Below are 230,686 nucleotides of genomic sequence, written 5' to 3' on the forward strand. Positions count from 1 at the left end.
TCACACGGCGTGCCGGCAGGCGCCCGGACCGCACCCACCGGTAGGCGGTCTGATAGTGGACGCCGAGCTCGTCGGCCGCCGATCGAAGGTCGAGCGACACCGCCGTCGGAGCCGCATCATCGAGTGCCATGGCGGTGAGTGTAGAGCGATCAGAGCGAAATCATGCTGAGTCGAGCTAAATTCGACTGAACGATGTTAAAGTACCGCCACCCCCCACCGCGGTGTGGCGCTTCGGCACCTCCTTCCTCCTCCTGCTGTACCGCCGGAGTGCCACACCGCACGATCGAAAGCCTCCCGCATGATCTCCGTCCCGACCGAGCGAGGCAGCCGTCTCTCGCTCCCCGTCTCCCCGATCCGAGCACGCGATCTCGCCCCGATCGAACACGCCGTGGCCGACGGCGATCGGCTCGCCGTGCTCCACCGCTCGGCCGAGATCACCGAGGCGGCGCGCCACACCCTGGGCGACCGCGAACTCTTCGCACGGCTCGACGCACTCATCGACGGCGGCGGTGCCGGCGCGTTCGCCGCCATCGAGATCCTCGGAGCGCTGATCGGCGACACGGCCGCTGCTCGACTCGCCGAACTGCTCACCACCGAACGGCGCGTGCTGCGCCGTCACGCGAGCTGGCAGCTCGGCGAGCGGGAACCGGTCGCTGCGGCCGTCCCGGCGCTGCTCCACGAACTCCGTCGCGGTGGCATCGACACGTTCCACGCCCACCGGACGCTGCGCCACTGGTCCCGAACCGACGCGGCGTCGATCCTCCGGGCCCTCACGACCACGCTCGCGGTCACCGACGAGCCGGCGGAACGTTCGCGCCTGGTCGACCTCCTGGGAGCGATCGACGACCGCGGCACCGACGAGTTCCTCGTCGATCTCGCCGTCGACCCCTACGAACCCGACGCCGCACGGATCGCCGCGGTCGGAGCGCTCGGCGAACGACCGAGCGCTCTGGTCGACGACGCCCTCACCGCGCTCGTCCATGCAGACGATGCGATCGCCGCGCATGCGGCGTTCTCGCTCGAACGTGGCGGCCACACCCGAGCGAGCGGTGCCGGTCTCCACGTCGCCCAACTCGTCCTCGCCGAGGGACTCGACGGGCAGCTGAGCCGCGGCGGTCAGGGCGAAACCGGTGGCGTGGCCAGCCTGCTCGTCTCACTCGGCGACGCACTCGGGAGCCACCCGGCGATCGGGCACGTGACGACGATCGGTCGGGGCACGGTCACCGACGCCCTGATCGGCCCACTCGTCGACGACGACGGCCCTTGGTCGTACGGCACGATCCCGCTCGGTGACGTCACCCGCCCGGTGTCGAACGCCGGCGACGCCTGGGAGCACATCCCCGCCGTCGAACGCGGCGTGCGGCGGGCGCTGCACACCGCCGGGCGTGTCGACGTGCTGCACCTCCGCATGGCCGACGTCGGCACCCTCGTCGGCGCCGAGGTGGCCGCCGCGGCCGGCATCCCGACGTGTTTCAGCCTCGCGCCCGACCCGCACAACGTCATCCAGTCACTGCAACGACGCGGCGAACTCGACGGCGACCGGTTCGAGCAACTGGATCTCGACCAGAACACGTGGTTCCGCGCCCGCCTCGTCGAGCGCTTGGGACGGCACGCCGACCGGGTCGCCCTGTTCCCGCGGGCCACCTCGTTCCCGTTCCTCGACTCGATCGTCGCCGACGACGCCCGCGCCGGCGGCCGTACGGCCGTGGTCGCCGAGGGCATCGACCTCGCCTCGCTCCGACGCGCCGAGTGCGAGGCCGACACCGGAACCCCTGACGTGATCCGCGAGCTGCACGACCGCCTGGCCGAGGACCGCCGCGGTCGCCCCGTGCTGATCAGCGTCGGGCGGCTGCACCCGGTGAAGGGCATGGAGCGCGTCGTCGAGGCGTGGGCGAGCAACCCACGGCTCCGTGAGCGGTGCAACCTCGTCATCGTCGGCGGCGACCTCGGTCACCCGTCGACGGCCGAGCGCGCCGTACTCGACCAGATCGAGACCACCCTCGATCGACACCCGACGGCGCGCGACGGCCTCGTCCTGCTCGGCGGACGACCGCACGCCGACATCGCCCGGCTGCTCGTCAGCGTTCGGCGCGGACGAGCCGGCGCCTGGGCACCCGGTGGCGTCTACGTCGACGGTGCGATGAAGGAGGAGTTCGGTCTCGCCGTGCTCGAGGCGATGGCGGCCGGCCTGGTCGTCGTGGCGCCGAGCACCGGCGGACCCTCGACCTATGTCGAGCCCGGCGACACCGGCGTGCTGGTCGAACCCGGCGACCCGCTCGACCGTGCGATCGTGTCCGCGTTCGGGCTCGTCGACCTGCCGGGTCGCTCAGATCGGGCGCGCCGCATGGTGGAGACCCGGTACTCGATCGGGACGATGGCGTCCCAGCTCGTCGACCTGTACAGCGCCGACACGGCCTGACGCCATGAGCCTGCTGATCCTCAGCCCGGACTTCGCATCGCACTACCGGCCGCTCGCCGTGCTCGGCCGAGCCGCCGCCGATGACGGCTCGCGGGTCGTCGTGGCCACCGGCCCACAGCTTCGGGACTCCGTCGAAGCCGACGGGTTCGAATGGCGACTGCTCCGCCTGGGCGCATCGGGCAACACCGGCATCGTGGAGCGATCACCGGCGATCGACCGATTCCTCGACGCGACCCGTCGGGGCCCGTTGCCGACGCTCCGTCTCCAAGCGGCCGACCGGCTCGACGACCTGCTCTGGGAACCCGAGCGGGTGATCCGCGACGTCGCCGACCTCGTCGACGAGATCGATCCCGAGCGGATCGCCGTCGACCACATCTCGTTCGGGGCCACCCTCGCCGCGTCGGCGACCGGACGCCGGTACGTGACCGTGGTGCCGGGACATCCGACGCAGCTCCCGGTCGCCGAGGAGCGCTACGGCGTACCGCCGCACTGGCCGCTGGCGATGCCGGCCGACAGCCGAGCGCTGCGTGATCTCGAGCATCTGGCCGACACCGTGACCGACCGCTTCACCGATCGGTGGAACCGGGCGCTGGCGTCGGTCGCCCCCGGGCTCCCGGCGGTCGACGATGCGTTCCGCGTGCACGGCGACACCGTCGTGTACAACAGCGTCGCATCGCTCCAGCATCCCGAACGTGCACCGTGGCTGCCGCGACAGCACCACTTCGTCGGGCCGCTCATCCGTGACGAACTCCTGCCCCCGGAGCTGACCCGGTGGACCGTCGGCGCCGAGGGGCGGCGGGTCGTCGTGGCCCTCGGCACGTTCCTCTCGCATCGTGGCGACGTCCTCGCCGAGATCGCCGCCGGCCTCCGCGAGATCGGTGCCCGCGCCGCGATCGCGACCGGCCCGACGCCGATCGAGGCACTCGGCGACGTGCCCGACGACTGGGTGGTCGCCGCGACCCTGCCGCAGGTCGCACTCCTCGCCCACGCCGACCTGGCGATCCACCACGGCGGCAACAACTCCGTCCAGGAGTCACTGGCGGCGGGCGCCCGACAGATGATCGTGCCGTTCTCGACCGATCAGTTCTCGAACGCCGCCGACCTGGAACGTGCGGGCGCCGCCGCGGTGTCGGCGCCGAACACGACCCGTGGCGCCGACTTCGCAGCCGCCGCGGCCGACCTGCTGTCGACCGACCGTCCCGAACCGACGCCGCGGCCGACGACCGCCCGGCTGGTCGAGGCGCTCGGCGCCGGCGTCGCCGCCTGAGCCATCGGTCCGGCCGCTCAGGTCGACTGGCCGGCGAACTGCGCCTGATAGAGCTGGGCGTACGCCCCACCCCGATCGATCAGTTCGTCGTGGTTGCCCTGCTCGACGATGCGCCCACCGTCCATCACCAAGATGACGTCGGCACCACGGATCGTCGAGAGCCGGTGTGCGATCACGAAGCTGGTCCGCTGTGAGCGGAGGGCGTTCATGGCCTCCTGGATCAGGACCTCGGTACGCGTGTCGACCGAACTGGTCGCCTCGTCGAGGATCAGGATCGACGGGTCGGCGAGGAACGCTCGAGCGATCGTCACGAGCTGCTTCTCGCCCGCCGAGATGTTGTCGCCGTCGTCGTTGATCACCGTGTCGTACCCGGCGGGCAACGAATGAACGAAACGGTCGACGTACGTGACACGCGCCGCCTCACGGATCTGCTCGTCGGTGGCGTCGGGGTTGCCGTACCGGAGGTTCTCGAGGATCGTGCCGCCGAACAGCCAGGTGTCCTGGAGCACCATGCCGACCTTCGAGCGCAACTCGCGCCGCGGGAAGCTCGCGATGTCGCGGCCGTCGAGGCGGATCGTGCCGCCGTCGAGGTCGTAGAACCGCATCAGCAGGTTGACGATCGTGGTCTTGCCGGCACCGGTCGGGCCGACGATCGCGATCGTCTGTCCGGGTTCGGCCACGAGGCTGAGCCCCGAGATGAGCGTCGTGTCGGGGTCGTACGAGAAGTGCACGTCGTCGAACTCGATCCGCCCACGGACGGGTGCCGGGTCGATCGTGTCGGCCTGTTCGGCGGTCTGCTCGGGGGCGTCGATCAGTTCGAGCACCCGTTCGAGCGACGCGATGCCCGACTGGAACGTCGCGGTCATCGACGCGAGGTGCGTCAGCGGCTGACTGAACTGCCGCGCGTACTGGATCAGCGCCTGCATCTCGCCGACCGTCATCGAACCGCTCGAGATCCGCAGACCACCGACGACGGCGATGAGGACGAACTGCAGGTTCCCCATGAAGACCATCATCGGTTGGATGAGGCTGGCCGTGAACTGCGCCGTGTAGCTCGCCTCGTACAGCTCGTCGTTGTCGCGACGGAAGCGGGCCTCGACATCGCGCTGGCGACCGAAGCTCTTCACGATCGCGTGGCCAGTGAACACCTCCTCGGCCTGAGCGTTGAGGCTGCCGGTGTGCCGCCACTGCGCCATGAACCTCGGTCGCGCCTTGCCACCGATCATCTTCATCAACCAGACCGACGTCGGAACGGTGACGAGCGCGACCGCCGCGAGCAGCGGCGAGATCACGAACATCATCACGATCACGCCGATCAGCGTGAGCAACGACGTCAGGATCTGACTGGTCGTCTGCTGGAGACTCTGGCTGAGGTTGTCGATGTCGTTGGTGACCCGGCTGAGCAGATCGCCGCGAGCGTGCCGGTCGATGTAGCTGAGCGGCAGCCGGTTGATCTTGGTCTCGACCTGCTCGCGCAAGCCGAACATCGACCGCTGGAGCACCCCGGCGAGGATGTAGCCCTGCGAGTACGCGAGCACCCACGAGGCGACGTAGATCCCGCCCACCACGAACAGCTTGTCGTGGAGTGCACCGAAGTCGATGCCGTCACCGGCGACGCCGCTGACGATGATGTCGGTCGCCTGCCCGAGCAGGCGGGGGCCGAGGACGACGAGCACGACACTGGCCACCGTCAGCGCGACGACCAGGATCAGCAGGGGCGTCTCGCGGCCGAGGATCGTGCCGAGGCGGCGCACGACGACGCCGAAGTTCTCGCTGCGCTCGGTCGGCATGCCGGCGCCGCCGCCGGGGCCGAAGCTGCCGCGGCGGGCTTCGCGGCCCGTGGTGGTCAGGACGTCCTGGTCGTCGCGTTCGCCGGTCGGACCGGTGCCGTTGGTGGTGTCGGTGTTCGTGCGGTCGTCGCTCATGCCACCGCTCCTTCCCCGAGCTGGGACGCAACGATCTCGGCGTAGGTCGGACAACTCTCGACGAGGTCGGCGTGGGTGCCACGACCGACGATGCGACCGTCGTCGATGACGAGGATCTGGTCGGCGTCACGGATGGTCGAGACCCGCTGGGCGACCACCAGCACGGCGGCCTCCCGCGTGACCGGCTGCAGGGCCGCGCGCAACCGCGCGTCGGTCGCCAGGTCGAGGGCCGAGAACGAGTCGTCGAACACGTGGATCTCGGGTTGCGCCACCAGCGCCCGCGCGATCGACAGGCGCTGGCGTTGGCCCCCCGACACGTTGGTGCCGCCCTGGGCGATCGGACTGTCGAGCCCGTCGGGCATCGTCTGCACGAAACCGGCCGCCTGGGCGACTTCGAGGGCGGCCCAGAGTTCGTCGTCGGTCGCGTCGGGGCGACCGAAGCGGAGGTTGGAGGCAACGGTGCCGGAGAACAGGAATGCCTGCTGAGGCACGTAGCCGACGCGGCCCCACAGCAGGTCGGGGTCGAGTTCGCGGACGTCGACGCCGTCGACGAGCACCGCCCCTTCGGTCGCGTCGAAGAGCCGGGCGACGAGGTTGACGAGCGTGGTCTTGCCGGCGCCCGTCGAGCCGATGATCGCCGTGGTCTCCCCGGCCGCGACCCGGAACGAGATGTCGCCGAGCACCGGTTGCTCGGCGCCGGCGTACCGGAACGCGACGTCGCGGAACTCGAGGGTGCCCCGTTCGGGCACCTCGGTCACCGGGTGTTCCGGTGGCCGGACCGACGAGTCGGTGTCGAGCACCTGGACGATGCGATCGGCGGCGACGGCCGCCCGCGGCACCATCGACGCCATGAAGGTGGCCATGACCACCGCGATCAGGATCTGGATCAGATAGGTGATGTACGCGACGAGCGAACCGACCTGCATCTGTCCGTTGCTGATGCGGTCGGCCCCGATCCAGAGCACCGCCAAGCTGGAGATGTTGACGATGAAGCCAACGGTGGGAAACGTCGCCGCCATCAGCCGGCCGGTGCGCAGCGCCGTGTCGGTGAGTTCGTCGTTGGCGACCGCGAAGCGGGCCTGTTCCTGCGGTTCACGGACGAACGCACGGACCACCCGGATCCCGGTGATCTGTTCGCGCAGCACCCCGTTGACCCGGTCGACGCGCTCCTGCATCAGCTGGAACGCGGGCACCATCCGCGACACGATCAGGCCGAGCAGCAGCACGGCACCGGGCATGGCGAACAGCAGGATCACCGACAGGCCGACGTCTTCACGGACGGCGAGGACGATGCCGATCACCATCGTGAGCGGCGCGGCGATCATCATCGTCGCCGCGATCACGACGAGCATCTGCACCTGCTGGACGTCGTTGGTGATGCGGGTGATCAACGACGACGCCCCGAACTGGCCGACCTCGCGAGCGGAGTAGTCGGTCACCTGATGGAACAGGTCGCGTCGCAGGTCGCGCCCGAACCCCATCGCCGCCTTGGCGCCGAACCACACGGCCGCTGCCGCGAACAGGATCTGCACGACGCTGAACCCGATCATGATGCCGCCGGTGCGCCAGATGAACCCGTTGTCGCCGACGAGCACACCGTCGTTGATCAGGTCGGCGTTGAGCGCCGGGAGCGCGAGCGTCGCCGTGGTCTGGATCGCCTGGAGGACGACGACGACCCACAGCAGCCGCCGGTACGGGGCGAGGTGGGTCCGGAGCAGACGTCGGAGGCTCATCGCATCGCTCCGTTCAGGAACAGATCGACGATGTCGGCCGGCGGACGCGGCGTGTCGACCATGTGGGGATGTGACAGGGCGAGCGCCATCGCCCGCAACAGTCGAGCGGCGTCGGCGGGCGCCTCGCGCAGCCGCCCGGATTCGGTCGCGAGCAGCGCGATGAGCGCCGGGCTGTCGGGAAACGGACCCTTGCGCAACGCCGCGTGGCGGGCCGTGTCGAGTTGGGACACCAGCTTCCAGACGTCGACGACCCGACGTTGGATGATCTCGGTCGCGGCGGCGAGCCGGTCGTAGAACGGGACGTCGGGATCGATCGCCTCGATCGCCCGCTCGAAGGGTTCGAGGTCGAGCAGGGCCTCGACGACCGCACCGATCAGTTCGTCCTTGTCGGCGAAGACGTTGAACAGCGTTCCCTCGCTGACGCCGGCGGCTCGGGCCAACTCGCGGGTGGTGACGCCGACGCCGTGCTCGAGCATCAGAGGCAGGACCGCCCGGACGACGGCGGCGCGACGTTCGTCGGGTGGGAGCGGGGCGGCGCGACGGCTCGTGGTGGCGGATGGCACGGCGGTGCACCGTACCCGACTGAGTGGGCACTCACTCAGTCGGATGTGGCGGCGCATGTCACACCATCGGGTCCGAAGCGCCGCGAGGTGCTACGAACGGGACCATGCGATACATCCGGATGAACGACGATCTGTACGAGTACGTCACCGCCCACTCCAACCCCACCGACGACGCCGTGGCCGCCCGGCTCGCCGCGGCGACCCGGGAACAGTTCCCGAGCGCCGCCGGCATGAACATCGGCCAGGACCAGGGTCGCTTCCTCGCCACGATGGTCGCGATCTCCGGCGCCCGGACGGTCGTCGAGGTCGGCACCTTCACCGGCATGTCGGCACTGTGGATGGCACGAGCCCTGCCCGCCGACGGCCGGCTGACCTGCTTCGACATCACGGACCGCTACCTCGAACTCGCCAGGACGGCGTGGAGCGACGCCGAGGTGCTCGACAAGATCGATGTCAGGATCGGTCCGGCGAGCGAGGGCCTGGCGGCGTTGCCCGACCACCGCCACATCGACCTGGCGTTCATCGACGCCGACAAGACCGGCTACCAGACCTACCTCGACCTGCTGCTCCCGCGCCTGTCCGACCGCGGCCTGATCGTGGTCGACAACGTGCTGTGGAGCGGAGCGGTCATCGATGACGACGTCCAGGACGCCGACACGGTCGCACTCCGTGACTTCAACGACGGCGTCGCTCGGCGTGACGACGTGCACGCCGTGATCGTCCCGATCGGCGACGGCGTCACACTGATCCGCCGACGCTGACCGTCAGTCGCTCGGCGGTGGGTTCGGGACACCCCTCATCCGCTCGTCGACCACGTCCTGGATCCGCCGGGCGACCTCGGGATACTCCTCGAGCAGGGCCTCGAAGTCCCAGCCGGTCATCCAGCCGACGCGACAGCGCGTCGACGCGATCACACGTGCGTTCCGACGTCCCCCCGAGATGACGCCCATCTCACCGAAGAAGTCGCCGGGGCCGAGCGTCGCGACCTGCTCGAAGTTTCGTTGGACCTCGACCTCGCCGTCGAGCACCACGAAGAACTTGTACGCGAACTCACCCTCGCGGGCCAGCCCGGTGCCCGCCAGCAGTTCGAGTTCCTCGAATCGGCTGGCACACGCCTCGACGACCTCGTCGGACAACCCCTCGAACAGCGGCAGTTCCCGCACCGTGTTGGAATCCATGAGAGCCCCCTGACTCGCCCCGGGTGGGCGCCACGATGGTAGCGAACCCGGCCCGGCCGCTCGACCAACGGCGTCGGACCCCGAGCCGGGACGGTTCCCGAAGTGGCACAATGCGTGTTCTTGCATCACCACCGACTCGCCGCTCGCGCCTCATGACCACACCGACCACCGCCGCATCCGACCACCCCGATGGCGCCGCCGAGCTGCTGCTCGGGCCCGCGCTCCGGTTCGTCTCGGAGACCGAGGCCACCGTGTGGGTCGAGACCACGGCGGCCTGCACGGTGCGAGTGCTCGACACGTCGACGAGCACGTTCGAGGTCGACGGTCACCATTTCGCGCTCGTGGTCCTCGAGGGCCTCGCCCCCGCAACGACCATCCCGTACCAGGTGCACCTCGACGACCGCCGCGTCTGGCCGGAACCCGACAGCCGGCTCCCACCGAGCGTGATTCGCACCATGGGTGGCGAGGGCCCCTTCCGGGCGCTGTTCGGGAGCTGTCGCGCCGCGGCACCCCACGAGCCGCCCTACATCTGCACGGCCGACGAGGAGCGCGAGGGTCTCGGGGTCGATGCGCTCCGAGCACACGGCCTCCGGATGATCTCGCAGCCACCCGGCGAATGGCCCGACGTCATCGTGTTCCTGGGCGACCAGGTCTACGCCGACGACATGTCGCCCGCCGCCCGACGCCGGATCGAGCGGCGCGGCGATGATCGCGGCGACGTCCCCGAGAAGGTCGTCGCCGACTTCGAGGAGTACACCTGGCTGTACGAGGAGGCGTGGAAGTTCGAGGTCGAGCGCTGGGTGATGTCGGTCGTGCCGAGCGTCATGATCTTCGACGACCACGACGTGATCGACGACTGGAACACCTCACGGTCGTGGGTCGACGAGACGCGGGCCGAACCCTGGTGGGAGGACCACATCATCGGGGCGATGATGTCGTACTGGATCTACCAGCACGTGGGGAACCTCTCCCCGGCGGAGATCGAGGCCGAAGGCATGCTCGCCCGGGTGATGGCGAGCGACGACGCAGCGGCGGTGCTGCGGCACTGGGCGTTCGAATCCGAACAGCAGACCCCGGTGCCGGGCGGCTACCCGTTCAGTTTCCACCGGCGCTTCGGCGACGTCCACCTGGTCATGGTCGACACGCGCAACGGGCGGGTGCTCGAGCCGGGCAATCGCAAGATGATCGGCGACGACGAATGGGACTGGGTGGTCGATCGCTGTTTCGAGCCGGCGAACCATCTCCTGATCGCCACGTCGCTCCCGGTGTTCACCCCCGGTGGGATCCATGCGATCCAACAGTGGGACGAGGCGGTGTGCGACGGACGATGGGGTCGAGTCGGTGCCTGGGTCGGCGAACGCGTCCGGCGGGCGATCGACACCGAACACTGGCCGTCGTTCGACGACTCGTTCCGCAAGTTCGAACGACTGCTCATCGGCCGGGCCACCGGCGAACGCGATGTCGATCCGCCGGCGACGATCACCGTGCTCGGTGGCGACATCCACTTCTCGTACGGCGTGGCGGTCGAACCTCGCGACGGACCTCGGTTCACCAGTCGGGTGCACCAGGTGGTCAGCTCTCCGATCCGCAACATCCTCGGCGCACCCGAACGGCGGGCGATGCGGTTCGCCGAATCCGACACCGGTCGCCGCGTCGCCGAGTTCCTCCAGCGGCGCGTCGGACGACCGCCGTCCGACCTGGCGTGGGATCTCGACGTCGACCCGATCTTCGACAACACGATGGCGCTCATCGAGTTCGACGGTGACCGGGCGACGCTGATCATGGAGCGAGCGCAGCGCAACGACCAGGGCGTCGAAGTGCTCGAGATCTTCAAGCGAATGGAACTCTGAGTCCCGCTGTCTCCCCCGGCCCGTCGGATGCCACGATGGGCGAGTGCCGAGCACCCGAACCGCCCCCGTCTTCGCCCTGCCGTTGCTGTTGATCGCCGCTGCCTGCGGCGGCGACGACACCGCCGCACCCACCGCGACGACATTGCCGCCGGACAGCACGGTGGCGAACACCGCGCCGCCGGTCGACGACCCCGGCGACACCACGACCGACACCACCACGCCCGACACGACGACCGACACCACCTCGCCCGACACGACGACGCCCGACACGACGACGCCGGCGACCGCGACCACCGCTCCGGTCACGACCGCGACCACGACCCCGCCGACGACCGACCCACCGGCGGCCGAGTGGGCACCCATCGGGCCGGGACCGTACGAGGTGGGCGTCGCCACGGTGATCGTCGGCGATCCCGACCGCGTGCGCCCCCTGACGGTCGACGTCTGGTTCCCGCTCGGTGGAGACGCCGACCCCGAGGCGCTGGTCCCCCAGCAGTACACGCTGCTCCCCGGCGTCTACTTCGAGTCGCCCGATGCCTTCGCCGCCGTCCCCGAACAGTTGTCGACCGACGGCCCGTTCCCGCTCGTGGTCTACTCCCACGGGAGCGGGGGCATTCGGTACCTGCACTCGTCGTACACCGAGGCGCTCGCGTCACACGGCTACGTGGTGGCCGCACCCGACCACACCGGCAACACCGTGTTCGACCGGTTCACCGGTGACGGAGCGCCGATCGAGGAGATCGCGTTCGAACGACCGAACGACGTCGCCCGCGTCATCACGGCGTTCACCGAAGTCGCCCACCCGACCGCCGGCGTGTTCGCCGGCGCCGTCGACGACCAACGGATCGCCGTGACCGGTCACTCGTTCGGTGGGTACACCGCGATCGCACTCGCGACCGGCGTGACCACGACGCTGGGCGAGTTCGCCGCCGACGACCGCGTCGACGCAATCATCCTGCTCGCACCGGCGAGCGGCGAGGCACTGCTGACCGACGAGCGTCTCGCAGCGATCGACGTGCCGATGATGGTCGTCGTCGGCACCGACGACACGACCACGCCGGTCGACCCGAACGTGACACGGCTGTGGGACATCGCCACGAACGCTCCGGCGTACCGCGTCGAACTCGTCGCCGGCGAACACCAGACGTTCACCGACCTGTGTGCGTACGGCGAGTTCCTCCCGCTGCTCCCCGACGTGCCCGAACTGGTCGTGACGACGATCGAGGACTTCGGGGCCGAGGGATGCTCGGAGGGAGACATCGACGCCGAGCGGGCCGCCGACATCACCAACACGTATGTCGTGCAGTTCCTCGACCAGGTGTTCCGTGACGGCCCGGTGATCGACGACACGATGGTCACCCCACCCGTCGACGTCGTGTTCGCCCGACGCTGAGCGACCGTGCCACGTCCGCCGGCGCACCGCGGAGCGGGTCGAGTCAGCAGGTGGTCGTCGGCGCAGCGAGCATCTCCGTCGCCGTGGCGACGATGCCGCCGTCGGCGGCCCGGTGCTGCGTGATGATCTCCGTTGCGGCCGGGTCGACGACGCGAGCTGCCGGAGGCGGCGCGCCCGGATCGGTCCACACCGACGCGGTGTGGACCACCGTCGCACCGTCACCGGAGCGTGTGCGGACCGTGTAGCCGACGACGCCCGGCCCGGTCGGCCCCGGCCAGGTCCACTCGATCTCCCAACCGGCACCGTCGTCGGGGCAGCTGAGCACGTAGCGGACGCCGGTCGGCGTGTCGGTCGTTCCCCGGCTCGGCACCGTGTCGACGCCCCCGTCGGCGAGTGCGTCGTCGTCGATCACCGCGGTGATTCGTTCGGCCCCCTCGGAGGCGACCGAGTTCCAGACGCCGACGATCGTCGGGAGTGACGCGACGAGCACAGCTGCGAGTGCGACCAGGACGCCGACGCGGGCGGCGCGCGCCGACCTGAGTGCGTACAGCCGCGCACCCAACGTCCGGTGGCGGCGTTGGGAGGTCGGACGCAACGTGGGTGGATGGACGGGGGCACCCAGCGTCGGCGGGGCCGAACTGGTCACCGGCTCGGCGCCGAACGATCGCCGGACCGCGTCCGCGACCGCGGTGACGTCGACGAAGTCCGCGGTCGAGGTCGCGACCTGGCGCACGAGCGCCGACGGTTCGGTGATCCGGATCCCGTAGAAGTCGAATGCCGGCTCGGGGAGGCCCGGGGCGACGATGCAGATCACCGGTTCGACCGCGAATCCGATGTGATCGGCCAGCGCTGCGGCCTCCCAGTCCGCCGCCTCCAGCACGGTCCGCAGCGAGGTGCCGCCGGCCCAGAGCGTGTCGGCGTTCCGGCCGCGTCCGAAGGTGATCGGTTCGGACGACACGTGGGTGGTCACGGCCCACACGTTGCGGGGTCCGATCACCAGATGGTCGACGGTGGCGATCGTCGGACGCGGCAACTCGAGCGCCTCGAAGACGATGAAACCGGCCGGGAGATCCTGGAGCAGTCCGCGGACGCGCGTACGAGCGGCCAATTCGTGCTGCCACGGCTCGGTCCGCTCCGTCGGGACCCGACGCGGATCCGTCCGCGTCGGTTCGGTGGCTGACCCGGTCATCCCTCGTTGATCGGCAGATGTCGACCGGAACTGAAACGATCGTCACGGCCCGGGCAGCGGCGACGTCCGGACCCGTCCCGACATCGCGTCACCGGTCGACCGTGTGTTCGACGTCGCCGAGTCAGGGCTCGCCGAAGCTCGCCGAGATCGTGTCGATCGAGTGCGTCGACCATTCGAGATGGGCGAAGTGACCGCAGTTCGCGATCACGTCGATGTCGGCACCGGGGTACATCTCGACCACCGCAGCGACATCGTCGGTCGGGATCAACGGGTCGGCGTCGCCGAGCACGACCGTGATCGGCACCAGATCGAACGGTTCGGACTCCCACGCCGGGAGTTCTTCGGCGAGTTCGAGGAACCGGTTGCCGTCGGCGGTGCGCGAACCGAGGATCGCCCTGGTGAGCACTCGACCGTCCAACCCACCGGGATCGTGCACGAACCCGCGGAGTGCCACGCGCACAGCGGCGGCCTCGGCGCCACGGAGGAACCTCGGCAGGCGGGGTCGGCCGAACCGGGTGATCGCGGCGAGCGCCTTCATGAACAGCAGCGCACGTCCCGTGCGATCGATGGTGTCTCGTGACCGCAGCCGCTGCACGACCCCGGGCAGCGGGGCGTTGAGCAGCACCGCTCGCTCGATCAGGTCGGGTCGGGTCCGCAGGATCAGCCCGACCATCACACCACCCATCGAGTGGCCGACGATCCGCCACGGAGGTGGCACCACCTCGGTCAACCACGCGACGAGCTTGGCCGACATCAGGTTCCGGTCGTCGCCGACGTCGGTCAACAGCGCCGGTGACAGGGTGGGTGCCACGACCGTCCCCAACGATGCCAGCGACGACATGATCGGCCCGAAGATCGATCCGTCGTTCCCGACACCGTGCAGCAGCACGACGACCGCGCCGGCGGGAGCGTCGGGCCGGGCCGCGACCGTGAACACCGGCGAACCGTCGACGGGATGGCGGGTCCGGACGATCGAGCCGAACCAGTCGGGATCGGGAACGACCCCGTAGTCGGATCGCTCCGCTTCGTCACCGTCGTCGTCGCTCATCTCGTCCGTCCACGGTATCGACGCTCCGCACGATCCCGTTTGTGAGCGGGCAGGGTCGGGTACCCGTCGTGCGACTCGCCCGGTGTCGACGACGCCGGTCGAACGCACGTCTACCCGGGAAAGGACCCCATGTCCGACAAGTTCACCACCACCGATGCCGGTATCGCCGTCGCCAGCGACGAGCATTCGTTGACCGTCGGGGCCGACGGTCCGATCGTGCTCCACGATCACTATCTGATGGAGCAGATGGCCGCCTTCAACCGGGAGATGATCCCCGACCGGCAGCCGCACGCCAAGGGGTCCGGCGCGTTCGGCACGTTCGAGGTGACCCACGACGTGAGTAAGTGGACGAAGGCGTCGCTGTTCCAACCCGGCGCCACCACCGACATGGTCGCCCGGTTCTCGACGGTCGCCGGCGAGAGCGGATCGCCCGACACCTGGCGCGACCCCCGGGGTTTCGCGCTGAAGTTCTACACCGACGAGGGCAACTACGACATGGTGGGCAACAACACGCCCGTGTTCTTCGTGCGTGACCCGATGAAGTTCCAGCACTTCATCCACTCGCAGAAGCGCCGCGCCGACAACGGACTGCGCGACCACGACATGCAGTGGGACTTCTGGTCGCTCTCGCCCGAGACCGCCCACCAGGTCGCGTGGCTGATGGGCGACCGGGGGATCCCGAAGTCGTGGCGGCACATGAACGGCTACTCGAGCCACACGTACATGTGGGTCAACGCCGACGGCGAACGGTTCTGGGTCAAGTACCACTTCAAGACCGATCAGGGCATCGAGTTCTTCACACAGGACGAGGCCGACGAGATGGCCGGCAGCGACGCCGACTACCACCGTCGTGACCTCTTCACGAACATCCAGACGGGGAACCACCCGTCGTGGACGCTCAAGATGCAGGTCATGCCGTTCGACGAGGCGGAGAGCTACCGGTTCAACCCGTTCGACCTCACCAAGGTGTGGCCGCACTCCGATTACCCGCTGCACGAGGTCGGTCGCATGACGCTGCACACCAACCCGACCGACTTCCACAGCCAGATCGAGCAGGCCGCGTTCCAGCCGAACAACCTGGTGCCGGGTATCGGGCCGAGCCCCGACCGGATGCTGCTCGCCCGCTTGATCTCCTATGCCGACGCCCATCGCGCCCGGCTCGGCGTCAACTACCAGCAGATCCCGGTCAACACACCGCAGTGCCCGTTCCACAGCTACAGCAAGGGTGGGGCGATGCGGATCGAGACCGTGTCCGACCCGGTGTACGCACCGAACTCCTACGGCGGGCCGTCGGCCGACCCCGCTCGTTCGCCCCACGACGCCACGTGGTCGGCGACCGGCGAGATGCAGCACAGCCCGTACGTGGCGCACCCCGAGGACGACGACTTCGGCCAGGCCGGCACGCTCGTGCGCGAGGTCATGGACGACGCCGCGCGCGATCGGTTGGTCGACAACGCCGCCGGTCACCTCTCCGACGGGGTGAGCGACGACGTGCGCGCCCGATCGATCGAGTACTGGCGCAACATCGACCAGAAGATCGGCGACCGCATCGCCGACAACATCACGTAGCCACACCCCTCCGACGATTCCCTCCGGGGCCGGCGCCGCGATCGCGGTGCCGGCCCTCGTCGTCCCGTACGGTCGGGCGGGTGAACGCGCCGATCACGATCGACGACCCGGACGATCCGCGCGTCGCCGACTATCTCCACCTGAACGACCAGGCGGTCCGCCGCCGGATGGAGGGCGACGAGTTCTTCATGTCGGAGGGGTGGATGTCGATCGATCGGTTGCTCGATTCGGGCCACCGGTTCCGCTCGGCCCTGCTGTCACCGTCGCGGGTGAGTCGCTTCGAGCCCTACCTGTCACGTCCCGAACTGTCGGAGCTCCCGGTCTACGTCGCCGCCGGCGAGGTGATGGACCGCATCGTCGGGTTCCATCTGCCCAGGGGTGTGCTGGTCTCGGCGTACCGCCGACCGCTCGCGTCGGTCGCCGACCTGGCCGCCTCGGCGAAGCGTCTCGTCGTGCTCGAGGCCCTCAACGACGACGAGAACGTCGGCGCGATCGCTCGCGCGGCACGGGCGTTCCACGTCGACGGCGTGGTGCTGAGCCCGACCTGCACCGACCCGTATCACCGCCGCACGGTGCGCGTCAGCATGGGTGAGATCCTGCACATGCGGGTCGCTCGCGCCGAAGCCTCAACGTGGCCCGGCGCGCTCGACACGTTGCACGACGCCGGCTTCGAGACCTGGGCGATGACACCGGCCGACGACGCCACCGACCTCTGGACCACACCGGTGCCCGAACGTCTGGCGATCCTGCTCGGAGCCGAAGGGCCCGGGCTGACCGACGACGCACTGGCCCTCGCCTCGCGTCGGGTCCGGATCCCGATCAGCTCGTCGGTCGATTCGTTGAACGTCGGCCACGCGGCAGCGATCACGTTCGCCGCCACCGCGCCACGCGACTGACCGGCCCTCGCCGCCGGGCGGCGCCTGCTCTACGCTCGTCGAGATGGGGCACGGTCACGACCACGGCGATGACGACCCGAGCGAACTCGACCCGATGGACGTCCGCGTCCGAGCGCTGGAGACACTGCTGACCGAGAAGGGGTACGTCGATCCGGCGGCCCTCGACGAGTTGATCGACACGTACCAGACCCGGATCGGGCCGCGCAACGGTGCCCGGGTCGTCGCACGTTCGTGGGTCGACCCGGAGTTCCGGGCGTGGCTCGCCCGGGATGCGACGGCGGCGATCGCGTCGCTGGGCTTCGTGGGCCGGCAGGGCGAACACATGGTCGCGGTCGAACAGACCGACGACACACACCACGTGGTCGTCTGCACCCTGTGCAGTTGCTATCCCTGGCCGGTGCTCGGCCTCCCGCCGACCTGGTACAAGAGTGCGCCCTACCGGTCGCGGGTGGTGCGAGACCCACGCGGGGTGTTGGCCGAATTCGGACTCACGCTGCCCGACGACATCGATGTCCGCGTCTGGGACTCGACCGCCGAAGTGCGATACCTGGTCGTCCCGCAGCGCCCGGCGGGCACCGACGGGTGGACCGAGGAGCAGCTGGCCGAACTCGTGACCCGCGACTCGATGATCGGGGTGCGACACCCGCGTGATCCCGCGACGGTCGGGCCGATGTCGTGACCGCCCCGTACGTCACGCACGCCGACCTCGGCGGCTCGACCGGCCACGGTGAGATCGCCGACGAACCCGAGGATCAGGTCTTCCACCACGGCTGGGAGGCGCGGGCGCTCGCGTTGACCCTGGCAGCCGGAGCGCCGGGCGGTTGGAACATCGACATGAGCCGGAGCGCCCGCGAGACACTCCCGAACTACCCGGACCTGAGCTACTACGAGATCTGGACCGCAGCGCTCGAAGCGCTGGTCGTCGAACACGGCTTGGTGTCGTCGGCCGAACTCGCCGACGGTCACGCCGCGAGCGCCGGCGACGCCGCCCGACGGATCCTGACGGTCGACCAGGTCGCGACGGTGCTCGAGCGGGGCGGCCCGTCCGACCGGCCACCGTCGGGTCCGGCTCGGTTCTCCGTGGGCGACCGGGTGACCACCCGCCCCGGTTCGGTCGACCACCACACGCGTCTGCCCGGATACGCGGCCGGACGGGAGGGCACGATCGAACGCGTCCACGGCGCCCACGTCTTCCCCGACACGAACGCGCGGGGTCTCGGTGAGCAGCCGCAGTGGTTGTACACCGTGGTGTTCGACGCGACCGACCTGTGGCCCGACGCCGTGGAGGGCCAGCGGGTGTCGATCGATGCCTGGGAGTCGTATCTCGCACCGGCACCGGGCGTGAGGTCGTGAACCCGACCGACGGCCTGTCGGACTCGGTCGACGCTGCGACGACCGATCCTGCAACCGTCGATCTCCTGCCCGGCCAACCGGTCGACGACGGCGAACCGGTGTTCCGTGAACCCTGGGAGGCGCACGCGTTCGCGATGGCCGTGCGGCTCCACGAACGCGGACTCTTCACGTGGCCGCAGTGGGCGGCGACACTGACGGCGGAGATCGAGCACGCGCACGAGGCAGGCGATCCCGACACCGGCGACACGTACTACCACCACTGGCTCGCCGCCTTGGAGCGGTTGGTGGCCGAGACCGGCGCGGCGGGCGCCGACGAGCTGGAGCGCACCCGTGAGGCGTGGCGTCGGGCCGCCGACCGCACCCCGCACGGCAGCCCGATCGAGTTGCGCCCGACCGACTACCCCACCTGACCGCCGATCTCAGGCAGCCGCGAGCGCCGTCGCGACCTCGGCCATCGTCTCGGCCCGCTCGACAGGTCCGCCGGCCGTGGCGGAGCCGGAGAGGTTGACGGCCGCGAACCTGCCGCTCGCCAACAGTTCGGCGCCGATCTCCGTCGCTGCCTTCGTGCCGGTGGTGTGCGGGTCGTGGGCGGCCAGCACGCGCTCGACGAGCCCGTCGGGCAGCACGAGCCCGGGGAACTGGGCGAGGGCGTGCGCCGATCGGTGGTCGGTGATCACGGGGACGGGGGCGACCAGCGCCAGTTCGGCCCCGGCGTCGCGGCAACGGTCGGCGAAGTCGACGAGGACCGACGGTGCCCCACCGTGGTTGAGCACGACGAGGTCGGCCCCGGCGGCCTGCTTGGCCGCGACCCGGGTCGGGCGATCGGCGACCGGGGTCGCGGCCGGGCTCTCGCAGACCGACACCGTTGCGCCCGAACTGCGAGCGACGGTGGCGAGTTCCGTGCCATCGAGCGTGAACGTCGCGGTGGCGTCGGGTCCGAGGCGGACCGCCGGGTGGTCGCCGGTCACACAGTGCACCGCCACCGCGCCGCTGCCGACCAGCCGAACGATCTCGGCCGCGTGCTCGACGTCGGTCCGGTTGCGCCCGGTGACCGTGACGATCGCCGGAAGCCCGACGGCGGCGAGTCGCTCGGCGTGCTGGTGTGGCGCGGCATCGGTCGGGTCGTCGACGTGCTCGCCGACCAGCGCGGTGCCGCCGACATCGCGGAAGATCCGAGCGACCTGTGCGAGCTCACGGTCGACTCCCCAGTCGCCCGCCGGCAGTCGGAGGTCGATCAGGAGCCGGCCGATGTCGGTGGGCCGCGGCCGATACGGGACACCGGTCGGCGGCGGCACGGCGTCGGCAGCGAGGAACGGGCACGGTCGCCGGTCGACCTCGCAACCGCCGTCGGCCTCGACGCCGCCGCAGGGCCCGTTGGTCATGTGTTTGGGGCAGTCGACCATGCCGGTCCGTCGCAGCGCCAAGATCAGTCACCCGACGAATCGTCGAACGGCAACCCGACGAGTCGGGCACCGCGTTCGCCGTCGGGGAGGTCGACGCGGCCGGTGGCACCCGACACCGCATCGGCCCCGACGAGCGCGAGCCCGATGTTGCGGTCGAATCGCGGCGAGTGGGTCGCCGCGCGCAGTTGTCCGATCTCGGTGCCGTCGACCACGAACGGCACCGGGTGGGCCAGCACGTCGATGTCGGCGCCGTCGATGACCGCACCCGTCAGCCGTCGCCGTGGTCCGTCGTCGCGGATGCGTCGCAGCGCGGACCGGCCGATGAACTCCGGACCGTCGAGGTCGAGGTGATCGGCGAGCCCGAGTTCGATCGGGTCGGCCTGGTATCCGGTGTCGGTGCCGTACGACAGCAGGACGTTCTCGATGCGTTCGGTCGCGTTGGGCGCCCCAGGTCCGATGTCGTACGACGCTCCGGCAGCGGCGACCCGCTCCCAGATCGATTCGCACTGCGACGGGTCGTCGATGAAGAGCTCCGCGCCCCCCTGGTTGCTCCACCCCGACCGCGACACGACGAGGTCGACCGTGTCGCCGTCGATGTCGAGCGACGCCCGGCGCATCTCGGACGGTTCGAGGTCGCAGAACCAATCGAACCCGAGGCCGCCCAGCACGTCGGTCGACCGCGGCCCCTGGATCGCCAACGTGGCCGTGTCGAGTTCACGCACGCCGGTGTCGAGTTCACGGCCGTGTCGGATCGCGTCGATCCAGAGTCGGACATCCGAGTCGGCGATCGAGAAGCGCCACGTGTCGTCGGGCCAATGGAGGAGCACCGGGTCGTTCAGGAGGGTGCCGGTGGGGTCGACCATCGGCGCGTAGATGGCGTGGCGCGGCTCGGCCCGGGTGATGTCGACGGCGGTGACCAGTTGGACGAGCGCGTCGGCGTCGGGGCCAGAGACCTCGATGTGCCGCTGTGCCGCGACGTCCCACATCGACACGCCGGTCGTCAGGCGCTCGTACTCGGAGGCCGGGTCGCCGTAGCTCATCGGCAGCCACATGTGGTTGTAGGTGGAGACCGCGCTGAGCCCGGCTCGAACCGTCGCGTCGAAGAACGGCGACTTGCGGACCCGGGGGCCGACGGCCGCGAGCAGTTCGGGGTCGGAACGGATCATGCGTCGACGATGCCCGAGCGGCGACGCCGCGAAACCGGCACCGACGAGGCGTTCCGGTCTCGACGACCCGGGACGGCGACCGATGGCCGTGTCGGTCCGGACGCCGCTACGGTCGGGGGCAGCGTCGAACAGAGGAGGACGATCGATGAAGCGAACGATGACCGTCGTGGCGGCACTCACCCTGGTGGCCGCAGCGTGCGGTGGCGGCGATGCGTCGTCGGATGCCACCACCGAGACCCCCGCCGAGTCGACCGAAGAGTCGACGGAAGAGGTGAGCGCCGAGATCGACGAGGATGCCACCGCTGACGAGTCGTCCGACGGCCCCGGCGACGACACCGACACCTCCGGCACCGACGACACCGACGAGGACCTGGTCGACGACGATGACGACCGTGACGACACCGACACCTCCGGCACCGACGACGACGGTCCGGAGATCCGTTCGATCTCCGACGTGCCGGCGCACTGTCGCGACGCGATGGCCGACTTCCTGCGGGCCGTCGAGCCGATCGTGGAAGACACCGATTGGACGACCGCCTCGATCGCCGACTTCGAGCGGATCGCGACCGAGTTCGAGGAGCAGGCCGACGAGTTCGAGGACGCGGTCGGTGACACCGGCTGCGACGACATGAACTTCGTCGACGACAGCGAAGGCGAGATCCTGATCGAGTTCGCCCGCGACGAGGCACCCGGCGCCGTCGGCTTCCTCGAGTTCCTCGACCAGATGCGTACCGGGGCGGCGCCCGGCGGCGAGGACCCGTCGGCGGCTCCCGGCATCGAGACCTGCCAGGACGCTATCGACTTCCTGCAGGGCTTGATGGACGACTACGACTCGCTCACCGACGTCCCCGCCGCCGAACTGCTGAAGATCCCGGGCATCGCACCCCTCTACGCCACGTGCACCCCCGAGCAGCTCGAGTTCTTCGACGATGTCGGCCTCGAGGAGTTCATGAACGGGTGACCCCGACCACCCACGTGGCGAGCCGGCCGGGCCGTACGCCTTACTGGGCGGTCCAGCCGCCGTCGACGGGCAGCACCGTGCCGGTGACCATCGCTGCGGCATCCGACGCGAGGTAGACGACCGCGCCGGCCACGTCGGCGATCGCTCCCACATTCCCCATCGGGATTCGATCGACCACGCCGGCGAGATACGCCGGGTCGTCGAGTCGTTCAGCGGTGCCGGGCGTGTGGATGAACGTCGGTGCCACGGCATTGACGGTGACCCCGCTCGATGCCCATTCCAGTGCGAGCACACGGACGATCTGGTTGACCGCTCCCTTCGATGCGCAGTACACCGCGTGATCACGGATACCGACGAGCGACGCCTGCGAACTCATCGCCACGATCCGACCCGATCCCCTGGCGACCATCCCACGTCCGACGGCCTGGGCGGTGAAGAACAGGCCCTTGGCGTTGACGGCCATCATCTCGTCCCAGTCCTCCTCGGTGACGTGGAGGGCGGGATGGTTGGCGCCGAGACCTGCGTTGGCGACGAGCACGTCGATCCGACCGTGCTGCTCGGTGACCTCGTCGACGGCGGCCTCGATCGATCCGACGTCCGACACATCGAGTTCGTGGGCGGTCGCTGCACCGCCGCGCTCCAGCACGTCGGACACGACCTCGTCGGCATCGCGTCGTGTGCGTGCCGTCACGGCAACCGTCGCCCCCGCTGCGGCGAGTGCGTCGACGAGACCACGCCCGATGCCGCGGTTGGCTCCCGTGACGAGGGCGATCCGTCCGGCGAGCGAGAAGGAGGGAAGTTGTTCGCTGTCCACGCCAGCACCCTAGGGGCGAGCCGCGGGCGAGGCCCACGGTGCGACCGGTTTCGAGCGTCGAGGCGTCTCAGGCGACGACGACGAGGTTGCGTCCCTGTGACTTGGCGCGGTACATCGCCGAGTCCGCGGCGGCCATCAACCGGTCGATGTCGACCGGGCCGTGTGCGCTGCTGGCGACGCCGACGCTGACCGTCAACGGCGCCAGGTCCCACGCCCACGCCTCGACCGCATTGCGATATCGCTCTCCGAGCCGTCCCGCCCCTTCGGCGTCGGTCCCGGTGAGGATCGCGACGAACTCTTCGCCACCCCACCGTCCGACGAAGTCGCTCGCTCGGGTCTCGGCGCAGAGGATCTTGCCGATCGTCTCGAGGGCGACGTCGCCGGCGGCGTGCCCGAACGTGTCGTTGAATTGCTTGTACCGGTCGACGTCGATCATGGCGACCGAGAACTTGGTGCCGTGTCGCTGAGCCCGCTCGACTTCGTCGTCGAGGCGTTCGAGCAGCGCCCGACGGTTCGGCAGACCCGTCAGCGCATCGGTGACGCTCTGCTCGGCGACGATCAGCATCTGCTGCTCGAGCCGTCGCTGGGCCTCTTCGAGCTGCACCTGGTAGCGGTCGCGCTGGTCCGCTGCCGCTTCGAGCGCCGCGACGCTGCGCCGCAGCTCGAGCTGTGCGATGACCTGCCGCGACAGTGCCCACAGCGCCTGCTGCTGATCGGCGGTGAGCTGATGGGGCTCGTCGTGGATGACACACAGCGTGCCGAGCGCGTGTCCACGAGCCGTCGTCAGCGGGACTCCCGCGTAGAAACGCACACCGGCGTCGGTCGCCAGCGGGTTGTCGACGAATCGTTCGTCCGCTGCCGTGTCGGGGACCAGGAACAGCTCATCGGGTTGCAGGATCGCATGGGAGCAGAACGAGATGTCACGAGGACTGCCCTCGAGATCGGTGCCGACCTTCGACTTGAACCACTGCCGGCCCTCGTCGACGAGCGTCATCAACGCGATCGGGGTCTCGCAGATCTGCGAGGCGAGGAGGGTGATGTCGTCGTACGCCTGCTCGGGAAGCGTGTCGAGGATGTCGAGTTCCGCGAGCGCTCGGAGACGTTCGGTCTCGTTGTCGGGTGGTTCGGCGATCTGCATGGCGGTCTACTCGCAATGTCCGATGCTAACGCCCGCCGGCCAACGCCCCGTTCGGAGCACTTCGCCAGGGTGCCGCACACGAACGAAGCGCCGTCGGTCGCTGGACCGAGGGCGCTTCGAGGGGAAACCGGTGAGATGGGACCATCGGGCGGATGGTTCGTCTCTTCATCGTGTGGGGCTGCGGCCGACTTGAGCGGGTTGACCGACTCCTCACCGATTCCTCACCGACTTGACGTCATCCTCACCGATCCGGCCCCGGGAACGAGCGGTTCGCCGGCGATGAAGCGTCTGAGGCTATGGACCAGATCGCCTTCGAGGCGGGCGTCGTGCCGGTCGAGCGGCGTCACACATCGGGCTGTCCTGCGGCAGCAGTTCACGATCAGCATCGCGACCGCCATCCTGACCGAGGCCTCGCTCGGCTACCTCGGCCTCGGCGTGCCGCCGCCCGCGCCGACCTGGGGGTCGATGCTGGCGACCGGCAAGGCGTACGTCGAGACCTCGGTCTGGCCGTCGGTCGTCCCGGGCGTGTGCATCATGCTCACGGTGCTCGGGTTCAACCTGCTCGGCGACTCACTGCGCGACGCGCTCGATCCTCGCACCCGCAACCGGCGCTGACGGCGTCGCCGGAACCGGCGGAGTCCGAGCGGTCGGCCCGGTCGGCGTACGCTCGTCACGATGCACGAACTTGACCATCTCGACGTCGCCCGGCTCTCGGAGCTGCTGCACGGCGGCGATCTGTCGCCGGTCGAACTGACCAGCCACGCCCTCGACCGGATCGAGGAACTCGACGGTCACCTGGGCGCCTTCATCACCGTCACGCGCGATCGGGCGATGACCGAGGCGGCGAAGGCCGAACGTGAACTCGCCAGCGGTGAGTCGCGGGGTCGGCTGCACGGCATCCCGTACGCGGCGAAGGACTTGTTCGACGTGGCCGACGAGGCCACCGGTGCCGGCACACGGCTGCTCGCCGACAACGTCGCCGCCGCCGATGCCACCGTCGTGCGTCGGATGCGCAACGCCGGGATGGTGCTCGTCGGCAAGACGCACACGGTGCAGCTCGCGTTCGGGGGTGCCGGCGTCAACCACGACACCGGCACACCACGCAACCCGTGGCGCGGCGACGTGCATCACGTGCCGGGTGGGTCATCGAGCGGTTCGGCCGTCGCGGTGGCGGCCGGGATGGTGCCGGTCGCGCTCGGCACCGACACGAGCGGTTCGGTGCGGATCCCCGCGTCGCTGTGTGGCATCACCGGCCTGAAGACCACCGTCGGCCGGGTCAGCCGGGCGGGGGTGTATCCGCTGAGCCCCACACTCGACTCCGTCGGCCCGCTCACGCGGACGGCGGCCGACGCGGCCGCGGTGTACCAGGTCATCCAAGGTGCCGATGTCGGTGATCCGGCCACGTTCGGGCAGGACCGGCACGACGTGTCGGGTGCGCTCGGAGCGGGGGTGGCGGGTCTGCGGCTCGCGATCATCGAGACGATGTTCTTCGACGGTGCCGATCCGGCGGTGGTCGCCGCGGTGCGCGCCGCCGGCGACGTGCTGGCCGATCTCGGTGCCGACGTCTCGTCGATCGAGGCACCGGAGATCGACGAGGTGATGGGCGGCAGCACCGCACCGACCCGCGCGCGCACCGTCGCCGCCGAGGGGTACGCCATCAACCGTCGGCTGCTCGAGAACTCGTTCGACCAACTCGATCCGGTCGTTGCCGAACGTATGCGGCCGGGGCGCGAGTTGCTCGCGATCGACTTCCTCGACGCGTTCGACGCATGGCGCCGGTTGCGCGCCTCGTTCGCCGAACGCACGTCGGGCATCGACGCGTACCTGGGACCGACCACGATGCTGCCGGCGCGTCCGCTCGCCGAGGTCGACGCGTCACCCGAGGCGTACGCCCGGATGAACGGCGGCTACCTGCGCAACACGTCGATTGGGAACCGACTCGAGTGGGCCGGGCTGTCGGTGCCGTGCGGCTTCACCGACGACGGGCTGCCGATCGGCCTGGCGATCCACGCGCCGGCGATGCACGAAGAGGTCGTCCTGCAGATCGGCGACGCCTACCAGGCCGCCACCGACTGGCACACCCGCCGCCCGAACTGATCGCGCACAGGTGGACCGGCGCGGCGAAGCGCCTCCGGTGGCGGGACCGAGAGGCGCTTCGTCGAACGAACCGGTGAGATGGAGTCGCTCGGCGGCGACTCATCTGTTCATCGTGCGGTGCTCGATCCCACTTGAGCGGGTTCACCGAGTCCTCACCGACCTTGACGCAGTGCTGACCCGAGTTGGCGCGCAGCACGCGTGGCCGAACCCGAATCGGAACGGAGTTGACAGGGTGGGCCGCGGCGACACGTGAGCCGTGGCAACGCCGGGACAGTGGTCGAACCGTGCAATCAGGCCGGCCGGAACCAACCGTTGGGCGCGACCTCCTGGCCGAACCGTGGCTGGTACTGATCGAAGAAGATCCTCCCCATCAGCTCGCGTCGGCTGCGGACCCCGGCCTTGGTGAAGATCGACTTCAGGTGGTCCTGGACCGTGTACGCCGAGAGGTGGAGGGCCAGCGCGATGTCCTTGGTCTCGGCACCCTGCAGGACGAGTTGCGTCACGTCTCGTTCGCGTGCCGTCAGACCGAACGCCTCGACGACCAACGGGATGATCTCGGGGGGCCGCGCGTCCTCGATCGTGATCACCACGTCGCCGGTGACGCCGTCGCGGGCGGCCATCGGCGACGCCTGGAGCACGACCCAGCTGCCGTCGTGGAGCCGCAGCCGGCCACGTGGTACCACCGGCACCTCGCCCTTGGCGTAACGGCGCGCACAGGCGACGAGCGCTGCGATGGTGCCGATCGGATTGGCGCTGTGGTGGTTCACCATCACCTGGCGGAGCCGCTCCTCGGCCCCGACGCTGACCTGGCTCATCCGGTCGTGCGCGTCGACGATGATCACGGCGGGACCGTTGGCGACCCGGTCGATCGGTTGCGAAGCGACGCCGCTCAGCAGGCCTGCTCGGAATCCGTTCGCGAGCACGGTCGACAGGGTCGACGCGAACTCGACGTCGGCCTCGTCGAACGGCTCGTCCTCGGGCCCGCGGAAGAAAGCCAATGCCCCCCACATCCGCCCATCGACGCACGCCATCACACGCAGTTCGTCGCCGTACCCGTAGAACGGTTGGATGCAGTCGCGGAGTCGGAGCGATCGATCGAGCTCGCCTCCGGTGACGATGTGCATGCCGATCGCCCGCTGGTCGGTGGCCGCCACGTCGAGGAACGACGTGGATTCGTCACCGCCGTACTCGATCAGACCCCACTCGAGGTCGTGGTCGTCCTTGCCGTACAGGTCACCGAACTTGTAGGTGCTGGTCAGCAACGACGTCGTCGGGTCGATGGTGGCGACGCAGGTCGCGACCGGACGCAGGACGCGCTGGACGGATGCATCGATCTCCGCGAGGAACGTCGGCAGGTCGAGCCCGGCGGTCGAGACGACCTCGACGTCGCGCCGCACGCGTTCGGCTGTGAGAGCGCTGCCCATCGAGTCATTGTGTTCCTTTCCGGCCGGCGATGCCATCCCAATCTCCTGGGGGTCGCGCACCCCCCGGAACCGGTGTCCACGAGGCCCGTCACGATGCGGGATGGCGGCGGTCGTCGATGGTCCCGACGATGGCACACATGACACTCACCACCGACACCACCACCCCCGAACCGACTTCGGCCGGCTCCCCATCGGGACCCGGCACGACGACGTCGGGCCCCGCGCGAATCGGCCCGATCGAGATCGCACCCGACACGTTCGTGATCCACGACACGTACGCCCCGGCCGGCGCCCCCGGAGCGGTGCACATGAACTCGATGCTGATCCGCGGCGCCGAGCCGATCGTGATCGACACCGGGACCCCACTCGACCGGACGGCCCACCTCGAGGACCTGTTCGGGCTCGTCGACCCGGACGACGTGCGCTGGGTGTTCATCAGCCACGACGACATCGACCACTACGGCAACGTGCACGAAGTGATGGACGCGTGCCCGAACGCGACACTCGTCGCCAGCTGGTTCCTGTGTGATCGTGTGGCCGTCGACCGGCTCGATGTGCCGCCGATGCGGTGGCGTTGGGTCAACGACGGGCAGTCGCTCGACATCGGTGATCGCACGCTGTTCGCCGTCCGCCCTCCGTTGTACGACTCGCCGACCACGCGCGGGGTGTTCGACCCGACGACCGGCGTCTACTGGGCGTCGGACTGCTACGCCGCGCCGGTGCCGGGCCCGACGGCGTTCGTCGACGAACTCGATCCGAACGAGTGGGCCGCCGGGTTCCACACGTTCCAGGCGTGGAACAGCCCGTGGGTGTCGATGCTCGACGAGCGTCGATTCGCCGACGCCTGCGCCGCGATCGAGCAGATGGCACCGACCACGATCGCCGGCTGTCACAGCCCGACGATCGGGTCGAGCCAGGTGGACCGTGCGTTCGAGCTGCTGCGCGAGGTGCCGGGGGCATTCGTGCCGCCGCAGCCCGACCAGCTCGTCCTCGATCAGATCGTCGCCACGATCACGTCGATGTCCGCCCAACTGCCGTCGTGACGGCACGATCCGAATCAGGAAACATCGTCATGAACCGCACCAACATCCCCGCCATCGTCTTCGCCGGCCTCGTGATCGTCGGCACTGCCTGTGGCGGCGACGGGAACGCCGACGGCAGCTCCTCGCCGACCGAACCGTCGACCACCGAACCGTCGGCCGGTCACGACGACGGCCACGACGACATGGCGGTCATGATCGACGGCGTGGATTACCACTTCGAGCACGTTCCGGAGTCGGTCGATGCGGGGACCCGGCTCGGGTTCCGCAACACCTCGGCCTCGGAGCTGCACGAACTCGTCGCCTTCCGAGTCGACTCCGACATGCCGCTGGCCGAGTTGCTCACGTTGCCGCCCGACGAACTCGAGGCGACGCTCGGCGCCCCGATCACGGTACTGCTGCAGCCGCCGGGCGCCCCGGAGCCGATCATGGCGGTCGGTGACGGCACCCTCACGGATCCGGGGCGCTACGTGCTGATGTGCTTCATCCCGATCGGCGCCGATCCGGACGAGTACTTGGCCGCGGTCGCCGCGGCCGGGGGCGGTAAACCCGAAGGTGTCGCCGGTGGTCCGCCGCACTTCACCGGCGGCATGTTCGCCGAGCTCGTCGTCGAGTGACCCGCCGGGGCCCGTCGGTCGGTGACGCTCGACGGGACCCGGCCGCCGCCGGCACACACACCCATCACCACCGACATCTCCGCCTGTCGCCCAACGGGTGAAGTTCTGCACCGGGAGGTTTCGCCCGCGGGCGCGCGGGATATCGCCGATGCCATGACGCTCCGCACACTCCCCCACCCGACCGGGCCGTGGTCGCACCACGTCCGCGAGGTGCTGCAGCGACGGCCGGCGGTCCGGCCGAAGACCCTGCCCTACGACCGGTTCGACGACGACGCCCAGCTGGCGTGGTTCCTCCTGAACTGCGTGAGCTATCAGGGGTGGGAGGACGTCGACGATGACATCGAGTGGGATCCGGACGTGATCGCACTCCGACGACGGTTCGAACGATGGTTCATCGACGAGATGCGACGGCGATGCGTCGATGGCCCGACCGACCCGCGCGGGGCGGTGCAGCACGCCCTCGCTCCCGGCGGCACGCCCGGCATCGCCGGCTACCTCGAGCACGACGGCACCGCCGACCAGGTTCGTGAGTCGCTGCTGCTCCGGCTGCCGTACCAGCACCAGGAAGCCGACCCGCACACGTGGGCGGTGCCTCGTCTGCGAGGCGAGGTCAAGCGAGCGCTGTGCGACATCCAGGCCGGTGAGTACGGGGTCGGGCACGACAAGACGCACGCCGAGCTGTTCCTCGCGTCGTTGGAGGGCGCGGGCGGCCCCGCGACGTCGGAGGCGTATCCGCTGCTGCCGGGAGCCGCGTTCGCCACGTTCAACTTCGTGACCGCTGCCGGCATGAACCGTTCACTGCGCGGCGCAGTCGTCGGCCAGCTCGCCCTGTTCGAGATGGACTCGGTCGATCCGAACCAGAAGATGGTGCATGCCTGCGAGCGGCTGGGGCTCGGCGACGACGTCCGTGCGTTCTTCCAGGTGCACGTGCTCGCCGATGCCGAGCACGAGGTGATCGCCGCTCGGGCGTTCCTCGACGAGTTCCCCCTCGAGGAGCCCGACCAGGTCGAGAACCTGCTGTTCGGCATCAGGGTGCAGTCGCACATCGACGGTGTGTTGGGCGCCCACGTGGTCGGCGCCTGGCAGCAGGGCCGGAGCGCGCTGCGGTCGCCGACCGCCGTGACGTCAGCGCGAACCGCCGCGTGAGCAGGCTCGGCCGTGAGTGCACCGCGGTCGACCTCACCTCCGACTCGGGTCGCCCGACGGGCACGGATGGGGCGATGGTGCGACTCACGCCGGTGATGGGGCCAGCCGGTCCTCGACGAGTTCTTGGAGCGGCAGCAACGCCGCACCGAGGGCGACCGCGTCGCCACCGAGTTGGCTGATCTCGAGTCGGACGACCGACGCCGGCCGGACGAGGCAGTTCGCATCGACCTGTTGGGCGAGATCGTCGAGGCGAGCTCCGGCGAGCGCGAGACCGACCCAACCGCCGAGCACGATGACCTCCGGGTTGAACAGGTTGACCAGGTTCGCGAGACCGATCCCGAGGATCTCGATGGTTTCATCGACGACGCGAGCGGCGGTGTCGTCGCCCCGATCGGCGAGATCGAGCAAGCGGGCCAGCTCGCCTTCCTCATCGACCGTCGTCGGCGCTCCGGCCTCCGCCCACCGCTCGATGATCGAGGTGCCGCCGACGTAGGCCTCGAGACAACCGGCGCCGCCACATCGGCAGGCCCGGCCGCGGACGGCCACCTTCGTGTGTCCCCACTCGCCCGCGCTGCCGGTGAGCCCGCGGAGCAACGACCCGTCGTGGAGGAATCCCGCTCCGATGCCACGACCGACCAGCGCAGCGATGCAGTGCCGTGCCGACTTCGCCGCACCGAGCCACGCCTCCGCCATCGCCATCGTCTTGGCCCCGTTCTCCGCGAACACCGGCAGCGATGTGTCCGGGAACAGTTCGCGCAGGTCGATCGGCTGCCACCCGAGGCTCTGCGTGTCGACGGTGGTACGTCCGTCCGGCGTCTGCTCGACCACACCGGGGAGTCCGAGACCGACGCCGACCACGCGACGATCGACCACCGCGTTCCGGTCGCGGAGTGACGAGACCGCCTCGGCGAGGGCGTCGCGGATTGCGTTCGGGCCGAGGGATCGACGCTGCACGCGGACGAACACGCGGTCGGTGCGGTGGAGTTGAAGGTCGAACAGTTCGGCGGTGATGCCGTGCTCGCCGACGTCGGCACCGATGAAGTACGCACTGTCGCCACGCGGGGAGAGTCGCGAGATCGGCCTGCCACCGTCCGACGGGATCTGACCGATCTCCTCGACGAGGCCCTCCTCGATCAGGTCGGTCACGACGTTGGTCGCCGTCCCGGCAGAGAGCGAGCATTCGCGTGCGAGCGCCGCTCGGGTGCTCTCGCCGGAGCGCAGCAGCGCGCGCAGGACGTGAGCGCGGTTGCGTCGCCGAAGGTCTCGCACCGTCGCGCTACGCGACATCGGAACCGACCGCTTCGTCGAGCGCTCCATGCCCGAGTCTCTCAGACGTCGTGCTGTCGGCCCGGTCTCGGACGTCGAGCCGCCGGAAGGCGACGCCGCCGGCCGGACCTTCGACACGCACGACGTGGCGGCCAGACCGGACCGGCCCCGGGCTTCGCGCCACCCAACACCCGTCGGATGCCGTGACGTCGAGGCCGACCCCGTCGACCACGACCAGCGGCGCCGTTCCGTCGATGGTGGATCCGTCGGCCGGCCACACGTCGATGTCGAGCGCGGCGGTGTCGACGGACTCGATGTCGTAGGCGACCCAGTCGCCCTCGGCGAGCACCACGGTCAGATCGGGGTCGGGTGTCCCGTCGGTGTGCTCGAACGCCGGCAGTTCGTCGAGGTCGCCGAGCGTGATCGTGACCGCGTCGTCGGAACGGAACCCTGACAGCGGCGTGGCGTCGGACGTGTCGTGCGATCGACCGGGGCCGGCGAAACCGAATGCGGTGGCGGGCAGCGAGATCGGTACTCGGCGAAACAGGGCCCGGACGATCTCGGGGCGATACGTGCAGCGGTCGATGTGCGACGCGGCGACCAGATCGCACAGGGTGGCCCACGCATCCTCCGAAGGCGGTTGCGGTCCAGCCCCGTTCGCGTAGGCGACGATCTCCGCCCAGCCCGACGGTGCGTCGATCGAGCAGGGGGACGTGAGCGTGTCGATCTTCTTCCACGGCCAGAAGTTCCATCCGATGCCGTGATCTTCGTAGAGCTGGAACGCGGTCGCCAGCCAACTCGTGTTGTTCTCGCCGCCTTCGCCCATGTAGATCGGCAGGCCGAGCCGCTCGCCCACGTCGATGAACTGTTGGATGGTCGGGCGGTCGGGTGGCGACCAGTACTTGTGGAACTGGAGGACGGAGTTCGGATCCCACACCTCGTCGAAGATCGACCAGTTCGTCGCCCAGTGGGAACCCTCGTACATGATCAGGTGCTGCGTGTCGACCCGACGGATCGCCGCGCTCAGACGGCGGTAGAGCGCGGCGAGTTCGGCGGCGTACCGGTGTTGCCACTCGTTGGGAAGTGGCTCGTTGAGGAGGTCGTACCCGAGCACGGCCGTCTCGTCGCGGTAGCGGGTCGCGAGCTCGACCCAGAGCCGTTCGGTGAGTTCGACGTTGCGTTCGTCCATGAACAGTTCGGGTTGCCCGTTCGAGTCGTCGATGTTCGTGCCGGTCTGGCCACCCGGTGCTCCGTGCAGGTCGAGGAGCACCCACAGCCCCGCGTCGCGGCACCACCCGATCAGCCGGTCGATCAGCGCCATGCCGTCGTCGAGGATCGCTCCGTCGGGGTCCATGACGACCCGCCAGTTGATGGGGAGGCGGACGTGGTCCATGCCTTCGGCCGCGATGCGGTCGATGTCGTCGGCGGAGATGAACCGGTCACGGAAGTCGGTCCAGAACCGTTCGGCGCGCTCGGACCCGACCAGTTCGACGACGAGCGCTTCGATCTCGCGGGCAGATTCGCGCCCGGGCGAGAGTCGCCACATGTAGCCCTCGGCGAGCAGCCAGTTGCCCAGGCCCATGCCGCGCAGCAGCAACGGGGTGCCGGACGCGTCGACGACTCGACCGTCGCGCACGGTGACGAAGCCGGCGAACCGGTCGGCGGCGCTCACTTCAGCCCCGACATCGTGAAGCCGGCGACCACGAAGCGCTGCAGCGCGACGAAGATCAGGATCGTGGGGATCACCATCAGCGAGGCACCCGCCATCTGCAGGGGCGGGTTCACGGATTGCTGCTGGTTGAGGAGTGCGAGTCCGACCGACAAGGTGTAGTTCTCCTGTTTTCCTGCGATGACGAGCGGCCAGAGGAAGCTGTTCCATCCGGCGATGAACGTGAGGATCGTCTGGACCGCGAGGATCGGCTTCGACAGCGGCAGGACGATCGAGTAGAAGATGCGGAATTCACCGGCACCGTCGAGGCGGGCCGCCTCGAAGACCTCGTCGGGAAGGGTCTCCATGAACTGACGGAACAGGAAGATCCCGAACGCGCTGACCAGGGTCGGGACGGCGATGCCGACCACGGTCCCGGTGAGCCCGATCTTGTTGAGGATGAGGTAGGACGGGATCAACGTGACCTGGACCGGGATCATGAGGGTCGCGAGCACCACGAGGAACATCACGTTCTTCCCCACGAAGCGGTAGCGGGCGAATCCGTAGCCGGCCATCGCCATGAAGGCGAGCCCGACGAATCCCACGACGACGACGATGATCGTGTTGGTGAGGTAGCGGCCGAACTCGAGGTCGCGGAAGAGCGTGACGTAGCTCTCCCAGGTGGCCTCGTCGGGGAGCACGGTCGGCGGGTACGTCCGCGCCTCGCGGAGCGGCTTGAACGACGTCGTGATCATCCACACGAACGGGAACGCGGTGAGCAGCGCACCGATCGTCATGATCACGCCGATGACGAAGCGTCGACGTGACTTCGTGCCGCTACGAGGCATCGTTCCTCCTGAAGAGCCGAAGCTGGGTGGCGGTCACGACGAGGATGAGGCAGAACAGGGCGACCGTGCCGGCGCTGGCGTAGCCGAACTGGTTGCGACTGAAGCCCTCCCGATAGATGAACAGTGAGACCGACGTGGTCGCGCCGACGGGGCCGCCGTCGGTGAGCACGAACGGTTCGTCGAAGAACTGGAGCCACGCGATCAGCGTGGTGACGGTGACGAACATGAGCGCGAATCGCAGGAGCGGGAAGGTCACGTACCGGAACTTCTGCCACTCACCGGCACCGTCGAGCGCGGCCGCGTCGTAGTACTCCTGCGGGATGTTCTGGATCGCGGCGAGGAAGATGATGCTGTTGAGTCCGGTCGCCCGCCAGACGGCGACGATGCCGACGGAGAACTTGGCGACGGTCGGGTCGCTGAGCCAGTTGACCTTGGGGAGCCCGACCGAGTCGAGGAGGTAGTTGAGCAGCCCGAACTGGGTGTTGTACAGCAGGCCCCACACCAGCGAGATCGCGACGATCGCGGTGATCGCCGGCAGGAAGTAGAAGGTGCGCAGCGCCCGGAACCACCGGTTGGTGCCTTGGGCGAGACCGAAGGCGATCGCCAGCGAGATGGCGATGATCGCGGGCACACCGATCACGATGAACGCGAGCGTGACGCGGATCGACCGCCAGAAGTCACCGTCCGACAGCAGGGTGCGGTAGTTCTCGAGCCCGACGAACGACACGTTGTCGCGGTTGGCGAGCCCGGCGATGTCGAGGTCGGTCAGGCTGACGAACCCGGCGACGACGATCGGGAGCACGCCGAACGCGAGGAGCAGGAGGAGTGCCGGCCCGACGAAGACGTACGGCACCGCTCGGCGACGGATCGCCGACCGGTGCCGCAGCTTCGTGGCCGGGAGCGTTCCTCGGTCGTCTCGCATGCTCCCGATCTGCATCGATGTCAGCCCGTCATCGACTCGACGGCCGCGTACAGGTCGGCGAGCGCCGTGTCTCGGTCGGCGCCGGTGAGCGCGATCGAGTTGAGCGTGTTGAGGATCTCGCTGCCGACGGCGTCCCACTGCGGGTGGAGCGGCAGCAGGCGCGAGTTCGCCAGTTGGTCGGCGTAGACGGAGACCGTCTCGCTGTCGCCGGCCTTCAGCTCGTCGAGCGCTCCCGTGACGGCCGGCAGTTCGTTGACCGCTTCGTACCAGGCGAGCTGGGTCTGCGGATCGGCGAGGAAGTTGATCAGCTCGAGGGCGGCCTCGGGATGCTCGGAGTTGGCCCAGACGCCGACGTTCGAGCCGGCGAACAGCGACGTGTTGTCGACGCCGGCGGGCACGGTGGTGACGCCCCATGCGCCGTCGAGCTCTGGCGCCTGATCGCGGATGGCGCCTTCGAGGTACGGGCCGGAGACCAGCATCGGTGCGGCGCCGGTGATGAAGCCGAGTGCCTGGTCGAAGTCGGAGTTCACCGGGACCACGCCCTGGTCGTGGAAGGCCAGATAGTGATCGACGGCCGCTTCGAACTCCGGCGTCTGCAGATCGATGGCTCCGGTGTCGTCGATCACGTCACCGCCAGCTTGCCAGACGTACGAGATCGGCAGCGGCGCATCCCATTGCGGGATGTAGTAGCCGTACTCGTCGCCACCACGCTCGGCGAGCGCGGCCGCGACCTCGTGGATCTCGTCCCATGTGGCGGGCGGGGCGTCGTAGCCGGCCTCGGACAGGACGTCGGAGCGATAGAACAGCACCCGGGTGTCGCTGACCCACGGGAAGCTGGCCACGGTCCCTTCGGGATTGAGCGCGGCCTGGCTGACGCCGCTCGGGAAGTTCGAGTCGGCGAGGTTCGGGTAGTCGGCCACCATGCCGCTGACGTCCATCAGGGCTTCGCCGGCGAGGAACGTCGGGAGCAACGACAGGCCGATCTGGGTCACGTCGGGGCCGTCGCCGCTCGCGACCGCGGTGGTGAGGCGGTCGTTGACGTTCTCCCACGGGATCGCCTCGACGTCGACCTCGATGCCGGTCTCGTCGGTGAACGGCGCGACCAGCTCTTCGAAGGCCCCGGAGTTGTCACCCATGATCCAGAAGGTCAGGGTGGTGCCGGCGAGGTCGGGTTGGTCGTCGGACGGCTCGGCCGTGTCGTCACCGGTCGACTCGGGGGTGGTGTCGTCGGTGGTGTCGGTGGCGGTGGCTTCGTCGGACGCGGCCGGCTCGGCCGGGCCGGCATCGTCGTCGTCACCACCGCAGGCGGTGAGAACGAGCGCTGCAGCGAGCAACGCCGCACCGGTGTGCTTGAGTCGAATGTTCATGGTCCCCCCTCGAGGATTGTTTCCGTTGATGGTTGGTGGCGGTGTGTCGTGCTGGTGTTCGTGGGTGCTGTCGGTGTCGGTATTGGTCGACGGTTCGGCCGGTGTCAGGGCGAGGCCGAGTGGCCGGCGATGTGAGCTCGGTACCAGTGCGCGCTCGACTTGGGGATTCGCTGCTGGGTGGCGTAGTCGACGTACACCAGCCCGAATCGTCGGTCGTAGCCCTCGGCCCACTCGAAGTTGTCGAGCAGCGACCAGGCGAAGTAGCCGCGCACGTCGATGCCGTCGGCGATGGCCTGGGCGACGGCTCCGGTGTACGCATCGAGGTACTCGACACGGTCGCGATCGTCGACTCGACCATCGGCGTCGACCTGATCGTCGTAGGCCGCACCGTTCTCCGTGACGTGGAGCGGCAGGTCGGTGTGCGTGGCAACCCGGCGCAGCACGCAGCGCAGCGACTCCGGTAGGAACGACCAGCCGAGGGCGGTGGGCGCCGGCTCGGCGTCGGTGATCACGGCGCCGAGGTGCGGATCGCCGGCATCGGCGGCGACGACGTGTCGGTGGTAGTGGTTGACGCCGGCGAAGTCGCACGGTGCGGAGATGATGCCGAGGTCGCCGGGCTGGATCGCCGTACTCAGGCCGTGCCGGTCGTAGAGGTCGTGAACGTCACTGGAGTATTCACCGCCGTACACCGGGGTGAGGAAGGTCTGGTTCGCGTTCGCGTCGACACGGCGAGCGGCTGCGACGTCGTCGGGGTGATCGCCGGCCGGGACGACGTCGGTGATCAGATTGGAGATGCCGAGCGCGACACCGCCGTGCCGGCCCTCCCGGATTGCCCGGACAGCCAGACCGTGGGCGAGGTTGAGGTGGTGCGCTGCTCGAACCGCGTCACCGAGGTCGCGTCGTCCGGGTGCGTGCGCACCGGAGTGGTAGCCGAGGAACGAGGAGCACCACGGTTCGTTCAAGGTCACCCAGTCGGTTGCCAGGTCGCCGAGCGCATCGACCGTGAGCCGTGCGTACTCGGCAAACCGTTCGGCGGTGTCACGTGCGGGCCACCCACCTGCAGCTTCGAGGGGCGACGGCAGATCCCAGTGGTACAGCGTCGCGACCGGCCGAATGTTCCGTTCGTGGAGACCTTCGAGCAGGTCGCGATAGAAGCGAACGCCTTCCGGGTTGAGCGGGCCGTCGCCGGCGGGTTGCAGTCGGGCCCAGGAGACCGAGAACCGGTAGGCGGTGATTCCGATGTCCGCGGCGAGGTCGAGATCGGTGCGCCACCGGTGGTAGTGGTCGCAGGCGACGTCACCGGTGTCGCCGTTGCGAGTCAGGCCCGGCGTGTGGCTGAAGTCGTCCCAGATCGATGGGCCGCGGCCACCCTCGGCAGCGGCCCCCTCGATCTGATAGGCAGCGGTCGCAGCGCCCCAGAGGAATCCGGTCGGAAAGGCACCCGGCGACGTCGCGTCGGAATCGGTTCGGGTGGTGGTGGTCGATTCGCTCCCCATAAGTTATGACTTAGATTAAGTACCAACTTATCCCCCTGTCAAGGACATGTTCGGCCGGGCGGCTGCACTCCCGGGCCTGAGTCGGGGCCGGTGCGAGTGTCAGTGTGGGTATCGATGCGGGTATCGGTGTCGACGCCCGTCGCGCTCACTCGACGATCGCCGATCGGCCGACACCGGGTCCGAAGGGACGGATTTCGTCAGGCTCGAGCGGGCGCGCAGGCCTGAGCGCGCTGCGGTCGCCGGACGTGATGCGGGCCGACCTCCCGGCCGCCTGAGACGACGCGTTCGGGTCGGCCGGCGGCGCGAGACACTTGCGTCCGACACGTCTGGCGGTCAAGGTGTCGGCGTGCGTATCGCTGTTCCCACAGAATCCGACGGCGAACGGCGGGTTGCGGTCACCCCGCAGGCGGCACGTCGTTTGATCGCCGACGGTCACGTGGTCGTCGTCGAGGCCGGCCTCGGGGAGCGTGCGGGTTTCTCCGACGCCGCCTACGCCGACGAGGGGGCCGAGGTCGCGTCGGACGTGTTCGTCGACGCCGATGTGGTCCTCGTCGTCGGCCCGCCGACACCGGCCCAGGCGACCCGGTATCCCGACGGCACCACCCTGGTCGGATTCCTCGACCCGTTCGCATCGAACGACCTGGTCCGCACCCTCACCGAACGTCACATCACCGCGTTCGCGGTCGAGGCGATCCCGCGCACCACGTTGGCGCAGGGCATGGATGCCCTGTCGTCGCAGGCCTCGGCAGCCGGCTATCACGCCGTGCTCCTCGCGGCGACGGAGACGCCTCGTATCTTCCCGATGATGATCACCGCCGCCGGCACCATCCCACCGGTCAGGTTGCTGGTGCTCGGGGCGGGCGTCGCCGGCCTCCAGGCGATCGCCACGGCGAAACGGCTCGGCGCGGTCGTGTCGGCGTACGACGTCCGCCCCCAGGTGCGCGAGCAGATCGAGAGCCTCGGCGCCAAGTTCATCGCGGCGCCGGTCGACGAGTCGGCGGCGTCGTCGTCGGGGTATGCCAAGGAGCTCACCGACGAGACCCAGCGACGCCAGCAGGACGCACTGTCCCCGTACGTCGCCGATGCCGACGTCGTCGTCACGACCGCACAGGTTCCCGGTGGATCGGCTCCCCTGCTCGTCTCACGCGAGATGGTCGAGCGGATGCGGCCGGGTTCGGTCATCATCGACGTCGCAGCGCCGACCGGCGGCAACTGCGAGCTCACCCGCCCGGGCGAGAACGTCCGTCACGGCGGCGTCGTCGTGATGGGCCCGACCGACCTGGCGAGTCGGGTCGCGATCGATGCCAGCGAAATGTACGCCAAGAATCTCGGGGCGTTCCTCGCCCGGATCAGCGATGAGGATGGACACGTGACACACGACTTCGACGATCAGATCGTGAGCGAGGCGTGCATCACCCACGACGGCGCGGTCACCCACCCGGTGACCCGTCGGATCCTCGGTCTGGAGCCCCGGCAATGAGCCCGTTCATGGTCGGCGTCACGGTGTTCGTCCTCGCCGCGTTCGTCGGGCTCGAAGTGATCTCCAAGGTGCCGCCGACGCTGCACACCCCGCTGATGTCGGGCGCCAATGCGATCTCGGGCATCACGATCATCGGTGCGATCACCGCAGCCGGTCTGAGTGACGGCACCACCGCTCAGGTGCTCGGGTTCGTCGCGGTGGTGACGGCGACGATCAATGTCGTCGGGGGGTTCCTGGTCACCGACCGCATGCTCGAGATGTTCAAGAGCCGGTCCGACCGGAAGCGGCCGAGCGAATGACCGACGCCCTGTATCTCGCATCCGCGGTCGCGTTCATCGTCGGGTTGAAGCAGCTCGGCACGCCGCGCACCGCTCGCGTCGGCAACCGGATCGCAGCGGCCGGCATGCTGGCCGCGACCGTGATCACCCTGGTCGCGGAAGACATCGTGAACTGGACCACGGTCGTCGCCGGCCTGGTCGTCGGGGCGATCATCGGTGCCTGGTTCGCGGTCAGGGTCCAGATGACCGCGATGCCGCAGATGGTGGCCGCGTTCAACGGGTTCGGCGGCATCGCGTCGGCGCTGGTGGCCGCGGTCGCGGTGATCGAAGCCGACCTCGGTTCGATTGCGGCCGAGACCAGCGTCTCGATCCTGGTGTCGCTGGTGATCGGTGCGATCACGTTCACCGGCAGCTTCATCGCGCTCGGCAAGCTGCAGGGCGTGCTGCCGGGCCGGCCGCTGCTGTTCCCCGGCCAGCAGGTCGTCAACGGTCTGTTGGTCGCCGGGCTGCTCGGTGTGGCGATCTGGGGTGGCGTGTCGGGCGCGGCCGCCGGCTACTGGGCGGCGTCGGGTGCCGCGCTCGCGATCGGGGCCCTGGCGGTGGTCCCGATCGGTGGTGCCGACATGCCGGTCGTGATCTCGCTGTTGAACTCGTTCTCCGGGCTCGCCGCCGCGGCGGCCGGTTTCGCGATCGAGAGCAACGAGTTGATCATCGGTGGTGCGCTGGTCGGCGCCGCCGGGTTGATCCTCACGGTGCAGATGACCGAGGCGATGAACCGTTCGCTGGCCAACGTGCTGTTCGCCGGCTTCGGCTCAGGGGGCGGTGGCGAGGGCGGCGCGGCGACGATGAGCGACCGGCCGGTCAACCGGGCGACCGCCGACGACGTCGCGATCGCACTCGGCTACGCCGACTCGGTCATGATCGTGCCCGGGTACGGCCTGGCCGTCGCCCAGGCGCAGCACGCGGTGCGAGAGTTGGCCGACGCCCTCGAGGAGCGTGGGGTGACGTTGCACTACGCGATCCATCCGGTCGCCGGTCGCATGCCGGGCCACATGAACGTGCTGCTGGCCGAGGCGGACACGCCGTACGAACTGCTCCTCGACCTCGACCATGCCGATCCGATGTTCCCGCAGACCGACGTCGTGCTGATCCTCGGCGCCAACGACGTGGTCAACCCGGCGGCTCGCGACGACCCGTCGTCGTCGATCTACGGGATGCCGATCCTCAACGTCGACCGCGCGGCCCGGGTGATCGTCGTGAAGCGGAGCCTCTCCCCCGGCTTCGCCGGCATCGACAATCCGTTGTTCTACGACGACAAGACGCTGATGTTCTTCGCCGACGCCAAGGGCGCCCTCGAAGACACCCTCGCCGCCCTCAAGCAGCTCTGACCGCGCTCCGGTCGGACCCGCCGTGACGGGACCCTCGGGCCTCGCCGACGTGGGAGCAGCCGCGCGACACGAACGCTCCGATGCTGCTGTACGACGGCCTCGCGAGCGGCGAGAACTCTCGCTCGATCGGCGAACTCCGCATGCCGGCGTCGCGCTGACCGGCCGCGTGGCCGAGATCAGGTCGTGAGGCGGATCTGGAGTTCGGCGGCGCGGAGCGGCCGGTCGCTGCCGGTCCGCTCGGCGAGGCCGAGGCAGGCGTCGGTGAACTTGATCGTGTGATCGTCGAGCGACGCGCCGGCGCGGTGGGCGAGGTCGGGCCCAGCCGCCGGCAGCGGCGTGGGTGCGCCGGGCCTCCGGTCGAACGCGACCGCTGCGGCAGCGACGAATCCCGCCACCGCCGCCTCGAGCTGCCGCTGCCCCGCCTCGTCGAGATGGTCGAGGAGCACACGCGCCATCGTCGGGACGGTGACGCCGTGGAGCAGCGTGAACCGAGCGAGCCCGTCTTCGTTCGCGAGGTAGCCGTCGAGAGCTCGCTCGGCGAGCCGGTCGAGGGTGTCGTGTGGCCGCTCGCTGCGCCGGAGCGACGCCACGACGTCGACGAACCCCGGCTGCTCGGTTGCCATCGACAGGGACGTGGTCAGCAGGCCGGGCACCGGTTCGAACGTGGCGAGTGGCGCCAGGGCGGCCGACCAGTCATCGATCGATCGGTCGCCGGTGAGCGCCCCGGGCGTGGGCAGGCCGGTGTCGGCACGCCACCTGACCAGGGCGGTCCGGAGCTCGTCGATGCGAACGGCGGGAACGTGACCGTCGGCCTCTGCCCGCTCGATGCCGCGCACCGCGTGCGCCGTTCGGAGCAGGCAGTGGCCGGCGCCGGCGGCCGCCGACCCGACGAGGTCGGGGAGGAACTCCCCGACGAGGTCGGGGAGGAACTCGTCGAGCAGGCGTCGCCAGTCGCCGCCACGCTCGGGGGGCGGGGTTCGGGGTTCGAGCCGGGGCGCGTAGGCGGTGACGAACGGGTCGACCCACTCGGAGGCGCCCATGTGGTCGAGCGCCTCGGTCGCCATCGGGCCGTGGTTCGACAGGCCTCCGCCGTAGGTGCCCCGGGTCGCCAGGAACTGCCGGAGTGCGTCGTCGTACGTCATGAGCGAGGTGGAAACGGTCATGCTCCTGTTGTACGACTTCAAGTTCAGTTGAAGTCAAGATGCGTCCGACGAAACCTCGCTACCCGCAGGTGGCGGTGGCGGTGAACGCGACGGGGCCCGCCGCCTCGTCCTGGTAGATGATCATGTCGCCGCTCACGACGAGTTCGTCGTCAGAACCGGAGTGGTCGAGGTCGGCCTCGTTCTCGGTCATGTAGATCACACCGTCGGGTGTGGTGACGTCGGCGTAGGCGCTGGGCGGGTTCTGGTTGGCGTCGATCTGTACGGTGAGCGACCCGTCGTCGGAGGTGAACAGCCGGCTGTTGCCCTGGAGCCGGCACTCCCCCGAGGCCGTGTAGGTGACGCCGTCGACGTCGGTGACCGCCTGCCCCGGCACCGTGACCGGATCGGCGAGGAGCGCGCGCATCTCGTCGAGCTGTTCGTCGCTCCAGCGGTCGATGTCGACGCTGACGGTGATCTCGTCGAGGAACTCCCTGACCCGGACGCGGACGCGGCCGACGCCGTTCTTGGCGAACACCGGGATCTCCTCGTTGGAGAGCAGCTCGTAGCCGGCGTCGAGGAGGCCGGCGACCATGTCGGCTTCGATCTCGTCGATGGTGCCGCTGTTCATGATGCCCGAGAACGAGATGGCGTCGTCGCTGCTCGTGGCCATGCCGGGCACGATGCCGTCGGGCAGGTAGAAGTCGGGCGGCAGCACGTCGTCGGCGTCGCCGACCTCGATGTCGCCGCCGGCGCCGCCTCCGCCATCTCCGCCGAGGTCGAAGCCGGGTCCGCCACCGTCGTCGTCACCCGAGCCGCCGCACGCGCCCGCGAGCAGGATCACCGCTGCCGTGACGATCGACGTGCGTCGGTGGACGCTCATGTTCGAACGGTACCGCGCCCGTCAAGACCGCTGCTCCGACTTTCGCCGTGCGCGACTGGGTGAGGACGAGGCGCTGGTGTTCAGGCCGGGTCGGTCAAGGTCGTCGCGAGCTCACCGAGTTCGATCCGGTTGCGTCGGCCGGTCTTGGCGAGGAGGCGTTCGACGTGGGTCTTGACGGTGCTCGGCGCCACCACCAGTTCCGTCGCGATCTCGCGGTTGGTGCGTCGGTCGGCGAGCAGCTGCAGCACCTCGTACTCGCGGGCCGTCACCCCGAACTCCGTCAGCGAGGCCGGGACGGCATCGTGGACACGACCACCTCGTCGTGGAGCCATACCGGCGTCCCGGAGGACCGACCCGAACCAGCGGGCGGTGTGGTCGACGCCGGCACGTTCGAGCGCGGCCCGCGACTGCGTCAACGTTCCCACGGGGTCGCCCCATCCGTCGCGGAGCGCGGCAACGCCGGCGACGCCCTCGAGCAGCGCCGACATCGCCTCGCCGGTCGATGCGAACCACGGGTGGCGGCGCCGACACTCGCGGAGCGCTTCGAGGTGGACGGCGACGTCGGCGTGATCGCCCTGATGTCCGGCCGCGATGGCATCGGTGAGGTTGGACACCAGTTGGATGGATGGCACCGCCTGGAACGACGGCTCGCGCATCTGGGCGCGCACGGCGTCCAACGACGGGTGGAGAGCCGCCGCGAGGACCACCGGACCGAAGTACCACGGGGCGGTGGCGGTGACGACCGGCAACGCTCGCAGGATCCCGAGCGATTCGGCGTACAGCTGCGCCGATTCGTCGAGCTCGCCCCGCAACGCCAGGCCGAACGCCTGACACATGCCGAGTGCCATCGCCTCGACCTCGGGTTCGTCGGGTGCGACGGCCCGGGCCCGGTCGGCGGCGCGGCGTGCCTCGCCCAGCTGGTTCAGCTCCGCGTGGGCCTGACCGGCGACCGTCCAGCAGAGCGCCTCGAGGATCGGCACCTCGATCTGCTGAGCGCTGGCGACGCCCCGCTGTGCGACGGACAGCGCATCGTGGGGTCGCACCGTGAGGCCGAGCAGGTTGGCGAGGTTGTAGTCGCACATCGCGCTCAAGCCGACGGCCCCGATCCGGCGGGCGCTGCGGGAGGCCTCCTCGAACGTGTCGGGCGAGCCGTACATCGTCGCGTCGCACAGGCCGAGTTCGAGCAACGCCCTCGCACGCCACAGCCCGAGCCCGGCTTCGGTGGCGGCCGCGACCGCGGACCGGAACTCGTCGGCGGCGTCGGCGTAGCTCCGCTCGCGGGCGACCCGTCCGAGCACCTCGTGCGCTTCGCACCTCGCGGCGGGCGCTGCGCCGCCTCGCTCCAACATCCGTGTTGCCAGCTTCGCCGCGCGGTCGACGTCGCCGAGTTCGATCGCGACGAGGGAGCGATACGACTGGACCTCGGCCGGTGCCGTGTCATCGTCGAGGTCGGCGGCGAAGGCCTCGTCGAGCTGGGCGGCGGCTGCGGACCAGTCGCCCAGGTTGCCGGCCGCCCTGGCGAGCGCGAGGACGAGCCGGGAGTGGCGCTCGGGGTCGTCGTGGAACGCTCGATCGTTGAGCAGGGTCGCGCCCAACGCGAGCGCGTCGACCGCGCGGCCCGCCAGCGCCAACGCCTCGAGCCGCAGCTGGCCGAGGGCCGGACGGTGGACGTAGATCGCGTCGCCGAGTGCCGAGGCCGAATCCAACCTGGCCAGTGCGGTGGTGGGAGCCCCCATCGCCAGGGCGTTGCGGGCGGCTCGGATCAACAGTTCGGCGGCCCGGAGATCGTCGCCGGAGGCCTGCGCGAGTTGGGCCGAGGCGTGGAGTGCATCGTCGTCGAGGTCGTGGTCGAGCATCGTGTCGAGCGCACGGGCGGCGAGGCGGCGACGTTCGACCGCGTCGAGACTGTCGACGATCGCGTCTCGCGTCAGGTCGTGGGTGAAGCGGACCGGTTCGTCCGGCCCGCGTCGATCGGCGAGCTGGGCGCGCATGGCCGACGCCGCAGCCGCGACCGCGGACGCCCGGTCGATCCCGCACTTCGACAGCACATCGACGTCGATCGAGCGGCCGATGATCGCCGCCAGCCCGACGTGTGACCGGACCGGGTCGCTCAGGCCGTGCAACCGCCGCTCGACGGCGACCCGATACGACTCGGGTGGCGGCAGCCGGGCGGGATGCCGACCCGGGCCGAGGTCGCGGGCGTCGCGGGCGAACGCGACCGCCAGCAGCGGGTTCCCGTCACTGGCGGCGACGATGCGTTCGACGCGCTCGGCGCTGATCGCGTCGCCGACCTCAGTCTGGACCAGGTTGGCGACCTCGTGCGGTGGCAGCGGAGGAACGGCGACGACGTCGGCGACGTCTCGTCGGACCCACTCGTCGATCATGCGGTCGGCGGCCTCGGATGCGTGGCGGCGCGAGGTCAGCAGCATCAGGCCGGGCGTGCGGCCGATGCCGCTCACGAGATCGTCGAGCACTTCGAGGCTCTCGTCGTCGGCCCAGTGCAGGTCTTCGACGCGCCACACGACGACGCCGGCCAGCGGGGAGGCGATCAGCCGGAGACCTTCGCCGAGCAACGGCGCCGGCTGGTCGGGCGGATCGCCGGTGCGGTCGCCGAGCAGGAGGCGGACGCCGGCTCCGAACACGGTGTCGTCGACCACGTCGAGTGTCGCCCCCGCAGCGATGGCGGCGACGACGAACTCGGACAGCGGGCGGAGCGGTCGCGCCGGCGGCGGGACGCAACGCCCGGTGAGCACCGTCGCCGGCTCGATCGATCCCGCCACGGCCTTGCTGATCGCGCTCTTGCCGATGCCGGGCGGGCCGACCAGACACACCGCACGCCCGGCGCCCTGGTGTGCGCGGCCGGCGAGTTCGGTCAACCGGGCCAGCAGTGCCCCCCGGCCCACGATCGGTGGGCCGGGTGCTGGTGCGCGGTCTGGCGCCGATGTCGCCCGGTCGTCCACCTCGCAAGAGTAGGCCGGGCGCCCGAGGCGTCCCGCGTGCTACCTCCGGGCCGGGTGCTGCCGACGCTCAGACGTGGGCGATGACCTCGATCTCGACCCGCAGCCCCGGCATGACGAGGTTGGAGACCTCCACGAGCGATTGGGCGACCTCCGCGCCTCGGCCCCCGTAGATCTCGTGGCGCATCGCACCGTAGGACTGGAAGGGTGCCTCGGGGTCGCCGGTGGGATCCGCGATGTCGGTGACGAACACGGTCTCCTTCACGACGTCGTCCATCGTGGCGCCGAGTGCACGCAGCGTGTTCTCGATGTTCTGGTACGCCACACGGTTCTGGGCGAGGAAGTCGTCGGGGTGCTGGGGGTTTCCCTCGGCGTCGACGCTGACCGCGCCGGAGAGGTGGATGGTGTCGCCGACCCGAACCCCGTCGGGGATCAGTGCGGCGAACGGGCCGTTGGCGACCACGTGCTTGTCCATGTGCTGTGCCTTTCACTCGGCGACCGACGGTCGGTCGACGACGTCTCCGAAGGTACGGAACGGTGTCGGCCACGTCGTCCGCCGATCCGGCGGATCTTGGGCCGCAATCGATGCGAGGAACGACCTCGCCCGCATCAACGGGCGCTCTGGTCAGGTTCGAGCACGCGATCGATCGAATCCGGAACCTCGACCGCTCGGCAGCTCGAGCGGTGGTGGTCGAGGTCGTAAGCGAGCAGGGTCGGACGCGACGAAGCGCCGTCGGTGGCGGGACCGAGGCGCTTCGTTCGGAATTCTTGGAGGTGAGAGCCATCTCGCTGGGTGACTCATCTGTTCATCGTTCGGTGCTCGACCCCACTTGAGCGGGTTGACCGACTCCTTACCGACCTTCACCCGACCCTGACGCGAGTTGCCATCTCCTGTGTCGCAGCGAGCATCTCCGGTGACGAGTTGACGTTCAGGTGGACCGTGGGCTCACGCGGTGAGGTCGAGCGCGAGTCGAAGGCCGGCGTCGAGGCGATCGAGCACGTCGAACGTGAGCCGGCTCACCCGTGACGTGAGGGTGCGTTTGCCGAGCGTGGTCACTTGGCTGACGTTGATGACCGAGTCACGTTCGAGGCCACTGACTTCAGCCGGGATCATCACGTTGCCGGGTGCCGCGGCTCGGTCGGTATTCGATGTGAGCACCGCGACGACCACCGTGCCGATCCGGCTGGCGTTGAACGCGTCGGCGGAGATGACGACGACCGGTCGACGATGGCCGATTGCGGAACCGCTCGGCGGCCCGACGTCGGCCCACCAGATCTCGCCCCGTTCGATCACCACGGTTCCTCGAACATGGCCTCGTTCGCCCGACCGACGAACGGGTCGGGATCCGTGTCGAGGTCGGCGTACACCTCGTCGAGTTGCGCGGTGACACGCGAACTGTCGTGATGGTGAGCGAGCAGCAGTTCGATCGCTTCGGCGTAGAGCGCCGACCGCGAGATCCGGCGACGGCGAGCGAGCAGATCGGCTGCCTCGAACAGCGGGTCGGGGATGGAGATGGCGGTCTTCACAGCGGCAGTATAACCGGGTATGACCCTGCGGGTCGAGATGCCCCACGGCGTCACGCGGCCCACGTGAGACCTGGCATTTCGCCGGCGAGGCGGGCATCGACCACGGCGGCTGAGCCGATCCGGATCGATCCGGCCAGCTCGGTGACGAGCCGCTCCAGGGCGAGGGTGAGGTCGATCATCGGGGTCCACTCGGTCGGGTCGGGCGGGAGCGGTCGTCCGCCCCGCGCCATCCGCGATGCACCATCGACGAGGTCGTGCGCCTCCTGCCCGGCGGCCATCAGGGCGAGAACTCGTTGCGGAACGCTCGGTGGATCGTGATCGGTCTCCCACTCGTCGCTCGCCCACGCGTCATGGCGCGCATCGGCTCGGCGGGCGGCGCGCAGATGGTTCACCGCCTCGAGGAGGAGTGGCCGAGGACGACCGATCACGCACTCGCGGAAGACGAGCACGCGACCGAGGTCGGTGACGGCTTCGACGTCGGTGCACCACGACTCGAGCACCTCCTCGGCGCGGTGTACCGGTCGACGGGCGACGGCAGCGAGCAGATGGGGTGTGATCGGCCGGCGCACGGGCATGCGGTCGGCGAACGGTGTGATGCGATGTCGCATGGTGCCTCCCAGATCGACGGGGAGGGGAAGCCGGTGGACGTGACCGTACGCGGAGGGTGTCGCATGGCTCGGCGGGCGAGGCGGCCGACCGAGCTACGGGGAGATGCCGAGTCGGCTCCAGCACCGCCGATACTCACCGCGGTGCAGCCGAGGTCGCGCCGCGGAGGTGCTCACTCGTACGTCTTGTCGGGTCATGCCGCCAGCGCCCGTGTCGTTCAGCGCATGGTTTCAGCGCATGGTTTCAGCGCGTGGTTTCAGCGCGTCGAGAAGATCACGATCGCTGCGACGACAACCACCACCGCTCCGAGTACGAGGTAGTGGGGAATCCTCTTCGGCCCGCTCGGTTGCGGTGCGTCGGCTGGTCCTGGGGTGGTCGGATCCATGTTGGTCATCTTCCTGTTCGGCTCGCGGTCTCGATACGGGTCGGCGATCAGGCCGTGGTCTGGTCGAGATGGTCGAGCAGTTCGTCGGCGGCCCGCTCGATGTCGTCGTGGTCGAACTGCGACGCGCGTTGTTTGCTGGCGATCAGGGCGCTGCGGAACACACGCCGGAAGTCGCCGTAGGGGAATCCGTAACGATCCTTCGTCTGATCCGACGCGCCGGTGTCGAGCGCCAGATGCCACTCGCCGTACCCGTCGTGGCCATCCCGCTCGATCTTGTCGTTCTCGTCGTCGCTCGACGGCTGGCCGTCCTCCCACTCCGTCGTGAGGTCGTACTGTCCGGCCTCGATCATCGAGCGGGCCTTCGCGACCCCAGCGTCATGAACGCGGTAGCTGGTCATGGATCCGGACTACCCGCCGCACGACCCCCCGAAACGCGCTGCGTTCCGGTGACGCTGCCAGAGCTGGCCTCACGGTACTGCCTGGTCGGGTCGTCACGAGTTGTGCCAGGCCCAACTCGTGATCGGGGCCCGTGGCGGTGGTCAGGGCCGGAGTTCGGTGAACCCGGCGGCGGAGAAGTCGCCGTCGAAGGCGAACGCGTCAATGAGCCGACGGGAGCGCATCGTGGCGAAACTCGTCGCGTCGACGAAGGAGTACTCACGCTCGTCTCGGACTCGGAGCCAGGCGAGCGCCGATGCCTCGGCCGATTCGTCGACGAGGTCGATGTGGACACGAGGCGATGCCTCGATCGTGTCGAGGAAGTTCACGGCCGCGCCGTGCCCGGCGCGACGCCGGAGGAAGGTCCAGGTTTCGCCCCGGACATGGTTGGTCGTCAGGAGGGGCGAGTCTGCGTGGCGATCGAGCAACTCGACGGCGGCTTCGTGATGGGGGTCGCGACCGTTGCGGAGCGCCACCCAGAACGAGGTGTCGACGAAGATCATGGCTGCCGACTACCGGTAGACGACGTCGTCGATGTGGTCGGGCTCGTACCTGTCGGTGCCGATCATGTGGCTGAGTGGGTCGGCCGTGAGTGGCAGGATCGGGGCGAGGCTCGCCCGGACGACACGCCGAATGATCGCTGCTTTCGACACGCCCTCACGGGCAGCCTGACGATCGAGCGCAGCGTCGATGTCTTCCTCGATCATGATTTGCAGGCGCTTCATGTCGACTGAGGTTACATCAGTCTTCCAAGGTTGCTGTAAGTTCGCCGCACGGGCGACCCGTGGGCGAGTCACGCCGCCCACCCCCATCGCAGCCCTTCGAATCGCTCGCCGAGCAGGCGTGCATCGACGACTGCCGCGTCGCCGATGCGGATCGCGCTGGCGAGCTCGACGACGAGGCGTTCGATCGTCATACCGAGCCGCATGACCTGTATCAACTGATCGCGGGGCCGGCCGAAGGCGCACCAGACCGCGCGCCCGACGGCCGAGCCGAGCACCACTCGGCCGGATTCCGGCCCGTGTTGCATGGCGGCGATCACCCGGTCGGGGATCGATGGTGGCTCCCACACCGCGTCGTCATCGTCGGCGTGTTCGTCGTACCAGCGCTCCTCTTCCTCGTCGAACACGCCGGTGCTTTCGGCGCAGCGCATCAGCCGCACCCGATGGGCGGTTTCGAGCAGCAGTGCGCACGGCATGCCGACCACGAAGTCGTCGAAGACGAGCACGTCGCCCGCCATGGTGACCGCGCGAGCGGCATCGAACCACGTGGAAACGAAACGCTCGGCGAACTCGATCGGCTCGCCGGACACAGCGCTCACGAGCGCAGCGCTGATCGGGACGCCGGCGTCGACCCGGTCGGCAAACGGTGGTGATTGACGCTGTCTGGGCATGACCCTCCCTGATGGTGATGCAGGAGGGGAAGTCGGTACGGCCCACCGTAGGCGCGGGGTGTCGCATCGCGAGTTGTGCCTGGCACAACTCGCGATCGGGCGGCGGGCCGGACGCAGATCCGCGTACGCGACAATGGCTGCATGCCCCCTTCGGTGCTCGAGGAGGCGGACGCAGCCGCCGTGCTCGGCGTGGTCGAGGAGCTGACCGCCGCCGAGTCGATCGACGAGTTCGCGCGGCTGGCGATGGTGGGGCTCCGTGAGCTGATCTCGTGCATCGACATCTCGTACAACGAGATGAACCCGAGCGCCGGCCGCATCGAATGGATGGCCGAACCGGCCAACCCGCGCATGGCCGACTTCACGCCGGTGTTCTCACGGCTCATGCGACAGAACCCGCTCGTCGGGTACTTCGAACGGACGGCCGACACGCGGGCGATGATGTGGTCGGATCTCGTGCCGTTCGAGCAGCTGCAGCGCACCGAGCTGTACCAGGAGATGTTCCGCCCGCTCGGCATCCGGTCGCAGATGGCGATGATCGTGCCGACGCCGCCGGGCATCGTCGTGGGTTTCGCCGCCAACACCGAGCGGCCCTGCTTCTCCGAACGTGATCGAGCGGTGTTCAACACGCTGCGCCCCCATCTCGCCCACGGCTACCGGTCGATCCAGCTGCGTGACCTCGTCCGTCGCTCGCCCGGCTGGACCGGTGCTCTGGCCGACGAGCACGGCGTGGTGCACGCCGTCACCGACGATGCGGGCGAGCTCGCCGATCGGGCCGGTGTGGTGCTCGAGGCCGGGCAGCCGCTTCCCGATGCTCTGCGCACCTCGTTCGTCGAGGGTGTGAACGGGTACCGGGCGTCGGACCCGGCGGTGCTCTCGGCGACGACGCGCCTGTCGGAGGAGGCCGGCGGAGTGGCGGGCTGGCACGTGCCCGGCCCGGTCGGCCCGCACGTCGTGGTGGTGCAGACCCAGGTCGACGACATGTCGCGGCGGATGGCCGACGCCGGGCTCACACGGCGGCAGACGGAGGTTGCGATCGAACTCGTCGGCGGCGGCACGAACGCCGCGATCGCCGCCCGGTTGGGGATCGCGGAGGGCACGGTGCGCAAGCACCTCGAACAGGTTTACCGGGCCGTCGACGTGACCGACCGCGCCAGCGCGATCGCCCGCATCCGCGGGTGGTGATGGCGTACGCGGATCTGCGTATTGACGCGCCGGAGCGAGTCACCCACGATCGATCACATGCGCCTTCGCCACGCCGCCGTGGTCGCGGCGCTCGCTCTGGCGCCCCTGGCTGCCTGTAGTTTCGGCGACGACGAGCCGGCGGCCGACACGGATGTCGACGCACCGGCGACGGAGGGCGACGGCGACGCGGATGACGGCGACGCGGATGACGGCAACACCGGGGCGGCGGATGACGACGGCGACGGCGGTGCGGACGATCAGGGTTCGGCCGCCGACCTGGGTGCGGATCGGCCGGACAGTGTTCGTGACGACTATCCGGTGCCGTTCCCGGCGGGCTGGGAGCTCGACATCCAGGGCGAGATCGGGTTGACCGACGCAGGGAGCGCGCAGTTGCTGTACCCGAACGACGCCTACGACGGCATCGTCGCGTTCTACGACGACTGGTTCGAGTCGCAACCCGACGAGTTCGCCCGGTCGGTGGTGAGCGACCAGGTCATCTACCAGCTGCTCGGCGAGACGTACTACCAGGTCACGATCCTGCCCGACCACGAAGAGCGCGACCGAACCTGGACCCTCCTCCAAGTCTCCGGCGGCATCCAGACGAACTGACGCCCGGCGTCGCCACTGGCCGGCCGTCGCCCGGCGGTCGGCGTCTGGCAGCGGTAGAAAATCGGAGCGTGTTCGCGGGGCGCTGACCTACGGTCGGGGACGACCGGCGGACAGGGAGGTCCGGAGATGAGTGCACATCGCAGATCACTCACGATCTTCCAGGTCGCGCCGACGATCGACGGAGCAGCGGTCACCGATTTCGACCAGGTCGTGCTCGACTCGGTGCTCGCCGATCCGGCGCTGCAGACGTCCGACGTGACGGTCGGCCAGGAGTTCGAGGCACGCCTGTACGTCATCGCCCCGCCCGCGTCCGAACCCGGGTGGGGCGAGTTCCTGCACGACGGCTTCGGTGCGTCGTTCGCGCTCACCCCGTCGGCGTCGAACAAGGCGTTGCTCGTGATCCGGTTCTCGTACTACCGCGCCGACCGCTACTTCGCGATCACGTTCGGCAGTGGCCGTTACCTGATGCGCCGGAACGCGTATGTGCGATCGTTCGGTTTGAAGACGGCGCTGAACCTGATCTACGAGGGCGATCAGCTCGACGGGAGTTCGACGTTCGATCGGGTCCGTCAGGTCGACTCGAAGACGGTTGCCGGCAACACGTTCCGGACTCGACGGCAGGCGAACCGCGACACGAGCTTCGAGCAGTTCGGGCTCGACACCGATCGGGACCTGCTGAACACGGTGACCGGTGAGCCGATCGATCGGGGCGAGTGGGGCTCGCGGGTGTTCGGTGCGGATCACGTCGGCGTGAACGTGCCGTTGGCGTTCGACGATCTCGCGGATCTCTGCAAGCGGCTGTGGCGCGCCGGTCGGGCGGATGACTACGAGGTGCACTTCAAGTGGGTCGACAATCTGTCGACGATCACCTCCCCGAGCAAGCTCGGCGAGCTCCGGGACGACGTGGTGCAGTCGCTGCGCGATGGGGCGACCGACCTGTTCGAGCTGGCGCCGCCGGAGCTCGTCGAGTGGGACGAGATCGAGACGTTCCGGTTCGAGATCGGCGCCGCGACGGCCGACGTCGACGATCTGACGTTGGCCGGCTACCTGCAGTTCGTGGACGATCAGGGTCTGAGGGCGGTGCTGGATTGGCAACGGCTGAAGGACCATCGGGTGAGCGCGTTGGATGCGTCCGGCGACGAGTTGTTCCGGTGGCCGATCTCGCTGTGCCTGTTCGGCGAGTTGGACGACGACGGCGAGCGGATCCTGTTCGACTCCGGTGAGTTCCTCGCCGTGGCCGCCGAGTTCCTGGACGACCTCGACAACTTCATCGCGGCCATCCCCGAGTCGACGGTGGACCTGCCGCCGTCGAGGCGGGTCAACGGCAAGGAGATCACCGAGGGCGAGTACAACGAGGATGCGGCCGCCCACCTGCCGACGAACCTGCTGCTCGACAAGCGGACGGTTCGGGTGGCGACGAGCACCAGCCCGATCGAGGTGTGCGACGTGCTCACGACCGATCGCAAGTTCGTGCACGTGAAACGCAAGCTCGGGTCAGCGTCGTTGAGCCACCTGTTCGGCCAGGGTTACGTGTCGGGTGATCTCTTCCTGGCCAGCCCGGGATTTCGGGCCGCGGTGGCGGCGGAGATAGCGGCCGCGGAGGCCGACAAGGGTTCGGGCCCGATCTTCACGGACTCGCTCGACTTCGACCACCCGGACTCAGCGTCGATCGAGGTGGTGTACGCCGTCGTCGCCGACTGGAACGGCGACGCCGTCGTCGACCGCCTCCCCTTCTTCTCCAAGGTCAACCTCCGCAGACACACCACCGACCTCAGACGAATGGGCTACCAAGTCACGTTCAAGAAGATCGACATCGCCTGAGCGGGTCGGGGCGGTTCAGGCTGGGGCGACGCGGCGGTGCCCAACCCAGTGTGACCGCGTTTCCCGCCGGGAAGCGGCCGGGAGGTCGGGAGAGCGCGCTCACTTCAGCGCTCAACAGACGAGCGACGGCGTCTCGAACGGCTGCTCGGTCGATGCGAGCACGCGACCGCGTTCGTCTCGGTAGACGCCGATGATCGTGAACTCGCCGTTCGATGGCGTGAGTCGCACCGTCGCAGGCGGGTGCCCCGGTTGCGACCACGCGGAGGTCGAGTGTTGCCGAACCGGGCCGTCGCCGAATCGGGTTCGAACACCGATCGATGCAACGCCATCCGGCGGCTCACCGGGCCACACGACGTGCACGTCCCAAGCGCGGCCGCTCAGTGCACATGTCACGGTGTATGTGAACGGTGGCGGAGGGTCGATGACGATCGGCGTGGTGGTCGTCGTGGCCGGCGTCGTCGTGGGTGCCGTCGTCGTGCTGCCCGGCTCCGAGGAGGGCGTTGCGATCATCGACTCGGCCAGTCGACGTCCGCCCTCCTGCCCGAGCGAGTTGACCACCTTCAACACGAGCGGCGCTCCGAAGATCAGGAACAACGCAAACAGGAGCAGCTTCAGCAACCCACCCTGACTCTGAGAGGTTCTCCGACGAACGGACGCACGTCGCTCAGACCCGACGCGACCAGAAGGAAGGCGACGAGGCGGAAGCTTCGTCGCCCGTTTCGGCTCCGGGGCCGACTCCGCCGTGGGGCTCAGTGTGTGCTGGGACCGAGCGGCCGACGTTCGGTCCTCGGGCTCGACGCCAAATGCGTGTCGGACTGCGGACGCCGCGGCTGCGACATCGATCGTGCCGTCGCCCGACTCGAGTTCGCGGCGCAGATGCGACGGCGAGCACAGCCGAAGCCCATCCCACTCGAATGTGTTCCTCGGCAGCGACGGAGCCAGGATGCACATCAGCGGGTCCACCGGATAGCCGACGAGTTCGGCGACGACCGACGCCTCCCAGATCGACGTCTCGATCGTCTTGGTCAGGGGTCGCCGGCCTGTCCAGAGCATGCCCGCCCCCTTCCCCGAGCCGATCGTCACTGGGTTGGAGTAGTTCTTGCTGTCGACCGCCCATATTCCCGTCGGGCCGATGACGAGGTGATCCACGTTCGCTTTGGAGTTCGGGAGTTGCAGGTCGTGGAAGACGACGTACTCGGTGGGAAGTCGATCGAGGACGGCCGCGATCCGGCGTTCTCCTTCGGCACCGCGTTCCCACTTCTCCGCCTCGCGTTGCAGGCGCGCCGCCCGCTCGCGTTTCTTCCGTGCCTGCTCCGCCGCAGACTCTCCAGCCGCCATCGACGCAGAGTATTTCCCCGAGACGAGGTACCAGCGAGTCGGCGGATCAGGTCGGCGGGATGTTCAGCGACTGACGGACGTTGACGATCGCCTTGGTGAGTCGTGGCCGAGGTCGGCGTCGGGGCGGGCGCGGAAGGCGTCGATCGCGACGACTCGTTCGGTGCTGCCCTTCTTGGCGATCGCGAGATTCATCGGATAGAGGAACGGCGACGAGGTACCGAGGTTCGGCGACCTGTAACTCGGGCACCGATTGGTCGGCATCCAGTCTCGGTGCGCGACCTGATCACCAATCAGACCTGCGGATCCGAGGGTCCATCAGAATCGCATAGACGTACGAGGGTGCGCTCAGGTGCTGGACCGGTGTCGTGTTCTCCAGCGGACAGAGGACGAGTGCCTTCTCGATGGCCGTTCGGCTGATGGAACGGTTCGTGGTGTGGAGCCTGATGGTCCGGCCACGTGCCGTGTACGTGAACGGCTTGCCCAGAATCTGATGAAAGACCTGGCCACTACAGGATTCGATCCGCTGCCAAACACTGTCGGCGAGGTTCATGACCATCCCCATCCTCTCGGTTCAGGTCGACGCAGCCGGTGGCCGGAGCTGAGGTTCCCAATCAATGTCGGGTCCGCCGGCGGGCCGAGGCCATGCCTCGACAGCTCGTTCGGCAAGCCATTGACTGCGGATGCGGATTCGTTCCTCGTCCCAGTCCCGGCTCCACAACTCGTCCGTCCAGCGCTGGCCGGCGGCGGACGGCTTGGCAAAGATCGACGAATGGGCCAGACGCAACAGCGTGAAGCGACGGACTTCGGGTGCCTTCACGCTCCAAGCCTTGTGCTGGATCGTGCCGTTGAGCTTCTGGGTGAGCAGCGTCAGGTTTCCGAGGCGGTGCACAGCGTCCTGCCGCACGGCAGCGGCGTGGGAGTCGTGGACTGGGACCGGCCAGTAGTCACGCCAGGATTGAGGTAGGAGGTGCTCAATCTGCAAGCGCTCGCTTGCACTCCGCGCTCGATCGTGCTCGCTTCGGGCATCGTGCAGGTGATTCTCGATACCGACGAGCAACGTTCGCAGGCGAGCTCGGTAGACGTTGTTGAAGAGATTGCGGTCGAGCAGACCCGATCGAAACTCACTGTCGCTCGGCCAGCGCCGGGAGTCCGCACTCTGGTTGGCGAGGAGTTCGCGGACAGCATCGCCGACGCGTGAGGGCGGCACCTTCTGTGCACCACCGAGCACCGACAAGAAGAGATTGTTGTAGTCCTTCGTCGTCATTCGGCAGATGGCACGACGCATGGTGAACGAAGAGATCGCTTCCGCAACCTCGTCGAGCTCCACATCTGAGACGCCGTCCCTCGTCGCCAGCCCCAACACGAGGGGCCACGGCGTCGAGGTTCGCGTTGCCTCCATGGCATCCACCAACTCACCGAGTGGCGAGGTCGGATTCATCGATCGAAGCTCTAGGTAACGATCCCCGTCTGTTCGTAGCCGATTGACGACATCCACCGCCGAGAGCCCTGAGTCGCTGAGCCAGCTCTTGAACTCTTCGAAGAGATCGTCGACGCGGATTTCTCGGCCCGTGGCAGCTGCAAGCCAGTAGCCAATGAACACGTCGATGAACACGCGCCGGATCCGACCCGTTGTCATCTCGTCTCGCCATGGGCTCGTGTCGAACGGGAGCCAGGTGGTCAACAGGTCATCGAGGTGAGCGCCGCCGGCCTCGGCGCGTTCAAACAGCAGGTTCTTGATCAGATCAGCCGCCGAGAGTGGTTCGCCTCGCCCGTTCAGGACCTCGAAGATCACCATTGGATCTTCTGAGCTGTCGAGCATGATGTGCACAATCTGAATTCGTTTGTCGACCGCGAAGTGGAGCGCCTCGAGCCGTAGTGCCGGGTCCTCGAGCTCGCTGAGCCATTCTCGGACCGCCGACTCGAACCATTCTCGTGCCTCGCAGAGCTGGTCGCTGACATGCAGCCCTTCGACCGGGCGATCCAGTGACGATCGCCCCGTGCGAATCGCCCACTCGAAAGCGAGCTTGTCGATCGGGAGCGGCACCAGCTTGGGCCGATCCTCCGGGAACTCGATGTCGACCGCGCGGTCACTGTTGGTCACGAGGTCGTCGAACTTCCCCGCGACCGAATCCAGCCCGAGTTGCGAAGCGACTTCGCGCGTGGCGGCCAGAAGAATCTGCAGGGTGGTCAACCTCTGTTGACCATCGATCACACTCGAAGCAGTGAGTCGGCGCGGCTTCGGCTTCCGCACCTGCGTGACGATCGCTCCGAGGAAGTAGTCGGGTGCTTCGTCCGAGTTGTCGTCCGCCCACTCGGCCTCGACCGACTCGGCGGCACCAGCGAGGTCATCCCACAACAACTGCCAGTGGTCGTCACTCCAGACATACGGTCGCTGAAAATGGGGGACTACGTAGACATGCGACCGAGAGAGCTCGGTTCCGAGCTTGGAGTCGCTCGCCTGCATTGCATCGCCCTTCTCCGATGATCGCATTGTCCGCTTGACTGCGGAATCGGGATGCGTGTACGCCTGCGCTTCCCGCTCGCGATCTGTCTGCAATCGAACCCTACTTGCCCCGGACAATCCGAACGATCTGAGCTGCCGCGTCTGCAGGGTCGTCGTGCTCCCAGACTCGAATGACCTTCCAGCCTGCGGCCTCGAGGATGCGGTCCGTCTCCTCGTCCCGCACCTTGTTGCGTGCGAGCTTGTCCGCCCACCACTCGGCGTTCGCCTTCGGCTGCGTAGCGTGGATCGGGCACGAGTGCCAGAAACAACCGTCCACGAATACCGCCACCTTCTTCTTTGTGAAGACGATGTCGGCTCGCCGCCGGACGCCACGGATCGGAGGATGGTCGACTCGGTAGCGCAGGCCTGCTGCGTGTAGGCGGCGCCGGATCGCAAGTTCAGGCCCGGTGTCCTTCTGAGCCTGACGACTCATACGCCGACTGACGTCGGCTGTCGAGGGCGCCGGGCGAGACACGGAGCTGCCTAGGCCGGACCCGAACTCACAGCGACGACCGAACTTCTTCGAGCGCGGACTTCATCTCGGCTGCTGTCTGGAAACGCTCGCTGCGGTCGTTGGCGCAGGCGCGCAGCAGGAACTCGGCGAGCGCTCCGTCGAGATCCTTGCGGAACTGACGGGGGTCTCGCGGCTCGACATCGAGCATCGGTCGCGCTTGCGGGTACGGGTGTTGCCCGTCGCAGAGCAACTCGTACAGCGTCACGCCGACGGCGAACAGGTCGGTCGAGACGTCCCAGCGGGTGAGGTCGGCATCGGGAGGCTGATACGGCGGGGTGCCCGAAACGGTGTGGACCGGGTCGCCGACCCGCGAGGCGATGTTGAAGTCGAGCAGCTTGACGCCCGTGCGAGTGAGCATGATGTTCTGCGGCTTGATGTCACGGTGCACGAGTGCGTTCTCGCTCATCGACATCAGCTCGCCGTACTCGTCCTCGGAGATCTCACCATCCCGCTTCTTGGCTTCGAGCGCGTCGAGGCGTTCGCTGTCCGGGTGGATTGCCGTCAGCGCGCCGAGCAGCTTGAGGGCGACGTCGACGGCGTCGGGGTCACGCATCTGTCGCTTGCCACTGGCGTATTCGGCGAGCATCTCGCCGTCGATGTACTCCATGATGAGGTACCACTCGCCGTTGTCCGTCCGGTCCGCCCAGATGACCTGGACGACGTTCGGGTGTTGCACCTTGCGCAGTGCACCGATCTCACGCCTGACCGCGTCGTAGCCGGCGGCGTTGTCGAACAGCTTGAGAGCACGCACCTCACCCTCGACGACGTCGCGCACCCGGTAGACCTTCGAGAAGCCGCCGCTGCCCAGGAGTTCCTCGACCTCGAAGCGGCCGCCGATCTGGTCCCCCACCGAATAGTCGCGTGCAGGCACCTTCGACGAGACCTCTCGCTGGTCGGGCGCTGGCAGTACCTCTCTGTCGGGGGCTGCATCGTCGATGTCGACTCCAGCGTCGGCACCGCCACTCAGGCGATGCTGCACCGATTCGTCGCACTGCACGACGACCTCGGGGCCGTCACCGATCCGGAAGGAGAGATCGACCTGGCCGAACTCCTTGGCGCCGATGAACGACTGGGCCTCCTTGACCCGGCGACGCATCTCGACCGCCAGCGTCGCCGCCCACGACAGGAACTCGTCGGGTACGTCCATCGACGGGTCCGGGTACAGCAACCGCAACAGGCCGTCCACGGTGTTGTTCACTGCCTTGCGGTCTCGTCCACTGAGCGCGCTGCCCCACTCGACGCGCCCCTGCAGCACTTCGAGCCGCGAGGTCGACCGGAGTTGACTCCACACCTCGGCGAGGTAGTCGCTCACAAACCCGAAGTGATCGGTGAAGTACGACGGGTCGAGTTTCGGTACGTCCCATCCCGGGATGTACGCGTGGATGCGGTCCATGAACGCCGTGTCGTCGCGCATTTCTTTGGGGAGCGGCCCGAGAAGATGACCGGTGCGCAGCTGGGTCTGCACGTCGACGTCGAAGTTGCCGACCATGACGATGCCGCCCTCGGCGCGGATCGACTCGCGCCCGCGGCTGAACTCGCCGGACTCCATGTACCCCTTGAGGATGTTGACGCCTTCCTTCTGGTCGAAGGACACGCCGGACACCTCGTCGAAGCAGATCACGTCGTACTGGGCCACGAGCCCTCGGCGACCGTTGGCCATGTTCACGAACATGTTGGCGATCGTCGCCTTGCCGCCCGACACGAGGTGTGCGTACGGCGAGATCTGCTGGAACAGGTGCGACTTGCCGGTGCCGCGTGGGCCGAGTTCGACGGCGTTGTAGTTGCGCACGACGAACGGAACCATGCGTGCGATCAGGATGTCCTGTTGCCGCTCATCGAGTCGCGACGGCTCGAAACCGACACTGCGCAGCAGGAGGTGGCGCCACTGCTCCAACGTGAACGAGGCGCGCCCTGCAACGAACGTCTGCAACGCGTCGCGGGTCGACATCTGGATCGGCCGGATCGCAGCGACTCGGAACGGTGACCCGCCCTTCTCCTGTGCGAGGGCGGCGATGTACTCGAGCGTGACCTCGGCGTAGAAGCCGCCGGTGAGCATCCGCTGGTGCTGTTCGACCAGGTCGGGGCCGATGGCGATGTCGTTGACCTGGAGGCTGGGAAGTTCGGCCTTGTAGCCGTCGGACTTGGCGTCGAGGCGGGCACGCAACAGGTCGATGATCTTGATGCGGCCCTTCTCGCGGGCGCGGTGTTTGAAGAGCTCCTCTTCGCCGGCACGGACCGTGCGGTCGGCCATCGACTGCTTGACCATCTCGAGGCCGGCGGCGATCTCGTTCTCGTCGGTGGTGGCGCAGTAGCGACCCAGCATGAACTCGCCGACGTAGGTCGGCACGGGGTACTGGCCCCTGAACTGTTGGGCGAGGTCCTTCTTGACGAGGAAGCCGTCGAAGGCGCCGGCAGCGAGTTGGTCGAGGTCGTCGAGCGTCGTCATGTGTTGCGCCCCACGGTAGTTGCGCGTTGCAGCAGGATTGCTCCGGCGGCGTCAACGACCACGACGTGGACGACCTCGTCTTCGTGATCGTCGGGGACGAACCATGTGTACTGCCCGGCCTCCTGTGTGACGTCGACGTGGTCGGCGATGACGCTCGTCGGGTCCCCGGCGGTCGCCCGCAACTGGACGGTCGCGCCGTCGGGTAGACCGGACAGCAGGGCACGGAGCCGGAGGCCTCGCCACAGGAGTTGGCCGAGGGTCACGTCGGATGTCGGTGCCGCACCGGCGGTGACGACCAGCCGGGGCACGACGCACTCCTGCGGGCTGACGCCGCCGTGCTCGTACGGCTTGTTCTTCTCGAAGCAGGTGATGCCGACGGCGACGGCGATGCGCACGTCGCGGTCCCAGTGCCACGGGACGGTCGGGGTGTCGATGTGGGCGCCCGGCTTCACGCGGGCGCAGCGGCCCTTCTTCTTGACGGTGACGGCGACGGGGAGGCTCTCGTTCTTGGGGAGCCCGTTCGGCAGGAGGAGCCAGCCGTGGTCGGTGACAACGGTAATTCGGCGCCAGCCGGCGGCTATGAGTTGACGGACGCGGTCGGCGATGCGGTCGACCTGATTGTCGAGTTCGTCGACGAGGTCGACGCCGAGCTTGTGTCCGCGACTGTCGATCTCTCCGGTCTCGGTCCAAGCGACACCGCTGGGGTCCCCGGTCTCGGCGCCTCGCAGCACCTGGATCCTGGCCTTCTCCATGAGACCTTCCAGCACTGCCATACCGGCGGACGGGCCGTCGGGAGCTCGTCGTGCATCGAGCACGTCGCCGGCGGCGAGCTGGCCTTGGTCGACGGGGACGAGGACGGGTTTCGCGGTCTCGGTGATGGTGGGGAGTGCGGCAAGGCTCGACGTGAGTTCAGTGTCGAGCCCGACGCTCTCGAGGCGACCCCGCAGCCGGTGGGCGACGTCGAGTCGCAGCCCGTCGACGAACACCACGGCATCACCGTCGGCGACGACGGGAGCCGCGCCTGCGGCATACGTGTCCGCGTTGGCTTCGGGCCCGATGGCCGTCTGGAGTGCGGTGGCGAGATCGTGGAGCCACGGGCGGTAGATCGCGTCCAGTACGGCGGCTACAGCGTCTCGGGCGGGGCCCGTGGGTGCATCTGCGATCGCATCGATCGCCGCCTGGTCCACCCGCCAACCGTCGCTGGCGTAGCCGCTGGCGATTGCATCGACGGTCGCCTGTTGTACGGCAGGGGTGGTGAGCTCGGCGACCCGGGCGATGTGCTCGAGGGCGTTGGCGAGTGGTGCCTCACCGAGTTGGCTCCACACCCAGTTGCGTCGCTCACGATGCTCGGCTTCGAGCTGCAGGAGCGTCGAGCGAGCCGGGGCCGCGTGCAGGTTGGGGAGGTCGAGCAATGCGGCACGGAGTTGGTCTTCCTTCGCCTCGTTCTCCTGGGGCCATGCGCTCATCGGCTCGGGCAGGAGTTCGTCGGGGCGTGCGGCGCGGAGCCGGTCGGGGATGTTCGGGTAGTCGCTCGGGTGTTCCCGATACCGCTGCCACACAGCGCCCCATGCACCCTTGGCCAGTCCGAGGAGGCGGGCGGCTTCGACCTCGCCGTCGCGCTCGGGTGAGAAGCGGTAGTCGTGCTCGGCCTGTTGCAGGAACGCCGTCCACGCCGCGTTGTCCATCGTCGACCGTGCGCGCGCGGGGTCGCCGATGTAGTTCAACAGGGCGCGAACCGGGTCGGGGTTGAGCAGCCCGTGGACAAAATCGGCGTCGATGTGCCGGTGTGCGAGTTGGGCAACCGGCATGTCGAGCAGGCGGGCCATTCCTGCGGCGAGACCCTTGGCGGTCTCCTGGTCGCCGGCGACCGACAGCCCGAGCCCGCTGTCGGGGTTGGAGAGCAGCGATGTGACGGTCCAGTCCTTGCCGTTGGGGTGGCCGAACAACTCACAGCGGTGTTGCAGTCCGGCGATCGGCGCGAGCGCGGAGTCGATGTCGGCGATGGCGCGCAGGTCGCCACGGGAGGCGCCGGGCAGGTACACGATCGGCAGCCCGCCCGGTGAGCCGTCGACGACGAGTTCGCCGGAGATCACCGTCCGGAGCCAGTAGGCGGGGCCCTGCCAGATTGCAGGGTCGTACGCTCCGAGCGTGAGGATCAGCCGGTCGCGTCGCAGTTGCCCGACGGCGCCGGCCCACTGGCGGGCTTCGTCGGTCCACAGCAGCGCGATCGGCGCGTCGAGCGCGTTCCCGTCGTGACCGGCGGCGTGGTCCAGCGCGTCGAGCAACCGGTCTCGAACGGTGCTCACGTGCTACCCCGGGCGGCCTGCTTCTCGGCGATCGTGCAGTGCAGGTCGTTGTGGCGTTCGTTTCCGTCGGGGTTCTTGCCGCGGTCCTTGCGCCAGTGGACGTTGAAACTCGACCGCAACACACCGGCCTCGACGAAGGGGCGCACGTTCAGCCGTACGCCGTCGTTCAGGTCAGGGTCCCAACCGATCGCCTGTTCGTGGAGCTCCTTCCACCGGACGTAGATGTCGTACGGCGGCTCGCCCTCCAGGATCAGCACCAGCTTGCGCTGCAGTTCCTGCGCCGCCGCCAGCCTGTCGTCGGCACCAGCGACGTCCTCCTGGACGGCAGCCTGCTGCCGTTCGATCCAGTCATTGAGGTAGCTGTAGGTCAAGCGCTGAAGATTCCCGGCATCGAGCCGGTGGTAGTTCACGAGTGCGGAGAAGCCGTCCTTGCGGCCGTCCCAGACGTGCCAGATGAACGGCCGGTTCTGGAACACCTTGCAGTGCTGCTTGAAGAAGTCATCCCGCAACCAAGACGCCAGATCCGTCTTCCTCGACCCCGACCGCTCCAACAACTCGCCAGTACGCGCCGGCGACCACGTCCCACCGAACGCCCGCGCCAACAGCTCCTGCAACCGATCCGCCGCCGACCGTTCACCAAGGACGGACGGCAGGCAGACGATCCCGTCGTCATCAGCCAGCTCATCGAGATGATCCGACTCTGCCTGCTCCGGCCACCGATACCGCAGCAACCGACCAACGGCCACCTGCAACGGCTCCGTCGCCATCTCGGGACGACCCTCGAACAACCACTGCGTCGGGTCATCCGACCACGGCTCCGGCAACCCATCCGGAAACCGCTCCTCCGCCACACGCCGCCAACGGTCAACCTCAAACGGCACTTTCAACAAAGTGGCATTCATGACCTTCAAGGAGTCATCGATATTTCGGACGGCTTCGTTGTAGTCAAGCGACGAGCAGAAAGCCCAGAGGGTAGGAAGGTCCCGTTCGTTCATCGGCCAGACAACAGCGCAGTTGTTGTCGAAGCTCGTTCCCTCGTACAGAGTGCTCTTCAACTCGCCAGTGAGGGCGACTGCGATCCCTCTCCTACCCCAAGCATCGTGACCTTGCAGCGCTGCTATGCCCTCATCTGCCAGCCGATGTAACGCACCTTCACCGCCGCTCCAATCGAGGACGTGCTCACGGCCACTGTACGGCAGCGACCTCCTGACAGTGCTTTGATGATTCCGCCAGCGGTCGGAGCACGGCCCCAACTCCCAGAACTTTCGGATTAGACGGTTTGAGTCACCGGTTCTGAGCCCGTACCTGCTGTCCGCGAACTCAGAGAGCAGCGACGCCGAGCCGACCGGAGCGCTCAGAATCCTCGCGTCAGGATTTTGAAGTTGCGACGCCTGGGGGAAGTTGGTGAGCTCGCGAAGGGCTAGGTCCTGACGCGCCTCCACTGGCGAAATCGTCGAAGACGTATCGATCATGGAACTCACAGCACCCGGCTCAGGAGCACCGCTATTCACAACGGCTAGCACCACGCGGACGCGAGTTCCGATCGCGTCGGTCTCAAAGGCGCGAGCACCAAGCCACGCGATGACGGGCAGGCCGAACGTACCCAGCAGATCACGCCGCATCGCCTCATAGCGCGAAGTGTGCATCCAGTTCTCTGGCAGGACCATCGCGACTTGTCCGCGAACCCGACGGGTTAGAAGCTGCCGCAGGAATACCGTCGACAGGTCATGTTTCGCCTCCGGGTACTCAGCGTTGGCGTAGCGCCGGAGCACCGTATCCATTCTGCCAATCGCCAGAAACGGTGGGTTGGTGCAGATGAGTGTGAAGTGGCGGGAGAGGTAGTCGGCGGCTCTGGCGATGCCAGCGGCGTCGGCGCCCAACACCGAGGTGGCGGGGTCCTCGGCTTCGCGGGTCAGTGCTGTGTCGAGGAGGGGTTGGATGTCGTCCCAGTCGACATCCTCGAACGACGACTGCAGGCCCGTCGGATCAGTGATCTCGACGACGCGCTTCGGATCGATCAGCGAACCGAGCGTGTCGGCGTCGCGAAACAGAATGTGCAACCGGACGAGCGCGTTCTCCAACCGCTCATCACCACGAGCGAGCGCCTTCCAGTCGTCGACCGGCGCTTTCACCGGGATCCCCGAACACGCGATGTGCGGGGTCGGCAACTCACGCCACCCGCCCCCCGCCTTCCAGGCAGAAAGAGCGACAGCGAACATGGCGATCTGGACACACCGCGGATCGAGCTCCAACCCGAACAGGTTGTCGCGCAGCACCGCATCCTGCGCATCGACCGGATCGAGGCCTTCTTCTTCGGCGCGCATCTGCCACAACATGCCGAACGCCTCGACCAGGAAGTGACCCGACCCGCAACACGGATCCATCACCGTCACCTCACCGACGGTTTCGGGCCAACCGTCGAAGCTGCCGGCGGCCGGGTTGCCGTCGTCGTCGAACCGCAGGAACTCCCACCCCTCGAGCAGCGAACTGTCAGGATGACGGGCCGCCCACCACGCCCCGAGCGAGTTCTCGAGCAGGAACCGCACCATGTAGTTCTCGGTGAACAACTGCGTCACCGGCCCCAGATCGGCGCCGCCGATCTTGCGTTCCGACGCGTTGACCTCATCCTTCTTGTCGCGCTGCCAGTACTGATACACCCATCCCAACGCATCGTCGGCGACGAACACCTCGGCCGGCAACGACGCCACCAGGGCCTCCAGCCGGGCCAGACCGTCAGGCGTCAGCCGCAGTCGAAATGCCGGGTCGTCGAGCCCGAAGATCCCCGGCAGAATCTCAGCGGCGAAACGTGCCGCCACCGACCAGCCGTCGGGTTCGCCCATCGACTCGGCCAGTTCTTCACACTCGGCCAACGACACCGGTGCGCCGAACTCCGGGTGCACCAACAGACGGTTCTCGGCCAGGAACCGGGCGAACAGCAGGCGATGCCACTGCTCGTACGCACACTCGGCGACCAGCAACTCGATCGAGCCGTCGGTATCACCCAACTGACGAGACCGCGCCCGCAGGCCGCGACGCAGCAGGCGTTGCTCATCGGTGAGGAACGCCGGCGGGCGGTCGCCCCACACGTCCCACGGCTCGAGCACGGCACGGCACGCGGCATCGGCTTCCCGGCGCCCAGCGACACACACGTTCTCGAGCTGCTTGCGATACTCCGAACCCAACACTGCCATGGTGATTGCTCCCGTCCCCGTCGGCTCAGATGATGACGATCGCGTCGTCGTCGATGTACTGCTTGAGCTGGTCGCGGAGCGAATCGACGTAGTGGTTCACGTCGTCGTGCGATTTCAGCGTGGCGCTCGGCGGCGTCACCTCGACCCGCTTCTCCTCCGGCTCCAGGAGGCCGGCGGCGACGCGGCGTGCCGCCTGCACACGGGCGGGAATCACCAGCGTCAGCTCGTTCAGTGCCTTCAACGGCCGCGCGTCGAGCGCCGCGAGCAGCTCGTCGTGCGACGTCGCGTCGGCGGCGGCGAAGGGCTGCAGCGAGTGGGCGGCGCGGAGCTCGCCCTGCTGGTCGCCGGTCAGCCGCTGCCAGCCGTCGTCCGATTCGAGCGCCGCTCGCTCGCGCTCGTCGACCTCGGTGACCCGCGCGATCGCCTCGTCGCGGGCAGCCCGGAGCATCGAGCAGACCTGTTCGACAAGCGGTGCAACCGGGTCGGGATCGTCGAGGAGTTGGCGGCCCGTCTCGACGGCGTCGCGCTGCTGCGCCACGCCGTCGACGCCGGCAAGGCCTGTGGCGTGGGCGAGCAGGCGGTTCAGTCGGTCCCACTGGTCGAGCCTGGTCTGCCGCGCCTCGACGAGTTCCTTCCAGCGGCCGATGTCGGCCTTGAGGTCTGCCGCGTGTTCGGCGGTCTTCTTGACCAGCGCGTTGCCGGCCAGCTGCTGCAACTCGGCGACGTGGGCGGCCTCAGGGGCCGCGGGCAGCGGAGGCGCGCCGCCTGCCTGGCCGGCGAGATCGGTGACGTACTGCAGCAAGCCGCTCACAGCCGCACCCTCCTGGCCTTCTGTGTACTTCACCCCGGCCGCGGTCAGCGCTCCGCGCACCGCCATGCGCTCCTGCAGCGTCGGCGGTTCGTCCTCCTTGTAGAACGTCGCCTTGCCGATCTGTGTCGGAGGGAGTTCCTTCGGGCCGGCCACCGCCTTGCTGTCGAGCTCGGCACGAACGTGGCCGTTGGCCAACAACACCAGCAGGGCACCGTGAATCGCGTCGGACTCCCAACCGTACGGCGGCTCCTTGAGGAACTTCACGACCTCGCTGCCCTTCACCCCGCCGCCCGGGACGCGCGACAGCACCTCCTTTGTCACCGGGTTGGCGAGCACCTCGCCCGACCACCCCACCTGGGCCAGCGCGTCGCTCGCGCCGTCGCGTACCTTGCTGACGACCTTGCCCCAGCCGTCCTGGTCGGCGACGCCGAACTTGGAGAACTGACGGACGAGAGACTTCTCGGCCGCCTGCTGCACCGTCGCCCGCAACGTCGTCACGGTGAGCTCGTTCCCCCCGCCCTGGAACACTCGGGCCCCGGCGACGACCTGGTCGAACAAGGTCGTGAGCGTGCGCTCCGCATCGCGAATCCTCGACTGCATAGCGTGCTTGGCCTGCCGACCCTCGTCGGTCTGCGGTTCCGGGCGGCTGTTGACGGTCTCCTCCGCCGCAGCGTGGGTGGCGAGGGCGTCTCTGATGGCGTCGGCCTCGACCTTCGGGAGCAGGACGAAGACGACCGGGCTGTCGGGGCCGGCCGTGGCCGCTGCGTTCTTCACCGTGGTGTCGGTCACCGACCACTCGTCACGGAACCACACCGGAACGGCGTTGCCCTCGGCCGTCGGCAGGTCGTCGTCCCACTCGCGCGTGATCGACCGTGGCACCTTGGCGAGCCCCTGGTCGATCTTGATGCCACCCATCTCGGCGTCGACCGCCGTCAACAACCGACTGTGGCGAAGTGTCGCCAGACGACCCGAGTCGGCCCGGATCGCCGCACGCCGGCGGTTGTAGTCGGCGGTCCACTCCGCCCCCTCCTCGGTCTGGAGCAGGTACTGCTCGTCGATCTTGACGACACGGCCGTCGGCCACCAGATCGGCGAGCAGGGCGGGTACCTGCTTCCGCAGCTCCGCGCCGTCCTCGGCGAGATCCTCCACCAGGAGATCGGCGATCCACGGTGCGGTCGCCCGGAGCCCCGAGTCGTTGACGCCGTCCTGGGGAAGCTGGGAGATCAGGAAGATCAGCGCACAGATGCGCGACTTGAGCAGGCCCGCCGGGGTGCCGTCCTGGAGCCCGCGGATCGTCTCGTCGATCTCCTTGAGTAGCACGCCGCTCTGCTGCATGCTCGCCGCTTCCGACGTGAACACGAAGTCGCCACCGATCACGTGTCCGACCGGCTCGTCGGCCACGCTCTTCACCGCCTCGTGCACGATCTTGAGCTGAGTCCGCAGCACCCCCGCCTTGCCCGCCTTGTCGATCGACCGGAGCGTGCGCTCGAAGAAGCGGCGTCGGGTGGGCAGCAACGGGTAGTCGGCAACCAAGGTGTCTCGATCGGCGCCCTTCGCCTCGAGTCGGGTGCCGCCGAGGTGTTGATCGATCTCGCCGCTGACCCCGGCGAGCGTGGTCTTGATCGCGTCGACCTGATCGGGCTTCTTTCGCAGCACCACCTGGCGGACAACCGTCTCGACGTCGGTGTCCGAGAGCTGCACCGTGACCGAGAAGCGATCCTGCAGCTTCTGCAGGGTGGAGTTCGCGGTCAATGCCGCCTGACCGGTGGCGACCACCAACACCTGGCTGTCGAAACGCGACGAACACCCCTCGACCACGTGTTGCACGTCGAGCGCGCGGGCATTGTCGTCGTTGATGTACTGCTGCATCTCGTCGAGCACGACCAACGTGAGCGGCACCTTGCCCGGGGTCGTGCTCTGGAGCTGCAGCACCTCGTCCATGGTGTCGAGCATCTCGTCGTCGCTGATGTCGCCGACCCTCGGGTACTGGTCGCGCAGCGCCGCGGACACCTCCGCCGGGGTCGTGCCGAACGACGCCCCGGCGTCGATCAAGGCCTGGGCCAGGATCGGTGACACGTAGAGGTTGCGGAGTTCGCGATCGAACTCCTTGCCCTTCGCCTTCACGCTGTCAGCGACCTGGTCGAGCATGCCGTTCTGCCGGAGGAACAGCGCCAGTCGGGCGAGCTCGTACTGGTTCGGCAGGCCAGCGGCAGCGAAGATCACGTTGAGGAACGCCAGGCGGACGGATCCGGCGGCGCTGCTGCTCATGGTGCCGGCAGCCGACCAGATCCCGCCCTGGCGGTTACCGGCGTTCGTGAGCTCGACGAGATGCCGGTCGATGTCCGGAGTGAGTCGCGCCAGGTCACGGGCTGTGGTTCCCGACGGGAGCACCGGGTTACGCCAGAGGTACTCCAGCACCTTCATCAGGTGCGACTTGCCGCTGCCGAAGAATCCACTCACCCATGCAGCGGGCTGCTCGTCCTGGCCGAGATGGGAGAGGTACTGATCGAGGATGCGCTCCAGGCCGCGCTCGTACTCGCCCTCGCAGACGAAGCTGCGGAGTTCCCACTCCAGCGTGGACCAGGCCTTCTGGTCCTCCGGGTTGCCGACCTTGGCCACGCCTAGGTTGGGGATGTCTCCAGCGGTGGGGTCGACAGCGAAGGTGTCACGGTTCTTGAGCGTCACGGCGACGTATTCCTCAGTTCGGTTCGAATCGGGTCACGGCGGGTTCGTTTCTCGACTGGTTCGGGTGGTTGGTCATGTGCGGGCGGAGATGACGGTGGCGTGGTAGTTCCAGCCGTCCTGGGCGCCGAGGAGGCGGAAGTTGTTCCCCTCCACCTCGCCGGGGAAGAACATCAGGAGCCGACCCTCGTTGGCGTCCTCGACCGCCTCGACCAGGGCCGACATCTTCACGTGAGGGCCGAGCCCGAACAGGCTGGAGCCCCCGAGCAGGCCGATCACGGCGTCGGGGCCGGTGTGCTCCTCGACCTGCCGGCGCACCTGGTTCGCCAGATCGTCGAAGAAGCCAGCCAGCTCGGGCTCCATCAGTTCGGGTGACTCGAAGTACGCATCTCGGTAGTCGTGGGCTGCCATCCAGCGTTCGAACTCGTTGCTGACGTCGATCAGCGCCCAGCGATAGCCGGCCTCGACCGTGCGGTGCTCGAACATCGGGAGGTTGGCGCGCAGCCGGCGTTCGTCGGAGGGCGCGTACACCGCAGCCCAGACGCGTTGCGGCGGGGCGAGATTGGCCGGCCAGGGCAACTGGATGAACTGCTTGTAGCTCTGGATGAGCTGCTCGACACGGTTCACAGCAGCTGCCCTTCCATCGGTCGCATCAGCGTGCTGAAGCCGACCTCGATGACCCCGGCGCTGTGTCGGAAGTCGATGAGCGAGCGCTGCGAGGCCAACGTCGCCAACTCGAGGAGGTGCGGAACCGGCCGATCGAGCACCTTCGCCCACTCGGTGTGGAAGAGCGCCTCACCGCCGACGCCTTCGAGGTGGCCGAGCAGGAGTGCGTAGGCGACCGTCGAGGCGGTCGCGTCCGCCCGCCGCCGGCGCTTGACCTGACCGTCGGCAGGGTCGAGGTGGCCGGTCTGCTGCCACGACGAGTAGCTGTTGCGCCCGATCTTGCCAATCGTCGATGCGCTGTAGACGCCGGGGAACTGTTCCTCGGCCGCCTCGCCGAGCTCGTCGCGGTTCACCTCGTCGCCCGGCTCGCGACTGATGATGACCTTGGCGGTCGACCGGAACACGGAGTCAGTGGCGAGCGCGCAGAGACCGGCGAGCAGCGGCTGCCCCTTCGGGTCGTCGGACCAGACGTCGCGCAGCGCCCGGAACAGGATCCGGTCGTTGCTCAGTACGTAGAGCTCGCGGAGCGAGCGGAAGGTGCGCTTGCGGACCTCGGCCGTTTCCTTGCCGAGGACATTCTCTTCGATGACCGTGCGCTCGTAGTCGTCATACGTCGACCCGTACGGCGTGTTGTCGAGCAGCTGCACAAGCATGGGCACGATCAACGTGTTGGACGTGGTAGTGCCACCGCTGACGTCTGCCGGCGCGATCCCGTACTCGCTCACGATGACCTCCCCTCGCTCCACTCGATGATGTCCTGTCGCACCCACAGCCGGATGCGGCTTCCACTCAGATCGACCACGGGACGAGGGAAGTCCGCGTAGCGATTGAGGTAGGTCGTGACGCTGCTCGGATGGGAGAGACGAAGGATCGTCTGCACCTCCGCCGCGCCAATCAGCTCGCTCGCATCAACCTGCCTCCCCATCGCCGACGAGTCTAGGTTTATAGACAGTCTTTCGCAAGCGGGGTTCGCCTGTTGCCGCCGAGAGCGAGCCGCTGACGCTAGCCAGCCGGCAAACCGGGTACGTTTGCGCAGCGGAGGAGAGCACGGTGTCAGATTTCGAAGTGATCCAGGACATGATGGTTGCCAATGCGTTCGAGCCATTTATCAGGTCAATCGAGTTTCCACGTTTCAAGAATCTGGAGCCAGGGACGCGGATCGATTTCGATTCTCCAATCACGGCTTTGATCGGCCCGAACGGAACGAACAAGAGCTCGATATTGCGGGCGATACAGGCTTGTCCACAGCAGTACGACATCGGGGACTACTGGTTCGACACCCCGTTGGATCCTGTCGGCGCCGACAGCCAGCTCGGCACGCACCGGTATATCCACCGCTATCAGTTGCCGAGTGGCTCAATGGCAGAGGTCATCAAGGCTCGCGTCGGCACAGCATCCCGGGGCCCCGACTACTTCGAAACGAGCGCACCCCGTATTCGAGACGGAATGGCAAACATGCCCGATCTGACGCCAGCGTCCGATGAGCGGTTTCGCAGCAAGACTCGTTGGTCGCCGATCGAGAAGCCGGTGACCTACCTCGACTTTCGCCAAGAACTCCCTGCGTACGACATCTTCTATTTCTTCGACCTCGGGGTCGGCGCGAAGTCGGCTTCCGACAAGAAACAGCGCATCAGACGCACAAGCGGCCACATCCGTTCCGCTATTCAGAATCGTCGAACGTCGTTCAAGTGGTACGGGAACGAACGCATCATTGAACCCGCTCAAGATCTTGGGCACGACGAGCTTGATGATCTGCGTTCGATTCTCGGCAGGAAATACACCTCAGTTTCGATGATCAAACACTCCTTCTTTGGTGTACCCGGCTTTACCGCGCGACTACATACGGGCCACTCGACCTACTCCGAGGCCTATGCAGGAAGTGGCGAATTCGCAGCGACTATGATCACACGAGCGCTGCACAGCGCTCCGTCCAACAGTCTCATCCTTCTCGACGAACCCGAGACCTCACTCCATCCGGGGGCGCAGAGTCAGCTCATGCGGGTCGTGGCGAGATTGACCAAGGAACGCAAACTTCAAGTCGTTCTTGCGACGCACTCGGAACACATCGTTCGCGAACTCCCGGACAATGCGCGGAAGCTGTTAGATACCCGACCCGACACAGGCGTTGTGTATGTCGCAGCCCAGCGCGCCTCCGTTAGTGAATCCTTCGTTCGCTTGGGGTCTGCTCACGACAAGATCCAAATACTGGTTGAGGACCAACTCGCAACCGCAGTTGTCGAGCGCGCAGCGCGACTGATCGGCCCAGCAGCGCTCGGCGCCCTTCGAGTCGACCCAGTTCCGGGTGGTGCAGGAAACCTGACCAGCAGGGTGATTCCTGTTCAGGCTGCTATCGGGTCGAGTTCCATGGTTCTGCTCGACGGCGACCAGAAGCCACAACGGTCCGACGGTGTGGTGGATGCGACGGAGGACGAGCTGTTCGCGTGGGAGAGCAACCCTGGTCGCCCGACGAATGCGATGACGGAGGAGGAGGTGGACGCTGAGCTCACGACACGCTTCGGCATCAATCCATCCCTCATTGTTTCCGATGGTGGAAACGATCCGAACGCTGCAGGCAGGGCGGTTGTTCAAAAACGAGTGACGCTTGGGTGGGCCCGAACCCACGTCTTCTTCTTGCCGGGCACTTCTAATCCGGAAGCGCTGCTTTGCGGGTTCATTGGCGCCGATCTGGGGTCCACCTCACCGAAGGAATACTGGAGGGCCCTCGCAACGGAAGAGCTCGGTCTGCTCGACTCCGAGGAGGTCTCCGCTCCACAAATCCTTCATTCCCAGAAGGCTGCGCTCGCCAAAGTGACCGAGCAATCGCCGGTGATGGGCGATCTGGTGACACTTCTCCGCAGGTTGCTGGGAACGGCCGCGGCCAACCCCTAAGCTTCTCGCCGCTAACTCAGGCTCGCGCGTACGGTCCAGGCGATTGACGACGCGAGCAACGGCGGAACTGCGTTGCCGATCTGGCGTGCGATCTGAGTCTTTGTGCCGCACCACAGGTAGTCCTCCGGGAAGGACTGAACTAGCGCTGCCTCGAAGTGAGTCAGTGCCCGATTGACCCTCTTCCGGCGGCTCCGCTTCTCCCACTGCGGGTGGAGATAGCGTCCCTTCTCGGGCTTGTTGAACTCGGTACGGATCGTCACCGAGGGCTGTTCCCAACGGAGACGACCCATCACATCCGTCGTGCCGGTCTTCTTGTTCTGCCAGCACGGCGGCTGCATGTCGAATGGCAGGTCGAACCGGCCGCCACCCGGCGGGATCACGTCATAGCGCTTCAAAGACAGCTCGGTCGGATTGCGGCCGACGTGAACGTCGAGACCCTTGTACACCCCAGGCACACGCTGACCGAAGAACTCGACCGAACTCTTCGGCAGCGTCGTTGTCGGCACGTCCCAATCCACCGAGCCGATCGCATCACGGAGCGTCACCCAGGGCTCTAATCCGTCGGCGCCACCTTTTGCATGCGTGGGCGTCGGCAACGAGATCGGCCCGACGCGGGACGCGACGATGACGGTCCGCTTGCGGGTCTGCGGTACACCGAAGTCGGCGGCGTTGACGACACCCACGCTGGCGTGCTTCCATCGCTTCAGCTGGCCAGTCGTCAACTCACCCATGAGGAGATCGAACTCGGCCGACTTACAGAACCGGCCGACGTTCTCCAACACGAACACCTGCGGGTTCGCTTCGAGCACCACCCGCATGTACTCGCGCCAGAGCGAGTTGCGAGGGTCGTCCGGGTCACGGGTGCCGATCTGCGAAAAGCCCTGGCACGGCGGGCCTCCGACAACCACGTCGGCCTGGGGCACATCGACGAAGTCCGCGATGTCGCCATGCGACACTCCCGTCTCGCCAAAGTTCGCGGCGAACGAACTCGCGGCGGCCAGATCCAGCTCGTTGGCCGCGATGTGGGTGAATCCGGCGTCAGCGAAGCCCCGCGTCAAACCGCCGCACCCTGCAAACAGGTCAATGGTGGTTGGCCCGCTCATGAGTCGAACACTAGCCGGCAGGTGTACGCCGCCCGTCCACCTGGTCGAGCATGGGAGCCGTCACGCATGCCCGACCGGCTGCCGGCGCTTACCGAGGTTCGTCGTGTGAGTTGGTGGTGTCGCTGTCGTCGCTGGAGGGACTCGCCTTACGCCCGGCCAGCTTCTCGGCGAGCTTGTCCTTCGCCGACCTGGCCTGGCCCCGGGTCCCGCTGCCGAGCTGCTTGACGCTGGCCAACCCGCCGAGCCCGGTCTCGCGGGCTCTGGCGCCGGCCGACTTGGCGTGGCCGAGGGACTCGCCTCCGACGTGCTTTGCGGCGTCGACACCGGTTGACCCAACTTCGCGCACCTTGCCCCAACTCTCGGCGGCCGCCTCCTTCCATGGCCGCGCCTCGGACGAGTCGCCGGCGGACTCGACCCCAATCAACTGGCGAAACTCGTGGACTTCGGTCACGACGTAGTTGCTCGACCTGACCACCGCCGGCGACTGCACGGGATTGAGCAGCACCTTCGAGTTGGCCGTATCGACCGCCTCGGCCATGCGAAGGAGAAGTTGCTCGGTCTTTCCGGAAATGAGTTCCAAACGATCCTGCCGAGCTGCCTTCAGTCCGATGCGGTGTCGGTCGAGTTCGTCCGGGTCGGCGTCGAGCACGCGGTCGAGTTCGAGCACACCCACTGCATCGTGAAGTTCGAAGCAACGGGCCAGCACATAGAGCCACTTCTGAACGTCCGACTCAGCCTCCTTGACCACATCGGCGAGCTCGTTGAACTTGGTCTTCTCTTCGATCTTGTCGGCGAGGTCACTGAGCTGACGAACGGCGTATCCCTGCGTCTCGTTGATCGTCTGCGCAGAGCTCTGCAGCTTCGACCACGTGATCTCGGAAACCCGGCCGACCGACTCTCGGATCGTCGCCGCCTCCTTGACAGCAAGCTCGACACCGTCCATTCGGGCCAACACTTGATTCGTTTGAGCACGGAGGACGGCATCGAGCTTCTCGTCGATCGTCGCGAGATAATCCGTGATCTCGGCCATGGACTGTTCCATGGCCACCTGAGCCATGATTCCCGCGCCGCCTGCAAGTGCCGCCGGGTTGCCCACCAGTGCGGTGGGGGACTTTGCAATCTGAATCCACTGCTGGATATCGCCCGGCCGGCCGATCATCGCGTGCTTGACGCCCGGTGTCTTCGTGTCCATCAGGCCGAACTTCCTGACCTTCTGTGCTGACTCCTCCGTCAGTTTCACCCAGCGACCGGACTCCGCTGCGACGTCAGCGCCGGCCTTGGCCACCGCCGCGCCGAAGTTGAGAACCGCTCCTCGAGCCGCTCCGCTGTCGGGCGACAGACCGACCGACGCCATGAATCGTTCGACCGCCGACGAGTTCCCGATCACCGCCAAACCGTCGCCGTCGCTGATCAACTCGATCTCGTTGCCCATCATCCCGCTCCTCTGCACCGGCTCCCGCGCGCCCTGGCACGTGGAACAGTACCGGTCGCGTCCGGCCGCCTACCGGTCGACGATCCGGAAGAGTCCGTTGACTCGACGCCTCACCGACTCCCGACCGGGAACTCGGGGTGGTGCTGTCGACGGGAGTGGCAGGATGAGAGCTGTTCACGGCGCACCTGGTCGTGAACCAGGGCGAAGGAGACGGCGATGAGGGGCAACGGCAAGGCATCGAGGCTGGGCATCGCTCTCGTGGGCGCGGTGTTGCTGCAGGCCGGATGCGGGGGTTCGTCGGAGCCCGACCAGGGAGGGCTGTTCGGTCAGGCCGAGGTCGACGACGACGCATCAGACTCCGACACATCCGACGGCGGTGCCGGGGACCAACCGTCGTTCGGCGACCCGATTCCAGGTGCGCTCCCAGCCGGGCCGGTCACCGTCGCCACTGAACCGGGCCACGCGGTCGTCACCGTCGCGGATGGCTCGACCACCGACCACACTCCCGTCGGACCCGGCACCACGTTCCGGTGCGTCTTCGCCGACGATCAGATCAACCTCGACGTGCGCAGCGAACACGGCGGCATGCTGCTCACCGCACTCCGCGGCGACGACGGTTGGACCGGCCGGTTCACCGCCGACGCCGACGAAGGCGCGGCCGACGACTGGATCCAGTACTCGGCCCAACCGTTCAACGGCGAACTCGGTATCGACCACGACACCAAGACGTTGAGCTACGTCGGCTCAGCCGTCCGCCAAGACCGCAACGCCATGTCCGACGGCGACATCGACACACCGACGGTCGCCGTCACGGTCGCCGTCAACTGCGGCATCGAACCCGCCGTCATCGAGGTCGCCGACCAGACCTTCACGTTCGCTCCGTTCGAGGCCGACAGCATGACCTGCCAGATCACCGGCCCCGACTCGATCGACGTCACCCTGAACTCGCTCGGCAGCCAAGACCGACAGCTCCAGTTCGACCTTCGACCCGACGGCGACGGCGTCATCGGCGGCGTGTACGTGACCGACGGTGACGACAACTGGAGAGCCATCATCTCGACGTCGGGCGACACGGCCGGCGGCCTCTCGGTCGACGGTGCCACGGCGACGTTCACCGGCACGTTCGAGCACACGTCCGACGTCGACCCCGACCTCGCCGAGGAGTTCGAGGGGACGGCGACCGTCACCTGCCCGACCTGACGCTCGCCGGTTCAGCGCTTCCGGAGGCGAGCGGGTCCGCGATCTGCTCGAACACCCCTCTGGTACCGTTCTTGGTACCGAATTCCCCTCGTTCACGCGATCGAGGAGAACGACATGCCGGTCGACGACCGCACCCGATTGAACCTGCACCGAAAACTCGAAGCCGCACTCGGCCGAGAGGAGGCCGACACTCTGATGGCACACCTACCACCGGTCACCTGGAACGAGGTCGCCACCAAGGACGACCTCCGCACCCTCGAGACCGTCCTCACCTCTCGGATCGACGGTGCGATCTCGCAGGCGATGGAGCGTCAGATCCGGTGGATGGTCACGTTCAACACCGGGCTCGTCGCCCTCGCGCTCGCCGCCGCCCGACTGCTGCTCTGATCCACGCCGGCTGCCCGCTCACGCTGCGACAGCCCTCTGGTACCGTTTCTCGTACCGACTTCCCCTCGCTCACCTGATCGAGGAGAACGACATGCCGGTCGACGACCGCACCAGACTCAACCTGCACCGCAAACTCGAAGCGGTGCTCGGCCAACAGGAGGCCGACACCCTGATGTCCCATCTGCCGCCCGTCACCTGGCACGACGTCGCGACGAAGGACGACGTGCGCGCGTCGGAGGTGGCCGTGCGCGCCCACGTCGACGCCTCCGTCGAACGGCTCGGGACGGAGCTTCGCAGCGAGATGCACGTGCTGGGGGCTGACCTCAGGCGTGAGTTCGTCGAGGCGACGAACCGCCAGATCAAGTGGCTGGTCACGTTCGCCGCCGCATGGACGTCGGTGCTCGTCACCGTCGTCCGACTCGTCCCGTAGCCGGGCCGCATCTCACACCGACGGTGGGCCTGGCAGTGACGACGGTCCGGGCGGATTGCCCGGCACGGCGACGGGCCCAGAAAGTCTGCAACACCCGCTCGGTACCGTGGCAGTTGCCGACTTCCCCTCCCGACACGCACCTGTTCTGGAGGAACCATGACCGTGCATCCCTTCCGGCCACGCACCGCCAACCCCCGCCCCTCTGCCGATCCGACGATCGCCGACCTCGACGACGACTTCCCCGACGACTTCCACGAGGACTTCGCCACGTTCGACGATGCCGATGACTCGATGCGCCGTTTCGGGTCGCTCGACCGGCAGTACCGATATGCGCACCGGACGGTCTCCCCGACGGTGCTGGCGGCGCTCACCGACATCCAAGTCCCGGTGTGCCAGGCATTCCACTGCTCCTTCTTCGGCCTGCTCGAAGACGTCGGTGTTCTCGATGGGCTGATCGCGACTCCGAGCTTGCTCGTCGCCGGGCGCCCGGAGCGAGTAGCCGCGGCGTCCAGTTGGCTCGACGGGCACCCACCGCTCGACGTTGAGGCCATGATCGCCGCAGCAGATTCCGACGAGCCGGCAGGCGACCTCGATCTGCGGATCACCGAGACCATCAAGCGACACTCACTCGACCTGGCGGACGCTACCGGCGCGAATCCGTCGCTCACACTCGGGTCGGTGATGGCGCTGCACGATCGCGTCATCGACGAGTTCCTCGACCTCGTGTCGTCGTGCCGGATCGACGAGGTCGAGCGGCTGACCGACGTCGCGATCGATCTGCTGCGTCGCATGCCCACCTCCATCCGCCCGCTCGGTGGCGCCGTGCTCGTCCCGCTCGGCCCACGATGCGACAGCCAAATCACCGGCGTGGCGAGCCGCCCCGACACGGCGCGATATCCGAGCGTAGCGTATGACGAAGTATGATGGCTGTATGACGATGCTCAGCTTCCGCGTCGACGACGAGGACGCCGACACGATCCAACACTGGGCCGACGTGCTCGGCGTCGATCGATCAGCGCTGCTACGCGACGCCGTCCGCCTCCACCTGAACCGGCTGGCGTCCGAACACGACGCCGACCGATGGCAGGCGCTCCCCCTCACCGACGGCGAGTCGGCCCTGGCCGCGATCGCCGACTGGGGCCCGGCAGAGGATTGGGCCGACTGGGCCGACACAGGTCCAGACGAAGCGGCACGACCATGAAGCCACGACCATGAGGCACGGTGAGGTCTGGTGGGCCGCCACTCCAGGCGGCGATCGCCCAGTACTCGTCCTCACCCGAGACCCTGTCGCCGACCGCATCGGCTCGATCGTCGTCGCAGCCATCACGCGCACCGTGAGAGGCCTGGTCTCGGAGCTGGCGCTCAGCCCCGCCGACGGCGTGCCCACCGAGTGCGTCGCCAACTTCGACAACCTCCACACCATCCCCCGCGACACCTTCCGACGACGGGTCACCGCCCTCCCACCCCACCGCATGCCCGAGCTGTGCCGAGCCCTGCAAGCAGCGTCAGGCTGCTGAACCACACGCCGCGACGAGCGAGTTCAGAACGATGCCGACGCTGGACTGGCCCCCCGACTCGTCGAACCGGGTTCGCGCCATTGGGCGCACGGGCACGCCGCCACACCCCTCTGGTACCGTTCGTCGTACCGACTTCCCCTCGCTCGCCCGATCGAGGAGAACGACATGCCGGTCGACGACCGCACACGATTGACCTGCACCGCAAGCTCGAAGCCGCACTCGGCCGAGAGGAGGCCGACACCCTGATGGCACACCTACCACCGGTCACCTGGAACGAAGTCGCCACCAAAGTCGACGTCGACACCGCCGTCGACCGGCTCGGCACCCAGCTGCGCAGCGAAATGCAAGAACTCCGAACCGAGTTCGTCGAGGCGACGAACCGTCAGATCAAGTGGCTGGTCACCTTCGCCGCGGCGTGGACGTCGGTGCTCGTCACGCTCGTCCGATTCATCCCGTAGCCGCACGCGACACGTGTGCCCGATGCGGCGGAGACGAGCGGCGGGCTGACACTCGCTTGCTACCGTCCCGTCGGGAGGTTCGATTCATGCCGATGCCACTGTGGTGGGGACAGATCAACAAGCGAGTGTTCAATCCGCGGGCGCTGCGTGGCGGCAAGTGGCAGGTCATCCACCACGTCGGCCGAACGTCCGGCACGGAGTACCGCACACCACTCGAAGCGGTGCGAGTCGACGGCGGAGTGATCACCATGCTCGTCTACGGGTCGCGTTCCGACTGGGTGCAGAACGTCCTCGCCGCCGGGACCGCGAAGCTGGAGATCGACGGTGACGTCATCGACCTCGTCGACCCGGAGCTGATCACCGCCGACGAGGCCTTCGCCCGCCTGCCGCCCGAGACGAAGCGACCGCCGAAGCTGCTCAAGATCAGCGAGTTCCTCGCGATGCGAACCCTCGCCGACAACTGAGCGCCATGGTGGCGCCGTCGCCACGGGGAGGTGTGGGTTGCGATCGAAGCGCGACACGCATCGCCGATCGATCACGCAGCCCCACCTCGGAAAAGGCGGAGCTCGCGAGTCGCTCTCCGGCGTAAGGTCGATGCCCCGGCACCGATGGGAGGCGGCTTGTCGTCACCAGACCGAACCGAGCGGCAGCAGCCCCGAATCGTCCTCGTCCATGGGACGTTCGCGAGGAAGTCGCGGTGGACCTTTCCTGGTAGCGAGCTCCACCAACAGCTCTCGTCGCGCTTTCCCGATGCTCGAATCGACCGACACGAATGGAGTGGCGGCAACCGCCATCGTGCCCGCCACCGTGGCGCAGAGCGCCTCGCCCACTCGATCGACCTCGACGGACGCCCCACGGTGCTCATCGCCCACAGCCACGGCGGAAACGTCGCCCAACAGGCGCTCACCCGAGTCGCAGAGTCGGGCGAGCGAACCCGGCTGATCACGATCGGGACACCGTTCCTCGGGTACCGGGATCTTCGACACATCGAGGACATACACCGACGCCCCCTGCTCAGTTGGGGTCGGATCTCGTGGCTGACGTTCTCGGCCGCCATGGGACTCGCTCTCGCGTACGGCCTCTTGACCCTCGATCGGAAACCGGGGCCCGACCCTGAAGACTTCGCCACCTGGGTCCCGTTGGACGGGTTCACCAAGACGGTGGCGTTGCTCACGGCATCGTTCGCACTCGGGGCTGCAGCGCTGGTCGCGGTGATGATCGGCGTCACGGTCGTGAGCCTGGCCGTCGTACGGCTGCAGCCCGCCGACATCTTGCCAACGCTGCGACCCGCCCGACCACGACGGACGAGGAGTTCAGAACGCGCATCGGAGCGCGAGGCCCCCAGCACCGACCCGCGGACAACCCCGCCGGCACAGGCCCGCGGCGACGGCATGCTTCGAGCCGGACACCTCGACGAGACCGCGCTTCCTGAGATCACCATGATCCGGACGAAGGGAGACGAAGCCGCCGCACTGCTCAGGTTCGGCACACGACTCTCGTCGCTCGTCGACCGGACGCGATGGGCGGCCGACCGACTTCCGACGCTCGTGGCGCTGCCGACGTTCATGATCGGGCTCGCGGTCGTCACGGCGATGTCCATCGCCGGACCGGACGTGAACGGCCTCGCGCTCGTCGGGTGGGTCGCGCTCAGCGGGTTCCCCTCATCGGAGGTCGTGGCCTTGGTTGCCGCGCTCGCTGCGATCCCTGCAACCGTCGGCATCGCTGCCAGCGCGCTCGCGCTCCTCGAAGCAGTCACATGCGGTTTCGACGGGATCCCACTTCTGACCCGGGGCCGAGTCTCCATGTACGCCGAACCCGACCGCGTCGCTGCCGTCCACGAAGTCGAGTTGGGTCCACGCTCCGGCCGATCGCTGCGCCACTCCCGACTCCTGAGCGACGAGAACAGCATCGATGTGATCACGCGAAGCTGCGACCGCATGTTTCGGTCGCTCGGCCTGCCCAACGCCGCACCGAGCTGGCCACCGCCTCCACCGCCTGAGTAGGCGCTGCTTCACCTCGATCTCTCGTCCGGAGGCCAGGCACCCGCTGAGTCGCACATCCGCGATATCGACCGGGAGCAATCAGCCTGCACGAAGCACCACGCCGGTACGGTCACCCTGGTGAGCGTCTATCGCGATCGGATCTTGCCGCACCTCGTCGACCGGGCGTGCGGCACGCCCGAGCTGCAGGCCTGGCGCGAGCGGGTCGCCGACGGGTTGCACGGCACGGTGGTCGAGATCGGGTTCGGGTCGGGGTTGAACGTCGCCGCCTACTCCGACGAGGTCGAACTCGTGTACGCCGTGGAACCGGCCGAGGTCGCCCGCCGACTCGCCGAACCGCGCATCGCCGCCGGCAGCGTGACGGTGGAACACGTCGGCCTCGACGGCCAGAAGATCCCACTCCCCGACGACTCCTGCGACGGCGCCCTCAGCACGTTCACGCTCTGCACGATCCCCGACGTCAGCGCCGCGCTCGCCGAACTGCGCCGCGTCGTGAAGCCGGGCGGACGCTTCCACTTCCTCGAACACGGCCTCGCCCCCGACCCCGGCACCGCCAAGTGGCAACGCCGCATCGAACCGGTGCAGAAGCGGCTCGCCGACGGATGTCACCTCACCCGTGACACCGCCGCACTCGTGACCGAAGCAGGGTTCGAGCTCGAGCACGTGGCGTCGCGCTACGGCAGCGGCCCCAAACCGTGGACGTGGTTCACCGAAGGCATCGCCCGCAACCCCTGATCCCGGCCGCCGCCCCCGGGGCCCGTCTGCAAGAAATCTGCAACTTTTCGCGAGATCGACGCGCCCGTTGCCTCTTGTCCTCCAACAAGGCACCCGCCAACCCCGCCAACCCCGCCAACGGAGGCAACGATCATGTCGAACCAGCACACCAGCGTCGGAACCAAGCTCGCTTCGCTCGGAACCAACGCCCGCATCCTCACCGGCGTGGCGGGTCTCGCCGTCGCCGCCCTCGCGACCGGCACCGCAGTCACCGTCGCCAGTGGCGGCGACCAGACCGCACCCACCGAAGTGAGCGCACCAGCGACGAGCCACGAGCTGCCGACGAACCCACCGACCACCGACCCGACGAACCCACCGACCACCGACCCGACGACGGCCGACACCGAGCCGGTGGCGACGAACGAGCCGGTGGTGGTGGTGCCGGCGACGAACGAGGCCGAGTCCACGGCGAGCCCGGCGACGGCGACGCCGAACGTACCGGCCGACGAGGTCGACGAACCCGACGTGGAGGGCAACCCCGGCGAGGCACTGCCGGGCGACGGCGGGAACGACTTCACCCCCGACGACGGCAACAACGACGGCGGCGACGGCGAGGTGCCGCTCGACCCGACCGTCGACGACGTGGATCCGTGCGACACGATCGCCGACCCACAGCAACTGTTCGTCCTGCCGGCCGTGACCACGCTCGACTCGGGCGCGTTCGACGGTCACATCACCGTCCTGAACTGCTCGCCGGCACCGCTGCCGGTCGAGTTCGCCGCCGCCAACGGCATGACGTTCGACCACGATGACGCCATCCTCCCCATCGGGACGTCGACCCACACGTTCACGATCGACGAGAACTCCGTCGAGGTCGGTGCGTTCGAGTTCACCTACAAGCTGACCCAGGTCGGCTGCTGCGCCGACTACGCGAACGTGCACGGGTTCAAGCAGGGCTTCGACCCCGACTACGCCATCGACCTCTCGCTCACCGCCGGGCCCGGCCAGGGCGGGTGCAAGGCCGGCTGCATCACCAGCGCCTGGATCGAGGGCAACCAGCTCAACACCTCGGTCGAGTTGAACGTCGGCGCCAACGTCGACGCCGTCATCGACGCCTTCGTCTCCACCCAGGCACCCGTGCCGAACCAGGTCGGCGACCCGTCGATGCCCGGACTCAGCCCGGCACTCTCCAGCGGCCAACCGACGACGGCGCTCAACGGCACGCTCACCGGCCTGCAGGAACACACGCACTACTACCTGCTCGTCCGGGCCGTCGACGGCAACGGCACCTCCACCTTCGTCGGCGAGTTCACCACCGTCGAGCCGCTGGAACACCCCGACCAGTTCGGCGGCAACGACCCGAACCCGGGATGCAGCACCGGGTGCATCACCCATGCCGTCGTCGGCGCCGTCGCCGTCGAGTCGGCCCACCTCACCGTCGCCACGTCGATGCCCGCGACGATCGAGGCCTGGCTCAGCACCACACCGATCGACCAGTCCGGATCGACCCCCACGGTCACCGACCCGACCCACCACTTCACCACGCCCGCCGACTGGACGAACTGGGAACTCGCCATGAACGACCTCGCCGACGAGACCACCTACCACGTCCTCGTTCGGGCCACCGACGAGCACGGCAAGCGCGATCACCAGGTCGGCAGCTTCACCACGCTCGAGGCGCCGCCCGTCCCGGTCCGTGTCTCGGTCGATCGGATCGACGTGTCGGACAGCGGCGACGTGATCGGCCGGGGCGAGGTGCGGTTCGCCTTCGCCTACAACGGTCACCTCGTCGGTTCGATCTCGGAACAGAAGCTGAAGGACTCGGCGACCCTGCGCCCGACCGACCACAACTTCATCACGACGGCGCTCGGGAAGGACGACCGGCTGGCGAGCTTCACCACCTGGGGCGGCGAGCGTGACGTGTCGCTCGCCGGCTTCTGCGAAGCACCGATCCCCGGTGTGGCGTGCCACGGCATCAACTGGACCGCGGCGTTCGGCGGACAGCACACCCTCGCCGAGATCATGGAGCTGCCGACGTGCGGCGAGTACGGCTTCGACGGCGACGCCGCCGACGACCGCTGCGAACGGATCTCCGGCTACGAAGGCATCGGCGACTACGTGCACTTCGAGGTCATCGTCCGCTACGACATCGGCTGACCACAAGGTCGATACGGCCCCGCAGATGTCGCGTTGTGCCAGGAGGTCGAGCGGATAGGTGAGGCTCTGCCGAACCTGGCCGCTCGACACTCCCAATGGATACGGGGAGGAATCAGCGGAATGAAAAGGAGCGGAGCGACCTATCCGCTGATCCTCCAGGCACAACGCGACATCGGTCGCTGCTCGCTACCGCAGGAGGGTGCGGACCGCGGCTTCGAGCACGCGGGCCGTGAGCGCCACCTCGTCGATCGACACACGTTCGTCGACCGCGTGGGCGTGGGCGATGTCGCCCGGGCCGTACACCGCACACGCAGCCCCGGCCTCACGACGCCACAGCGCCATGTCGCATCCGTACGGCACCCCGATCGTCGCCGGCCGCGAGCCCGTCTCCGACTCGGCGGCGTCGCACAACGCCGTCACGAGTGGATCACCGGGGTCGATCGACGACGAGCCGAACGCAGCACCCGTTCGTTCGATCCTCGGCGGGTGCGCATCGAGCCACGGATCCCCCGCGATCGCCTCGCGCAGCGTGCGCTCGAACCGGGCCTCGGCTTCCTGGATCGATTCGTCGATCGTCACCCCGACCCGCAGTTCGGCGGTGAGCTGCTCCATCACGTTCGACGCCCACACGCCGCCGTGCACCACCCCGACCGTGGTCGGGTACGGCAGGCCGGTGGCCCGCATCGCCGGATTCCGCTCCGCGTCGTTGATCTCCCGTTCGAGCCGCTCGACCGCCGAGTACACGGTGAGGAAGTGCTCGAGTGCCGACTCGCCGAGCAACCTCGTCGCCGCGTGTGCGGAACGCCCCTCGACCTCGATCGTGTAGGTCAGCGCACCGCCGTGGGCCACGACGACCTGCGGGCCGTCCGGTCCCGACGTCGGCTCGGGGACGATCACCAGGTCGCCGGTCCATCCCCGGCGGATCGCCGCGAGCGTGCCGGTTCCACCGTCTTCCTCGCCCGGCACCGCGACGAATCGCAGTTCGCCGGCGAAGTCGCGGTCGCCGTCCGCGATCCGGGTGAACGCCTCGATCGCGGCGACGACCCCGCCCTTCATGTCGGCGCTGCCACGCCCGTACAGCAGGTCACCGTCGAGTTCCCCTGCGGGGTCGCGGGTCCACCTCGCCCGATCGCCGACCGGCACGACGTCGACGTGGCCGGTGAGCACCACGGTGGGGCCCGGCAGAGCGCCGGCGATGCGCGCTGCGACCACCGGGACCTCGTCGCGCTCGACCTCACGGCCCGGGTACGCCGGGTCGGCCTCGAGCTCGCGCATCGGCGTGACCCACCGGTCGACCTCGTCGGCCACCGGCTCCAACCAGGCTGTGACCAGGTCGATCGCCGGGTGTTCGTGTCCCGTCTCCGACGCCGCCGCGACCAGCGCGAGCGCCCGTTGTGCAAGATGGTCGCTCATCGGCCGTATCACTATCAGATCGCGTCAGCCCGCCGACACGCGACTGCGGTCGCAGCGGAACCGCTCGGGCCGGGTTGTTCCGTGTCGCGGCGGCTCAGCGGCAGCCGAAACCGCCGTGTTGCAGGTCGACCCACACGAGCCGGTGGTCGCTCGACGGGAACGGGAACGTGCCGACCGGGCCGAACGCCGGATCGTCGCTCGTCGGCCAGTACACCGAGGCGTCGTCGATCCGGAGCCGCTTCGACGGGAGCACGTAGTCGGCCCGGAGGTTGCCGGGAGCGCCGTCGGCGAAGTCGGCGGTGTCGAACCTCGGGTCGCTGAGGTGCGTGTCGTTGGCACCACCCTGCGCCGCAGCCTGCTCGACGGCGCCCTCGCTCGACGGGGTCGTCGTAGTGTTGACCCGCGGATGGTCGAGCAGTAGCTGCGCCGACCCGGGGATGCTGTCGCCATCGAGCGGATCGGAGTTGAGGTCGCCCGCGATCACGAACATCGTGCCCGGCTCCAACCCGCCCGAGACACCGTCGTCGTCGTAGATGTAGCTGCCTGCGTCGCGACCAGGGCCGATGTAGTCGGCCCAGAACCGGATCTCGTCGTGGTTGCGGGTGCCGTTGCGGTCTTCGGCACCGTCGAACACCGGTGGCGTCGGGTGGCTGACCAGGAAGTGCACCGTGCTGCGGCCGATCTCGATCGGCACGTCCCAGTGGCTCTTCGACGACAGCCGGAACACGTCGAGTTCCTCGGCGCTGTACCAGTCGGCGGGCGCCGCCGTCGCCGGATCGTCGGGCAGGAGCGCGCCCGGCATGTCGGCCCACCGGAAGTGCTGGAACGTGCGCACGTCGTCGTGCTCGATCGGATACATCGACAGGACCGCCATGCCGAACTGCCCCTCGAAGAAGCCGAATCCGAACGAGTCGTTCGGCACGAAGTCGCCGGCGGCACCGGAGTTGTCGAGGTCGAAACCCGAGTAGACCCCCGTGTTCGACGGAGCGATGAACGAGTACTGGTAGTCGATCGGGTCGGCGCCGTTCTGCGAGACGCCGAGGTAGTTCTGCTGGAAGAGTTCGAGCGCGGCCGGGTCGTAGTCGAACTCGTTCAGCAGGAGCACCTCGGGTCGTGCGTTCTGGATGATCTCGGCGACGGCAGCGGGCTGGGCGCTGCCGGGCACCGCCAGTTCGGTGGCCAGGTCGCCGGCGTTGTTCCGATTCAGTGACGCGTTGAACGTGGCGAATCTGACGGGCTCACGGTCGTGTGGACGGCAGCGGTTGCCGGCGTCGGCCGTGCCGCTCATGGTGGCGGCCGACGTCACGAGCAGCAGCGCGAAGGTTGCGGCGAGGCGAACGGAACGGTTCATCTGGACTCCCTGTCGGTGTGGCCGGCGACGCGAATGACGACGTCGAACTCCACCGACCACATTCGCGCCTCCCGGTTGCCGATGTGCGAGGACGAGGTGAACTCGGCTTGGAGATTTCGCGAATTCGGTCGCCGGAGCGGGCCTGCCGGGGCGTCAGAAGGGGACGGCCGCTTCGAGGAGGGGGTGGGTCGCCGGTGCTCGACCCGAGACGATCCGGCAGAACTCGAGCGCGTCGAGATCGATCACGTCGCCACCCGACCCGGCGGTGATCGTGCCGCCGGCATCGCCGGTCAGCGTGAGCGCCACCGGTTGCGTGTGCCGCGCACACCACTCCACCGCGACGTCACCGATGATCTCCCGGTCGGTCTCGTCCAGTGCCAGGGACACGCCCAGCGAGTCCGCCAGGTCGACACGATGCAGCCAGGCATCGCGGGTCAGGATCGTCGAGAGGAAGTAGTCGAAGGTCCAACGTTCGTCGATCGTCCCCATCTCGACGTCGATCCCCGCCCGGCGCCGCACGAACGCCGGCATCCGGCCGCGGCCCGTGACCGCCTTCGGCACGAGGGCGCCCATCTCGCGCACCACCTCGTCGTTCGACAACGCTGCCGTCCGCTCCACCTGCGTCGCGGTCAGCGCGTCGACCTCCTGCTCGCCGGTGCGCTGCATCCGCTGCTTGACCGAGCGCTGCTGCGACACCGTCTCGCGCAGGCTCGCGGCACTGCGCATGGCACCGACCACGTGGCCGGCCAGGTCGCGCACCGACCACCCCGCACACGGTGTGGGCGCCGTCCACGCATCGGAGGGCACCGCCGCGAAATCGTCGGCGAGGCGCCGGTAGCTCGACGCCGCGAGCACCATCCACCGGTCGAAGTCGGCAACCGGACGGAAGTCGCCCGTCCGGTCGGGTCCGGCCGTGAGATCGATCGGTGTCGCGATGGTCGTGGTCGACGTGGAAGCAAACGTCTCGGTCATGCTGTGCCCTCCGTGGTGAGTGGTGTCGTTACCGGTCGTGTCGTTGCCGGTCGTGTGGCGGTTGGTCGCGATCAGTCGTGTCGTGAAGCGAGCCGGGACGGGTAGTGGGCGAGGAACATCTCGGTCGCGTCGTCGGCGAGGCGCGCCCATCGGTCGCCGCCCGGGTCATTGCTGATCTGCTGCGACGTGAGGCCCGTCATGATCGCCGTCCACATGTCGACCGCCCGCTCGTCGACGATGCCCACCGCGGCGAGCGCGGCTCGCGTCCGGTCGATGAACGCGAGCGCCAATCCATAGCTCTCGGGACTCGGCTCCCAGTCGGGCACCGTGCGCTGGAAGAGCAGCTGATATCGAACCGGATCGTCGACGCAGAACCGGACGAATCGACGGTTGCCCTCGACGAACGCCGACCGCGGGTCGGCGTCGCCGACGTCGCCCACCCACCCGGCCGACGCATCGAGCAGCTCGCGGTACCCCTCGGCGAACATCGCGTCGTAGAGCGCCCCCTTCGAACCGAAGTACGAGTACAGCGACGACGCCTTCAACCCGACCCGCTCGCCCAGCGCCCGCAGCGAGATCACCAGCAGGCCGTCGCGTCGAGCCAATTCCCATGCGGCAGCGAGGATCTCGTCGCGGGTGGCGACGTGACGCCGCTCACGCGGCGTCGACCCGGTGGTCGGGGGCGCCTCGGCGGGATGGGGCGAGTCAGCGGCCGTGGTCGGAGAATCGAACATCATTCGTAGTATCGAACACTGTTCGGCATTTGTCAAACCTCGACCATGCTGGGCTCGACGCGAAGGCGAATCGCGACCAGATCCGGCAGGCGAAACGAGCAGTTCTCGTCGCGTAGTGTTCGGACATGCGGCCGAGGGTTCTCGTTGCGGTCGGCCTCGTGTTGGCAGCGGGGTGCGGCGCCGACGATCCGGACGACGGCGTGACGACACGGACCGAGAGCACCGCCGGGACGAGCGTCGGCGACGCCACCGTCGACGCCACCGTCGCCGGCACGAGCGCCACGACCGGCACCGCCGAAGGCGTCGGACGCACGGCGACGCCGATCCGCCTCGTCGACATCGATGATGCGGTCGCCGTCAACGTGGCGACCAACGGCACCGGTGCACCCGTCCTGGCGTGGACCGAGCACGACGCAGTGCAGGTTGCGCGGCTGGATCCCGACTCGTTCACCCTCGGCACGCCGATCGTCATCAGCGGTGAGCTGGAGCCGATCGCACATCAGATCGAGCGCCCGGCGATCTCGATCGGGCCCGATGGCATCGTCCACGCTGCGTTCACGAGCGCCGTGGGAACCGGCGGCACCGTCCAGTACGTCGACCTCGTCGGCGACACGCCGACCGCGCCGCTCCGGATCAGCGGCGAGCCCCTCCCCGAGACGAACCTCGTCCACATGACGCTCGTCGACGACACCCCGACGCTCGCCTGGCTGGAGGACTCGACGTTGTCGGTCGCCTCACCGCGCGACGGCGTACCCGCCGAAATCGAGGGGGTCGACGACCTCACCTGCGACTGCTGCAACCCTGCCCCCATCCGCCTCGGCAACCGGCTCGTCGTGGCCTACCGCAACCTCGAACGAACCGACGACGGTGTGATCCGCGACGTCTACGCCACCACCACCGGCGACGACGGAGCGACGTTCTCCGATCCGGTCCCGGTCGCCGACGACCACTGGCTCCTCGACGGCTGCCCATTCTCCGGGCCGGCCGTCGCCCAGGTCGACGACGCCCTGATCGTCGCATGGATGGACGGCCGTCAATCCCGGCACCCCGACCAGGACGGCACCACCATCTGGGTCGATCGCAGCAGCGACGGCGGGGCCACGTTCGGCACCGACGTCGCGCTCACCGACGCCGGCATCCACCGCTGGCCGATGCTCACCGTCGACACCGCCGGCACGACCCACATCGTCTGGGAAACCCAATCCGGCGACGCCGGCGGCATCACCTACAGCAGGTCGATCGACGGCGGCATCACGTTCGATCCACCCACCGTGCTCCTCCCCGACACCGACGACAGCGGCCCACGACGCGCTCCCTCCGTCGTCGCCCACGGCGAGCACCTCCTGGTCACCTGGACCGACCGCGACGGCGGCCACCTCGCCGTCTTCACCATCGCCGACCTCCCCCGCTGACCCGCCCCGACGGCACCGCTGCACCACCACACGTCGGCCCCGGCATCAACCCACGAGGGGTTCGGGGATCGAGTCCTCGAGCAGACCTTTCAGGTAGTCGTCGCTCTGGTTGACGCTCAACCTCGCCCACAGCACGTTGTGATCCGAGATCTGGTAGGTCCGCCACGTGCCGTAGTAGTCGTCGAGGTCGTCGGCCTTCTTGCCGTTCGACGATGCCAGCATCGCAGCGTCGTACTCGGCGCGGTCGCCCGTCTTGAACACCGTGTTGAACGGCTTGAACACACCGGCGTTGCGTTCGTTCGGCTGGTCCGCGTGCCGCTCGATGAACTCCAACACCCGATCGTGCGTCTTGAACGCGATCTGGTCGTAGAACTTGTCGTCGCCGGTGTTGGTCGTCCGCCGCAACGCCTCGGGCACCCTGAAGCCCGAACTCAACAGGGCCTGCATCGTCTTGTGTTCGGGGCTCACGATGTTGAAGTCGCCGAGCAGGATCATCGACCGACCCTCCGACTTCATCGAGATGTCGGCCCGGTCACCGAAGAACTCGGCCACCCGTCGGATCTCCTGCACCCGCTCATCGAGCTTCGACCCCGACGCATCGCCGAAGTAGATGTGCACCGTGCAGATGTCGAACTTGAACCAGCCCGACTGGAACGCGGCGACGAACGGCGAACGCCGGAACTGCTTCCCCGGCGGAGGCGGCGGCAACTCGTCGTCGTCATCGGTCGGCACCGCCAACGCGGCCGGTGAGATCAACAGGTGGTTGGGCAGAACGAGCTCGCCGGCGATGTTCTGATGGCGCACCTTGCGCTTGTCCCACACGTACGTCAGCCGCTCACCGTTCCCGCCGAGCGACGTGTCGGTCACCTCGGTCGCCAGGTACTCCCACTCGGGGCCGAGGATGCTCATCACACGTTCCCACTCGTCGAGGTCGTTCACCTCCTGCACCGCGACGAAGTCGAACGCCGAGATGACCTCCGCGATGTAGAAGTGCGTCTCCGGGAGACGCTCCCCGAACCCTCGCCGGTTCTTCTTGGCGAAGTCGCGAATGTTCCACGTCGCCAGCAACAGGTGATCGTCGGCGTCCATGCCGGGAACCATGCGCTCCAACGATCCGCGAAGCGCGAGCAGGCGCTCGGTGACCCGGGTCCGATCGGCCTGCTTGATCCGATACCTCAGCTGGAAGTACTGCATCGCCACCCCCGATGGTCGCTCGACGCGACCGTACCCAACCCCCGACGGCCGCTCGGCCGAATATCCACGGCGGGCACGGGCGGTCCGATCGTCCGTCTGGCCGTTCGTCTCGGAGCGAGTCGGGTGGGGCCGACCCGGTGCCGGGCGGTCATGGGTCGACGGGGTCCCCGACCACGAGTTCGTCCACTCGGATCCGTCAATCCTCTTCTCGAAAATGTCGAACACCAGTTCGAAACACTGTCACACCCCTCCGTCATGATGGCCGCATGGATCTCGCCACCGTCGTCGAGCAGGTGCAGCACATCGCTGCCGTGCGCGCCGCCGAGTCGGCGGGTCGCGAGCACCTCGAGTCGGCGATGCGCGACGTCGGCCGACTCGAGTCGTGGTTGGCCGGCACCAAAGCGGCGATCACATCCAAACTCGCATCCCAGGTGTCGTTCCCCGAGCAGACCATCGCCGACTGCACCCGCGGCACCACCCGCGACGCGATCAACGACACGGCACGTGCCGACACCCTCGGCGCGGCGCCATCACTCGCCGCTGCGCTCGATGATGCCCGCGTCACAGCCGGCCACGTCGACGAGTTGACCAAGGCGACCAAGGCGCTCGATGCCGAACAGCGAGACGAACTGCTGGGTCGACTCGATCGTGGTCTGCTCGACGTGGCCGAGGTCGCGACCATCCCCGAGTGGCGCCGCCGCCTGGCGATCGAGGTCAAGAACATCCAACGCGACGACGGTCTCGATCGGCTCGAGCGTCAGCGGCGGGCCACGAGTGTCCGCACGTGGACCGACGGCGAGGGCATGTGGTGCCTCTCCGGCCGATTCGACCCCGTCACCGGCGTTCGGCTCGCCGCCAAGCTCGACGCAGCGGCCAACGCGCTGTTCGCCGAGCAGACCCCGAGCACCTGCCCCGACGACCCGATCGACAAGCAGCGCCACCTGAGCGCGCTCGCCCTCGCCGGCCTGATCGAGGGCGTGGCGACGACAGGCGGGTCGGGGCGACCCGAGTACGTGGTCGTGGTCGACAGCTCGCAGCCCGACGGCGCCGGAGGCCCCGCAGTCGATTGGGGGTTGCCGGTCGAGGTGCCGCACCGCGTACTGGCCGAACTGATGAGCGAAGGCGCCGTGCACACGGTCGTCGTCCGCAACGGTGTCGTGCTCCACGCACCGGGCCGGGTCGACCTCGGGCAGTCGACCCGGCTCGCCAACCACGCCCAACGGCGTGCGCTGCGAGCGCTCTACTCCACGTGCGCGATCCCCGGCTGCTCCGTTCGATACGACCGCTGCAAGCTGCACCACGTCGTGTGGTGGCGCCATGGTGGCCGCACCGATCTCCTGAACCTGCTGCCGGTGTGCACCCACCACCACTCGAAGATCCACGATGCCGGATGGATCGTCGAACTCGGGGCCAACCGCGAGCTCACCGTTCGATTCCCCGACGGCACGATCCGCAACACCGGCCCGCCCTCCCGGCAGGCGGCGTGAGCCCGCCGGTGCTCGAGACCATCAGCTCACCGAACGGCCCCAACTCGGTGTCGCTCGACCACCCCAAGCCGTCTCGCGCAGGTCGAGAACGGCCGTTCCTTGACAACCGAAGATCCTGCGGCGCGGCGCCACACCAGGCTGCAGGCCGAGTCGGGGCGGCGCCATCGCACCATGGCGCGCCACGCCACCGCCACGCCACCGCCGCACCCCGCCCTCAGCGCGGGGCCGGCCACGCACGCTGCGAGTGGTCCGGCGGTGCGGGTCACCGTGCAACTGCGCCACCGGCTGAGCGAGTCAACCGCGGGGGCGACCTGGCATCCTTGGGTGATGGCGAAGTCGGCCGAGCGGGCCTACGTCGACGACGTACCCGACGACGTGATCGAACGGTTGCGTGCCATCTGCGCCGAGCTGCCGGATGCATACGAGGAGCCGGCGTGGGTCGGTGTGCGCTGGCGGGTTCGGAAGAAGACGTTCGCCCACGTGTTGGCGATCGATGAAGCCGGAGCCGACCGGAGGGTCGTGCTCACCTTCCGATCCGAGGGCGACGAACTCGACGCGCTCCGACGTGCCGGTCCGCCATTCCGCTTCCTCGGCTGGGGCCGGAACGCGCTGGGCGTCGACATCGACGACCGGACCGACTGGGACGAGCTCCGCGAGCTGATCACCGACAGTTTCTGCGTCATGGCGCCGAAGAAGCTCGTCGCCCTCGTCCCACGACCTCCCGATGGCGATTGCGACACCGACGACGCGGACTGAGCGAGCCGGGATCGGCCGCGACAGGTGGTGCTCACTGGGCGCCTCACCGACCGGAGCTCGTCGTCGGCTACCCGACACGCTCGGCGCCGGCGGCCCCTTGCTCCCCGCCTGCTCACCGACCACGGTGGGCGCGGGCTCTCCTTGTACGTCGCCGACGAGCCCGCCGACCTCGACCGGACCAGCCACGACCAGTGCGCGCTCGTGACGCCGGTCGGCCCCCGACACGAGCGCCCAGCCCACCCTCCCCACACTCCTCGGCCACTGACGCCGCGGCCGCCGCCGATGTCGGGCGACACGTTCCGCGACTCCTCTACACTCGCGACACCGAATTCGGGAGGACGGCGGAGATGACACGACGGGGTGGAAGTGCCGCTGTCGTGCTGGCGGCGGCTCTCGTTGCGAGCTGCGCCGGCTCGTCCGACACGGCGAGCGACGACGACCCGACCGACGCCACCACGTCACCGACGACGACCGCCGCGCCGACCGACTCGACCGCCGCCTCCGTCAACACACCGACCAGCACACCGACGACCACGCCCCCCACCACCGCACCTCCCCCGCCGCAGGAACACTGGATCTCGGTGCGAGACGGCCAGTGGATCGACCGACGGACCGGCGAGGTCTTCGTCCCCCGTGGCGTCAACCTGCAGCGCCGGATCAACAACGGCGGCGACCAACTGTTCGGCCGGTACGACCCCGAGTGGGTCGCCGAGCAACTCGACGAGATGGCGGACCTCGGCGTCAACACCGTGCGCTTCTTCCTCGACCTCTGCATGACCTGCACCGCCGACGCCGACGGCGTCCGTCCCGAATACCTCGACGACCTCACCGACCTGCTCGGCCAGATGGCGGAGCGCGGCATCGTCGCCCTCCCCACCAGCAACGACGTGCCCGACCCCGGCTACTCCGAACGACTCCCCTGCTGCGAACCGTTCGGCGGCTACCGCAACTCGCTCTACCTGGCGCCCGACGGCCACACGATCGCGGCCGAGTACTTCACCGACCTGATCGAGGGCCTCCAAGCCCGCGGCGCGCCGCTCCACGTCGTCATGGGGTGGCAGCTCGCCAACGAGCAGTTCTTCCTCCGCGACGTGCCACCGATCTCGCTCACCTCCGGCACCGCGACCACCGCCGACGGCAACACGTACGACCTGTCCGACGACGCCGCCGTCGTCACCATGGTTCGGAGCAACCTGCTCGCGTACATCGACCACGTCGGCAGCACGATCCGCTCCCTCGACGAGGGCGCGCTCGTGACCATGGGCTTCTTCCCCGCCGACGAACCGGGCGCCGGTCGCGTCGCCGCCGACCACCGCTGGGTCGAACCCGAACTCGTCATGCGCGAGGGAGCCGTCGACTTCATCGACCTGCACGCCTACCCCGGCCTCGGCGGCCGCTGGGACCTCATCGGCCCCGCCTACGGTCTCGACGAGCCACCCGCCATCCCCCTCCTGCTCGGTGAGTACGGCGCCTTCAACGGCTCGCATCTCAGCGTCGACGAAGCAGCGATCGCCGTCGTGGACTGGCAGGTCGAATCGTGCGACTGGGGGTTCGCCGGCTGGCTCGCCTGGCTGTGGGGCGAGCAGACCGACCCCGAGGTGATCACCCTCAACTCAGGCGACGCCGAACTCGCGACCGCGGTGTCACCGATCACCCGGCCCGACCCCTGTGACCCGGGCCCGTACACCTCGCCCAACCTCGCACTGAACCGGCCCGTCACCGCATCCCAGGAGGAACTCGGCAACAACGACGAGTACCGCGCCCGATCGGTCAACGACGGCAGCATCCGCACCTGGTGGAGCGCGGCCGACGGCGCACCACAGTGGGTCGAGATCGACCTCGGATCCGAGCGGTTGGTCGGTCGCGTCGAAATCCACATCGGCGACGTCACGCCACGCGGCCGACAGACGCACCTCATCCACGTCCGCAACGAGGGCGAGCCCGCCCCCGGCCGGCTGGTCGGCGAGGCCACCGGCGATGTACGCGACGGCGACATCCTGACGGTCGAAGTCGACGCCGACGCCATCGGCCCGGTGCGCTACGTGCGCATCGACACCGTCGAGATCGACGGCTGGGTCATCGTGCACGACGTCGCCGTGTTCGCCCCCTGAACCGCGCGCGCAGGACCGAACGGCCCTGTTCAGATCGACTGACCGGAGAGATGATGGCGTCGAGGAGATTGGTCATGCGTGTCGCTCGAACCTGCTTGGCGATCGCGCTCGTCGCCGCGTCGGCGGCGTGCAGCGGTGACGACGCGACGTCGTCACCGACCTCGACGGCCCCGACCGTCGTGACGGCCTCGACCGTCGTGACGACATCGACCACCCCGGTCACCACGACGACCGACCCGACGACCACGACCACCTCGACGGCCGACACGTCGTCGACGCAGCCGACCACGGCCACGACCACGACCACGACACCACCGACGACGACCACGTCCGAACCGGCCCCGAGCACCACCGTCGCGGCAGAGGTCGACGTCAAGGTGTACTTCCTCCGCGACGAACAACTCGTCATCGCCCACCGCGAGGTCACCGGCCCGGCCGTGCTGCGCGGCGCACTCACCGAACTGCTCACCGCACCGACCGCCGACGAGGTCGCAGATGGACTGCACTCGGAGATCCCGGCAGGCACCGAGCTGCTCGGCGTGGATCTCGTCGACGGACTGGCAACGGTCGACCTGTCGTCGTCGGTCGAGGGCGGTGGCGGCTCCCTGTCGATGACCGCTCGCATCGCACAGATCGTCTTCACCGCGACCCAGTTCCCGAACGTCGACGAGGTGCTGTTCTGGCTCGACGGCGAACCGGTCACGTTCTTCGGCGGCGAGGGCATCGTCCTCGACGAACCGGTGAGCCGCAACGGGATCCAGCGGACCTTCACGGGCGGCCTGCTGTTCGACACCCCGGCGTACGGCTCCACGGTGCGCAGCCCGTTCGTCGTCACGGGCGAGGGCGACGTCTTCGAGGGACAGTTCGCGATCGAGGTGTGGGCCGACGGCGTCCAGATCGACACCGTCGCACCGGTGACCGCCGGGGCCTGGGGCAACTGGGCCGACTTCACCACGACGGTCCGACTCGACGACGTGTCCGGACCGATCCAACTCATCGTCCGCGACGGCGGCGGGTGTGGCACGGACCCCGAGTGCCCACCGGCCGTCGACACCGTCCTGCCGCTCACCCTCGCTCCCTGACGGGCGCCGACACGTCCCCGCCTCGACGATCTCGAGCCGTCGAGCAGCACACGCCCGTTCGCGGCGCGAGACTGCGGAAGGTGACGACGGATTCGTGGCGTTCGTGGCGCTGGTGGTTCGAGAACCGGGAGACCGGACGCATCACGATCGCGCAGGTCCCCAACTGGCCGATCTGGTGCATCGGCGTGGGTTGGCTCGCACGTCTGGCACTGACCGAGGGCTCGATGGTGCACGACATCGTCGGCTGGATGATCCGAGGTCTCTGGCTCATCTGGGGCGCCGATGAAATCGTCCGGGGCGTCAACCCGTGGCGCCGGTTGCTCGGTGCCGGCGTGATCGCGTGGCAGACGATCTCGATCGTCACGACACTCACGTAGCCACCGGTGACCCGGCGACGTGTCTGCCATCGTGGTGACCGTGACCACGACCCCGACCGCGACCACGACCACGAGGCCGACCATGACAGCGGCGGTCACGGTCGGCCACGGCGGGCCCGACCGGATCGAGGTTCGCCACGATTGGCCACGCCCTCGCCCCGGGCGCGGCCAGGCATCGGTCCGGGTCACGGCTGCCGCGGTCAACAACACCGACATCTGGTCACGGGAGGGCGCGTACGGCACCACCGATGATCCCGAAGCCGTCGTGGGATGGAAGGGCGTACCGCTCGACTTCCCGCTGATTCAGGGCATCGACATCGCCGGCGAGGTCGTCGAGGTCGGGCCCGACGTCGACCCCGCCTGGATCGGCAAGCGGGTCATCGTCGACCCCGCCGCCGAGTACGACGGCGACTATCCCAGCCACATCGTCGGCAGTGAGGTCGACGGCGGGTTCGCCCAGTTCTACGTCGGCGACGAGCGTCGGCTGCACGACGTCACCAAGTCGCCGTTGACCGACGCCCAGTTGTCCTGCCTCCCGACTGCGTACGGCACCTCGCTCGGCATGTTGAACCGGGCTGACTGCGCCGCCGGCGAGCGGGTGCTCGTCACCGGAGCGTCGGGCGGCGTCGGCATGGCGTCGCTCCAACTCCTCCTCGCCCGCGGCTGCGAGGTGATCGCCCGCACGAGCGAGGCGCGTCGCGACCAGGTCGCCGAGCTCGGCGTCGCGGAGGTGTCGGTCCGCGGTGTCGACGACATCTCGCGGCTACGGCCCGTCGATGCCGTCGTCGACGTGGTCGGCGGCGACGAGTTCGGCCTGATCATCGATCGGGTCCGCGACGGCGGTCGCATCGTGACCGCCGGAGCGATCGCCGGACCGGTGGTGCCGTTCGACATCCGTCGGCTCTATCTCCACCAGCGCACCCTGATCGGCTCGACGATGCACACCCCGGCGGATTTTGCGCAGCTGGCCAGGCTCGCGCTCGTCGGTGCCGTCGCGCCGCTGGTCGCCGCCACCTACCCCCTGGCCGACATCCACGCCGCACAAGCCCGCTTCACCACTGGCGACTTCGTCGGCAAACTCGTCCTCGAACCCTGATCGGACCGCCCGACGCACACCAAGGCGAACCCCGCACCACCCGGTCGGGCGAGTCTCCGCCGGGAGCCCGTTCGGCCGGGCCACGCGCTGCGACCGATGTCGACCCGAGGTCGTCCCGAGGTCGACCCGAGGTCGACGCGAGGTCGACGCGGCGCGACACCGATGAGAGGATGCACACATGTCCGAGCGATATGACGCCGTGGTGATCGGAACGGGACAGGCCGGCCCAGGGTTGGCCGCCCGCGCCACCCAGGAGGGGTGGCGCGTCGCCGTCGTCGAGCGACACCTGCTCGGCGGCACCTGCGTCAACGCCGGCTGCACGCCGACCAAGGCGCTCGTCGGCAGCGCCAAGGCGATCCATGCCGCACGCCAGGGTGACCAGTTCGGGTTCCGCATCGAGCACGGGCCGATCGTCGACATGCCGCGGGTCACGGCCCGCATCAGGGCGATCGCCCAGAAGTCGAACGACGGCCTCGCCAAGATGTTCGAGGAGAACGAATCGATCGACCTGATCCGCGGCCATGCCCGGTTCGACGGCCCGAACCGGGTCGTCGTCGGCGACCGTGTGCTCGAGACCGACCGCGTGTTCGTCAACGTCGGCGCCCGACCGCGCATCCCCGACCTGCCGGGCATCGACGACATCGAGTTCCTCACCAGCACGAGCATCCTCGAACTCGTCGAGGTCCCCGACCACCTGGTCATCATCGGTGGCAGCTACATCGGCCTCGAATTCGCCCAGATCCACCGCCGGCTCGGAGCTCGCGTCACCGTGATCGAGCAGGGCCCGCGCCTGATCTCACGCGACGACCCCGACGTTTCCGATGCGATCCGGCAGATGCTCGAGGACGAAGGGGTCGAGTTCCGGCTGAACGCCGAGTGCATCGGCTTCTCACCCGCCGACGACCCCGCCGACCGCAGCGCACGCATCCGCGTCGACGTCGACTGCACCGACGGACCGCCTCAGCTCGTCGGCTCCCACCTGCTGCTCGCCGTCGGGCGGGTCCCGAACACCGACGATCTCGGCCTCGACACCGTCGGCGTCACCACCGATGACGCCGGCTACATCGACGTCGACGACCAACTCCGCACCGGCGTCGACGGCATCTGGGCGCTCGGCGACTGCAACGGCCACGGTGCATTCACGCACACCTCCTACAACGACCACGAGATCGTCGTCGCCAACCTGTTCGACGACGATCCCCGCCGCGTCACCGACCGCATCGTCTGCTACGGCCTGTTCACCGACCCGCCGCTCGGCCGCGTCGGCATGACCGAAGCGCAGGCCCGCGACAGCGGCCGCAACGTGCTCGTCGCCACCCGACCGATGTCGCGGGTCAGTCGTGCGGTCGAGATGGGCCAGACGGCCGGCTTCATGAAGTTCCTCGTCGACGCCGACACCGACGAGTTGCTCGGCGGGGCGATCTTCGGACTCAGCGGCGACGAGGTGATCCACCTGATCGCCGACGTCATGTACGCCAAGGCGCCGTACACCACGATCAGCCGAGCGGTGCACATCCACCCGACCGTCGCCGAACTGGTGCCGACCACCCTCCAGGACCTCCACCCACTCGAGTGACGAAACGACCGCGAACGGAACGACCGCGAACGGAGCGACCCGCGTTCGCTCCGTTCAGCGCCGCGCAGCCTCGGTGACGTCGCCGTCGCGATCGAGGCCCGCCCGTCGCAGCGTTTCGGCGACGACCGCCTCGGCGGCGAACAAGGTGATCTCACGTGCCTGTTCCACGTCGAGACCGCAGGTGTCCAACAGCGCCGGTACGACCTGCGACCCCATCGTGAGCGCGAGCGCGTAGCGAAGCCGTTCGATCTCCTCGGCGTCGAGGCGATCGTGCAACGGCGCCAGCGCGGCATCGATGTACACGAGACGGCGGGCCGTGCGGTCGTCGGGCAGGGCAGCGCCGGTGAGCCGGCGGTCGATCGCCGCACGCTCGAAGGCTCGGGTCCCGTCCGGGTCGCCGAACAGATGGTCGTTGATGACGCGCTCCGCGACCCCGACCCGTTCGACGATGTCGTCGCCGACGTCGGCGAAGGTCTCCTCGGCCGGTTCGATCAGCCGGTCGGCGACGACCTGCCAGATCACGTCGGGCGCCGAGTCGAAGTAGCGGTACATCGTCGCTCGCGACACCTTCGCGTGTTCGGCGATCTCCTCCATCGTCGGTGAGGCGCGGCCGTCGTCCAGCAGGGCGGCAGCTGCGTCGATCACCGCTTGTCGGGTGCGGGCGCGTTGGTTGGTGCGAACGGTCATGCTCGGCGCTCGACCCGCCGTGAGGCTGCGTTCGTGAGACAAGTGTCTTGCGAGTCGGTGTTCATCGTGATACAAGTATCTCATAACGAAACAGCGGTGTCACGCCGCAGGAGGCACATCATGAGCATCGACCCCACGACCATCGACCCCGGCAACGCTACGGACCTCCACTGGTTCGACGGCATGCTGATGGACGTCAAGCTGCCGGCGACCGAGACCGAGGGCCGGATCTCGCTCTGCGAGCAGTTCCACGCCAACGGATACGGCACACCGGTCCACGTCCACGAGCGGGAGGACCAGACGCTGTACGTGCTCGCCGGCAGCATCACCGCTTGGCTCGATCCGAACGGTGACCTCGGCGACACCACCGAGCTGCAACTGTCCGAGGGCGACACCGTCTTCCTGCCTCGCCAGGTCCCGCACGCGTTCCGCGTCGATGCCGAAGGCACCCGACTCCTCGAGATCAACACCCCCGGCGGATTCGAGCGGTTCCACATCGAGGCCGGACAGCCGACCACCGAACGCCGGCTCCCCGATCCGCAGGCACCCGACATCGAGAACCTCGTCCGGGTCGGCGCCGACTACGGCTGCGAGATCCTCGGCCCGCCCGTCGGCGCACCGACCGGCGCCTGAACGCCGCCCGTTCCCCCTCCGTTTGCTGGAGAACACGGCGCCACCTCGAATCGCCGGGCCGCCGAGGGGGAGGAGGCGACCCGACGTCCGAGGTGGTGGTGTTCGCGGCGTGGGTGGGTGAGACCGACGCCGCGATCTTGCTGCCCCGTCAGGGGCAGGCGATGGTGCCCTCACGGAACGAGTGACCGTCGGTGTCGCTGTCGTCGGTCCACAGGACCGGACGGGCACCGGCGACGCATTCGACTAGCGGGGTGATCGTGAAGCCTTCGTTGTTGATGTTGGGCATCGCGGTCGGGCGCTCGAAGCTCTCGGCCACCGTGAACGCCCCACCGTCGATCCGCAGGATCGACGAGCGGCCCTGGCACCCGTCGTCGCAGACCGCCCACAGGTCTCCGAGCTCGCTGTCGAACTCGAGCGCCATCACCGACGGGAAACCGCTGTCGATCGTCGCGATCCGGGCGAAGGTGCCGTCGTCGTTCAAGGCGTAGGCGTACACACCGCCGGTCGCCTCGAGGCCCACGAAGAACAGGCCGTCGCCGTGGCCGGGGTGATCGGCCGGCACGTAGGCGAGCCCGGTCGTCTCGTCGACGAAACCGTTGGCGACCAGGAACGTGTCGGGCACCCAGGCCATCGCCTCGATCCCGGCGTTCGCACCCGTCACCGGAAGATCGGCCGTGAGATCCCATTCGGTCGTGGCGGCGATCGTGCCGCCGACGCCGGTCGTGTCGAACAGCAGGACGCTGTTGCGGCTGGTGCTGCTCGCCGTGTTGTCGCGCTCGGCGCCGACGTACACCGCGCCGCCGTCGCCGGCCGCGAGCGTCACGCCCTCGGCGTCGACCGTGCCGGTGCCGCCCGGATACGAGAGCACCTTGCCGGTCTCCCACCCCGTGTCGGGCGTCCACGTCGAGCCGGTCCGGACCATGCGGTACAGCAGACCGTTGCCGTTCTCGACCGCCCACACCACACCGGGTGCCGACGTGCCCGACGCTTCGTACGCCAGGCCGCTCATGTCGCCCGAGAACGTGGTCGCATCGTCGGCCACGTTCACGTCCGAGCTGCCGGGCCATGGTCCGAAGAACGTGACCCCGGCGCACCGGTTCTGCCCACCCTTCGTCGGCTCGAGCGTCGTCTCGAACTCGCCGGAACCGTCGGGGCACCGGCCGTACGTCGTCGCCGCATGCGATGTCCACGTGTACGAGTCGACGAGATCGCCGGCGACATCGAACAGGCGCACGCTGTCGGCGCCACCGAGCCCGAAGTCGAGCGTGTCGATGACGAGGTGGCCGAGTGGATCGATGGTCGTGCCAGAGGGGATGACGAACACGTGCGTGTCGTCGTCGTCGCTGATCGTGAACCCGGCGACGGAGGCCGTGGCACCGGTCGGGTTGTACAGCTCGACCCAGTCGGTCACGTCACCGTTCGACTCGACCTCGTTGACGACGATCGGCGAGCCGCAGGCGTTCGGACCGCCCTTCGTCCCGACGAGCGTGGTCGTGAACTCGCCGATGCCGTCTGGGCATCGGCCGTAGGTGGAGGTGGCGTGCTCGGTCCACGTGTGCGACGTGACCAGGGCGCCGGTCGTGTCGAACAGGCGCACGCTGTCGGCACCGCCGAGACCGAAGTCGAACCCGGTCGGCGCACCGTCATTGTCGACCGCGAGGTAGGCACCCGGCGCCAGCACCGTGCCGGCCGGGAACACGAACGGCGTCTTGGAGTCGTCGTTGTCGAGGAACGAGTAGCCCGACAGATCGATCGGACCGGCACTCGTGTTGAGCAGCTCGAACCAGTCGGTCGCATCGCCGTTCGACTCGACCTCGTTGAACACCAGCGTCGGCAGCGGGCAGTCGTTCGCCGCGCCCCTCGTGGCGGCGGTCGTCGCGCCGAACTCGCCGGTGCCGTCGGGGCACCGGCCATAGGTCGTGGTCGCGTGCTCGGTCCAGGTGTACGAGTCGGCGAGGGTGCCGTCGCCACGGAACAGGCGCACGCTGTCGCCGCCGCCGAGACCGAACGTCAGGCCACCCGGCGCATCGTCCACCACCAGGTAGCCACCGGCGTAGATCGTCGTCCCGGCCGGGATCTCGTACGGGGTGTGCGTGTCGTCGTTGTCGAGGATCGTCCAACCGGAGACGTCCACCGGCCCGTCACCGATGTTGATCAGCTCGACCCAGTCGGTCGAGTCACCGTTCGACTCGACCTCGTTGACTCGAACGGTGTCGACCGCCGGAGCCTCGCAATCGTTGGCCGCGCCCTTCGTGGGCGAGCCGGTGTCGGCGAACTCGCCGGTGCCGTCCGGGCAGCGACCCCAGGTCACCGCGGCGTGTGCGGGCTGCGTGAACGAGTCGACCAACGTGCCGTCCGGACTGAACAACCGGGCGGTGTCGGTCGAACCGAACCCGAAGTCGAAGTCGGTGCCCTCGTCGATGACGACGTAGCCGCCGGCGGGGATGACGGTGCCGAGCGGGAAGTCGTAGGTGTGCGTGTCGTCGTCGTCACGGAACTGCCAGCCGCCCAGATCGACGTCGTCGCTGCCGATGTTGATCAGCTCGATCCAGTCGCCGGGGTCGCCGCCACTGGATTCGGTCTCGTTGATCTTCACGGTCGTGACCGGCTCGCCGCACACGTTGGCGGCTCCCTTGGTCGGCTCGTAGGTCTCGGCGAAGTCGCCGACCCAGTTCGGGCAGCGGCCGTAGGTGACCGCAGCGTGCAAGGTCCAGCTGTACGAGTCGACGAGCGTGCCCGCGGTGTCGAACAGGCGCACCGAGTCCGCGCCGCCGAGCCCGAAGTCGAACCCGGTCAGCTCGTCGCTGTCGAGCACCAGGTACTCGCCGGCGGCGACCACGGTCCCGGCCGGGATCGTGTGGGTGTGGGCGTCGTCGTCGTCCGAGAAGGTCCAGCCCGACACGTCCGACACGCTCGGGCCCGGGTTGTACAGCTCGACCCAGTCGCCGGGCTCGCCGCCCGACGACTCGACTTCGTTGAAGCCGATCAGCGCGGTGCAGTCGTTCGCGGCGCCCTTCGTGCTCGACGTCGTCACCTGGAACGTGCCGGTGCCGTCGGCGCATCGACCCCACGTGGAGGCGGCGTGACCGGCCCAGGTGGTGGCGTCCAACAGCGTCGTGCCGTTCGGCGCGTACAGCCGCACCGTGTCGCTGCCGCCGAGCCCGAAGTCGAACCCGGTCAGCTCGTCGCTGTCGATCGCGAGGTACCCGCCGGCGGGGATCACGGTCCCGGCCGGGAGGGCGTAGTTGTGGGTGTCGTCGTCGTCCTTGATCACGAAGCCCGACACGTCCGACGCCGTCGGCGCCAGGTTGACGAGCTCGACCCAGTCGCCGGGATCGCCGCCCTGCGACTCGACCTCGTTGATCTTCACGCCGGTGAAGGCGGTCAGTTCGTACGGCACCCGGTCGTACGACCACTCGCCGTCGACGACCGTGAACTTCATCCACTCGTCGACCGCGGTCGACCCCTCGACGGTGATGCGGGTGAGGTTGTCGACCGACTTCACGCCGTACACGTCGAGCCACCGCGACCCTGCGGCGAGCGGTTGATCCTCGTGGAAGGTGTGGCTGTCGCCGTCGAGCAGGAGCACCTCACCGTCGAAGCGCGCCGCGAGGTTCCGGATGGTGCGCACGATCGGGCGGAATCCGTACAGCTCGTCGAACGACGGATCGGTCGAGCCCGGGTCGAACATGTCGGCTTGCATCATGACGACGACGAGCGACGAACGTCGACGGCGCGCGTCCGCGAAGGTCTGCTCGATCAGTCGGATGCTCGCGTGGGTGCGCCACGCCACCTCCAGCCGCTGCTGCCAGTTCGGAGCTTCCATGCCGGTCCAGGGGGCGAGGCCGTTGTTGCTCCCGACCACGTGCACGGCGGCGAAGGCTGCATCGCCGTCGCGGAAGCGGACGTTCTCGGGCAGTCCCCACAACCACTGCGACGTCACCCGCATCGCGGTCTGTCCGAGGGTCCGGTTCTTCCGCGGGAAGAACGTGTCGCGGATCGCGTCGAGCCGCTCGTACGGGTCGTAGCTGCCGTTGTTGGCGCGGTGGCAGTCGGTCCACTCGTTGTCGCCCGGGCTGTACACCAGCGGCTCGACGAAGCGGTCGAACTGTTCGCGCACGTCGGCGAAGTACTCGTCGGTGCATTCGCTGCTTCCCGACTTGATGTCGCCGACATGGCCGACCCATTCGACGTCGGTGTCGGCGTTGATCTGGTCGACCACGTTCGGGAAGTTGAGGATCTGCGCATCGCCGTACGGGATGTCGCCGATCAGCGCGAACGTGGACGTGTCACGGGGCCCGCGACGGTCGGGCTGGTGACCGAGCCCTGCCGACACCACGGACGGCACGAGCACGAGCGACGCGGCGGCGAGCCCGATGAAACAACGGTGGAGTGACCTCATGGTCGACAGGCTGACGGGTCGTTCTGACCGGAGACCGTCCGACGGATGAACGTCGACTGAACAGTGTCTGCACGATCGGGACGAACCCCGGATCTGCCGGCACCGTCCGATTCTGCTCGGCGTCGAATCCGACAGCGAGCACGACGTTCGGTCGCCGTAGTGTGCCGCTGTGCTCCGATCGGTCGCCCGCGCGTTCGTCGGCGAGGAAGAACTCACCGAACGCCAGGGAGCGATCCTCGTCGCCACCGCCGGCGTGGTCTTCAGCTTCACGGCGATCGCCTACCGTGCGGTCGACAGCGCGACCGACTGGCAGTTCCTCGCCTACCGGGGCCTGTCGACCACCGCCGCGATGGTCCTGCTCACCGTGGCCAGGAGCCGCCACCGACCGGTCCCGTTCCGCGAGACCAACGCCCGCGTCGTGCTCGCCGCGCTGCTGCTGGCGCTCACGTCGATGTTCTACATCCTGGCGCTGAGCCGCACGTCGGCCGCCACCACGCTGTTCCTCCTCGCGACTGCGCCGCTCTTCGCCGCGCTCATCGGGTGGCTCGCGCTGCGCGAACGGGTCGACCGGGCGACGGTCGTCGCGATCGGCATGTCCGGGGTCGGCATCGCGATCATGGTCGGCTCCGGACTCGAGGCCGGATCGGGCGTCGGCGTGCTGTTCGCGGCGACGATGCCGATCCTGATCGGGTCGTACAACGTCGCACTTCGATCGGCCGGCCACGTCGACCCGGTGATCCCCGCCCTGATCTCGGGCGTCATGCTCGCCGTCGGTTCGGGAGCGATGGCCTTGTTCGACGGCGGGCTCGGCGTCACCTGGCACGACGCCGTGCTGGCCAGCATCACCGGCGGCTTCGCGCTGGGGGTCGGCCTCCCGCTGTTCAACCTCGGTCATCGCTCCGTGGCGTCGGCCCGCGTGTCGCTCCTCCTGATGACCGAGATCGTGCTCGCCCCGCTGTGGGTGTGGATCTGGCCCGGTGAACGACCGCGCAACTCCACGTTGGTGGGCGGTCTGATCGTGCTCACCACGGTTGCCTGGCTCCTGACACGGGCGTCAGCGCGCGACCCCGACGACGACCAGCTCGCCACCACGCCGGCGGTCTGACGGACGCACGGCTCCCGATCGGGCGACGAGCGGCGCGAGACTCGCGCATGGCCTACATCGAACGTCGAGTGCACGATGCCGACGCCCACATCATGGAACCGCCGACCTGGCTGCGCGACCACGCCGACCCCGACATCCGGGACCGCATCGAGATCCCGACCTACGCGAACGAACTGGTGCAGACCGGCGAGGCACCGGCCGGCGAGGCACCCGACCCGGCCGAACTCGACGACATCTTCGCCCGGCTGACCGAGCGTCATCACAGCGACGAGTTCCTCGCCACCGAGGAGACCGACGTGATGCAGCGGAAGAACTTCGCCGCGACCGGCGCCTTCCTCGCCGAGGATCGACCTCGCGTGCTCGACTTCATCGGCGTCGACAGCCAGCTGCTGTTCAACACGTTCCACAACAGCCGGCTCTACCAGTGGGAGCACGGCGACGGCGGCCCGGTCGACCTGGACCTCGCCTACGGCACCGCCCGCGCCCACAACCGGGGCATGACCGAGTTCTGTTCGGTCGACGACCGACTGCTCGCCACCTGCTACGTCCCGCTCGCCGACTTCGACCGCTCCGACGCGATGGCGACCGAGGCGATCGAGATGGGTGCGGCGGCGCTCCTGGTCGCCTCCGGCTGCCCGGCCGGGCACTCGCCATCGCACCGCGAGCTCGACCGGGTCTGGCGGCAGGCCGAGGAAGCCGGCATCCCGGTCGTCTTCCACGTCGGCGGCACCGGCGACCTGATCGACCCGAACTACTTCCACAACGGACTGCCGATCCCGCCCGATTTCCACGGTGGCGCCGAGAACTTCCGCTCGGTCGACTACATGGCGATCCCGTTCCCGCCGATGCAGACGCTCGCCACGATGATCTTCGACGGTGTGCTCGACCGGCACCCGAACCTGCGCATCGGCGTCATCGAGCAGGGCTGCATCTGGTTGCCGAGCTGGCTCAAGCAGATGGAGTCGGCGATGGATGCGTTCGGTCGTCACGAGGAACGACTGCGGCAGCTGTCGATGAAGCCAGGCGAGTTCGTGGAGCGGCAAGTGCGGGTGACGCCGTATCCGACCGAAGACGTGGGGTGGGTGACCGATCAGGTCGGCCCGAACATCTTGCTGTTCAACACCGACTATCCGCACGTCGAGGGTGGCCGGCGCCCGTTCGAACGGTTCGAGCGCAGCCTCGGCGATCGCTCCGACGAGATCCGAGACCGCTTCTACGCCGACAACTTCGTCGACCTGATGGGGTCGGCCGTCAGCGCGCTCATCTGACGCTTCGAACCCGTCGACCCCGGCAGGCAGGCATCGGGGTCGACGGGTCGACCACCCGCCAGGGCGTCACGCCCTGGCGGTGAGCTCGGCGCTGCTGAACGCCAGCACGGCCGGGCAGGTCCCGACGGCGGGAGCCTCGACCGTGATCACCGCGTTCAACCCGGTGATCGTGCTCGTGCCATCACGACCGGCGGTCACGCCGCCCGGGAAGATCGTCATCGTCACGCTCGCGGTCCGTGCCGCGCCCGCGCACGACGGCACCGCCAGGTTCGAGTCGGCGACGAGGTGCAGTGCGCCGTCGGCGCGGAACAGGCCACCTTCCACGAGTCCGGGGATGTTCGCCCGCAGGTACCCCTCGGGAGTGCTCCGGATCGTGACGTCGGAGATCGACGGTGCCGCGCCACACGTGGTGAGACCCGCGCAGTAGATGCGGGTCGCGTCGACGCGGTGGACACCCACGAGGTCGACGGCGTCGAGCGACGCGTCGAACGTCATCGGGAACAACCGGGCGAAACGGTCGCGATCCGCGGTCACATCGGTCAGTCGCTGCTGCGTCGCCGCGAGTTCCTGCTGTGCCAGCGTCAGCTCGGCGTCGAGTGCATCGATCGACGCCAGTGCCGTACTGCGCTGGTCGGTGAGCGCCGCGACGCGCGCCTGCAACGTTCCGACCTGACCGGCGAGATCATCGGCGCCCCCCTGCGCCGCGAACAGGAGTTCGCGGAGCGAGACGAGTTCGGCGTCGAGCACGGCGACCGCCTCGATCGCGGCACCGCGTTCCGACGTGAGGGTCGCCACCTGGCCGCGCAGTTCGCGCTCGGTCGAGTCGTCGTCGCCCGATGCGAATCCGGCGGCGGTGCCGACGGCACCCAGGACAGCCGCGATCGCCAGGAGCGCGACGAGCACGACACCACCCTTCGGCCACGGGGAACCGTCGCGTCGGCCACGACCCGCACGCTCGCTGCGCGTGCCACGCTCCAGCGAGAACACGGTGGGAGGCGATGCGTGGGGCTGCGGAGCCACCGGCCTCGTGACCCGGGTGACGTCGCCGCCGCCGGTTCGGCTCCGATGGAGCACGTTCGTGATGTTCACGGTTCACCTCTGTGTGTCGAATGACCCGAACCGTTCGGGTCGTGCAGTGATTCGACGCCACGGTCACCCACCCGGTTCCCGGCCGAATGTCACAGTTCGCGCGCGACCCGCCGGGTGGACCGACGGCCGGGCACCGCGCGGTCGACCTCGACGCTCGCCCGATCGTCCCGCGTCGCTAGCGTGCGCCGGATGACGACGGAGGTGGAAGGCGAGACGGACGGTGGCATCTGGTCGTCCCGGTACCTTCCCGTCACCCTCGCCAACCTCACGATCGTCGCGATCGCGGCGTTCGACGGGCTCGCGCTCATCGCCGCCCTGCCGTCGATCGCCGACGATCTCGGCGATGTCGCCCTGCTCCCCTGGGTGATCACCGCATTCCTCGCGACGTCGGCCGTCGCCGGCATCACGGCCGGTCCGATCATCGACGCGGTGGGTGTCCGACGGACGTTCCGCGTGACCGGCCTGTGGTTCCTGCTGTCGAGCGGCGCGGCGGCCGCCGCGCCGAACATGCCGCTCCTCGTCGTGGCCCGCGCACTCCAGGGCATCGGCGGCGGCCTCGTGATCTCCGTCGCGCTCGCGGCGGTCGGTCTCAGCTATCCGAATCGGCTCCGCCCACGGGCGTTCGCGGCGATCTCCATGGTGTGGGGTGTGTTGGGCTTCGGTGGCCCCGCGATCACGGCCGGCCTCCTGGCCGTCTCCGGCTGGCGCATGATCTTCGTCGTGCAGTTGCCGATCACGGCGCTGGCGCTCGCCGCCGGGTGGCGAACCCTGCCGAGCACGCGGGAGCGTCCGCAGCGGATCGTGATGGACGTGCGCGGCATCCTGCTCATCGCCGGCCTGGTCGTGATCTCGCTGGTCGCGGTGTCGCAGTCGGGCATCCGCTGGTGGTTCACCGGGCTCGGCACCGCGATCGCGATCGCGCTCGGCGCCGTGTTCTGGGTCCACGCCGGGCGGGCCGAGAACCCGCTGGTCGCCCGTGAGCACATCACCCGCTTCCCGCTCAAGCGCGTGCACGTGACGTCGGGGCTCGTGCTGATCGCCGGCCTCGCTGCCGACAACTACCTGCCGCTCTACATGCAGACGACCCGCGGGCGATCCGAGTCGTTCGCCGCGTTCTCCGTGCTGTTCCTGACCGTCGGGTGGACGTCGGCCGCGTTCGTGGTCAGTCGGTTGCTCGAGCATCGCTGGCGGGAGTCCGACGCGATCCTGCTCGGGTCGCTGATCCTGGTGCCGGCGGTCGCGCTCGGCGGTGTCGGTGTGGCGCTCTCGTGGCCGATCCCGGTGATCTTCGTCGCCTTCTTCTTCATGGGGACCGCGATCGGCTTCGTGTCGACGTCGGGGTTGACGTTGCTGCAGTCGGCCGCCGACGAGTCGGAGATGGGGCGGGTCAACGCCGCACACCAGTTCGTGCGCACGATCTGCATCACCTACGGCGTCGCCGTCGGCGGTGCGATCCTGCTGTTCGTCGTCGATCGGCAGATCGGCGACGTCGAGGTCGTCCGCGACGCGCTCGGCGGCGAGGAGATCGACACCTCGGGCCCGATCCTCGACGCGATCCGCGACGGCCTCGCCTGGGTACACGTGTTCAGCGGCGTGGCCGCGGTGGGGTGCGTGGCCGCGGCGACGGTGCTCTGGCGGCAGACCGCAGCACGGTCGGCAGCACCGGCACCACGCTGACGGTGCCGGGTCAGACGGCGACCAACGATTCGAGTCGGGCGTAGGAGGCCTCCATGCCCTCGACCATGCCGGTCTCGAGCACCTGGTCACGGACCTCACGGCTCGGGTAGGTGACGACCAGGGTCACCAGGGTGGCGTCGCCGACGGGAGTCAGGGTGAGTTCGTTCGTCACGCCGGAACCGTCCATGCCGATCATGCGTTCCGTGGTGACGGCACGGCGAGGCGGGTTCGACTCCAGCACCTCGCCCTCGAAGCCGAAGCTCCCGCTGCCGTCGTCGGCCTCCCACTCGTAGCGGAACGAGTCGCCGACCTGCACACCGACCTCGCACACGGGCATCGACCACCCGTCGGGGCCGAGCATCCAGCGGCGCATCAGGTCGGCGTCGTGGTGTGCCCGCCACACCTGCTCGACCGAACCACGGACGATCCGCGTGATGCGGACATGTGTGTCGTCGAGCAGTTGCGATTCGGTCCCGCGGTCGGCTGCGAACGTGGCGAGGTCGGCGAGCACGTCGTCCATCTGCGACATCGCCGACGTGGCACCCTCGACCATGCCCATCTCCGCCAGCTGCTCCATCGAGGCGAGATCGGGGAACGTCGTGACGGTGGTGTAGCGCGAGCCGGTCGGCGTCGTCGTGAACTCCATCCGCATCGTCATCGACGGCATCGACGCGTTGGGTTCTCCGTCGTCGCCGGCGAACCCGTCGATGACCTCGAAGCTCCGTCCTGGGTTCACCGACGTGAAGATCCAGTAGCCGCTCGACGTCTCCCCGTCGGGCCCGGTCATCGTGTAGTTGCTGCGCCCGCCTTCGGTCATGTCGTGTCGGGCGAACGTGGCCGGCCAGGTCGGCGGCCCCCAGAAGCGTTCGAGCTGGCGCGGGTCGGCGAAGGCTTCCCACAGCCGTTCGACCGGGACGGGGTAGTCGCCGACGAGGGTCATCGTGAGCGCTTCGGGATCGGAGGTGACGGAGGTGACGGGCATGGTGACTCCTTGCGGGTTCGTGTGCGGGTGCGAATCGGCGTGCTGGTGATGTGCCGGCGGGTCGGGTGTCGGCAGGTCGGCAGGGACACGGGCTGGGGTGCTCAGGCCTCGGTGGTTCGGGCCTCGCCGGTCGGGTTGGCGAGCACCTCGTCGAGTTGGCTGAACCGGGCGTGCCAGAGCGCCTCGAGCTCGGTGAGCACCGCCCGCGCCCTGGCGATCCGATCGGCGTTGCCGCGCACGAGGCGTTCTCGACCGTGGCGGTGTTTGCTCACGAGCCCGGCTCCTTCCAACACGGCGACGTGCTTCTGCACGGCGGCGAAACTCATGTCGTAGTCGGCCGCCAGTGCGCTGACCGAGGCTTCACCGGTCAGCGTCCGCCGGACGATGTCGCGTCGGGTCGCATCGGCGAGTGCTCGGAAGAGCCGGTCGACCTCGGCGTCCGACATCTCAGTTTGTACAACCATATGGTTGTAGGTTACGCACTGCGGCGTCGCCCGTCAAGGGGCGCGCGACATCTGCTTCGCAACCATGTCGGTCGGTGTGCGGGCAACGTCCCGGCAGGGCCGGCCCGGCGGACGGGTGATCGGCTGCGGGTCGTCAGTCGGCCGGCGGCGTCATCCCGAGCGCCGCCATGACCTCGGCGACGATCTGCGACCGCGGTGGCATGCCGGGGAACTCCTCGGGTTGCACCGGGTTCTGCGCGTCGCCGATCCGGTGGAACCGCTCCATCGCGATCTCCAGCCACTCGGGATGCGGGAAGATCCAGTACCGACCTTCACGAACCGCGTCGACGACCAGATTGGCGACCGCTCCCGGCTGCATGCCCTCGTCGATCGCACGCTTCACGTAGTTCCGACTCACCTCGGCACCCGGGTCGATGTCGGGCAAGGGCCCGAGCTCCGACGGCCAGTTGCGGTCGGAGTCGAGGATGCCGGTCTTCACCCAACCCGGACACAGACAGCTGACACCGACCCCCAACTGCGCCGCCTCCATCGCGTGGTGGAGGCTCTCGGTGAGCGCGACGACGCCGTGCTTCGTGGCGTCGTACGCGGGACTCAACCCGGCGTACAGACCCGCCATCGAAGCCGTGTTGACGATGTGCCCGCCACCGCCGGCGATCATGTGTGGGAGGAACGCCCGCACGCCGTACACGACGCCCCACAGGTTGACGCCGAAGGTCCACTCCCAGCCTTCGATCGGACCGAACCACGGATCGCCCGCCCCCGAGACGCCGGCGTTGTTGCACAGGACGTGCACGCCACCGAACCGCTCGATCGTCGCCTGGGCGAGTGCCTCGACCTGCGCCCGGTCGCTCACGTCGACGATCATCGCCATCGTCTCGACGCCATGCTCGGCGACGGCCGCAGCGGCGGCATCGAGCGCGTCCTGCTGCACGTCGGCGAGCACGACCGAACACCCCTGCGCGGCGAACGCGTGGCTGAGCGCCAACCCGATACCGCTCCCTGCGCCGGTCACCACCGCGACCTTGTCTGCACCGATCTCCATCACGAACCCCCTCGTGCACCAGGACGGTAGCCCACCCCGCTCCACCCGCTCGACGGCACGCCCCAACCGGAAGTCGGCGAGCAGATCGGATTCAATCTCGCAGGGACTTCGCATGGATCTGGCATGGACCTCGCACGAGCGCGAGCACGTCGGTGATCGCCCGACGATCACCCGTACGTTGCGCTCTCCGAACGGATCCGGGCACGAGCACCGACCGCGATGTCGGCAGTAACGGAATGAACGAGATCACCGGGGCATCACCTGGGCACCCGGTGGGCGAGCGAGGCGAAACGCGACCGCGCCCCTGAGGTCGTCGACCTCACCCACATCATCCTGTCGTCACCTCGTCCCGTCGTCACCTCGTCGTGACACCAGCTCGTCCTGTCGGCACCGACGGTGCACCGAGCATCCCCGGACGTCGACGCGATCCCGACCGTCGTGTCGGCGACCGATCGTTCGCACAATTGATCCGACGGAAACATCGTGCTGCGAGAATGGCGACATGCGTGTTGATGCGAACTTCTACGGCTCGGTTCCGATGCCCGACGCCGGCAACGACGGCCCCCAACCCGTCGATCGACGGTACGGCAACGCCGACTTCCTCGCCTGCTACGACCACCTCACCCACTGGGCCAAGACGATGGACCGGCTCGGCTACGACACGATGTGGCTCACCGAGCACCACTTCCAGTACGAGGGGTACGAGGTCACGCCCAACCTGATCCTGTTCGGCCTGCACCTGGCGAAGGAGACCGAGCGGTTGCGGCTCGGCCAGATGTTCAACGTGGTGCCGCAGTGGCACCCGCTGCGCCTCGCCGAGGACGCTGCCATGATGCAGATCCTCACGAACAACCGGATCCAATTCGGTGTGGGTCGCGGCACCGTGCCGCGTGAAGCCCAGTCGCTCGGCGGCGTCGTCGCATCCGGCGACAACGAGATGTCGGCCGAACTCGACCGCGTCAACCGCGAGATGTTCGAGGAGTCGATGGAGATCATCAAGTCGGCGTGGACGAACGAGACGTTCTCGTTCACCGGCAAACACTTCGTGCTCCCGCCACCCGGCATCCCCGACCGCGGCTCGACGGTGCAGGATCTCACGCTGATCCCCAAGCCCATCGCCCCGATCGACGTGTGGCAGGCGGTGACCTCGCCCCCGACGCTCGACTACGCGGCTCGGGCGCGCCATCATGCCGTGCTGCCGGCGCGCGGGATCGAGAGCACGAAGAAGTGGTGGGACGACTTCGGCAACAAGGCCGCCGACGGCGGCTGGGACATCGGCCGCAGCGACGCACGCTGCCTGGCGATCAACATGCACGTCGGCCCGACCCGTGACGATGCGATCCGCACCGGCCGCAACGCCCACGACGAGTGGATCCGGTTCCTCGCCCCGTACGGCCGGTTCCGGGCGTACACGTTGCCCGACGGCAGCCCGGTGCCGTTCGACTTCCGCCCGACGATCGAGGACTCGATCGAGCAGGACATGATGCTGATCGGGTCGCCCGAGGAGTGCGCCGACCTGCTCGGTCGCTACCGCGACGAGGTCGGCGTCGAGCACGTCGTGCTGTTCTTCGACATGCCCGGTCTCACCCAGGAGCAGATGGACGAGCAGTTGGAGATGACCGCCACCGAGGTCCTCCCCAAACTCGGCGTCACCCTCGCCTGACCCCGGCCGGCAGGGCCCCCACTGGACCCGCGCACCCGAGCGCCACAGCCGGCCATGTCGCGAACCTGCGGCCCGCAAGCCCAAGAACGCGACACACCCCACCAGCCACACCCACCATCCACGCCCAACCGACCATGTCGCGAACCTGCGGCCGCCCGACCAGCCGTGTCGCGAACCTGGAGCCGCCCGCCAGGCCGTGTCGCGAACCTGGGCCCCGCACGCCCAACACCGCGACACGCCCCACCCCACCGCACACACCCGACCGGCCGTGTCGCGAACCTGGGCCCCGCACGCCCAACACCGCGACACGCCCCACCCCACCGCACACACCCGACCGACCGTGTCGCGAATCTGGGCCCCGCACGCCCAACACCGCGACACACCCCACCCCACCACCCACACCCGACCGGCCGTGTCGCGAACCTGCGGCCAGCACGCCCAACAACGCGACACCGCCGACACCTCCGCTCGACCGACCATGTCGCGAACCTGGGGCCGCCCGCCAGGCCGTGTCGCGAACTGGGCCCCGCACGCCCAACAACGCGACACACCCCACCCCACCCCACCACCCACACCCGACCGGCCGTGTCGCGACTCTGAGCCCCGCACGCTCAACATCGCGACACGGCCCGCGGGGGTTGGCGGGGACCGATCTGGCAGAGTGGCGGCATGGCTCTCACCACGTACCGCATCGACCGCGACGGCGCCGATCGGCTGCTGATCCTGCTCCACGGATGGAGCGCCGAGCAGCATCATCTCGCCGCCTACGTTCCCCTCGTCGACCCCGACGAGCGGTTCACCGCCGCCTGCCCCCGGGCCCCGCACGACCTCCCGGAGGGTGACGGTGCCTCCTGGTACGACCGCACCGACACCGGCCCCGACGCCGCCTCGTTCCGGCAGGCGGTCGACACCCTCGACACGTTCGTCGCCGACGAGATGGCCCGAGCCGGCGTCGGCCCCGAACGGACCGTGCTCGGCGGATTCTCACAGGGCGGCTTCCTGGCGCTGGCGCTGGCGCTCCGACCGACCGGGCCGGCCTTCGCCGGTGTGTGGGCGATGTGCTGCGCGCTCCCCGAGATCGAGGGCCTCGATCTCGACACCGGGTCCGGCGACGGTCGCCCGGCCCTGATCCAGGTCGGCGAGCACGACCCGATCATCACGCCAGACCGTGGCCGCGCCGCGGCCTCGACGCTCGCCGGCGGCGGCTGGAACGTGTCGACGTACGGATACGACATGGCGCACAGCCAACGACTCGAGATGATGGCCGACGCCAAGTCCTGGCTCGCCGCCATCTGAGTCGGTCACGACCAGGGCGGAGCGCCCCACTGACTAACGTGACCTCAATGGCGCCGCGCACGTTCTTGACCGCGTTCGTCGTCGGCTCGCTCGTCCTGTCGGCATGCACCCGACCCGACGACTCGGCGGCGGCGCCGTCGATCACGCCGGCCGACGCTGACGACGACACGGGCATCGACGAGTCCAGCGACGACTCGGGCGACGGCGGCGACACCGACGACACCACCGGGTCCGACGACAGCGACGAGTCCACGGAGCGGTCGACCGAGTCGTCCGACGACTCACCCGACACCACCACGAGCACCCCCGCCACGAGCACCCCCACCACGAGCACCACCCCGACCCCCACGACGATGGCCAACACGGTCGCGCCGACGACGAACCCCCTCGACGACCCGTCCGACCTCACGCTGATCTTCGACGGCGTCCTGCCGTTCCGGTTCGGCGACCGCGACGTCGACATCGTCCCCGCGCTGACCGGCCTGTTGGGCGACCCGACGATCGACGAGCTGCGCGAGTACCCCGACATCGACCAAGGGATGTACTTCGACGCGAGTGGCGAGGAACGGTTCGTCGCCCCGTTCGGCCGCATGGTCTGTTTCGCCCAGAGTCTCTGTCTGCAGTTCGGGGCCGGCGCACCCGAGACGCTGATCTTCACCGGCTGGCGTGTCGACGGCCCGTCGGACCTCGCGACCGACGACGGGCTCCGATTCGGATCGACGCTCGCCGACTTCGCCGACCTGATCCAGTTCGATCCGAGTGCCGCCTGTTACCGGACGGCATACGGACAAGCCGGCGGGATTTACGTCACGCTGTTGAGCGCCGAGGAGAACTTTACGACGCCCGACGAGGACGGTACAGGGCTCGTCGTCGGCGAGCCGGACCCGAGCCAGGTGACCGTGACCGCGATGCAGGCCGGCCATCTCCCCGTGTTCGTGCTCCGTGACTGCTGAACGGTCGAACGATCAGGACGCCGCTCAGAACGGCGCGGGAATCGTCGGTCGATGCTGCCCTCACGACCTGGCGAAGCGGATCGGAGACCTGGTCGGTCGACGGCGTGACCGGCTCGGCGACGGGTTCGACGTGGGCTGGATGGTCGCTCGACGACAATGGGCGCACAGAGAACTGGGAGCCACCCGGGCAACCCGGGCCACCCGGCCAACCGGCCAACCGGCCGTCCACCCATCCGGCCACGCGGGTGGCGATCTTGAGATCGTCGCACCCGCCGACCCGGCAGACCCGACTTCCCGACCCGACAGGCCCGACTTCCCGATCCGGACAGCGGTTCGGAACCTCAGCTTCTCCTACGCAGGCGCCCGGATCACACGTCGGGGATCAGCAGCACCTTGCCGGTCGTCTCACGCGCTTCGATCGCCCGGTGGGCATCGGCGGCTTCGGCCAGCGCGAACCGGTGACCGATCCGAACGTCGAGATCACCCTCGCCGATCCAGTGGTACAGGTCGGCCGCGCGGCGTTCGAGATCGCTGCGTTCGGCGATGTAGTGGAACAGGGTCGGTCGGGTCAGGAAGATCGAACCGTTCGCCGACAGCGCCAACGGTGAGACCGGGTCGACCGGACCGGAGGCGTTCCCGAACGTCACCATCATCCCCCGCGGCCGCAGCACGGTGAGGCTCTGCTCGAACACCGATTTGCCGACGCCGTCGTAGACCACGTCGAGCGGACGCGGCCCGGCGATCTCGGTGACCGCCTCGGCGAAGTCGACGTCGCGGTACAAGATCGTGTGGTCGGCGCCGGCGGCCCGTGCCAACTCGGCCTTCTCCTCGGTGCCGACGGTCGTGAACACCTCGGCGCCCAGCAGCTTGGCCATCTGGATCAGCAGCAGTCCGACGCCCCCGGCCCCGGCGTGCACGAGGCAGCGGCTGCCGGCACCGAGCTCGAACGTGTCGGTGACGAGGTAGTGCGCGGTCATCCCCTGGAGTGGGATCGCCGCTGCGGTCTCGAGATCGACCGACTCCGGTACCGCCACCACCTGGTCGGCGGCGAGGGCGACCTGCGTCGCGTACGAACCGGCGGCGCCCGGCCAGGCGACACGGTCGCCGACCGCCCACTGCGACACACCTTCGCCGACGGCGGTCACGACGCCGGCGCCCTCCAATCCGAGCACGTACGGCGTGGGGACGTCGTAGAGACCCGACCGCTGGTACGTGTCGATGTAGTTGAGACCGGCCGCGGCGACATCGACGACGATCTGTCCGTCGCCGGGCGCCGGGTCGTCGAGCTCGCGCCACTGCATGACCTCGGGTCCACCGGACTGATCGATCTGGATCGCCCACATGGGGCCGACCCTACCGATCGAGCGGACGGCGCCGGAGGTCGGCGAGCACCGTGTGCCCACGAGGTGACAGCTCGTAGCCGGGGCTGTGACTGATCGTCAGCCCGAGCGCTTTGAGCTTGGCGACGTTCGTCTTGAACGGCTTGGTCTCCCACCCGATCGACGCCGCGAGGTCCGGGGCGCGCGTGTGCGGTTGCTCCGACAGCATCGTCATGAACCGCACGGTCCACGCGCCGGCCGGACTGCGCGTGTCGAGCCGCTCGAGGCGAGTCCGGACGTCGGCCAACTCCTCGTCGGACAGCTCCGACCGTTCACGCAGCTCGACGCGGGGATCGATCCCACCCACGCGCACCCGGACCCGGTAGAAGTCGCCCTCCGGCTTCTGGGTGAGCTCGGCGATCACCTCGGCGACCGAGCCGAATCCGGCCCGTTTCGCATCGAGGTCGGTGATGTCGTCGAGTTCGATCCGCTCGACGCCGACGATGTCGAGCATCCCCGCACGGGTGCGCAGACTGCCGCCCGTCTTCACCGTCGGCCGCTTCTGACGCCGGAACAGCGTGTCGATCTCGCCGGTCACGATTCGTTCGAGCACCGCGTTCTTGATCAGCATGCGGCAGCTCTCCCTGCCATGCAGAGCCGGTCACCGGAAGACACGCCGCCGACCGTAGCGACTCCGCCTCCGAGACCAACGGTCGACGGTATTTCAGAGGGCGCGGGTGTACTCCAGTGCGCTGGCTCGCGTGCCACTGAGCGCGACCCACACCTTGTCGTGGTTGAACATCAGCCGGAGCCGAAGCATCCGTCCTGCGGGGATCGTCGCGTCGACCGATCCGATCGTGATCTCGCGCTCGACCCAGGTCGAACGCCCGCGATTCCACTCGTCGACGTGGACATCGACGGAACTGGCGAGCGTTACACAGCCGGTGCCGTTCGCGGCGCAGTCCTGGAGCCACACGGAATAGTCGACGTCCTCCTCGACCTCGAAGTCCTCGACCGTGCTCCACAGCACGAGCCGAACCGGCCCGTCGAGTACGAGATCGGACGCCGGCTCGAAGCTCCAGTGCTGGAACTTGCGGGGATCGGTGTCGTCCAGCTTCTGGCTCGACGGTTCGATGGTGAGGCCCGGCGAGCCGTCGCCGTCGTGATCGGGCTCGGGCGATGCATTCGCCGGCTTCGTCGGTGTGAGCGCCCAGTCGGTCGCCGACTCGCCGTTCGTGCCGAGGTAGAAGCGCTGGTCGACTCCGGTGCTGCCGACGTCGATCGTGACGGTTGCGACGTCGGAGCGACCGGTCCCGTCCGAGACCCGGTAGGTGAACGCGTCGGAGCCGACGAATGCGGGTGCGGGTGCGTAGGTGAACGAACCATCCGCCGCGAGGGAGAGGGTGCCGTGGTCGGGACCCGAGTGCAGTGAAGCGGTGAGGGTGTCACCGTCCTCGTCGCCGTCGTTGTCGAGCACGCCGGGCGCAGCCACGATGAGCGCGGTCGACTCCTGCGCTGCGTAGGCATCGCCACCCGCCGACGGAGGGTCCGGCCGGGGGTTCACGGTCACGAACACGGACGCGGCCGCCGTCCGCCCGGTGCCATCGGAGATCGTGTAGCGGAGCTGCATCGGCCCGAACTCGTTCGGGTCCGGCGTGAACCGGACGACTGCGCCGTCGGTGGAGGCCACTCCATCGTCGGCGGTGACCGTCAAGATCGTGAGCGGGTCCCCGTCGGGGTCGGTGTCGTTGGCGAGCACGGCCACGTCGATCGAGTCGTCCTCGTCCATCGCGACGGTGTCGTCGCGAGCGATCGGGGGATCGGGTACCGCGCTGACCGAGATCACCACCGACGCCGACGAACGTGCGCCGCGGACGTCGACCGCCGTGTACCGGAAGGTCGTCTCACCGGACCAGTTCGGCAAGGGGACGAACCGGAAACGGGTGGGGCCGACACGGGTGATCGTACCGTTCGCCGGCACCGAGTCGAGCGACGCCGACGTCACCCGTGCGTCGTTGGCCGCAACGTCGATCTCGACCGGCGAACCCTCAGCGGTCGCCGCGAGGTCGTCGACCGCCACCGGCCCGGGCGGCGCCGTCGTGGTCGTCGTCGTGGTGGTCGGAGTGGTCGTCGGAGTGGTCGTCGGAGTGGTCGTCGGAGTGGTCGTCGGAGTGGTCGTGGTCGACGTGGACGTGGTGACCGACGGGGTGACCGGAGTGGACGGCGTGGTCGTGGGCGGCACGGGAGCCGACGGGATTCGACCGTCGGAGATCGAGATGTTCGGGCGGAACGGGAGCGTCACGACCACCGTTGTCGTCGCGGCCGTGGACGGCGCCGACGTGGACGTCGACGGCCGGACGGTCGTGGTCGTGGTCGTGCTCGTCGGCGGGCTGGTCGTCGGCGCGGCGGTCGGCACCACCGTGCTCGCGGGTGTGGTGGATTCCGGGATCGCGATCACCGCACCGGGCAGCACGATGGTGGTCGTGCTGGTCGTCACCGGCATCGTGACCACGACCTCCTGCCCCGCAGCCTCGACCACGGCGCGATCGGTCGCCGGCGGGTCGAGCAAGCCACCGGCGACGAGCGTCACCGCGGTCGCGGTGGCGCTCACCGCAGCGCCGGCGACCGAGCCGACCGGCATTCGACCGACGACGGGCAGCTGCGCCAACCACGACAGCGGACCCATGATGAGTCGGAGGCGACCGAGCGAGATGTTCATGAACGCCCGCACCACACGAGGATCGAACTGCGTGCCGGCACAGCGGGCCAGTTCCTGGCGGCCCTCGACGGCGGTGCCCGCCGCCTTGTACGACCGAGCACTGGTGATCACGTCGTAGACGTCGGCGACCGACACGATCCGAGCTGCGAGCGAAATCTCCTCACCGGAGATCCCCGATGGGTAACCGCCACCGTCCCAGCGCTCGTGGTGCTCACCGACGGCATCGACCCACTCGCCGAGCCAGCCCCGCAGCGGTTGGCACATCTCGGCGCCCCAACCCGGGTGCTGTTTGATGATCTCGAACTCGGCGTCGTCCAGCCGACCGGGTTTGTTGAGGATCTCGCCCGGGACGAACAGCTTCCCGACATCATGGGCGAGTCCGGCCCACTGGAGCAGGTCGAGCTCGTGCGAGTCGAGGCCGAGTTCTTCGCCGATCATCCGGCTGTAGGCCCGCACACGTTCGGCATGGCCACGGGTGAGGCGGTCGTGTGCGCTCAGATCGGCGACGAGCTCGATCAGCGTCTCTGCAGCGAGCGCTGGATCGTCAGGGAGACCGGTCTGGCGGAGTTCTGCGATCCGCAACTTGAGCTGATGCACAGTCTGCGTTCGCATGGCGGTCTTGAAGCGCGACGGCGCCTGATCCGGGAACACGAGCGAGAGTTGCAGGAGTGCGGCCAGCGGCAGCAGCTTGCGGGCGAGACGGTCGGCGACGAACAGCACGCCGGTCGCGAACACGCTGAGCGCGATCCACCAGACGATCGTCGAGAGGAGCTCCGCCGGTCGTGGAACCACCTTCGAGATCAGATGGGTCGCCGCGACCGAGATGAGGATCGGGGCGATGAAGACAAGCGCCTTGATCCCGAACGCGGCGCGCGGACGCCCCGTCCAACGACTCTGCTGCGGCCGCTCCTCAGCGCTCATTCGCCGATCACATAGGTGTATCGGCTCGGTCCGCTACCGGGTTGAGACGAAACGACGAACTCGCCGGGCGTGCGATCGCCGGCGTCAGCTGCCGTAGCTGACGCCGAGACCGGCTCGGGCGTCGGCGTTCACCCCGTAGGGCGGGATCGGGTAGCGCAATCCGTTGCGCGAGAGCGCGTCGAGACCGTCGATCACCTTCGGGAGGTACGACGGCGGGATCGCCATGAGGAGTTCGTCCTCCATCACCCCGCCGTACCGACGCTCGGCGAAGCACGGGATCGAGAGGCTCGGCTCGCCGGTGGCCAATGCCCTGCCCCACGAGTCGGCGCACGACGACTCGCCGACGCAGCCCCACTCGAGCTTGCGGTACCCGGTCCACTGGAGCCCGTTGACGAACAGGATCATCTGCGCCGGGGTGGCGTAGATCAGGCAGATGTCGGGCGGGTCGAGGCGTCCGCTCGCGAGCGGCGACACGGCGAGCGCTTCGTGCTCACCGAACGACGGGAGGTCCATCGCGGCCTGGTGCGCGGCGGCGTCGGCGGGTGTGGCGTACCAGACGCCGGAGTACTGCCGACCCTCGAGCCACTCGTCGTCTCGGGGGTGCAGGCCGACCACGGCCGCGCACTGGTCGCCGACCAGGTCGTCCACGGTGATGCCGACGGTCCATCCGTTGCGGGCGGCCTGTCCCACGATCTGGTCGGTGGTGTGGATCGCGCCGGGCCGCCGGATCTTCGGCACCGCCTCCATCTCGGCGACGGTCGCGAATCGCTTCATGCCGATCGGTGTGGTCCGGAGCCGGAGCAACCGGTTCAGGTCGTCGACGATCCTCCGTCCGTGGAACTCGTCGCCGACGCGAACCGGCGTGCCGTCTCCTGAGCTGCCGAGGCTGTCATCCGTCGTGACCATGCGGCCACCGTACGACCTGGTGCCGGGCGACGCCGGATTCAGAGGCGGTCGGCCGGGTACCCGGCGAACGAGGCCTTGAACACGCCGGAGTGCAACATCACGGTCGCGGCGTGGCGGCCGGTCGCGGCGGACATGACCCGGGTCTCGACCCAGTGCGACTCGACCCGCCGGCTCTGTCCGATGGCCAGCACCTCACGTTCGAGGCGGTACTCCTCGCCGACGAACAACGGGCCGTCGATCGCACGGACCTCGAGGTCGATGAACAGGCCGACGGCGGGTCCGCGCACCGGCAGCCGTGTCCCGACCTTGTGGGCGAGCACGCTGTACATCTCGAACGGCAGGATCGGGCGGCCCCACGGCGTGTCGTCGGTGTCGTACCAGGGGGTGCGTTCGGTGATCGCGTCGAGCTTGCGACGGAGCGAGAAGGGGTAGAGGTGGCCGTTGTCGGTGTCGAGTTCGACCGTCACCACCGGCGGCTCGCCGTGTACGGGACCGAGTTCGATCTGGTCGACGATGAACAGGTCGCCCGCGTCGCGGGCCTGCATCTTGGCCAGGCGGTCGCGGAGCTCGGTCGGCGCCGACGCGTCGACGGTGGCCGAACCGGTCAGAACCGGCGACCCGTCACCCTTCACCGCGTCGATGCGCGCGGCACCGTCGTCGCCAGGGGTGAACGAGGCGGTGACCGTCTCGCCCTCGACCACCATGTTCAGGAAGTGGGCGCTCACGCAGCCGGTCTCGAACCAGCGCTGCCCCCACTGGTCGAACGCCAGCAGGTCGATCTGGCTGAAGTGGGTCGGTCCCTCGATCGGCGCGCCCGACAGACCGAGGTCGCCGGCGACGGCGTCGTCGTGCACACTCGCGTGACCGTCGTACTCCTGATCGCCGAGGAGTTGGCGCGGTGCTCGTTCGGGGCCGTGCCGCACCCCTGCGTCGTCGGTGGTGATGGACGAGGTGTCGAACGCCATCGTTCGATCGTAGGAGCCGACCACTCGCCGATCGTCAGCGTGCTCGTTCGGTGGCGATCGGTGCGTCGTCGGGTCGAACCGTCAGGTGTCGACGGTGCCGCTCTCGCCGACGTCGGGCGGCGAGTCCATCAGGAACGCCTTCGCCATCCCGGCCATCTGGGCGAGCTTGTTCGGGGCCGTCCAGTACTCCCACCGGTCGGCGTGCACCTGGAGCGCCACGGCGCTCTCCGGTCCGTCGGGGAAGTACGTGTCGGTCATCTCGTCCCACAGGTCGCTCAGCAGTGAGGTGCCCTCGACGTACTCGGCGCGGCCGACGACCGAGATCCAGGTGCGGCCATCGTCGACGAGCGAGACGTTCATCGCCTGTCCGCCGATCGCCCAGTCGGCCTCGCGGCCGACGATGAAGTACACGTCGCCGTTCTCGTCGATGCGCTGCACCGTGAGTGGACGGGACGACAGCAGACCGTGCTCGTCGATGGTGGTCGCCATCACGATCCGGACCTCCTCGACCCGTTCGCGCAACTCGTCGATGGTCAATGGTTCGTCGCTCATGGGCTTGGCGATACCCGGCTCGGCAGCGCCTCAACCGCGACCACGACGTAGGTTCGGCGCATGGACGAGTGGTCGCTGTTGGTGGACGGGGTCGATTTCGGGGAGGGGCCGCGCTGGCGCGACGGCGCACTCTGGTACTCCGATTTCCACCAGCGTGCGGTGTACCGGGTGAGCGCCGACGGCGAGCGCACGGCGGTGTACGACGGACTCGACGACCGACCTTCGGGGATGGGCTGGTTGCCCGACGGCACGTTCCTCGTCGTGTTCATGACCAGCCGCCGTGTGATGTGCGACCGGGGCGACGGGCGGTTGGTCGAGTACGCCGACCTCTCGTCGATCGCCACCCACCACTGCAACGACCTGATCGTCGATCGTCACGGCAACGCGTTCGTGGGCAACTTCGGGTTCGATCTCGAAGCGCTCGCGTCGTTCGCCCCGGCCGACCTCGCCGTCGTCCGCCCCGACGGATCGGTAGCGGTGGCGGCACCCGACATGGCGTTCCCGAACGGTGCGGTCATCACGCCCGACGACACCACGTTGATCGTCGGCCAGTCGTTCGGCGGGAACTACATCGCGTTCACGATGCACGACGACGGCACGCTGACCGACCGCCGGCAGTGGGCCGAGATCCCCGGCACCGCACCCGACGGCTGCGCCCTCGACGACGCCGGTGGGATCTGGTTCAGCGACGCGCTCGGTTCACAGGTCGTGCGCGTCGAGGAGGGCGGCAACGTCACCGATCGCATCGCCACACCGATGCCGACGTTCGCGTGCATGCTCGGCGGCGACGACGGCCGCACCCTGTTCGCGCTGTGCTCACCCGGTTCGCATCCCGACGAGAGCGCCGGCAAGGCCGCCGGGGCGATCTACACGCGCACGGTCGAACACGCCCACGCCGGTCGCCCGTAGCGTGCGGCTCGCCACCTGGAACGTCAACTCGATCCGCACCCGGGTCGACGCCGTCGTCGCCTGGATCGAGCGACACGAACCCGACGTGCTGCTGTTGCAGGAGACCAAGTGCACCGACGCGATGTTCGACACTCCCGAGATCGCAGGTCGTCTCACGACACTCGGACACGAATTCGTGCACCACGGCACCAACCACTACAACGGGGTCGCGATCCTCAGCCGGTGCGGGCTCGGCGACGTGTCCGTCGGGTTCGCTGACCGTCGCGACGGCGCGTTCGGAGAGGCCCGTCTGCTCGCCGCCACGTGCGCGGGCGTGCGGGTGCACAACGTGTACGTGCCGAACGGCCGCAAGGCGTACACACCACATTGGGAGGCCAAGGTGGCCTGGCTGCGCCACCTCCGCACCGTGGTCGACGCGACCGTGCCGACGATCGTCGCCGGTGACATGAACGTGCAGCGGGCCGACATCGACGTGTACGACCCGAAACGCTGGCGGAACCGCAACCACGCCACGCCGGAGGAACGCGCCGCGCTCGCTGCGCTGATCGACGCCGGGCTCCACGACGTCGTGCGCGACCGGCACCCTGACCCCGGCGTGTACACCTGGTGGAACCACGCCGCGGAACAGTTCAGCCGGAATCGCGGGATGCGGATCGACCTCGTCCTCGCCGGCCGCGCGGTGGCCGCCCGGGTGCGCGACGCCTGGATCGACACCGACGAACGCGGGCGCACTCGCAGCAGCGACCACGCCCCGGTCGTCGTCGACCTCACCTGACGCCGTCGCCCACAACGCCGACCCGCCCGGTCACCCGAGCCCGTCCTCCACCGGAAGCCATGTCGCGAGTCTGTGCCCTCCACGCACAGAACCGCGCCACGCCCTGCCGCGGCACGCTTCCATCGGGACCGTGTCGCCAACCCTGGCCCGCCCCATCCTTGACCCGGAACCGTGTCGCGAAATCGGGCCCCACACGCACAAGACCGCGACACGGCCCCACAGACCCGGCCTGCACTCGAGGCCGTGTCGCGGCTTCAGGGCCCACACGCACAGAACCGCGACACGCCCTGCCGACGTGGGGTGCGCGGTCGGCCACCGGCGTCGCCGGCGCCCAGGCTGTCTTCGGGCGGGTCAGCGGCGGCGTGAACCGGACCGACGGGGGCCGAGACCGGCGATCGCCTGGAGCACCAGCAGGAACACCACGGCGCCGACCGCGGCGACGAGGATGCTGCGGATCGAGAACTCGTCGACTCCCTCCTCGTCGATGGTGGCCATCAGCCACCCACCCACGATCGCTCCGACCACACCGACGATCATCGTGTAGATGCACCCCGCACGATCGTCCTTGACGATCCAGCGGGCCAGCCATCCGGCGAGCAACCCGACGACGATCCATCCGACCAGACTCATGTGGCCACGGTATCCGCCGGTCGGTGGAACTCGACGACGAACCGCACCGGCCCGACGAGCGCGACGTGGTGCACCTGCTCGGGCGGGATCACGACCGATCCGCCCTCGGTGACGCCGAACTCGGCGTCGTCACCGAATCCGAACCGCAGCGCGCCCGACCGCACCAGCAACCGACCCCACACGCCCGCCGCGACCCGGTGGTCGCGCAGGAGCCCGGCGGGAACGGAGTTCTCGTCGAACTCGTCGGTCGTCCGTGCCAGCACGAGTCCGGCGGGGAGATCGGCGGTCATCGTGTTCGCTCTCGTTCAACGCACATCATCGGTCCCGGTCCTCCGTCGTCCGACCGTACCCCCATCGGGACATGGGCCGACGGTGCCCGAGCGCTAATGTCGCCGCAACGTCGGAGCACCACCGACGATCAGCGACGCAGGGGGCGCCCATGACGACGGACTTGCATTGGTGGTCGGCCACCGATCTCGCTGCCGCGATCCGCGGGCGCGAGGTGTCGGCGGCCGAGGCACTGGAGCACCAGATCGCGCGCATCGAACGCCTCGACGGCCCGGTCAACGCGATCGTCCACTGGGACGTCGAGCGTGCCCGCGAGGCCGCCCGCTCCGCCGATGCAGCGGTCGCGGCCGGCCACGACGTCGGGCCGCTGCACGGCGTGCCGATCACGATCAAGGACTCGTTCCAGACCGTGGGGTGTGTCACCACGTCGGGAGCGCCCGAACTCGCCGACTTCGTCCCGACCGAGGACGCCGCACCCGTCGCCCGCCTCCGCGCCGCCGGGGCCATCCCGTTCGCCAAGTCGAACCTGCCGATCTACGCCGGCGACATCCAGAGCTTCAACGAGGTGTACGGCACCACCAACAACCCGCACGATCTCGCCCGGACGCCCGGCGGATCGTCCGGCGGCTCGGCGGCAGCGCTCGCGATGGGATTCACCTCGCTCGAACTGGGCTCCGACATCGGCGGTTCGATCCGAGTGCCGGCCCACTACTCGGGCGTGTCGGGTCACAAGCCGAGCTACGGGATCGTGGCGGCGCACGGTCAGATCCCCGGCATGCCCGGGACCCTGTCGCAGGCCGACCTCGCGGTCGCCGGGCCCATGTCGCGGTCGGTCCGCGACCTCGAACTCGCGCTCGACGTGCTCGTCGGGCCCGATCGTTGGAACGCTCCGGCCTGGCGGATCGAACTGCCGCCGCCCCGAGGCGAGGCGCTCGACCAGCTCCGGATCGGCGCGTGGCTCGACGACGACCACTGCCCGGTCGATGCGTCCACCCGAACCGTGCTCGAGCATCTCGTCGGTCAGATCGAGGCCGCCGGTGGACGGGTCGACACCGAGGCCCGACCGGGGTTTACGCTCGAGAAGATCGACGGCGTGTTCCGCGATCTCCTCATGGCGGCGCTGGCCGGTGGCACCCCACCCGGCGAACTCGATCGGCTCGCCGCCACCGCGGGCGACAGCGCCGCCGAACGCGCGGCTCGCTCGACGGCGATGCGCCACCGCGAGTGGCTCGCCCACAACGAACGGCGGCTCCAGATCCGCGAGCGCTGGCGTGAGTTCTTCGAGCGGTTCGACATCATCCTGATGCCGGTCCAGCCGCGTGGTGCCATCCCCCACGACCACTCGATGCCGCAGTGGGACCGCACCGTCGACATCGACGGCGTCGACCGGCCGTACCTCGACCTGTTCGGTTGGACCGGCCCGGCCGGCGCCGGGATGCTGCCGGCGACCGTCGTACCCGCCGGACTCGGCAGCGACGGTTTGCCGATCGGCGTCCAGATCGTCGGTCCGTACCTCCACGACCGCACGACCCTGCGCGCCGCGGCACTGATCGCCAAGCTCGCCGGGGGCTGCCCCAAGCCGGCACTCGCGCTCGCGTGACCCGTCTGTTCGTCGCCGCGTGGCCCGACGCCGAGACGGTCGAGCAGCTCTCGTCGCTCGACTGGCCGGTCGCGCCGGACATTCGTCGTGTGCCCGATCGGAACCTGCACATCACGCTCCGGTTCCTCGGCGACGTCGATCCACGAGCGGCGACCGACCTCCTGAGCACCGCGACATTGCCGGTCGCGACCGCGACGCTCGGGCCATCGGTCGAGCGGCTCGACGGCCGACAGATCGTCGTGCCCGTCGCCGGTGTCGATCCGCTCGCCGCAGCGGTCCGGTCGGCGACGGCCGCGATCGGCCAACACGACCCACGCCCGTTCCGCGGCCACATCACGATCGCGCGGACCCGGCGAGGGGGGCCGTCGACCATCGTCGAGGCGCCGGTTCTCGGTACGTTCACGATCGCCGAGGTCGCGCTGGTGGCGAGCGATCTCCAACCCACCGGAGCCGTCTATTCGACGCTGGCGACGTTCTCGACCACGCCACGCTGACCTCGAACCCGCTCCCTGATGACGATCGAGCACCGGTCGGCGACCGACGCCGTCAGGACTCGACGCGTCCGACGAAGTCGATCACGGCCGAGTTGAAGACGTCGTTCTTGTCGCCGGCAACCATGTGACCGGCGTCGGCGACGTCGACGACCTCGGCATGGGGAACCAGTTCACGGAGTTCACGGACGCTCTCGTCGCTCACGATGTCGCTCATGCGGCCGCGCACCAGCATCGTCGGCACCGTGACCCGCCGGGCCGCCGCGCACATCCGGTCGTGGTGGACCAGGCCGCTCTGACCGTCGACGCCCTCGTTGTTGCCGAGCCAGCGCGGGTCCCAGTGCCAGTACCAGCGTCCGTCGCCACGGCGACGCAGGTTCTTCTCGAGACCCGACAGGTCCTTCGGCCGTGGTCGGTGCGGGATGAACGCCGAGACCGAATCGGCCGCCTCTTCCAGCGTGTCGAAGCCGCGCATCCCGGCCCGCATGAACGACTGGATCTTCACCCGACCCTCGACCTCGATCCTCGGCGCGACGTCGACCAGCACGAGCGCCGTCGCGACCGGTGCGCTCGCTTCGCCGACCGCCACGAGCGACGCCAGGCCACCCAGCGACGCCCCGACGAGCGCCGGCCGGCGGCCCAGGCCGGCCGCCAACGCGTGGACGTCGGCAGCGAACTGCGTCATCCCGTAGAGGCCGTCGGGCGACCAGTCGCTGTGCCCGTGCCCGCGCAGGTCGATCGAGATCGCGAAACGACCCGACGCCGCGAACGCGGCAGCGGCGCCTCCCCACGCGTGGCGGGTCTGGCCGCCGCCGTGCAGGAGCACCACCGGTGGGTCGGTCTCGTCGCCGTACAGGTCGGCCGCCAACGACAGGCCGGCTCCGGGCAGCTTCACCGTTCGGGGTTCGATCGCCATCACATCCCGCAAGCTAGGCGCAGCTCGCGATCCACGACGGGTCGACACCTCAACCGGGGCGGCGGTGCACGCTGACGGCGTAGTCGCCGCCGGCGACGAACGGCGTGCCGTCCCAGGTGGCGAACCGTTCGACCAGCACCAGACCGGCCGCCGAGCAGTCGGCGTCGTAACGCTCGAGGTCGTACGCTCGCCCCAACTGGAAGCCGGAGATCAGCACGCCCTCGGGCTCGAGGTGGCCCGCGAGGTTGGCGACCACGGCGGTCTCGGTACCGGGCTGGACGAAGATCATCACGTTGCCGGCCATGACCACGACGTCGAACCCGCGACCGAGGGCGACCGTCTCGACGCTGCCGTCGACCCAGGTCAGCGACGGCGCTTTCGCCCGCGCCTCGGCGAGCATCGCGACGTCGAGGTCGACACCGACCGCGTCGACGCCGCGGGCGGCGAGTTCGATCGCGACCCGCCCCGTGCCACAACCGGCGTCGAGCACCGACTCCGGCTCGTAGCGACACACGAAGTCGACCTCACCGTGGACCGACCGCCCGGCGGCTGCCATCCTGGCCCACCGCTCGTCGTAGTCGGCACCCCGCTGCACCGTGCGCTCGGAGTTCCAGCGCGAGGTCGGGTCGCTCACAAGTGGTCGGGGATGACCGCCGCCACCTCGTCGGGCGTGGTCTGCGGGGGGAATCGGCGCACGACGGTGCCCGACTTGTCGACGAGGAACTTCTCGAAGTTCCACGTGATGTCGGAGCTGTCACCGTCACCGGGTTGCTCGGACTTGAGGATCCGGTACAGCTCGGCTGCACCGTCGCCGTTGACGTCGATCTTGGAGAACATCGGGAAATCCACGTCGAACTTCGACGTGACGAACTCGAGGATCTCGTCGTCGGTTCCCGGCTCCTGACCGCCGAACTGGTTACACGGGAAGCCGAGCACCTGGACGTCGTCGAACTGATGATGAAGCGCACGCAGACCTGCGTACTGAGGAGTGAGGCCTCAAGCGCTGGCGACGTTGACGATGAGCAGCACCTGGTCGCGGAACCGGTCGAAGTCGACCTGCTCGCCGGTGATGCTCTTCATCTGGAGATCGTGAATCGCTGACATGGCCCCAACCCTAGGCCGCGTTGCTCCGGAGCGAACCGGTTCCGTCAGACTGATGGTGTGGGTCCGCGACGGATCATCGGGATCGCCGGCTGCCCCGGCGCCGGCAAATCGACACTCGCGGCCGGACTGGTCGCCGAGCACCCCGACACGCACGTGCTCGTCCCGATGGACGGCTTCCACCTCGCCGACGAACAGCTCCGCCGCCTCGATCGCTCCGACCGCAAGGGCGCGCCCGACACGTTCGACGTCGACGGCTACGTCACGCTGCTCGGCCGGATCGCCGCCGACACGACCGACACCGTGTACGCCCCGCGCTTCGATCGCCGGATCGAAGCGTCGATCGCGAACGCCATCGCCGTCGAACCGCGTCACACCACCGTGATCACCGAGGGCAACTACCTGCTCCACGACGCCGACGGTTGGGAACGCGTCCGTCCACTGCTCGACGAGTGCTGGTACGTCGACTGCACGTACCCGACCCGGATCGTCCGATTGATCGGGCGCCACATCCGACACGGACGCTCGGCGGACGAGACGGCGGAGTGGGTTCGCTCGGTCGACGAGCCGAACGCCCGACTCATCCGCACGAAGATGAACACCGCCGACGTGATCATCCGCTCCGAGGACGGACGGCTGGCGCTACCGCTGCCGCCCGACTGGCGAACTCCCTGGTGGTGACGGACGTCGGGCTACCGTCACGACATGGAACTCGCCGAGCTGCAAGACGTCATCGAGCGCACGTACGGCTCGCGCGATCGCGGCCGCGAGTTGTCGTACAGCATCGCCTGGCTCGCCGAGGAGTTCGGTGAACTCGCCCAGGCGATCCGCAAGGGCACGCCCGACCAGATCGAGCACGAGTTCAGCGACGTGCTCGCCTGGGTCGCCAGCCTCGCCAACCAGCTCGACGTCGACCTCACGTCGGTCATGCAGCGCTACGCACACGGCTGCCCCAAGTGCCAGGCGATCCCCTGCGCGTGTTGAGGCTGCGCGGTTGGAGATGCGCCCGACGCGTTTCGGACGTCGACCGGCCCGGCGCCTGCCGAACCGGCACTCGAACCGGCCGAGATCGTGCGGGGTCGAGCATCCACCACCGCCCTGAGCAGGGAGAACGCTGTTCTATTTCGGAACGATGTCGGCCGGTAATTCGGGACTGACATCAAACGGGGTTGTGCCCCCACCCGGGGATGGCATGATCTGAGCATGTTCATCGTCATCGGCATCGTCGGGGCGGTGTTGTTGCTGTCGTCGCTGTTGTTCGACGACGTGATCGACGGGTTGGTCCCCGATCTCGACTTCATCTCCGGCCCCGTCATCGGGTCGTTCCTCACCGCGTTCGGGCTGTTCGGCTGGTTCGCCGGCAGCGGCGTCGACCTCCCCGGACTCGTCGCGATCGTCATCGCTGCCGGCGGGGGCGCGATCTTCGCCGCGTTCACGTTCAAGCTCACCGACGCGCTCGTCAACCAACCCACCGACGGCACACCGACCACGGCCTCGCTGATCGGGCAGACCGGTCGCGTCGTCACGCCCGTGCGTGCCGACGGCATCGGTGAAGTGCTGGTCGCACTCGGCGGCGCCTCGACGAAGTACACGGCGACCGCCGACACCGACCTCGCGACCGGCGTGCCGGTCGTCGTGGTCGGCGTCGAGTCGCCCACCAAAGTGCGCGTACAGTCCGAAGCCGAGTTCTGGGCGTGACCCGCATCTCCCCACCCGTCGATCGACCGTCGGCGACACACCGCCGTTCGGCGACACATCGTCGCTCAGCGACACCCCGTCGTTCAGAAAGGACGTCATGAATCCCATCCTCGTCTTCCTCATCGTGGTCGCCGCGCTCGCGGTCTCGATCGTCGTGCTCGTCGCGAGTCGGTTCAAAGTCGCCGGTCCGAACGAGGCGTTCATCGTCACGGGCCGCAAGGGCAAGGCGGTCACCAACCCGGAGACCGGTCGCATCTCGACCGACCTCTCGGGCCAGAAGGTCGTCATGGGTGCCAGCACCTTCGTGCTGCCGGTCGTCCAGAAGCTCGCGATCCTCGATCTCTCGTCGCGCCAGATCGCGATCTCGGTCGGGTCGGCCGTGTCGGCCCAGGGCATCAAGTGCTCGCTCGAGGGTGTCGCGATCGTCAAGGTGGGCGGCACCGAAGACGCGGTGCGGGCATCTGCCCAGCGGTTCCTCGGACAGCAGAACGAGATCGAACCGTTCACCCAGGAGGTCCTCGCCGGTTCGCTCCGTGCGATCGTCGGCCGCCTGTCGGTCGAGGAGATCGTCAAGGACCGCGCCGCGTTCGCCCGTGAGGTCGCCGAGGAAGCCGAGTCGTCGCTGACCAACCAGGGGCTCGTGCTCGACACGTTCCAGCTCCAGGACATCAAGACCGAGGGCAACTACCTCCAGGACCTCGGTCGGCCCGAGGCCGCTCGGGCCGAGATGGAAGCATCGGTGGCCGAGGCCAGGTCGCGCCGCGAGTCCGAGCAGGCCCGGATCAAAGCGGAGGAGGAGATCGCGATCGCCAACCGCGAACTCGAACTGCGCAAGGCATCGATCCTCGCCGAGACCGACGCCGCGGCGGCCCAAGCCCGGGCGGCCGGCCCGATCGCCAAGGCCGCCAAGGACCAGGAGGTCATCCAGGCGCAGGAACTCGTGGCCGAGCGCATGGCAGCGCTCAAGGAGCGCGAGCTCGACACCGAGGTCCGCAAGCCGGCCGACGCCGAGCGCTACGCCGTCGAGCAGAAGGCCGAAGCCGAGAAGACCAAGAAGGTCCGTGAGGCCGAGGCCAACCGCATCGCCTCGATCGAAGCGGCGCAGGCCCACGCCGAAGAGGACCGACTCGTCGGCGCCGGCGAACGCCAGCGCCGCGAAGAGTTGGCGAAGGCGCTCGAACTCGAGGGCAACGCGCAGGGTGCCGCCGACCGTGCCCGCCGTGTCGCCGCCGCCGAGGCACTCAGGTTGGAAGGTGACGCCGAGGCGGCATCGATCCTCGCTCGTGGCGACGCCGAGGCGACCGCCATGGAGAAGAAGGCGACGGCCTACGAGCAGTACGGCCAGGCCGCGATCCTCGACCTGCTGGCCGACATGCTCCCCAAGCTCGTCCACGAGGCAGCGGCACCGCTGGGCAACGTCGACAAGATGACCGTCATCTCGACCGACGGAGCGAGCCAGATCACCAAGAATGCAGCACAGAACGTCACCCAGGGGCTGCAGCTCGCGAGCGACCTGCTCGGGGTCGACCTCGCCCAGATGTTCCAGGGTCTCGCCGCCAACGCCGGCCGCAACGGCGACAGCGGCGATCCGTCCGACGACGTGATCGAGGTGTGAGCTCATGGCCGGTAACGACTTTCTCGTCGGCTACTTCTTCGGTCGCCGAGGATTCAAGCGGTGGACCGGTCGCGAACGCACGCGTCCGAAGATGCCCTCCGGGCCGTGGCGGGCATCGGCGCTGCTGTGCACCGCGGCCGGCGTGCTCGTCGCCTGGCTGATCTTCGGGCGTTCCGACGCCGGGGGGTGGCGGCTGGTCGCCGGCGGCGTGGTCGGGTTCGCGGTCGGCATGTACGTGGTCGAGTCGATCTGGGAACGGCGGCACGCCGCACGCTCCGCGGCCGAGCCGATCGGTCGCCGTTCCTGACCGGTGTGGTGATCCGGTGATCGAACGCGAACGACGGTTCCTGGTCCGCGAGGTTCCCGAGGCGCTCCCCGACGGGTCGCGGATCGTGCAGGGCTACCTGATGACGATGCCGGCAGCGGTCCGTGTCCGGCGCCGTGACACCGCCTGCACACTCACGATCAAGACCGGCACCGGGCTGGCCAGGACCGAGATCGAACGGTCGATCACGGACGACGAGTTCGACGCGCTCTGGGACGTCGCGAACGACCTCCGGATCGAGAAGCATCGCCACCTGATCCCGCTGGCCGATGGGCTGATCGCCGAACTCGATCTGTTCGCCGGGCCGCTCGCCGGCCGCCGGCTCGTCGAGGTCGAGTTCGACACCGACGACGCCGCTGCATTCGAACCACCGGCCTGGTTCGGCCGCGAGGTCACCGACGACGGCCGCTACACCAACGCAGCGCTCGCCCGCGCCGGCTGGCCCGACGACGAGTAGCCCCGGAACGGGGTCCGACTCGTCGGGCTCGTCGTCGCCCCACCTAGGGTGGGCGACGATCACGAACCTGGGGGGTTCCGACATGTTGAAACGCGCACTCGCGCTCGCCGCGGCGACCGCACTGCTCGCCACACCCGTGATGGCCGCACCGGGAGGCAACGGCAACGGACCGAAGGGCGGGCCGCCGATCGTCAAGGTCGGGGCCGCCTCGCGATCCGTGCTCCCGACCGTGGACGGTTCGCACGACTACCTCGACGACGTCGACCCCGATCCCACCGATCCCTACTCCCCCGGCCTGCTCGTGCCGAACTGGGATCAGGGGCGGGTCGCGGTCGGCAACGGCGAGCCCGAGTCGTACTGGGTCCACGACGACATGCGCGTCACCGCCGTCGCGTTCCAGGAGCAGCGCGGCAAACACACGACCGTCGTCGTCGCCGCCAATCTCTACATGATCTTCCGCAACGACGCCGAGGCGATCCGCGCCGCCGTGGCCGAACGCGTCAGCCCGGCGGTCTTCGACCGACTCGACATCGCGATCCATGCCGATCACAACCACCACGGCCCCGACACGGCCTTCGACGTCAACCACGAGTGGTACGACTTCATGATCGAGCAGACCGCCGACGCGGTCGTCGACGCGATCGACGACGTTCGCCCGGCTCGCCTCGACGTCGCCGAGACCGAGCACTGGTTCGGTCTGCGCGACTCGCGTGACGTCCAGGTGCTCGACCCGACGCTCGGCGTGCTCCGAGCGACCGCCACCAACGGCGACACGATCGCGACGCTGATGTTCTGGGCGAACCACCCGGAGGTCACCCTCTTCTGGGACCCGCCGGTGAGCGCGATCGCCGACGACTGCGTCGTGCTCGGCCTCGAGGGCAGCGACTGCAGCGCCGGCGACCGCTACTTCACGGGCGACTTCCCCGGGTGGGCGAATCGGATCGTCTCCGACGAGATCGGCGGCGAGACGCTGTTCATCAACGGTGCGATCGGCGACCTGATCACCCCGCTCGGCGCGACGGTCTGGGAGGTCACCGACGACGCGCCGCTCGGCAACGGTCTCACCGCACCCGCCGGTGCAGAACCGCCGATGGGCGCCTCGAGCTTCACCGAACGCAACTTCCGCCGCACGTACCTCGTCGGTCGCGAACTGGCCACGGCGGCGCTCGACGCACTCGAGTCGGCCGAACCGATCACCGACCCCTCGATCGACTACACGGTCGAGCCGATCTACACCCGCATGTCGAACATCGGGTTCCGGCTGCTCTCGGTCGTCGGCGACAACGGGTACGCATCGCTCGGCCACACCCTCGGCGACCTCTACCACTGCCCGCCGCTCGGCCCGAAGACGGCCGACACGTGCGTGCCCGACGGGCTGGCCGTCGAGACCGACCCGCTGCTCGGCGAGATCCGGGCCGGCGACCACGCCCGTTCGGAAGTGGCCTACCTCGAGATCGGGCCGGTCGGCATGATGTGGCTGCCCGCCGAGGTCGGACCCGAGTCGACGATCGGCCTACCGGCCGACTACCTGAGCACCCCGGAAGCGTGGCATCTCGACGATCCGTCGCTGCACGCGTTCGGCGAGGCCAATCAGCCGTCCGGCTTCGTGAAGAACCGGATGGACGACGAGTACCGATGGGTCGGGCTCGGCAACGACGAGATGGGGTACGCCGTGCCGCTGTCCGACTACCGCGTCTACTGCGTCGCCGATGACCTCGCCGGCGACGGCACGTGCCAGTTCCTGTACGACAACGGGCTGATCGAGTACCCCGACGCGGTCGCCGGCGCCACGTGCAAGGCGGTGACCGAGGACCCGTCGCTCCTTGCGAACTACGGCCCTGCCGCCGAGGCGATCGCCGGGTCGTGCCGATACGGCCAGGCCTTCGAGGAGGCCGAGGACCACTACGAGGAGACGAACTCGGTCGGTTGGGACATGGAAACCGACATCCTCGCCGCGGTCGCACGGCTGACCGGCAACGACGACCCCGCGGTGATCAACCCCGACTTCCCCGGTTGGTGGTCGGGTCTGACACCCTGAGGTCGCTCCGCTCAGGTGACGACGGTGACGGTGTCGCCGATGTCGAGCCAGTTCCAGATCAGCTCGGCGTCGTCGGGGAGCACGCGGATGCACCCGGACGAGTCACCGTGGAGTTCGGCGGTGCCGACGCTGTCGAGCGGCTGCACGTACTCGCCGCTCGAGTACGTGGGGATGCTGTGGAACGCGATCCGCGCGCCCTGGTACTTGCCGTAGGTGAACGCCACGAAGTGCGTCATCTCGGAGTACTCGCCGCTGAGCGTCGACGAGGCGTTCATGTCCTTGGCGTACACCTCGTAGGTGCCCGGATCGGGCTGTGAGAGCGCGCTGGTCATCGGCATTACCTCGGTGATGTCTCCGGACTCGCACAGCCATGCCCGCTGGTTGAACCGGTCGACCACCGCCGACCGGCCCGTGGCCGGGCACGTGGCCGGGTCGGGCGGCAGCACATCGGGCCCGACCCAGGCGCCGATCTGGGTCGCCGTCTGTGGGCCGACGACGCCGTCGACGACGAGTCCGTTGCGCGCCTGGAAGGTTCGGACCGCGGCGTCGGTCGCGTCGTCGAACGTTGCGTCGGGCGCCGCGCCGACCAGGACACCGGCGGCGATCAACTGCGACTCGAGACATGCGACCTCGTCGTGCTCGTCGCCGAGTTCGAGACGAACCGACAGCGTGCAGTCCGGGTCGATCACCACGGTCGGCTCGAGATCGGGTTCGTCACGCACGCCGTCGGCGAGTGCGGCGGTGTCGGTATCGGTGTCCGCGGCGGTGACGGCGTCCAGGTCAGCCGCCTCGACCGGATCGAACGCGGCGAGGTCGGTACCGGCGTCGTCACCTGACGCCACGTGCGCGATGCCGGCCAGGCCGACCACGCCGACGAGGGCGGCAGCGAGGATCGGGTACGAACGCGACATCGATGGCGATTCTACGGAACGGAGCGAGCGGTGTCGGCTCGACCGACGTCAGGCGACGAAGAGCTCGGCGATCTGGATCGTGTTGAGCGCTGCGCCCTTGCGGAGGTTGTCGTTGCTGACGAACAGCGCCAGGCCGCGACCCTCGGGTGCGCCCGGATCATTGCGGATCCGGCCGACGTACGACGGATCCTGTCCGGCCGCCTCGAGCGGCGTCGGGATGTCGCTGAGCACGACGCCCGGAGCGTCGCCGAGGATGTCGGTCGCCTGGGCGACCGAGATGGGGTTCGCGAACTCGAGGTTGAGCGACAGCGAGTGACCGGTGAACACCGGGACGCGCACGCAGGTGCCCGACACGAGCAGACCGGGGATGTCGAGGATCTTGCGGCTCTCGTTGCGGAGCTTCTGCTCTTCGTCGGTCTCGAAGCTGCCGTCGTCGACGATCGAGCCGGCCATCGGGAGCACGTTGAACGCGATCGGCCTGGCGAACTTCTCCGGGGCCGGGAACGCCACGGCAGACCCGTCATGCGTCAGCTCGGCCGCCCGGTCGACCACCTGGCGGGCCTGCTTGTCGAGTTCGTCGACGCCGGCGAGGCCGCCACCGGACACCGCCTGGTACGTGGCCGCGATGATGCGGGTGAGGCCTGCCGCGTCGTGGAGAGGCTTGAGCACCGGCATCGCCGCCATGGTGGTGCAGTTCGGGTTGGCGATGATGCCCTTGGGCGTCTCGCGGATCAGGTGGCCGTTGACCTCGCTGACGATCAGCGGAACGTCGGGATCCATGCGGAATGCCGACGAATTGTCGATCACGATCGCACCGGCGGCGGCGAACTTGGGTGCCAGCGCCCGCGAGCCGGTGGCGCCGGCCGAGAACAGGGCGATGTCGAGACCGGTCGGGTCGGCCGTCTCGGCATCTTCGACCGTGATGTCGGTGCCCTTCCACGACAGGGTCGTCCCGGCGGACCGGGCCGACGAGAAGTACCTGATCTCGTCGATCGGGAAGTCACGTTCTTCGAGCAGGCGGCGCATCACGCCACCGACCTGCCCCGTTGCACCGACAATGCCAACACGCATGGTGCACAGGCTAACGCCGCCCCGTTCCACCCGACCCCCCACGTTTCGAGGCCGCTCACGTGTTTCGGTCCGGATGCTCAGACGCACTGTCCGAGCCCGCAACAGCCCGGTGGGAGTGGTGTGCAGGGGGCGCTTGCGATCCCCCTCCACCGTCGGCCGACTCGACGTGAGGCCGACCAGAGTTGGGCGCGGCGAAGCCGCTCAGATCAGATTCGAGCGAACGGGGGGAAGCGAGTGAGCTCGACGGACTCAGGTCACGGTGGCGATGAGCCACCAGTGATGGGGGTTGATGCCTTCGAAGGTGCGCATGTTGGCGCCGTACGCCGACAGCTTGCTCTTCGGGTTGGTCCAGACCTCGATACCGGTGAGCTGCGGCGAGAGCGGACCGGTGACCTGGTCGGGGTGCAGCCGCGATGCCTGCCACGCGAGGCGCGTCACCATCCGCTGGCGCGACAGCCAGTCGCCGACCTTGGGCAGGCGGTACATGCTGCGCACCACCGCTCCGGCGGGGACGACCAGCGAGTCGGACATCGCCGGTCCACGGAAGTTGAGGGCGATCTTGCCGCCTGGTCGCACGACACGCACGGCCTCGGACGCCAGCTCGAGCGCGTCGTCTTCGTTGCAGTGCTGCAGCGTGATGTAGCTGAACGCGAGGTCGGCGCTGTTGGGCGGCAGCGACAGGGTGCGACCATCGGCGACCTCGAGCGTGCGCAGCCGGTCGCGCTTGCCGAAGCGGGCGACGGTCTCGTGGCATCGTTCGAGGAAGCCCTGGTCGAGGTCGCAGGCGATCACGTGACCGAACTCGCGGGTGAACGCACACGTCATCCGACCGATGCCGGCACCGATCTCGACGATCGTCTGCTGCTGCGTGTGCTCACCGCGCAGACCGAAGGTCTCGAGGTACGCCGGGACCTCGTCGTCGCCGGTCGCCACGAACTCGGCGAGCGTCAGTTGATCACCGGTCGCGTTGTTGAAGACCCACCCGGTCTCGCGTACGACATCGTCGCCGCTCGCCATGCGCTCGGACACGCGTCCGGCCACCTTCCAGGGAACGAGCTGACTCCGGCGGCGCATCAGTGCAATTGTGCCAGATGACGAGGGTGTTCGTTCAACGGCCGACCGGAATCGGCACCGGGTCGACGATCATCGGCGGCGGCCGATCACGTGCGCTCGGGCAGGGGCGCCGAGTACGCCGCTCCGGAATCGAGACCGAACGCCGTGTGCAGGGCGCGGGCGGCGCGCTCCATGTCGGCGGCGGGCAGGATCACCGACACCCGGATCGTCGACGTGGAGATCATCTGGATGTTGACGTCTTCGTCGGCGAGCACCCGGAACATCTTCGCGGCGATGCCGGGCGACGACTTCATGCCGGCGCCGACGAGCGAGACCTTCGCGATGTCGTCGTCGTGGGTCACGGCGGTGGCGCCGATCTCCGACGCGATCTGCTGGACGATCGTCTCGGCCTGGGCCAGGTCGGCCATCGGCATCGTGAAGCTGATGTCGGTCGTGCCGTCGGTCGAGGTGTTCTGCACGATCATGTCGACGTTGACGTTGGCGTCGGCGAGCGGTTCGAAGAGGGCGGCGGAGATGCCCGGCTTGTCGGGCACGCCGAGCACGGTGACCTTGGCCTCGGTCATGTCGGTGACGACGCCGGAGATGATTGGATCTTCCACGGAGGGCTCCTCGTTGGTGACCCACGTGCCCTGCTCCCAGGTGAAGGCGGAGCGCACGTGGAGTGGGACATCATGGTTGCGGGCGAACTCGACCGAGCGCAGCGCGAGCACCTTCGAACCGGCACCGGCCATCTCGAGCATCTCGTCGAAGTGCACCTTGGCGAGCTTGCGGGCTTGCGGGACGATGCGCGGGTCGGCGGTGAACACACCGGTGACGTCGGTGTAGATCTCGCAGGCGTCGGCCTGCATCGCCTGGGCGAGCGCCGACGCCGTGAGGTCGGAGGCACCGCGACCCATCGTGGTGATCTCCTTGTCGGTGCTGACCCCCTGGAAGCCGGCGATCACGCAGACCTTGCCCTCGGCGAGCGATGCTCGCACCCGGTCGCCCTTGACCTCGACGATCTTGGCCTTGCGATGGGCGGTGTCGGTGATGATGCCGACCTGGCTGCCGGTGTAGCTGACGGCGTCGATGCCTCGATCCTGCAGCGCCATGGTCATCAGCGCCGCGGTCTGGCGTTCGCCGGTCGTGAGCAGCATGTCCATCTCGCGGCCGGACTGGTGCTTGGCGACCGAATCGGCGAGCGCGATCAGGTTGTCGGTCGCCTTGCCCATCGCGGACACGACGACGATGACGTCGTTGCCGCGCTTCTTGGTGATCGCGACGTTGTCCGCGCAGGCGCGAATCCGGTCGGGATCGGCCACCGAGGTGCCGCCGTACTTCTGGACGATCAGAGCCACGGTCGACGAGCCTACGAGGCCACCGCGACCGTCACGACACCTGTTCGGAAGAGGAATTCCTGTTCCGGACGGCGCGCCCGAAGGCAGAGCTGATCCGAACCGCTCGTCAGGGAGCCGGCGGAGAGGCGGGGGGACTACTTCGCCTGGGTGAGCGAGACGACGTCGAACTCGAGCAGGCTGGCGCCCGTCGCCACGGGATGCTGCGGCTTGGCGTCGCCCTTGCCCTCGTCGTCGTGGGTCTCGCGGTGCTGGTGCTGGAACGCCTGGCCGCTGCGCCAGTTCTGGAACGCCTCTTCGGACTCCCAGCGGGTCAGCACGAAGTAGCGGTCGTCGCCGGCGGTCGGGCGGAGCAGCATGAACTCCTCGAACCCGGGTTCCTGGTCGACCATCCCGGCGCGGGCGGCGAACCGCTGCTCGAGCTCGGGCCCGGCACCTTCGGGGATCTCGATGGCATTGATCTTCACGACGGACATGCCATCGAGGCTAGAGGCCGCCGATCGTCACCAGTCGATGTCGTAGACGAACGGGTCGTCGGGGAGCTCGATCACGGTGACGGCGGCGCCGGGCGCGACCGTCACCGGCTCGAACGACGACACGACGATCTGGTCGTCGGACGACACGCCGACCGCCATGTAGGCGCCGGCGGACGCGATCAGCGTCGCCTCACCCGACGCCGGGTCGATCGAGTAGGCGTCGGTGCTGCCTTCGTCGCCGAAGTCGACGGTGATCAGTGCGTCGGCCGTGGCGGCGATCGGGCCGCCGACCACCTCCGGCAATGCGACGGGATGATCCTGGATGACGCCCGAGCCGTCGATGTCGACGTTGATCAGCCGCCCGTCGCCGAGCAACACGAGGAGACCACCGCTCGGGCTGAACCCGGCGCCGAGCACCATGCTGGGCGACGCGTAGTCCTCGGGGGGCGTGTCGGTGACGAACTCCCGCTCCTCGCCCGTCTCGAGCATCCGCACGACGACACGGTCGGGTGGCGTCAGGACCCAGAAATCGGGCTGTTCGGGGTCGGGCAGGCACAGGCTCGACGTGACGTAGGAGATCAACTCGCCGTTGGGCGACGGCTCGACACCACCGCCGACACCCAGCACCTCGACCTCACCGGTCGCGGCGTCGATCCGGCCGAAGCTCCCGATCGAGGTCTCGCAGCCGTACCAGCCGTCTTCGTACCCTTCGCTGAACCAAATCGTGGCGCCGTCGGGGCTGAGCCGCAGACCACCGCGGAACACGCCCTCACCGCTGAAGAATTCCTGGAGCACCCGGATCGTCTCGCCCGTGGCGGCATCGACCTCGAGCAGCGCCTCGTCGGCGCTGACGAACGCCGTCGCCGGCGTGGGGTTCGCCGGTTCGGTGGTCGGCGGGGCGGTCGTGGCCGGCGGCTCGGTGGTGGCCGGCGGCTGGGTGGTTGCCGGCGCGGTCGTCGGGGGCGCGGTGGTGGGCGGGGGCTCGGTGGTCGGCGGCACCGTCGTGTCGACCACGGTGGTCGGGGGCGCGGTCGTGGCAGGTGGCGAGGTCGTCGAGACCGTCGATGACGACACCTCCGTCGACCCGCCGCAGGCGGCCGACACCAACATGGCGGCGACCCCGGATGCGACGGCAGCGGCTCGGACCGAACGTGACGAAGTCCTCATTCGTTGCACCGTAGTTCGGGCCGCCGCCGCACCGACGGCGACATCGGACGGCACCTCGACCACTCTCCGGTCGATTTGTTCCACGCTGGTGACAGGATGGAACATCTCTGTCAGAATGGGCGCATGACGACGCTCGAGACGCCCATCGGAACGGCCGGCGACGCCGTGCCGCACATCATCACCGAGCTGCCAGGCCCCAAGGCGCAGGTCGTGATCGATCAGGACGAGGCGGTGAGCAGTCCGTCGCTCACCCGCGTCTACCCGCTCGTCGTCGCTCGCGGCGAGGGTGCGATCATCGAGGACGTCGACGGCAACCGCTTCCTCGACTTCAACGCCGGCATCGGCGTCAACGCGACCGGCCACGCTCACCCCGAGGTCATGGCGGCCGTGCACCGGCAGGTCGACGCGTGCCTGCACTACTGCTCGTCCGACTTCTACCACCCGGTCCACGCCGAACTGTGCGAGCGGCTGGCCGATTCGGTGCCCGACGGCATGGGCCCGGCCAAGGTGTTCCTGGCCAACTCGGGCACCGAGGCGGTCGAAGGTGCGCTCAAGTTGGCCCGCCATCACACGGGTCGCCCGAACGTGATCGCCTTCTACGGCGCGTTCCACGGTCGTTCGCTCGGCAGCCTGTCGCTCACGTCGTCCAAGGCGAAGTACCGCAGCGGATTCGGGATCGTCACGCCCGGCAGCTACCACGCCCCGTTCGCACACGACGGCGAGGTCACTGGCGCCGACTACATCCGCAACGTGCTGTTCACGCACATGACCGAGCCGGGCGACGTCGCGGCGATCTTCGTCGAGCCGGTGCAGGGCGAAGGCGGCTACATCGTCCCGCCGGCCGGCTGGCTGCAGGATCTCCGCGACCTGTGCGACGAGCACGGCATCCTGCTCGTGATGGACGAGGTCCAGTCCGGCGTTGGCCGCACCGGCACGATGTGGGCCTGCGAGCACGACGGCGTCGTGCCCGACATCATCACCGCCGGCAAGGGCCTCGCCAGCGGCCTGCCGCTCTCGGCGATCATCGCCCGCGGCTCGATCATGGAGTGGGCGCCCGGCAAGCACGGCTCCACCTTCGGCGGCAACCCCGTCGCCTGCGCGGCAGCGCTCGCCACGATCGACGTCGTCGAGCGCGAACTGATGACCAACGCGACCGCCCGCGGCGAACAACTGCTCGCCGGTCTGCGCGAACTGTCCGAGCGCCAGCCGCTGATCACCGGCGTACGTGGCCGCGGGCTGATGGTCGGCTTCGACCTGCCCGACCACGACACCGCGGTCGCCCTCGAAGCGGCCTGCTTCGAGCGCGGTCTGCTCGGCCTGACCTGCGGCAAGCGCGGCTTCCGCTTCGCTCCCCCGCTGGTGATCACCGAGGAGCAGGCCGACATCGCCCTCGCGATCGTCGCCGACGCGTGCGAGGCTCTGACCACCAACCGCCCCTGACCCCATCACGAGTTGTGCCAGGCACAACTCGTGATGTTCCGGACACATGGAGACCATTCGATGAGCACACTCCCCACCACCGACCAACTGGTCGAACACACGACCCGGCTGTTGGCCGCCTGCGGCGCCGACGTCGGATCCGGCGACCAGACGGCGCGCACCCCGATCACCGGCGGCTCGCTCGGGTCAGCCGGCGCGTCCCGCGACGTCGACGACGCCGTCGAGCGTGCCACCGCTGCGTTCCGCACGTGGCGCACCACGCCGGCGCCGGTGCGCGGCAACGTGGTTCGTCGCCTCGGCGAACTGCTCCGCGAGCACAAGGCCGACCTCGGTGAGCTCGTCTCGATCGAGGCCGGCAAGATCCGCTCCGAGGGCCTCGGCGAGGTGCAGGAGATGATCGACATCTGCGACTTCGCGGTGGGGCTGTCGCGACAGTTGCACGGGTTGACGATCGCGTCCGAGCGCCCAGGCCACCGGCTGATGGAGAGCTGGCATCCGATGGGGCCGGTCGGCGTCATCAGCGCGTTCAACTTCCCGGTCGCGGTGTGGTCGTGGAACACGACGCTCGCGCTCGTCGCCGGCGACCCGGTGATCTGGAAGCCGAGCGACAAGACCCCGCTCACCGCGCTGGCGTGCAACGGGCTGCTCCAACGGGCGGTCGGCGACGTCGGCGCACCGGCCGATCTCGTGCAGGTCGTGCTCGGCGGTGTCGAGGTCGGTGAGGCGCTCGTCGCACACGAGGGAGTGCCGGTCATCTCGGCAACCGGTTCCACCGCGATGGGCCGCAAGGTCGCGCCGGTCGTGGCAGCCCGCTTCGGACGGTCGATCCTCGAACTGGGCGGCAACAACGCCGCGGTCATCGCCCCGTCGGCCGATCTCGATCTCACGCTGCGCGGCATCGTGTTCTCCGCCGCCGGAACGGCCGGTCAGCGGTGCACCTCGTTGCGTCGGCTGATCGTGCACCGCTCGGTGCACGACGAACTCGTCGAGCGGATCGGCCGGGCCTATTCATCCCTGCCCATCGGCAGCCCCTTGGCCGAGGGCACCCTGGTCGGTCCGCTCGTCGATGCCTCCTCGTTCGATCGCATGCAGCAGTCGCTGCAGACGGCCACGGCCGACGGAGGCACGATCGTCGCCGGCGGCGAACGCGCACTGGCCGACGAGGCGCCCGACGCCTACTACGCCCGTCCGGCGATCGTCACGATGCCCGGCCAGACCGACGTGGTGCGGGCCGAGACGTTCGCGCCGATCCTGTACTCGATGGTCTACGACGACCTCGACGAGGCGATCGAGTTGCACAACGGCGTGCCGCAAGGCTTGGCGTCGTCGATCTTCACGACCGACCTCCGCGAGGCCGAGACCTTCATCGGTGCGGCCGGGAGCGACTGCGGCATCGCCAACGTCAACATCGGCCCGTCGGGCGCCGAGATCGGTGGCGCCTTCGGTGGCGAGAAGGAGACCGGCGGCGGACGCGAGTCGGGCAGCGACGCCTGGAAGGGCTACATGCGCCGTCAGACGAACACGATCAACTACTCGACCGAACTCCCCCTCGCGCAGGGCGTCAGCTTCGACATCGACTGACGCCGTCGGCTCGCTCGGTTCAGCCGGGCACGCCGGTGTCCGGGTCGCGGCACGTCAGGCAGTACTCGACGCCGGCCGGGTCGGTCATCACCGTCCACCATCGGAACGGGGCGACGACGCTCGCTCCGAGCGCGACGTGCGCGGCGACCGCGGTCGGGATGTCGTCGCACGCCAGGTCGAGGTGGCACGCGGTGGGCCTCCCGGCGTCGCCCGCGCCTCGCCGCTGGAGCAGGAACCGGAACGGCTGGCCTGCGGGTCGCTCGAGCACCGCGTACTCGGGTTCGGCCCCGGGCCGGAGCGTCCAGCCGGTCAGCTCGGCCCAGAACCGGCACTCGCGGTCGAAGCGGTCGGGCGCGACGTCGATGCTGACCTGATCGACGAGTGTGCGCGCACCGGGCGCACCGACCGGCGTGGGGCGTTCGTGCTCGCCGTCATGGGCGACGAGACAGAACGTCAACCCGCCCGGCGAGCGCACGACGACCATTGTGTCGTGATCCTCGACGACGGTGGCACCGAGGTCGGTCGCTGCGTTCGTGCTCGCGCCGACGTCGTCGACGTGCAGGTCGATGTGCGAACCGGCCGAGCCGTCGAGCGTCCGTTGGATGCGGAGGCAGGCGTCGGCGCTCGCCGGCAGCAGCGTGGCGAACTCGTCGTGTTCACCGCGAGTCGGCGACGGTGTCGTGTCGGTGACCGTCGACCAGAACTCGGTTGCGGCGGCGAACCCGTCGGCCGGGCGGTCGAGGAACACGGTCGTCCAGCGGATCATCCGCCCAGCGTGGCACGGTCGGGAACCCGCTCAGTCGTCGGACCCGGTCGACAGCCCGCGATCGCCGACCAGCATCGTGGCGGCGGCCGCTACCACTGCGACCGTCGCCGCCACGCCGATCGCCGCGCGGACGCCCACCAGGTCGGCGATCCCACCGTCGACGAGCGCCGCGAGCGGCCGACACCCGAGGAACGCGACCGACCACCACGCCATCACACGTCCACGGAGCGCCTCGGGCATCGCCTTCTGCAGTTCGGCGTTGGTCCCGGTCACGCCGAGCAGGAACCCGGACCCCGAGACCGCGGCGCCGATGAGCGCGACGGCGGTCACCGGTGCCGCCGCGGTCACGGTGAGTCCGATCGAGGTGACCACGAGGCCGAGAGGGATCACGCTGGATCGCCCGACCCGCCGTCGGATGCGGTCGGACGTGGGTGCCGTGAGCGCGGCGCCGAGCCCGAACGCTCCGACGAGCAACCCGACGGTGGCGTCGCCGCCGCCGAGGTCGTCGGCGAGTGCGGGCATCAGCGTGCTGAACGGATCGGACGTCCACCCGACGGCCAGGGTCGCGGCGAGCACCGCCACGACGGATGGCCGCTCGCGAATCCAGTCGAGACCGACGCGGACCGACCCGGCGCCGTCGGTGGGTCGTTCGGCCGGCTCGACGTCGCCGCGCGGTGTGATGAGCACGAGCACGACGAGCAGCGGCAGGTAGCTGACGGCGTTGATGCCGAACGCCCATTTCGCGCCGACGGCGGCGATCACGGAACCGGCCGCGATCGGACCGATCGCCCGCGCGATGTTGAACGTCATCGAGTTGAGCGCGATCGCCCGATCGAGGTCGCGCGGGCGCACGAGGGCGGGCACGATCGCCTGGAGCGACGGGAGGATCACGGCCGCGCCGAGACCGATCACGCCGGTCGCGAGATAGATCGGCCACGGCCCGGGGAGCCCGTCGATCCCGACCGTGAACACGACGATCGCGAGCGACGTCGCGCCGACGAACGCGATCGCCTGGCCCGCGAACAGCATCCGCTGCCGGTTGATCCGGTCGGTCACGCCGCCCATCCACGGGGTGAGCAGCAGCGTGAACATGAACTGCACGATCGACACGGCGCCGACCGCCGTGTTCGATCCGGTGAGGTCGTACACGACGATCCCGGCGGCCACGTTCTGGAACCAGTTGCCGGTGCTCGACAGCGAGTTGGCGAAGAAGAACGGAGCGAACACCCGGTCGGTCAGCAGTGCGCCGAACCCGTGCTCCGCATCGGCGTCGATCGTGCGGTCAGGTCGCTCGGAGGTGGGTGCGGACACCGCCCGGTCGTACCCGTGGCCACCGGGAGCGAAACGAGACCCGACGGTCGGTGCCCGAGCGATCTGGCGCTCCGCTCCTGTTCGGTCCGGTCGAATCCCCCCGGCGCCGACGTCAGTCGACGACGAGGTGGACGACTCGGCCGAGCCAGTCTGGCCGGTAGAAGTGACCGAAGCTCGCCCACTGGTCGCCGATGGCCTGCAACCCGTCGTCGTCCCAGGCGAACGCCGTCGGCGCGTCGCCGAACATGCGGACCGCCGGGTGGACCAGACCCTCGGCATGGACGTGGGCCACGAAACCCGAGCGCTCCGGATCGGCGACGTGGACCGCCTCGTCGTCCGCCGTGATCAGCGGGGCGTCGTCGCCCGGGGCGACGGCGTCGACGACCCAGTCCATCGTCGGCGACAGGCCGGGGTCGCTCAGCGACGGGATCGGGTAGGCGCCGACCTTGCCGTTGGCGCTGGCGACGTACAGCCGGTCACCGCCCGCGGCGAGGCTGCCCGGCAGCCGGTCGAGTTCGAGTTCCGGGTCGACCTCGAGGCACCACACGCCGTCGGCGAAGTCGAGGGTGTGCACGAACGCGTACGGCTCACCGTCGGGGGTGCCGTCGATCGTGCCCCGGTACAGGGTGAACAGCAGACCGTGCTCCTCGGCGACGACCTGCGAGCGGCTGAAGCCGGCCATCCGTTCGTCGACCTGCTGGCTCTTGTCGCGCAGGTTGAGCGGGAGCGACACCTCGCCGGTCTCGGTCGACAGCACCCGCACCCGGTAGAACCGCGGCGCCTCGGCCGGGAAGTACTCGAGCAGGAACACGAGCGACGGGACGCCGTCGGCGTTGGTGGTGCGGCTGAACGCCTCGGGCACGAAGTTGCCGTCGAGCGTCTGGCTGAACACCGTGCCGTCGTCGCGGGAGATGATCTCGATCTCGCTCGTGCGGCGCGCGCCGGCGATGGCGTCGCCGATCGCTTCGCCGGCTCGCGTGGTGAACCCGGCGAACGTGCCGTCGAGCGACGTCGCCGTGAGTTCGCTCGCCGTCCGCATCGTCTGTTCGGCGAGCGGTTCGCCCTCGGGCAGACTCGCCCACATCACCGGTCGTTCTGGCCCGATGCCCTGGATGTGGGGGCCGAGCGTCATGACCGCGACGGTACGGTCGGGCGAGGGGAACGCGTCGAACTTGACCCAGTCGTTCCGGACGGTTCCGTCGGTGATCAACCCGAGTCTGCCGGTGTCGTCGATGAGCGCGATCGACGCGTCGCGGGTGATCGCCGGCTCGGCCCCCGACTTCGGTTCGTCGGCGTCTGGGCCCGTGGTGTCGGCGACGGGAGGCATCGTCACCAGCGACGACTCGTCGACGTCTGCGTCAGCGCCGGCACCGCGCCCGTCGTCGGCGAGTTCGGACGAACCGGTGCAGGCGGAGACGATCAGCGCCGCCGCGATCACCACGGGTTGGATCTTCGTGCGGCTCATGTGGTGTCCGACACCGCCGACCCGCGACGGGTTCCCGACGCCGACGGAGAGGGTCAGACCCCCTCCGCGCGGTCACGGCTCGATGTGTTCGGCGTACTCGATCGCGGCGGCGACGTCGGCGAAGCCCTCCAGGCGGCGGACGACGTCACCGTCCTGCCACAGCAGCGTGTTGCCGGCGAACCGCTCGAACACGATGTCGCCCTCGTCGTCGAGGAACGACACGTCGTGCGGTGCCCCGTCGATCCAGATGCCCACCTGCCCGCCGACGTCGACCTGTCGCACGTTCGTGCCGTCGCCGACGGTCTTGCCGATCGCCGGGTTGTCGAGCGTGCCCACGAACTCCGACACGAGGATGTCGGTGCCGTCGACATCCACCACGGTGCCGATCGAGCCGGCAGCCGGGTCGTCCGAGACATCAGCACCGTCGGCCCCGGTCGTCGGGGCGTCGTCGAACGGGTCGGGCGTCGAGACGGTGGGTGCGGCGGGCCGGCGCTCGATCCTGGCGCCGTCGAAGCCGAACCAGTCGGCGACCGTCCGGCGCGACGACGGCACGGCGACGGCCACGAGGGCGACCACGATGACGAGGGCGGCGGCAACCCGCAGCACGGTGTGCCCTCGGCGAACCGGTGGCTCGTCGAGCCGGGCGAGCACGGCCGCGGCCAACGCCGATTCGACCGGTGCGCCGCCCGAGCGGGTTGCCTCGGCCTCGGTTGGGTCTGCGCCGGTTGCTCGGCCGGGTTCGAGGTCGAGCGCGTCGCCGAGTGAGCGCAGGCGTTCTTCCAGCATGGTCATGTCGTTCCTCCCAGTTCGGCCCGCAGCCGCTCGAGCGCACGCGACGTGTTCGCCTCGACGCGGCGAGCGAGATCGGGCGCGTCGCCGAGCAAGCGCACACGCTCCACGAGCACGGTCATGACACTCCTCCCCATTCGCCGCCCAATTCGACCCGCAGCCGCTCGAGCGCACGCGACGTGTCCGCCTCGACCCCGCGAACGAGAACGGGCGCGTCGCCGAGCAAGCGCACACGCTCCACGAGCACGGTCATGACACTCCTCCCCATTCGCCGCCCAATTCGACCCGCAGCCGCTCGAGCGCACGCGACGTGCGCGACTTCACGGTGCCGCTGGCGATCCCGAGCACGGTCGCGGTCTCGGCTTCGGACAGGTCGGCGACGAACCGGCAGCCGAGCACGGCTCGGTCGTTCGCCCCGAGCCGGCCGAGCGCGTCGGCGAGCGCTTCGTGTTCGATTCGGTCGAAGGCGGCCGTGTCGGCACCCGTGGTGATCCGGAGTTCACGAGCCGAAGCACGGTCGTCACGGCGCAGCCGCCTGACCCGACCCCGCACGTGGTTCTTCGCCTCGTTGGCGACGACCCGGAGCATCCACGAGCGCACCGAGCTGGTGCCGCGATAGGTGTCGAGGCTCCGGTACGCCTTGACCATGGCGTCTTGCACGATGTCGTTCGCCTCCTCCGTCGAACTGCTGATCACCGCCGCCACCCGCAACGCCGCCCGCTGATGACGCTCGACGAGCGCGCCGAAGGCGTCGCGGTCGCCGGAGCGAACACGAGCGACGAGTTCGTCGTCGTCGAACACGGTCAGATCGAGTGGTGGCATCGCTGATGACAGCCTGTCGCACCGTCCGACACCACGCACACCCCATCGGTTCCCCGCCGTCCGCTGCTGCCGCCCCCATCCCCACCCCGGAGCGTGTCGCGATCCCGGGCTCACCACCCCCAAGACCGCGACACGGCCCCACCTCCGCCGACCGACCCACGCATGTCGCGACCTTGTGGCCACCAGCCCCAAGACCGCGACACGGCCCCACCTCCGCCGACCGCCCACGTATGTCGCGACCTTGTGGCCACCAGCCCCAAGACCGCGACACGGCCCCACCTCCGCCGACCGGGACTCCGCACACACGCCCAGGGCGTGTCGCGATCCCGGGCCCACCACCCCCAAGACCGCGACACAGTCCACCCACCACCCGGGCTCCGCACACCACCAGGGCTTGTCGCGATCTCGCGCCCACCGCCCCCGCAACCGCGACACGGCCCACCTTCCGCCGACCGAGACTCCGCACCCAGGGCGTGTCGCGATCCCAGGCCCACCAGCCCCACAAACGCGACACGGTCCACCCTCCGCCGACCGACGCAGGTATGTCGCGATCTTGTGGCCACCAGCCACGAGACCGCGACGCGGCCCCACCTCCGCCGACCTGACTCCGCACACTCACCCAGGGCGTGTCGCGATCCCAGGCCCGCCGGCCCCACAAACGCGGCATGGCCGGACGAGGCCCGTGATCCGAGACCGGCCACCATGGCCAGGGGCCAACGCCGGGACCAGGCGCTTCGGGGGTGGCGTACGCTCGCGGCATGGAACTCGACGAGCATGGGTTCGACTTCTGGGTCGGTGAGTGGGACTGCACCTTCGAGGGTGGGCATGCGATCAACACGATCACCCGTGAGTTCGGTGGGCACGTCCTCACCGAGCGCTTCGAGATGGATGCCCCACAGGTGTGGAGCGGCACGAGCATGTCGGTGTTCCATCCGAAGCGCCACGTCTGGCAGCAGACCTGGGTCGACCAGGGTGGTGCCTACTGGCATTTCGTCGGCGGACTCGTCGACGGGAACCCCTCGTTCGCCACCCCCGGCCCCGTCGACGAGCCGGCGCTGTACAAGCGGATGGTGTTCTCCGACGTCGCCGCCGACTCGTTCGAGTGGCGGTGGGAATCATCGCCCGACCAGGCCGGCTGGACCGAGAACTGGGCGATCTCCTACGAGCGACGTTCATGAGCCTCCCGATCCAGCAACCGATCAAACCCATGCTCGCCAAGCTGGCCCGGTCGATCCCCGACACCGCCGACGTGCTCTACGAGCCGAAGTGGGACGGCTTCCGGTGCATCGTGTTCCGTGACGGCGACGACATCCAGCTCGCGAGCCGCAACCAGAAGCCATTCAACCGGTACTTCCCCGAGCTGGTGCCGGTGCTCGCCGATGCGTTGCCCGAGCGGTGTGTCGTCGACGGGGAGATCGTCGTCGCCCACGCCGAAGGTCACGGTCTCGACTTCGACGCGCTCCAGCAGCGCATCCACCCAGCGGCCTCGCGGGTCGACATGCTCGCCGAACAGACGCCGGCCCAGTTCGTCGCGTTCGACATCCTGGCGCTCGGCGACGACGACCTGATGGACACACCGTTCGGTGAGCGGCGCTCGTTGCTCGAACGTCACCTCGATCCGAACGACAGCGTGCATCTGACGCCGGCCACGACCGACCCCGCCATCGCCGAGCGGTGGTTCACCCGGTTCGAGGGGGCTGGGCTCGACGGCCTGATGGTGAAGCCGCTCGACGGTGTCTACGCACCCGACAAGCGCACGCTCGTCAAGGTCAAGCACGAGCGCACGGCCGATTGTGTGGTCGCCGGCTTCCGGATTCACAAGGACGGTGAGGGCGTCGGTTCGCTCCTGCTCGGGTTGTACGGCGACGACGACCGGCTCCACCACGTCGGTGTGTGCGCGGCGTTCACGGCCAAGTTCCGCAAGGAGCTCGTCGACGAGCTCGGCCCGCTCACCGAGAACGCGCTCGACGGGCACCCGTGGCAGGGATGGGCCGAGGCACAGGCCGACAGCACGCAGCGCATGCCCGGCGGGTTCTCACGCTGGAACGTGAACAAGGACCTCTCGTTCGTGCCGCTCCGGCCGGAACGGGTGGTCGAGGTGACGTTCGGCCAACTCGAGTCGGGCCGGTTCCGGCACGGCGTGAAGTTCCAACGTTGGCGTCCGGATCGCACACCCGAGTCGTGTCGCTACGACCAGCTCGACGTCGCGAGTCCGGTGCGGTTCGACGACCTGCTCGCCGAATCCGGCTGACCCGAATCACCGCCCGCGCCGCGGGCCGTGTCGCGAAACCAGGCCGGCCACTCACACCACCGCGACACGGCACCCCGACCCGCCGCCGCGCCACGGGCCGTGTCGCGAAACCAGGCCCACCACTCACACCACCGCGACACGGCACCCCGACCCACCGCGTCACCCACCGTCCGTGTCGCGATTCCGGTCCCACCGCTCCCACCACCCCGACGCGGCCGGTGCGGCCCGGCCGACGCGCGACGGCCCGCGGGTGTCGGCGGGTCAGCCCTCGGGCGGGGCGGTGGTCGGCGTGGTCGGCGGCGGGGTCGTCGTGGTCGTCGCGAACGGCGCCGTCGTGTTGCTCTGTTCGACCACGGAGATCTGGGTCGGCGTGGAGACCGGCACCTGCGGCGTCACGACTTCGTTGCCGTCGGCGTCGAACACCTGGAACGTGCGGGTCGCTCCGTCGAGCGTCCCGGTCGCCGTGCTCACGCTGACCTGCAACGTCCACACGCCACCGACCTGGAACGGCAGGCCGTCGGCGATGGCGAGTTGCGCCGTGCCCCACGTCGTCAGCGGGATCGGCTGTTCGAGCGTCGGGAGGTTGCTGCCCTCCGGTGGGATGAACCGCAGTGTCAGGTTGTTGATGTTCTCGGCGGGAGCGTCGACCTCGATCCGGAACCCGTTGCGGCCGACCTGGGCCGGACCGATGTAGACCACCGCGTCGAGGCCGGTCGCCTCGTCGGTGAACGGCAGCTCGCGCGGGAGGTCCTCGCGGGGGAAGTCGTCGATCTTCGACGGCGTGAGACCGATCAGCCAACCGCTGAACGCGAGGGCGACGACCCCGAGCGCGGCCTCGGCGCCGAACGCGCGACGGAACCGGTCGGCGGCGGGCGCGGTCAGTTCGTGTGCGCGGTCGAGCCGCATGGTCACCTGCTGTCGTACGGCGAGCGCCACGGCCAACATGGCAGCGACGGCGACCACCTTCAGGAGCAGGACCCGGCCGTGGCTCGAACCGAACAGGTCGCCACCGTCGAGTCGGATGAGCTGCATGATCCCGGTCACGCAGGCCACGAGGATCGCGGGAATCGAGATCCGGCTGAAGGTGCGCGTCGCCTGGACGAGGTCGTCCTCGCCCGGTCCGGCGAGCACGACCCGGGCCACGAGTGCGGCTCCTCCGAACCAGATCGCGACCGACAGCACGTGGACGAACCCGATGACGAAACCGATCGGAGCGGCGGGACCGTCGGTGCGGCTGAGCGAGACGGCGACGAGTGCGAACCCGGGTAGCGCCCAGGCCCACATGGCGCTCTGCGGGTCGATGATCCGTTCGGGACGGATCGCAACCCAACCGGTGGCGCCAATGAACACCAGGCGCAACAGTGCACCGCGGCCGCGCCATCCGTCGTCGTAGAGGTCGAGCCACTGCCCGGGGCTCATCGCCGAGCCGAGGGACGTCCCGCTGAAGTCGGCGGCGTAGGCGATCAGGTAGAGGAACGTGCCGAGCAGCGCCAGCGCCCACGCGGCACGGAGGAAGCGGACGGTGACGACGTACTCCGGGCCCTCGGGCCAACCGACGCTGATCAGGGCGAGGCCGCCGAACACGACGAGGATGCCGAGGGTCGACAGCATCCGGCCGAGCCAGAGGGCGCCGCCGGTGCTGCCCTGGTCGACGGGTTCGCTCGCGGCGGCAGCAGCCGGGGTCGCGTCGGTCCGGATGAACGGGTCGGTCGTCGTGGCGGCCGCCGCTCCGGCATCGGGCGGGTCGGTCGCGGTGGCGGGCGGATCGTTGGTGACGGTGAACGACGTCGTGCTGCTCAGCAGGGTCTCGCCGGCGACGTCCCTGAGCGACCAGGCGATCGTGCACGCACCCTTGGGCAACGGGGTGTTGATCGGGGTGGTGACGATCAGTCGGTCGTCGTCGGCCTCGGGGACGCCCGTGTCCTGCGGTTGGAAACTGCACGACAGATTGACGGCGACCTCGTCGTCGACCGCGAGCTCCTGCGTGAACACCAGCTGGATCTCGGTCGGCGACTCGGAGAGCGACGCGCCGTCTTGCGGCGTGATCGACTGGAGCGAGTTCGTGTCCTGCGCGGCGGCGGGCGAGCCGACCGCGAGCGCAACCAGGACCGCCGCGACGGCGAGGAGCATCGACCTGACCCGGTCGGCGACCGGTGCGCCCACGCGCGAGGGAACAGAGGTTCGAACGCTCACGCCGACCACGGTAGTCAGGGTCGGCGGTGTTCGTTCACCATCACCCGACGCGTCGACACCGGCCGAGGGTGGCCGAGTCCGACCGTTCACCCACTGAGTAGGCTCGGCTCGATGGCAACCCAGTCCCTCTACCGCCGCTATCGGCCGCGTCGATTCAGCGAACTCAAGGGTCAGGATCATGTGGTTCGGGCGCTTCGCGACGCCGTGATGTCGGGCCGCGAAGGCCAGGCGTACCTGTTCTCCGGGCCGCGCGGCACCGGCAAGACCACGTCGGCGCGCATCCTGGCCAAGGTCCTCAACTGCGAGAACGTGATCGACGGCGAGCCGTGCTGCGCGTGCGAATCGTGCCTGTCGGTCGAACGTGGCACGAGCTACGACGTGCACGAACTCGACGCCGCGTCGAACAACGGCGTCGATTCGATCCGCGACCTGGTCGAGAAGGCCTCGCTCGGCACACCGGGCCGGCACAAGGTGTACATCCTCGACGAGGTCCACATGCTCTCCAAGGCGGCCGAGGCGGCGCTGCTCAAGACGCTCGAGGAGCCTCCTCCGCACGTCGTGTTCGTCCTGGCCACGACCGACCCGCAGAAGATGAGCGACACGATCCGGTCGCGAACCCAGCACCTGCAGTTCCACCTGTTGCCGTCCGACACGCTCGCCGAACACGTGCAGTGGGTCGCCCAGGACGCCGGCCTCGACCTGTCGCAGGCGGCGCTCGACGCGGCGTTGACCCGGGGTGGCGGCTCGGCTCGCGACACGTTGTCGGCACTCGAACTGCTCGCGTCGACGGGCGGCGATGTCAGCGACGTCATCGATCTCGACGAGTTCCTGACCGGCCTGATCGAGCGCGATTCCGGTCGTGTCCTCACCGCGATGGGCCACGCGGTCGGGTTGGGCCGCGACCCGCGCACGGTCACCGAAGACATCGTGCGGCACCTCCGCAACGCATTCCTGGCGTTGATGGCGCCCGAACTGGTCGTGCTGCCGTCCGACCGGGTCGATGCGATCGCGACCCAGGCACAGCAGCTCGGTGCGGCGGCACTCGTCCGAGCGATCGAGCGGCTCGGATCGGCGTTGCTCGACATGCGCCATGCGCCCGACCCGCGGATCCTCGTCGAGGTGGCGCTGGTGCAGCTCACCCACGACGACGTCGGGAGCGACACCGAAGCGTTGATGGCCCGGATCGAGCGTTTGGAGAACACGGTCAAGCAGCTGCGCGAGTCGGGCGCCGCCGCGGCCGCGGTGCCGAAGGATCCGTCGACGGGCAGGGCGGTGCTCGGCGGCGCGGCGCGGCGCCCGACGCCGACCCGAACGGCCGAGCCATCGACTGCCCAGACGCCTGCCGACCAGACGCCTGCCCAGACGCCTGCTGCCGAGCCGCCGGCTGCCCAGTCACCTGCTGGCCAGACTCCTGCTGCCCAGTCACCTGCTGCCCAGTCACCTGCTGGCCAGACGCCTGCTGCCCAGACGCCGGCCGCATCACCCGAACCTGCCGAGACGGCATCGCCCCGCACCGCGCCCGCCGACGCACCGGCGGCCCCGGCACCGACCCCGGCGCCCGAGCCGGCGGCACCGCCCGCCCCGTCGATCTCGGTGCCCGATGCGTGGGAGCACACGGTCAAGGGCCAGGTCAAGCCGCTCGTCCGTGCGCTGTACTCGGCCGGTTCGTTCGTCGGCAACCGTGGCGACACGTGGATGTTCTCGGTCCCGAACGAGGCGCACGGCAACAAGTGCAACGAGTTCCGTGCCGACGTCGAAGCCGCCCTCGCCCGCGCCGTCGGCACGCCGGTCACGATCGAGTTCGTCAGCGGCGGTGGCGCCGTGGGCGACGAGCCTCGGTCGACGCCGACCCGGCCCGAGCCCAGCCGCGAGCCGCCGGCTCCCGCCTCGTCACCCGGGCCGTCGTCGACGTCCGCGGCGTCGACTCCCGCCTCGGCCCCTGCCGCACCTCGGCCGCGGCCCGAGCCCGAGCCCGAGCCCGACGTCGAACCCGAGCCGTACGTCCCCGAGGCCGACGAAGACGTCGACCTGCACGAGCTGACCGACGCCCCACCCGAATCGGTCAAGACGCCGATCGATCGGCTCGCCGAGGCATTCCCCGGCTCCGAGCTGATGACCGACGACTGATCCATGGCCAGCGCGTACACCCCTCCCGTCCAATCACTGATCGACGAACTCGGCCGATTGCCCGGCATCGGACCCAAGTCGGCGCAACGGATCGCGTTCCACCTGCTCAAGGTCCCGGCCGACGACGCCCACCGACTCGCTCACGCGATCCGCGAGGCGAAGGACAAGGTGCGCTTCTGCGAACGGTGCTTCAACGTCTCGGAGCGTGAGCTCTGCACCTACTGCAGCGACGACCGGCGCGACTCCTCGATCATCTGTGTCGTCGAAGAGTCGCGCGACATCGTGTCGGTCGAGCGCACCGGTGAGTTCAACGGGCGCTACCACGTGCTGCTCGGTGCCATGAGCCCGCTCGAGGGCATCGGGCCCGAACAGCTGAAGATCCGCGAGTTGCTCGAGCGGCTGGGCCCGGAAGATGTCCAAGAGGTCATCGTGTGCACCAACCCCAACACCGAGGGCGAGGTGACCGCCATGTACCTGGCCCGCATGCTGAAGCCGCTGGGCCTGAAGGTCACCCGGCTGGCTTCCGGTCTGCCGGTCGGTGGCGATCTCGAGTACGCCGACGAGTTGACCCTCGGTCGGGCGCTCGAGGGCCGCCGTTCGATCGACTGACGACCGAGCCGGGGCCACCCGTCGCCCGTCGGACAGATCGCCGGATCGACGGGTCGCCGCACGCCAGGTCGCACCGAGTTGCTTCGCCACGTCGTCCGGCCGAACGGCGCTCCGGACGACGCCATCGACGCGACGGCCGAACGACGCCATACTCGACGGGCGGCCGGCGCCGACCCGAATCGGGGAGCGAAGCCAAGCCGACGGCCGAACGGCTCTCCGGACGACGCCATCGATCCGACGGCCGAACGACGCCATGCCCGACGGGCGGCCGGCGCCGACCCGAACCGGCGCAACGAGGCCAAGCCGACGGCCGAGCGACCAGCCACGGCCGACCGAACCGAACCCCGATGCTCGAACCGCGCCACCGAGCGGCCGGAGCAGGTATCGCCATCGACCCGGCGCCACCCAACCGCCGTTGCCGACATCGAGCGGCTGGAGGTCTCCTGAGGGCCACATAACGTTCGACCGACCGACCTGCGTGCGGACGCGAACGAGGCGCCATGCCTTCCGAGTCGGTAGCGGGCGGACGGGCCGACTCGGTTGGAATGACGCCTCATTCGTATGTGTCAGTTACGTTACGAAAACGAACCTCAAGCGTCAACGCCTGGCGTGCAAAGATCCCGTCAACACCCACCGATCACCCGATCGAGTGGCCCAGAGCACGATCCGTGTCGCGAATCCAGCCCGAGGGCGCACACCAACGCGACACGGCCGCCGGCCATCGACCCGGGTCCCCGACCGTGTCGCGATCCCGAGCCCGGGGTCCACGCCAGCGCGACACGGCTGACGACGATGAAGCCCGGGACCCCGGCCCCACCACGACCGTGTCGCGAATCCGGGCCCGGAGTCCACGCCAGCGACACAGCCGACCGAACTCGACTCCAGACACAGCCGTGTCGCGATTCCGGGCCCGGGGCGCACACCTGAGCCCCCGGCCCCAGCCCCAGCCCCAGCCCCAGCCCCAGCCCCAGCCCCAGACCGTGTCGCGAATCAGGGGCCAGGGCGCACAAACTCGCGACACGGCCGCCGGCGATCGACCCGGGACCCCAACCGTGTCGCGAATCAGGGGCCAGGGCGCACAAACTCGCGACACGGCCGCCGGCCATCAAACACCCCTAAGCCCCCAGCCTCGGACCGTGTCGCGAATCCAGCGCAGGGCGCACAACAACGCGACACGGCCAGCGGCCATCAAGCACCTCTGACCCCCCAGCCTCAGCCCCAGCCTCGGGCCGTGTCGCGAATCCAGCGCAGGGCGCACAACAACGCGACGCGGCCGGCGGCCATCAAGCACCCCTCAGCCTCAGCCTCAGCCCCAGCCTCGGGCCGTGTCGCGAATCCGGGCGCAGGGGGCGCAACAACGCGACACGGCCGCCGGCGATCGACGCGGGACCCCAACCGTGTCGCGAATCCGGGGTCAGGGCGCACAACAACGCGACACGGCTAGTGGCGGGCCGGGCCGGTAGGGGCCGGGTGGGACGGCGGCCGGGTGGGACGGCGGGCTGGTGGGGCCGGTCGGACGGTGGCCGCCGGCTCGGGGTCAGAGGGAACGGACGATGATGGCGTCGCCTTGGCCGCCACCGCCGCACAGCGCTGCGGCGCCGACACCGCCGCCGCGGCGACGGAGCTCGTGCAGCAGGGTCAGCGCGAGCCGGTTGCCGCTCATCCCGATCGGGTGACCGAGGGCGATCGCGCCGCCGTTGACGTTGACCCGGTCGAGATCGATCCCGAGCTGACGCGACGACGCGATCCCGACGGCGGCGAAGGCCTCGTTGAGTTCGAACACATCGATGTCGGACACCGACAGGTCGGTCTTGGAGAGCGCCTTCTCGATCGCGTTGGCCGGCTGCCAGTTGAGCGAGGCGTTGTCGGGTCCGGCGACCATGCCGTAGCTGACGATCTCACCCAGGGGCGCCACGCCCGACGCCTCGGCCGCTGCGGCCGACATCACGACGACCGCCGACGCGCCGTCGCTGAGCTGTGAGGCATTGCCGGCCGTGATCGAGCCGTCGGGGTCGAATGCCGGACGCAACTTGCCGAGGCTCTCGGCCGTGGTGCCGGGCCGGACACCCTCGTCGTGCTCGACCAGGACCGGGTCGCCCTTGCGCTGCGGCACGGAGACCGGTGCGATCTCGTCGGCGAGGATGCCGTCCTTGGTGGCGGTGGCCGCCCGCTCGTGCGACATCGCCGAGGCCTCGTCCATCTCGGCCCGGCTGATCGAGTCGCCGGTGTAGCGGTCGGTGCCGAGGCCCATCAGGCAGGCGTCGAACGAGCACCACAGGCCGTCGGTGATGATCGAATCCTCGAGCTGCGTGTGTCCGTAGCGGAACCCGCCGCGGGCGCCCTGGGCGAGGTACGGCGCGTTGGTCATCGACTCCATGCCGCCGGCGACCACGATGTCGGCGTCGCCCGACTGGATCATCTGGTGGGCCTGGTAGATCGAGTTGAGCCCCGACAGGCAGACCTTGTTGACGTTGACCGACGGCACCCGCATCGGGATGCCGGCCTTGCCGGCGGCCTGACGGGCGGGAACCTGCCCCTGGCCGGCCATCAGCACCTGCCCCATGATCACGTGCTCGACCTGCTCGGGAGACACGCCGGCGCGCTGGAGCGCTTCGGCGATCGCGATCCCTCCGAGGTCAGCGGCCGACATCGACGCGAACGCGCCCGACATCTTTCCGATCGGAGTACGGGCACCGGCGACGATCACGGATCCAGTCATGCTCCGACGCTATCGCGGCACGCGAATGTGCCCACAAGCGCGCCCGAACGCACGCGCATCCGTGCTACACCCGCGGGGATGCACGACGTGACGACCTCGCTGTCCGTGGTCGGCGCCAGCCATCGTTTCGACGGGCGTCAGGTGCTCGACGGCATCGACCTCGACGTCCCGGCGGGCCGGGTGGTGGGTCTGCTCGGGCCGAACGGCGCCGGCAAGACGACGCTCATGCGGATCATCTTCGGCGTGCTCGAACCCGATGCCGGCGAGGTGCGCTGGGACGGACGCGAGGCCACGGCGGCCGATCGTCGGCGTTGGGGGTACATGCCACAGGAGCGTGGCCTGTACCGCGAGATGCGCACGATCGACCACCTCGTCTGGCTCGCCCGCCTGTACGGCATCGGGCGGACGGAGGCGCGCGAACGTGCGGGCGATCTGCTCGAGCGACTCGGGCTCAGCGACCGCATGCGTGACCCGATCCGAGAGCTCTCGGGCGGCATGGCGCAGCGGGTGCAGTTGGCGGCGGCGATGGTGCACGGCCCGGAGCTCCTCGTCCTCGACGAACCGTTCGCGGGGCTCGATCCGGGTGCGATCGAGTTCCTCACCGACGTCATCCACGATCACGTGAACGGTGGTGGCCATCTCGTGTTCTCGAGCCACCAACTCGATCTCGTCGAGGACCTCTGCGAGACGATCGTGATGTTGCACGACGGGCGGGTGGTGTTACAGGGCGCGGTCCGCGACCTGAAGCGGGCGAGTTCCGATCGGTTCCTGCAGGTCGACGTCGACGTCGATGCGTCGTGGCTGTCCGACACCGGCGCGCACGTCGCCTCGTCCGACGCGACCGGTACCCGCCTCGCGCTCGATCCGGGGATCGACGCGGCACTGGTGCTCGACCGGGTGCGCACGCACACGGCGGTGACCGACTTCGGCGTCGAGGCGCCCACGCTGTCCGAGTTGTTCCTCGCGGCGAGGCGACCGATCACCACCACCGGCAGCGAGGTGACCTCATGAGCACCCGAGCGACCCGGCTCGTGATCGAGCGGGAGATCCGAGAGTCGGCGCGCCGCAAGGGCGTGTGGGCGCTGATCGCATTCACGTTCCTCGGCGCGAGTGCGCTGATGGTGTTGCCGAGCGTGCTGTCGGGCGACGACAGCGCCCGCCGGGTGATGATCGTCGGCGACGACGAGATCGGGCTCCGGGAGTCGCTCGAGGCCTCGACCGATCCCGAGTTCGAGATCACGGCGGGGGCCGACCGTGTCGCCGCGGCCGTCGCGATCACCGACGAAGCGACCGAACTCGCCGTGTTGCTGACCGACGCGCCCACGCTGCTCGTCGACGACGAGAACGCGGAGGTGGTCGGTGTGGTCGCGCAGATCGTCGCCGACCGGATGGCGGCGGTGCGGTTGACCGAGCTCGGCATCGACCCGGCCGAGGTTCGCGACGCGTTCGTCGACGCCACCCCGACGATCGAGCCGATCGACGTCGACCGTGAGGGCCGTGAAGCGTCGGCGTTCGGCATCACGCTGGTGCTCTACATGCTCACCGTGGTGCTCACCAGCCAGGCGGCGGGTGGTGTCGCGGTGGAGAAGTCGAACCGGGTCAGCGAGGTGCTGCTCGCGATCGTGCCGCCTCGTGCGCTGCTGTTCGGCAAGGTGATCGGCGTCGGGTGCGTCGGGCTCGTCACGCTGTTGGCCGGGGCGACACCGGTGGCGATCAAGTTCGCGATCGGCGGAGATCTGCCGTCGGGCCTCGGACGGACGCTGCTCGGGTCGTCGGTGTGGTTCGTCGGCGGCCTGGCGCTCTACCTCATCCTGGCCGGATCACTCGGTGCGCTCGTGTCCCGCCAGGAGGAGGCCGGCGCCGTCGTCGTGCCGCTGACGATGCTGCTGGTGGTCGGCTACTTCGTGGCGCTGTCGTCGGCCGAGTCGACCGTCGGCGCGGTGCTCGCCTACGTCCCCTTCATGTCGCCCATGATCGAGCCGTACCGGATCGCGATCGGTGCCGGGTCGACGACCGAGTACGTGATCTCGGCGGTCGTGCTGTTCGCGAGCGTCGTGGTCGTGGCGCGGGTCGGCGCCGTGGTGTTCCGGCGTGCGATCGTGCAGACCGGCCGGCGGATCCGTTGGCGCGATCTTCGATCGAGTCGCTGACTCGCTTCGTTCCCGGCGGTTACCGCTGGGTAATGTGATCGCGCATGGACGAGATCCTTGCAGCGATTCAGGCGAATGCATCCGGTGACGAGCTCGCCGCGATCCCGATCCCCGAGTCATTTCGGGCGGCGTTCGTACGTCGCGACGAGACCGAGATGTTCGAGGGCGTCGAGTCGGCGGAGAAGGACCCGACGAAGTCGATCCACATCGACGACGTGCCGACACCTGATCTCGCACCCGACGAGGTCTACCTCGCCGTCATGGCGAGCTCGATCAACTTCAACACGGTCTGGACCTCGATCTTCGAGCCGCTCCCCACGTTCGGGTTCCTCGATCGGTTGGCTCGCGAGTCGGAGATCGCCAAACGCCACTCGCAGCCGTTCCACGTGATCGGTTCCGACGCGTCTGGTGTCGTGTTGCGCGTCGGTGAGGCCGTGCGCAACTGGAAGCCCGGCGATCGGGTGACGGTGCACTGCAACCACGTCGACGGTCAGGACCACAGCGCCCACAACGACTCGATGCTCGCCAACAACCAGCGGATCTGGGGGTTCGAGACGAATTACGGCGGGCTCGCCGACCTGTCGGTCGTGAAGGCCAACCAGCTGATGCCGAAGCCGACGCACCTCACCTGGGAGGAGGCGGCGGTCAACGCGCTGTGCAACTCGACGTCGTACCGGATGCTCGTCGGCGACAACGGGGCCCGGATGAAGCAGGGCGACTCGGTCCTGATCTGGGGTGCCACCGGCGGGATCGGTGGCTACGCCGTGCAGTACGTGCTCAACGGCGGTGGCACGCCGGTCGGCGTGGTCTCGTCGCCCGAGCGGGCCCAACTCCTCAACGACATGGGGTGCGAGGCCGTGATCGATCGTCGCGCCGAGGGCTACCAGTTCTGGTCCGACGAGCACACCCAGGACGAGTCCGAGTGGCGGCGGTTCGGCAAGAAGATCCGCGAGCTGACCGGCGACGACCCCGACATCGTGTTCGAGCACCCGGGCCGTTCGACGATGGGAGCCTCGATCTTCGCGGCGAAGCGGGGCGGCACCGTCGTCACGTGCGCGGCCACATCGGGCTACATGGTCGAGTTCGACAACCGGCACTTCTGGATGAAGCTGAAGAAGCTGATCTCGTCGCACTTCGCCAACTACGAGGAAGCGTGGGCCGCCAACCGGCTGATCGACCAGGGCAGGATCCACCCGATCATGAGCGACGTGTACGCACTCGATCAGGTCGGCGAGGCGGCACTGGCGGTGCACCGCAACGAGGCCGAGGGCAAATTGGGCGTGCTGTGCCTGTCGCCCGAGGAGGGGCAGGGCGTCGCCGACCCCGAGAAGCGCGATCGGATCGGCGAAGCAAACATCACCCGCTTCCGCTCCGCGTCATAGCGACGCGCGCGAAGTGACAACAGTCACATAAATCTCGTCGCGATGGGTCGCGCGGGGTGCCGACGTGCCTACAGTTTCCGATGTCCCGGCTCGACCACCTGGCCGGGCTGCTCCGACGAGGGGACCGAACGTGGGCACGATGACTTGGCCGTCAGGCCTCGCACAGACCGAGAACGAGGGACGCACATCGTGTCGCGTGCGTCCACTCCCCCACACGGTTCGGCCGTGTGATCCCGTCGAGACCGCCGAGATCCAGGCCGCCGAGAACGATTTCGTGCCTCCGCACGACATGTTCCCGGTCCACCACGTCGCCGCCTGGTGCGTGATCGGCACGGTGGCCTGGGCGGCCATCATCACGGCCAGCCGCGTCGCCGTCGACATCCTCACGCACCTCGGCTGAGCCTCGGAGGCCACCCGTCGGTGGCTAGTCGATCGCTCATCGGTGGTTCGTCGGTCGCTCATCGGTGGTTCGTCGGTCGCTCGTCGGTGGTTCGTCGGTCGCTCGTCGGCGGCGATGACGTCCCGACCTCGCGACCGAACGGCAGAATGGGGGCATGATCCTCACCGAGATCGACCATGTCGCCATCGCCGTCCGTGACCTCGAGGCCGCGATCGAGTACTACGCCGAGGCGTTCGGTGCCGAGGTGCACCATCGCGAGATCGTCGAGAGCGACGGTGTCGAGGAGGCGCTCGTCAAGGTCGCCGACAGTTACATCCAGCTCACGGCGGCGACCCGCCCCGACTCGCCGATCGCGAAGTCGATCGAGAAGCGCGGTGAGGGTCTGCACCACGTCGGCTACCGGGTCGACGATTGCGCCGCCGCGCTGCAGGCGATGATCGACGCCGGCGCGACGCCGATCGACAAGGAGCCTCGCCCCGGTTCGCGCGGCACGACGGTGGCGTTCGTGCACCCGAAGGGCAGCTTCGGCACCCTGATCGAACTCGTCCAGGAGTGACCCCTCCCCCAGCCGTGTCGCGCTTCCAGGCGTCCCACACGCAAGACCGCGACACGCCCCAGCCCGACCGCCACCCCCAGCCAGCCGTGTCGCGCTTCTGCGCGCCCCACCCGCAAGTCCGCGACACACCCACGACCGACCACCACCCCCAGCCAGCCGTGTCGCGCTTCTGGGCGCCCCACACGCAAGACCGCGACACAGCCCACGACCGACCGCCGGCCTCACCCCACCCGACCATGTCGCTCTCTCGGGCGCCCCACACGCAAGACCGCGACACACCCCAGCCCGACCAACACCCCCCGCCGACCATGTCGCGCTCTCGTGCATCCCACGCACAAGACCGCGACACAGCCCACGACCGACCGCCGGCCCCACCCCAGCCAGCCGTGTCGCGCTCCCGCGCGCCCCACACGCAAGACCGCGACACGCCCCAGCCCGACCGCCACCCCCAGCCAGCCATGTCGCGCTTCTGCGCGCCCCACACACAAGACCGCGACACGCCCGCGACCGACCACCACCCCCAGCCGACCATGTCGCGCTCCTGCGCGCCCCACGCGCACCACCGCGACACAGCCCACGACCGACCGCCGGCCCCGCCCCAGCCGACCACGTCGCGCTCCTGGGCGCCCCACACGCAAGACCGCGACACACCCCAGCCCGACCGTCCACCCCAGCCAGCCGTGTCGCGCTCCCGCGCGCCCCACACGCAAGACCGCGACACAGCCCACGGCCGACCGCCGGTCCCTCCTCAGCCGACCGTGTCGCGGTTCTGGGCCGACCGTCCTCGCGAGCGCGACGCCGTCCGTCCTCGCGAGCGCGACGGGGTGGTCGGATGAGTGACGCCGGCGATCCGCTCCAGGCGGGCGGGGAGGGAACGAGCGGCGAGGTCGAGGTGCTGCTGCCCGCCGCCGTCCTCTGGGACATGGACGGGACGCTCGTCGACACCGAGCCGTACTGGTTCGCATCCGAGCGCGACCTCGTCGACCGGTACGGGCACGGCGACTGGCCCGACCACCACGCGCACGCGATGGTCGGGTTCGACCTGCTCGACGCGGCGGCGTACCTGCAGGAGCACGGCGGTGTCGATCTGCCGGCCGAGGAGATCGTCGAGCGGTTGCTCGACGGTGTGATCGCCCGCCTGCACCGCAAGATCCCGTGGCGGCCCGGCGCCCGCGAGCTGTTGGCCGATCTGAACGAGGCGGGCGTGCCGTGTGCGCTCGTGACGATGTCGTGGCGACGGTTCGCCGACCCGGTCCTGGCGGCGCTGCCGCCGCGGTCGTTCGTCGCCTCGATCACCGGCGACGAAGTGCCGCGCGGCCGCGGCAAACCGCACCCCGACCCGTACCTGCTCGGCGCCGAGGCGTGCGGTCTCGCACCCGAGGACTGCCTCGCGATCGAGGACTCCCCGACCGGCATCCGTTCGGCCCTCGCGGCAGGTTGCCGAGTGATCGGCGTACCGAACGTCAAGGCTCTGGCTCGTGAACCGGGCCTGACGATCGTCGAGTCGCTCGACGATCTGCGACTCCGCGATCTCGCCGAGATCATGTCGGCACCCGCCGAGCCGACGCCACGCACCTTGCCGTTCGACCTCGACCGACGCCGGCTCGCCGTCATCCTCGGTGCGGTGGCGGTGCTCGTGCTGGCGAGCGTCTGGCTCCTGAACCGGGGCGACGACGGACCCGAGCCGATCGCGCTCCCGCCCGGCGCGATCCCGGTCGACGTGTGGGCGCCGTACTGGACGCTCGACGAGACGCTGCCCGAGGCCGAACTGCGGTTGGCCGACGTTCGCGAAGCCTCGCCGTTCTGGTTCGGGGCGCGCGGGGTCGACCGGATCGTGGTCGACGAGAACGCGTCGGCCGAGCGAACCGCCGAGTTCATCGACCGCATCGATGCCGCGCCGGCGCTGTTCGTCCCGTCGATCCGCGACGAGATGCCCGCCGGCGAGATGGCGGCGATCCTCGCCGACCCGGTCACCCGGCAGCAGCACATCGACACGATCATGGCGTTCGCCCGCGACCTCGACGTCGACGGCATCGACCTCGACTACGAGCAGTTCGCGTTCGCCGACGGGCGCGACTCCTGGGCGACGACCCGGCCGGACTGGGTCGCGTTCGTCACCGAACTCGCCGAGGAACTGCACGCCGACGACCTGACGCTGACCGTGAGCATTCCACCGGTGTGGGGTCTCGCACCTGATGTGATCGAAGAGGCGGCGACCGGGGGCGACGACGACTCGTCGACGACGGTGCCGATCGACACGGCGAGCGGCTACTGGGTCTACGACCACGGCGCGATCGCCGAGGTGGTCGACGCGATCCGGATCATGACGTACGACTACTCGGTCGCCGAGCCGGGCCCGATCGCTCCGATCTGGTGGATCGCCGACGCGGTCGCGAGCACGTCGGCGGTCGTGCCGGAGGAGTTCCACGACAAGCTCGTACTCGGTGTGGCGTCGTACGGATCGAACTGGGTCGTCACCACGCTCGGCGACTGCCCGGCGAACGCGGAGGGGAAGACGAACGTGACCGCCAGGTCGGTGTTCGAGCTCGCCGACCTGCGTGGCGGCGCCCCGCTGTTCGATCCGGTCACCGCCGAGTGGTCGTTCGCGTATGCCCTCACGGTCGAGGACGACACGGCGTCGTGCGTGCAGAACCGCCAGGTGCACTGGGTCGACGCCGAGGGCGGGGCGGCCCGCGCCGAGATCGCCCGACGGGCCGGCTGGGGCGGCGTGGCGCTGTGGGCGCTCGGCTACGAGGACGACGACGTGTGGCAGGCGATCCTGTCGGCGAGCCGCGATCCGCTGACTGCGGAACCCGCCCCCTGAGCCGCGAAAGTTTCACGAAACGCCCCGGTGCCGGCGGCGAACCGCTGCGAGACTGCGCTCATGCGCCGCCGAGGGACGATCATGCTGATGGGAGCGACGCTCGCCCTCGCAGCGTGTGGATCGACCGAGGGCGACACGCCCACCGCCGCCGAACCGGCGACGATCACGGCGGGGACGACGGCGCCGTCGACCGCCACCGAACCGGGCGATGCAGGCGATCCCGGCGAGGCGACCCCCAACGCGACCGATCCCGACACCGACCCGGCCGGCACCGACCCGACCGACACCGACCCGGCCGCGACCGACCCCGGCACCGACCCGGGCGGCACCACGGGGAGCACCGGGGCTGCACCTGACACCGACTCGGGTGCCGCACCGGCGACCAGCGCACCCACCACTCCGCCGCCCACCGAGCCCCGGGCCGAGGATGGCTGTTCGCCCGACAACTCGCCGACCGAGACCGACGTGGCCGACGGACCCGTCCCGTCGATCGAGGTACGGGCCGCGTCGGCCGGCAACACGCTGCCCGATCTGGCGGTCCGCCGCGTCAACTGCGGCGGCGGATGGGTCAATCTCAAGAACGAGGTGCCCGCCGACCTGCCACTGCTCGTCTGGTTCTGGGCGCCGCATTGACCGGTGTGCCGGGCCGAGGCGCCCGACGTCGAGCAGTTCGCTCGAGCACACGCCGACGAGGTCCGAGTGATCGGGCTGGGCACGCAGGACAGTGGCGGCGAAGCCGCTGAGTTCGTCCGCGACTACCTCACGTATTCGTTCCCGATGTACTGGGACGAGACGTACGAGTCGTGGTCCGCATTCGGCATCACCGGTCAGCCGGCGGCCGTGATGCTGTCGGCCGACGGCGAGGTCGTCGCCGAGTGGCGGGGCGTGTTCCCCGAGGACGAGGTCCTCGCACTCGCACGAGGCTGAACCGCACCAACGTGCGGCGGGCCGTGCCGCGGGTCAGCCGCCGAGGCCAGCTGCCAGATCAGCCGCCGAGGTCGTCGAGCACGGGGATCGGCGGCGCGTCGTCGCCGTAGATGTACGACCGGAATCCGATGTAGCCGGCGACGCTGACGATCACGGCAAGCACGACGCTGATCGTGAACACGCGCGACCGGTTCGAGCGACCTCGTGGTGTTGGCGCCGGTCCTGACATCGGCTCAGGCGGCGACGTCGGCGTACGGGGCCGGATCGAAGTGGATCGGTCCGGAGGCGACCAGACGGTGCCAGACCGGCGACACGGTGGTCTCGGGGGTGTGGGCGTCGGCGGCGGTGTCACGATCGGTGAGGACCAGTGCCCGCAGTGCCGGCTGCTCGAGCAGATCTCGGATCGCGAGCGGGTCGTCCCCGGCGGGAACCGGGGTGAGGCGGCGGCGCTTGAAGAATTTCAGCATGGTGAGTTCCCTTCGGGGGTGGCGGCGCCCGTGGCGTCCAGGTCGTGGTAGGTGCTGACGTCGCGGAGGAATCCGGCGGCGACGAGCGTCTGCTCGAAACGGTCGTGGTCGGTGCCGGTGGCGGGGAGGCTCGAGCTGCGGGTCTCGGCGAAGTAGCTCTCGGCCGCGACGGCGAGGCTGCGATGGTCGGTACCGCAACTCGATGTCGAGGCTTCGGCCCGCATCCCGCTGATGGCGAACACGACGGCCAGGGCGAGGATGCCGAGGATCAGGATGACGAGCAGGATCTCGACGAGCGTCCAACCGCCGTCGTGGTCGCGCTGCGTGGTCAGGCTCGCGGTCGTGGCCGTGGCGGTGTGGGCGGGGGCGAACTCGAGGGTGTCCTCGGTCGCTGGTTCGGTGGTGGGGTGCATCGTGTGGCTCATCGCGGTGGTCGTGGGAACGGGGTGTTTCCCGTCATTCGAGTTTGCAGGAACTTGACGCACTTGTGGTTCAAGAGGCGCCGAAGGTTTCTGAACTCCGTCAACAGCCCGCACCGGTGGATTCACGAAGCGTGGCCGAACTTGACGAGTTCCAGACGAACGGCGAGGTCGGCGGCGTCGCGGGTGGTTTCCCGTCGGGAATACCGGTCGACGTCGACAGGGTTCCGGCGCCATGCAGACACGAGCGGTGACCTCTCGGATCGTCGCGGCCGCGGTCGCCGGGGGCCTCACGCTCGCGGCATGCGGTGGCGGCAACGACCCGGCGTCGGTCGGTGCCGACGGGGCCGCCGTCACCGTGCCCGCTCCCGCCGACGGGCCGATCCCACAGCTTCCCGTCACCCCCGAGGCGGCCGCCGGCAGCCCACTCCCCGAGATCACCGTGCGTCGGATCAACGGCGAGGGTGGGTTCGTCCAGCTCAAGAACGCGTTGCCGTCCGATCGGCCGCTGCTCGTCTGGTTCTGGGCCCCGCATTGACCGTTCTGTCGGGCCGAGGCGCCCGACGTCGAGCAGTTCGCTCGAGAACACGGTGATGTGGTCGAGGTGATCGGGCTCGGCACGCAGGACAGCGCCGAGGAGGCGGCCGAGTTCGTGGAGCGCGGCGGCACCCACAGCTTCCCGATGTACTGGGACGAGACGTTCGAGTCCTGGGAGGCGTTCGGTATCGCCAGTCAACCGGCCGCTGCGCTGCTCGCTCCCGACGGCGAGTTGCTCGCCGGGTGGTTGGGTGCGTTCGACCAGGACGAGGTGTTGCGGATCGCGGCCGAACTGGCCGGCTGACGACGGGCCGACGCCCGCGTGACCACCTGCGGTCACCGGTCGAGGTGACACACTGGCTGACGATGAGCTCGTCGGAATACAAGGCCGCGATCGACATCGGGACGAACTCGATGCACCTCGTGGTGGCCCGTCTGGCCGATCACGGCGGTTTCGAGATGCTCACCACCGAGAAGGAGATGGTGCGGCTCGGGGCCGGTGGCGGCGAGATGAAGTCGCTGGCGCCCGACGCCATCGAGCGAAGCCTGGTCACGCTCGCCCGTATGAAGCAGGTCGCCGGCAGTTTCGGCGACGTGGAGATCGCGGCCGTCGCGACGAGCGCCGTGCGCGAAGCGAAGAACCGCGACAAGTTCCTCGTGCGGGCCCGCGACGACGTCGGGGTGCCGGTCGAGGTGATCAGCGGGTTCGAAGAGGCCCGGCTGATCCACCTCGGGGTCCTCCAGGCACTCCCCGTGTTCGACCAGCGGTTGCTCGTGGTCGACATCGGTGGCGGGAGCACCGAGTTCTGCGTCGGCAAGGGCGAGCAGGTGATCGAGGCCCGCAGCATGAAGCTCGGCGCGATCCGGCTCACGCAGCGCTTCTTCGCCGGCGTGACCGACGCCGATCATGACGGGTCGGTCGGCCGCAAGGCGGTGAAGGAGTGTCGCAAGTACGTGCGGTCCGCGCTCGCACCGGTGGCGCACGAACTCGGCGGGCATCAGCCGGAGGTCACGGTCGGCAGTTCGGGCACGGCGTCGACCCTGGCCGCCATGGCGCTCGCCCGACGTGGGGAGAAGCCGCGTCAGCTGAACGGGACCTCGTTCACCGCCGGCGAGTTGCGGGAGCTGGTCGACGAGTTGACGTCGCGCACGACCGAGCAGCGACTCTCACTGGCAGGACTCGACGCGAAGCGCGTCGACATCATCGTCGCCGGCGCACTGCTGCTCGACGAGATCTTCCGGGCGTTCTCGATCGAGGAGATGGTGATCTCCGACTACGCGCTGCGTGAAGGTGTGCTGTTCGACCGGTTCGGCGGCGACGCCGGGCGTGAGCTGAGCGGGCTGCGGGCGACCAACGTGCGCCGGCTGTCGCAGCAGCTCGACCCCGACCCGTCCCACGCCGAGCACACGGCACGTCTGGCGACCGAGCTGTTCGACCGCACGGCGACGCTGCACGGGCTCGACGATCACGCCCGTGAGCTCCTCGAGGCGGCGGCGATCGTGCACAACGTCGGGCTGTTCATCAGCCATTCGAGCCACCACAAGCACTCGTACTACGTCGTTCGCAACAGCGAGCAGCTGACCGGCTTCTCCGAACACGAAGTCGAGCTGATCGCCGTCGTCGCCCGGTATCACCGCAAGAGCCGCCCGTCCGACAAACACCCCGAGTTCGCGGCGTTGTCGAAGTCCGACCAGCAACTGGTGCGGGTGTTGGCCGGGTTGCTGCGGGTGGCGATCGGTCTCGACCGCCGTCACGCCGAGTCGGTGCGTTCGGTCCGGGTGTTCATCGACGACGAGCAGGTGCGGATCGAGCCGGTCGGCGCCCCTGATGCCGACCTCGACGTGGAGATCTACGCGGCGCGGGAGCGGTCGATGCTCCTGGCCGAGGGGCTCGGTGTCGAGGTCATGATCGAACGTCCTGAGGCGATCGCCGCCGACACCCTGTCGTCCTGAACCGTGTCGCGACCTCGCGGCCACAGCGCCCAGAACCGCGACACAGCCCCCCAACCCGCACCCGGCCGCCGGTGCCGTGTCGCGGACTTGGGGGTGTGGGGCACACCTCCGCGACACGGGTGGGTGGTCATGACGCAGGGGGCTGGTGCTGGTCGCCGAGGTTCATCACGGCGGGCTGGTCACCGAGCGGGCTCAGGGTGCGTCGACCCATGTTCCTTCCCCGAACTCCAGGCGCGCTGATTCGTCCGAGTAACCGCCCATCACATAGACGACCCGGAGGTCTTCCTGCGGCGAGATCACCGACGCCATCTCGACGATTCCTTGTTCGGTTATTCCGAAGACGATCGCCGTCTCGTTGTCGAACGGTTCGAACTCGTACTCGCTCAGGTCCTCGACCGTCCGCTGCTGCAGGGGACCGGCGTCCATGGCCTCGGCGAGCTGGACCTGTTCGGTCCCCGGCTCGATCAGATCGATGTGGGCACCGGATGCGGTGGCCCACAAACTTCTCCATTCCAGATACGAATCGGGATCAGCCGCTCGGAACCCAGCGACGTCGAGGAAGTAGCTGTAGTGCGTGACCGGAGTGCCGTCGACGCCGATCTCACCACTCGCACTCTCCACGAGGAGCGTCGCGAACGGGCGTGCGGTACGTGGGAAGACATCGAACTCACCGAGCATCCCGGCGAGCGGCGTGTCCGGCCCGGGCTCGACACTGAGCGGGCTGCGTCGGACCCGCCGTGACACACCGTCGGGTCCGATCGAGTACCGCCACGCTCCGTCGAACGAGACGAGGCTGGTGTCTCCGGACGCCGAGTCGTGGGCCACGCCGTAGTAGCTGTCGCGCTCGGTGTCGTAGGTGACGTCGAAGTCACGGAACGTCGCACCGGTGGCCGCTCCGTCGTACTGCCTGACGTAGTAGGTGATCGTCCGGTAGTCAGGCCGCCGAGCGACTCGAGGCGGCGGCAGCGGCTCAGGCGAGAAGGGTCCCTCGATCGTCTTCGGCGGAAGCACCTGGGTCAGGTCTCGTGCGTCGTCGATCGCGCCGAGCAGGCCGCCGGCGCTGGATCGTGCGGTGTTGTTCAGATCGCCCATCGCTTCGACGATCTCTTGTTGTTCGCCGAGCGGGGTGAGCGCCGCGATCGCCGATTCGGCGCCCGAGTCCTCGTCGGCGGCCTCCGCAGCTGCGGCGGCACGTTCGGCGGCGTCACGATCCTGCTGGTCCTGGTAGGCCTGGTAGCCGAACCAGCCGGCGGCGGCGAGGCCGCCGACGAGCACGACGGCGAGGGCACGGCCGAACAGCAGGTTGAGACGACGCTTCCGGCGGGCCTTCGCCCGGAGTCGTTGGGCGGCCTCACGATTGGCTTCGCTGCCGGTGGGCAGCGCGCCGTAGGCGGGATTGGTCGCGTAGTGCTTCTGCGAGTCGACCATCGCCTTGGCGTCGAAGGGCGCCGGTTCGACCGGTGGCGGTTCGACGGGTGGGGCCGCGGGCACGAACGGCGCGTCCGAGGCGGGGGGTGTGGTCGGCTGCGCTGGACCCGTGCTGACGGGCTGCGCCGCGGGGAGGTATGGCGCCTCGTCGTGGTCGGCACCATCCCGTTCGGTTGGTGTGGTCATTGCACGACCAGTCTCTCACGCGCGCCGGCGGGCCGACAGAGGCAGCCGGCGCGTGGGGATCGTCCACGGCGCGGTTGGCGTCGTCAGGGAGCCGGCGACCAGACCCGTTCGCCGAGGTCGGCGATGGCCGGCATGTCGCCGAAGTCGGTGAGGTAGTACTCGATCCGGAAGTCGGCGGTGGTGTCGATGATCGTCACGACCTGGACGTGTCCTGCCGGCGCGATCATGTACGACAGTCCGGCGCCGGGCGCGACGCGTTCGAGCGCGTCGCCGACCGGTTGCGGTGGCGGCGCCACGGGAACCGATGCGCGATCGAACCCGTCGGTGCTGATCTCTCGCGTGGCGAGGTCGACGAGTGAGTTGTCGTTCGCGGGCCGAGAGTTCCACCTGCTCACCCACACGAAGTACGAGCCCGGGTCCGCTGCCCGCCACTGCTCGGTGTCGATGGAGTACGTGTAGGCGTCACCGAACCCGGACCCGGGCGTGCTGTCTTCCAGGACGGCGAACGGCCGGGCGGGTTCGGGGAGGACGTCGCTCTCTCGGAACACGTTGGCGAGGGCGACGTCCGGGGCGACGTCGAGGCTCGCCACGTTGCGCCGCACTCGTTCGACCACGCCGTCGGTTCCGACCGAGTAGCGGTAGCCGGCGTCGGCGCCGACGATCGTGACCTCGCCGCCCTGTCGGACTTCTCCGGCATAGGTGTCGGCGACCCGGTCGTATCGGTAGTAGTACTCGGCCATCGGCGAGCCCGCTGCGGCTGCCTCCCATCGGCGGTAGAGGAACTCCACGGAACGGGCCGCGAACGAGTCGGCCAGGAGGTCGGCGGACGCGGCGTCGCCCGACGGTTCGTCGTTCGACTGGACGGAGACCTCGGGTGGCAGGGTGACGGGCGGCGACAGCGAGGCGACCTCGTCGGCGCTCCCGTCGCCGGCGGGCGAGGGTTCGGCGTCGAGTTGCTGGTCGTCTTGATACGCCCGGTACCCGAACCAGCCGGCGGCTCCGAGGCCTCCGATCACGGTGAGGACGACGACCCGACTCAGCACCCGATTCCGGCGTCGGCGTCGGCGGGCCTCGGCGCGCAGCTGCTGGGCGGCGGCGCGGCTGGCCCCGGTGGCGGCGGGGAGCGGGCCGTAGGCGGGCTTCGGTCGATAGCCCTTCTGCGCTTCGACCATCGCTTTCGCGTCGAACGTCGTCTCCGGGTCGGGGTCGCGCGACTCAGCACCCGGGACGTACAGGGCGTCGCGGATCTCTGGCCCCTTCGGCTCCCTCGGCTCGGCGGGTCCGGTCGAGCCGGAACGTACGGTCGGGAGGTAGGGCGTGTCGGTCGGGAGGTAAGGCGTGTCGGATCGACTGGCGCCGTCCCCCTCGGCGGGTTCTGTCATTGCGGGGGAGATTCTCCCACACGCGCCCGGATGGGCAACAGGGCGGCACCGTCGCCGCCGGATCAGCCTCCGCTGTCGGGAACGGTCGGGGGCGGGGTGACCTCGATCCGGTTCTCGTCGGGGCGCTCACCGACGCCGAACGTCGGGTTGCCCGGGCCGTTCCAGGCGGGTGAGTTCTCGAGCTCGTCGATCGCGTCGCGCAGATCGTTGCCGCTGCCCTGCCGGTCGAGTTCGGCCTGCCGTTGTTCGGTCTCGAGCCGGTCGCTGGCCTGCTGCTCGGTGTAGATCGTGTAGCCGACGTAGGCGACCGAGGCGACGACGGCCATCGCGACGATCGCGCCGGCTGCGCCGAACACCTTGTCTTTGAACTGGCTGCGGCGCTGGCGGCGTCGGGCGTGCTCCCGACCGGCTTCGAGCCCGAACACGGCGGAGGGCCCGAGGGGGTTGTGCGCCCGCTGCTGCTCTGGTGGTCGTCGGCGTGGCATGTCTGCCTATCGGCGGGTGGTGGCGGGTTCTGAAGTGCTCAGCAGGGCGTCACGCCGATCAGGTATCCCTCGGCCGCGACGTCCCAGTATTGCGACAGGCTACGGCTCAGCCCGGCGTCGACCAGCGTCTGCTCGTACCGAGTCGCTCCCGACCCGGTGGCCGGAATGGTGGAGCTGCCTTCCTGCGCGAAGTACGCCTCGACGGCGGTCGCGAGCGTGCGGGCATCTTGTGCGCAGGCGTTGTCCTGGCCGCGATCGGTGATGCCGCGAACGGAGAACACGACCACCGTCCCCAGAATGCCGAGGATGACGATCACGATCAGCAACTCGATCAGCGAAAAGCCATCGGCCTCGTCGGTTGCTCGGCGCTCCAATGCAAAGTTCACGTGAATCAACTTAACACAGAGGTGACTGACGGGGGCTCAAGGTCTCGGCAAGAACGGAGGGCCCACGACGTGGCGCAGTGCCCTGCGCGAGGGCCGATGAATCGGCCACTTCTCGGCCGCGACCGGTCATCGTCAGACGGACGTGCAGCGCGACGAAACCGACACGAGCACGGCTCCATCGGAGTTCATGTCGTACAGATTCGAGGTTTCCCGGAGCAGGCCGTCATTGGCGAGGGTGCGCTCCACGGCCTCGGCGTCGACGCCGTCGGGCGGGATCGAGTCGCCGCCGTGCTTGGCGAAGTAGGCCTCCGCTGCATTCGAGAGCGTCCGGACGTCTGCATCGCAGGTGGCCTGTTCGCCACGATCGGTGATGCCCTGGACGCTCATGATGACCACCGTCGCAAGGATGCCGAGGACGACGATGACGATCAAGAGTTCGATCAACGTGAAGCCCTTGTCACCGCTGCTCCCGCTCGACGTGATCTCTCGCTCGCTCATGCTGTTGCTATCGGCATGCGCTTGGCGCGATTGAGACAAACTTTGCTCAAGGCACACCAGACTCAACCGTGACTGGTTGTCAAGCTGGCATCAAGATCGTCATCAGCCGTGCCGATGACCAACCACCGACCAACCACGAGGTCGACCGCTCGTCGTTCGACCGACGGCTACTCTGATCATCCGCATCGAAAGCAGCAATCCATGACGAGTGACAACGACGAGCGATGGGGGCAGCGTGCTGTGAGCGCCATGCGCCGTCGGCTTCCGGTCGTGCACTATCTGGTCGACTGCCTGGTCTGGCTCGTCGCGCTGCCGTTGACGACGTTCAGCCGGTACGACTTCTCGCTGACTGAACTCGAGTTCGACGCCACCGCACGTTCGTGGATCGTCGCCATCGTCGCCCAAGGCGCTTTCGGCATCGGCACCGGCCTCTACACGCGGCGCTGGCGGTACGGCAGTTTCGACGAGGTTGCCGCGCTCGCTGCCACCGTGCTCCTGACCGGCGTCGTGATGACGGTCGTGCACTTCGGTTGGTTCATGGACGGAGCGCCACGCTCGGTGCCGGCACTCACATCAGCCGTTGCGATCGCCGGCACCGTCGCCGTTCGATCTGCTTGGCGGCTCTACCAGCAGAAGCAGTCGAAGCGGGAGCTGCTCGGCGCTGCACCGCTGATCATCGTGGGCACGGGCGAAGCAGCCGAGCAAATCGTCAAGGCACTGCTCGCCGACGCCAACAGCCGCTACCAGCCGGTGGCACTGCTCGACGACAAGCCCGACCGGCGGCGTTACTCGATCTCGGGCGTCAAGGTGCAAGGGCCGATCAGCCAGATGCGAGAAGTCGCCGCCCGGTATTCGGCGGAAGACGTGCTGCTCGCGATGCCGAGCGCAGAGAGCGAGCTGATCCGCGACGTCGACGCGATCGCCAACAATGCCGGTCTGAGATTGCTGGTGTTGCCGTCGGCACACCAGATGTTCGGCGACGTAGGCGTCCGCGACATCCGCCCGGTGTCGGAGGCCGACCTGCTCGGTCGTCGACCGGCCGACATCGACGCCGACGCGGTGTCCGACTACATCACCGGCAAGCGGGTGCTCGTGACCGGCGCCGGCGGCTCGATCGGCAGTGAGCTCTGCCGACAGCTCGCCCGCTTCGAGCCCGCTTCGTTGATGAAACTCGACCGGGACGAGAGCGGCCTCCACGCGGTGCAGCTCTCGATCCATGGCCGGGCGTTGCTCGACGGCAACGACCTGCTGCTCGGTGACATTCGTGACCGCGATCGATTGTTCGAGCTGTTCGAGGAGCATCGACCCGAGGTCGTGTTCCATGCCGCTGCGTTGAAGCACCTCCCGCTGCTCGAGGCGGCTCCGCAGGAGGGCTGGAAGACGAACGTGGTCGGCACCCAGAACGTGCTCGATGCCGCTGAACACGTCGGCGTGACCCACTTCGTGAACGTCAGTACCGACAAGGCTGCAAACCCGACGAGCGTGCTCGGTTACACGAAGCAGTTGACCGAACGGTTGACGGCGCACAAGGGCGCAACCGCTCCGGGCACGTACGTGTCGGTGCGGTTCGGCAACGTGCTCGGCTCTCGCGGGTCGGTGCTACCGGCCTTCCGTGAACAGGCACGCCGAGGCGGCCCGATCACCGTGACGCATCCCGACATCACTCGCTACTTCATGCTCGTGGAAGAGGCAGCGCTGTTGGTGATCAACGCCGGTGCCATCGGTCGTGACGGCGAGGTGCTCGTGCTCGACATGGGTGAGCCGGTCAAGATCGCCGACGTCGCCAAACGCTTCGCCGAACAACACACACCGCCGTTGGAGATCGTGTTCACCGGCCTCCGCCAGGGCGAGAAGCTCCACGAGGATCTCATCGCCGACGGCGAGCACGGCGAACGCCCCTTCCACCCGATGATCACGCACGTGCACTCGGAACCGGTCGAGCTGAAGGACCTACTCGACTCCTCGGGAGTTCTGGCGATCAGCGGCGATGTGGACGGCGGCCTGCTTCGACGCAGCGCCTGGCACCACCTACAAGACTGACCATCGTGCCAGGCCAAGACTGCGACGACTCGCAGCCCGAACGCATCGACAGCCGCATATGGCGACCCGGAGCTCTGTTGACCGACGCCGGTTCCGTTGCAGGCCTGCGGGGCCTCGGGCTCATAGCGAGCCTGGGATTCAGCTTGCTGCTTGCTCGGGACACCGGAGGCCAAGGAGCTGGTACCTACTTCATTTCCGTCACGCTGGTGCTCATCACTGCTGTGATCGCTCGCCTCGGGTCTGACAGCGCACTTGTTCGTCTCATCTCCGGACACCGCCACAACGGTGTCCTGGTCGTCGCGACCGCCCGTGCAGCGATCCGGTTCACTACCGTGCTATCCGTTGCGGCGACTGGAGGGCTCCTCCTGCTGGCCCCGCTCTTATCTGACGAGCTCTTCCAGGACAGCACGATCACAACACCGCTGCGTATTGTCTCCCTGGCAATTCCCCCTACCGCCCTGACGTCGGTATTCGGACGCTGCCTGATCGGTGCGCATCGGGTACTCGTAGGGGTAGCGATCGAAGGCGCTGCACTCCCGATCGCCCAGCTCATCCTCTACGTCACGCTCCTGCGCCGCTGGGGGGTCTCCGGAGCAGCGACATCGCTGGTAGTTGCCAACATGCTCGTGCTCGGCGTAGGCATTGCCGTGTGGGCTCGATCGACCGCGACCCATGACCGACCCGCCAAGAATCAGGTCCTCGAGGCCAAGCGGCTCCTCATCCAGGCATCGCTACCTCTACTCGGATCAAACTTGATCCGAACTGTTCTGGCATACACCGGAACGCTCGTGCTCGGCGTCTTCTCTACGAGCTCTGCTGCTGGTGTCTACGCTATCTGCGCGCGTATTGCGAGAGTTGGGGTCCTCCCACTCTCGTCGTTGAACACGGCAGTCGCTCCTCGACTGGCCGCGTTCCACGCAGACCATGCCACCACAGAACTTCGCGACATCACGCGCCGCGCGCTCACGGCGAGCGCAGTGCTTGCTACGTGTGTCAACGTTCCACTCATCGCTGCAGCACCGCTACTTCTGCGAACCTTCGGAGGTGAGTTCGCCGGGGCGACGGCCACGCTCCGAATCCTGCTCGTAGCGAGCGCCATTGACATGGCCACCGGTCCAGTTGCCATGTTCTTGCAGATGACGGAACGGGAGCGAGCCCTCCTGCATGTGTCGATGCTTACGTTCGTTACCCAAGTTGCAATCGCTGCAGCGCTCACGCCTGTCTTTGACGCAAACGGTCCCGCTAGCGCCGAGGTCATCAGCCAGCTCCTGTTCAACGCGCTGGTCATGATCCTGGTGGTGAGATACTTCCGGGATGCAAATGCTGGCTCCCCTGACGTTCACCGCAGTTGAGCTACAGAGCACCACTCCTTGACTGAGCCGCCGACTCGACGAGGTAACCGCCGTCCAGTTCTCCGGGGCGCAATGCCCGATGGGCTGGAACGCTCGACCGATCATCGCAGCACTACCCCAACCGCCAATCAGAGCACGACGTGTCTGCTCACACGGGCCTGAGCCCAGCGAGGGCGGCTCCAGCGAGGTTCAGCGATCGGTCGAACTCGCGGGCAACTCGAGAGCGCTCTTCCCGACGGTCCTCGAAAGCATAGTCGAACCGCACCAGGTCGCCGCAATATCGCTCGCGAACGGCCAAGATCTCGCTATCCCGATAGAAGTGCGAGTAATGATGACTCCGGTAGCGCCCGCGATTGGTAAATCCGGCAGTACTCACGTCGAAGCCCCGACTCGACAACTCCGAGAGTGTCGTCGACAAGTCTTCGAAGCGCCCAACGTGGTCAGCGGCTTCTTGCCCGTCCAGCATCACATAATCACTCTGGGGACGGATGTGATCACCCCGATAGCGAGGACCCGATCGATCTTGGAGCAACGCTCGCCAACCTCCCTCGCCACAGAGCATCTCGCGGAACGATCCGGCACGGCTCGTCTTCCGGCGCAAGAAGAAGTAGTCGGAGACGGCGCGATCGAACGGGTTGCGAACCACCGTGAACGTGAAGAAGTCGGCCGCTTCCGTTCGGTCTAGCAGCCCAAAGTCCACGAGTTCCTGCAACGTGGCATGCTGCAGCCACGCACGACGAACCGGGCACCAGCCATATGCCCGCTCATAGTCAGGCGGAGCAGCAGGGTCGTTCACATTTGGGTCAAGCAGCCGTTCGATCGTCGTACCAGCAGCTTTCGGGACGTGAATGAAGACCATCCGACGCTCACGGAGTATCACCTCCGTATCATGGCGAACTTGTGGGCACTTTGCGCGAACCTTCAGCGCGGGTCCAGTGGTTCACGCGGTATGGCTGGGAGGGAGCCTCAGCACGGTACCGGGCTCTCCAGTACGTTGAGCGGCTCGACCCCTATGGCTTTCAAAGCGGCATACGACCACTCGCTCGGTGGGGCGCTCACCCTCATGAGCAGCTCGCGGGCGTCATCCGTCGGAGACGACAGCTACGGTCACTGGAGGCTGACGTTCTCGTCATTCAGAAGGAAGCCGTCAGCCCAGCCCTGTTCTGGCCACTCATCCGCCCCTGTATCGAAAATTGCACTGCACCGATCATCTGGGACATCGATGACGCCGTCTGGATCGGGCGCCGCGGGTCGGGAACCATGGCAGCTGACCTAGCTCGTCGAGCGACGATAGTGGTCGCTGGAAATCACTTGATCGCAGACTGGGCGGTGAGCTCCGGAGCTCGCGACGTTCGGATCATTCCCACATGCTATGAACCGCTCGTCACCTCGGCTCAACGCTCCAGCCCTCTCGTTGAGATCGTCTGGATTGGTTCACCGTCGACGGCGGCATACCTGGAAGTCGAACGGGATCGACTCAAACCCCTCCGCCACCTCCCGAACACTCGAGTAACATTTGTCGGCGGCCGCGCTCCGACATCGCTTCGAGGACTCCCCAACGTCCGCGAGCTGAGCTGGACGGCTGCCATCGAGCACGACGTACTCAGTACGGCCGACTATGGATTGGCCATTCAACCGAGAACACCGTACGCGGACCACAAGTGTGGCTTCAAGATCGTTCAGTACATGGCCTATGGCGTGGTTCCCGTCGCTACGCCGAACCCAGTTCATGAGTCGATCATCGGCCCGACGGGATTACTTCTGGGTCCGGCAGTTCGGGAGAACCTCGCCGAGCAACTCTCACAGAAGCCGACCGCTGAGCAACGAGCAGCCGTGGCCGACCGTTGGGAGTCTGCGTTCTCCACCAGCTCTGGCACCCAGAAGTGGGCCAGATTGCTGCGCTCGATCTCTTGAGTGCCGGGGCGAGGGCGCCGATGCCGGCGCGTGGATCCTCCCCGCTATGGCGATAGCGGAGCGAGACGCTACGAGCGATCGTCAAGTTCGAAGATCTGAGCTGGATCAGCGGGGGCAGGATCATTGCTCGGCTTCCGCCGACCGACAAAGTACCCACCAATCGCATAGTCGCGCCGCCAACGGGCATCGACCAGGCGGTCGATGGAACGGAGCGGCAACGTCAGTAGGTAGGCAGCCTTCGCAATCGCTTGGCTTCGAATCAGTCCACCCACGAGCCCGCGGCAAGCGAGATTTATCAAGGCGCCCGGCCCCCCGATCGGCCCGCATCGCAACTCATCGCATCCGGAGAACAACAGCCGGTGGCCCGACACCGTGTAGCGGGTGAAGTCGTAGGCCCCCTCGTGCACCGGTTGCATGAACGGTGTCTCGGCATAGACCAAACCACCGGCCCGCACCACCCGCTCGACCTCGGCGACGACGACCTCGGGCCGGTACACGTGCTCCAACACGGCTTGGACAATGACCCCATCTACCGATTCATCAGCGAGAGGAATTCGATGGGCGTCGGCAACAAACGCCGTCTCATCAGTCGGATAAATGTCGAACGCGACCACCCGGACCCCGTCCGATCGGAGCAGGGCGGCTAGCGCATCGCCTTCGGTTGCCCCGCCTACGACGAGCAGGAGAGGTGAGGCGCCAGCACTCGCTAACAGCTCACCGAATTCGTTAACCGCGTCACGTCTACTGCCGGCCGGTTCGAACACCCGCTTCACTAGCTTCGCTATGCGCCGTCCGCGGCGCTGCGGCTTTGGCCGCTGAAGATCACCCACAACGATCGGTGGAAACCGCCAGCCACTCAGCTCCAGTCCGTCGGGCGACAGGAAGACCGGCTGACCGTCAACGAACTCAAAACGGCGACCGGTTTCCGACACGAGCGCAACGCCTCTCGCGGCCTCGGCCAGCGGGCTGTGATCTTCTGGGTCGACGAGCAGATCGCGTATCTCGGACCATTCAGCCTTCACGATTGCCCTCCGTCGCGCATCGGTGAGATCGGAACGCTCGTCGCACGTTTGCCAACGTACCGCGCTCGTGTCGTTCGAAGTCTCTATGGCCAGATCCGCGTTCAGCGATCGTGTCAAGAGCCTCGGCCACGGCATCGAGGAACACCATCGGTGCGAGCACCGGCAGCCGGACCGGCGGCATCAGCACGCTCGGCCAATAGCGCAGGAAGCGGAGGCGGGCGATCTTGCCGGCATCGAACGGCGGGAACAGCAGGGCGAGCGGTCGCACGATCACCAGGCTCAGGCCGGCCTCCGCGAAACGACTTCCGAACTCAGCCTCCAACCGCCGATCGGCTTCGTACTTCGACTGTCCGTACTCCGTGGTGGCATCGGCGGTCGCCTTCACCGACGAGATGTGGATCAGGTGGGCCCGCTCGCGGAGCGCCGCGTCGGCCAACGCCAGCGGCAGGTCGATGTTGCCGACGCGCAACCGTTCGAGGTCGGCGGGAGTCGGCTGCTCGAGGTGCGCGACCCCGGCCGCGTTCACGACCACGTCGACGCCGTCGGCTGCCCGAGACGCGATGTCGGCGGGTGACTCACCAGGGCGCCGCTCGATCGCCACGACCTCGTGCGATTCGGCCAGGTGTCGAACCAGCGCCGAGCCGACACGACCGTTGGCGCCGACCACCGCGACCCGCGTGGTCACGTTCGACCCTCGATCCCCGCCGCCGCTCGGTGCAACTCGACGATCCTCGGGAGGATCACGTCGAGCGAGAACTGCTCCAGCGCGGTGGCACGGCACTCGGCGCCGACCTCGCTGCGATGCTCGGGCGACCAGCCGGCGACCTCGGCGAGCGCTGCACGGATCGAGTCGGCGTCACCGGCGGTGAACACCACCCCGGTGCGCCCGGCCTCGATCACCTCACCGCTGCCCGACTCGGCCGAGAGCAGCACCGGTGTGCCACACGCCAGCGCTTCGAGCACGAACTTCGACACGCCCTCGCCGGCCCGCGACGGGAGGATCGCCGCGTGGGCCCGGCCGAGCACGCCGGCCGCGTCGCGGGTGGGTTCATGCAGGATGACTTGGCTCGGTCGTTGCAGGCGTTCGAGCTCGTCGGCCGACAGGGCGCCGGGGCTCGACTCGTCGAGAGCGCAGTAGAGGTGCAGTTCGACGTCGTCGAGTTGACCGGTCTCGCAGGCGGCGGCCAGGTCGAGCAGACCCTTCGACTTCACCGCCCGCCCGAGGTACACGACCTCACACGGCGGCGTGTCGGCTCGGTCGAGCGGCACGAACCGCTCGGTGTCGACCCCGACACCCGGGATCACCACACCGTCGTCCCGATCACCGACGATCGCCGACCGGTCGGCACGGGTCTGGAACAGCAGATGCACGCGCGGCAGACGGCGCGCCGAACGGATCACGGTGCGGATCACTCGCATGTCGAGCCCACGCTCCGCAGCGCTGATACCCAACCCGTTGACGCTCAGGATCAGGGCCGGGCGACGACGCATCGGGATCAACGACAAGGTCAACGCGAGCGGTTTGAGTGCGACGCCGTGCACCACGTCGGGCCGGATCGAACGGACGAGTCGGCGAACGGTCCGGATCTCGTCGAACCAGGAACGCAACGTTCCACCGCCGCGGCCCATCTTGACCTCGTGCACCTGGCAGCCGGCGACGACCAGCTCGTCCCATCGATCGCCACGTCGGGTTCCGACGTGCACGTCGAAGCCCGCTGCGAGCAGGGCTCGAGCGTGGTCCAGGCGGTGGTTGGCGAAGTACCACGGCTCGGTCACCAGGTAGAGCACCGACGGCTTCGTCATGCTCGGGCACCGCTTCGTCGGATCTGTTCGGGCAGCGCCAGGTACCCGGCCACCAGCGCCAGGCAACCCAGCAGCGCGAGCACCTGCAGCCACAGCGACGAATCGAGCACGACGTACATGATGATCGCTGCGAGCCCAGAGACCGCGGCACACAGCAGTGTCACAGAGACGTGACTCCAGCCCGCCTGGGTGAGGCGCTGGTAAGCGTGCTCGCGATGGGCGTCCATGAGGCGCTCTCCGCGTCGGGCGCGACGCACCAGCACCGTCGACGTGTCGGCGAGGTACAGCATGAACGGCGCGACGATCACCACGACCGGTGCACCGTCGTCGACGAGCAACAGTGCGAGCGCGGCCAACCAGAAGCCGAGGAAGTACGAACCGACATCGCCGAGGAAGATCTTCGGACGGACCGCGTTGAACGGCAGGAACCCCAACGAGGCACCACACACGGCAAGGCCGGCGATCTGCAGGTTCGGCAGATCACGCGAGTGCGCGACCGCGGCGAGCAAGGTGCCGGCGATCGCCGCCTGCGTGCCGGAGATGCCGTTGATGCCGTCCATGAAGTTGAAGGCGTTCACGTAGGCGGGCACCGCGACCGCAGCGACGATCACTGCAACGGCCAGGGTCACGCCGGTGCGGTCGACGACGACCAACGTGGCGACCACCGGCGTGACGAGCTGCACCAGCAGGCGCGGCATGGCGGGCAGACCGAACCGGTCGTCGAGCAGGCCGGTCGCACCCAGCAGACCGGCGCCAGCGAGCGCGCCGATCACCGCATCGGAGGTGCCGTCGGCGACGACCACGGCCACGATCACTGCGACGACGATCGCGATGCCGCCACCACGAGGAATCGGCGCAGAGTGCGACGAGCGGTGATTGGGTTCGTCGATCAGCGACCACCGGTGCGCCAACCACACAACGGCTGGCGTGCCGGCCAGCGCAACCACACCGGCAACCAGCAACGCGGTCATCGTCGCAACAGATGCCACTCGTACTGGCGCTCGAGCCCTTCGCGCAATGCCACCTGTGGCTCCCAGCGCAGCAGCTCGCGCGCCCGGTCGGTCAGCGCGCCGGTGCGGCCAACGTCGCCGCGCTCGGGATCGAGGCGGTCGATCTGGATGGTCCGCCCGCTCACAGCTTCGACCTCGGCGATCAGGTCGTGCATCGAGGACTGCCCGCCGCCGGCGATGTTGACGACGAGCCCTGGCTCGACGTCGGCCTCGCCGGCCAACAGGTTGGCCCGCACGACATCGCCGACGTAGGTGAAGTCACGCAGCTGGTCGCCCGTGCCGAACAGCGGGAACGGTGTGCCGTTCAGCGCCGCTTCGAACAGGCGGTGCGTGGCCATGTCGGGCCGCTGGCGCGGGCCGTAGACCGTGAAGTAGCGGAGCGACACCGTGGACAGGCCGAAGTTGCCGCCGTACAGCGAGCACAAGTGTTCAGCCGCGAGCTTCGTCACCCCGTAGGGGCTGAATGGCTGCGGCCGCATCGACTCGTCGACCGGGTAGCGCTCGGCGTTGCCGTAGAGGGAGGACGACGACGCGTAGACGAAACGTTCCACACCACGCTGAACAGCCGCCTCCAGCAGCCGCTGCGTCGCCGACACGTTGCGGTGCACGTATTCGTCGAACTGATCACGCCACGAACTCCGAACACCCGGCTGACCGGCCTGGTGAAAAATCACGTCGACGCCGTCGAGCAGATCGAGCGGCATGTCGTTGATGTCGACCTCGAGGTACTCGAACCGGTCGTCGGAGCGGGCCCCCTCGATGTTCGACCGCTTCTGGCCGACGTCGTAGTAGTCGGTCATCACGTCCACGCCGATGACCCGATCGCCTCGGTCGAGGCATGCATCGACGATGTGACTCCCGATGAAGCCGGCGCTCCCGGTCACGAGAACCGTCGTCATGGGGCCTCGCGCCATAGCCGTGAACGCACGTCTCGAACCTAGCTCTCCCGAGCCAGCAGGCGTGTGACCCGTCTGACGAGGACTCGGGTCCCAAACCAAGTTGCGCTGCGTCGGTACAGTCCGAGCGATGCACAATGGGGCGAACGAGCCCGCAACCGGGTCAGCCGACTATTTGCGCGACTTGCTGTCGACGCCAACGAGCTGGACGGCGAAAGCCCTTTCGTTCTCGTTGCTGCTCTTGCCGATCGCATACATCGAGCCGGTGTTGCTCCCGAGCTGGTCGCCGCGAATGGTCGTCGCGCTGTTGGTCGTCCCGCTCGGGATATATCAGTTCGTGACGAACCTCCTCCGCTGGGACAGACCGACGATCTGGCTCCTCGGCCTGATGACCAGCTGCACCTTCGCGACGCTCATCGGGGATGCTCCGCTCTGGAACCTCCGTGGAGGTTTCGGCCGCGATTCCAGCTTGACGTTCCTCATCGTCCTGTCGGCATTCTGGGCGCTCGCTCGCTCTCTCGAACAGGACGGACGAAGGCTCGCCGTCGCAGCCTCGCTGGCCGGCGCTGGATTGAGCTGCGTTGCAGCCCTGATCCAGGTTGTCGCCGCTCCGACAACCGGCATTCTCGCGCTCATCGGTTCGCGACCTGGTGGGCTGCTCGACAACCCGGTTTCCCTCGGCGCAATCGCAGCGGGCGCGAGTTCCCTTGCTGCGACGGCCTGGGCTCGGCGATCCGTTCCAACGCTGATTGGTTCGTCAACGGTCACGCTCTTCGCGGCATGTGTGTCGTTATCCGGTTCTCGCGGCGCGTTCGTCGGCTTGGTCATCGGAGCGATCGCCAGCGTCGCAATAGCCGAACAGCGGACCAAAGTCATGCTGCTGGGCAGCTTCGCGTTCGGCTGGACAATCGCCGGACTATTGACCAGCCTCACAGGCGGTCGCGACGTTGCGGCGCGGGCGTCGTTGGAGGACGGCGGGCGAAGCACACTGTGGCGGTACTCGCTCGAGGCAATCGCCGACAAGCCGGTGTTCGGTCATGGCCTGGGCCAGTTCCGGAGTGCTACGCAGACATACTTCGAACCAGAGTTCGTGAGGCTCTACGCCAGCCACCCGATCAGGGGAGGCTGGCCAGATGCCCACAACGTTTTCTTGCAGTACGCCGTCATCGGCGGTCTGTTCGCAGTGGTCTTCATGAGTCTCTTCGCCTGGTCTGCCCTGCGTCGTGCACGCGGCCCAATGATGTGGGCCGCGCTGGCCGTTGCTCTCACCTGGCTGCTGCAACCCGTCACCCTGGCCACCGGGCCGATGGGATTCGCCTGGCTCGGCCTCGCCATGTCGCCGGTGATCGCCGAGCCCCAGCGAACGGTCAAGCGACAGACGCAGCTACTGGTCCTGCTGGGCGCGGTCATGTCGCTCGGGCTCCTGATCGTGGACCAACAGCTCCACCGCAACGTCAACAATCCAGCCGCGTTCACGAACCAGATCCAGGGGCTGCCATCGGACCCGCTGCTGGCATCGCGTGCTGCAGACCTGAACCGAGCCGTCGGAAACACCGATGAAGCAATCCGCTGGGCTCGACAGCGAACCCAACTCGAGCCATTCAGCGCCGTCGCGGGTGCGACGTTGGCCGAGATATTTCTCGACGCCGGCCGCAACGAAGACGCTGTAACTGAGATCCAACGATCGCTCGAACGCGACGCCTACAACCCAACGGCCCTGCGCACCGCTCTCGGCGTCGCGTTGGTCACCGGCGATATCGAACTCTTCGAACTCGCTTCGAAGCGCCTGGCGGAACTCGGTCTCGACTAAGGCGAGGCCGACGACTCCGCCTCGGCGTCTTGCCGCTGCTCGATCAAGGTGGCCGCGTCGAGCGTGCAATCGCTCTGCCCGAGCTCGCACGCGACAGCGAGCGCGGCGTCGAGACGCTTCTCGTCCTCCGCGTGCAACGCCAGCAGGATTTCCACGAGTTGCGTACGCTGGTTGTACGGCTGGAGTTCAAAGGCTCGGTCGAGCGAGCTCTCCGCTTCGTCGAACAGGTCAGCACGGCGCTGTACATCGGCGAGCCTCGACCACCAGAAGGGGCGGTCCGGCTCGGTCGACGCCGCACGCTCCCGCCACTCGATCTCTGCCTCCAAATCACCGTCGAACGAGTACGCCTGCGCGACGACGTCAGCGAGGATGGGATCATCGCCAACCAGAGATGCGATTGCGTCCAGTCCACCGGCGTCCTCCCGCTGCAACGCCCTCTGGAACGAAGCGTCGACGAGCAGGAGCGACAGGCCCAGCACCAAACCCACGGCGATGGCGGACTTGAGCCATCGATCGAGGGCGAGCGCATCTCGGCTCACGACCTCAGGCGCACCGGCCGCGGCGAACACCAGCATCGCGAGCGGCAGCGTGAAGAGCGACACGGGTTGGAGGAGCCAGTGGAGCGCGATCGGCACGAGCAGCCACACCAACGGTCCCCCAACTGACCGGCCCCAGATGAACGCCCAGGTGAGGAACAGAACCACCCCGATGATGCCGGTTGCCACCAGAACACCGACACCGACGTTGTGCGGATCGAACCACGGCTGCACGACCTCGTCGGCTGCGTGGTCGCGCACGAACGACGGCGAGAACTTGCCCTGCACCGCCGGACGGAAGCGACCGAATCCGTGCCCCAGGATCGGGCGATCCAGCCACGCTTCGAACCCGTACCTCCACACCGTGAAGCGACCGTCTCCCGAAGCGATCTCAGCGGTCTCGCCGAGTCGGCTGGCGGCATTCCGACCGGCACCGACCGTCCGGTCCAGCAGAACACCACCTGCGATCGCAGCGAAGGCGAGCCCGCAGGCCATCCAAATCTCACGCCGACGGATGAAGACTGCCTGAGCGAGCAGCGTGAGGATCGCGGCCATGAGCGCGACACGGGACCCAGAAAGGCTGGTCGCGATGCCAAGGACCACCACGGGCAGCGTCATGCGCCGCCACGAGGGGCCCCAACACAGTGTCGCTGCGACCAGACCGGCAGATGCCAGCGCCCCGAAGTAGACCGGGTTGGTCACGAAGCCAGTTGGACGCCCTGCCAACAGACGGAGCGGCCCCTGTTGGACATCGGCGACCACCTGGAGAATTCCGACCAGCGCGCACGCTGATGTCGACCAGACCAGTACTTCGACGAGCAGCGATCGGCCACGATGCGACATGTTGCGACCGATCATCCAGAAGCCGGAGGCGCCCACGACCGTCAGGGCGCTGAGATCGCGTCCCGCGAAGCCGAGCAACGCCGAGCGAGGGGCACCGCTGACCAATCCGGACAACACCGTCCACGCGAGTGCACCGGCGAGCACCCTCGAGGCGACATCGCCGGCGAGCGCTCGGCGGGCGAGCAACACGAGCCCGAGCGGCGCGACACCCACGACGATCGCCATTCGAGGCGTCCAACCATCAAGAAACAAGGGCGGGGCGAACGCGACGACCAGAAGGCAAGCGAGCACCAATCCCGCGGCGTCCCACGGCGAAATGCCCCACCTTGCAAGGAGCGACACAGGGTTGCTGTCAGCGACTGTGTTGTCGTCGGCCGAACCGGGCTCGAGCGGAACCAGATCCCGGGTCGTCACTTCCGCGACCGTAGTTGGCCCGGCGAGCTCACGGGCTGACCGGTTCACGCCAGAGAGCCATACCGGAATCCTGTGCGACCCAGAGCTCGACGGCTCCTGCCTCGGTCAAGGTCGGGTCGAGACGAGGAGCGAAGACGAACGGTCCTACCCCATCATCGAGGCCGGCGTCACGAACGATCTCGTAGTCTGGCAAGTAGGCCTGGTAGAGCAGTGCCGCGCGTCGCTGCGCGTTCATCGAAACGTAGCTCGGCTCATCCCGACTCACGAAGTGATAGCCGATAGCCGTGTCAGGCGGCACAATGCCGCGGACAACCCTGACAGCGGACGCTGTCTCGTATTCGTTCACGGGCCGGAGCGCGGAGTACGTGAGCCCCCCAGCGGAGAACACGAGGACGGTGACCACCGCCCCAAACACCACTTCCGAGCGTGGCATCGTCAGCAGGCGGGAGCCGAGCAAGACGGAGCACACGACGATCGACACTGCTGCTCCCAGAATAGGCGAGAGCGATTGTCCTCGGTCTGTGAACGGCAGCATCCCAGCGACCATCGGGGCCAATCCAAGATCTGCGCCGAGCGCATCACCACTCCGCGATTCGACGTACAGCGTCGTCGCCACCGTGACGGCCAAGCAACCACCAATCATCGCCACGACTCGACGCGGCGGGCAGGCAGGGACGCGCCACAACCACGCCAACCCAACAACGAGGATGGGGCCGACAACAGCATCGTTGTAGCGGCCGTAGATCGCAAAATCCGGTCGCCCAGCACGGGCCATGAAGAGCACCGAGACTGCGAGGAGGGGCGCTGTCATCGCCAAGACCGCCAACGCGTCGCGGCCCCTGCCGATCAACAGCGGCGAAGCCAATGGACCGACAATCCGCCTTACCAATACGGCCGTGCCGATTCCGAAGATCAGGGCCGAAGCGACCAACTGATACCAGAGCTGCCCAAGAAACGAACTTGCCACCAACGTAGGGTCCGCTAGCCGGCTCAAGGTGGAGTGAATCGAGTTCTCGCCACCCGGCGTCTCCCATACTCTCTCCCGAACGAACGCCGAGAACGAGAAGGTGAGAACCAGCGATGCCGCAAGGATCCCAGCGGTCAGCCATGGTCGCCATTGCCTCACACTGCCCGCACGAGCTTCGCGTGCGATCACGATGGCCGCGACCACGAACACAAGCGGCAGCATCCGTCCGTGCGTGAGCGCCGCTGTAGCGGCGAGCGCTAGCGACAGAAGGCCCGCACGAAAGTCATCGTTGTCCAGGTAACGAAGCATCGACAGCAACGCTGCAAGGAACAACAGCGTGATAAGTGGCTCACCCCAAGCAACTGCGGACGCCGATAGCGACATCGGCAGCAGGGAGATCGCCGTAGCCAAGCCACAGCAGGCAGCCCTTGAGACGTCCGTCAACCGCCGAGTGAGGAACACCAGCAAGATCGCCGAAACCCCTCCCATTACGGCATTCAGCACCATCACCGCCCGGAATACCGTCGCTACGTCATCGGTGACGAAGTAGATCGGCGCGATCAACAACGCATAGCCAGGTTGCCACGTATCAAGATCGAACAGAGTCCACGACTGGCGACCCGATAGCCATCGCGCCATCGCGAACTGTGCAGGCTCGTCGAAGTACACGTGGAAGATGCGTCGGTCCGAAGCAAAGGCCCACTTCGCCAGCGCAACGCAAGCCCCAACCGCGAGCAGCGCCCTCGGCTCGAACGAGTCAACTCCGGTTTGGGCCATCTCGGACTCGTAGCCCGCGCAAGTGTCTTGAAGGTCGTCACGTTGCGACAATGTCACGGACTACATCCAACCCGATGCGGGAGCGCCGGACGAGTTCTTCGCCGAAAAAGCAAACGAGCCCCGCAGCCGAAGCTGCGGGGCTCGTCCAACTAGTTGTTGATCAGTTGGCGATGCCGACGCATTCGCCGTTGGCCCGAGGTCCGACCTCGCCGGTGCCGTTGTCAATAGTCGAGTTGGCCGACGTGTCTCGGATGAGACCGGCCGACTCGAGCTGCGCCTGGGTCGGGATGCTGGTGCCGCCGTACTGGGCGAAGTACGCCTCGAGCGCAACTTCCATGGTGCGGTACTCCGTCTGGCAGGAGTTCGCCTTGCTGTCATCGGTGATGCCACGGACCGAGAACACCACGACGGTGGCCAGGATGCCGAGGATGACGATGACGATCAGGAGTTCGATGAGGGTGAAGCCCTCGTCTTGCTTCTTCATGATGGTTTCCTTTTTCCTTCCGCCCAGTATGGGCAAGCTATCTCACTGGTGGTTACCGCACCGTGAGACAGGCTCCCGGTTGCGCACTGTGGTCTTCGGCACTGCGGTAGCAATACTTTAGGACTGAACACGTGTTTTTCCAAGAGAATTCCAAAGTTCAAGACAAGTCGAAACGCTGCCGATAACCATGACTGAAGGTGCCCAGAGCGCACCAACCGCCACACCGAGTGAAGAAGGCACCCATGTTCCACCGCCGCGAAATGCAGCACACGCTGGGAGAACGCGGGATTCTCGGCGACGAGGCCGCCGCCGAGCTCTTGACGACCGTTGAACAACTCCGAGCCGAGGTCGCCGACCTGAAGGCCCGAGTTGACTCACAGTTCACAACGATCGCCGCCCACGCCGAGATCGCCCGACAGCAGGCCGAATTCGCTCGCGAAGAAGCGCGCGCCGACCTCGATCGCAACCGGGAGACCCTCATCGGGTTGATCGAACACGTCCGCTCCGGCGAACCCGACGTGCACGTGCCCGGCACACGGCCCGGTCCGTCGAGCGAGACCACCACCGAGCGGATCGGCGACGTCGAACGCCGCATCGCCGAGCTCGGCACCAGCGTCGAACGGTGCTTCGAGCGTCAGAACGAACTCGCCGACACGATGGCGGCGTTCCTCGACACGGTGATGGCCGAACAGCGCGGCGAACCCGTCGCCGGCCTCTCGATGACCTGAGCCACCCGAGCTACCGCACCAGCTCGACGCGGATGCCGCCCTCGTCCCACTCCGGGTCCATGGGCAACCGTGAGATCGCACGACCGGATGCACGGCGAGCCGTCCACAGCATCGCCGCCGCCTCGTACATGTGCACCTGACCGGCACCCTCGGGCGGAATCCGTTCGATCACGTCGTCGACCCCCGGCAACTTCGCGCGGATCATCTCGAGCCGCTCCCGGCGGCCCTCCTCGTGGTACGGCGAGGTCTTGAGCGGCTGATCACCGTTCATGTGCTGGAACGAGAGCGCAGCGTTGCCGCTGTACACCGACCGGCTGTGGAACGGCTGGATCTCGGTCGCCGCTTCCTTCATCCACCGGAAGTGGCGGAAGTCGTTCTTGGTCAACCACGGCTCGAGCTCGATCGCTTCCTTGCGGGTCTTCGCGAACAGGGCGGGCCGCGACGGCACCGGCCGCAGGCTCACCATGCGCGGCCACCCGACCATCTCGCGGGCCTCCTGATCGCACTGCCGGTACTGCCCCTGCGGCCGCGCGGGGTAACCGAACGGGATGTTGATCGCCATGAAGTCGAACTTGGGCCGGTAGTCCAAGACCTCCATCAGCGTCTTCAACACGAACGCTTCTTCGGCGACGGTCGTGACACCGGCCAACCGAGCGGGCAACACCAGCCAGCCACCGGGGCACGGCGTCGCACCGCCGATCGCCTTGAAGGGATTGTCGCGCGGGCCGGCCATCGGTCAGCCGGCGGGAGCCGGCTCGGCCGGCTGCCCGGCTTCGTTGGTCGGGGCGCCGTCGCCGTTCGTTCCGGCCGAGGCCTGCTCCTCGCCCGAGCGGACGCCCGAACCCGAGGTGGCCGACTGGCCCGACGCGGTCGTGGCCTGCGCCTGTGCCTGCGAACGGAGCGTCGACACCTGCGCCTGGATCTCGGCCGGGTAGGCGGAGATCGACTGCGCCATCTCCATCGTCACCAGACCGGAGGTGACCAGACGGGCGAGGTCCATCTCGATCGTCTGCATGCCGTCGGGGCCACCGGTGGCGACCACGTTGCGGAGCTGACGGCTCTTGCCCTCACGGACGAGGTTGCGCACCGCCTCGGTGCCCATCAGCACCTCGTACGCCGCGACACGACCGCCGCTGATCGCCGGCAGCAGACGCTGCGACATGACCCCCTGGAGCGCTCCGGCGAGCATGGTCTGGATCTGGTCGCGCTTGTCGGACGGGAAGACGTCGATCATGCGGTCGAGCGCCTGCGACGCGTCGTTGGTGTGCAACGTGGCGAACACGAGGTGGCCGGTCTCGGCGAGGCTGAGAGCGATCTGGATCGACTCCAGATCTCGCATCTCACCGAGGAGCACGACGTCGGGGTCTTCACGAAGTGCAGACCGCAGACCCTGCTCGAACGACACGGCGTCGGTGCCGACCTCGCGCTGGTTGACCATCGCGACCTTGTGGTGGTGCAGGTACTCGACCGGGTCTTCGATGGTGAGGATGTGCACCGGCTTGGTCTCGTTGATCCGGTCGATCATCGCCGCCAGCGTGGTCGACTTGCCCGAACCGGTCGGACCCACCGCGAGCACCAGACCGTACGGCCGGTTGAGCAGCGTGGTGACCGAACGCGGGCAACCGAGCTCTTCGAGCGAACGCACCCGGAACGGGATGACGCGAAGCGCCAGGGCCAGCGAGTTGCGCTGGTTGTAGGCGTTGGCACGGAAGCGGCCGAGGCCGGAGATGCCGAACGAGAAGTCGACCTGGTACACGTCGTCGAGTTCGCGCTTCTGCTTCTCGTCGAGCAGCGACATGATCATCCGCTCGGTGTCGGCGTTCTCGAGAATCTTGACGTTCTCGAAGCTGACGAGCGTGCCGTCGCGTCGAGCGGTCGGCGCGCGGCCGACGGTGAGGTGGAGGTCGGAGGCACCGCTGTTGACGGTGGCCTGCAACAAGGTGACGAGCACCGGATCTGGATCGAACATCAGAGTTCCCTTCCGCGACGACCCGTTGGGCCTAGCGTGCTGACGAGATGGAAACGACACTGGTTCTTGTTGCCTGCGCCGTAATGGGGTTGTTGATCGGCTCGTTCTTGACCGTGGTGGTCGATCGCGTGCCGCGTGGCGGATCGGTGGTGCAGCCCCCGAGCGCGTGTGGCGCGTGCGGGAACCGCCTGACGGCACCTGACCTGGTACCGATCGGAAGTTGGCTGACCCTGCGCGGGAAGTGCCGACACTGCGGCAACCCGATCGGGACCGAACCGTTGATCATCGAGACGGCGAACGCCGCCCTGTTCGTGCTGTTCGGCCTGAAGTTCGGGGCCGACATCGCACTGGTCGCGTTCTGCGTGATGGCCGCAGCGCTGGTGGCGCTGGTCTGGATCGACCTGCACACGTTCCGGCTGCCGCGCGAGATCACGTACACCGCGATCGCGCTGAGCGCACCGTTCCTGGTGATCGCTGCGCTGGTCGACGACGAACCCGAACGCATCTGGCAGGCCGCCTTCGGTGCCGGCATCGCGCTGGCGATCATGGGCATCATCTACGTGGCCAGCCGTGGCGGGATGGGCGACGGCGACGTGCGCCTCGCCCCTCTGCTCGGCATGCACCTCGGCTACCTGAACCCGGGCATCGTGCCGATCGGCCTGTTCTTCGGCTTCTTGCTCGGCGCGGTGATCGGCGTCGTGGCGATGAGCGTCGGCAAGGCCGGGCGCAAGACGGCGTTGCCGTTCGGCCCGTTCCTCGCCGCCGGTGCCGTGGTCGCCGTGTTCATCGGCCAAGCGGCCGTCGATCTGATCTGGCATGGCTGATCACACGTCGCTCTTCACGCCGTTGAGCACGCCGTACATGGCCGACACGAGCGCGACGGCGACGAAACCCACGATCAAGCCGACGAAGATGATCATGATCGGCTCGAACATCGTGGTGAACCGCTGGATCCGGAACTCGAGTTCACGGTTGAAGTACTCGGCCGCGACCTCGAGCTGCTGATCGAGCGTTCCGGTCTCTTCGCCGACCTTGAACATCTGACGGGCAGCGCCCGGGAAGAGTTCGGTCTCGATCAACGGCTGGGTGAACCCCGAACCCTCGAGCATCTGCTGACGGGCGATGTCGAGCTGTTCTCGGTAGACGACGTTCGCGACCGCCTCGGTCGTGGTCTCCATCGCCGACGGCACGGCAACGCCGGCGACCAACATGGTGCCGAGCACGGCGCAGAACCGTTCGAGGATCGCGTACTCGATGATGCCGCCGATGACCGGCAGCTTGAGCGAGACCCGTTGCCAGATCTCCTTGCCGGTGGGGTGCATCGCTAGAAACGCGACCGTCGCGATGCCCATCAGGAACGCAATCGCGGTGATGTACCAGAGGTCGGTGAAGAACCGGGCGATGAACAGCATCATCCGGGTCGGCAGTGGCAGTTCCGCGTCGAGCTCTTCGAACAGCGGTTTGAACTGCGGCAGCACGTAGCCGGCGAGGATCATCACGGTGACCACCGACGAGGCCATGACGACCAGCGGATAGGCGAGCGCGCCGACGACCTTGGAGCGGGTGTCCATCTCACGCTTGATGAACTCGGCGAGCGAATCGAGTGACTCGTCGAGACGACCCGTCAGCTCGGCGGCCTGGAGGATGCCGATGTAGTAGTTCGGGAACACCTGCGGGTGCTGGGCCGCAGCGGCCGAGAACAATCCGCCGTTGCGGAGGTCGTCGACCATCTCGGTCAGCGCACGACGAAGCGCGACGTCGGTCGACTCGTCGCCGATCGTGGTGAGCGCGTCGGTGATCGGGATACCCGCCTTGACGAACACCGCCAGCTGGCGGGTGAAGTTCATCAGGTTCTTCTTCTTGACCTTCTCCTTGGTCAGCTCGAAATCGAGCATCCCGCGGGCTTCCTCGATCTTGATCGGGAACAGGTTCTGTTCGACCAGGAGCGAACGCGCCGTACCGACCGTGTCGGCCTTGGTGGTGCCCTCGATCTCGGCGCCCGACGAATCGATGGCGGAATAAGCGAACTTGGGCATCAGATGCTCCGGAGGGTGAGAGAGTCGAAAATCATGAGGCGAACAAGGTCTTGACGACCTCGGGGATGGTGGTCACGTCGTCTTCGACGAGCTGCATGGCTTCACGCAACATCGTGCGCATGCCCTGGGCGACGGCCAGACGGCGGAGCTCTTCGGTGGTGGCCCAGCCGACGATCAGGCGCCGAAGCTCCGGCGTGATCTTCAGCAACTCGTACACACCGATGCGGCCGTGGAAACCGGTGTTCGAGCAGTAGCTGCAGCCCTTGCCCCGGAAGAAGTGGACCTTGTCGGAACCGCCCGAATGCTGGCGGAACACGGCGATCTCGTCGGCGGTGGGCTCGTACTCCTCCTTGCAGTTGTCGCACAGGCGGCGCACGAGGCGCTGCGACACGACGGCCACGACGGCCGACGCGACGAGGAACGCCTCGATGCCCATGTCGAGCAGACGGTGCACGGCGGCGACCGAGTCGTTGCCGTGGAGTGACGAGAGCACGAAGTGACCGGTGAGCGCCGACTGCACCGCGATGCGGGCGGTGTCGGCGTCGCGAACCTCACCGACGAGGATGACGTCGGGGTCCTGTCGGAGGAGGGCCTTGAGGCCGGTGGCGAAGGTCAGACCGGCACGTTCGTTGGTGCCCACCTGGTTGATGCCGGGGAACACGTACTCGACCGGGTCTTCGATCGTGGTCACGTTCTTGCCGGTCGAGTTGATCTCGAGCAGCGTCGCGTACAGGGTCGTGGTCTTGCCGGCACCGGTCGGACCGGCACAGATCACCATGCCGTACGGCGCGTGGACGATCTTGGAGTAGGTGTTGTAGGTCTCGCGCGGCATGCCGAGCTCGTGCAGACCGACCATCGACTTGCTCTTGTCGAGCAGACGCATGACGACCTTCTCACCGAACACGGTGGCGACGGTCGAGACACGCACGTCGAGCGGGCGACCGTCGACGACGGTGGAGAACTGGCCGTCCTGCGGTGCACGCTTCTCGACGATGTTCATCGCCGACATGATCTTCAGGCGGCTGACGAGCGGGTTGTGCGCCGAGTTCGGCAGACGCACCGCCTCGACCAGCTGACCGTCGATGCGGTACCGGACACGGACTTCCTTGTCGAGCGGCTCGATGTGGATGTCGGACGCACGGTCGCGCAGCGCCTGACCGACGATCCGCGACACGAGCTGGACGACCGGGGCCTGATCATCGAGGCTGACCTCGTTGAGCGCCTCTTCGCCCGCCTGATGGGCAGCGTCGGCCTCTTGGAACGTGGCGACGAGACGGCCGATGTCGGCGTCGGAGCGCCACATCTGCTCCATGTAGGAGGTGACCGTCTTCGGGTCGGTGGCGAACCACTCGAACTTCTTGCCGGCCGCGGCCTCGGCGGCGTCGCGCTTGGCCTGCGAACAGTCGGCGCCCCAGACGACGATCTTGCCACCCTCTTCGGCGACCGGGACGAAGTAGAACTTGCGGGCCGTGGCCTCGTCGACCTGCTCGGCGATCTCGCCGTTGGCTTCGGTCTCCTGGGTGTTGGCCACCGGCAGACCGCACGCCTTGCCGAGCGCCGCCGCGTACTCACGACGACCGACGCCGTACTTCGTCAACGCGATGTTGCCGAACTGCCACAGTTCGCCCTTGCCGTCGGTCAGCGCCTCCGCGAGCGACTCGCTCGGCAGGTGGCCTCCTTCGACCAGCGCCTGCCCGAGGGCGACACACTCCTCGACGCTCTCACCGGGGCGTTCCTCGACAGCGACGCCACCAGCGGGCGCGCCCGTGTCGTTCGACTCGGGTGCTCGCTTGTCGTCTTTGCTCTTGCGCAGTGCCATCGCTGGTCCCCGTTACATCTCGTAGCCGTCACTGGATACGCCGACGTCTCCATCGGCATCCTGAGCGTCCTTCTTCACTGATTCGTTCGACGATTCGTCTTTGCGGACGAATTGGTTTGGATCGAGTTCGAGCAACGAGCGCTCGATCTCCTCGAGACGATCGAGCTGCACGGCCGTCGACACGTCCATCGTGGCGTCTTGCAGCTGGGTCTCGACATCGGTCATGCGCACGACGAGACCGTCGGTCTTCTCCGCGATGTTCTTCTCGAGACGCTCCATCTCGATGCGAACGAGCATCGCCTCACCGGCGGCACTCGACATCTTGTCCTTGAGTTCTTCGAGCGCGTCCTGGTCGATGCCCTCGACCGACTCGGACAGCGCCTCGATCCGACGGTCGGTCTCGACGAAGCGATCCTCGAACTTCGCGATCCGCTCGTTGAGCACCGTCATCGTCTCGTCGAGGCCGGTGCTGACACGGCCGACGTGGGCCTGGATGTCGGCGATCTGCTGGCCGGCGTCTTCCTTCATCCGGCTCTCGGCGGCGAGCAGCCGGTTGTTGAAACGGTCCTCGGCGTCGTTGACCTTCGCCGAGACCGACTGACCGACCTCGTTCTGGAACCGGCGCACCGACGAGTCGTTCTCCTCGACGAGCTGCTTCAGTGTGGCGATCTGTTCGGCGACGTCGGTCTTGAGGGTCTCGCCGAGCTCATCCTGCTTGGCCTCCATCTGCGACGACACGTCGTTGAAGTAGGTGACCATGCGAGCGGCCTGCTCGTCGAACTTGCGAAGGTTGGTGTCGAGACCGTCGACCTTGCGGGTCATCGCCTCGTAGTCGTCTCGCAGACCACCGACGACCGGTCGGACCGCCTCGGTGACCAGCCCGTCGAGACCGGACGTGGCATCGTCGAGGCGGCGCGTCTGACGCGTGTCGGCCTCGGCGATCTTCTGCTCGATCGTCGACCGAGTCTGGTCGGTGTACTCAGAGGCCTTGGCCTGGTTCTGCTCGACCGCCGCGGCGATCGCAGCGATCTGCTCGCGGAACTCCTGGCGCATCTCGGCTCGCTCACGCTCGCCCTGCTCGCGCAGTCGGTCGACTTCGGCCACGACGGCGGACGCGTGACGTTCGAGTTCGGCCTGCACAGCAGACACCAAACCCTTTCGAAACTCGTCGATCTCACTCGTCATGTCAGAAACGATCCTCCCGCTGGACCGCCACAGGTTCGTGGCGGCGAACCCTTGTGGGTCACGAGCCACCTATCGGTCGAAGCTCCGGGAAGCTTGAGGAACCGCAGACGATTGGACGCCGGCGCGATACCCCCGAAAAGAGTGGTCTCGATCTCCATGCTCGCACTCTTGTCCTCGTGAGTGTTCGCTTTTGCTCAAGATAGTCGATGGCGCCCCCGATAGAGGTTCGACACGCTCGATCGCCGACGTGCTCAACGGATGCCGCCGGGAACGGCGAATCCACAGGACACGGCGACCGATCAGGAACCAACCGAAGGAAACGCCTTACATGCGACGCCTCTCACTTTCGACCAAGCTGTTCGCCGCCGCCCTGCCCCTCATCATCGCGGTCGGCGGCCTGCTCGCACTCACCGTGCGCAGCGACCTCGACAAGATCGAGCGCGCCGAGAGCGGCGCCGACCTGGGCAGCGTGTGGGAGCCACTGATCACCGCCCTGAACGCCGTGGAGGCCGAGGCCGACACGCTCGACGACGACAGCGGTTCCGGCGACGTCGCCACCGCCGACGCCGGCGTCCGCCGTGTGACCGACCAGGCACTCAACGACCTGCGTCTCTCGATCGAGGGGCTCGGCGCCTTCGAGGCCGCCAGCGCCCACGTGACCGCAGGACGTTCCGCACTCTCCGCCGCCCGCCGCAACATCGACATGGCGGCGATCGCACCGGAGATGGCCACCGACGTCGACCCGATCGATGCGTACGCCATGGCCGCCCGGGAGTTCGTGGCCGTCGGCCAGCTCCTCCCGTCGGAAGCCGGCGATGCCGAGCTCGGCCGTGAGCTGCTCGCCGTCGTGAAGCTCGCCGAAGCCAAGCTGCACGCCAACGACGTCCTCGCCGGCACCCGTGCCTGGGAGACCGACCCCACCGACAACTCCCCGCTGGCGCAGTCGCGAGCCGCCTATGCCAGCCTCCTCACCACGTTCGGTGAGTTCGAGGCCATCGCCCCCGAAGACTGGGGCGCCGAGTTCCGCCAGTCCGGGTTCACGACCACGCTCGGTCGCTACAACACCGAACTCACCAGCGCCGCCCGTGCGGCCGACGCCGGGACCGTCGAACTGTTCGACAGCGCCGGCTTCGACACCTTCATCGACCAGGTCGTCGACTTCGAGCGCACGATCAGCCAGAGCATCGTCGAGGGCGCCAACGCCCAGGCCGACGCCACCCGCTCCGCCACGCTGCGTCGCATCGGCATCATCCTCGCCGTCGTCCTCGTCGGTGCGATCGTCGCCTGGTTCATCACCCGCTCGGTGACCCGCCGGGTCAAGGCGGTCGCCAACAGCGCCAACAAGGTCGCCTCCGATCAGCTGCCGGCACTCGTCGAAGCACTCCGCGATCCTCGCGGCAAGGCGGTGCTCCCCGAGATCGAACCGGTCGACGCCAAGGGCAGCGACGACCTCGCCGACCTGGCGCACGCCTTCAACTCGATGCAGGAGACCCTCATCGACGTGGCCCACGAGCAGGTCGAAGTGCTCCGCCGTGGCGTGTCCGACATCTTCATCACGATGGCCCGACGGAACCGGTCGCTCATCGACCGGCAGCTCTCGATGCTCGACGAGTTCGAGGCCAGCGTCGACGACCACCAGGTGTTGTCGAACTACTACCAGCTCGACCACCTCGCCACCCGCATGCGCCGCAACAGCGAATCGCTGCTCGTGCTCGCGAACGCCGAGCCGAAGCGTCGCCGGGTCAAGGCCACCGAGATCGACGACGTCGTGCGTGCCTCGATCGGTGAGGTCGAGGACTACCGCCGCATCGAGATCCAGCACCTCGAGAGCCTGCAGGTCCGCGGCAACGTCGTCGCCGACATCTCGCACCTCATCGCCGAGCTGCTCGACAATGCCACCTCGTTCAGCCCTCCGGGCAGCGCGGTCCGCATCGGCGGCCGTCGTGCCGACGACTCCTACATGCTCCGCATCGTCGACGACGGCGTCGGCATCGGACCGGACCGGTTGTCCGAACTCAACGAACTGCTCCGTGAGCCGCCGATCGTCGGCCTCTCGGTCGAGTCGACGCTCGGTATCTCCGTCGTGTCGCTGCTCGCCAACAAGCACGGCATCAACGTGACGCTCAGCGCCGGCAGCCCCGGACTCACCGTCGACGTCGTCCTCCCGAGCAGCCTGTTCGGACCGATGGACGCCCCGGCCGAGCAGCCGCCCGCGGTCGCCGCCGAGCCGCAGCAGACCGGCGAGCAGATGATCGCCTGGAACGACCAACCGGTCGCCGCCGCCACCGCCGAACCGGCCACTGCCGAGCCCGCTGTCGTCGAGCCGGCTGTTGCCGAGCCGGCCGTTGCCGAGCCGGCCGTTGCCGAGCCGGCCGCTGCCGAGCCGATGGCCGTTGCCGAGCCGGCCGTGACGGTCGAGCCGTCGGAGTCGCCCAGCGTGGCGCCGTCGCCGGAGCCGTTGCGGATCCCCGAGCCGGTCGAGGAGCCCGTCGTGGCTGCCGAGCCGATGGTCGCCGAGGAACCGGTCGTGGCCGAGCCGACGGTCGCCGAGCCGACCCTCGCCGAGCCGATGGTCGCTGCCGAGCCGATGGTCGCTGCCGAGTCGGCAGCCCCCGTGGCAGCCGAACCCTCCGACTGGACGAAGATGTCGCTCGACCTCTCGTCGTTCGACTCATCGTGGGACACCCCGGCATCCGCCGAACCGACTCCTGCCGAACCGGCGCTGCCGAGTGTCGAGCCAGCACCGGTCGCCGAGGTCGCCCCCGAACCGGCGCTGCCGAGCGTCGACCCCGCACCGGTCGCCGAGGTCACACCCGCACCGGTCGCCGAGGTCACACCCGCACCGGTCATCGAGGTCACACCCGAACCGGTCGCCGAGGTCACACCCGAGCCGGTCGCCGAGCCGGCCCCACCCGCCGTGCCGGCCGCGCCGAACTTCAACCTGCCGCCGCCGGCGTCGGCCCGACCCGAGTTCGACGTGCCGCCGGCACCCCCGATGTCGGCCAACGGTCTCAGCCGCCGTCCGGTCAGCCCCGACACCGCACGGCCCGCACCGACCCCGACCGTCACCGACACCGCACCGGCCCTGCCGACCCGCACACAGCGCGGCACCGGCCCCGAAGGCCCCGACCGACTCGCGATGCCGGCGAACGCCTCGGGCGACAGCCCGGTCACCACCAGCGAACCGGGTGCGCTCCAGGCTGCGCTCGCCGCCTTCGACAGTGGCCGAGCCGCCGTCAACGCACCCGCTGCCGCCTCGCTCCCGACCCGTGACCGGGTCGGCGAATCGGCACCGATCGTCGACGAACCGCTGCCCGTCACCCAGAGCCGGGTCGACCCGAGCGCACTGCGCGACCGCCTGCGGGCGTTCCAGTCCGAGTTCACCAGCGCCTCCGGCGACAACGCCGGGGGCCACGACATCTACACCGACCAGAACCCTGATCTCGGAGGGGATCCCCGATGAACGCAGCAGCAGAGAACCTCAACTGGCTCGTTGGACGTTTCGTCCAGCAGGTCGCCGCCGTTCGACAGGCCGTCGTGGTCTCGTCCGATGGATTGCCCCTCGCCGTCTCCGACGGTGTCGACCGGGAGGCAGGCGAACGACTCGCCGCCGTCGCCTCGGGCATGATCGGGCTCGCCTACGGATCGGCCGGACGCTTCGGCGCCGGTGCGGTCTCGAACGTGATCATCGAAATGGAACAGGGCTGGATGTTCGTCACCGGCATCCGGGACGGCTCACTCATGTGCGTCGTCACGGGAGCCAACGCCGACATCGGCACGATCGGCTACGAGATCGCCGTGTTCGCAGACCGCGCCGGTGACGTGCTCACCCCCGAGCTGCGAGAAGAACTCAAGAGCCTCATGCTCTCCAGGGGGTGACCATGATCGACGAGACCGAACTCCTCGGTGATGACATCGAGGCCGATGACGAAGGCGACGCAACCGGCCGTCTGATTCGGCCGTATGCCATCACGGGCGGTCGCACGGGTGGCGAGGTCGAGATCGGCCTCGAGTCACAGATCCAGGCGAGCACCCGTGCCTCGCAGCACCTCGGTGTCTATCGCTGGGAAGCTGCCCGGCTCATCGAGCTCGTGCAGACCCCGATGGCACTCATCGAGCTCTCCGCTCGGCTCGAGCTCCCGCTGGGCGTCGCCCGCGTGCTCGTCGCCGACCTCATCGCCGACGGCGCCGTGGTCCTCCACCAACCCGTCACCACACAGAACTTCGGAAGTCTCTTGGAAAGGGTGCTCGACGGTGTCCGCAACCTCTGATCCCACCGCTGCACCGGGCAAGATCCCGGTCAAGATCGTCGTGGCCGGCGGCTTCGGCGTCGGCAAGTCGACGTTCGTCAACACGATCTCGGAAATCGAGCCGCTCCGGTCCGAGGCGATGATGACCACCGCGTCCGCCGACGTCGACGACCTGTCGCACATCTCCAAGAAGGAGACGACCACGGTCGCGATGGACTTCGGTCGCATCTCGCTCACCCCCGAGATCGTGCTGTATCTGTTCGGCACACCCGGCCAGGAACGCTTCCACTTCATGTGGAACGAGCTGTCTCGCGGCGCGATCGGGGCCGTCATCCTGGCCGACACCCGACGGCTGGGCGACTGCTTCGCCGCGATCGACTACTTCGAGGCGCGCAGCATGCCGTTCATCGTCGCGGTGAACCCGTTCGACGGACAGAAGACGCACGCGATCGAAGCGGTCCGCGAGGCCGTGCAGGTCGACGGCAACGTTCCGATGCTGTTCTGCGACGCACGCCAGCGCGAAGACGTCAAGAACGGTCTGATCGCACTCGTCGAACTCGCGCTCCTGCGTGAACGATCTCAGGCCCAAGTTCGGGCCTGATCGCCATCCCCCAAGCGGCCCAGGCCGTGTCGTGTCGTTGGTCGGCGGACCCAACACACGGCACGGCCACGGGTAGCCGCCCGAGGACCGATCGCAGCCGATTGCAGTGATTGACCCGGCCGATTGCAGCCGTTGACCCGGCCGATTGCAGAGGTTGACTCGCGTGGCTGATTCGAGTGGCGGCGCGCCGTGTCGCGAACCTGCGGCCCACGGGCGCAAACCCGCGACACACCCCACCGGCCCCTGAACCGAACGCACACCATGTCGCGAACCTGCGCCCCACCGACGCAAACCCGCGACACACCCCCAAGTCCTAGTAGCCGAACCCAGACCGTGTCGCGAACCTGCGGCCCACCGACGCAAACCCGCGACACACCCCACCCGGACCCCACCCACCGCCAGACCGCGTCGCGAACCTGAGCCCCACCGACGCAAACCCGCGACACACCCCACCGGCCCCTGAACCGAACGCACACCATGTCGCGAACCTGAGGCCCACGGACGCAAACCCGCGACACACCCCACCCGGACCCACCCACCGCCAGATCGCGTCGCGAACCTGCGGCCCATCCGACACCGTGTCGCGCACCTGAGCCCCACGGCCCCAAGAACGCGACACACCCCACCCGGACCCACCCACCGCCAGACCGCGTCGCGAACCTGCGGCCCATCCGACACCGTGTCGCGCACCTGAGCCCCACGGCCCCAAGAACGCGACACACCCCCAAGTCCTGGTAGCCGAACCCAGACCGTGTCGCGAACCTGCAGCCCACGGACGCAAACCCGCGACACACCCCACCCGGACCCACCCACAGCCAGCCGTGCCGCGAACCTGCGATCCATCCGACACCATGTCGCGCACCTGAGCCCCACAGCCCCAAGAACGCGACACACCCCCAAATCCTGGTAGCCGAACCCAGACCGTGTCGCGAACCTGCGGCCCATCCGACACCATGTCGCGCACCTGAGCCCCACGGCCCCAAGAACGCGACACGGCGGTGCCTCGCGCGCCGGGCGGTCAGGCGGACGGGCGGGAGGATCGACCGGCGAGCGTGGTCCGTAGCACCTCGATCACCATCAGTGGGTCGTGGATCACCTGCTCGAAGGTGAACTCGAGCACGAGCTGTCCGAGCCGCTGCAGGTCGTTTCGGCGTCGGGCATCCTTCGCCCGCTCGCGCGGGGAGGAATGGCCGCGGCCGCCGGACACCTCGACGACGACACCGTGATCGCCGAACGCGAAGTCGACACGCGCCACGTGACGTCCATCGAGTCGATGCACCACCTGCGGCGTTGGCACCGGTATTCCGGCGCCCTGGACCAGTTGGATGAACCTGCGCTCGAGCACGGTGTGCCCACCGGACGATGTCAACACCGAGTAGAGGCGCCCCAACCCCCAGCTACCGGGGCCACGGATCAGGGCGAGTCGTTCGAAGATCAGCTCCAGCGTCGCGCCCCGCGTCCGGATCGCCGAGTCGACGGCCCGCTCGAGTTCGTCGGTCGAGGCTCGATCCCTGGCCAGGTCGATGACGGTGCGAATCGGCGACGTGGTCGGAAACCCGTCGACCGACACTCGGTCACGCGGTCGCCGGTAGGTCGTGGTGTGCACCGTGCACGGCACGGCGGATGGACGGCGGCCGCGACACGAACGGTCGATGGTGAACTCCACCACTTCACCCTCGAAACCGTCGAAGCCGTGCAGTTGTGCAGCCGCCCGATGGCTCACCACGGTGGTCGGCCCGAGCGACCAGACGCCGGCCTGGAGATGCTGATGCCAGGTCTCGGGGGCGCCCGCGACTCGATAGACACCCTTGGCCACCCGCACGAGAATGCCCCGCCGGGCAACGTGACGCAGACGGCTCTGCTCGGCGGCGGGCACCTGGTCGGTGCGGACCAGGCCGTACTGCCGGCCGGCGATTGCCGAGATCTCGGCGATGAGTCGATCGACGTCCATGCCCGGACTGTGGGGAATGGGCGGCCTCAATCCGGAACGACGCGCCAGGATCGGTCCCCACCCGCATAGCCGTGTCGCGAGTATGTACCGGTATCGCGCAGTACCGCGACACAGTTCGCTCGCATCGCGCCCGTTCGATCGTCGGTCGCCGTGTCGCGAAAAGCGTGGCGACGACGCGCACCGCCACAAGGGGCCGATGCTCGAAGCGAGCGTCGACGCCGATCTCTCGATCGCGCCCGCCGAACCGTGTCGCGGCCTCGTCGCCACCAGGCACGCCATCGCGACACGCCCATGCCTGCCCCCGGCCGTGTCGCGAACCTGGGGCCGGGGCACACGCCATCGCGACACGCCCACGCTTGCCCCTGGGCCGTGTCGCGAACCTGGGGCCGGGGCGCACAACATCGCGACACGGCATGTGGGTTGGCAGCATCCGCCTCGATGCGGCCGACACCACCACCGACCGCGTCGCGAACCTGGGGCCCGGGCACACGACCGCGACACGGCATCAGAGCCCGGCACCACACACCGTCAGCGGCGGCTACCGCGGTCGAACCGTGTCGCGGCCACGTGGCCACCAGGCACGCCATCGCGACACGCCCACGCTTGCCCCCGGGCCGTGTCGCGAACCTGGGGCCGGGGTGCACAACATCGCGACACGGCACGTGAGTTGACGGCATTCGCCTCGATGCAGCCGACACCACCACCGACCGTGTCGCGAACCTGGGGCCGGGGCGCACAACATCGCGACAGGCCCACGCTTGCCCCGGGCCGTGTCGCGAACCTGGGGCCGGGGCGCACAGAACCGCGACACGGCACGTGAGTTGACAGCATCCGCCTCGATGCAGCCGACACCACCACCGACCGTGTCGCGAACCTGGGGCCGGGGCGCACAACATCGCGACACGGCACGTGAGTTGACGGCATTCGCCTCGATGCGGCCCGCCCACGCCTGCCCCGGGGCGTGTCGCGAACCTGGGGCCGGGGTGCACAACATCGCGACACGGACTGCGGGGAGCGGAACCGTCTGGGCGAACGTTGACGTCAGTGGTGATTCGACCGACAGCGACGCGCCGTGTCGCGTGCTCGGGGCCCCGGGCCCCGAGCCCGCGGCGTCAGGGGGCGAGGGCGGCGGCTCGGGTGGCCAGGGCGGGGACGCCGAGGCGATCACACATGGCGGCGAACTCGTCGGTCGGACCGGTCCACTTCCACTCGTCGACCGTGCCGACGGGTACCGCCCGGTCGACCGTGGCGATGATCCGGAACAGCAGCGCGTCCTCCATGTTGGCCTGCAACGTCTTCGACAGCTTGGCTGCGCCGCGCAACCCCTCGACCTCCCACAGGCTCGCCTCCGCCGGGATGTCCTCGATGTGGACGTACCGGTCGAGCACCCGTGACGCCGACTTCGCACCCCAGCCCGCCAGCCCGGGGAAACCGTCGGCCGTGTCGCCGACGAGGCCGAGGTAATCAGGGATCGAGGCCGGACCGACGCCGAACTTCTCCTGCACGCCCGCCTCGTCGATGACCTCGCGCTTGCGACGGTCGTACTGCACGACGCGTCGACCGACCACGCACTGGCCGAGGTCCTTGTCGGGCGTGACGATCAACACCTGCTCGACCCGCTCGTCCTGATCGGCGACGTGGGCCGCCGCACCGAGCGCGTCATCGGCCTCCCACTCGACCATCCGCCAGGTGGTGACGCCCATCGCCTCGAGCGCATCCTCCATGATCGGGATCTGGTGGAGCAGTTCGGGCAGCATGCCCTCGCTGGTCTTGTAGCCGTCGTAGAGCTCGTTGCGGAACGACTCGATCGTGTGGTCGCTGGCGACACCGACGTGGGTCGCGCCTTCCTCGATCAGCTGCAGCGTCGACGTGAGGACACCGATCGTGGCATCGAACTCGCCCGCCTCACGCCCGGATTCGCCGCGCCGGTTCGCGCTGCCGAAGTGTTGCCGGAACAACTCGTAGGTTCCGTCGACCAGGTGCACCTTCACGCCTGCAACCGTACTGCAGCGTCCTCGGACACGGTGCAGGAGACCGCGCCACGAAACGCCCGCCCCACCGCCGACCGCCACGCCGACCACGCCACGCCGACCACCACCGACGTCCGGACAACGACGTCCGGGAACGCGGCCGGAAAACGACAACGTCGGGCTCCTGGTGAGTGAGGTGGTGGCCAGGCGGTCTGCGGCACACGAGCGATGCCGATGAAGGCTGCTCCATTCCTGGCCTGACCTGGTTCACGGGCGCCCATTGCACAGGACCCGACCACCACCTCACCCGCCGGGAACCCGACGAGTGCTGATCAGGTTAGCGGCCAGATATCGTGTCACCGCACAACACCTGGAGGGGTGCGAGAGCGGCCGAATCGGCACGCTTGGAAAGCGTGTGACCTTCACGGGTCCGTGGGTTCGAATCCCACCCTCTCCGCCACACGGCTCGGTTCCGAGTCCGGCACCCCCACCGCGGGGCGGCGCCGGCTCCGACGGGCCGTGTTCCGCGCCCGGTCAGCGTTCGCCGGGCAGCACGGTCACCAGCGTGGCGGCCGCACGTCGCGCACCGAATCGAGTGCGGCGGCGTATGGCGACGTACCCGCACCGGGGTGCGACTTCAGACGCTGGACACTCCGACGCAACGCGGGACGACCACTCGCCGACGCGGGGAGCGTCTCGTCACGACGCTGGACTCGATGGAGCACGGCTCGGGGGATCTCGATCACAGTCATGCGCACAGTGTCCGGCCTCATAATCCATGACGCAACTCACAACCGTTTGTACTATTCATGACATCACGTCATACTGTCGGGATGTCCGATCTGCAGCTCGACGTCGAGTCGCTCCGCACCTACCTCGCCGTGCTCGACACCGGCGGCATGACACGCGCCGCGGAGCGGCTCGACATGACGCAATCGGCGGTCAGCTGGAAGATCAAGCGCCTCGAGGAGCGGGTCGGTCGTCCGCTGCTGATCCGCGACGGGCACACCATCCGTCCGACGCGCGACGGCCGAGCGCTGCTCGACGACGCACGCTCGATCGTCGCCCTGCACGACGGTGCCGTCTGGCGACTCCGGAGCTCCGAACTCACGGGCACGATCAAGCTCGGTTCGAACGAGGAGATCGACACGCCCCAGATCGCGTCCATGCTCGGTCGATTCCGACTGGCCCACCCCAACGCGACGATCGAGTTCGTGATCGACCACACGGTGCGGCTGGCGAAACTGGTCGACGACGGCAAGCTCGACGTCGTCCTCATCCAGGTCACCGACGACCAGGTCCGACACGACGACACCGTGCTGTGGACCGACCAACTGAGGTGGCTCACCCACCGCAGCTGGACCTACGACGAGGGCACCGTGCCGCTCGTCACGTTCGGCGACCTCTGCTTCTACCGCCGGCTCGGCGAACCGATCCTCGCGGCGAACGGCATCGAGTTCGCCAACGCGTTCTCGGGATCGGCGACCCGCGGCGTGGTCGCAGCAATCGAAGCCGGGCTCGGCGTCGGCGTGCTCAGCGAACACTTCATCGCCGACGACATCATCGAGTGGCCGCGCGCCGCCACGCTGCCGCCGCTCCCCCGGGTCCACCAGATCGCTCGTACCGTGCCCGGCGAAACAGCGGCCGCCGCGGCCGCGCTCGTGAGCGTCATCGCCGAACAGCTGCTCGAGCCGGCGGTGCTCGCCGTGCAGCAATGACAGACTGCCGTCCGTGACCGACGCCGACCACGAGGCAGCGATGCGCGCCGCGCTCGACCAGGCGAGAGCCGCGCTCACCCACGACGACGTGCCGGTCGGTGCGGTGATCGTGCGCGACGGTGAGATCATCGCGGCGCGTCACAACGAACGTGAGCTGACCGGCGACCCGACCGCCCACGCCGAAGTGCTCGCGATGCGCGACGCGTCGGCGAGGATCGGTCACTGGCGCCTCGACGACTGCACCCTGGTCGTCACCCTCGAGCCGTGTGCGATGTGCGCGGGCGCCATGGTGAACGGCCGCGTCGGGCACCTCGTCTATGGCGCCACCGACCCGAAGGCCGGTGCTGCCGGCAGCCGATTCGACCTCGTCGACAGCGAGTTGCTCAACCATCGGGTCCCGCGCACGACCGGGGTCCTCGCCGACGAGTGCGGCCGACTGCTCGTCGACTTCTTCCGCGCCAAACGACGCTGACCGGGTTCAGCCCCGGCGCTCGGCGGCCACGAACTCGGCGTAGAGCCCCTGCACCCGCGTCGTCACCGGACCGCGGCGGCCGGCACCGACCGGGGCCCCGTCGACCTCGGTGATCGGGCGAGCCCCCGCGGTGGTGCTCGTCATGAACACCTCGTCGGCCGCCGCCAGGTCGGCGAATCGGACCGTGCCGCCGATTTCGTTCCCGAGCTCCGTGCCGATCTCGTCGGCGACGCGTTCGGTCACCGTCAGCGCGCCGTGCTCGACGCGCCCGGGTTTGGCCGAGGACGACCCGAGGTCCATCCCGGCCCTGATTGTGTTGTCATCCCCTCCGGGGAGGACCCCCTCGTCGACCGCGGGTCCCTCGTCGTTCAGGAGGTCGATCAGCGCCTGACAGATCTCGTGGATCGCGGTGGGGACGAGCGCGCGTTGCGCTTCTCGGCGCGGTCGAAGGTGAGAAGTCGAACACGGTCTCGCCGCACGTGTCGTACAGCCTTGCTTGCAGTCTTGCCGGTACAGTTCGGCCACGGGGCGAGACCGCGAACTCGATCATCGAGGTGGCTCCTGACCGGGGCCAGGTTTCTCGTACCGTCGAGGACGCCTTTCGGCTGGTCGCCCCGAAACGACTATTGATGGAGATGGACACATGACCGCAGTCCCGGTGATCGAGATGCAACCGGTTTTCGGGCCCGGAGCGGCCTTGCCGGCAACAGATCTCGCAGCGATGTTCCAGGCCAATGGCCCGTACTGGAACCAGGGGCGCTACCTGTCCGCCGCGGGGGCAGCATCGCAGATGCCGGGTGGTGGCGCATCGACGGTGGGCGTGCCGTGGTATCGCCAGGATTGGGCCATTGGTTCGAAACCGCTGGTTGCCGGGGCCCAGGAACTACTCGACCACCCGGGATTCGCAGACGCGGCCAAGTCGGTCTTCGGCGGCCGCGTGGTGCGCCCCCACACGTTGTACGCCAACGTCCAGATGCCCGCGATGAGCACCGACATGGGTCACACCGACGTACCCGAGTTCCGCGGGATGACCCGGGACAAGTACCCGGTTGCCTTGCTGCATCTCATGAATCGGTCCGGGCTGTTCGCACGTTGGCAGCTCGACATCTGCACTGCGGTGACCTGGGTGTGGGACGGTCCGCGCGGCGATTTCGTGCTCTGGTCGTCGGGGCCGGGGAATCCACCGATTCGGTACCCACCTCCGCTTTCGAACCGGGCCATCGTTTCGGACAACGATCGAATGTTTCACGCGGTCGGTGCGTTCGAGTCGCCGACCGGGCCACCGTCGGCTTCGCTGACTCCCACGAGTGAAGTGTTCGCAACCGGCGATGGTTTCGCACTCCGAGACGGGGAGATGGTGATCGGTCGGTGGCCATCGACCGCGGTCCGGTGCTCGTTGTCGTGGAAGGCGTACGTCTTCGCCGACGAGGCCGCGGCACAGACCTACGACGGCCACACCGATGACCTCGATCCGGCGCAGGTGTACCGCGTGTTCGCCGAGAACCTGGAAGGTTTGCCATCCGGCGCTTCGGTGACGGACGAAGACGTCCTCCGGCTGTTGACCGCTCGGTGGCCCAAACTCGTTCCGGTGCCGCACTAGAACGAGCCCGGCGTGAACACGTCGGGGCCTCGACGGTTCGCTCTCAGCGCAGTGCGGCGACGGTTTCGACCCACGGGCCGGAGCCGGCGATTCGATCGACGGCAACACGGCCCGCCCCCCGCTGGTCGGGGGTCCCGCAGGGCCAAGGGATGCCGATCGAGACCCAGGTACTTGTTCGCGAGGCGAGCCATGAGGGCGGGATCCGGGCCCGTGCTCACCGCTGACCACTCGACGAGAACGTCGGACCCCGAGGCAGCAATCCGCGCACGCTGGTCGTCATCCTCGAACCCTGCGCGATGTGCGCCGGCGCGATGGTGAACGGCCGAGTTGGACACCCGGTGTACGGGGCGACCGACCCCGAGGCCGGGGCGGACGGTAGCCGATTCGACCTCGTCGACAGAGCTGGTTCGCCAAGAAGTCCAGAAATGCGAACCCGATCGCGATCGAGAACACGCCACGACCCGACGGATGATTGCAGCGACGACGAGCACGACGATTGCGATCCCGATCCTGGGCAACGTTTCGAGCAGCGCCTCCAGCATGTTTGTTGCTGGAGGCGGTGGCGTTGCCGGCGACGTCGGTTGCGTCACCGTCGTCGTCGGGGGGCGCGGTCAGTCGATGCATCATCGCTCCAGCTGGTCGACCGGCTGGCACCCGGGGCCGCTCGACCGCAAACGCCCCGCCTCATTCCATCAGCGGGCGGCGTGATTCAGCCCCGGCGCTCGGCGGCCACGAACTCGCCGTAGAGCCCCTGCACCCGCGTCGTCACCGGACCGCGGCGGCCGGCACCGACCGGGGCCCCGTCGACCTCGATGATCGGCCGCGCCCCCGCGGTGGTGCTCGTCATGAACACCTCGTCGGCTGCCGCCAGTTCGTCGAGTGTCCACTCGCGTTCCGCAACCGCCAACCCCACGCCGTGCGCCGCCTCGATCACGATGCCGCGCACCACGCCGGGCAGGATGCGGTGGTCGGCAGGGGCGGTGACCAACCCACCGTCGATCACCCCGAACACGTTGGTGTGCGAGCCCTCGGTCACCACACCGTCGCGGTGCAGGATCACGTCATCGACGCCGGCGTCGAGCGCGGCCTGTTCGGCCAGCACGTTCGGGAGCAGCCCCGTCGTCTTCATGTCGACGCGACCCCACCGGATGTCGTCGCCGGTGATCGCCCGCGAGCCGTTCTCGATCGCCGCTCGCGACGGCCCGGCGATCGCCTGCGCGCGGACCAGCACCGTCGGCGGCACACCCACCGGGAACGCGTGCGTCCGAGGCGCCACCCCGCGCGTGATCTGCACGTAGACCGTCGCGAGCGCGGCATCAGCGAGACCGTTGCGTTCGATCAGTTCGTGGTGGATCGGCGCCAGCGACGCCGCGTCGAAGTCGATGCGGATCGAGTCGAGTGTCCGCTGTAGTCGGGCGAGGTGCCGATCGAGCGCGATCGGTTGCCCCTCGATCGCGACCGTCACCTCGTAGCAGCCGTCGGCGAACAGGAACCCTCGATCGTCGACCGACACCGTCGCCGTCGCCGCAGGGACGAACCCACCGTTGAGATACAGGACGGGTTCATCGCCAGACATCGGCGACATCTTGGCACCGCGCCGCCCACGTCGAGACATGGAAGACGGCGGCGCGAGACTCACACGATGAGCGACGACTGGGAACACATCCGCTACGAACAACCGGCCGAGCGCGTGGCCCGCATCGTCCTCGCACGCCCGCAGACCGCCAACGCGCAGGACTACCAGATGCTCAGCGAGCTCAATCAGGCGTTCGATTGCGCCGCCCGTGACGACGAGGTCCGGGTGATCATCCTCGCCGCCGACGGCAACCACTTCTCGTCGGGTCACGACTTGCGCGCCGGCACCGACATGAGCGGGATCGACCCGATCGGCACCTGGTGCTGTTTCGACAGCGACGGCGCCGAGGGGTACATGGCGACCGAGGCCGAGATGTACGTCGGGCTCTGCTGGCGGTGGCGCAACATCCCCAAGCCCACGATCGCCCAGGTGCAGGGCAAGGTGATCGCCGGCGGGCTGATGCTCGTCTGGCCAATGGACCTCGTCGTCTGCAGCGACGACGCCACGTTCTCCGACCCGGTCGTCGCGTTCGGCGTCAACGGCCACGAGTACTTCACACACCCGTACGAAGCCGGCGCCCGGCTCGCCAAGGAGATGCTGTTCACCGGCCGCGCGATCACCGCCGACGAGGCGTACCGCCACGGGATGGTCAACCGGGTCGTCAGCCGGGACGACCTCGAATCGGAGACGCTGGCGATGGCCCAACACATCGCCAAACGTCCGATGATCGGCCTCACGCTGTCGAAGCAGAGCGTCAACAACAGCCTCGACGCGATGGGGATGTACACGTCGATCCAGTCGGCGTTCGGGCTGCACCACGTCGGCCACAACCACAACCTGCGCCTGCACGACAGCCTCGTCGACCCCGCCGGCCTCCAAGTGATCCGCGACGAAGCCTGACCCCGCGAGCACTCGACTTCGCTCCATTCCCCCGCCGGCCCTGTCGCGAACCTGCGCCCACCAGCCCCCAAACCGCGACACCGCCCGACCGGCGCCCACCTCCCCGCCGGCCCTGTCGCGAACCTGCGGTCACCAGCCCCGAAACCGCGACACAGCCCGACCAGCCACCACCCCCGCCGACCTTGTCGCGAACCTGCACCCCCCAGCCCCCAAACCGCGACACAGCCCGACCAGCCACCACCCCCCGCCGGCCCTGTCGCGAACCTGCGCCCACCAGCCCCCAAACCGCGACACCGCCCGACCGGCGCCCACCTCCCCGCCGGCCCTGTCGCGAACCTGCACCCACCACACGCAGAATCGCGACACCGCCCGGCCGGCGCCCACCTCCCCGCCGGCCCTGTCGCGAACCTGTGCCCACCACACGCAGAATCGCGACACAGCCCAGCCGGCGCCCACCTCCCCGCCGGCCTTGTCGCGAACCTGTGCCTGCCACACGCGAGACCGCGACACGGCCGGCTGGTCCTCTCGGGGCGGGGCGGGGCGGGGCGGTCAGATCTGCAGGTCGCCGAGGGACTGGCGCAGCGTGCGGAGTGACGAGATGACGACGTCGTGGCGATCGCCGTCGATCGACAGGGGGGCGAACACACCGGCGTTCAGCAGCTCGGTACAGCGCTCGACGAGATCGCGCCCCCGCGGGGTGATCGCCACCAGGACACCGCGGCCGTCGGCGGGGTTGGCCCGACGATCGGCGAGGCCCGCCTCGACCAGACGCTGCACGGCACTGGTCACGCTGGCCGGGTGGATCTGCAACCGCTCACCGATCTTGCCGGCCGGCAACTCGCCGCGGCGCGTGAACGCCAGCAGTCGCAACAGCTCGAAGCGGGCGAAGGTCAGCCCGAACGGCCGCAGCGTCGACTCGATCTCGGCCAGCAGCAGCTGCTGCACACGCATGATCGTCGTCACCAGAGCCATCCCGTCGGCGGCATCGGCCCAGCCCGCCGCGACCCAGTTCTGGCGCGCCAGTTCGATCGGATCGCTGTTCGGCGCCTTCACGTCCACGTCCACGTCCACGTCCACGACATGGACTTTAGTTTGATATCAAAGTAAAGTGTCAACCATGGCCGAACGAACGAACGACGACACGGCGAACGACACGGCGAACGACGACACAGCAACCGCCGAGCAGCCCACGAACCGCGAGATCTGGGAAGCGTCGTTCGGAGCGTCCCGCCTGCGCGACGCCGACTTCGAGACGATGTCGGGGATCCCGCTCGACCCGGTCTACGGGCCCGACGACGGCGAGTTCCCCGGGCAGTACCCGTACACCCGTGGTCCGTACAGCTCGATGTACCGCTCGAAGCTCTGGACGATGCGGATGTTCGCCGGCTTCGGCACCGCCGACGACACCAACTGGCGCTTCAAGGAGATCATCAAATCGGGCGGCGACGGACTCTCGACCGCCTTCGACATGCCGACCCTGCTCGGCATCGACTCCGACGACCCGATGGCGCTCGGCGAGGTCGGGCGCTGCGGCGTCGCGATCGACACGATCGCCGACATGGCCGACCTCTACCGCGACATCGACCTCGGCGAGATCACCACGTCGATGACGATCAACTCCCCCGCCGCCGTGATCTTCGCGATGTTCGTGGCGCAGGCGGAGCAGGCCGGCATCCCCCGGGCGAAGCTCGGCGGCACCCTCCAGAACGACATCCTGAAGGAGTACCAGGCGCAGAAGGAGTTCGTGTTCCCGCCCCGCCAGTCGATGCGGCTCGTCCGCGACACGATCGACTTCACCGCCGCCGAGATGCCGAGGTGGCACTCGATCTCGATCTCCGGCTATCACATCCGCGAGGCCGGGTCGACCGCGGTCGAAGAGCTCGCGTTCACGCTCGCCAACGGGTTCGCCTACGTCGAACTCGCGATGCAGGCCGGGCTCGACGTCGACGCGTTCGCGCCTCGGCTCAGCTTCTTCTTCAACGCCCACATCGACTTCTTCGAAGAGATCGCCAAGTACCGCGCCGCCCGCCGCATCTGGGCACGCTGGATGAAGGAACGGTACGGCGCTCAGAGCGAACGCTCGATGCAGCTCCGGTTCCACTGCCAGACCGCCGGCGTGTCGCTCACCGCCCAGCAGCCCGAGGTCAACATCGTGCGCACGGCGATCGAGGCGATGGCCGGAGTGCTCGGTGGTGCGCAGTCGCTGCACACCAACTCGATGGACGAAGCGCTCGCGCTCCCGACCGAGAAGGCCGCCCGCATCGCGCTCCGCACGCAGCAGGTGATCGCCAACGAGACCAACGTCGCCCACGTCGCCGACCCGCTCGGCGGTTCCCACTTCGTCGAGGCACTGACCGACGAGATGGAACGTCAGGCCGAGGAACTGTTCGCACACCTCGACGAACTCGGCGACGGCTCGATGCTCGAAGGAGCGATCGCCGGCATCGAGGAGAACTGGTTCCAGGGCCGCATCGCCGACTCGGCGTACGACCTCGAACGCAAGCTGAACGCCGGTCGCCGGATCACGGTGGGGGTCAACGGGTTCACCGACGGCAACGACGACGACCAGATCGACCTGCTGCGGATCACGACCGAAGACGAGTCACGCCAACGCAAACGACTCGACCAGATTCGTCACGATCGCGACCAGAGCGCCGTCGACGCCGCACTCGCCCGGGTGCGGACCGACGCCGCCGACCCCGAGGTCAACCTGATGCCGGCGCTGATCGACGCAGTGAAGGTGTACGCGACGCTCGGTGAGATCATGGGCACGATGGAGTCCGAGTTCGGCCGCCACGTCGAAGTCCCGGTGATCTGATGCACGCTCGCCCGACCCCGACGAACACCGCGACGCAGGCGAGCGTCGGCGAACGAACGAGCAGCCTGCGCGGCCGGAGAACACGATGAGCGGCGAGCGTATCCTCATCGCCAAGGTCGGCCTCGACGGGCACGACCGCGGGATCAAGGTCGTCGCCCGGATCCTGCGCGACGCCGGGTTCGAGGTGATCTACACCGGCTTGTTCCAGACACCCGAGACGGTCGCCGCAGCAGCCGTCGACGAGGACGTCGACGCGATCGGCCTGTCGATGCTGTCGGGTGCCCACATGACGCTCGCGCCGCTCGTCGTCGCCGAGGTGCGCAAACGCGGGAGCGAGATCCCGATCATCCTCGGTGGCATCGTGCCCGACCACGACCTCGACGAGCTCCGGGCTGCCGGGATCTCCACGGTGCTGACCCCCGGCGCAACCGCCGAGCAGATCGCGAACGAGGTCCGCAACGCGGTCACGACCGGTTGAGGCCGATCGAGCTCGAACTCAGACGACCGACATGCGCGAGAACGTCAACTCGAGCACCTCGTCGACCAGCTCGCTGCTGTCGGCATCGAGCGCCGAGAACCGGTACACGGCCGGGAATGCGTCGCTGAAGCGCCAGGTCCAGACCGGTTCGTGCCGCTCGTCGGTCAACGAGACCGTCACGCTCCGCCGCACCTCGTCGTCGCCGGCTCGAACCTGCTCCCACCAGTCGTACAGGTCGGTTCGTCCGATGAGCCCGCGGACGAGCACCAGGTTGGTGTAGCCGACCAGACCGGGCCGCTTCTGCGGCTCGACCGTCCGGTCGGTACCCGAACGCGACACCACGATGTCGGTCGTCGCAACCGGCAACTCGACGGATCGGAACGGTGCTGCTCCGTCGCCGAGATCGACCAGGAAGTAGGAGCGTTCGAACGCATGGTCTCGCTGGATCGGCATGTCACCAGGTTGTCAGATTCGAGCGGCCGCGACGCGGGAGTTCCACTGCTCGACGTACACGATCGCCGAAAGCCGAGGCCCCGACGACTAGCTTCACCCATCGTGACGGGGGAACGAGCCGCCGACGGCGGGCGCGAACCGCGGTCGTTCCAGCGTCTCCGAGACCTCACCGGCGAGGTCCGACGACCTCGGGTCGAGTACGACCACCTGCTGCTCGACGACGGACACCTCGACCGCGAGGAACAGCAGCGGATCTTCTCCCTACTCCTGCCGAATCAGAATCGGCGATCGGTCGTCAGGTTCCTGCTGATGCTCACGCTCTCCGTGACCATCGCCGTCATGGGGCTCGCCGCGAACTCCGCGGCGGTCGTGATCGGAGCGATGCTGATCGCCCCGATGATGACGCCGATCATGACCTTCGCATCATCGGTCGGATTGGGCCTCGGTAAACGCGCCGCCCAAGCAGCGTTCCTCGTCACGATCGGGGCGGTCTGGTCTGTGCTGTTCTCGGTGTTCCTCGCGCGCGTGTTGCCGACGGTACTGATCGATTCGGAGGTGCTGGCCCGAACCCGCCCCGACGTGCGCGACCTCATCGTCGCAGTCGCTGCTGGTGCCGCAGGCGCCTACGCAACGGCGCGCGAGGACATGTCCGGTGCGCTCCCCGGCGTCGCGGTTGCGGTCGCCCTGGTCCCCCCGCTGGCGGCGACCGGCATCTTGATCGATGCTCAGGAACGTGTGCTGGCAGAGGGCTCGGCGTTGCTGTTCGTCACGAACCTGTTCGCCATCACGTTCAGCGCGCTCGTGGTGTTCCTCGCAACCGGCGTGATCCCGACGATCCGGCTGTGCTTCCAGAGTTCGCGCATCGCGATGACGACGATCGGCATCGTCCTCGCAACCGCGCTCATCGCGGTACCGCTCACCACCAGGTCGCTCGATGCGGCGACGTCGTCGCGACAACGGACCGCCATCTCGGTGACGGTCGACGAGTGGATCGGCGACCTCCAACTCGACGTCGTCGGCCTCGACGTGCTCGGCCCTGAACTCCGGCTCGAGCTGACGGGACCCGACGAACCGCCCGAAGCGCACCTGCTCGCGACGCGATTGGTGCCGGAACTCGGCGATGACGCCGAGGTGGTCGTCCGCTGGGATCAGCGGTCGCAAGGCGTCGCACGCGCCGACGCACCGCCGGCCGTCGAACCGGCCGATGTCGTCCGCGACGTGATCGACGGCTGGGTCGTCGGGCTGGCCGACGACGGTGTGCTGCTCCGGGTCGTCGAGTTGGTCTACGACGACGGACTCGTCGATGTGACCGTGAGCGGGCCCGCCGCTCCCCCACCGGCGCCCGGGCTGTCGGCCGAGGTCGCCGACGCCGTCGGCCGAACGGTCGATCTCAAACTGCAGTGGATCCAATCGTTCGACCCCGGTCTGGGCGGTGAGCCGCCCGGAGTTCGCGTCGACCGTCTGGTGCGGGCATGGATCGGACCACGGTCGAGTGTGAGGTACATCGCATCCGACGTGTCGGGCGGGACGACGACGATCGACCTCGGATCCGACGGCACACCGCGCGGGCTCGAGACGCTGCGCCGAATCGTGCTCGATGCGATCGACGGTTCGACCCGGGTCGAGGTCCGGCTGCTCCCGGTGACGGTCATCGAGATCGCGCCCGACGTCGTCGCGATCCCCGATCTGAACTGAGCGCGCTCGGTACGGCTCAGTCCGGTTCGGGGATGCCCACGTCGAACGCGACATCGACGCCGTCGTCACGCAATCCGCTGATCAGCAACCTGCCGCCCGGCGATGCCGCCGGGAATGCGAGCAACTGCCGAGCGGTACCGAACCCCGGCACCGACGTCATGCCCCACGCTCCCATTGCTTCGATGCCACCGGCCCCGGCGCCCACGACGACCGAGGCGAAACCGAACAGTTCGACACCGACGCCGATCCCGCTGGAGAATTCGACGACGACGAGGAGTTCACCCGCGGTGGACTCGTACGCCGACGTCACGCGCACCGAGATGCCGTCCTGCTCGACCGTCGCACCGCTCCCGACGATACGACCGGCGAGCGGTTGCCCGCCGATCGCGAATGTCGACACGAGACCGGCCTGGTCGGTCACCACATCGGTGAACGAGACGCACCCACCGTCGCCGTCGCAGACGTCGACGCCGTCCGGCACCGGTGTCGCCGCCGCACCCGCCACATCGCCCATGATGGCGGCGGCGTCGCTCTGATGTCGGGCGTACCGTGCCGCATCGGTTCCCGGCGCCGCGGACCCTCCGGCCTCGGAGCGCTGGGCGAGCGCGTCGAAGTAGACACCGACCTGGTCGACGGCGGGCGCCGGTGTCGTCACCGGCGCGAGCGTCGTCGAAGTCACTGTGGTCGGCGGCGTCGCGTCGCCACCATCGCACGCGCCGAGCGCGACCGTGACGGCGACCGATCCCAGGCAGACAGCGAGCCGACCGATCGAATCCCTCACGACCGGGCGGGGACGTGCTCGGCGAGGAACTCCTTGATCATCGGATCGACCTGCGCGAGCGCGTCGCCTTCCTTCCAGCTCTCGACGAACGTCGCGTTCGGGGCCAGATCGGCGAGCTCACGAGACGTCACCGCCGGGTGGTACAGATCGTTGCCCATCGCGACGAACATCGGTGTCTCGCACGCGGCGACCTCGTCGGGGGTCGCGGTGAGCACGAACTCGCCGTCCCACATGTTGCTCCGGAACGACTGCCAGTCGGCCTCGGTGACGTCGGGGTGCTGCGGCGCGATCGCCTCGGCCCACTGGTCGAACATCTCGTAGAGCGCCGCACGGTTGTCGCTGATGCCGACCGGCTGCAGCATCACGACCGACGAGAAGCGGTCGGGGGCGGTCGTGAGCAGGTTCATGATGTACGGCCCACCGATGCACATGCCCACCACGTGGCAGCGCTCGACGCCCAGATGGTCGAGCAGCGCGAGCTGATCGGCGGTGTACGTGTCCCACCCGTCGTCGCCCGAGATCGGCGCCGTCGACCGGCCGGCGTTGCGCTGATCCATGCCGATCACGCGGTAGTCGTCCGAGAGTGCGGTTCGCGGGTTCCACGGCATGTTCGACCACAGCTCGTTGGCCGAACGCATCCCGCCCGGGGCGATCAGCAGGACGGGGTAGCCATCGCCCTCGATGTCGTAGTGGATCGAACGAGTGCCGTCGGTGAACTCAGCCATCGGCTCGTTCTACACCATGTGTTCGATGATGGCGACCGCCAGTTCGTCGGGCGAACGTCCGTCGGTGTCGAGCTGCCAGAACGCCCCGTACGCCTCGGAACGCTCGGCGAGCAGCGCGGCGACGCGAGCCCGGACATCGTCGCCGCGCAGCAGCGGCCGGGTCGCACCGGCACCGTCGACATCGACGCGCTCGAGGATCGTGTCGAGCGACGCCACCAGGCACACGACGTCCCCGGTCTCGGCCAGCCGCTGCGCGTTGACGGCGTCGACCAGCATCCGTCCGCCGGTGGCGATCACCAGGCGTCGCCGGTCGGCGAGTTCGTCCGCCACGTCGCGCTCGAACTGCCGGAACGCGCCCTCGCCGTGCTCCGCGAAGATCTCGTTGATCGGCCCGTGCCGCTCCTCGATGATCCGGTCGGTGTCGACGAACTCCCACCCGAGACGGTCGGCGAGTGCGCGACCGACGGTCGTCTTGCCGGTTCCCATGAACCCGGTGAGGACCACGTTGCGATCGGACATGCGCCAGCAGGCTACGCCGACCCGGTGGCGCCGGGCAGGTGAACGTAGGGTTCGGCCCATGAGCGACCGACCGACGACGTGGGTCGTCCGGGCCCGGAACCTTCCCGAGCACGCCGACAACCCGATCCACACCGACGCCGGCGCCCGTGCCGAGGGATTCCCGTCCGCGTTGGTCGCCGGCGTGACGACGTACGCCTACCTCACCCGACCACTCGCCGCGGCGTGGGGTATCGACTGGCTCAGCCGAGGTGGCGGCGAGGTTCGGTTCCGGGCGCCGGTGTTCGCCGATGCCGAGGTGCAGTGCGTGCCGACGCCGGCCGACTCGGGTGACGACGGCGCGGTGCTGGTCGAGGCCGTGTGTCCCGATCAGGAGCGCAACCCGCGGGCCACGTTCGCGGCCGTTCGAGACAGCGGCGCTCCCCCGGCGATGCGGGCGGGCGAGGCACTCGCGTCACGACGGTTCACGCTCGGTCACGAGTTCGCCGCCGACTACGCCGAGCGGGCCGGCGACGATCTGGGGATCTACCGCGAGCTCCGGATCGTCCACCCGGTCACGTGGCTCCAGATCGGCAACCGTGTGTTCTCCACCGACCTGGTCGACGGGGCATGGATCCACACCCGCAGCGTCGTCCGCCACCACGCCCCGGGGCCACTCGGTGCGACGGTCGACGTCCATGCGACCGTCGTCGATCGCTTCGAGCGCGGCGGCACACGAGCGGTCGTCGACATCCTCGTCGAACACGACGGACGACCGATCGTGACGCTCGAACACGAGGCGATCGTCGATCTGTCGACGGCCGACTGACCCGCCGGTGGTGCATGCATGAGTGACGCGATCCGACCGTTCACGATCGACGTGCCCGAGGACGTGCTCGACGACCTCCGCCGCCGACTCCGAACGACCCGCTGGCCCGATGCCGAACCCGTCGACGACTGGTCGCAGGGCACCCCGCTCGCGTACGTCCGCGAGGTCTGCGAGTACTGGGCCGAGCAGTACGACTGGCGCACCGGCGAAGCCGCCCTCAACCGGTTCGATCAGTACACGACGGAGATCGACGGCGTCGACATCCACTTCGTCCATCAGCGCTCGTCGAACCCCGACGCCCTCCCGCTGATCCTCACCCACGGATGGCCGGGCTCGATCGTCGAGTTCGAGCAGGTCATCGGGCCGCTCACCGAGCCCCAGCGCCACGGCGGTGACACGGCCGACGCGTTCCACGTGATCGCGCCGTCGCTACCCGGTTTCGGGTTCTCTGGCAAGCCGACCGAGACCGGCTGGGGCGTCGAGAAGATCGCCGACGTGTGGGAGGCGCTCATGCAGCGGCTCGGGTACGAGCACTACCTCGCGCAGGGCGGCGACTGGGGGTCGGCCGTCACCGCCGCGCTGGGCCGGCGGCACCCGGATCACTGCGTCGCGATCCACATGACGCTCGCGATGGACGCCCGGCCGACGAGCGAACCGACCACCCCAGAGGAACTGCAGGCGGTCGAACGTCTGCGGTACTACGCCGAATGGGACTCCGGTTACTCGAGCCAGCAGCGTTCGCGTCCGCAGACGGTGGGGTACGGCCTCAACGACTCGCCCGCCGGCCAGCTGGCGTGGATCCTCGAGAAGTTCTGGGCCTGGACCGACTGCGACGGCCACCCGGAACGGGCGGTGGCCCGCGACCGGCTGCTCGACAACGTGATGCTCTACTGGGTGACCGAGTCGGCCACGTCGTCGGCCCGGATCTGCTGGGAGAGCTTCGGCCGTGGTGGCAGCCGCGAGCCGGTCACGGTGCCGACCGGATTCAGCGTGTACCCCGCCGAGATCGTGCGACCGGTCCGGGCGTGGCTGGGCGACTCGTTCCCCCACATCGTGCACTGGGCCGAACACGGGCACGGCGGACACTTCGCCGCCCTCGAAGTGCCCGACACGTTCGTGGCCGATCTGCGCGCGTGCTTCCGACCGCACCGCAGCGGGTCGGCCTGACCCGCACGACCGGACCTCAGCCGGCGTCGCGGTCGCTGCGCACGATGCTCATCACGATCGCGTCGTGGAACTCGCCCTCCCAGTACAGCGCGTCGCGCAGTACGCCCTCGCGCACGAAGCCGACCTTCTCGTAGACCGCGAGCCCGCGCGGATTGAAGTCGTACACCTCGAGTGAGATCCGGTTCACGGGTGGGTCGTCGATGGCGTCGAAGACGTGATCGACGATGAGCCGGGTCGCCTCGGTCCCGACGCCGCGGTTGCGAGCGTGCGCCCCCAGCGCGATCCGGAAGCTGCACGACCGGTTGTCGGGGTCCCACTCGTTGACGACCACCTCGCCCAGCCAGGCACCGGTGTCGGGGTCGACGACCGCCATGTCGAGGCGGTCGGTCTGCTCGGGGCGTGAGGCGCACCACCGCTCGATCTGCTCACGGGTGAAGTCGGCGTGGGTGCCGGTGAAGTGATCGATCTCGTCGTCGTGGAGGTCGGCCCACATCGCCGCCGCGTCCTGGGGCCCCATCGGCCGCAGCAGTACCCGTTCGCCTCGCAGGGTCGGCTTGTCCGCGAACGTCGACATCGCCCGAGCGTAGGTCGGGGTGCCCGAGACCTCTCGAGACGTTTCCGCCATTATCTGACTAAAGTCAGAGAATGCCTGACACGCCGGCACCCGACGTTTCCACGCTCCGTACCTTCAACCGCTCGTTCACGCAGCGCATCGGCGTGCTCGACGACTCGTTCCTCCAGTCCGGCCGCCCCCTGGCCGAGGCTCGCCTGCTGTTCGAGATCGGCACCGACGGCGCCTCGATCCTCGAACTCCGACATCGACTCGGCCTCGACTCGGGCTACCTGAGTCGTCTGCTCCGCGAACTCGAACGCGACCGGCTCGTGACTGCGTTGCCCGACCCCGACGATGCCCGTCGTCGACTCGTCCGCCTCACCGCAGCGGGCCGATCGGCGTGGACCGAACTCGACCGCCGATCCGACGAACTCGCCACGGGCCTGCTCGAACCGCTCTCCGACGATCAACGGCGCCGGCTCGACGAGGCACTCCGCTCGGCCGACCGGCTGCTCCGAGTCGCCACGCTCACGTTCGACGTCGTCGACCCGCGCAGTGACGATGCGCTCGAGGCGATGGCCGCGTACTTCGCCGAGCTCGCCGTCCGGTTCTCCGATGGCTTCGACCCGGGCGACACCCTGACCGCCGATGCGCCCGCGATGCGAGCACCGACCGGGTCGTTCCTCGTCGCACGGTCGGACGGTGTCGTCGCTGCATGCGGCGGTGTCCAGCGCCACGACGACACCACCGGCGAGATCAAGCGCATGTGGGTGCACCCCGGTTGGCGCGGCGCCGGCGTCGGACGGCGTATGTTGACGCACCTCGAAGCACAGGTCGCCACGCTCGGCTACACGAACGTCGTGCTCGACACCAACGACTCGCTCACCGAGGCGATCACGATGTACCAGCGGGCCGGCTATCGCCCGATCGAGCGCTACAACGACAACCCGTACGCCAAGTGTTGGTTCGCCAAGTCGCTCGCCACGGCCTGACCGCCTCGACCGCCTCGTCTGATCGAGCCGGTCCGCGATTCCGGCTACGGTCGCCGGATGGCGCTGATCTCCGTGGCCGAACTCGCCGACATCATCGACGACCCCGACGTGGTCGTCTGTGACGTCCGATTCCACCTCGCCGACCACGGCCAGGGACGCCGCGAGTACGACGCGGCACACCTCCCCGGCGCACGGTTCGTCGACCTCCACGACGAACTCGCCGCTCCGAGCGGCGGCGGGCGCCACCCGCTGCCCTCGATCGACGAGTTCGGTGCGCTCCTCGGTCGTCTCGGCATCCAACCCGGTTCGATGGTCGTCGCCTACGACGATGCGGGCGGTGCGACGGCGTCCCGTCTCTGGTGGATGCTGCGGTCGGTCGGACACGGACGGGTCAGCGTGCTCGACGGGGGCATGTCGGCGTGGGTCGCCGCCGGGCACCCGACGACCGGAGAGGTGCCCGCCGTCACCGAGACGGAGTATCCCGTCGCTCCGGAGTGGACGGGCATCGTCGACGCCGACGCGGTGGCACAGAGTCTCGAGTTCGGCGGCACCGTCGTCGACGCCCGCGCCCCCGAGCGGTTCCGCGGCGAGGTCGAGCCGATCGACCCCAGAGCGGGCCACATCCCCGGTGCGATCAACCGGTTCCACGGCGACGTGCTCGGGCCCGACGGTCTGCACCTGCCGACGCCCGAGCTCGCGGCCCACTTCGCCGACATCGGCGCGAACCCGATCGTGTACTGCGGCAGCGGCGTCACGGCGTGTCACGCGCTGTTGGCGATGTCGCAGGTCGGCCTGACCGGCGCTCGGCTGTACCCCGGTTCGTGGAGCGAGTGGTCCGCCGACCCCGAGCGCCCGGTCGCCACCGGCGACTGACGCCGACTACTTCTTCTTTGCGCTCGACTTCTTCGCGGACGACTTCTTCGCGGTCGACTTCTTCGGGCTGCTCTTCTTGGCGGTCGACTTCTTGGCCGTCGACTTCTTGGCGCTCGACTTCTTGGCGGTCGACTTCTTGGGGCTGCTCTTCTTCGCGGCCGACTTCTTCGGCGCCGGCTCCACCTTGGGCATCGCACCACGACGTCCGGCGGGCTTCGCCTGTGGCTCGGCCCACTCGGCACCCGACGCCTCGAACAGTCGGGCGATCTCGTCGACGTGCAGATCGACGAGGTCCCACAGGTCGGGCACGAGGTCACGGTCGGCGACCAGTCCGAAATCGAGCCGGTCCTCGTACGAGTGCACCGTGATGTTGAGGCCGACGCCGTTGCTGATCGTCGAGACCGGGATGTAGTGATCGAGCTTGCACCCCGCGAAATACAGCGGCTCGCGTGGGCCCGGGACGTTCGAGATCACGACGTTGACCGGCAGGTTGACCCGGTCGGAGAGTCGCGCCATGAGTCGCACCGCCGCACCGGCGACCACCGGCGACGTCGCGTCGGTCGCCTCGGTCAACGCGGTGGCCGGCACCAGTTCGAGTTGGTGCTTGGCAACGTCCATCGCGGCCCTGCAGCGGGCGACACGCTCGACCGGGTCGTCACAGTCGGTCGGGAGTTCGGCGACGATCGACGAGACCCGATTCGTCCACGGGTCCTCCTCGAGCCCGGTCCGGATCGACACGGGCACCATCGCCCGCAGCGGTGCCGTCGGTAGCGCGTCGCGCTGCACGAGGTACTCGCGAAGTGCACCCGCACAGATCGCCATGACGACGTCGTTCACCGTGCCGCCCGTCGCATCCTTGAGCTGCTTGATGTTGGAGAGCGCGGTCGATCGCATCGCGAAACGGCGGTGCGGGCCGACGCTCTTGTTCCACGGCGTCGGCGGCGCCGGGGTGACCGGCAGCGTCACACGGCGGATCTGGTCGGCGACCGCCTCGGCCTCCTCGCTCCGTCCGGCCCGCGAGGCGATCAACTCACGCGACCGCGCCACCACGCCACCCAACGTCGTGAGACCGGCCGCCTCGGCCATGTTCCGGACGACTCGGAGCGAGAGTCGGGTTGCCTTGACCGGGTTGGCGACGAGGTTGCCGACCGTGTGCTTCAACAGCTCGGAGTCGGCCGGGAGCGGGTCGGGCGTCCAGGCGATCGGTTCGAAGGGCCACGGCGCGTCAGCCGACTCGTCGGTGAACATCTTGAGCATGATCACGCCGGCGGCGCCGTCGACGGTCGCGTGGTGGAACTTCGTGAGCATCGCCCAGCGACCGTCACCGAGCCCTTCGATCACGTACACCTCCCACAGCGGGTGGGTACGGTCCATCCGTCGGCCGATGATGCGAGCGACCTGCTCGGCCAACTGGTCGGCGGCCCCGGGCGGGGCCAACCCGATCTGGCGCACGTGGAAGTCGAGATCGAAGTGGGGGTCGTCGACCCAGTACGGATGATCGAGTCCGAACGGCACCTCGACGACTCGACGGCGGAGCGGCTCGACGTGGCCGACCATCGACCCGAACCGTTCGTACACGGCCGCATAGGGGTCGAAGTCGGGCGTCGGACGCTCGTAGATGGCGAGCCCGTTCACGTGGCCGTACGTCGTCGGGGTCTCCATGTAGAGGAACGACGCGTCGAGGCCCGTGAGCTGCTTCATCGACTCAGTCTCCCACGCGATCGGACCGGCGCGGGCCGGCGTGGGCCGGTGCTCGACGGGCACCCGCTCGATGGCAGACTGCACCGATGGACGTTCCCGGACGGATCGAGACCATCGACGAGCTGACGGCGCTGTACCGAGCGCCCGGTGCCGGGGCCGTCAGCAAGCAACTCGACCACATCAACGCCGGCATGGCCGCGTTCATCGACCTCAGCCCGTTCCTGGTACTGGCCACGAGCGACGGCGCCGGCTCGATCGACGCGTCGCCCCGCGGCGGCCCACCCGGGTTCGTGCGTCGGCTCGACGAGCGTCACATCGCGATCCCCGATCTGAACGGCAACAACCGGCTCGACAGCTACCGCAACATCGTCGTCGCCGGCCGCGCCGGGGTCCTGATGGTGGTACCGGGCAAGACCGAGACGTTGCGGATCAACGGCCCGGCCGCGATCACGACCGACCCCGATCTCCTCGCCGGCTTCACCGACGAGCTGCGCACCCCCAAAGCGGCGATCGTCATCGAGACCGCCGAGATCTACGGACACTGCGCCAAAGCCTTCCAGCGGGGCCACCTCTGGGACGAGTCGACGTGGGCGGCGCTCGATGCGGCGCCCGACCTGGCGACGATGTACTCGGGCGTGTGGAACGTCGACGAGACGACGATCCGTGACGGGTTGGCGGCCGACTACGAACTCGGCCTCGCCGCCGACTGACGGCGCGGCCCGGCCGGTCTGCCGGGGCGATCGATCAGGCCGAGACGCCCTCGTGCACCCACACCGGGGTCTCGAGC

General features: G+C 68.5%; 213 protein-coding genes, 1 tRNA gene, 1 other RNA gene and 1 pseudogene (2 of these 216 cut by a window edge). 100 read left to right on the forward strand and 116 right to left on the reverse strand.

Translation table 11 applies throughout. The features are described from left to right. Positions 1-130, reverse strand: partial view of a helix-turn-helix domain-containing protein gene (locus R8G01_13050; GenBank protein ID MDW3214923.1) — the 5' end (the start) only. It extends 674 nt beyond the left edge of the window; the window shows 130 of its 804 coding nt (coding positions 1-130); its start codon is at positions 128-130; its stop codon lies off the left edge, out of view. A 168-nt stretch (positions 131-298) separates the two neighbouring features. Between R8G01_13050 and R8G01_13055 the strand changes: the two genes are divergently transcribed. Both R8G01_13055 and R8G01_13060 read left to right on the forward strand, forming a co-directional pair. Next, positions 299-2,419 carry a glycosyltransferase gene (locus tag R8G01_13055; protein ID MDW3214924.1) on the forward strand — a complete coding sequence of 707 codons (2,121 nt, stop codon included), beginning with the start codon at positions 299-301 and terminating at the stop codon, positions 2,417-2,419. Positions 2,420-2,423: 4 nt separating this feature from the next. Continuing rightward, complete coding sequence (locus R8G01_13060; GenBank protein ID MDW3214925.1) at positions 2,424-3,686, forward strand: glycosyltransferase; 1,263 nt, start codon at positions 2,424-2,426, stop codon at positions 3,684-3,686. A 17-nt stretch (positions 3,687-3,703) separates the two neighbouring features. Here R8G01_13060 and R8G01_13065 read toward each other — a convergent pair whose 3' ends face one another. The 3 genes from R8G01_13065 to R8G01_13075 are packed head-to-tail and all read right to left on the reverse strand — an operon-like array spanning position 3,704 to position 7,907. Continuing rightward, a complete protein-coding gene (locus R8G01_13065; GenBank protein MDW3214926.1) occupies positions 3,704-5,611 on the reverse strand; it encodes an ABC transporter ATP-binding protein in 1,908 nt (635 codons plus the stop codon). Further along, positions 5,608-7,344: an ABC transporter ATP-binding protein gene (locus tag R8G01_13070; GenBank protein ID MDW3214927.1), complete on the reverse strand. Its 1,737-nt coding sequence runs from the start codon at positions 7,342-7,344 to the stop codon at positions 5,608-5,610. Before R8G01_13070 ends, R8G01_13065 begins: the two co-directional genes overlap by 4 nt. Continuing rightward, positions 7,341-7,907, reverse strand: coding sequence for a TetR/AcrR family transcriptional regulator (locus R8G01_13075; protein ID MDW3214928.1), 567 nt, complete (start codon positions 7,905-7,907; stop codon positions 7,341-7,343). Before R8G01_13075 ends, R8G01_13070 begins: the two co-directional genes overlap by 4 nt. A 104-nt stretch (positions 7,908-8,011) precedes the next feature. Between R8G01_13075 and R8G01_13080 the strand changes: the two genes are divergently transcribed. Further along, complete coding sequence (locus R8G01_13080) at positions 8,012-8,668, forward strand: O-methyltransferase (protein ID MDW3214929.1); 657 nt, start codon at positions 8,012-8,014, stop codon at positions 8,666-8,668. A 3-nt stretch (positions 8,669-8,671) separates the two neighbouring features. On the opposite strand, the gene R8G01_13085 is transcribed toward R8G01_13080, so the two are convergent. Continuing rightward, positions 8,672-9,085 (reverse strand): cyclic nucleotide-binding domain-containing protein, encoded by a 414-nt coding sequence (locus R8G01_13085; GenBank protein MDW3214930.1) that lies wholly within the window; start codon positions 9,083-9,085, stop codon positions 8,672-8,674. Between the two features lie 152 nt (positions 9,086-9,237). Between R8G01_13085 and R8G01_13090 the strand changes: the two genes are divergently transcribed. Continuing rightward, positions 9,238-10,935 carry an alkaline phosphatase D family protein gene (locus R8G01_13090; GenBank protein MDW3214931.1) on the forward strand — a complete coding sequence of 566 codons (1,698 nt, stop codon included), beginning with the start codon at positions 9,238-9,240 and terminating at the stop codon, positions 10,933-10,935. 43 nt (positions 10,936-10,978) lie between these two features. Then, complete coding sequence (locus R8G01_13095; protein MDW3214932.1) at positions 10,979-12,328, forward strand: alpha/beta fold hydrolase; 1,350 nt, start codon at positions 10,979-10,981, stop codon at positions 12,326-12,328. A gap of 43 nt (positions 12,329-12,371) precedes the next feature. Here the strand turns inward: R8G01_13095 and R8G01_13100 are convergent, their stop codons facing one another. Both R8G01_13100 and R8G01_13105 read right to left on the reverse strand, forming a co-directional pair. Beyond that, positions 12,372-13,517 carry a hypothetical protein gene (locus tag R8G01_13100; GenBank protein ID MDW3214933.1) on the reverse strand — a complete coding sequence of 382 codons (1,146 nt, stop codon included), beginning with the start codon at positions 13,515-13,517 and terminating at the stop codon, positions 12,372-12,374. Between the two features lie 121 nt (positions 13,518-13,638). Then, entirely contained in the window at positions 13,639-14,565 is a 927-nt protein-coding gene (locus R8G01_13105) for an alpha/beta hydrolase (protein ID MDW3214934.1), read from the reverse strand. A 129-nt stretch (positions 14,566-14,694) separates the two neighbouring features. Between R8G01_13105 and R8G01_13110 the strand changes: the two genes are divergently transcribed. The 5 genes from R8G01_13110 to R8G01_13130 all read left to right on the forward strand — a co-directional run bounded on the left by R8G01_13110 (position 14,695) and on the right by R8G01_13130 (position 18,793). Further along, positions 14,695-16,134 carry a catalase gene (locus R8G01_13110; GenBank protein MDW3214935.1) on the forward strand — a complete coding sequence of 480 codons (1,440 nt, stop codon included), beginning with the start codon at positions 14,695-14,697 and terminating at the stop codon, positions 16,132-16,134. Positions 16,135-16,214: 80 nt separating this feature from the next. After that, complete coding sequence (locus R8G01_13115; GenBank protein ID MDW3214936.1) at positions 16,215-17,030, forward strand: RNA methyltransferase; 816 nt, start codon at positions 16,215-16,217, stop codon at positions 17,028-17,030. A gap of 43 nt (positions 17,031-17,073) precedes the next feature. After that, positions 17,074-17,709: a nitrile hydratase subunit alpha gene (gene nthA, locus R8G01_13120; protein ID MDW3214937.1), complete on the forward strand. Its 636-nt coding sequence runs from the start codon at positions 17,074-17,076 to the stop codon at positions 17,707-17,709. Further along, positions 17,706-18,383 (forward strand): nitrile hydratase subunit beta, encoded by a 678-nt coding sequence (nthB, locus tag R8G01_13125; protein ID MDW3214938.1) that lies wholly within the window; start codon positions 17,706-17,708, stop codon positions 18,381-18,383. The genes nthA and nthB overlap by 4 nt, the downstream gene beginning before the upstream one ends. Next, the gene (locus R8G01_13130) at positions 18,380-18,793 is read left to right on the forward strand and encodes a nitrile hydratase accessory protein (protein MDW3214939.1); all 414 of its coding nucleotides are present in this window, start codon (positions 18,380-18,382) and stop codon (positions 18,791-18,793) included. Before nthB ends, R8G01_13130 begins: the two co-directional genes overlap by 4 nt. A gap of 9 nt (positions 18,794-18,802) precedes the next feature. Here the strand turns inward: R8G01_13130 and R8G01_13135 are convergent, their stop codons facing one another. Together R8G01_13135 and R8G01_13140 are read right to left on the reverse strand one after the other, a co-directional pair. Continuing rightward, positions 18,803-19,807 (reverse strand): methylenetetrahydrofolate reductase C-terminal domain-containing protein, encoded by a 1,005-nt coding sequence (locus R8G01_13135; GenBank protein ID MDW3214940.1) that lies wholly within the window; start codon positions 19,805-19,807, stop codon positions 18,803-18,805. A gap of 2 nt (positions 19,808-19,809) precedes the next feature. Beyond that, positions 19,810-20,952: a glycine cleavage T C-terminal barrel domain-containing protein gene (locus R8G01_13140; GenBank protein MDW3214941.1), complete on the reverse strand. Its 1,143-nt coding sequence runs from the start codon at positions 20,950-20,952 to the stop codon at positions 19,810-19,812. 145 nt (positions 20,953-21,097) lie between these two features. Between R8G01_13140 and R8G01_13145 the strand changes: the two genes are divergently transcribed. Continuing rightward, complete coding sequence (locus tag R8G01_13145; protein MDW3214942.1) at positions 21,098-21,913, forward strand: hypothetical protein; 816 nt, start codon at positions 21,098-21,100, stop codon at positions 21,911-21,913. 40 nt (positions 21,914-21,953) lie between these two features. Here R8G01_13145 and R8G01_13150 read toward each other — a convergent pair whose 3' ends face one another. Both R8G01_13150 and R8G01_13155 read right to left on the reverse strand, forming a co-directional pair. Further along, positions 21,954-22,727: an SDR family oxidoreductase gene (locus R8G01_13150; GenBank protein ID MDW3214943.1), complete on the reverse strand. Its 774-nt coding sequence runs from the start codon at positions 22,725-22,727 to the stop codon at positions 21,954-21,956. Between the two features lie 67 nt (positions 22,728-22,794). Then, positions 22,795-23,865: a sensor domain-containing diguanylate cyclase gene (locus R8G01_13155; GenBank protein MDW3214944.1), complete on the reverse strand. Its 1,071-nt coding sequence runs from the start codon at positions 23,863-23,865 to the stop codon at positions 22,795-22,797. A 279-nt stretch (positions 23,866-24,144) separates the two neighbouring features. Here R8G01_13155 and R8G01_13160 point away from each other — a divergent pair, with 279 nt between their 5' ends. Together R8G01_13160 and R8G01_13165 are read left to right on the forward strand one after the other, a co-directional pair. Then, complete coding sequence (locus R8G01_13160) at positions 24,145-24,480, forward strand: ABC transporter permease subunit (GenBank protein MDW3214945.1); 336 nt, start codon at positions 24,145-24,147, stop codon at positions 24,478-24,480. 60 nt (positions 24,481-24,540) lie between these two features. After that, positions 24,541-25,962 carry an amidase gene (locus R8G01_13165; protein MDW3214946.1) on the forward strand — a complete coding sequence of 474 codons (1,422 nt, stop codon included), beginning with the start codon at positions 24,541-24,543 and terminating at the stop codon, positions 25,960-25,962. Between the two features lie 290 nt (positions 25,963-26,252). On the opposite strand, the gene R8G01_13170 is transcribed toward R8G01_13165, so the two are convergent. Further along, the gene (locus R8G01_13170) at positions 26,253-27,386 is read right to left on the reverse strand and encodes a helix-turn-helix transcriptional regulator (protein MDW3214947.1); all 1,134 of its coding nucleotides are present in this window, start codon (positions 27,384-27,386) and stop codon (positions 26,253-26,255) included. Positions 27,387-27,523: 137 nt separating this feature from the next. Between R8G01_13170 and R8G01_13175 the strand changes: the two genes are divergently transcribed. From R8G01_13175 to R8G01_13185, 3 genes are all read left to right on the forward strand, one after another. Then, positions 27,524-28,429 carry an MBL fold metallo-hydrolase gene (locus R8G01_13175; protein ID MDW3214948.1) on the forward strand — a complete coding sequence of 302 codons (906 nt, stop codon included), beginning with the start codon at positions 27,524-27,526 and terminating at the stop codon, positions 28,427-28,429. Positions 28,430-28,458: 29 nt separating this feature from the next. Further along, a complete protein-coding gene (locus tag R8G01_13180) occupies positions 28,459-29,043 on the forward strand; it encodes a hypothetical protein (GenBank protein ID MDW3214949.1) in 585 nt (194 codons plus the stop codon). A 153-nt stretch (positions 29,044-29,196) separates the two neighbouring features. Further along, positions 29,197-30,189 carry an iron-containing redox enzyme family protein gene (locus R8G01_13185; GenBank protein ID MDW3214950.1) on the forward strand — a complete coding sequence of 331 codons (993 nt, stop codon included), beginning with the start codon at positions 29,197-29,199 and terminating at the stop codon, positions 30,187-30,189. An 84-nt stretch (positions 30,190-30,273) separates the two neighbouring features. Here R8G01_13185 and R8G01_13190 read toward each other — a convergent pair whose 3' ends face one another. The 6 genes from R8G01_13190 to R8G01_13215 all read right to left on the reverse strand — a co-directional run bounded on the left by R8G01_13190 (position 30,274) and on the right by R8G01_13215 (position 37,736). Continuing rightward, positions 30,274-31,476 (reverse strand): ROK family transcriptional regulator, encoded by a 1,203-nt coding sequence (locus tag R8G01_13190; protein ID MDW3214951.1) that lies wholly within the window; start codon positions 31,474-31,476, stop codon positions 30,274-30,276. Next, on the reverse strand, positions 31,466-33,127 hold the full coding sequence (locus R8G01_13195) for a cellulase family glycosylhydrolase (GenBank protein MDW3214952.1): 1,662 nt from the start codon (positions 33,125-33,127) through the stop codon (positions 31,466-31,468). The genes R8G01_13190 and R8G01_13195 overlap by 11 nt, the downstream gene beginning before the upstream one ends. Further along, complete coding sequence (locus R8G01_13200; protein ID MDW3214953.1) at positions 33,124-33,951, reverse strand: carbohydrate ABC transporter permease; 828 nt, start codon at positions 33,949-33,951, stop codon at positions 33,124-33,126. Before R8G01_13200 ends, R8G01_13195 begins: the two co-directional genes overlap by 4 nt. Next, complete coding sequence (locus R8G01_13205) at positions 33,941-34,873, reverse strand: sugar ABC transporter permease (protein MDW3214954.1); 933 nt, start codon at positions 34,871-34,873, stop codon at positions 33,941-33,943. The genes R8G01_13200 and R8G01_13205 overlap by 11 nt, the downstream gene beginning before the upstream one ends. Positions 34,874-34,893: 20 nt before the next feature. After that, positions 34,894-36,240, reverse strand: coding sequence for an extracellular solute-binding protein (locus tag R8G01_13210; GenBank protein ID MDW3214955.1), 1,347 nt, complete (start codon positions 36,238-36,240; stop codon positions 34,894-34,896). Between the two features lie 104 nt (positions 36,241-36,344). Then, positions 36,345-37,736, reverse strand: a complete 1,392-nt coding sequence (locus R8G01_13215) for a GH1 family beta-glucosidase (protein MDW3214956.1) — start codon at positions 37,734-37,736, stop codon at positions 36,345-36,347. A gap of 346 nt (positions 37,737-38,082) precedes the next feature. On the opposite strand from R8G01_13215, the gene R8G01_13220 reads away from it, so the two are divergent. Genes R8G01_13220 through R8G01_13230 form a run of 3 tightly spaced genes read left to right on the forward strand, consistent with a single transcriptional unit; the run spans position 38,083 to position 40,882 of the window. Continuing rightward, on the forward strand, positions 38,083-39,216 hold the full coding sequence (locus tag R8G01_13220; GenBank protein ID MDW3214957.1) for a Re/Si-specific NAD(P)(+) transhydrogenase subunit alpha: 1,134 nt from the start codon (positions 38,083-38,085) through the stop codon (positions 39,214-39,216). Beyond that, positions 39,213-39,515, forward strand: a complete 303-nt coding sequence (locus R8G01_13225) for an NAD(P) transhydrogenase subunit alpha (GenBank protein MDW3214958.1) — start codon at positions 39,213-39,215, stop codon at positions 39,513-39,515. Before R8G01_13220 ends, R8G01_13225 begins: the two co-directional genes overlap by 4 nt. Continuing rightward, entirely contained in the window at positions 39,512-40,882 is a 1,371-nt protein-coding gene (locus R8G01_13230) for an NAD(P)(+) transhydrogenase (Re/Si-specific) subunit beta (GenBank protein ID MDW3214959.1), read from the forward strand. The genes R8G01_13225 and R8G01_13230 overlap by 4 nt, the downstream gene beginning before the upstream one ends. Before the next feature lie 176 nt (positions 40,883-41,058). Here R8G01_13230 and R8G01_13235 read toward each other — a convergent pair whose 3' ends face one another. From R8G01_13235 to R8G01_13290, 12 genes are all read right to left on the reverse strand, one after another. Continuing rightward, positions 41,059-42,045, reverse strand: a complete 987-nt coding sequence (locus R8G01_13235) for a hypothetical protein (GenBank protein ID MDW3214960.1) — start codon at positions 42,043-42,045, stop codon at positions 41,059-41,061. 58 nt (positions 42,046-42,103) lie between these two features. After that, positions 42,104-42,904, reverse strand: a complete 801-nt coding sequence (locus tag R8G01_13240; GenBank protein MDW3214961.1) for a hypothetical protein — start codon at positions 42,902-42,904, stop codon at positions 42,104-42,106. An 80-nt stretch (positions 42,905-42,984) separates the two neighbouring features. Continuing rightward, positions 42,985-45,864: an AAA family ATPase gene (locus R8G01_13245; GenBank protein MDW3214962.1), complete on the reverse strand. Its 2,880-nt coding sequence runs from the start codon at positions 45,862-45,864 to the stop codon at positions 42,985-42,987. Positions 45,865-45,931: 67 nt separating this feature from the next. Continuing rightward, positions 45,932-46,336, reverse strand: a complete 405-nt coding sequence (locus tag R8G01_13250; protein ID MDW3214963.1) for a RidA family protein — start codon at positions 46,334-46,336, stop codon at positions 45,932-45,934. Positions 46,337-46,807: 471 nt separating this feature from the next. Continuing rightward, entirely contained in the window at positions 46,808-47,158 is a 351-nt protein-coding gene (locus R8G01_13255) for a type II toxin-antitoxin system PemK/MazF family toxin (protein ID MDW3214964.1), read from the reverse strand. Continuing rightward, the gene (locus R8G01_13260) at positions 47,152-47,388 is read right to left on the reverse strand and encodes a hypothetical protein (GenBank protein ID MDW3214965.1); all 237 of its coding nucleotides are present in this window, start codon (positions 47,386-47,388) and stop codon (positions 47,152-47,154) included. The genes R8G01_13255 and R8G01_13260 overlap by 7 nt, the downstream gene beginning before the upstream one ends. Before the next feature lie 50 nt (positions 47,389-47,438). Then, complete coding sequence (locus tag R8G01_13265; protein MDW3214966.1) at positions 47,439-47,996, reverse strand: hypothetical protein; 558 nt, start codon at positions 47,994-47,996, stop codon at positions 47,439-47,441. 254 nt (positions 47,997-48,250) lie between these two features. Continuing rightward, on the reverse strand, positions 48,251-48,379 hold the full coding sequence (locus R8G01_13270) for a hypothetical protein (protein MDW3214967.1): 129 nt from the start codon (positions 48,377-48,379) through the stop codon (positions 48,251-48,253). A gap of 47 nt (positions 48,380-48,426) precedes the next feature. Further along, positions 48,427-48,777 (reverse strand): hypothetical protein, encoded by a 351-nt coding sequence (locus tag R8G01_13275; protein ID MDW3214968.1) that lies wholly within the window; start codon positions 48,775-48,777, stop codon positions 48,427-48,429. 141 nt (positions 48,778-48,918) lie between these two features. Then, entirely contained in the window at positions 48,919-49,317 is a 399-nt protein-coding gene (locus R8G01_13280) for a type II toxin-antitoxin system VapC family toxin (GenBank protein MDW3214969.1), read from the reverse strand. Between the two features lie 9 nt (positions 49,318-49,326). Next, entirely contained in the window at positions 49,327-49,539 is a 213-nt protein-coding gene (locus R8G01_13285; GenBank protein MDW3214970.1) for a CopG family transcriptional regulator, read from the reverse strand. A gap of 68 nt (positions 49,540-49,607) precedes the next feature. Beyond that, the gene (locus R8G01_13290; protein MDW3214971.1) at positions 49,608-50,207 is read right to left on the reverse strand and encodes a hypothetical protein; all 600 of its coding nucleotides are present in this window, start codon (positions 50,205-50,207) and stop codon (positions 49,608-49,610) included. Between the two features lie 141 nt (positions 50,208-50,348). On the opposite strand from R8G01_13290, the gene R8G01_13295 reads away from it, so the two are divergent. The 3 genes from R8G01_13295 to R8G01_13305 all read left to right on the forward strand — a co-directional run bounded on the left by R8G01_13295 (position 50,349) and on the right by R8G01_13305 (position 53,819). Continuing rightward, entirely contained in the window at positions 50,349-51,389 is a 1,041-nt protein-coding gene (locus tag R8G01_13295; GenBank protein MDW3214972.1) for a helix-turn-helix transcriptional regulator, read from the forward strand. A gap of 57 nt (positions 51,390-51,446) precedes the next feature. Then, positions 51,447-51,998 carry a hypothetical protein gene (locus R8G01_13300; GenBank protein MDW3214973.1) on the forward strand — a complete coding sequence of 184 codons (552 nt, stop codon included), beginning with the start codon at positions 51,447-51,449 and terminating at the stop codon, positions 51,996-51,998. 126 nt (positions 51,999-52,124) lie between these two features. Then, complete coding sequence (locus R8G01_13305) at positions 52,125-53,819, forward strand: DUF6119 family protein (GenBank protein ID MDW3214974.1); 1,695 nt, start codon at positions 52,125-52,127, stop codon at positions 53,817-53,819. Positions 53,820-53,930: 111 nt separating this feature from the next. Here the strand turns inward: R8G01_13305 and R8G01_13310 are convergent, their stop codons facing one another. From R8G01_13310 to R8G01_13365, 12 genes are all read right to left on the reverse strand, one after another. Next, positions 53,931-55,157 (reverse strand): nuclease-related domain-containing protein, encoded by a 1,227-nt coding sequence (locus R8G01_13310; protein MDW3214975.1) that lies wholly within the window; start codon positions 55,155-55,157, stop codon positions 53,931-53,933. A 63-nt stretch (positions 55,158-55,220) separates the two neighbouring features. Continuing rightward, positions 55,221-55,418, reverse strand: coding sequence for a hypothetical protein (locus R8G01_13315; protein MDW3214976.1), 198 nt, complete (start codon positions 55,416-55,418; stop codon positions 55,221-55,223). A 22-nt stretch (positions 55,419-55,440) separates the two neighbouring features. Next, positions 55,441-55,707: a hypothetical protein gene (locus tag R8G01_13320; GenBank protein MDW3214977.1), complete on the reverse strand. Its 267-nt coding sequence runs from the start codon at positions 55,705-55,707 to the stop codon at positions 55,441-55,443. 21 nt (positions 55,708-55,728) lie between these two features. Further along, positions 55,729-57,714 carry a DUF262 domain-containing protein gene (locus R8G01_13325; GenBank protein ID MDW3214978.1) on the reverse strand — a complete coding sequence of 662 codons (1,986 nt, stop codon included), beginning with the start codon at positions 57,712-57,714 and terminating at the stop codon, positions 55,729-55,731. Between the two features lie 7 nt (positions 57,715-57,721). Next, complete coding sequence (locus R8G01_13330; GenBank protein ID MDW3214979.1) at positions 57,722-58,135, reverse strand: very short patch repair endonuclease; 414 nt, start codon at positions 58,133-58,135, stop codon at positions 57,722-57,724. 25 nt (positions 58,136-58,160) lie between these two features. Then, positions 58,161-60,620 (reverse strand): BREX system Lon protease-like protein BrxL, encoded by a 2,460-nt coding sequence (brxL, locus tag R8G01_13335; protein ID MDW3214980.1) that lies wholly within the window; start codon positions 60,618-60,620, stop codon positions 58,161-58,163. Then, positions 60,617-62,926, reverse strand: a complete 2,310-nt coding sequence (pglZ, locus tag R8G01_13340; GenBank protein ID MDW3214981.1) for a BREX-1 system phosphatase PglZ type B — start codon at positions 62,924-62,926, stop codon at positions 60,617-60,619. The genes brxL and pglZ overlap by 4 nt, the downstream gene beginning before the upstream one ends. Beyond that, entirely contained in the window at positions 62,923-66,117 is a 3,195-nt protein-coding gene (locus R8G01_13345) for a hypothetical protein (protein ID MDW3214982.1), read from the reverse strand. Before R8G01_13345 ends, pglZ begins: the two co-directional genes overlap by 4 nt. A 25-nt stretch (positions 66,118-66,142) precedes the next feature. Then, positions 66,143-69,613 (reverse strand): BREX system P-loop protein BrxC, encoded by a 3,471-nt coding sequence (brxC, locus tag R8G01_13350; GenBank protein MDW3214983.1) that lies wholly within the window; start codon positions 69,611-69,613, stop codon positions 66,143-66,145. A gap of 72 nt (positions 69,614-69,685) precedes the next feature. Continuing rightward, positions 69,686-70,237, reverse strand: a complete 552-nt coding sequence (locus R8G01_13355) for a hypothetical protein (GenBank protein MDW3214984.1) — start codon at positions 70,235-70,237, stop codon at positions 69,686-69,688. Next, entirely contained in the window at positions 70,234-70,929 is a 696-nt protein-coding gene (locus tag R8G01_13360) for a hypothetical protein (GenBank protein MDW3214985.1), read from the reverse strand. The genes R8G01_13355 and R8G01_13360 overlap by 4 nt, the downstream gene beginning before the upstream one ends. A gap of 68 nt (positions 70,930-70,997) precedes the next feature. Continuing rightward, positions 70,998-71,201, reverse strand: a complete 204-nt coding sequence (locus R8G01_13365) for a hypothetical protein (protein MDW3214986.1) — start codon at positions 71,199-71,201, stop codon at positions 70,998-71,000. 125 nt (positions 71,202-71,326) lie between these two features. On the opposite strand from R8G01_13365, the gene R8G01_13370 reads away from it, so the two are divergent. After that, on the forward strand, positions 71,327-73,165 hold the full coding sequence (locus R8G01_13370; protein MDW3214987.1) for an ATP-binding protein: 1,839 nt from the start codon (positions 71,327-71,329) through the stop codon (positions 73,163-73,165). Positions 73,166-73,176: 11 nt separating this feature from the next. On the opposite strand, the gene R8G01_13375 is transcribed toward R8G01_13370, so the two are convergent. Then, the gene (locus R8G01_13375) at positions 73,177-74,268 is read right to left on the reverse strand and encodes a DNA cytosine methyltransferase (GenBank protein MDW3214988.1); all 1,092 of its coding nucleotides are present in this window, start codon (positions 74,266-74,268) and stop codon (positions 73,177-73,179) included. Between the two features lie 88 nt (positions 74,269-74,356). After that, a complete protein-coding gene (locus R8G01_13380; GenBank protein ID MDW3214989.1) occupies positions 74,357-75,700 on the reverse strand; it encodes a hypothetical protein in 1,344 nt (447 codons plus the stop codon). A 216-nt stretch (positions 75,701-75,916) separates the two neighbouring features. Here R8G01_13380 and R8G01_13385 point away from each other — a divergent pair, with 216 nt between their 5' ends. The 11 genes from R8G01_13385 (at position 75,917) to R8G01_13435 (ending at position 84,563) form a co-directional block, all read left to right on the forward strand. Continuing rightward, a complete protein-coding gene (locus R8G01_13385) occupies positions 75,917-76,900 on the forward strand; it encodes a hypothetical protein (GenBank protein MDW3214990.1) in 984 nt (327 codons plus the stop codon). A 114-nt stretch (positions 76,901-77,014) separates the two neighbouring features. Further along, on the forward strand, positions 77,015-77,287 hold the full coding sequence (locus R8G01_13390) for a hypothetical protein (GenBank protein MDW3214991.1): 273 nt from the start codon (positions 77,015-77,017) through the stop codon (positions 77,285-77,287). 91 nt (positions 77,288-77,378) lie between these two features. Continuing rightward, the gene (locus R8G01_13395) at positions 77,379-77,717 is read left to right on the forward strand and encodes a hypothetical protein (GenBank protein MDW3214992.1); all 339 of its coding nucleotides are present in this window, start codon (positions 77,379-77,381) and stop codon (positions 77,715-77,717) included. A gap of 156 nt (positions 77,718-77,873) precedes the next feature. Beyond that, on the forward strand, positions 77,874-78,641 hold the full coding sequence (locus R8G01_13400; GenBank protein MDW3214993.1) for a hypothetical protein: 768 nt from the start codon (positions 77,874-77,876) through the stop codon (positions 78,639-78,641). Positions 78,642-78,648: 7 nt separating this feature from the next. Then, positions 78,649-78,918 (forward strand): ribbon-helix-helix domain-containing protein, encoded by a 270-nt coding sequence (locus tag R8G01_13405; GenBank protein ID MDW3214994.1) that lies wholly within the window; start codon positions 78,649-78,651, stop codon positions 78,916-78,918. Between the two features lie 10 nt (positions 78,919-78,928). Continuing rightward, a complete protein-coding gene (locus tag R8G01_13410; GenBank protein ID MDW3214995.1) occupies positions 78,929-79,234 on the forward strand; it encodes a type II toxin-antitoxin system PemK/MazF family toxin in 306 nt (101 codons plus the stop codon). 245 nt (positions 79,235-79,479) lie between these two features. Further along, a complete protein-coding gene (locus R8G01_13415) occupies positions 79,480-79,692 on the forward strand; it encodes a hypothetical protein (GenBank protein ID MDW3214996.1) in 213 nt (70 codons plus the stop codon). A gap of 86 nt (positions 79,693-79,778) precedes the next feature. Continuing rightward, on the forward strand, positions 79,779-80,156 hold the full coding sequence (locus R8G01_13420) for a nitroreductase family deazaflavin-dependent oxidoreductase (protein MDW3214997.1): 378 nt from the start codon (positions 79,779-79,781) through the stop codon (positions 80,154-80,156). Positions 80,157-80,549: 393 nt separating this feature from the next. After that, complete coding sequence (locus R8G01_13425) at positions 80,550-81,695, forward strand: hypothetical protein (protein ID MDW3214998.1); 1,146 nt, start codon at positions 80,550-80,552, stop codon at positions 81,693-81,695. Positions 81,696-81,812: 117 nt separating this feature from the next. Further along, entirely contained in the window at positions 81,813-82,427 is a 615-nt protein-coding gene (locus tag R8G01_13430; GenBank protein ID MDW3214999.1) for a class I SAM-dependent methyltransferase, read from the forward strand. A gap of 132 nt (positions 82,428-82,559) precedes the next feature. Next, positions 82,560-84,563 (forward strand): hypothetical protein, encoded by a 2,004-nt coding sequence (locus R8G01_13435; protein ID MDW3215000.1) that lies wholly within the window; start codon positions 82,560-82,562, stop codon positions 84,561-84,563. 186 nt (positions 84,564-84,749) lie between these two features. Here R8G01_13435 and R8G01_13440 read toward each other — a convergent pair whose 3' ends face one another. From R8G01_13440 to R8G01_13455, 4 genes are all read right to left on the reverse strand, one after another. Next, the gene (locus R8G01_13440; protein ID MDW3215001.1) at positions 84,750-85,976 is read right to left on the reverse strand and encodes a M20/M25/M40 family metallo-hydrolase; all 1,227 of its coding nucleotides are present in this window, start codon (positions 85,974-85,976) and stop codon (positions 84,750-84,752) included. 94 nt (positions 85,977-86,070) lie between these two features. Further along, a complete protein-coding gene (locus tag R8G01_13445) occupies positions 86,071-87,327 on the reverse strand; it encodes an endonuclease/exonuclease/phosphatase family protein (protein ID MDW3215002.1) in 1,257 nt (418 codons plus the stop codon). A 153-nt stretch (positions 87,328-87,480) separates the two neighbouring features. Continuing rightward, complete coding sequence (locus tag R8G01_13450) at positions 87,481-88,299, reverse strand: maleylpyruvate isomerase family mycothiol-dependent enzyme (protein MDW3215003.1); 819 nt, start codon at positions 88,297-88,299, stop codon at positions 87,481-87,483. A gap of 71 nt (positions 88,300-88,370) precedes the next feature. Beyond that, positions 88,371-89,033 (reverse strand): TetR/AcrR family transcriptional regulator, encoded by a 663-nt coding sequence (locus R8G01_13455; protein ID MDW3215004.1) that lies wholly within the window; start codon positions 89,031-89,033, stop codon positions 88,371-88,373. A gap of 125 nt (positions 89,034-89,158) precedes the next feature. Between R8G01_13455 and R8G01_13460 the strand changes: the two genes are divergently transcribed. Then, entirely contained in the window at positions 89,159-90,445 is a 1,287-nt protein-coding gene (locus R8G01_13460; protein MDW3215005.1) for a sialidase family protein, read from the forward strand. A gap of 45 nt (positions 90,446-90,490) precedes the next feature. On the opposite strand, the gene R8G01_13465 is transcribed toward R8G01_13460, so the two are convergent. Next, on the reverse strand, positions 90,491-91,639 hold the full coding sequence (locus tag R8G01_13465) for an endonuclease/exonuclease/phosphatase family protein (GenBank protein ID MDW3215006.1): 1,149 nt from the start codon (positions 91,637-91,639) through the stop codon (positions 90,491-90,493). A gap of 266 nt (positions 91,640-91,905) precedes the next feature. Here R8G01_13465 and R8G01_13470 point away from each other — a divergent pair, with 266 nt between their 5' ends. The 7 genes from R8G01_13470 (at position 91,906) to R8G01_13500 (ending at position 100,124) form a co-directional block, all read left to right on the forward strand. Next, positions 91,906-93,126: an HNH endonuclease signature motif containing protein gene (locus R8G01_13470; GenBank protein ID MDW3215007.1), complete on the forward strand. Its 1,221-nt coding sequence runs from the start codon at positions 91,906-91,908 to the stop codon at positions 93,124-93,126. 327 nt (positions 93,127-93,453) lie between these two features. Beyond that, complete coding sequence (locus R8G01_13475; protein ID MDW3215008.1) at positions 93,454-93,882, forward strand: MmcQ/YjbR family DNA-binding protein; 429 nt, start codon at positions 93,454-93,456, stop codon at positions 93,880-93,882. A gap of 347 nt (positions 93,883-94,229) precedes the next feature. Continuing rightward, positions 94,230-95,993, forward strand: a complete 1,764-nt coding sequence (locus R8G01_13480) for a discoidin domain-containing protein (protein MDW3215009.1) — start codon at positions 94,230-94,232, stop codon at positions 95,991-95,993. Between the two features lie 74 nt (positions 95,994-96,067). Continuing rightward, positions 96,068-97,075 carry a GerMN domain-containing protein gene (locus R8G01_13485; GenBank protein ID MDW3215010.1) on the forward strand — a complete coding sequence of 336 codons (1,008 nt, stop codon included), beginning with the start codon at positions 96,068-96,070 and terminating at the stop codon, positions 97,073-97,075. Between the two features lie 80 nt (positions 97,076-97,155). After that, positions 97,156-97,452: a hypothetical protein gene (locus R8G01_13490; protein MDW3215011.1), complete on the forward strand. Its 297-nt coding sequence runs from the start codon at positions 97,156-97,158 to the stop codon at positions 97,450-97,452. A gap of 40 nt (positions 97,453-97,492) precedes the next feature. After that, on the forward strand, positions 97,493-98,548 hold the full coding sequence (locus R8G01_13495; GenBank protein ID MDW3215012.1) for a zinc-binding dehydrogenase: 1,056 nt from the start codon (positions 97,493-97,495) through the stop codon (positions 98,546-98,548). A 178-nt stretch (positions 98,549-98,726) separates the two neighbouring features. Next, positions 98,727-100,124, forward strand: coding sequence for an FAD-containing oxidoreductase (locus tag R8G01_13500; GenBank protein ID MDW3215013.1), 1,398 nt, complete (start codon positions 98,727-98,729; stop codon positions 100,122-100,124). A 54-nt stretch (positions 100,125-100,178) separates the two neighbouring features. Here R8G01_13500 and R8G01_13505 read toward each other — a convergent pair whose 3' ends face one another. After that, on the reverse strand, positions 100,179-100,811 hold the full coding sequence (locus R8G01_13505) for a helix-turn-helix domain-containing protein (protein ID MDW3215014.1): 633 nt from the start codon (positions 100,809-100,811) through the stop codon (positions 100,179-100,181). A gap of 120 nt (positions 100,812-100,931) precedes the next feature. Here R8G01_13505 and R8G01_13510 point away from each other — a divergent pair, with 120 nt between their 5' ends. Then, on the forward strand, positions 100,932-101,444 hold the full coding sequence (locus tag R8G01_13510) for a cupin domain-containing protein (protein MDW3215015.1): 513 nt from the start codon (positions 100,932-100,934) through the stop codon (positions 101,442-101,444). Between the two features lie 148 nt (positions 101,445-101,592). Here R8G01_13510 and R8G01_13515 read toward each other — a convergent pair whose 3' ends face one another. Beyond that, positions 101,593-105,846 carry a lamin tail domain-containing protein gene (locus R8G01_13515; GenBank protein MDW3215016.1) on the reverse strand — a complete coding sequence of 1,418 codons (4,254 nt, stop codon included), beginning with the start codon at positions 105,844-105,846 and terminating at the stop codon, positions 101,593-101,595. A 169-nt stretch (positions 105,847-106,015) separates the two neighbouring features. On the opposite strand from R8G01_13515, the gene R8G01_13520 reads away from it, so the two are divergent. Together R8G01_13520 and R8G01_13525 are read left to right on the forward strand one after the other, a co-directional pair. Beyond that, entirely contained in the window at positions 106,016-106,951 is a 936-nt protein-coding gene (locus R8G01_13520) for a DMT family transporter (protein ID MDW3215017.1), read from the forward strand. A 47-nt stretch (positions 106,952-106,998) separates the two neighbouring features. Next, positions 106,999-108,219, forward strand: coding sequence for an amidohydrolase family protein (locus R8G01_13525; GenBank protein MDW3215018.1), 1,221 nt, complete (start codon positions 106,999-107,001; stop codon positions 108,217-108,219). 66 nt (positions 108,220-108,285) lie between these two features. Here the strand turns inward: R8G01_13525 and R8G01_13530 are convergent, their stop codons facing one another. After that, positions 108,286-109,308 (reverse strand): hypothetical protein, encoded by a 1,023-nt coding sequence (locus R8G01_13530; protein ID MDW3215019.1) that lies wholly within the window; start codon positions 109,306-109,308, stop codon positions 108,286-108,288. A gap of 189 nt (positions 109,309-109,497) precedes the next feature. Here R8G01_13530 and R8G01_13535 point away from each other — a divergent pair, with 189 nt between their 5' ends. After that, entirely contained in the window at positions 109,498-110,985 is a 1,488-nt protein-coding gene (locus tag R8G01_13535; protein ID MDW3215020.1) for an MFS transporter, read from the forward strand. 10 nt (positions 110,986-110,995) lie between these two features. Here the strand turns inward: R8G01_13535 and R8G01_13540 are convergent, their stop codons facing one another. From R8G01_13540 to R8G01_13550, 3 genes are all read right to left on the reverse strand, one after another. After that, positions 110,996-111,967, reverse strand: a complete 972-nt coding sequence (locus R8G01_13540) for an SRPBCC family protein (GenBank protein MDW3215021.1) — start codon at positions 111,965-111,967, stop codon at positions 110,996-110,998. A gap of 101 nt (positions 111,968-112,068) precedes the next feature. After that, complete coding sequence (locus tag R8G01_13545; protein ID MDW3215022.1) at positions 112,069-112,431, reverse strand: metalloregulator ArsR/SmtB family transcription factor; 363 nt, start codon at positions 112,429-112,431, stop codon at positions 112,069-112,071. 133 nt (positions 112,432-112,564) lie between these two features. Then, complete coding sequence (locus tag R8G01_13550; protein MDW3215023.1) at positions 112,565-113,473, reverse strand: SDR family NAD(P)-dependent oxidoreductase; 909 nt, start codon at positions 113,471-113,473, stop codon at positions 112,565-112,567. Between the two features lie 502 nt (positions 113,474-113,975). Between R8G01_13550 and R8G01_13555 the strand changes: the two genes are divergently transcribed. The 3 genes from R8G01_13555 (at position 113,976) to R8G01_13565 (ending at position 117,385) form a co-directional block, all read left to right on the forward strand. Then, positions 113,976-115,136 carry an LLM class flavin-dependent oxidoreductase gene (locus tag R8G01_13555; protein ID MDW3215024.1) on the forward strand — a complete coding sequence of 387 codons (1,161 nt, stop codon included), beginning with the start codon at positions 113,976-113,978 and terminating at the stop codon, positions 115,134-115,136. A gap of 669 nt (positions 115,137-115,805) precedes the next feature. Further along, positions 115,806-116,432: an alpha/beta fold hydrolase gene (locus R8G01_13560; protein ID MDW3215025.1), complete on the forward strand. Its 627-nt coding sequence runs from the start codon at positions 115,806-115,808 to the stop codon at positions 116,430-116,432. A 47-nt stretch (positions 116,433-116,479) separates the two neighbouring features. Then, entirely contained in the window at positions 116,480-117,385 is a 906-nt protein-coding gene (locus R8G01_13565) for a hypothetical protein (protein ID MDW3215026.1), read from the forward strand. 368 nt (positions 117,386-117,753) lie between these two features. Here R8G01_13565 and R8G01_13570 read toward each other — a convergent pair whose 3' ends face one another. The 6 genes from R8G01_13570 to R8G01_13595 form a co-directional block, all read right to left on the reverse strand. Beyond that, positions 117,754-118,728 carry a quinone oxidoreductase gene (locus R8G01_13570; GenBank protein MDW3215027.1) on the reverse strand — a complete coding sequence of 325 codons (975 nt, stop codon included), beginning with the start codon at positions 118,726-118,728 and terminating at the stop codon, positions 117,754-117,756. 10 nt (positions 118,729-118,738) lie between these two features. Continuing rightward, positions 118,739-119,335, reverse strand: coding sequence for a hypothetical protein (locus R8G01_13575; protein ID MDW3215028.1), 597 nt, complete (start codon positions 119,333-119,335; stop codon positions 118,739-118,741). A 93-nt stretch (positions 119,336-119,428) separates the two neighbouring features. Beyond that, positions 119,429-122,344 carry a tandem-95 repeat protein gene (locus R8G01_13580; protein MDW3215029.1) on the reverse strand — a complete coding sequence of 972 codons (2,916 nt, stop codon included), beginning with the start codon at positions 122,342-122,344 and terminating at the stop codon, positions 119,429-119,431. A gap of 84 nt (positions 122,345-122,428) precedes the next feature. After that, on the reverse strand, positions 122,429-123,250 hold the full coding sequence (locus tag R8G01_13585; protein ID MDW3215030.1) for a DUF169 domain-containing protein: 822 nt from the start codon (positions 123,248-123,250) through the stop codon (positions 122,429-122,431). 38 nt (positions 123,251-123,288) lie between these two features. Next, complete coding sequence (locus tag R8G01_13590; GenBank protein MDW3215031.1) at positions 123,289-124,215, reverse strand: hypothetical protein; 927 nt, start codon at positions 124,213-124,215, stop codon at positions 123,289-123,291. Positions 124,216-124,296: 81 nt separating this feature from the next. Continuing rightward, positions 124,297-124,767 (reverse strand): pyridoxamine 5'-phosphate oxidase family protein, encoded by a 471-nt coding sequence (locus R8G01_13595; GenBank protein ID MDW3215032.1) that lies wholly within the window; start codon positions 124,765-124,767, stop codon positions 124,297-124,299. Between the two features lie 60 nt (positions 124,768-124,827). Here R8G01_13595 and R8G01_13600 point away from each other — a divergent pair, with 60 nt between their 5' ends. Continuing rightward, entirely contained in the window at positions 124,828-125,676 is an 849-nt protein-coding gene (locus tag R8G01_13600) for an SMP-30/gluconolactonase/LRE family protein (protein MDW3215033.1), read from the forward strand. Position 125,677: 1 nt separating this feature from the next. Then, entirely contained in the window at positions 125,678-126,451 is a 774-nt protein-coding gene (locus R8G01_13605; protein MDW3215034.1) for an exodeoxyribonuclease III, read from the forward strand. A gap of 351 nt (positions 126,452-126,802) precedes the next feature. On the opposite strand, the gene R8G01_13610 is transcribed toward R8G01_13605, so the two are convergent. Both R8G01_13610 and R8G01_13615 read right to left on the reverse strand, forming a co-directional pair. Then, positions 126,803-127,081, reverse strand: coding sequence for a GlsB/YeaQ/YmgE family stress response membrane protein (locus R8G01_13610; GenBank protein MDW3215035.1), 279 nt, complete (start codon positions 127,079-127,081; stop codon positions 126,803-126,805). Next, a complete protein-coding gene (locus R8G01_13615) occupies positions 127,078-127,371 on the reverse strand; it encodes a DUF1971 domain-containing protein (GenBank protein ID MDW3215036.1) in 294 nt (97 codons plus the stop codon). Before R8G01_13615 ends, R8G01_13610 begins: the two co-directional genes overlap by 4 nt. A gap of 149 nt (positions 127,372-127,520) precedes the next feature. Here R8G01_13615 and R8G01_13620 point away from each other — a divergent pair, with 149 nt between their 5' ends. Continuing rightward, positions 127,521-128,969 (forward strand): amidase, encoded by a 1,449-nt coding sequence (locus tag R8G01_13620; protein MDW3215037.1) that lies wholly within the window; start codon positions 127,521-127,523, stop codon positions 128,967-128,969. Further along, positions 128,966-129,463: an RNA 2',3'-cyclic phosphodiesterase gene (gene thpR, locus R8G01_13625; protein ID MDW3215038.1), complete on the forward strand. Its 498-nt coding sequence runs from the start codon at positions 128,966-128,968 to the stop codon at positions 129,461-129,463. Before R8G01_13620 ends, thpR begins: the two co-directional genes overlap by 4 nt. A gap of 52 nt (positions 129,464-129,515) precedes the next feature. On the opposite strand, the gene R8G01_13630 is transcribed toward thpR, so the two are convergent. From R8G01_13630 to R8G01_13640, 3 genes and pseudogenes are all read right to left on the reverse strand, one after another. Next, positions 129,516-130,376: an alpha/beta hydrolase gene (locus R8G01_13630; protein MDW3215039.1), complete on the reverse strand. Its 861-nt coding sequence runs from the start codon at positions 130,374-130,376 to the stop codon at positions 129,516-129,518. Positions 130,377-130,425: 49 nt separating this feature from the next. Next, positions 130,426-131,010: a class I SAM-dependent methyltransferase gene (locus tag R8G01_13635; GenBank protein ID MDW3215040.1), complete on the reverse strand. Its 585-nt coding sequence runs from the start codon at positions 131,008-131,010 to the stop codon at positions 130,426-130,428. Continuing rightward, positions 131,007-131,360 (reverse strand): annotated as a pseudogene (locus R8G01_13640) (glutathione peroxidase). Before R8G01_13640 ends, R8G01_13635 begins: the two are co-directional and overlap by 4 nt. A gap of 177 nt (positions 131,361-131,537) precedes the next feature. Here R8G01_13640 and R8G01_13645 point away from each other — a divergent pair. The 7 genes from R8G01_13645 (at position 131,538) to R8G01_13675 (ending at position 137,610) form a co-directional block, all read left to right on the forward strand. Further along, positions 131,538-132,158 (forward strand): nucleoside/nucleotide kinase family protein, encoded by a 621-nt coding sequence (locus R8G01_13645; GenBank protein ID MDW3215041.1) that lies wholly within the window; start codon positions 131,538-131,540, stop codon positions 132,156-132,158. 24 nt (positions 132,159-132,182) lie between these two features. Then, positions 132,183-132,461, forward strand: a complete 279-nt coding sequence (locus R8G01_13650) for a MazG nucleotide pyrophosphohydrolase domain-containing protein (protein MDW3215042.1) — start codon at positions 132,183-132,185, stop codon at positions 132,459-132,461. 219 nt (positions 132,462-132,680) lie between these two features. Beyond that, positions 132,681-133,175: an NfeD family protein gene (locus R8G01_13655; protein MDW3215043.1), complete on the forward strand. Its 495-nt coding sequence runs from the start codon at positions 132,681-132,683 to the stop codon at positions 133,173-133,175. 97 nt (positions 133,176-133,272) lie between these two features. Then, positions 133,273-134,790, forward strand: coding sequence for an SPFH domain-containing protein (locus R8G01_13660; GenBank protein MDW3215044.1), 1,518 nt, complete (start codon positions 133,273-133,275; stop codon positions 134,788-134,790). 4 nt (positions 134,791-134,794) lie between these two features. Next, positions 134,795-135,097, forward strand: a complete 303-nt coding sequence (locus tag R8G01_13665; GenBank protein ID MDW3215045.1) for a hypothetical protein — start codon at positions 134,795-134,797, stop codon at positions 135,095-135,097. Between the two features lie 16 nt (positions 135,098-135,113). Next, the gene (locus tag R8G01_13670; protein MDW3215046.1) at positions 135,114-135,572 is read left to right on the forward strand and encodes a CYTH domain-containing protein; all 459 of its coding nucleotides are present in this window, start codon (positions 135,114-135,116) and stop codon (positions 135,570-135,572) included. A gap of 82 nt (positions 135,573-135,654) precedes the next feature. Next, positions 135,655-137,610: a hypothetical protein gene (locus tag R8G01_13675; protein ID MDW3215047.1), complete on the forward strand. Its 1,956-nt coding sequence runs from the start codon at positions 135,655-135,657 to the stop codon at positions 137,608-137,610. An 11-nt stretch (positions 137,611-137,621) separates the two neighbouring features. On the opposite strand, the gene R8G01_13680 is transcribed toward R8G01_13675, so the two are convergent. From R8G01_13680 to R8G01_13705, 6 genes are all read right to left on the reverse strand, one after another. Continuing rightward, positions 137,622-138,521: a L,D-transpeptidase family protein gene (locus tag R8G01_13680; GenBank protein MDW3215048.1), complete on the reverse strand. Its 900-nt coding sequence runs from the start codon at positions 138,519-138,521 to the stop codon at positions 137,622-137,624. 48 nt (positions 138,522-138,569) lie between these two features. Continuing rightward, positions 138,570-139,592: an aspartate-semialdehyde dehydrogenase gene (locus R8G01_13685; protein MDW3215049.1), complete on the reverse strand. Its 1,023-nt coding sequence runs from the start codon at positions 139,590-139,592 to the stop codon at positions 138,570-138,572. A gap of 249 nt (positions 139,593-139,841) precedes the next feature. Beyond that, the gene (locus R8G01_13690) at positions 139,842-140,666 is read right to left on the reverse strand and encodes a class I SAM-dependent methyltransferase (protein MDW3215050.1); all 825 of its coding nucleotides are present in this window, start codon (positions 140,664-140,666) and stop codon (positions 139,842-139,844) included. Positions 140,667-140,752: 86 nt separating this feature from the next. Further along, a complete protein-coding gene (locus R8G01_13695) occupies positions 140,753-142,003 on the reverse strand; it encodes an aspartate kinase (GenBank protein MDW3215051.1) in 1,251 nt (416 codons plus the stop codon). 134 nt (positions 142,004-142,137) lie between these two features. Beyond that, positions 142,138-142,476: an antibiotic biosynthesis monooxygenase gene (locus R8G01_13700; protein ID MDW3215052.1), complete on the reverse strand. Its 339-nt coding sequence runs from the start codon at positions 142,474-142,476 to the stop codon at positions 142,138-142,140. A gap of 27 nt (positions 142,477-142,503) precedes the next feature. Further along, entirely contained in the window at positions 142,504-143,643 is a 1,140-nt protein-coding gene (locus tag R8G01_13705; protein MDW3215053.1) for a hypothetical protein, read from the reverse strand. Between the two features lie 123 nt (positions 143,644-143,766). On the opposite strand from R8G01_13705, the gene R8G01_13710 reads away from it, so the two are divergent. Together R8G01_13710 and R8G01_13715 are read left to right on the forward strand one after the other, a co-directional pair. After that, positions 143,767-145,083, forward strand: coding sequence for an aminotransferase class III-fold pyridoxal phosphate-dependent enzyme (locus R8G01_13710; GenBank protein MDW3215054.1), 1,317 nt, complete (start codon positions 143,767-143,769; stop codon positions 145,081-145,083). A 60-nt stretch (positions 145,084-145,143) separates the two neighbouring features. Beyond that, a complete protein-coding gene (locus tag R8G01_13715) occupies positions 145,144-146,664 on the forward strand; it encodes an aldehyde dehydrogenase family protein (GenBank protein ID MDW3215055.1) in 1,521 nt (506 codons plus the stop codon). Between the two features lie 19 nt (positions 146,665-146,683). On the opposite strand, the gene R8G01_13720 is transcribed toward R8G01_13715, so the two are convergent. The 7 genes from R8G01_13720 to R8G01_13750 all read right to left on the reverse strand — a co-directional run bounded on the left by R8G01_13720 (position 146,684) and on the right by R8G01_13750 (position 151,817). Beyond that, positions 146,684-147,430, reverse strand: coding sequence for a VOC family protein (locus tag R8G01_13720; GenBank protein MDW3215056.1), 747 nt, complete (start codon positions 147,428-147,430; stop codon positions 146,684-146,686). Positions 147,431-147,460: 30 nt separating this feature from the next. Further along, positions 147,461-148,741 carry an MFS transporter gene (locus tag R8G01_13725; protein MDW3215057.1) on the reverse strand — a complete coding sequence of 427 codons (1,281 nt, stop codon included), beginning with the start codon at positions 148,739-148,741 and terminating at the stop codon, positions 147,461-147,463. 112 nt (positions 148,742-148,853) lie between these two features. Next, positions 148,854-150,206, reverse strand: a complete 1,353-nt coding sequence (locus R8G01_13730; GenBank protein ID MDW3215058.1) for a hypothetical protein — start codon at positions 150,204-150,206, stop codon at positions 148,854-148,856. Between the two features lie 72 nt (positions 150,207-150,278). After that, positions 150,279-150,998, reverse strand: coding sequence for a hypothetical protein (locus tag R8G01_13735; protein MDW3215059.1), 720 nt, complete (start codon positions 150,996-150,998; stop codon positions 150,279-150,281). After that, positions 150,995-151,117, reverse strand: coding sequence for a hypothetical protein (locus R8G01_13740; protein ID MDW3215060.1), 123 nt, complete (start codon positions 151,115-151,117; stop codon positions 150,995-150,997). Before R8G01_13740 ends, R8G01_13735 begins: the two co-directional genes overlap by 4 nt. Then, positions 151,114-151,248 carry a hypothetical protein gene (locus R8G01_13745; GenBank protein MDW3215061.1) on the reverse strand — a complete coding sequence of 45 codons (135 nt, stop codon included), beginning with the start codon at positions 151,246-151,248 and terminating at the stop codon, positions 151,114-151,116. Before R8G01_13745 ends, R8G01_13740 begins: the two co-directional genes overlap by 4 nt. Beyond that, positions 151,245-151,817, reverse strand: a complete 573-nt coding sequence (locus R8G01_13750) for a sigma-70 family RNA polymerase sigma factor (protein ID MDW3215062.1) — start codon at positions 151,815-151,817, stop codon at positions 151,245-151,247. Before R8G01_13750 ends, R8G01_13745 begins: the two co-directional genes overlap by 4 nt. A gap of 758 nt (positions 151,818-152,575) precedes the next feature. On the opposite strand from R8G01_13750, the gene R8G01_13755 reads away from it, so the two are divergent. Both R8G01_13755 and R8G01_13760 read left to right on the forward strand, forming a co-directional pair. Next, the gene (locus R8G01_13755; protein MDW3215063.1) at positions 152,576-152,995 is read left to right on the forward strand and encodes a hypothetical protein; all 420 of its coding nucleotides are present in this window, start codon (positions 152,576-152,578) and stop codon (positions 152,993-152,995) included. Continuing rightward, complete coding sequence (locus tag R8G01_13760; protein MDW3215064.1) at positions 152,992-154,068, forward strand: ATP-dependent DNA ligase; 1,077 nt, start codon at positions 152,992-152,994, stop codon at positions 154,066-154,068. The genes R8G01_13755 and R8G01_13760 overlap by 4 nt, the downstream gene beginning before the upstream one ends. Positions 154,069-154,329: 261 nt before the next feature. Here R8G01_13760 and R8G01_13765 read toward each other — a convergent pair whose 3' ends face one another. Next, positions 154,330-156,261 carry a CopD family protein gene (locus R8G01_13765; GenBank protein ID MDW3215065.1) on the reverse strand — a complete coding sequence of 644 codons (1,932 nt, stop codon included), beginning with the start codon at positions 156,259-156,261 and terminating at the stop codon, positions 154,330-154,332. 111 nt (positions 156,262-156,372) lie between these two features. On the opposite strand from R8G01_13765, the gene dnaX reads away from it, so the two are divergent. Both dnaX and recR read left to right on the forward strand, forming a co-directional pair. After that, complete coding sequence (gene dnaX, locus R8G01_13770; GenBank protein ID MDW3215066.1) at positions 156,373-158,388, forward strand: DNA polymerase III subunit gamma/tau; 2,016 nt, start codon at positions 156,373-156,375, stop codon at positions 158,386-158,388. A gap of 3 nt (positions 158,389-158,391) precedes the next feature. Continuing rightward, complete coding sequence (gene recR, locus R8G01_13775) at positions 158,392-158,997, forward strand: recombination mediator RecR (GenBank protein ID MDW3215067.1); 606 nt, start codon at positions 158,392-158,394, stop codon at positions 158,995-158,997. A 1,537-nt stretch (positions 158,998-160,534) separates the two neighbouring features. Here the strand turns inward: recR and R8G01_13780 are convergent. Continuing rightward, the gene (locus R8G01_13780; GenBank protein MDW3215068.1) at positions 160,535-161,716 is read right to left on the reverse strand and encodes an acetyl-CoA C-acyltransferase; all 1,182 of its coding nucleotides are present in this window, start codon (positions 161,714-161,716) and stop codon (positions 160,535-160,537) included. 78 nt (positions 161,717-161,794) lie between these two features. Between R8G01_13780 and R8G01_13785 the strand changes: the two genes are divergently transcribed. The 8 genes from R8G01_13785 to R8G01_13820 all read left to right on the forward strand — a co-directional run bounded on the left by R8G01_13785 (position 161,795) and on the right by R8G01_13820 (position 169,955). Next, positions 161,795-162,727, forward strand: coding sequence for an ATP-binding cassette domain-containing protein (locus tag R8G01_13785; protein ID MDW3215069.1), 933 nt, complete (start codon positions 161,795-161,797; stop codon positions 162,725-162,727). Next, positions 162,724-163,866 (forward strand): ABC transporter permease, encoded by a 1,143-nt coding sequence (locus tag R8G01_13790; protein MDW3215070.1) that lies wholly within the window; start codon positions 162,724-162,726, stop codon positions 163,864-163,866. The genes R8G01_13785 and R8G01_13790 overlap by 4 nt, the downstream gene beginning before the upstream one ends. 44 nt (positions 163,867-163,910) lie before the next feature. Beyond that, entirely contained in the window at positions 163,911-165,248 is a 1,338-nt protein-coding gene (ccrA, locus tag R8G01_13795) for a crotonyl-CoA carboxylase/reductase (GenBank protein MDW3215071.1), read from the forward strand. Between the two features lie 139 nt (positions 165,249-165,387). Next, positions 165,388-165,648 (forward strand): hypothetical protein, encoded by a 261-nt coding sequence (locus R8G01_13800; protein ID MDW3215072.1) that lies wholly within the window; start codon positions 165,388-165,390, stop codon positions 165,646-165,648. 154 nt (positions 165,649-165,802) lie between these two features. Next, positions 165,803-166,204, forward strand: a complete 402-nt coding sequence (gene mce / locus R8G01_13805; GenBank protein MDW3215073.1) for a methylmalonyl-CoA epimerase — start codon at positions 165,803-165,805, stop codon at positions 166,202-166,204. Between the two features lie 832 nt (positions 166,205-167,036). Further along, positions 167,037-169,028: an HAD-IA family hydrolase gene (locus tag R8G01_13810; GenBank protein MDW3215074.1), complete on the forward strand. Its 1,992-nt coding sequence runs from the start codon at positions 167,037-167,039 to the stop codon at positions 169,026-169,028. 60 nt (positions 169,029-169,088) lie between these two features. Continuing rightward, a complete protein-coding gene (locus R8G01_13815; GenBank protein ID MDW3215075.1) occupies positions 169,089-169,661 on the forward strand; it encodes a hypothetical protein in 573 nt (190 codons plus the stop codon). Between the two features lie 3 nt (positions 169,662-169,664). After that, positions 169,665-169,955 (forward strand): TlpA disulfide reductase family protein, encoded by a 291-nt coding sequence (locus R8G01_13820; GenBank protein ID MDW3215076.1) that lies wholly within the window; start codon positions 169,665-169,667, stop codon positions 169,953-169,955. A 233-nt stretch (positions 169,956-170,188) separates the two neighbouring features. Here the strand turns inward: R8G01_13820 and R8G01_13825 are convergent, their stop codons facing one another. Continuing rightward, positions 170,189-170,422 (reverse strand): hypothetical protein, encoded by a 234-nt coding sequence (locus tag R8G01_13825; protein ID MDW3215077.1) that lies wholly within the window; start codon positions 170,420-170,422, stop codon positions 170,189-170,191. After that, positions 170,416-170,847, reverse strand: a complete 432-nt coding sequence (locus R8G01_13830; GenBank protein ID MDW3215078.1) for a prepilin-type N-terminal cleavage/methylation domain-containing protein — start codon at positions 170,845-170,847, stop codon at positions 170,416-170,418. Before R8G01_13830 ends, R8G01_13825 begins: the two co-directional genes overlap by 7 nt. Before the next feature lie 229 nt (positions 170,848-171,076). On the opposite strand from R8G01_13830, the gene R8G01_13835 reads away from it, so the two are divergent. The 3 genes from R8G01_13835 to R8G01_13845 all read left to right on the forward strand — a co-directional run bounded on the left by R8G01_13835 (position 171,077) and on the right by R8G01_13845 (position 173,331). Then, the gene (locus tag R8G01_13835) at positions 171,077-171,379 is read left to right on the forward strand and encodes a hypothetical protein (GenBank protein MDW3215079.1); all 303 of its coding nucleotides are present in this window, start codon (positions 171,077-171,079) and stop codon (positions 171,377-171,379) included. A gap of 57 nt (positions 171,380-171,436) precedes the next feature. Beyond that, positions 171,437-171,682, forward strand: coding sequence for a hypothetical protein (locus tag R8G01_13840; GenBank protein ID MDW3215080.1), 246 nt, complete (start codon positions 171,437-171,439; stop codon positions 171,680-171,682). Positions 171,683-171,744: 62 nt separating this feature from the next. After that, complete coding sequence (locus R8G01_13845) at positions 171,745-173,331, forward strand: Ppx/GppA phosphatase family protein (GenBank protein ID MDW3215081.1); 1,587 nt, start codon at positions 171,745-171,747, stop codon at positions 173,329-173,331. Positions 173,332-173,523: 192 nt separating this feature from the next. Here R8G01_13845 and R8G01_13850 read toward each other — a convergent pair whose 3' ends face one another. The 5 genes from R8G01_13850 to R8G01_13870 all read right to left on the reverse strand — a co-directional run bounded on the left by R8G01_13850 (position 173,524) and on the right by R8G01_13870 (position 177,696). Continuing rightward, positions 173,524-174,945, reverse strand: coding sequence for a hypothetical protein (locus tag R8G01_13850; GenBank protein ID MDW3215082.1), 1,422 nt, complete (start codon positions 174,943-174,945; stop codon positions 173,524-173,526). 83 nt (positions 174,946-175,028) lie between these two features. Next, the gene (locus R8G01_13855) at positions 175,029-176,327 is read right to left on the reverse strand and encodes a hypothetical protein (protein ID MDW3215083.1); all 1,299 of its coding nucleotides are present in this window, start codon (positions 176,325-176,327) and stop codon (positions 175,029-175,031) included. Positions 176,328-176,389: 62 nt separating this feature from the next. Next, positions 176,390-176,812: a hypothetical protein gene (locus R8G01_13860; protein MDW3215084.1), complete on the reverse strand. Its 423-nt coding sequence runs from the start codon at positions 176,810-176,812 to the stop codon at positions 176,390-176,392. Between the two features lie 38 nt (positions 176,813-176,850). Continuing rightward, on the reverse strand, positions 176,851-177,198 hold the full coding sequence (locus R8G01_13865; protein ID MDW3215085.1) for a type II secretion system protein: 348 nt from the start codon (positions 177,196-177,198) through the stop codon (positions 176,851-176,853). Positions 177,199-177,330: 132 nt separating this feature from the next. After that, on the reverse strand, positions 177,331-177,696 hold the full coding sequence (locus R8G01_13870) for a prepilin-type N-terminal cleavage/methylation domain-containing protein (GenBank protein ID MDW3215086.1): 366 nt from the start codon (positions 177,694-177,696) through the stop codon (positions 177,331-177,333). A gap of 201 nt (positions 177,697-177,897) precedes the next feature. On the opposite strand from R8G01_13870, the gene R8G01_13875 reads away from it, so the two are divergent. Further along, on the forward strand, positions 177,898-179,736 hold the full coding sequence (locus R8G01_13875; protein MDW3215087.1) for a nucleoside-diphosphate sugar epimerase/dehydratase: 1,839 nt from the start codon (positions 177,898-177,900) through the stop codon (positions 179,734-179,736). Between the two features lie 77 nt (positions 179,737-179,813). Continuing rightward, positions 179,814-181,088, forward strand: a complete 1,275-nt coding sequence (locus R8G01_13880; protein MDW3215088.1) for an oligosaccharide flippase family protein — start codon at positions 179,814-179,816, stop codon at positions 181,086-181,088. A gap of 148 nt (positions 181,089-181,236) precedes the next feature. Here the strand turns inward: R8G01_13880 and R8G01_13885 are convergent, their stop codons facing one another. Then, complete coding sequence (locus R8G01_13885; protein MDW3215089.1) at positions 181,237-181,968, reverse strand: sulfotransferase family 2 domain-containing protein; 732 nt, start codon at positions 181,966-181,968, stop codon at positions 181,237-181,239. Between the two features lie 380 nt (positions 181,969-182,348). Between R8G01_13885 and R8G01_13890 the strand changes: the two genes are divergently transcribed. Beyond that, positions 182,349-183,002, forward strand: a complete 654-nt coding sequence (locus R8G01_13890) for a glycosyltransferase (GenBank protein ID MDW3215090.1) — start codon at positions 182,349-182,351, stop codon at positions 183,000-183,002. Positions 183,003-183,070: 68 nt separating this feature from the next. Here R8G01_13890 and R8G01_13895 read toward each other — a convergent pair whose 3' ends face one another. The 5 genes from R8G01_13895 to R8G01_13915 are packed head-to-tail and all read right to left on the reverse strand — an operon-like array spanning position 183,071 to position 187,736. Beyond that, positions 183,071-184,024 (reverse strand): methyltransferase domain-containing protein, encoded by a 954-nt coding sequence (locus R8G01_13895; protein ID MDW3215091.1) that lies wholly within the window; start codon positions 184,022-184,024, stop codon positions 183,071-183,073. Continuing rightward, positions 184,014-184,709 carry an NAD-dependent epimerase/dehydratase family protein gene (locus tag R8G01_13900; GenBank protein ID MDW3215092.1) on the reverse strand — a complete coding sequence of 232 codons (696 nt, stop codon included), beginning with the start codon at positions 184,707-184,709 and terminating at the stop codon, positions 184,014-184,016. The genes R8G01_13895 and R8G01_13900 overlap by 11 nt, the downstream gene beginning before the upstream one ends. Next, entirely contained in the window at positions 184,706-185,827 is a 1,122-nt protein-coding gene (locus R8G01_13905) for a glycosyltransferase (protein ID MDW3215093.1), read from the reverse strand. The genes R8G01_13900 and R8G01_13905 overlap by 4 nt, the downstream gene beginning before the upstream one ends. Beyond that, the gene (locus R8G01_13910) at positions 185,824-186,798 is read right to left on the reverse strand and encodes a hypothetical protein (GenBank protein MDW3215094.1); all 975 of its coding nucleotides are present in this window, start codon (positions 186,796-186,798) and stop codon (positions 185,824-185,826) included. Before R8G01_13910 ends, R8G01_13905 begins: the two co-directional genes overlap by 4 nt. After that, entirely contained in the window at positions 186,795-187,736 is a 942-nt protein-coding gene (locus tag R8G01_13915; protein ID MDW3215095.1) for an NAD-dependent epimerase/dehydratase family protein, read from the reverse strand. Before R8G01_13915 ends, R8G01_13910 begins: the two co-directional genes overlap by 4 nt. Before the next feature lie 127 nt (positions 187,737-187,863). Between R8G01_13915 and R8G01_13920 the strand changes: the two genes are divergently transcribed. Then, positions 187,864-189,543, forward strand: coding sequence for an O-antigen ligase family protein (locus R8G01_13920; GenBank protein MDW3215096.1), 1,680 nt, complete (start codon positions 187,864-187,866; stop codon positions 189,541-189,543). Here the strand turns inward: R8G01_13920 and R8G01_13925 are convergent. From R8G01_13925 to R8G01_13935, 3 genes are all read right to left on the reverse strand, one after another. Further along, positions 189,540-191,147 (reverse strand): O-antigen ligase family protein, encoded by a 1,608-nt coding sequence (locus tag R8G01_13925; GenBank protein MDW3215097.1) that lies wholly within the window; start codon positions 191,145-191,147, stop codon positions 189,540-189,542. The genes R8G01_13920 and R8G01_13925 overlap by 4 nt on opposite strands. A 217-nt stretch (positions 191,148-191,364) precedes the next feature. Beyond that, positions 191,365-193,137: a glycosyltransferase family 39 protein gene (locus R8G01_13930; GenBank protein MDW3215098.1), complete on the reverse strand. Its 1,773-nt coding sequence runs from the start codon at positions 193,135-193,137 to the stop codon at positions 191,365-191,367. Between the two features lie 103 nt (positions 193,138-193,240). Continuing rightward, positions 193,241-193,564, reverse strand: coding sequence for a type II secretion system protein (locus R8G01_13935; GenBank protein MDW3215099.1), 324 nt, complete (start codon positions 193,562-193,564; stop codon positions 193,241-193,243). 242 nt (positions 193,565-193,806) lie between these two features. Here R8G01_13935 and R8G01_13940 point away from each other — a divergent pair, with 242 nt between their 5' ends. Then, complete coding sequence (locus R8G01_13940; GenBank protein MDW3215100.1) at positions 193,807-194,292, forward strand: hypothetical protein; 486 nt, start codon at positions 193,807-193,809, stop codon at positions 194,290-194,292. Positions 194,293-194,302: 10 nt separating this feature from the next. Here the strand turns inward: R8G01_13940 and R8G01_13945 are convergent, their stop codons facing one another. Together R8G01_13945 and R8G01_13950 are read right to left on the reverse strand one after the other, a co-directional pair. After that, positions 194,303-195,025 carry a DUF429 domain-containing protein gene (locus tag R8G01_13945; protein MDW3215101.1) on the reverse strand — a complete coding sequence of 241 codons (723 nt, stop codon included), beginning with the start codon at positions 195,023-195,025 and terminating at the stop codon, positions 194,303-194,305. A 3-nt stretch (positions 195,026-195,028) separates the two neighbouring features. Beyond that, the gene (locus R8G01_13950) at positions 195,029-196,261 is read right to left on the reverse strand and encodes a type IV pilus twitching motility protein PilT (GenBank protein MDW3215102.1); all 1,233 of its coding nucleotides are present in this window, start codon (positions 196,259-196,261) and stop codon (positions 195,029-195,031) included. Positions 196,262-196,308: 47 nt separating this feature from the next. Between R8G01_13950 and R8G01_13955 the strand changes: the two genes are divergently transcribed. After that, a complete protein-coding gene (locus R8G01_13955; protein ID MDW3215103.1) occupies positions 196,309-197,085 on the forward strand; it encodes a prepilin peptidase in 777 nt (258 codons plus the stop codon). Here the strand turns inward: R8G01_13955 and R8G01_13960 are convergent, their stop codons facing one another. From R8G01_13960 to R8G01_13970, 3 genes are read right to left on the reverse strand one after another with little or no spacing between them, the layout of a single operon-like run. Further along, a complete protein-coding gene (locus R8G01_13960; protein MDW3215104.1) occupies positions 197,086-198,297 on the reverse strand; it encodes a type II secretion system F family protein in 1,212 nt (403 codons plus the stop codon). It lies immediately after the preceding gene. Positions 198,298-198,328: 31 nt separating this feature from the next. Beyond that, positions 198,329-200,116: a GspE/PulE family protein gene (locus R8G01_13965; GenBank protein MDW3215105.1), complete on the reverse strand. Its 1,788-nt coding sequence runs from the start codon at positions 200,114-200,116 to the stop codon at positions 198,329-198,331. A gap of 12 nt (positions 200,117-200,128) precedes the next feature. Continuing rightward, positions 200,129-201,301, reverse strand: a complete 1,173-nt coding sequence (locus R8G01_13970; protein ID MDW3215106.1) for a hypothetical protein — start codon at positions 201,299-201,301, stop codon at positions 200,129-200,131. 328 nt (positions 201,302-201,629) lie between these two features. On the opposite strand from R8G01_13970, the gene R8G01_13975 reads away from it, so the two are divergent. Genes R8G01_13975 through R8G01_13990 form a run of 4 tightly spaced genes read left to right on the forward strand, consistent with a single transcriptional unit; the run spans position 201,630 to position 206,152 of the window. Further along, a complete protein-coding gene (locus tag R8G01_13975) occupies positions 201,630-204,764 on the forward strand; it encodes a HAMP domain-containing protein (protein ID MDW3215107.1) in 3,135 nt (1,044 codons plus the stop codon). Further along, positions 204,761-205,180 carry a roadblock/LC7 domain-containing protein gene (locus tag R8G01_13980; protein MDW3215108.1) on the forward strand — a complete coding sequence of 140 codons (420 nt, stop codon included), beginning with the start codon at positions 204,761-204,763 and terminating at the stop codon, positions 205,178-205,180. Before R8G01_13975 ends, R8G01_13980 begins: the two co-directional genes overlap by 4 nt. A gap of 2 nt (positions 205,181-205,182) precedes the next feature. Further along, positions 205,183-205,572: a DUF742 domain-containing protein gene (locus R8G01_13985; GenBank protein MDW3215109.1), complete on the forward strand. Its 390-nt coding sequence runs from the start codon at positions 205,183-205,185 to the stop codon at positions 205,570-205,572. Continuing rightward, positions 205,556-206,152, forward strand: a complete 597-nt coding sequence (locus R8G01_13990; GenBank protein MDW3215110.1) for an ATP/GTP-binding protein — start codon at positions 205,556-205,558, stop codon at positions 206,150-206,152. Before R8G01_13985 ends, R8G01_13990 begins: the two co-directional genes overlap by 17 nt. A gap of 1,018 nt (positions 206,153-207,170) precedes the next feature. Here R8G01_13990 and R8G01_13995 read toward each other — a convergent pair. The 3 genes from R8G01_13995 to ffs all read right to left on the reverse strand — a co-directional run bounded on the left by R8G01_13995 (position 207,171) and on the right by ffs (position 210,370). After that, on the reverse strand, positions 207,171-208,103 hold the full coding sequence (locus tag R8G01_13995) for a DUF559 domain-containing protein (protein ID MDW3215111.1): 933 nt from the start codon (positions 208,101-208,103) through the stop codon (positions 207,171-207,173). A gap of 1,112 nt (positions 208,104-209,215) precedes the next feature. Next, on the reverse strand, positions 209,216-210,094 hold the full coding sequence (locus R8G01_14000) for a 5'-3' exonuclease H3TH domain-containing protein (protein ID MDW3215112.1): 879 nt from the start codon (positions 210,092-210,094) through the stop codon (positions 209,216-209,218). Positions 210,095-210,271: 177 nt separating this feature from the next. Next, an RNA gene (ffs, locus tag R8G01_14005) (signal recognition particle sRNA small type) lies at positions 210,272-210,370 on the reverse strand. A 75-nt stretch (positions 210,371-210,445) separates the two neighbouring features. On the opposite strand from ffs, the gene R8G01_14010 reads away from it, so the two are divergent. Further along, positions 210,446-210,533, forward strand: a tRNA-Ser gene (locus R8G01_14010). A 97-nt stretch (positions 210,534-210,630) separates the two neighbouring features. Here R8G01_14010 and R8G01_14015 read toward each other — a convergent pair. After that, on the reverse strand, positions 210,631-210,825 hold the full coding sequence (locus R8G01_14015) for a hypothetical protein (protein MDW3215113.1): 195 nt from the start codon (positions 210,823-210,825) through the stop codon (positions 210,631-210,633). Positions 210,826-210,906: 81 nt separating this feature from the next. Here R8G01_14015 and R8G01_14020 point away from each other — a divergent pair, with 81 nt between their 5' ends. Both R8G01_14020 and tadA read left to right on the forward strand, forming a co-directional pair. After that, on the forward strand, positions 210,907-211,791 hold the full coding sequence (locus R8G01_14020) for a LysR family transcriptional regulator (protein ID MDW3215114.1): 885 nt from the start codon (positions 210,907-210,909) through the stop codon (positions 211,789-211,791). Positions 211,792-211,804: 13 nt separating this feature from the next. Next, positions 211,805-212,263 (forward strand): tRNA adenosine(34) deaminase TadA, encoded by a 459-nt coding sequence (gene tadA, locus R8G01_14025; GenBank protein ID MDW3215115.1) that lies wholly within the window; start codon positions 211,805-211,807, stop codon positions 212,261-212,263. Between the two features lie 6 nt (positions 212,264-212,269). Here the strand turns inward: tadA and R8G01_14030 are convergent, their stop codons facing one another. Next, the gene (locus R8G01_14030) at positions 212,270-212,563 is read right to left on the reverse strand and encodes a hypothetical protein (protein ID MDW3215116.1); all 294 of its coding nucleotides are present in this window, start codon (positions 212,561-212,563) and stop codon (positions 212,270-212,272) included. 343 nt (positions 212,564-212,906) lie between these two features. Here R8G01_14030 and R8G01_14035 point away from each other — a divergent pair, with 343 nt between their 5' ends. Beyond that, positions 212,907-213,863, forward strand: a complete 957-nt coding sequence (locus tag R8G01_14035; protein ID MDW3215117.1) for a hypothetical protein — start codon at positions 212,907-212,909, stop codon at positions 213,861-213,863. 709 nt (positions 213,864-214,572) lie between these two features. On the opposite strand, the gene R8G01_14040 is transcribed toward R8G01_14035, so the two are convergent. Beyond that, the gene (locus tag R8G01_14040) at positions 214,573-215,439 is read right to left on the reverse strand and encodes an aminotransferase class IV (protein MDW3215118.1); all 867 of its coding nucleotides are present in this window, start codon (positions 215,437-215,439) and stop codon (positions 214,573-214,575) included. Positions 215,440-215,505: 66 nt separating this feature from the next. On the opposite strand from R8G01_14040, the gene R8G01_14045 reads away from it, so the two are divergent. Continuing rightward, positions 215,506-216,339, forward strand: a complete 834-nt coding sequence (locus R8G01_14045; GenBank protein ID MDW3215119.1) for an enoyl-CoA hydratase — start codon at positions 215,506-215,508, stop codon at positions 216,337-216,339. A 549-nt stretch (positions 216,340-216,888) separates the two neighbouring features. On the opposite strand, the gene R8G01_14050 is transcribed toward R8G01_14045, so the two are convergent. Further along, complete coding sequence (locus R8G01_14050; GenBank protein MDW3215120.1) at positions 216,889-217,416, reverse strand: MarR family transcriptional regulator; 528 nt, start codon at positions 217,414-217,416, stop codon at positions 216,889-216,891. Between the two features lie 40 nt (positions 217,417-217,456). Between R8G01_14050 and R8G01_14055 the strand changes: the two genes are divergently transcribed. After that, positions 217,457-219,157, forward strand: coding sequence for a methylmalonyl-CoA mutase family protein (locus R8G01_14055; protein ID MDW3215121.1), 1,701 nt, complete (start codon positions 217,457-217,459; stop codon positions 219,155-219,157). Between the two features lie 85 nt (positions 219,158-219,242). Then, complete coding sequence (locus R8G01_14060; protein ID MDW3215122.1) at positions 219,243-219,635, forward strand: cobalamin B12-binding domain-containing protein; 393 nt, start codon at positions 219,243-219,245, stop codon at positions 219,633-219,635. 18 nt (positions 219,636-219,653) lie between these two features. Here the strand turns inward: R8G01_14060 and R8G01_14065 are convergent, their stop codons facing one another. After that, positions 219,654-220,088 carry a phage tail protein gene (locus tag R8G01_14065; protein ID MDW3215123.1) on the reverse strand — a complete coding sequence of 145 codons (435 nt, stop codon included), beginning with the start codon at positions 220,086-220,088 and terminating at the stop codon, positions 219,654-219,656. A 102-nt stretch (positions 220,089-220,190) separates the two neighbouring features. Between R8G01_14065 and R8G01_14070 the strand changes: the two genes are divergently transcribed. Continuing rightward, positions 220,191-221,783 carry a DUF389 domain-containing protein gene (locus R8G01_14070; GenBank protein ID MDW3215124.1) on the forward strand — a complete coding sequence of 531 codons (1,593 nt, stop codon included), beginning with the start codon at positions 220,191-220,193 and terminating at the stop codon, positions 221,781-221,783. A gap of 16 nt (positions 221,784-221,799) precedes the next feature. Here the strand turns inward: R8G01_14070 and R8G01_14075 are convergent, their stop codons facing one another. The 3 genes from R8G01_14075 to R8G01_14085 form a co-directional block, all read right to left on the reverse strand. Next, positions 221,800-222,438, reverse strand: a complete 639-nt coding sequence (locus R8G01_14075; protein MDW3215125.1) for a hypothetical protein — start codon at positions 222,436-222,438, stop codon at positions 221,800-221,802. Between the two features lie 122 nt (positions 222,439-222,560). Further along, a complete protein-coding gene (locus R8G01_14080; protein ID MDW3215126.1) occupies positions 222,561-223,289 on the reverse strand; it encodes an alpha/beta hydrolase in 729 nt (242 codons plus the stop codon). 9 nt (positions 223,290-223,298) lie between these two features. Next, positions 223,299-223,808, reverse strand: coding sequence for a shikimate kinase (locus R8G01_14085; GenBank protein MDW3215127.1), 510 nt, complete (start codon positions 223,806-223,808; stop codon positions 223,299-223,301). A gap of 58 nt (positions 223,809-223,866) precedes the next feature. Between R8G01_14085 and R8G01_14090 the strand changes: the two genes are divergently transcribed. Next, positions 223,867-224,613 (forward strand): MaoC family dehydratase, encoded by a 747-nt coding sequence (locus R8G01_14090; GenBank protein ID MDW3215128.1) that lies wholly within the window; start codon positions 223,867-223,869, stop codon positions 224,611-224,613. A gap of 18 nt (positions 224,614-224,631) precedes the next feature. After that, on the forward strand, positions 224,632-225,780 hold the full coding sequence (locus R8G01_14095; protein MDW3215129.1) for an epoxide hydrolase: 1,149 nt from the start codon (positions 224,632-224,634) through the stop codon (positions 225,778-225,780). 16 nt (positions 225,781-225,796) lie between these two features. Here R8G01_14095 and R8G01_14100 read toward each other — a convergent pair whose 3' ends face one another. Further along, on the reverse strand, positions 225,797-226,354 hold the full coding sequence (locus R8G01_14100; protein MDW3215130.1) for a GNAT family protein: 558 nt from the start codon (positions 226,352-226,354) through the stop codon (positions 225,797-225,799). Between the two features lie 71 nt (positions 226,355-226,425). Between R8G01_14100 and R8G01_14105 the strand changes: the two genes are divergently transcribed. Next, positions 226,426-227,325: a bifunctional helix-turn-helix transcriptional regulator/GNAT family N-acetyltransferase gene (locus R8G01_14105; protein MDW3215131.1), complete on the forward strand. Its 900-nt coding sequence runs from the start codon at positions 226,426-226,428 to the stop codon at positions 227,323-227,325. A gap of 57 nt (positions 227,326-227,382) precedes the next feature. After that, positions 227,383-228,198, forward strand: a complete 816-nt coding sequence (locus R8G01_14110) for a sulfurtransferase (protein ID MDW3215132.1) — start codon at positions 227,383-227,385, stop codon at positions 228,196-228,198. A 6-nt stretch (positions 228,199-228,204) separates the two neighbouring features. Here R8G01_14110 and R8G01_14115 read toward each other — a convergent pair whose 3' ends face one another. Next, positions 228,205-229,899, reverse strand: coding sequence for a wax ester/triacylglycerol synthase family O-acyltransferase (locus R8G01_14115; protein MDW3215133.1), 1,695 nt, complete (start codon positions 229,897-229,899; stop codon positions 228,205-228,207). Positions 229,900-229,985: 86 nt separating this feature from the next. Between R8G01_14115 and R8G01_14120 the strand changes: the two genes are divergently transcribed. Next, positions 229,986-230,609, forward strand: a complete 624-nt coding sequence (locus R8G01_14120) for a pyridoxamine 5'-phosphate oxidase family protein (GenBank protein MDW3215134.1) — start codon at positions 229,986-229,988, stop codon at positions 230,607-230,609. 34 nt (positions 230,610-230,643) lie between these two features. On the opposite strand, the gene R8G01_14125 is transcribed toward R8G01_14120, so the two are convergent. After that, positions 230,644-230,686, reverse strand: partial view of a L,D-transpeptidase family protein gene (locus R8G01_14125; GenBank protein ID MDW3215135.1) — the final stretch only. It continues 869 nt past the right edge of the window; only the last 43 of its 912 coding nucleotides appear in the window; its start codon lies off the right edge, out of view; the stop codon is at positions 230,644-230,646.

This window comes from Ilumatobacteraceae bacterium, from assembly GCA_033344875.1.
GTDB lineage: Bacteria > Actinomycetota > Acidimicrobiia > Acidimicrobiales > Ilumatobacteraceae > Ilumatobacter.

Coding starts and splice junctions, on each gene's coding strand:
- R8G01_13055 (MDW3214924.1), top strand. CDS start 299: ATGATCTCCGTCCCGACCGAGCGAGGCAGCCGTCTCTCGCTCCCCGTC.
- R8G01_13060 (MDW3214925.1), top strand. CDS start 2,424: ATGAGCCTGCTGATCCTCAGCCCGGACTTCGCATCGCACTACCGGCCG.
- R8G01_13065 (MDW3214926.1), bottom strand. CDS start 5,611: ATGAGCGACGACCGCACGAACACCGACACCACCAACGGCACCGGTCCG.
- R8G01_13070 (MDW3214927.1), bottom strand. CDS start 7,344: ATGAGCCTCCGACGTCTGCTCCGGACCCACCTCGCCCCGTACCGGCGG.
- R8G01_13080 (MDW3214929.1), top strand. CDS start 8,012: ATGCGATACATCCGGATGAACGACGATCTGTACGAGTACGTCACCGCC.
- R8G01_13085 (MDW3214930.1), bottom strand. CDS start 9,085: ATGGATTCCAACACGGTGCGGGAACTGCCGCTGTTCGAGGGGTTGTCC.
- R8G01_13090 (MDW3214931.1), top strand. CDS start 9,238: ATGACCACACCGACCACCGCCGCATCCGACCACCCCGATGGCGCCGCC.
- R8G01_13100 (MDW3214933.1), bottom strand. CDS start 13,517: ATGACCGGGTCAGCCACCGAACCGACGCGGACGGATCCGCGTCGGGTC.
- R8G01_13105 (MDW3214934.1), bottom strand. CDS start 14,565: ATGAGCGACGACGACGGTGACGAAGCGGAGCGATCCGACTACGGGGTC.
- R8G01_13110 (MDW3214935.1), top strand. CDS start 14,695: ATGTCCGACAAGTTCACCACCACCGATGCCGGTATCGCCGTCGCCAGC.
- nthA (MDW3214937.1), top strand. CDS start 17,074: ATGGGGCACGGTCACGACCACGGCGATGACGACCCGAGCGAACTCGAC.
- R8G01_13140 (MDW3214941.1), bottom strand. CDS start 20,952: ATGATCCGTTCCGACCCCGAACTGCTCGCGGCCGTCGGCCCCCGGGTC.
- R8G01_13145 (MDW3214942.1), top strand. CDS start 21,098: ATGAAGCGAACGATGACCGTCGTGGCGGCACTCACCCTGGTGGCCGCA.
- R8G01_13155 (MDW3214944.1), bottom strand. CDS start 23,865: ATGCAGATCGCCGAACCACCCGACAACGAGACCGAACGTCTCCGAGCG.
- R8G01_13160 (MDW3214945.1), top strand. CDS start 24,145: ATGAAGCGTCTGAGGCTATGGACCAGATCGCCTTCGAGGCGGGCGTCG.
- R8G01_13165 (MDW3214946.1), top strand. CDS start 24,541: ATGCACGAACTTGACCATCTCGACGTCGCCCGGCTCTCGGAGCTGCTG.
- R8G01_13170 (MDW3214947.1), bottom strand. CDS start 27,386: ATGGGCAGCGCTCTCACAGCCGAACGCGTGCGGCGCGACGTCGAGGTC.
- R8G01_13175 (MDW3214948.1), top strand. CDS start 27,524: ATGACACTCACCACCGACACCACCACCCCCGAACCGACTTCGGCCGGC.
- R8G01_13180 (MDW3214949.1), top strand. CDS start 28,459: ATGAACCGCACCAACATCCCCGCCATCGTCTTCGCCGGCCTCGTGATC.
- R8G01_13185 (MDW3214950.1), top strand. CDS start 29,197: ATGACGCTCCGCACACTCCCCCACCCGACCGGGCCGTGGTCGCACCAC.
- R8G01_13190 (MDW3214951.1), bottom strand. CDS start 31,476: ATGTCGCGTAGCGCGACGGTGCGAGACCTTCGGCGACGCAACCGCGCT.
- R8G01_13200 (MDW3214953.1), bottom strand. CDS start 33,951: ATGCCTCGTAGCGGCACGAAGTCACGTCGACGCTTCGTCATCGGCGTG.
- R8G01_13205 (MDW3214954.1), bottom strand. CDS start 34,873: ATGCGAGACGACCGAGGAACGCTCCCGGCCACGAAGCTGCGGCACCGG.
- R8G01_13210 (MDW3214955.1), bottom strand. CDS start 36,240: ATGAACATTCGACTCAAGCACACCGGTGCGGCGTTGCTCGCTGCAGCG.
- R8G01_13215 (MDW3214956.1), bottom strand. CDS start 37,736: ATGGGGAGCGAATCGACCACCACCACCCGAACCGATTCCGACGCGACG.
- R8G01_13225 (MDW3214958.1), top strand. CDS start 39,213: ATGAGCCCGTTCATGGTCGGCGTCACGGTGTTCGTCCTCGCCGCGTTC.
- R8G01_13230 (MDW3214959.1), top strand. CDS start 39,512: ATGACCGACGCCCTGTATCTCGCATCCGCGGTCGCGTTCATCGTCGGG.
- R8G01_13235 (MDW3214960.1), bottom strand. CDS start 42,045: ATGACCGTTTCCACCTCGCTCATGACGTACGACGACGCACTCCGGCAG.
- R8G01_13240 (MDW3214961.1), bottom strand. CDS start 42,904: ATGAGCGTCCACCGACGCACGTCGATCGTCACGGCAGCGGTGATCCTG.
- R8G01_13250 (MDW3214963.1), bottom strand. CDS start 46,336: ATGGACAAGCACGTGGTCGCCAACGGCCCGTTCGCCGCACTGATCCCC.
- R8G01_13265 (MDW3214966.1), bottom strand. CDS start 47,996: ATGCGACATCGCATCACACCGTTCGCCGACCGCATGCCCGTGCGCCGG.
- R8G01_13270 (MDW3214967.1), bottom strand. CDS start 48,379: ATGGATCCGACCACCCCAGGACCAGCCGACGCACCGCAACCGAGCGGG.
- R8G01_13275 (MDW3214968.1), bottom strand. CDS start 48,777: ATGACCAGCTACCGCGTTCATGACGCTGGGGTCGCGAAGGCCCGCTCG.
- R8G01_13280 (MDW3214969.1), bottom strand. CDS start 49,317: ATGATCTTCGTCGACACCTCGTTCTGGGTGGCGCTCCGCAACGGTCGC.
- R8G01_13285 (MDW3214970.1), bottom strand. CDS start 49,539: ATGAAGCGCCTGCAAATCATGATCGAGGAAGACATCGACGCTGCGCTC.
- R8G01_13290 (MDW3214971.1), bottom strand. CDS start 50,207: ATGCCCAGACAGCGTCAATCACCACCGTTTGCCGACCGGGTCGACGCC.
- R8G01_13295 (MDW3214972.1), top strand. CDS start 50,349: ATGCCCCCTTCGGTGCTCGAGGAGGCGGACGCAGCCGCCGTGCTCGGC.
- R8G01_13300 (MDW3214973.1), top strand. CDS start 51,447: ATGCGCCTTCGCCACGCCGCCGTGGTCGCGGCGCTCGCTCTGGCGCCC.
- R8G01_13305 (MDW3214974.1), top strand. CDS start 52,125: ATGAGTGCACATCGCAGATCACTCACGATCTTCCAGGTCGCGCCGACG.
- R8G01_13310 (MDW3214975.1), bottom strand. CDS start 55,157: ATGGCGGCTGGAGAGTCTGCGGCGGAGCAGGCACGGAAGAAACGCGAG.
- R8G01_13315 (MDW3214976.1), bottom strand. CDS start 55,418: ATGCCGACCAATCGGTGCCCGAGTTACAGGTCGCCGAACCTCGGTACC.
- R8G01_13320 (MDW3214977.1), bottom strand. CDS start 55,707: ATGAACCTCGCCGACAGTGTTTGGCAGCGGATCGAATCCTGTAGTGGC.
- brxL (MDW3214980.1), bottom strand. CDS start 60,620: ATGACGACGCTCGACGACCTCGACCAACTCGCTGCCGGCGCCTTCGAC.
- R8G01_13345 (MDW3214982.1), bottom strand. CDS start 66,117: ATGGCAGTGTTGGGTTCGGAGTATCGCAAGCAGCTCGAGAACGTGTGT.
- R8G01_13360 (MDW3214985.1), bottom strand. CDS start 70,929: ATGCTTGTGCAGCTGCTCGACAACACGCCGTACGGGTCGACGTATGAC.
- R8G01_13365 (MDW3214986.1), bottom strand. CDS start 71,201: ATGGGGAGGCAGGTTGATGCGAGCGAGCTGATTGGCGCGGCGGAGGTG.
- R8G01_13375 (MDW3214988.1), bottom strand. CDS start 74,268: ATGAGCGGGCCAACCACCATTGACCTGTTTGCAGGGTGCGGCGGTTTG.
- R8G01_13380 (MDW3214989.1), bottom strand. CDS start 75,700: ATGGGCAACGAGATCGAGTTGATCAGCGACGGCGACGGTTTGGCGGTG.
- R8G01_13385 (MDW3214990.1), top strand. CDS start 75,917: ATGAGGGGCAACGGCAAGGCATCGAGGCTGGGCATCGCTCTCGTGGGC.
- R8G01_13390 (MDW3214991.1), top strand. CDS start 77,015: ATGCCGGTCGACGACCGCACCCGATTGAACCTGCACCGAAAACTCGAA.
- R8G01_13395 (MDW3214992.1), top strand. CDS start 77,379: ATGCCGGTCGACGACCGCACCAGACTCAACCTGCACCGCAAACTCGAA.
- R8G01_13400 (MDW3214993.1), top strand. CDS start 77,874: ATGACCGTGCATCCCTTCCGGCCACGCACCGCCAACCCCCGCCCCTCT.
- R8G01_13405 (MDW3214994.1), top strand. CDS start 78,649: ATGACGATGCTCAGCTTCCGCGTCGACGACGAGGACGCCGACACGATC.
- R8G01_13410 (MDW3214995.1), top strand. CDS start 78,929: ATGAGGCACGGTGAGGTCTGGTGGGCCGCCACTCCAGGCGGCGATCGC.
- R8G01_13415 (MDW3214996.1), top strand. CDS start 79,480: ATGGCACACCTACCACCGGTCACCTGGAACGAAGTCGCCACCAAAGTC.
- R8G01_13420 (MDW3214997.1), top strand. CDS start 79,779: ATGCCGATGCCACTGTGGTGGGGACAGATCAACAAGCGAGTGTTCAAT.
- R8G01_13435 (MDW3215000.1), top strand. CDS start 82,560: ATGTCGAACCAGCACACCAGCGTCGGAACCAAGCTCGCTTCGCTCGGA.
- R8G01_13440 (MDW3215001.1), bottom strand. CDS start 85,976: ATGAGCGACCATCTTGCACAACGGGCGCTCGCGCTGGTCGCGGCGGCG.
- R8G01_13445 (MDW3215002.1), bottom strand. CDS start 87,327: ATGAACCGTTCCGTTCGCCTCGCCGCAACCTTCGCGCTGCTGCTCGTG.
- R8G01_13450 (MDW3215003.1), bottom strand. CDS start 88,299: ATGACCGAGACGTTTGCTTCCACGTCGACCACGACCATCGCGACACCG.
- R8G01_13455 (MDW3215004.1), bottom strand. CDS start 89,033: ATGTTCGATTCTCCGACCACGGCCGCTGACTCGCCCCATCCCGCCGAG.
- R8G01_13460 (MDW3215005.1), top strand. CDS start 89,159: ATGCGGCCGAGGGTTCTCGTTGCGGTCGGCCTCGTGTTGGCAGCGGGG.
- R8G01_13465 (MDW3215006.1), bottom strand. CDS start 91,639: ATGCAGTACTTCCAGCTGAGGTATCGGATCAAGCAGGCCGATCGGACC.
- R8G01_13470 (MDW3215007.1), top strand. CDS start 91,906: ATGGATCTCGCCACCGTCGTCGAGCAGGTGCAGCACATCGCTGCCGTG.
- R8G01_13475 (MDW3215008.1), top strand. CDS start 93,454: ATGGCGAAGTCGGCCGAGCGGGCCTACGTCGACGACGTACCCGACGAC.
- R8G01_13480 (MDW3215009.1), top strand. CDS start 94,230: ATGACACGACGGGGTGGAAGTGCCGCTGTCGTGCTGGCGGCGGCTCTC.
- R8G01_13485 (MDW3215010.1), top strand. CDS start 96,068: ATGCGTGTCGCTCGAACCTGCTTGGCGATCGCGCTCGTCGCCGCGTCG.
- R8G01_13500 (MDW3215013.1), top strand. CDS start 98,727: ATGTCCGAGCGATATGACGCCGTGGTGATCGGAACGGGACAGGCCGGC.
- R8G01_13505 (MDW3215014.1), bottom strand. CDS start 100,811: ATGACCGTTCGCACCAACCAACGCGCCCGCACCCGACAAGCGGTGATC.
- R8G01_13510 (MDW3215015.1), top strand. CDS start 100,932: ATGAGCATCGACCCCACGACCATCGACCCCGGCAACGCTACGGACCTC.
- R8G01_13515 (MDW3215016.1), bottom strand. CDS start 105,846: ATGAGGTCACTCCACCGTTGTTTCATCGGGCTCGCCGCCGCGTCGCTC.
- R8G01_13525 (MDW3215018.1), top strand. CDS start 106,999: ATGGCCTACATCGAACGTCGAGTGCACGATGCCGACGCCCACATCATG.
- R8G01_13535 (MDW3215020.1), top strand. CDS start 109,498: ATGACGACGGAGGTGGAAGGCGAGACGGACGGTGGCATCTGGTCGTCC.
- R8G01_13540 (MDW3215021.1), bottom strand. CDS start 111,967: ATGCCCGTCACCTCCGTCACCTCCGATCCCGAAGCGCTCACGATGACC.
- R8G01_13545 (MDW3215022.1), bottom strand. CDS start 112,431: ATGGTTGTACAAACTGAGATGTCGGACGCCGAGGTCGACCGGCTCTTC.
- R8G01_13550 (MDW3215023.1), bottom strand. CDS start 113,473: ATGGAGATCGGTGCAGACAAGGTCGCGGTGGTGACCGGCGCAGGGAGC.
- R8G01_13555 (MDW3215024.1), top strand. CDS start 113,976: ATGCGTGTTGATGCGAACTTCTACGGCTCGGTTCCGATGCCCGACGCC.
- R8G01_13560 (MDW3215025.1), top strand. CDS start 115,806: ATGGCTCTCACCACGTACCGCATCGACCGCGACGGCGCCGATCGGCTG.
- R8G01_13565 (MDW3215026.1), top strand. CDS start 116,480: ATGGCGCCGCGCACGTTCTTGACCGCGTTCGTCGTCGGCTCGCTCGTC.
- R8G01_13570 (MDW3215027.1), bottom strand. CDS start 118,728: ATGTGGGCGATCCAGATCGATCAGTCCGGTGGACCCGAGGTCATGCAG.
- R8G01_13575 (MDW3215028.1), bottom strand. CDS start 119,335: ATGCTGATCAAGAACGCGGTGCTCGAACGAATCGTGACCGGCGAGATC.
- R8G01_13580 (MDW3215029.1), bottom strand. CDS start 122,344: ATGAGCGCTGAGGAGCGGCCGCAGCAGAGTCGTTGGACGGGGCGTCCG.
- R8G01_13585 (MDW3215030.1), bottom strand. CDS start 123,250: ATGGTCACGACGGATGACAGCCTCGGCAGCTCAGGAGACGGCACGCCG.
- R8G01_13590 (MDW3215031.1), bottom strand. CDS start 124,215: ATGGCGTTCGACACCTCGTCCATCACCACCGACGACGCAGGGGTGCGG.
- R8G01_13595 (MDW3215032.1), bottom strand. CDS start 124,767: ATGAGCGACGAACCATTGACCATCGACGAGTTGCGCGAACGGGTCGAG.
- R8G01_13600 (MDW3215033.1), top strand. CDS start 124,828: ATGGACGAGTGGTCGCTGTTGGTGGACGGGGTCGATTTCGGGGAGGGG.
- R8G01_13610 (MDW3215035.1), bottom strand. CDS start 127,081: ATGAGTCTGGTCGGATGGATCGTCGTCGGGTTGCTCGCCGGATGGCTG.
- R8G01_13615 (MDW3215036.1), bottom strand. CDS start 127,371: ATGACCGCCGATCTCCCCGCCGGACTCGTGCTGGCACGGACGACCGAC.
- R8G01_13620 (MDW3215037.1), top strand. CDS start 127,521: ATGACGACGGACTTGCATTGGTGGTCGGCCACCGATCTCGCTGCCGCG.
- R8G01_13630 (MDW3215039.1), bottom strand. CDS start 130,376: ATGGCGATCGAACCCCGAACGGTGAAGCTGCCCGGAGCCGGCCTGTCG.
- R8G01_13650 (MDW3215042.1), top strand. CDS start 132,183: ATGGAACTCGCCGAGCTGCAAGACGTCATCGAGCGCACGTACGGCTCG.
- R8G01_13655 (MDW3215043.1), top strand. CDS start 132,681: ATGTTCATCGTCATCGGCATCGTCGGGGCGGTGTTGTTGCTGTCGTCG.
- R8G01_13660 (MDW3215044.1), top strand. CDS start 133,273: ATGAATCCCATCCTCGTCTTCCTCATCGTGGTCGCCGCGCTCGCGGTC.
- R8G01_13665 (MDW3215045.1), top strand. CDS start 134,795: ATGGCCGGTAACGACTTTCTCGTCGGCTACTTCTTCGGTCGCCGAGGA.
- R8G01_13675 (MDW3215047.1), top strand. CDS start 135,655: ATGTTGAAACGCGCACTCGCGCTCGCCGCGGCGACCGCACTGCTCGCC.
- R8G01_13680 (MDW3215048.1), bottom strand. CDS start 138,521: ATGTCGCGTTCGTACCCGATCCTCGCTGCCGCCCTCGTCGGCGTGGTC.
- R8G01_13685 (MDW3215049.1), bottom strand. CDS start 139,592: ATGCGTGTTGGCATTGTCGGTGCAACGGGGCAGGTCGGTGGCGTGATG.
- R8G01_13690 (MDW3215050.1), bottom strand. CDS start 140,666: ATGCGCCGCCGGAGTCAGCTCGTTCCCTGGAAGGTGGCCGGACGCGTG.
- R8G01_13700 (MDW3215052.1), bottom strand. CDS start 142,476: ATGTCCGTCGTGAAGATCAATGCCATCGAGATCCCCGAAGGTGCCGGG.
- R8G01_13705 (MDW3215053.1), bottom strand. CDS start 143,643: ATGAGGACTTCGTCACGTTCGGTCCGAGCCGCTGCCGTCGCATCCGGG.
- R8G01_13710 (MDW3215054.1), top strand. CDS start 143,767: ATGACGACGCTCGAGACGCCCATCGGAACGGCCGGCGACGCCGTGCCG.
- R8G01_13715 (MDW3215055.1), top strand. CDS start 145,144: ATGAGCACACTCCCCACCACCGACCAACTGGTCGAACACACGACCCGG.
- R8G01_13720 (MDW3215056.1), bottom strand. CDS start 147,430: ATGATCCGCTGGACGACCGTGTTCCTCGACCGCCCGGCCGACGGGTTC.
- R8G01_13730 (MDW3215058.1), bottom strand. CDS start 150,206: ATGAGCCGCACGAAGATCCAACCCGTGGTGATCGCGGCGGCGCTGATC.
- R8G01_13735 (MDW3215059.1), bottom strand. CDS start 150,998: ATGACCATGCTGGAAGAACGCCTGCGCTCACTCGGCGACGCGCTCGAC.
- R8G01_13740 (MDW3215060.1), bottom strand. CDS start 151,117: ATGACCGTGCTCGTGGAGCGTGTGCGCTTGCTCGGCGACGCGCCCGAT.
- R8G01_13745 (MDW3215061.1), bottom strand. CDS start 151,248: ATGACCGTGCTCGTGGAGCGTGTGCGCTTGCTCGGCGACGCGCCCGTT.
- R8G01_13750 (MDW3215062.1), bottom strand. CDS start 151,817: ATGCCACCACTCGATCTGACCGTGTTCGACGACGACGAACTCGTCGCT.
- R8G01_13755 (MDW3215063.1), top strand. CDS start 152,576: ATGGAACTCGACGAGCATGGGTTCGACTTCTGGGTCGGTGAGTGGGAC.
- R8G01_13760 (MDW3215064.1), top strand. CDS start 152,992: ATGAGCCTCCCGATCCAGCAACCGATCAAACCCATGCTCGCCAAGCTG.
- dnaX (MDW3215066.1), top strand. CDS start 156,373: ATGGCAACCCAGTCCCTCTACCGCCGCTATCGGCCGCGTCGATTCAGC.
- recR (MDW3215067.1), top strand. CDS start 158,392: ATGGCCAGCGCGTACACCCCTCCCGTCCAATCACTGATCGACGAACTC.
- R8G01_13780 (MDW3215068.1), bottom strand. CDS start 161,716: ATGACTGGATCCGTGATCGTCGCCGGTGCCCGTACTCCGATCGGAAAG.
- R8G01_13785 (MDW3215069.1), top strand. CDS start 161,795: ATGCACGACGTGACGACCTCGCTGTCCGTGGTCGGCGCCAGCCATCGT.
- R8G01_13790 (MDW3215070.1), top strand. CDS start 162,724: ATGAGCACCCGAGCGACCCGGCTCGTGATCGAGCGGGAGATCCGAGAG.
- ccrA (MDW3215071.1), top strand. CDS start 163,911: ATGGACGAGATCCTTGCAGCGATTCAGGCGAATGCATCCGGTGACGAG.
- R8G01_13800 (MDW3215072.1), top strand. CDS start 165,388: ATGACTTGGCCGTCAGGCCTCGCACAGACCGAGAACGAGGGACGCACA.
- mce (MDW3215073.1), top strand. CDS start 165,803: ATGATCCTCACCGAGATCGACCATGTCGCCATCGCCGTCCGTGACCTC.
- R8G01_13810 (MDW3215074.1), top strand. CDS start 167,037: ATGAGTGACGCCGGCGATCCGCTCCAGGCGGGCGGGGAGGGAACGAGC.
- R8G01_13815 (MDW3215075.1), top strand. CDS start 169,089: ATGCGCCGCCGAGGGACGATCATGCTGATGGGAGCGACGCTCGCCCTC.
- R8G01_13825 (MDW3215077.1), bottom strand. CDS start 170,422: ATGCTGAAATTCTTCAAGCGCCGCCGCCTCACCCCGGTTCCCGCCGGG.
- R8G01_13830 (MDW3215078.1), bottom strand. CDS start 170,847: ATGAGCCACACGATGCACCCCACCACCGAACCAGCGACCGAGGACACC.
- R8G01_13835 (MDW3215079.1), top strand. CDS start 171,077: ATGCAGACACGAGCGGTGACCTCTCGGATCGTCGCGGCCGCGGTCGCC.
- R8G01_13845 (MDW3215081.1), top strand. CDS start 171,745: ATGAGCTCGTCGGAATACAAGGCCGCGATCGACATCGGGACGAACTCG.
- R8G01_13850 (MDW3215082.1), bottom strand. CDS start 174,945: ATGACCACACCAACCGAACGGGATGGTGCCGACCACGACGAGGCGCCA.
- R8G01_13855 (MDW3215083.1), bottom strand. CDS start 176,327: ATGACAGAACCCGCCGAGGGGGACGGCGCCAGTCGATCCGACACGCCT.
- R8G01_13860 (MDW3215084.1), bottom strand. CDS start 176,812: ATGCCACGCCGACGACCACCAGAGCAGCAGCGGGCGCACAACCCCCTC.
- R8G01_13870 (MDW3215086.1), bottom strand. CDS start 177,696: ATGAGCGAGCGAGAGATCACGTCGAGCGGGAGCAGCGGTGACAAGGGC.
- R8G01_13875 (MDW3215087.1), top strand. CDS start 177,898: ATGACGAGTGACAACGACGAGCGATGGGGGCAGCGTGCTGTGAGCGCC.
- R8G01_13890 (MDW3215090.1), top strand. CDS start 182,349: ATGGCAGCTGACCTAGCTCGTCGAGCGACGATAGTGGTCGCTGGAAAT.
- R8G01_13905 (MDW3215093.1), bottom strand. CDS start 185,827: ATGACGAAGCCGTCGGTGCTCTACCTGGTGACCGAGCCGTGGTACTTC.
- R8G01_13910 (MDW3215094.1), bottom strand. CDS start 186,798: ATGACCGCGTTGCTGGTTGCCGGTGTGGTTGCGCTGGCCGGCACGCCA.
- R8G01_13915 (MDW3215095.1), bottom strand. CDS start 187,736: ATGACGACGGTTCTCGTGACCGGGAGCGCCGGCTTCATCGGGAGTCAC.
- R8G01_13920 (MDW3215096.1), top strand. CDS start 187,864: ATGCACAATGGGGCGAACGAGCCCGCAACCGGGTCAGCCGACTATTTG.
- R8G01_13925 (MDW3215097.1), bottom strand. CDS start 191,147: ATGGCGATCGTCGTGGGTGTCGCGCCGCTCGGGCTCGTGTTGCTCGCC.
- R8G01_13935 (MDW3215099.1), bottom strand. CDS start 193,564: ATGAAGAAGCAAGACGAGGGCTTCACCCTCATCGAACTCCTGATCGTC.
- R8G01_13940 (MDW3215100.1), top strand. CDS start 193,807: ATGTTCCACCGCCGCGAAATGCAGCACACGCTGGGAGAACGCGGGATT.
- R8G01_13945 (MDW3215101.1), bottom strand. CDS start 195,025: ATGGCCGGCCCGCGCGACAATCCCTTCAAGGCGATCGGCGGTGCGACG.
- R8G01_13950 (MDW3215102.1), bottom strand. CDS start 196,261: ATGTTCGATCCAGATCCGGTGCTCGTCACCTTGTTGCAGGCCACCGTC.
- R8G01_13955 (MDW3215103.1), top strand. CDS start 196,309: ATGGAAACGACACTGGTTCTTGTTGCCTGCGCCGTAATGGGGTTGTTG.
- R8G01_13960 (MDW3215104.1), bottom strand. CDS start 198,297: ATGCCCAAGTTCGCTTATTCCGCCATCGATTCGTCGGGCGCCGAGATC.
- R8G01_13965 (MDW3215105.1), bottom strand. CDS start 200,116: ATGGCACTGCGCAAGAGCAAAGACGACAAGCGAGCACCCGAGTCGAAC.
- R8G01_13970 (MDW3215106.1), bottom strand. CDS start 201,301: ATGACGAGTGAGATCGACGAGTTTCGAAAGGGTTTGGTGTCTGCTGTG.
- R8G01_13975 (MDW3215107.1), top strand. CDS start 201,630: ATGCGACGCCTCTCACTTTCGACCAAGCTGTTCGCCGCCGCCCTGCCC.
- R8G01_13980 (MDW3215108.1), top strand. CDS start 204,761: ATGAACGCAGCAGCAGAGAACCTCAACTGGCTCGTTGGACGTTTCGTC.
- R8G01_13985 (MDW3215109.1), top strand. CDS start 205,183: ATGATCGACGAGACCGAACTCCTCGGTGATGACATCGAGGCCGATGAC.
- R8G01_13995 (MDW3215111.1), bottom strand. CDS start 208,103: ATGGACGTCGATCGACTCATCGCCGAGATCTCGGCAATCGCCGGCCGG.
- R8G01_14015 (MDW3215113.1), bottom strand. CDS start 210,825: ATGACTGTGATCGAGATCCCCCGAGCCGTGCTCCATCGAGTCCAGCGT.
- R8G01_14020 (MDW3215114.1), top strand. CDS start 210,907: ATGTCCGATCTGCAGCTCGACGTCGAGTCGCTCCGCACCTACCTCGCC.
- R8G01_14030 (MDW3215116.1), bottom strand. CDS start 212,563: ATGGACCTCGGGTCGTCCTCGGCCAAACCCGGGCGCGTCGAGCACGGC.
- R8G01_14035 (MDW3215117.1), top strand. CDS start 212,907: ATGACCGCAGTCCCGGTGATCGAGATGCAACCGGTTTTCGGGCCCGGA.
- R8G01_14040 (MDW3215118.1), bottom strand. CDS start 215,439: ATGTCTGGCGATGAACCCGTCCTGTATCTCAACGGTGGGTTCGTCCCT.
- R8G01_14045 (MDW3215119.1), top strand. CDS start 215,506: ATGAGCGACGACTGGGAACACATCCGCTACGAACAACCGGCCGAGCGC.
- R8G01_14055 (MDW3215121.1), top strand. CDS start 217,457: ATGGCCGAACGAACGAACGACGACACGGCGAACGACACGGCGAACGAC.
- R8G01_14060 (MDW3215122.1), top strand. CDS start 219,243: ATGAGCGGCGAGCGTATCCTCATCGCCAAGGTCGGCCTCGACGGGCAC.
- R8G01_14065 (MDW3215123.1), bottom strand. CDS start 220,088: ATGCCGATCCAGCGAGACCATGCGTTCGAACGCTCCTACTTCCTGGTC.
- R8G01_14080 (MDW3215126.1), bottom strand. CDS start 223,289: ATGGCTGAGTTCACCGACGGCACTCGTTCGATCCACTACGACATCGAG.
- R8G01_14085 (MDW3215127.1), bottom strand. CDS start 223,808: ATGTCCGATCGCAACGTGGTCCTCACCGGGTTCATGGGAACCGGCAAG.
- R8G01_14090 (MDW3215128.1), top strand. CDS start 223,867: ATGAGCGACCGACCGACGACGTGGGTCGTCCGGGCCCGGAACCTTCCC.
- R8G01_14095 (MDW3215129.1), top strand. CDS start 224,632: ATGAGTGACGCGATCCGACCGTTCACGATCGACGTGCCCGAGGACGTG.
- R8G01_14100 (MDW3215130.1), bottom strand. CDS start 226,354: ATGTCGACGTTCGCGGACAAGCCGACCCTGCGAGGCGAACGGGTACTG.
- R8G01_14105 (MDW3215131.1), top strand. CDS start 226,426: ATGCCTGACACGCCGGCACCCGACGTTTCCACGCTCCGTACCTTCAAC.
- R8G01_14110 (MDW3215132.1), top strand. CDS start 227,383: ATGGCGCTGATCTCCGTGGCCGAACTCGCCGACATCATCGACGACCCC.
- R8G01_14115 (MDW3215133.1), bottom strand. CDS start 229,899: ATGAAGCAGCTCACGGGCCTCGACGCGTCGTTCCTCTACATGGAGACC.
- R8G01_14120 (MDW3215134.1), top strand. CDS start 229,986: ATGGACGTTCCCGGACGGATCGAGACCATCGACGAGCTGACGGCGCTG.